Here is a 230,686-nt window from a genome sequence, read left to right on the forward strand (position 1 = left end):
GCAGAGAAAGCGAACACTATCGTTTTCAAAGTAGCAAAAGATGCAACTAAAAAAGAGATCAAAGCAGCTGTAGAAAAGCTATTTGAAGTTGAAGTTAAGTCTGTAAATACTCTTGTTCTTAAGGGTAAGACCAAACGTCAAGGTATGCGTGAAGGCCGTCGTTCAGACGTGAAAAAAGCTTACGTTACCTTGAAAGAAGGTCAAGATCTTGACTTCGTTGGCGGTGCGGAATAACAGGAGTAGTTAAGAATGGCTATTGTTAAATGTAAGCCGACTTCCCCTGGTCGTCGTCACGTAGTTAAAGTTGTTAACGCTGACCTGCACAAGGGTAAGCCATACGCTCCACTTCTAGAGAAAAACTCTAAGAATGGTGGTCGTAACAACAACGGTCGTATCACAGTACGTCACATCGGTGGTGGTCACAAACATCACTACCGTCTAGTTGACTTTAAACGTACTAAAGATGGCATCCCAGCGAAAGTTGAGCGTCTAGAATACGATCCAAACCGTAGCGCAAACATTGCTCTAGTTCTGTACGCAGACGGTGAGCGTCGCTACATTATTGCACCAAAAGGCATTTCAGCTGGAGATTCAATCCAGTCTGGTGTTGATGCGCCAATCAAAGCAGGTAACACTCTGCCGATGCGCAACATCCCAGTAGGTTCAACTGTACACTGTGTTGAACTTAAGCCTGGTAAAGGTGCACAAATTGCTCGTTCTGCAGGTGCATACGCACAAATCATCGCTCGCGATGGTGCATATGTAACTCTACGCCTACGTTCAGGTGAAATGCGCAAAGTTCTTTCTGAAGGTCGTGCTACGATCGGTGAAGTTGGTAACTCTGAGCACATGCTACGTGAACTAGGTAAAGCTGGTGCTTCACGCTGGCGCGGCGTACGTCCAACCGTACGTGGTGTTGTAATGAACCCGGTAGATCACCCACACGGTGGTGGTGAAGGTCGTACTTCTGGTGGTCGTCACCCAGTATCACCTTGGGGTCAGCCTACTAAAGGCTTTAAGACTCGTAAGAACAAGCGCACTGACAAGTACATCGTACGTCGTCGTAACAAGTAATCTATAAAGAGGAATCGCCATGCCACGTTCTCTCAAGAAAGGTCCTTTTATTGACCTGCACTTGCTGAAGAAGGTAGAGAAAGCGGTGGAAAGCGGAGACAAAAAGCCTATTAAGACTTGGTCCCGTCGTTCAATGATCATCCCAACAATGATTGGTTTGACCATCGCTGTCCATAATGGTCGTCAGCACGTACCAGTATTCGTAACCGAAGAAATGATCGGTCACAAACTGGGCGAATTTGCGCCAACTCGTACTTATCGCGGCCATGCTGCAGATAAGAAAGCCAAGAAGAAATAAGGAGTAGATAATGGAAGCTTTAGCTAAACATAACTTTGCTCGTATTTCTCCACAGAAAGCTCGCCTTGTTGCGGACCAAATCCGTGGCAAGAATGTTGATCAAGCACTAGAAATCCTAACTTTCAGCAACAAAAAAGCTGCTGTACTAGTTAAGAAAGTTCTTGAATCAGCAATCGCGAACGCTGAGCATAACGAAGGTGCAGATATCGACGATCTAAATGTCGCTAAAATCTTCGTAGATGAAGGTCCTATCATGAAGCGTATTATGCCTCGTGCTAAAGGCCGTGCCGACCGTATCTTGAAGCGTTCTTGCCACATCACAATTGTTGTTGCAGACGCTTAAGACTAGGAGATAAGCAATGGGTCAGAAAGTACATCCTAATGGTATTCGTCTTGGCATCGTCAAGCCTTGGAATGCTACATGGTTTGCTAATACCAAAGATTTCGCTGACAACCTAGACGGCGACTTCAAGGTACGTCAGTTCCTTACTAAGGAACTTTCAAAAGCGTCTCTTTCACGTATCGTTATCGAACGTCCAGCTAAGAGCATTCGTGTGACTATTCACACTGCTCGCCCTGGCGTTGTTATCGGTAAGAAAGGTGAAGACGTTGAGAAGCTACGCACAGCTGTAGCTAAAATCGCAGGTGTACCAGCGCAAATTAACATCGCTGAAGTACGTAAGCCTGAGCTAGATGGTCAATTAGTGGCTGATAGCATCGCGTCTCAGCTAGAGCGTCGTGTTATGTTCCGTCGTGCTATGAAGCGCGCGGTACAAAACGCAATGCGTCTTGGCGCTAAAGGTATCAAAGTAGAAGTAAGCGGCCGTCTTGGCGGTGCTGAAATCGCGCGTACTGAATGGTACCGTGAAGGCCGTGTGCCACTACATACCCTTCGTGCTGACATCGATTACGCAACTTCTTCGGCTCACACCCAATACGGTGTGATCGGCATTAAAGTCTGGATCTTCAAAGGTGAAATCCTAGGCGGTATGCCAGCTGCTAATGCAGTAGAGCCAAAGGCTGACAAGCCTAAGAAGCAGCGTAAAGGCCGTAAGTAAGGAGTCGACAGATGCTACAACCTAAACGTACTAAGTTCCGTAAGGTTCAGACTGGTCGTAACCGTGGCCTAGCTAAAGGTACTGAAGTAAGCTTCGGCGAATTCGGTCTTAAAGCTGTTGGTCGTGGACGTATTACTGCTCGTCAAATCGAAGCGGCACGTCGTGCTATGACACGTCATGTTAAACGTCAAGGTCAAATTTGGATTCGTATCTTCCCAGACAAACCGATTACTGAAAAACCTCTTGAAGTTCGTCAAGGTAAAGGTAAAGGTAACGTTGAGTACTGGGTTGCTCAAATCCAACCTGGCAAGGTTATGTACGAAATGAATGGCGTACCTGAAGAGTTGGCACGTGAAGCGTTCCGCCTAGCGGCACGTAAACTGCCTATCAAAACAACATTTGTAACTAAGCAGGTGATGTAATGAAAGCACAAGAGCTACGTGAAAAGAGCGTTGAAGAACTTAACGCTGAGCTATTGAATTTGCTACGTGAACAGTTCAACTTGCGCATGCAAGCTGCGACTGGTCAACTACAGCAAACACATACTCTTAAAGCTGTACGTCGTGATATCGCACGTGTTAAAACCATATTGACTGAGAAGGCAGGCGCATAATGAGCGACAAAATCCGTACTTCACTTGGTCGTATCGTAAGTGACAAAGGCGATAAGTCTATTGTTGTTGCTATCGAGCGCATGGTTAAACACCCTATTTACGGCAAGTTCGTAAAGCGCACGACTAAGATCCACGCACATGATGAAAACAACGAGTGTAGCCTAGGCGATACCGTTGAAATTCAAGAGTGTCGTCCACTGTCTAAGACTAAATCTTGGACTTTGGTAAAAGTTGTAAAAAAAGCGAAAGTTTAATTTTCGTTAGTTTTTAACAACTTAAAGCGGCTTCCAGGATTTTTTGGGAGCCGCTTATTTTTTGCCTACCCAATTGGGTAAAAGGGTGTTACAATTCGCATCCCTTTAAAGAGGCAGCCCGACCCGAGAGGGTCTAGTTTTTAATATTTAGCGGAGCACTAACAATGATCCAAATGCAAAGTACACTTGACGCTGCAGATAACTCTGGCGCGCGCAAGGTAATGTGTATTAAGGTTCTGGGTGGCTCACACCGTCGTTATGCACATATCGGTGATATCATCAAAGTTACTGTTAAGGAAGCAATTCCTCGCGGTAAAGTAAAAAAAGGTGATGTACTGAAGGCGGTTGTTGTGCGCACTCGTAAAGGCGTACGTCGTCCAGACGGTTCTGTCATTCGCTTCGACCGTAATGCTTGTGTATTGTTGAACGACACTACTGAGCAACCAGTCGGCACTCGTATCTTTGGCCCAGTGACTCGTGAACTTCGTAATGCGAAATTCATGAAGATTGTTTCACTGGCTCCAGAAGTACTATAAGGAGCAGTAAAATGGCAGCTAAAATCCGTCGTGATGACGAAGTAATCGTTCTTGCTGGTAAAGATAAAGGCAAGAAAGGTAAAGTAACTAAGGTTCTGACAACTGGTAAAGTTATCGTTGAAGGTATCAACCTTGTTAAGAAACATCAGAAGCCTGTACCGGCTATGAATGTTCAAGGTGGTATCGTAGAGCAAGAAGCAGCAATTGATGCTTCAAACATTGCAGTCTACAACGCAGCTACAGGTAAAGCAGACCGTATCGGTTTCCGTTTCGAAGATGGCAAGAAGGTTCGCTTCTTCAAGTCTAACGGCGAAACCGTTTCTAACTAAGAATAGAGTAATTTGGAGTGAACTATGGCGAAACTGCATGATTACTACAAGTCGTCTGTAGTCGCTGAACTTACCAAAGAGTTCAGCTACACAAGCGTCATGCAAGTCCCTAGAATCGATAAGATCACCCTTAATATGGGTGTGGGTGAAGCAATCAACGATAAAAAGCTTCTAGAAAACGCAGCTTCTGATATGGCAACGATCTCTGGTCAAAAGCCACTAATCACTAAAGCGCGTAAATCTGTTGCTGGTTTTAAAATCCGCGAAGGCTACCCAATCGGTTGTAAAGTAACCTTGCGTGGCGAACGTATGTGGGATTTCTTGGAGCGTTTGATTAACATCGCTCTACCACGTGTACGTGACTTCCGTGGTGTTAGCGCTAAGTCTTTTGACGGACGCGGTAACTACAGCATGGGCGTTCGCGAGCAAATCATCTTCCCGGAAATCGACTTTGATAAAGTTGATCGCGTTCGTGGTCTTGATATTACTATCACGACTTCTGCGAGCACCGATGAGGAAGGCCGAGCTCTGCTGGCTGCCTTTAACTTCCCATTCCGTAAGTAAGGTGAAGGGTTACTGTTATGGCTAAACAATCTATGAAAGCACGCGAAACTAAACGTGCTAAGCTAGTAGCAAAATTCGCTGAAAAGCGTCGTGCGCTTAAAATCACTATTAGTGATGTTAACGCATCTGAAGAAGAGCGTTGGGATGCAGTTCTAAAACTACAATCTCTACCACGTGATTCAAGTGCATCTCGTCAGCGTAACCGTTGCAACCAAACTGGTCGTCCACACGGTTACCTACGTAAGTTCGGTCTAAGCCGTATTAAGGTTCGTGAAGCTTGCATGAAAGGCGAGATTCCGGGTCTTCGTAAGGCTAGCTGGTAATTGCCACTTAATCATTTGGAGTAAATCGTATGAGCATGCAAGATCCGATTTCGGATATGCTGACCCGCATTCGTAACGGTCAGTCAGCAAATAAAGTTGCTGTAAAAATGCCTTCTTCAAAGCTTAAAGTTGCAATCGCTACTTTGCTAAAAAACGAAGGTTACATCACAGACTTCGCTGTTGAAAGCGGAGCAAAACCAGAGCTAGAAGTTACTCTTAAGTACTTCCAAGCAAAACCAGTAATCGAGCAAATCCAACGTGTTTCTCGTCCAGGTCTGCGTGTCTATAAAAATAAAGACAGCCTTCCTTCAGTGATGGGTGGTTTGGGTATTGCTGTAGTGTCCACTTCCAAAGGTCTTATGTCTGACCGCGCCGCTCGCAAAGCGGGTCTTGGTGGTGAGATCATCTGCTACGTAGCTTAAGGAGTAGAATATGTCTCGTGTTGCTAAAGCACCTGTCGCTATTCCAGCTGGAGTAGAGGTGAAGATTAATGGTCAAGAAGTTACTGTGAAAGGCCCTAAGGGTGAACTTTCTCGCGTTTTCAACAACGCAGTAGTAATTTCTCAGGAAGAGAACAACCTAACTTTCGGTCCACGTGAAGGTGTAGCTGGTGCTTGGGCACAAGCTGGTACTGCGCGTGCACTTGTAAACAACATGGTTGTTGGTGTTACTGAAGGCTTTACTAAGAAACTAGTTCTTAAGGGTGTTGGTTACCGTGCTGCTATCAAAGGCAACGCTGTAAACTTGACTCTAGGTTTCTCTCACCCAGTTGAGCACGAAGTGCCAGCGGGTATTAAAGCCGAATGTCCTAGCCAAACTGAAATTGTTCTAACTGGTGCTGATAAGCAACTAGTTGGTCAAACAGCGGCTAACATTCGTTCTTACCGTGAGCCTGAACCTTATAAAGGTAAAGGTGTTCGTTACGCAGATGAATATGTGCGTACCAAAGAAGCTAAGAAGAAGTAAGGTAACACTATGGATAAGAAAGCATCTCGCATCCGTCGTGCTACACGTGCACGTCGTAAGATTGCTGAACTTCGTGTGAACCGTCTAGTAGTACACCGTACTCCTCGTCATGTGTATGCACAGGTTATTGCACCAAACGGCTCTGAGGTTATCGCAGCTGCTTCTACTGTAGAAAAAGCGATCCGTGAGCAAGTTAAGAACACTGGTAACGTTGACGCTGCTAAAGCTGTAGGTAAAGCTATTGCTGAGCGCGCTATCGAAAAAGGCATTTCAAATGTTGCTTTCGATCGTTCTGGTTTCCAATACCACGGTCGAGTAGCGGCGCTAGCAGATTCTGCTCGCGAAGCTGGTCTGAAATTCTAAGGTAGGGTTGATCGATGGCTAAAGAACAACAACAAGCTTCAGATTTGGCGGAAAAATTAATCGCCGTTAACCGTGTTGCTAAAACGGTTAAAGGTGGTCGAATCTTTAGTTTTACTGCACTAACAGTAGTTGGTGACGGTAACGGTCGCATAGGTTTCGGTTACGGCAAAGCTCGTGAAGTACCTGCAGCGATTCAAAAAGCAATGGAAAAAGCTCGTCGTAACATGGTTACGATCGCGCTTAATGAAGGTACTCTTCACCACGCGGTGAAAGGTCGTCACACTGGCTCTAAAGTATACATGCAGCCAGCTGCGGAAGGTACTGGTATCATCGCCGGCGGTGCGATGCGTGCAGTACTAGAAGTTGTAGGTGTTCGAAACGTACTTGCGAAAGCATACGGTTCAACAAACCCTATCAACGTAGTTCGCGCGACTATTGATGGTTTAAGCGGCATGAAATCTCCAGAGATGATTGCAGCTAAACGTGGTCTAACTGTTGAAAATATTTCGGAGTAAGCACCATGGCAACTATCAAAGTAACTCAAACTAAAAGCTCAATCGGTCGTCTACCTAAGCACAAATTGTGCTTACGTGGTCTAGGCCTTCGTCGCATCAACCATACGGTAGAACTTGAAGACACGCCTGCAATTCGCGGCATGATCAACAAGGTTTACTACATGGTTAAAGTTGAGGAGTAATCAGAATGCGTTTGAATACTCTATCACCGGCTGCTGGTTCTAAGCCTTCTAAGAAGCGCGTAGGCCGTGGTATCGGTTCTGGCCTTGGTAAAACAGGTGGCCGTGGCCACAAAGGTCAAAAGTCACGCTCTGGCGGCAGTGTTCGTCCAGGTTTTGAAGGCGGTCAAATGCCTTTGAAACAGCGTCTACCTAAGTTCGGCTTCACTTCTCGTAAGAGCCTAGTGTCTGCTGAAGTTCGTCTAGCTGAGCTAGCGAAAGTAACTGGTGACGTTGTAGATCTAAACAGCCTTAAAGCTGCTAACGTAATCACTAAGAACATCGAATTTGTAAAAGTTGTTCTTTCTGGTGAAATTAACAAAGCTGTGACTGTTAAAGGTCTTCGCGTAACTAAAGGCGCTAAAGCTGCTATTGAAGCTGCCGGCGGTAAAATCGAAGAATAATCTTCGAGGGAAAGGTACAGATGGCTAAAAAACCAGGACAAGATTTTAGTAGTGCAAAAAGTGGCGTATCGGAATTGAAAACACGCCTGTTATTCGTAATAGGTGCCTTGTTGGTGTTTCGTGCGGGTTCTTTTGTGCCGATCCCTGGTATTGACGCGGCTGTACTTGCCCAACTGTTAGACCAGCAACAAGGTACCATCGTTGAAATGTTCAACATGTTCTCCGGTGGTGCACTTTCGCGTGCATCTATCTTGGCCCTTGGTATCATGCCGTATATTTCGGCATCGATTGTGGTCCAATTGCTAACTGTTGTTCACCCTGCTTTAGCTGAGCTAAAGAAAGAGGGTGAGGCTGGCCGTCGTAAGATAAGTCAGTACACACGTTACGGCACGCTCGTACTTGCAACATTCCAAGCTATAGGTATAGCAACAGGCTTACCGAATATGGTCGACAATCTGGTTGTTATCAACCAAACCATGTTCACCCTGATTGCAACCGTAAGTTTAGTAACCGGCACCATGTTCTTAATGTGGTTAGGTGAACAAATTACAGAGCGCGGAATTGGTAACGGTATATCGTTAATCATCTTTGCAGGTATTGTTGCAGGATTGCCTAAAGCAATCGGGTCTACAATTGAGCAGGCGCGTCAAGGTGAATTGCACGTGCTTCTTCTACTGTTAATCGCAGTAATTGCATTTGCTGTTATCTACTTTGTTGTATTCATGGAACGTGGTCAGCGTCGTATCGTCGTTAACTACGCCAAGCGTCAACAAGGTCGTAAGGTATATGCAGCGCAGAGTTCACACCTACCATTGAAAATAAACATGGCTGGTGTAATCCCTGCAATTTTCGCATCAAGTATTATTTTGTTCCCAGGAACATTAGCACAGTGGTTCGGTCAGAACGGCGAAAGTGCGACATTCGGTTGGTTAACTGATGTGTCACTAGCATTAAGCCCAGGTCAGCCGCTATATGTTATGCTTTATGCGTCAGCGATTATCTTTTTCTGTTTCTTCTACACGGCGTTGGTATTCAACCCGCGTGAGACAGCAGATAACTTGAAGAAGTCTGGTGCTTTCGTACCCGGCATCCGCCCAGGAGAGCAGACAGCTAGATACATTGATAAAGTAATGACTAGACTAACCCTTGCAGGTGCTCTATATATTACCTTTATCTGTCTGATTCCCGAGTTCATGATGGTCATGTGGAACGTACGTTTCTACTTTGGCGGTACATCACTACTAATCGTAGTTGTTGTAATCATGGATTTCATGGCACAGGTACAGACTCATCTGATGTCACAACAGTATGATTCTGTGTTGAAGAAAGCAAATCTGAAGGGTTATGGCCGTTAATTCGGTTGTAGTTCCAGATTTCATTTACGGAGTTTAGCAATGAAAGTTCGTGCTTCCGTTAAAAAAATCTGCCGTAACTGTAAGATCATCAAGCGCAACGGTGTTGTGCGTGTGATCTGCAGTGAGCCAAAGCATAAACAACGCCAAGGCTAATTAGCAGAAGTTTTTACTTGAAAAATTGGGTAGGTTCGAGTATATTCCTCGGCCTACCTTTTGCGTGCAAAAGAAGTAGTATGCCGCAGCGTATCCTAGACGGGCTCTGCTGCGGATAATTCTTTACATAAGTACTAGGAGTGAATAGTGGCCCGTATAGCAGGCATTAACATTCCTGATCATAAGCATGCTGTGATTGCATTAACTGCAATCTTCGGCATCGGTAAGACTCGTTCTCAAGCTATTTTAGCTGAAGTGGGTATTGCTGAAAATGTTAAGATCAGTGAACTAACTGAAGATCAGATCAATCAACTGCGTGATGGTGTAGCTAAATACACTGTAGAAGGTGATCTACGCCGTGAAGTATCAATGAACATCAAGCGTCTTATGGACCTTGGCTGTTACCGTGGTCTTCGTCATCGTCGCAGTCTACCACTACGTGGACAGCGTACTAAAACCAACGCTCGCACCCGTAAGGGTCCGCGTAAGCCGATCAAGAAATAGTCGGAAGGGTAGAGTACAATGGCAAAACAACCAACTCGCGCACGTAAACGCGTTCGCAAGCAAGTAGCTGATGGCGTAGCGCACATTCATGCTTCTTTCAACAACACAATCGTGACCATTACTGACCGTCAAGGTAACGCACTAGCTTGGGCTACTGCAGGTGGTTCAGGTTTCCGTGGTTCTCGTAAGTCAACTCCGTTCGCAGCTCAGGTTGCAGCAGAGCGCGCTGGCGAAATGGCTAAAGAATATGGCCTAAAGAACTTGGAAGTTATGGTTAAGGGCCCAGGTCCAGGTCGTGAGTCAACTATCCGTGCACTAAACGCTGCTGGATACCGCATCACTAACATCGTTGATGCAACTCCGATCCCTCATAACGGTTGTCGTCCACCTAAGAAACGTCGCGTTTAAGTTTCGTTTTTAGGAATATTGGAGAAAGAACATGGCTAGATATTTGGGTCCTAAGCTGAAGCTTAGCCGTCGTGAAGGTACTGACTTATTCCTTAAGTCTGGTGTCCGCGCGATCGATACCAAGTGTAAAATTGATAACGCACCAGGTGTACACGGCGCTCGTCGCGGTCGTCTATCTGAATATGGCGTTCAGCTTCGTGAGAAGCAAAAAGTTCGTCGTATCTACGGCGTTTTAGAAAAACAATTCCGTAACTACTACAAAGAAGCTGCACGCCTTAAAGGCAACACAGGTGAAAACCTGCTTCAGCTTCTAGAAGGTCGTTTAGATAACGTAGTTTACCGCATGGGCTTTGGCGCAACTCGCGCAGAAGCACGTCAACTAGTTAGCCACAAAGCTATCCTAGTTAACGGTAAAGTTGTTAACGTTCCTTCATTCAAAGTAGCGGCAAATGACGTTGTTTCAATTCGTGAGAAAGCTAAAACGCAATCTCGCATTAAGGCTGCTCTAGAAGTTGCTGAACAACGTGAAAAGTCAATTTGGATTGAAGTAGATGGCAGCAAAATGGAAGGCACATTCAAACGTTTACCAGAACGTTCTGATCTGTCTGCTGACATCAACGAACACCTGATCGTCGAACTTTACTCTAAGTAAGGTTTAAACTAAAGAGAGGACACAATGCAGGGTTCTGTAACAGAATTTCTTAAGCCACGTCTTGTTGATATCGAACAGATCAATACGACACACGCAAAAGTAACTCTTGAGCCATTAGAGCGTGGTTTTGGCCATACTCTTGGTAATGCACTTCGCCGTATTCTTTTATCTTCTATGCCGGGTTGTGCCGTAACAGAAGTTGAGATTGAAGGTGTGCTACACGAATACAGCACTAAAGAAGGCGTTCAAGAAGACATTCTTGAAATCCTACTGAACCTTAAAGGTTTGGCTGTACGCGTAGCGGAAGGCAAAGATGACGTGTTTATTACACTGAACAAATCAGGCTCAGGCCCTGTGGTTGCAGGTGACATCACCCACGATGGTGATGTAGAGATCGCTAACCCAGAGCACGTTATTTGTCATCTAACCGATGACAACGCTGATATCGCTATGCGTATCAAAGTTGAACGTGGTCGTGGTTATGTTCCAGCTTCATCTCGCATCCATACTGAAGAAGATGAGCGCCCAATCGGTCGTCTACTTGTTGACGCAACTTACAGCCCAGTAGACAAAATTGCCTACGCTGTAGAAGCGGCACGTGTAGAACAACGTACTGACTTGGATAAGCTTGTTATCGATATGGAAACGAATGGCACTCTTGAGCCAGAAGAGGCAATCCGTCGTGCAGCAACTATACTTGCTGAACAATTGGATGCTTTCGTAGATCTTCGTGATGTACGTGTTCAAGAACCAATCGAAGAGAAGCCGGAGTTCGATCCTATCCTACTTCGTCCTGTAGACGATCTTGAGCTAACAGTTCGCTCTGCAAACTGTCTAAAAGCAGAAGCGATTCACTACATCGGTGATCTTGTTCAGCGTACTGAAGTAGAGCTTCTTAAAACCCCTAACCTTGGTAAGAAATCACTTACTGAGATTAAGGACGTGCTTGCTTCTCGCGGCTTGTCTCTAGGCATGCGCCTAGAAAACTGGCCACCAGCGTCAATCGCTGAAGATTAACCGATATTAGTTAGAAGGATTAGGTCATGCGCCATCGTAAGAGTGGTCGTCAACTCAACCGCAACAGCTCACATCGCAAAGCGATGTTCAGCAATATGGCTAGCTCTCTTGTACGTCATGAAGTTATCAAGACTACATTGCCAAAAGCAAAAGAGCTACGTCGCGTAGTTGAGCCTTTGATTACATTAGCTAAGACTGACAGTGTTGCTAACCGTCGTCTTGCATTTGCTCGCACTCGTGATAACGAAGTTGTGGCAAAACTATTTAACGAACTAGGTCCACGTTTTGCTGCCCGTCAAGGCGGTTACACTCGTATCCTAAAAGCTGGTTTCCGTACTGGCGATAAAGCACCAATGGCATTCATTGAGCTTGTAGATCGTCCAGTTGCTGAAGAAGCTGCTGAGTAATAGTTCAGTTAGAACTAAAAAGCCGAGCATTTATGCTCGGCTTTTTTGTGTCTGCTATTTGGCTATTCGATAAATTTTATCTTCTGTTTTAAATTATACCAATCACACTAAGTAAGTGCTCAGAACTAGCGCAGGAAAAATGCTAGAGATGAAAAAGGCACAATTTTTCGATAAGTAGTTATTCTACAATCAAAAATTCTAACGCCGTTATCGAGCATTTTAACAAGCTAGAATGACCAGTTATTTAATACGATTGGTATTACCTTCACGCTGCTTTATCAACTATCCCCATAAACTCGACAACGAACCTAATAAGCCACTACTGGCACCTTCAGAAGTCAGGTATTGCAAAATAACCGGTGCAAACTGAGACACTAATGAAGGATCAAGCCCTAAACTTTCAAAGGTACTCTTCACCGAATCCATATTGGTGATCATTGAGGTCAATCCGGTAGATCCTGTAAAGCTACTTAGCCCCGGAATAAGGGAGCTTAACTCACTGGCATTATCATCAGATAGCTGAGTTTGAGCTAAAGATAATAGTGCGCCGGCACCACCTGCCGCTTGTGTTGGCGTGACGTCCAGTTGGCTACTCAGTAGATCGGTAAGTGGTGTGCTTTGCGCTGAGTTTAGCTGTTGCGAGATTTGTCCGGTAAGCGCAGACATGTCAGTTTTCTTATCTTCATCGTCATCTGAGCCAAAGCCAAAGAATGCATAACTTGGCGTACTTAGCACCAAAGCGCTGATTAAGGTTGATACAGCTATTCCCTTCATTTCCAATCCCTCGTAATTTAAAGTTCTTCATACTGATATGAATTGCTTTAAGTCTAGGAAAGGATTGATAGCTTTGCTCGGAACTGGCAATAAAAAACGGCGCCTAAGCGCCGTCGTATCATTAGTTGAAAACCAATTCGTGGTTATTGATTCAATGCTTGCTCAAGATCGGCAAGAATATCGTCAATGTGCTCAATGCCAACCGACAAGCGAATCATTTCAGGCGCTACGCCCGCATTCTTCTGCTCTTGCTCGGTTAATTGGCGGTGAGTGGTGGAAGCCGGATGACAGGCTAATGACTTAGCATCACCAATGTTTACTAAGCGTTTAAATATTTGTAGCGCATCATAAAACTTCACCCCAGCTTCATAGCCGTCTTTTAAGCCAAACGAAAGGATGCTAGATGGCTTACCTTGCATATATTTTTGTGCGAGTTCATAGAAAGGTGAGTCAGGTAGGCCTGCATAGCTCACCCAGCTAACTTTTGGATGGTTTTGCAAGTAGGTAGCCACCTTAATCGCATTCTCACAGTGACGCTCCATACGCAGTGATAAGGTTTCTAGACCTTGCATCAACATGAAGGCATTCATTGGTGATAATGCCGAACCGGTATTACGCAAAGGTACTGTGCGTGCACGGCCGATGAATGCAGCTTCACCAAAGGCTTCAGCATATACTACGCCATGGTAAGAAGGTTCCGGCTGATTCAATACAGCGAAACGTTCTTTGTGCTCTGCCCAAGGGAATTTACCTGAGTCGATGATCATGCCGCCTAAAGTTGTACCATGTCCGCCTACATATTTAGTCAGCGAGTGCACTACGATATCAGCGCCGTATTGGATTGGCTTACATACCGCGGGTGTGGCAACGGTATTATCCACAATGACAGGTACGCCTTTGGCGTGTGCGGCAGTGGCGATGCCTTCGATATCCACGATATTACCGGCAGGGTTACCAATAGATTCGCAATATACCGCTTTCGTTTTGTCATCAATTAACGCAGCCAGTGTCTCAGGCTTATCGTCAGCGGCAAATTTTACTTGGATACCTAAGCTTGGGAACATATGAGCAAACAGGGTGTAAGTGCCGCCGTATAGTTGAGGTGTCGAAACAATATTGTCACCCGCTTGCGCGAGGGTAAGCACCGCGTAGTGGATTGCAGAGCTGCCTGCACTTACCGCTAGACCTGCAATACCGCCTTCCAGGGCCGCCATACGCTTTTCTAATACATCATTGGTTGGGTTCATGATACGAGTGTAGATATTACCAGGAACGGCTAAATCAAATAAATCAGCGCCATGTTGAGCATCGTCAAATTCATAGGCGACAGTTTGATAGATTGGAGTGGCACATGATTTAGTGGTTGGGTCCGTTTCATAGCCATGATGTATTGCAAGAGTTTCGTCTTTCATTGGTTCTTCCTGTCCTTGTGAGCGAAATTAGAATTAAGATGCCATGTTTTACTATGGGTTCGCAAGGGCAGAGATAACAAGTTTTTGATATTAAGCAGATATAAAAAAAGGCTTTCTCCGAAGAAAAAGCCTTTATAAAACAATAGCTATGCGAGAATTACAGGATGTCCAGTAGTTCTACTTCAAATACTAGAGCTGCGAACGGAGGGATTGCAGCGCCAGCGCCACGCTCACCGTATGCAAGATCTTGTGGGATGTACAGTTTCCACTTAGAACCAACAGGCATTAGTTGCAGTGCTTCAACCCAGCCTTTGATAACGCCAGTTACAGGGAACTCAGCTGGTTGACCGCGAGATACAGAGCTGTCAAATACAGTTCCGTCAGTTAGCTCACCGTGGTAGTGAACACGTACTTGTGCTTCAGATGTTGGAACTTCACCAGTACCTTCAGTCAGTACTTCGTATTGAAGACCAGACTCAAGAACAGTCACTTCTGAACGAAGAGCGTTGTCAGCTAGGAATGCTTCGCCATCAGCAGCAGCAACTTTAGCTTGTTCAGCACGTGCAGCTTCTACGCGAGTGTGAAGTTCTTGAAGAGCGTTGTTGATTTCATCAACTTCGATTGCTGGCATGCCGCCAGTCAATGCTGTTGCGATACCTGCCGCGATTGCGTCAACGTTTAGGCCTTCAAGACCACTGCCAGCCAGTTGCTGACCCATTTGTAGACCGATACCGTAGCTAGCTTTTTGCTCTACAGTTTCTAATTGAACTTCAGACATAGTTGTCTCTCTCAGTTTTTGATATAAAGGCGCAAGCATACCAGTTCTGATTGAAGTTGAAAATTGTTGCTAAGGTCTGATATTCGATAGTGGTCAAATAATGTGGAAAAATTAAACCTAGGCCTAAATTTTGCTCTCAAATTGGTTAATTAAGCCTACTACTCGGTCAAATTAGTGCTCATTTGCAGTTAATTGTGTTTAATTATCTTTCACTGAGACCGAGGGTGTGTTCATTGCACTGTTTTTTTTATATCCTGATAGAAATGGATAAGTCGGAGTGATATAGGATGAATCGACGTACCCGCTCTAAGACACATACAGAAATGTTGACAGACAAGTGGAACCAAATAGAGTGGATGGCGCTACCTTCAAAGATAAAACAAGGGGTTACAGCTTTCCCTAAGTGGCATCGACGTGCGCTAATGATACTGGTACCTGTCACCTTAATACTCATTATTATGCCCGAACCTAAAGTCTCGGTTGATAAAGAAGTGAGCACGCCTGCCAATCAAAGGGTTTCTGTGCCTATTAATACTCGAGGTTTAAGTGAGCAAGGCACAAACACTGTGATTGCCTCTGGTTCTGAAACGAGTAGTCAAGATTCGGTGAATGGGCAGTGGATTGAGTACACAGTAAAATCCGGAGATACGTTAGCGAATGTATTTCGTAACAACGATCTATCGATGACCGATCTCAATGCCCTTGCTAAAATTGAAGGCGTAGACAAACCACTGAGCCAAATCAAGCAAGGTCAATTGGTTCGTTTTAAACGCGATGTGAACGGACGTTTAGATATTCTGCAACTAGAAAGCTCTGAAGAGTCGGTCATGTTTTTCCGCCTTTCAAATGGTGGCTTTGGTCGCAGTAAATAAACGCTATATTGCCTCTCGGCGCATGTCTATATGAGGAATCCCATCTTCCAGATAAGGTTTTGAGAATGCCTCAAAACCATGTCTTTGATAGAAAGCTTGTAAATGAGCTTGCGCACCAATCTCAATAGCTTGATTGGGCCATAGTCGCTGACATTCTGTTACCGCTTTTTCCATCAACTGGTGACCCAGATTGAGCTTTCGCGCTGTAGCGCTGACCACCACGCGCCCTATACTCACAGTAGGATATGAAATCCCCGCAGGAATTAAGCGAGCCACCGCAAGTACCTCATTATCTTGTAAAGCGATTAAATGCTTAACCCCTTGTGCATGATCTTTATTATCCAGTTCTGGATAAGCACAATCTTGTTCTACTACGAATACATCCACCCGCAGTTTAAGAATTTGATAAAGAAGGTGATTGTCGATTTCATCGAATGCGAGTAGTTGCCAATCGAGCATGAGCAGAAGTACCAGTGTCAGTAGAGATTAAGAACAATAGGTTAGCATAAGTAAATGTTGCTGTACTGAGCGGTATAGATGAGTGGTAACCAACTTAAGCTGAACAATGAGTTATCCTTAACATCCTAAGTCATTAGTTTGTTTTTAAGTCGATTAAGGAATAACAGATACAAATATAGAATTTCCAGTTATAAACTGTACACGGCATAATCATTTCACTCTTATAACAAGGATGTGATTATGCTCGACACTGTTGTTCCTATTAGCCCTCGCACTGCGATTGATTCAAAGCTGCCTTATACCGCACTACAACCAGGACAAGTGGCACTTGTTGGCGCAGGACCGGGTGATCCTGAGCTTTTGACCATCAAAGCATTGAACATGCTAAGACAAGCAGAAGTGATTCTGTATGACTACCTAGTGTCGGATGAGATCTTATCTTTGGTTTCAGCCGATGCGATTTTGGTTTGTGTGGGCAAACGAGCAGGAGCGCACAGTGTCCCTCAGCATAAAACCAATCAGTTGTTAGTGGATTTTGCTAAGCAAGGCTACCGAGTAGTGAGAATTAAAGGTGGCGATCCCTTCATATTTGGTCGTGGCGCAGAAGAGTTGGAAGTATTGGTGGATAATGGAGTTAGCTTTCAAGTTATCCCTGGCATTACTGCAGCATCTGGCGCGACAGCGTATGCTGGAATACCGCTGACACATAGAGATTATGCTCAGACGGCAATGTTTGTGACTGGGCATTTAAAAGATGAAGACTCGACAGTGGATTGGTCGACCTTAGCGCGTAAAAATCAAACTCTGGTTATTTATATGGGTTTAATGAAGTCGAGTATTATCGAGCAGCAACTCACCCAGTATGGACGCGCGGCAGACACACCGATAGCGATTATTGAGCGCGGAACTCAAGCAGCGCAAAAGGTCATTTATGGCAATCTATCGCAATTGAGCGAGCTATCTAAACACGCGGCATCTCCAGCCTTAATCGTAGTGGGAGAGGTGGTTGCTTTAGGTAAAAAATTGGCGTGGTTTGATACCGATGGCGTGCAAACAGAGCAGGCTCACGCTCAAGTAAAAGTAAAGTAAATTAAACATAAAAAGCCATACATAGACCCTCTATGTATGGCTCATCTTCCATTTTATCGCACTGTTATGTTAATCACTTAATCATCATACGGTTCCAGCGATGTCCCGTTTAGCAGGTAGCCAGTTTCGGCCAGTTCATGCTCGACGGTTTGCGCTTTTAGCTCACCGACCACATACACCACATCCCACAATTCTTGTACTGGCGCACCACTTGGGAATTTCACATAGATGATTTGGTTTGGTGGCGGTGGCGGAACGTGAATACAAGCACCAAAGTAAGGGACTAAAAGAAACTCAGTCACGTTATTCGCATCGCCTTCCAGTGGAATAACAAAGCCTGGGATTTTTACTTGGCTGCCATCAAGTTCGGTACGCACAGAACCAATTTTAGCTTGCGGTGCTGCGCCACCATCGTGTGATGAAGGCATCGGCATTTGTTGTTGATCAAATTGGGCGCGTTCACTTTCAGGAATCAGATCAATCCAATTCAGCTCTAGTGGTTCAGCGTGGGCTAACAGTGATGACAGGGTTAGTGCCAACATAAAAAAACATTGTGTGAGCTTTTTCATTGATAGTCTCTTAAATTCGAATAGTCATGCCATCAGCGAGTGACTGGCGATATGCTCTAAAGGCTGGAATGAAGCCGATGATAACACCAGCTCCAAGAACTAACCCGATTAAGGTCCATTCATGTGCGGTTAGCATACTTAATTCAATACTAATGCCATAGAGCTTTAGGATGATGGGTTTCAGGATAAATAACATAGCGTAAAGGCCCGCAACCCCCGTCACAATACCAGCCAGAGTTAGAGCGGTCGCTTCACTAATGAGTAAGGCAAAAATGTGTTTAGGGCGTGCACCCATAGCGCGTAATATGGCCATTTCTCGGCGGCGCTCTTGTAGGCTGGTAAGCAAGCTACTGAGCATACCAAGTAAACCTGAAATCACGACAAATCCTGACACAACCAGTAAAGCTTGTTCGGCAATGGACATCATTCCCCACAACTCATGCAGTGCAATACCCGGAAGAATGGCACTTAACGGCTCTTTGTTGTAGGTATTGATTTGTCGTTGCAGAGCAAAAGTCTGAATTTTTGATTTGAGCCCCAACATAAAGGCGGTGATCTGCTTAGGTTGGAAATCCATTTTTTTCAGTGCATCAGCGCCAGGGTTGCCGCCTAAATTGGCTCCAGATTCCCACCCTACGTGAATGGCTTCGATGGCTTTTAGGGAAACGTGCACCGTTTTATCTACCGGTGTGCCTGTTGGCGCTAAGATCCCCACCACTTTAAATGGAAGGTGATCGTGTCGGGCAAACCCTACGTCGGAAATGCCGTGCGCAATAATGATCTCTGTGCCAATTTTATAACCCAGAGTTTCTGCGACTTCTGAGCCAATGACAGTTTCGAATAATCCGGTAAATGGCTTACCTGCGCTCAGTTTTATGTGTTGTTTTTTGCCGTATTTAAAATGGTCAAAATAGGCTTGGGTCGTACCCATGACTCGAAAACCTTTGTGCGAGTCGCCAAGAGAAATAGGGATAGCCCAATCGACAACTGGGCTATGGCTAAACTCTTCAAAGCTTTTCCAGTCAATATTATTAGTAGCATTACCAATACGAAAAACAGAATAAAGAAGCAGGTTTACTTGGCCTGAGCGAGCACCAACAATTAAATCTGTACCAGAAATGGTGTTGGCAAAGCTGTTTTTCGCTTCGGTACGAATGCGCTCAACACCCAGTAATAAAATGACGGAAATAGCGACCGTCAAAATAGTGAGAAAAGCGGTTGTTTTTCGGTTTGAAAGGCTTTTCCAAGCTAAATGTGCAGTGGTGTTCATTTGCTTACTACCTCGGCTTTAACTTGATTGAGTTCTTGAAGGTTGAGGCGAGTATTGAACAGGCCTTCAAGGGTTGGATCATGGCTAACAAAAACCAAGGTCGATTTGGCTTGCTCTGTCTGCTCCATCAATAGCTCTAAAAATGCTGTGCGATTGGCAAAGTCTAATGAGGAAGTGGGTTCGTCAGCAATAATCAGTCGTGGTTTGCCGATTAAGGCGCGCGCTGCAGCGACGCGTTGCTGTTGACCAATACTGAGCTCGATAACGGGTTTATCTAATAACTCTTCTGCAAGGTGGAGGCGCTGTAATAGTTGGCGTGCTTGTTGTTTTAGGTCGCCATCAACTCCGTGTTTTCTTTGCTGTGAAAATTGGCAAGGAAGAATCACATTATCAATAACAGATAAATAAGGCAGTAAATTAAATTGTTGAAAAATATAGCCTATATTGTCAGCGCGAAAACGATCTCTTTGAGTTTGCGAAAGGCTAGATAATTCGGTGTCTAATACTTTAAGGAAGCCACTGTCACTGGTCGCGATACCGGTAAGTAAGCTGAGAAGTGTCGACTTGCCACAGCCACTAGGCCCTTTAATGAAGATGTGCTGACCTTGTTTAACCGTAAGTGTCGGTATATCTAAAGTAGGTTTGGAGTTACCCGGCCATGAGAAACGAACGTCTTTGAGTTCGATTACGGTATCTGTTTGAGAGTGTGTAGTCACTATGTTTCCTATTACAATCTGCCGAAAAGTGACGAGAAATGGTCACTACTTTTAGTTTAGTAGTGACCATAGAGACTAAAGCTTAATAACGCTGTTGCCTTTAGTGAGCTCTGTAGCAAGTTGAGCTGAATCTGTTAGCAAGTTTGCGTGGATAACCTTAGTACCACTAAATAGCTTGAACCAATTTGTGTCAATTTGAGTCAGTTTACTCATATCTTTACATTGATATTGGTATGCAATGTTAAATTGACCATGTCCGTCATGATGCCCGTCGTGGTCGTGGCCTTCATGTGCATGATGATCGTGTCCGTCATGGTCATGCCCGTCGTGATCATGGCCTTCATGTGCATGATGGTCGTGTCCGTCATGGTCGTGCCCATCGTGGTCATGGCCATCATGGTCATGACCGTCGTGGTCGTGACCCTCATGGTCATCATGATCACCCTCAGAAAGAGCAGGAGTCACTTCTTTAGTCGTGAGTGTACAACCTGCTTCATCACTGATTTGCAAAATAGAATCAGCAGAGTTTAAGTGCGCCATTGCTTTATCAAAAATCTTATGTTGCTCTTCCGTTTTTGGCATATGCTCAAAACCGATCACATCAGCGCCTGGAGCACGGATTTCAACTAAAAGATCTTGGCCGTCTTGAGCGATATTTAGCTCAACGCTGCCGTGTACATGAGTACCATGCTGACGGAAATGTTCTTCAGCGTGAGCTGAGATAGATGTTACCGCTAGCGTCAGAGCACTTAGGGAGAAAAGTAGTGGCTTAACAGCTTTTATCATTGTTCTAATTACCTATTGATGCAAAGTCGACGTATTGTAACGTCGGTATTTTTCATTCATATTTCTATATGGCTGTTATTTCTACTCAATTGAACCTCAAAAAGGCGTCAATATCATGACAAACAAGCCAATAGAGCTCATTTAGACAGCGAAGTTTATATGGTTGGGCTTATAGGTTACTTTTTACTAAAGAGATAACATGCTGTATTTCTTTAGGAGTTAATTCACCATCTTTAGCCCAAAGGATCTCTCCGTTTTTACCCTGAACTGCAATCATTGAGCTTTTTGCTTCAAGGTCCCATGCTTTAGCCACCGCACCATGTTCATCTAAGACAATAGAAGAGTATGGGAAATCACGTTTGCTATCTTCAGCACTGGATTTAACAAAAGAGCTGGTACCCCAGATAGCATCATCTTGATTCACAATAGTGGTCGTTTGATACTTATCTTTTGGGAAATCAGCACTAATAATCGCATCTATCATAGGCTTGTTTATTGCCTTGGCTGCAGAGCGCCCAGCTATAGCTTGGATTACGCGAGTTTTTCCTACCATGCTTGCTGAATCCCACTGATGATATGTTATATCATCCTGATTGGCTATTACTTCTCCAAAACTGGAAACATTCACCGCAGGTGCAGTTTTTCCAGTTGGCATATTCAGTGCCCATGAAGAACAAGGCACAGTGATAGCTAATACAGTGAGTAGGGTTTTTATTTGCATGTTTAAATCCATTGTTATGTGAATAGCCACTTATAAGTATGGCAACTACAAGTGATAATTTGCCTTAAGTATATGGTAAGTAGATTTATTTACACCTGTGAAGTTCCATATTAGTTCTGTGGAGGGAAGCAAATTCCTGTTCCGCCGAGGCCACAATAACCGTCTGGATTCTTGGCTAAATACTGTTGGTGGTACTCTTCGGCAAAATAATAAGGACCGGCTAAGGCGATTTCAGTGGTAATTGAAGCCTTGTCTGATTGCGTGAGCAGTTGCTGATAGGCTGTTAATGATGCTTTAGCAATACGCATTTGTTCATCGTCATAGCAATAGATAGCCGAGCGATATTGTGTGCCGGCATCATTGCCTTGACGCATCCCTTGAGTCGGGTCGTGTTTTTCCCAAAACAGTTGCAGTAAAGCGTCTAGGGAGATCTGTTGTGGGTCGAAAATAACACTCACTACTTCGGTATGTCCGGTTTGTCCGGTACAGACTTCTTCATAGCTTGGGTTTGGTGTATATCCACCGCTATAACCCACTGATGTTGAAATTACTCCTGCTGTGTTCCAGAAAAGGCGTTCGGCTCCCCAAAAACAACCCAATCCGAGTAATATGTTTTGGCAACCTTTCGCCGGTGGCGCGGTCAAATCAGTATGATTAACAAAATGATGACCCAGTTTAACGATAGGATTTGTGCGCCCAGACAACGCATCTTCCTTTGAAATCATGGTATGTTTATCAAACATGTGCTCTCCTAGCAAAAGTAAGTGTTTTTTAAATTTTTTATCACGGATCAATCCTTTATACTACTTAGTCGACCCATGGGGAAATTTTCTGCCTACACATCTGTCTCGTTACAGGAAGTACAGTAACCATTAAAAAATGAATCAACGCGTAATACGGATATTTATCGCTTTTGTCCTTTTGGTTGTAAGCCAAATGTGTCGAGCCGAGGCAACTCTCAACATCAACGGCCTTTCTAGTGAGGTCGAAGATAACGTTGAGGCGTATTTGTCTGCCATTCCAGAAGATGAATATTCCACCTCCCTTCGTTTTCAATCTCGTGTTGAAGATAGCATTGTTCAAGCCGTTAGGGCTTTGGGCTACTATCATCCAATCCTTCATTTTACTGTGAATGAGGAAGATCAAAAGCTCACGGTTGATGTCAAACTTGGCGATCCTGTAATGATTGATACTGTTGATATCAAGGTTAGCGGAGAAGCCAAAGACGATCGTGAATTTGCAGCCTTGATTAAGTCGAGTAACTTAAAAGTAGGTAAACGACTCAATCATGGTGAGTATGACGCACTTAAATCAGGCTTGCGTAATCTAGCGTTAAAACGAGGGTATTTTGAAGGCGACTTTAGCACTACTCGTTTAGAGATCTCTCCAGAGCTCAATAAAGCCTTTATTCATCTTCACTATGAAAGTGGCATTCGATATCGCTTTGGTCCAACTAAGATCTTGGGCTCTCAGATAGAAGAGCAACGAGTACAATCTTTAGTTCCATTTGAGCAGGGCGACCCTTATTTAGCCAGTAAGATAGGTTTGCTCAACCAAAACCTGTCCAGTACATCTTGGTTTTCAAGCGTATTTGTTGAGCCAGATTTGAGCCAAGTGGGTGATGGAAATAGAGAGTTGCCGATGACTATTCAGTTGTCACCACAATCACGTCACCAAGTCGAGACCGGTATCGGTTATTCGACCGATGTTGGCGTGCGAGGATCATTAAATTGGCGACGACCTTGGCTAAATCCACAAGGCCACAGTTTCGATAGTAGCTTCTCTCTTTCTAAACCAGAGCAAGAGATTGTGGTGGGTTATAAAATCCCTTTAGAAGATGTGCTGCGTGAGTACTACCGTGTTCAATATGGTATGAAGCATCTTGATAATAACGATACCACCAGTTTTGAATCCAGCTTAGGTCTAGAGCGACATTGGGCTTTGGATAGTGGTTGGCATCGAACCGTATTTATCCGCTTACTCAATGAAGATTTTACTCAGGGTTCTCAAGAAGATAACTTTACTATGCTGTTGCCTGGTGTGTCGTTTTCTAAAACACGTACCCGAGGTGGTCCTATGCCAACATGGGGTGATAAACAATCCATTACCTTTGAGTATGGTGATCCGGCGCTGTTCTCCGAAGCCCGAGTTTTAAGGGTTTTGGGACGAACCACATGGATTCGCAGTTATAAAAAGAATCATCGTGGCATATTTTATGTCGGTGGTGGCGCTAACTTTACTGAGTCGGTATTTGACCTTCCGCCATCGTTACGTTTTTTTGCTGGTGGCGATAATAATCTGCGTGGTTATGAGTATGAATCCATCTCTCCAAAAGACGACGAAGGTAAGCTCACCGGGGCTAAGTTTATGGCCACAACCAGTTTAGAGTATCAGTACCGCGTTTATGGGGATTGGTGGTTAGCGACATTTGTAGATTATGGTGATGCATGGAACGAAACCCCAGAATGGAAAACCGGCACCGGTGTTGGTATTCGCTGGGCTTCTCCAGTAGGCCCTGTAAGGCTTGATTTTGCCTTTGGTTTAGATGCTGATGAAGGAACCGATAAGTTCCAGATTCACTTTGGTTTGGGACCGGAGTTGTAACTATGACAGAGCCAAAACAAAATAACCAAGCCAACGCAGCTGCGCCAACGCCAACTAAGAAAAAACGTCCGTTATGGCGTCGCATTCTATGGACTCTTACCCATATATCGTTAGGTGTATTGGCACTTATTCTGCTTATCCTTATTTTGCTATGGGGACTGCTATTTACTAATCCCGGTTTAAACAGCATTCTTTGGGCTGCGGAAAAATTTGTCCCTGAGCTAAAGGTTGAAAGTACAGAAGGGGCGCTGCTTACTGACTTTGAGTTACACGGCATTGCCTATGATAACCCTGATTTAACCGCTGCCTTAACCGCCGACAAATTAGAGTTGGATATTCAGCTGCGCTGCCTTGCCGAAATGAAAGTGTGCATTAAAACTTTAGGGGTTGAAGGGGCCAATTTCTCATTAGCCCAACTGCCTGTGAGTGAGGATGTCGCCGAAGAACCAAGCGAGCCACTCACCAGCATTTCATTACCCTTTGGCTTAGGTATTGATATTGAGCGTTTATATTTCAACGATATCTCGCTTGACGTGTTAGGCAATAAAGCGGCATGGCGAACGTTTGAAAGTGGCGCAAAAATGCGTTTTGATAACCTTATTTTAAGCCCTACCATTTTTGATGGTGGTAGAGTCACTCTTGCTCCAAGCAAGGCAGAACCGCCCTCAAGCACGCCACCGCCTACCACCAAAGCTTCTGATGCACCGACCGATATTAATATCGTGTTGCCTGAAATATGGATACCACTGAGTGCAACGGTGCAAGACATTACGGTAACAGATTTTAAAATCACCGAACCTGCGGTTGAAATAACTCGAGCGCATCTGGTTGGTGAGGCCCACGGCAATAATGTCACGATTCAACAGTTTGAATTAGTGATGCCACAACTGGATTTAAATTTAGATGCCACCGCTGAGCTCAAGGGCGATTATCCTTTATCGCTAGATCTGGATGCAAAAATAAAACAAACCACCTTAGCAGGGCAATCTTTGTTCTTAAATGCCAAAGGCAGCGCCGCTGATCTGAGTTTAAATGCAGGGTTAAGGGATCTCGTGGTTGCGGATCTCGATGCTAATTTAGCTTTGCTTGATCCTAATATTCCGTTTGATATTGATTTGACCAAAACCAAGGTGCAGTGGCCATTGCGCGGTGAAGCCGATTACAAAGCGCAAATTGCTCGTTTACAAGCCAAAGGCTCATTAACTCAGTATGCACTGGATTTACAAGCGGCGGCTCAAGGTAAGCAGATCCCTGATGTCAATTTAGCTGTGGATGGTGAGGGGAATTTAGAGCAGATAGATCTGAAAAACATCAATGTACAAACACTTAAAGGTGTCATCAAAGGGCAGGTTTTAGCCAATTGGGCCGCTCCAATTAACTGGGATGCGAAGTTGAATTTACAGCATATTCAGCCGGGAAGTTATTGGCCGAATGCTGAGGGTGATATTAGCGGTGATATAGAAACTACCGGACGTTTGCCGACAAAAGGTGGTTGGGAAGTTGAGTTATCTCATCTGGATATTGACGGTATTTTCCGTAACTACCCGTTAAATATTAACGGTGTTTTGCAAGCGAAGGACATTTCCGGAAAAGGTGACTTTAGGGTTAATACTCCCGGTATTGTGGTGGCGCATGGTCAGAACAATATTCGAGTGTCTGGTAACTTAGACCAAAATTGGAATATTGATACTCGGTTAGATATTCCTGAAATCAAAAACACAGTGCCAGATGCCTCAGGTAAGGCGATAGGTTTAATTCAGGTTCGTGGGCCATTTGCGACCCCTGAGATCATTGCTGATGTTACCGCCACTAAAATTGCTTGGCTCGACCAACTCACTGTCGCATCTGTTTCCCTAAAAGGGGATGTCACCCCGCTACCTGCGCCGCAAGGCGATCTCGATGTCGTAGTGGCAGGGCTGCAGCATTTAGAACAAAAAGTGAAACGCAGTGAATTTAGCTTTAGCGGCTCTGAAGAAAATCATCGAGCCTCTTTTAGTATCGATTCTGATGTGTTGCAAGGGGGCTTTAGCGTTCAAGGTTCGTTAGATACTAAGCAAGGTATTCAATGGAAAGGCGAACTGCAAGATGCCAGTTTAACCACAGTGCAAGGTGAGTGGGTTGTCGACCACAGTCCCAAACTGGCCTATGACGGCAACACACAAAGTGTTTTTGTGGAAGCGCATTGCTGGTTACAAGCCGATTCTAAATTGTGCTTAGACAAAGATGTGAATGCTGGTCAGTCAGGGGAGGTTTTTGCCAGTATTCAGAGCTTTAACTTCTCACAGGTTGCCGCTTTGATGCCACAAGATATTTCGGTTGTCGGTACTGTTGATGCCACAGTGCGCACCAAATGGTCGCCAAGCGCATTACCAGAGCTAGAGATGAAAGTGGATCTTCCACAAGGTAGCGTAACCCAGCAACTTGATCGCCCCTTGGTCGTAGGTTGGAATCGCATTGATGTTACCGCTAGTTTGCTCAAAGATGACTTAAAAGCCGATTGGGATATCGACCTAACTGATAATGGTGCGGTGAAAGGGCGTGTTGAACTAGATAAAGTCTCCAAACAAGACAAACAGATTGATGCACAACTGCAATTGCAAAAAATCACTTTAGATATGCTTGCTCCAATGTTCGGTGAGTTCAGTAAGGTGGCGGCTGATATCAATTCTGATATTAAGCTCAAAGGGCCGGTAACTAAGCCTCAAGTGTTTGGTGATTTTAGAGTAGAAAACATTATAGCCACCGGTGACATTAGCCCTGTGGATATCACAGGTGGTCAGGTAGTTGCTACTTTCTCTGGCTATCAAGGCAAACTGGATTCAACCATAGTGACCCAAGACGGTGACTTATTGATGAAGGGTGATGGAGATTGGCAAAATATTGATGATTGGAGAGCTAACCTCAGTTTGTCAGCTAACCAATTATTGGTCGAAGTGCCGCCAATGGTTAAAGCTAAGGTTGAACCCGATATTGATGTTGCAATATCTCCGGGATTAATTGATGTCAAAGGTGAAGTACGTTTGCCGTGGGGACGAATTACGGTTGAAGAACTTCCGCCATCGGCAATTTCAGTCTCTTCTGATGAAGTGATTGTGAATAAAGACCTGCAACCTTTAGAAGAAAGTAGCAAGTTCCCATTTGAAATAAAAACCAATATTAAGGTGGTGATCGGGGATGACTTCTTACTGAGCGCCTTTGGTTTGAAAGGCGGTTTGGTGGGTGAAATGAACGTTTCGCAAAAGAACAATGCACCGTTTATTTTGGGTGAAGTGAATATTGTTGATGGTAAATATCGCTCATTCGGTCAAGACTTACTTATTCAAGAGGGTAAAGTTCAGTTCAATGGTCCGGCCGATTTGCCATACTTATCCATTAAAGCGATTCGTAATCCAGATAACACTGAAGATGATGTTATTGCCGGAATCAAAGTTACTGGCCCTGCTGATGAACCAAGTATTGAAGTGTTCTCAGAGCCATCCATGCCGCAAGCCAATGCCTTATCATATATTTTGCGAGGACAAGATCTGGATAGTGAGTCCGGTGGCAATGCGATGACCACTGCCTTGATTGGGCTGAGTTTAGCTCGTAGTGGACGAGTGGTTGGTGAAATCGGTGAAGCCTTTGGCGTAAGTGATCTGCAACTTGATACCGCAGGTAGCGGAGATGATTCGCAAGTGACTGTGAGTGGCTACATTCTACCGGGGTTACAGGTTAAGTATGGCGTTGGGATTTTTGAATCTATTGGTGAATTTACCTTCCGTTATCGTTTAATGAAAGATCTCTATTTAGAGTTGGTTTCAGGTACCGATAGTGCAGTAGATTTGTTGTATCAGTTTGAATTTGATTAATCATATCAATCACACTAAGTAAGTGAGTATTTTAACAAGCTAGAATGACCCGTTATTTAGTACGATTGGTATCATAGACACAGGATGAGGGTATGCAGCATTTAGTTTTTGTTTACGGAACCTTAAGGCAAGGCGAGTCTAATCATCACCTTTTGCAAGAGAGTGATTTGCTTGGCATCTATGAAACACCCGCACAATATTCTTTGTATGATTTTAGTGCTTACCCTGGCATTGTGGAAGGTCACAACAGCATCACAGGAGAAGTGTATAGAATCAGTGATGAGGTGTTGGCTAAATTAGATATTTTGGAAGATATACCCATTGAATACCGCAGAGAGACTATCGACACCACCTTTGGTGAAGCTTGGATTTATATCTATCAGGGCACTGAATCAGGTAAAGCGATAGAGTCTGGAGACTGGAATCTACGTAATTAGTCATACAAATAACCCTAAAAATTATCTTCATTAAACAAGGAAGTAAGATGAAAAAACCGTTAATAGTATTGGCATGTATCATGCTATTTGGCTGCGTGGGCAAGCCGGAAAAAGTGGCCGCAGTTAAGGATTTTCAATTAGACCGCTATCTAGGTAAGTGGTATGAAATTGCGCGTTTGGACCATTCTTTTGAACGAGGAATGAATCAGGTCACTGCAACTTATTCAATGAAGGAAGACGGCGGAGTTCAGGTATTAAATCGCGGTTATTCTACCCAAGATAAAGAGTGGAAAAGTGCTGAAGGCAAAGCCTATTTTGTCGATTCTAGCGATGAGGGCTATTTAAAAGTGTCCTTCTTTGGCCCATTTTATGGCTCTTATATCGTCTTTGAACTTGAGAAAGAAAACTACGATTACGCTTTCATCTCAGGCCCTAATCATTCCTATCTATGGTTATTGTCTCGAACTCCTGAAGTGAGCGCCGAGATACAGCAGAAATTTAAAAGCCAAGCAGAAGAGCTTGGCTTTGATATCAGTCAATTAATTTGGGTCAAACAGACCGCAGATTAATATTCGTCAGGGTTCTGTGCGATAAACTCATGCAGCGTATCGATCATTGAGTTTGAACCAGTAAAGAACGGAACACGTTGGTGTAGTTCTGTTGGTTTAAGCTCCATGATGCGCTGTGTACCGTCAGTCGCTTTACCGCCTGCTTGTTCCATCAAGAATGCAATTGGGTTGCACTCATAAAGAAGACGCAGTTTACCTTGAGGGTAAGAACGAGTGCTTGGGTACAAGAAGATGCCGCCCATTAGCAAGTTACGGTGGAAGTCTGATACTAGAGAACCGATATAACGAGAGGTATATGGACGTTTAGTTTCAGTGTCTTCTACTTGGCAATACTTGATGTATTTCTTCACACCTAGTGGGAATTTAGCGTAATTACCTTCGTTGATAGAGTAGATGAATCCATCTTGAGGAATCGTCATGTTTTCATGAGATAGGCAGAAAACACCAATTGAAGGGTCATACGTAAAGCCATGAACACCTGCACCTGTTGTGTAAACTAGCATGGTTGAAGAACCGTAGATTACATAACCAGATGCAACTTGCTCTGTACCAGGCTGAAGAAAATCTTCTTCTTGAGCTGGAGAGCCAATTGGCGAGATACGACGGTAGATCGAGAAGATAGTACCAACAGAAACATTCACATCAATGTTGCTTGAGCCATCCAGAGGATCCATCAACACAACATATTTAGCGTTTTGGTTTTGCTCTTTAGTAAAAGAAACCGCTTGGTCTTCTTCTTCACTTGCAATACCACACACTTGGTCACGAGCTTCAAGGGCAGCCTTAAAGTTATCGTTCGCAAATACGTCAAGTTTTTGCTGTGCTTCACCTTGAATATTTTCTGCGCCAGCAGCACCAGTGATATCAACAAGGCCAGCCTTATTGATCTCTCGGTTAACTAGCTTAGCAGCAAGACTGATAGAAGAGAGTAGTGACGATAATTCACCACTTGCAGCAGGAAAGTCATTCTGCTTCTCTACAATAAATTCACCTAGCGTTCTTAAATTGGACATGGGGGATTCCGTTTATTTGTATGACAAGTTCTTTTTTTAGGCAAATATACAGCACAAAACATATTAAGACACGCAAACTAACCGATCTATTTCACAATTTTCTGACTTTAATCACTTGGAATTGTATACGTTCGTGTCCAGAATCTAGTTAGAATCTCTTAATACGGCTTATTGGTGTGCTTAAAAAATAAAGCCACCGCGCAAGGATAACAGGAAAGTTATGCATATTCATATACTTGGCATTTGTGGCACCTTCATGGGAGGTGCTGCGGTATTGGCAAAACAACTGGGTCATAAAGTGACAGGCAGTGATGCCAATGTTTACCCTCCAATGAGCACTCTTTTAGAGTCAGAGGGCGTTGAAATTATTCAAGGCTATGATCCTCAGCAATTAGAACCGCGACCTGATCTTGTGGTTATTGGTAATGCAATGAGCCGTGGCAATCCATGTGTCGAGTATGTTCTAGACAATAATTTGAAATACACATCAGGCCCACAATGGCTACAAGATTTCTTACTGCAAGATCGCTGGGTGTTGGCTGTAGCAGGCACACACGGTAAAACGACCACTTCAAGTATGCTGTCGTGGATTTTAGATGACTGTGGTTACGAGCCGGGATTTTTGGTCGGTGGTGTATTAGGTAACTTTGGTCAGTCAGCGCGCTTAGGTAAGAGTATGTTCTTTGTGGTTGAAGCCGATGAATATGACAGTGCCTTTTTTGATAAGCGCTCTAAATTTGTCCATTACCATCCACGCACTTTGGTGATGAATAACCTTGAGTTTGACCATGCGGATATTTTTGACGATCTGGAAGCGATCAAACGTCAGTTTCATCATCTGGTGAGAACCGTTCCGAGCAATGGGCGTATTTTGGCACCTGCCGATGACTCTGCTCTGAATGATGTGCTCTCTCGCGGCTGTTGGAGTGAGACTGAGTTTACTCATAAAGATTGGCAAGCGAAAAAATTGCATGCTGATGGCAGTCATTTTGAAGTTTACTTTGAACAGAAAAAAGTTGGCGAGGTGCAGTGGGATCTGGTGGGCGACCATAATGTGAATAATGCACTAATGGCTATCGCGGCGGCGCGTCATGTGGGTGTAGTACCTGACTTAGCTTGTGAAGCATTGGCTCGCTTTATTAATACCAAACGTCGCTTAGAGCTGAAAGGCGAAGTGCATGGGATTACGGTTTATGATGATTTTGCTCATCATCCAACCGCCGTTGAACTGACTCTCGATGGTTTACGTAACAAAGTGGGTGAGCAAAGAATCTTAGCGGTATTAGAGCCGAGATCCAGCACCATGAAAATGGGGGTGCACAAAGACACATTAGCCGCTTCATTAGGTTTGGCCGATAAAGTGTACCTCTATCAGCCTGACACCATTCAATGGTCAGTCAAGGATGTGGCGAAGCAGTGTTCACAACCGACTTATACCTCGGACTCTGTCGATGACATTGTTAAAGAGTTAGTGGCTGAGGCTCGCAGTGGCGATCATATTCTGATCATGAGTAATGGTGGCTTTGAAGGCATACACGGCAAACTGCTGGATGCCCTACAAACAGCAGGTCATTCATGCCAATAACACAACCAATAGACGCACAGCAAAAAAGCATCACTTTGGCAATGACCGGAGCATCGGGCGCTCCGTATGGTTTAGCCTTGCTGAAAAAACTATTGGCTGCGGATTATCGAGTTTATTTCTTGATTTCATCAGCGGCGCGGGTGGTATTAGCCACAGAGCACAACCTAAAGCTTCCAAGTGGTCCAGATGCCATTAAATCTGCGCTTGTAAAGCACCTAGAGTGCGATGAAACTCAGCTGGTGGTGTGTGGCAAGGAAGATTGGTTTTCTCCTGTAGCGTCGGGCTCAGCCGCGCCTAAACAAATGATTGTTTGTCCTTGTTCGGCGGGCAGTCTTGCCTCTATCGCGCATGGTATGTCGGATAATCTTATTGAACGCGCTGCGGATGTGGTGCTTAAAGAGCGCGGACAATTGATCTTAGTGGTGCGAGAAACGCCATTTTCGACCTTACATTTAGAGAATATGCTTAAGCTGTCCAAGATGGGGGCCACCATTATGCCGGCCGCGCCTGGTTTTTATCATCAGCCACAAACCATAGAAGACTTAGTGAACTTTATGGTGGCACGGGTGCTCGACCATGTTGGGGTTGCGCAAGATTTAGTGCAGCCTTGGGGTTATGATAGACGTCAGTAATATTATTTATCTAGGACTCAGAGCTTGCTCTGAGTCCTAGTTTCTTATGCCTTGCTAAAATTAATAAAAGCGAATGCCTACAAATTTTCTTCTGCAAACTCTGCCAAGCGACTGCGCACTACACCGTTTAAGTGCACATTGGCCGAACCTTCAAAGTTTTTAAAGCGCTCAACCATATAAGTCAGCCCTGATGTCACAGGGGTTAAGTAGGGTGAATCTATTTGCGCTAAGTTTCCTGAGCAGACAATTTTCGTCCCTTCACCACAGCGAGTGATGATGGTTTTGATCTGCGAAGCGGTCAGGTTTTGACACTCATCGAGTAATACAAAGGCGTTTTGAATGGAGCGTCCACGCATAAAGTTGATGGATTTAAACTGAATATTGGCTTTCTCACAAATGTACCTGAGTGAGCCTTCAGTGCAATGATCGTTTTTATGCAGTGCTTCCAAGGTATCGGTGACAGCCGCCAGCCATGGCAACATTTTCTCTTCTTCATTGCCGGGTAAGAAGCCAATCGATTCGCCAATTTCTGGGGTGTTGCGAGTGACGATGATTTTATCAAACATCTTTTGTTCAACGGACTGCTCCAATGCCGCCGCCATCGCCAGTAGAGTTTTACCGCTACCTGCCGCGCCCGTTAGAATAACTAAGTCGATATCTGGGTCGAGTAGCGCATTCAGCGCCATGCCTTGATAGATATTTTTCGGTTTAATGTCCCAAGCGCGACGACTCATTAATTTGTCTCGTCCGAGATCTTTTAAGGTGATGGATTCTTCTTCAATGCGAGTGACGCGAGTGGCAAAGTCACTATCGGTATCCAGCACATACTGATTGATATAAGGCTGTTCTATGGTCGATTGATGCACTAGATGATGGGTTTTTCCGGCTAATGCAATGGAGTTAACCTCATCGACTTTGTCCCAAAAATTGCCCTCGCATTGGACGAAGCCTTTAGTTAAATACTGCACGTCATCAATTAATTGGTCGGTGCGATAATCTTCAACGTAGCGAACTCCTGCTCCCTTGGCTCGCAACCGCATATTGATGTCTTTAGTGACTAGAACCACATCTCGCGAAGCGCTCTTTTTTTGCAGATGGATAACCGCATTTAAAATTCGATTATCACCGGCTTTATCGGCAAATGCTTTGACGGTTTCGTGCAGTTCAAAGTCGGCCAATATGGATAAGGTGCCAGTTGATTTGGCTTCTGTGTTAAAGCAAATACCTTCTGATATTTGTTCAGGAGTGGCTTCTCGGAAAATATCTTCCAATGTGCGAATGGCAATGCGCGCATCACGAGCAACATCTCGTTTACTGTCTTTGATGCGGTCGAGTTCTTCGAGTACCGTCATTGGGATGACGACGTCGTGTTCTTGAAAGGAAAAAATAGCGTGCGGTTCGTGAAGTAGGATGTTGGTGTCGAGTACAAAAATCTTACGTTTTCTATCACCCATAAGCGGCTCCTGTGCTTATTTGATGTTGTGAAACCTAAGTGTTCTCAATATTCAGTTTGATAGACCGATGAAGAGAGCACAACTAGATATCGTTAACCCCTTCTATTTTTAGTCTAGTTTAGTTTCATTTAGTTGACAGTTTGATTGCATGATTTATGCCCAGTATGTGTAAGGTTTTTCGTGCTCCTAATGCCGCAATGTACTATGATTACGCCCTTTTTCTGGCAGGAAACTTAGGTAAATTTGCTTAAATTTCTTCTACTATTGTTAGAGTTAAATTGATAAAGGGTTTTAGCTGAATGGCATTTGCGATTGGTCAACGTTGGATTAGTGATACAGAAAGTGATTTAGGGCTAGGAACGATAGTGGCAATAGATGCCCGAACGGTTACCTTAATGTTTGCCGCCTCGGAAGAAGAGCGACTGTATGCCATCAGCGATGCTCCAATCACGCGCGTTACGTTTGCCGTTGGTGATACCATTGAAGCGCATGAAGGTTGGTCACTGGTGGTGACTGACGTAACCGAAGACAAAGGCGTGCTTTGCTATACAGGTACAAGAGAAGATACCGGTGAGCAAGGCGTTGAGCTTAGAGAAATATTTTTAAGCCACCAAATTCGATTCAATAAACCGCAAGATAAATTGTTCACCGGACAAATTGACCGCATGGACAACTTTGTACTGCGTTATCACGCATTGAACAATCAATATAAGCAGCATAAAAGCCCTCTACGCGGCCTCACAGGTATGCGTGCTGGCTTGATTCCTCATCAGCTATTCATTGCCCAAGAAGTCGGTCGTCGTTACGCTCCGCGTGTATTATTGGCCGATGAAGTTGGTTTAGGTAAAACCATTGAAGCGGGCATGATCATCCATCAGCAAGTGTTGGCCGGTCGCGCTGAGCGAATTTTAATTGTTGTGCCAGAAACCCTGACTCACCAATGGTTGGTTGAGATGATGCGTCGTTTCAACCTGCATTTCTCGGTGTTTGATGAAGAGCGCTGCATTGAAGCTTATGCAGATGCGGCCAATCCTTTTGATACTCAGCAATTAGTCTTATGTTCATTAGACTTCTTAAAAAACAGCGCTAAACGTCATCAACAAGCGCTAGAAGCTGACTGGGATTTGCTGGTGGTTGATGAAGCTCACCACTTAGAGTGGAGTGTCGATGCGCCGAGTGCAGGCTATCTAGCGGTTGAATCTTTGGCTTCAAAAATACCAGCGGTATTACTGCTAACGGCTACCCCTGAGCAATTAGGTCGCGAGAGTCACTTTGCTCGTCTGCGTCTATTAGATTCTGACCGTTTTTATGATTATCAAAGCTTTGTCGATGAAGAAGACAACTATGCCCCCGTTGCAGAGGCTGTGAGCCAACTTCTTTCTGGGCAAGCATTGCCTAACGAGGCTAAAAATCAAATAACCGAATTGCTATCAGAGCAAGATGTTGAGCCAATTTTTAAAGCAATTTCTGATGATCAGCATCCAGAGCAACAAGCATTAGCCAGACAAGAGTTAGTCGATAACTTGATGGATCGTCACGGTACGGGTCGCGTATTGTTCCGCAATACTCGCGCCGCAATTAAAGGTTTTCCTGAGCGCCGCGTACACTTATTGCCAATGACAATGCCTGAGCAATACCTGCGTGCAATTAAGGTATCTAAGATCTTCAACGTCGATTTATCTCTAGAAAAACAAGCGGGCATCATGCTTTACCCAGAAGAGGTATTCCAAGAGCTGGGAGACTCTGGTTCTTGGTGGCAGTTTGATAGCCGCGTAGATTGGTTGATTGAAAAGGTAAAAGAAAAACGTTCCGATAAGATCTTAGTGATCGCATCAAGAGCTGCTACAGCATTACAGCTTGAGCAAGCACTACGTGAGCGAGAAGGTATCCGCGCCACGGTATTCCATGAGGGAATGTCGATCATTGAACGCGATAAAGCAGCAGCCTATTTTGCCCAAGAAGATGGCGGCGCACAGGTGCTAATTTGTTCCGAAATTGGTTCTGAAGGTCGTAACTTCCAGTTCGCTAACCAACTGGTGATGTTTGATTTACCGTTCAACCCTGATCTTTTAGAGCAGCGTATTGGTCGCTTGGATCGCATCGGTCAGAACTCAGATATTGATGTATTTGTGCCTTATCTTGAAGGCAGCTCGCAAAGTGTATTAGCCCGTTGGTACAACGAAGGTTTAAATGCGTTTGCGGAAACTTGTCCAACTGGTCGCACGGTTTACGAGCAATTTGCGTATGAATTAACAGAAATGATTGCGACAGGTGATAGCTCAGCGCTGGATGATGTGATTGCGCAATCAGTGAAAATGAATCAGCAGTTAAAACAAGACCTTGAGCATGGTCGTGACCGTTTGTTAGAGATGCACTCTAATGGTGGTGAGCGCGCGCAAGAGTTAGTAGAAAAAATTGCCGCCAAAGATAACGACACTCAGTTTGTTAGCTTTGCGCTGAGCCTATTTGATTGCATTGGTTTAAACCAAGATGATAAAGGCGAAAATGCACTCGTGGTTACTCCATCAGAGCATATGTTAGTACCTAGTTATCCGGGGCTTCCTTATGACGGCGCGACCATCACCTTTGATCGTGATACTGCACTGTCTCGTGAAGACATGAACTTTATGTCTTGGGAACACCCAATGATCCAAGGTGGCATTGACCTATTATTAAGTGAAGGGGTCGGTGCATCAGCGGTTTCGTTGTTAAAAAACAAAGCACTGCCTGTCGGTACTATGCTGTTAGAGCTGATTTATCTGGTGGATGCCCAAGCGCCTAAACGCAGTGGAATTGCGCGCTTCTTACCGCAAACACCAATTCGATTGATGTTAGATGGCAAAGGGAATGATCTTTCGGCTCAGGTTGAGTTTGATAGCTTTAACCGTCAATTAAGCCCTATCAACCGTCATATGGCGAGTAAGCTAGTGACCTCAGTACAAGCTCAAGTACAAGCGTTAATTGCCAAAGGTGATGAAGCGATATTGCCTAAGCATGAGCAAATTAAACAGCAAGCCAACGCTGAAATGAAAGCCAGCTTAAGTGCTGAGCTTGAAAGATTGTTGGCACTAAAAGCGGTGAATCCAAATATCCGTGATGAAGAAGTTCAAGTTATTGAACAGCAAATCACTGAATTAGAAGGTTTCATCTCTCAAGCTCAAATCCAGTTGGATTCATTGCGCTTGATCGTTGTTTCTCACAATTAGAGTGAAATAGAGCATGGCCATGATTGAGTACAATCCACCCACAGACCCTTGGATTGATATTGTGTACCAAGATGACTATATCTTGGTGGCAAACAAACCGGCAGGTTTACTGTCGGTTCCTGGACGAGAAGCCAAACACTACGACAGCTTATGGAGTCGTCTAGTGGTGGATTATCCAGAAATCCAAGTAGTGCATCGCTTAGACATGGCCACCTCTGGCTTGATGCTGTTTGCTCTGACTAAAGACGCAGAGCGACACATCAAGAAGCAGTTTCAATACCGTTTGACCCATAAAATCTACTACGCTCGCGTGTGGGGTGAGCTAGAAGAAAAAGAAGGCATAGTTGATTTGCCCCTAATCTGTGATTGGCCCAATCGACCAAGACAAAAAGTGTGTACTCAAGATGGAAAACCGTCGCGCACTGACTACCAAAAAGTTCAGCAAGAAGCGCAAACCTGTATTGTACGTTTGTTGCCAATTACCGGACGCTCCCATCAGTTACGTGTGCATATGAGTGAAATGGGGCACGCTATAGTTGGCGATGAATTCTATGCAGAGGGTGAGGCAAGGGCGTTTTCCGAGCGCTTGCAATTGCACTCTACCGAACTGAGTTTTTATCATCCAAAAGACAATAAATTAGTCAGTATGTTTGTGCCATGCGACTTTTATCCTGAGGCAAAACCGTTAGTATTAGAGCTCTATTTAGCTGAACCTGAGTTACCTGATTACAAAACTTTGCCTAAGCATTAAGGATTTTGCATGTCACAGTCGTTACCTAAAGTTGTCTTTCTAGATAGGGCAACTATTCCTGCGCACGTTCCATTTCGCACACTGAATTTTCCGCATCATTGGGTAGAGTACGATTATACTTCGCCGCAGCAGGTTGAGGATCGCCTACAAGACGCTGATATTGTGATTAGTAACAAGGTTGTTTTGAGTGCAGACATTTTAGAGAAACAGCCGCAGATCAAGTTGATCGCAGTGTCAGCAACGGGCACTAATAACGTCGATCTTGATTACTGTCGCGAGCAACAAATCGCAGTGTGCAATATTCAGGGCTACGCCACTCAATCTGTGCCAGAGCATGTGATCGCCATGATCTTTGCGTTAAAGCGCAATTTATTTGCTTATCATCAAGATATTGCTAACGGTGTCTGGCAGCAGGACAAACAATTTTGTTTCTTTACTCATCCCATTTCTGATATTGCTGGCTCAACGATTGCGATTATGGGAAGCGGTAATCTAGGGCAAGGGGTTGCGACTTTAGCGCGCGCTTTAGGCATGCAAGTGATCTTTGCTGGTCGTAAAGGTGAGCAGAAAAGCAAGCAAGGCTACGTGCCTTTTACTGATGCACTACAGCAAGCGGATATCGTTTCTTTACACTGCCCATTAACTGAATCTACCACCAATCTGATTGGGCTTGATGAACTAAAATTGATGAAATCAACCGCAGTGCTGATAAATACGGGACGTGGTGGCTTAGTCAATGAATCTGACTTAGTTGCGGCTTTGAAATCCGGTGAGATTTCTGGCGCAGGGGTGGATGTGTTCACTCAAGAGCCAGCAGATAACTCGAATCCACTATTAGCGAATATCTCATTACCTAACTTGCTGTTAACCCCTCACGTGGCTTGGGGCAGTGATTCTGCTCTTAATCGCTTAGTGAGTATTCTGTTCGATAATATTGAACAATTTATGGCAGGCAAACACAGCAATCGAGTGGTTTAATCTATAGCTGCTTAAAAATACGAGCACCAATTACTGGTGCTTCGTTAATTCTTCTATCAGCCTTGTGGTTTGATCACTAACACGTTTACAGGCGAGTTATGTACGACTTTGGTTGCCACTGAACCTAGCACCACATTATCAATTCTTGAACGTTTGTGGCTTGGCATCACAATTAGGTCGGCACCGAGTTTTTCTGCGTAATCTATGATGGTGGCGTAAGGTTTACCTTCCGCAATATGCACATGATAAACCAACTCTGGGTCGATAAACTTATCTGCAAAATTGCGCAGCTGGATATCAACATCTTTCTTCATATCTTTAATCGCATCTGGTGGGAAATAAGTTGCGACCATGGACATGTGAACCCCTGGTAATACGTTTAGCAGATGCAGTTGTGCATTACTTTGTTTAGCATGCCAAATGGCTGCTTTTAGTGCTTTGTCACAGAAGCCTTTTTCATTTAAGTCAACGGGAACTAAGATCTGTTTATACATGAGAAGTGCTCTTGATATTGTGTCATACCTATTGCCCCATAGTGCAGGCTATGGGGCATTGAGCGAAATCAAATTAAGTGGTGATAGACTCTCTAGTTACGCGTCGTTTTTGATTTAAGCCCATTAATATCACCAAAATAAGCGCAGGTAAGAAAACCCACTCCTTCATCGGGCGCTCGGCTTTTTGGATGATATGTTGAATTTGCCAATCAAAATCGATTCCAGAAGCCTCGGCTGGACTGCCAAACTCCACCATATCAACGATGACATTATCGTCATTGTGAGACAGCATTAAGCCCATTGATGAGATGCGATCTTCAGCAGATACAGCGTCATCGTCAAAAGGCAGGCGCACTGTTTTAGCAATGAACTTTCCTTCAATGTTTTCACCCGCAACACGCATTTCCAGTGTTTGCCCAACAGGCATTTGCTGTACTACTTGCGAGATTTCTGAGGCAGGCACTTCTATCTTGGCTGGGTAGATTTGATCCCACCAAAAACCCGGTCGGAAGAAAGTGAAGGTCAGTAGCAATAAAGCGATGGTTTCCCACCATTTATTCTTAGTAAACCACCATCCTTGTGTGGCAGCAGAAAACAGCAACATAGCGGTGATGGCGGAAAGTACCGTAAGTAATAAGTGCCACCAACTGTCGATCCCCATCATTAATAGTTGAGTATTAAAGATAAACATAAACGGCAAAATTGCGGTACGTATATCGTAGGTAAAGCCCTGAATACCGGTGCGAATAGGATCGGATTTAGCAATCGCGGCTGCAGCAAAAGCGGCTAAACCTACTGGCGGTGTATCATCGGCAAGAATACCAAAGTAGAACACAAACAAGTGCACGGCAATAAGCGGAATGATCAGCCCGTGAGCGGCGCCTAGGGTGACGATAACAGGAGCCATTAAGGTAGAGACCACTATGTAGTTGGCGGTAGTCGGCAATCCCATTCCCAGTATCAGGCTGATAATAGCGGTAAAGAGAAGCATCATAATGATATTGCCACCAGAGATGAACTCGACAAAGTCAGTCATCACTAAGCCAATACCGGTTAGGGTCACTACGCCCACCACAATACCCGCCGCCGCCGTTGCTACGCCAATGCCTATCATATTACGCGCGCCAGATACTAAAGCTTCCAATAGATCGTGTACGCCCAGTTTGAAGGCGGCAAAGGTGTTGTTTTGCTTGTTAAACAGATCCATCAGTGGACGCTGAGTGAGCAATACAAAAATCATAAACACACTGGCCCAAAATGCTGATAAACCCGGAGAAAAGCGTTCTACGGTTAAGCACCAAACAAGCACTACGATAGGCAGTAAAAAATGCAGTCCTGATTTTACCGTAGGGCCAACATCTGGAATTTCTGTTAGCTCTGGGTCCATTTCTGCGTGTTCTTGATAGCGAGATGACACGCGAACAAGAGCAATATAGCTCAGCAATAGAGCTACGGTCACAATCGGTGTTGCAGCAGCGCCAAATACATCTTTGGTCCAGCCAATGCCGTAATAAACCGCAGCACTGATCACACATAAGCCTAAAATGGTGCCAACAAAGGAAGTCAGGCTTTGCAGTTTGGTGGGTGTGTGTCGGCGTGGCAGTCCTTGCATTCCTGCTTTGCAGGCTTCCAGATGCACAATATAGATAAGAGCAATATAAGAGATTAATGCCGGCAAGAGCGCCGCTTTAATCACTTCGACATAGGATATTCCGACGTATTCCACCATCAGAAACGCCGCCGCGCCCATAATGGGTGGCGTCAACTGGCCATTGGTTGAAGCGGCAACCTCTACCGCGCCCGCTTTGGTGCCCGGAAAGCCCACTCGCTTCATCAGTGGAATTGTGAAAGTCCCCGTAGTGACGACGTTTGCAATCGAAGAGCCAGAGACTAAACCGGAAAGCCCAGAGGCGACGACAGCCGCTTTTGCTGGGCCTCCGCGCATATGACCAAGCAATGAGAAGGCCACTTTAATGAAGTAAGCACCTGCTCCTGCGCGCTCTAGCATGGCGCCAAACAATACAAACAGGAAAACAAAGGAGGTAGAAACGCCCAGTGCAATGCCGAAAACCCCTTCGGTTGTCAGCCATAAATGCGACATCGCTTTGTTTAAGCTCGCCCCTTTATGTGCAATAACGTCAGGCATATGTGGGCCGCCAAAGGTGTACAGCAGAAATACTGCGGCAACCACCATCAGTGGTGGACCTAATGCGCGACGTGTTGCTTCAAGTAGCAATACCATTCCTGTTACTGCGGCCACAATATCAAAAGAAGTGGGTGCGCCAGAGCGTCCTGCTAGTTGGGTGTAAAACAGATAAATATAAGCGGCCGATAAACTACCGACTAACGCCAGAACCCAATCAACGACAGGAATTCTGTCACGAGGTGAGCGTTTCATTGCCGGGTAAGCGGTAAAGGCTAAGAAGATAGCGAAGGCTAAGTGAATAGAACGAGCCTCAGTATCATTTAATATGGCGAAGTTAAAAATAAACGGCAGTGGTGATGCATACCAAAGCTGGAATAGTGACCAGCATAAAGGTACAAACCAGAGAATTTTTCCAGCAATTCCGAAGGGATTACGTGCTCCCGTATCGGCTTGCGCGACGATATCTTGAGCTTCTTGGGACGGAGTCGTTGAATGTGTCATTAGTGTATCCTAATTCTGTTGACGCAGATTGGGCTAAGAACTGTGATTGGTATAACCGATACTTCTAGACCAAGCCGAAATACTAGCCAAAAAAAATTACAATATAGAAAGGTGTTGCCAAGTTGTGGCAAACAAAAAGTCCCACCTGAAAGGGGGGCATTGGCTAGTGGGGATGACTTTCCCCAACACTACAAATAGTTTGAAAAGGAGGCCGAAGCCTCCTTCATACCAATCGTAATAATTAAGTGATTGGTAGTATTGTCAGCACTTATTTAAGTAGGCCGACTTCTTTGTAGTACTTCACTGCACCTGGGTGAAGTGGAATGGATAACCCATCTTTTACCATGTTTTCTTTTTTCAAATTAGCGAAAGCAGGGTGTAGACGTTTGAAGGTATCAAAGTTTTCAAATACCGCTTTTGCCACGGTATAAGCAACTTCATCAGAAACGTCAGATGTGGTTACCATAGTTGCCGCAACACCGAAGCTTTTCACGTCGATGTCTGTACCACGATACATGCCAGCCGGAACTGTGCTAAATGCGTAGTATGGGTTGTCAGCAACGATCTTGTCGATCTGTGGGCCTGTCGCTGGAACAAGCTTTGCATTACAAGAGGTTGTTGCTTCTTTGATAGAGCCATTTGGGTGACCTACCATGTAGATGAATGCATCAATCTTGTTATCACAAAGTGCTTGTGAACGCTCAGAACCTTTTAGCTCAGAAGCCAGTTTAAAGCTGTCGTTAGTCCAGCCCATTGCGTCCATTACAACGCTCATCGTTGCACGGTCACCAGAGCCTGGATTACCAATGTTGACACGCTTGCCAGCTAGGTCGGAAACGTTGTTAATACCAGAATCTTCGCGTGCGATAATATTAAAAGGTTCGGTGTGAAGAGAGAACATCGCGCGTAGTTTCTTGTATGGGCCTTGCTCAGAAAACTTGCTAGTACCGTTGTAGCCGTGGAATTGCCAATCAGACTGCACGATACCAAAATCAAGCTCGCCAGAGCGAAGGGTGTTGACGTTGTAAATAGAACCGCCAGTGGATTCAACTGAACAACGAATGCTGTGATCGTTACGATCTTTGTTAACTAATTTACAGATAGCACCGCCAGTTGGGTAATAGACACCCGTTACTGAGCCAGTACCGATAGTGATGAACTCTTGAGCAGAAACAACGCTTGCACCCATAACTGCAGCTGCAATCGCGCCGAACTTAATTGCTTTCTTAAATGCCATGATGTTTTCTTCCTTATGTCCATGATCATACCAACAGCCTTCTATGTGCTGTTGAGGTTTCCTGTATGGAAACGGCACCTTTTTCAACTCCTACAATGCCCATAGCACTTAAAATGACGTTATTTTTATCGATATTGATCGAGTCTTTTAAGCGTAGTTCGCTTTACAGAAACGCTCAACATAACATCAATTGTGGTAAGGGATTTGTTGAAAAAGTGTCTGCATCATATCAAAAAACAACCAGAAATAGGGTGCATAGAGAGATTGACAGTACAAAATCAGTTGCTTATGCGATTAATTTTACGGAGTATTTTAAATAAAAGTCTTTATAAACAATTACTTATGGTTTTTGTGCTCAAGAGGGAGTATTTTATTAGGATGTGATCGTTCTCACAGCCTGAAAATCAGGCTGTGTTAGTAGGACAAATTATATTTTATCCAACATATTCAAAGAGTTCGCAAACAGAATCGAAGAGTTGTTTGGTGTCTATTTCTAGGGTTGGAGTGATGAAGATGGTGTCATCGCCAGCGACTACACCAAGAATGCCTTCCGACTTACCTAGAGAGTCAAGCAGTCGAGCAATCAGTTGCGCACCGGCAGGGCCGGTATGAATAACAACAAGCGCATTGTTGTAGTCGATGCTTAAGACTAATTCACGCAACGAGCTTGATACTGTTGGTACTCCAAGCTCTGCTGGCAAGCAATAAACCATTTCCATTTTGGCATTGCGAGTTCGAACAGCACCAAACTTGGTGAGCATGCGCGAGACTTTAGATTGATTGATATTGTCAAACCCTTCGAGCTTTAGTGCTTCAACAATCTCACTTTGTGAGCCGAAACGTTCTTGTTTCAAAAGGGATTTGAACTCGCGGACTAAATGGTCCTGTTTTTCGCTGTTTCGCATTACTTGTTCCACATATTATTGATTTTATGTTCACTGGAGAGCTTTACCTCAGTTGGTACAGTGTCTCATAGAACGAGATCATTCCCAAGTAATGGGATTGTTACTCGATAAAAACCTCTTATCTTGTGTGTCAATTCGTGATGAAGGACAGGCATTAGCAGGAATAGATGTGCGATGAGTGAGTAAGGTCGCAAAGGTGTAGTTACGTAATTGTAAATGCAAAGTAAATATTATAATTTCAGGCTTAATATATCAGGGAACAAAACGACCTCTAAATTATCCAAGGAGAACACAATGAAAGTCGCTGTTATCGGAGCTGCTGGTGGAATTGGACAAGCACTAGCCTTACTATTGAAAAACAACCTTCCTGCTGGTTCAGATCTAGCTCTTTATGACATTGCACCTGTAACTCCTGGCGTTGCTGCTGATCTTGGTCACATACCAACTCCAGTAACTGTTTCTGGTTTCTCAGGAGAAGATCCAACACCAGCATTAGTTGATGCAGATGTTGTATTAATCTCGGCAGGTGTAGCTCGTAAACCGGGCATGGATCGTGAAGATCTATTCAACGTGAATGCTGGCATTGTTAAATCATTAGCAGAAAAGATCGCAGTGGTTTGCCCAACAGCATGCATTGGTATTATCACCAACCCAGTCAACACCACCGTAGCAATTGCGGCTGACGTACTGAAAAAAGCCGGTGTATACGATAAGCGTCGCTTATTTGGTGTAACGACTTTGGATGTGATTCGCTCTGAAACGTTTGTCGGTCAATTAAAAGGGCTTGATCCAACCAAAATCAATGTACCTGTGATTGGAGGCCACTCTGGGGTGACGATTCTTCCTCTTCTTTCTCAAATCGAAGGCGTGGAATTTACTAGTGAAGAAGTTTCTTGGTTAACTATTCGTATCCAAGATGCGGGCACTGAAGTTGTTGAAGCAAAAGCGGGCGGTGGTAGTGCAACCTTGTCGATGGGACAAGCGGCTTGTCGTTTCGGTCTGTCGCTGGTACGCGCACTGCAAGGTGAAGCCAATATCGTTGAATGTGCTTATGTTGAAGGCAGAGGCGAACATACGCGATTCTTTGCACAGCCTGTTAAATTAGGCAAAGAAGGCGTTGAAGAGATTTTAGGTTACGGTGAGTTGAGTAATTTTGAAAGATCGTCTTTGGACGGCATGTTAGAAACACTGTCTAACGATATCAGCAAAGGTGAAGCATTCGCTAAATAGTGGGTGGCTGACCTGTTTTAGGACAGGACAATTAGATACGAGAAGCGGATCATGATGATCCGCTTTTTATTTGTTAGATATCGTGCTTGCGATCGACGCCAAGCGCAATTAATGCTGAGCGCGATTACTTGCTGCGTTTCACTGCAAGGTGCGCCAGTGCTTCAAGCGCTTGTTTCTCAGGGGAGTCAGCCAGTTTAGCTAACGCGGCAATCGCTTTATCTGCTTCCTGATTTGCGACTTTAGTGGTGTATTCTAGAGCGCCAGTTTGATGCATAGCGGCTAAAATTTCTTCTAGTCGATCCATTCCGTTGGCTTTCTCGATGGCTTCAACAATCATCTCTTTTTGTTCCTGTGAGCCATTTTGCATAGCGTACAGCAACGGAAGGGTAGGTTTACCCTCTGCTAGGTCATCACCCACGTTCTTGCCCATCTCTTTGCCGTCAGCGGTGTAATCTAATACATCATCAATGAGCTGGAATGCGGTGCCAAGGTGGCGACCGTAGGTTTGCATGGCCGTTTCCATCTCAGGGCTCGCTTCTGCCAAAATAGCGGATAACTGAGAGGCTGACTCAAACAGACGAGCCGTTTTAGAGTAAATCACCTGCATGTAGCTTTCTTCTGTTGTAGAAGCATCATTGCAATTCATTAATTGCTGAACTTCCCCTTCGGCGATGACGTTTACCGCTTCACTCATTAGCTCAAGGATCCTTAATGATCCTAAGCTGGTCATCATTTGGAAAGAGCGAGTGTAAATATAATCACCCACCAGTACGCTAGGTGCGTTGCCAAAGGCTGCATTCGCGGTTTCTTTGCCGCGTCGCATGTCTGATTCGTCTACTACATCATCATGTAACAAGGTCGCCGTATGGATAAATTCAATGAACGCAGCTGCCGTAATATGACCTTCACCTTGGTAACCTAACGCACGGGCTGCTAGGAGTGTGATGAGAGGGCGCAGACGCTTTCCACCGCCACTGACAATGTAGTAACCCAGTTGATTAATCAGAGTGACCTCTGAGTTTAATTGAGCTTGGATTGTTTGATCTACTTTTGCCATGTCGTCGGCAGTGAGGTCCTGGATAGCACTAAAGTCCATGATACTTCCGGTTTTGAGTTGCTACAAAGGGGTAGCTAAGATGATAATTAATGTCGAATTTTACACTAAAAAACGTTGCTAAATACAGCTGTAAAAGGCATCATTCTCACACTTTTATGTGGCGATTATCTTTTCGCCGATTTTTTTAAAATATGGCTTGTTTTATGTGATGCGTTCACGTAGAATCTGCGCCCTATTGATAAATTAGTTAGCGCACACCCAAACTGCCCAAAACAGGCAAAGGCTGTGCGGAAAAAGCGGAGTAAAATATGTACGCTGTTTTCCAATCTGGTGGTAAACAACACCGTGTAAGCGAAGGCCAAACTCTTCGTTTAGAGAAATTGGACGTTGAAACTGGTGCAACTGTTGAGTTTGACTCAGTTCTTATGATCGCAAACGGTGAAGAAATCACTGTTGGTGCTCCTCTTGTAGAGGGCGGTAAAGTTGTAGCTGAAGTGGTTAAGCACGGTCGTGGCGATAAAGTAAAAATCGTTAAGTTCCGTCGTCGTAAGCACTCTCGTAAGCAACAAGGTCATCGTCAGTGGTTCACTGAAGTGAAGATCACTGGCATTAACGCTTAAGTTTTAGGAGAGTTAAACAATGGCACACAAAAAAGCTGGCGGTTCTACTCGTAACGGTCGCGATTCAGAAAGCAAACGCCTAGGTGTTAAGCGTTTTGGTGGCGAATCAGTTCTAGCGGGTAACATCATCGTTCGTCAACGTGGTACTAAATTCCACGCTGGTAACAACGTTGGTATCGGTAAAGACCACACTCTTTTCGCTCTTACTGAAGGTAAAGTGAAATTTGAAGTTAAAGGTCCTAAGAACCGTAAATTTGTAAGCATCGATTCTGAGTAATTATTACTTAGAACAAGCTGAATTCAAAAGCCCTGCCAATTAGGCGGGGTTTTTTATTTTATAGGTACTCGGTTTCTTGGTCCTGGGTCCTAGAGATGATATCGGTCTCTTATGATGATTGATAACCCCTAGGGTCTAGCACCCAGATACCTAGAACCAAACACAATTGGATCTGCTACATTTGATCCAGTCGGGTATTCACACCAATACGGAGTGAGAAATGAAATTCGTAGATGAAGCAACAGTAAAGGTAGAAGCGGGTGATGGCGGTAACGGCATCGTAAGTTTCTGGCGTGAAAAGTTTATTACAAAAGGTGGTCCTGATGGGGGCGATGGCGGCGACGGTGGTGATATCTACCTTGAAGCTGACGAAAACCTTAACACACTGATTGATTACCGTTTCCAGCGCTTCTACGCCGCTGATCGTGGTGAGAATGGTCGTGGCGGTAACTGTACCGGTAAACGTGGTAAAGATCTGACTCTTAAAGTGCCTGTGGGTACTCGCGCCGTTGATATTCATACCAATGAAACTGTCGGCGAAGTGGCTGAGCACGGCAAAAAAGTTATGATCGCTAAAGGTGGTTGGCATGGCTTAGGTAACACACGCTTTAAGTCTTCAGTGAACCGCGCACCTCGTCAAAAAACAATGGGTACTAAAGGCGAGGTTCGTGAACTTCGTTTAGAGCTATTGCTGTTGGCTGACGTAGGTATGCTTGGCTTACCAAACGCAGGTAAATCTACTTTTATTCGCTCAGTTTCTGCGGCTAAACCAAAGGTAGCGGATTATCCGTTTACCACTCTTATTCCTAGCTTAGGCGTAGTCAGTGTAGTTCCGGAGAAGAGCTTCGTAGTGGCTGATATTCCTGGACTTATCGAAGGCGCAGCAGATGGTGCGGGCCTTGGTATTCGCTTCTTGAAGCACTTGGAACGTTGTCGCGTGCTGCTGCATATGATCGACATCATGCCGATCGATGAAAGTGATCCAGTACAAAATGCATTGACCATTATTGATGAACTAGAGCAGTACAGTGAGAAGTTGCTGAACAAACCGCGCTGGCTAGTCTTCAATAAAGTGGATCTTATGCCAGAAGATGAAGCGAACGAAAAGATCCAACAGATCTTGGATGCGCTAGGCTGGGAAGATCAATACTTCAAAGTATCTGCGATCAACAAGCAGGGTACTAAAGAGTTGTGTTACAAACTGGCTGACTTCATGGACAATCTACCTCGCGAAGCGGAAGAGATTGAAGAAGAAGACAAAGTTGACTTCATGTGGGATGACTACCACAAAGATGCAATGTCAGGCAGCAATGTCGTGACTGAAGACGACGATGATTGGGATGACGATGAAGAAGATGATGGCCACGTAATCTACGTGCGTGATTAGTATCTTCTGTAGACAATCATTTGATTTATAAACATAATAAAAAGAGCCTTGAATCCTTATTCAGGCTCTTTTTTTATTTGGCTGTACAGTTTCATCTCAAGGATATGAGAGTATGTATCTGAACAAGAAGATTTCTGATCTTGACGCGTTTATTTTCGCTAATTATCGCATTGTGCACGGTATTCGAATTGCGGTAGCCTTTGTTTTTACCCTGTTTGTTACCTCCTACTTTGCGCTACCTGAGCGTTCTTGGATCTTGATTACCTTATTTGTGGTTATTGGTCCTATGTCTTATCTAGGCAACGTATTACCACGAGCATGGCACCGAGTATTAGGTACAACTATCGGTGCGGTTTCAGGGATCTTAGGTCTGGCGATGAGTCAGCACTCTATGTTGTTGATGTACCTGTGGTGCTCGATTGTTATCTTTCTTAGTGGTTACTTTGCGTTAGGAAAGAGACCCTATGTTGGGATCTTAATTGGGATCACCTTAGGGGTGACAGTCGGCTCGTCGAATACCCATATTGATGTGGCGGTTTGGCGCGGCTTAGATGTGACTCTTGGCTGTATTATTGCAGTACTGTTTTGCCTTATTCATCCGCAACGCGCCTTTATACATTGGCGTTTACGTACCGCCAACACACTGACCAATTTCTCTAAGGTTTACCATCTTTCATACTCGCCAAATGTATTAGAAAAACCTAGCCTAGAGCCTTATCAAAGCATCATCATGAAACAAATGACGGTGATTAATACCCTTATTTCCCCCTCGGTAAAAGAAACCAAACTGAAGCGTCAGTTGCTAGATGCCATTAACAACCAAATGCGAAACCTATTGAACACCATAGGGTTACTTAATCACTCGTATTGGAGCGATAGGGAAAGTCATCTGAATATGTTGTGGTCTAAGTCTTTGAATAGTTGCCAGAAGCAGATAGAGCAGGAGTTGCAAGACCTTGCCTATTTAGTAGAAAAGGGTGAAATTCGAGGTGGTTTGAATGTGCAAGATATCGATGAGATCACCCGAGAATTAAAAAGCAATATTGCGGAGCTAGGCGGTGAAGAGTCGAATATCTACGGTTATGTATGGCTTAACTTGAAGTTGATTGAAGATTTAGGGGATTTAAAAAAGCTGCTTGTTTTAGCTTTGAATCTCTCACATGAGCATTAACGGTATCTTTATATGCAATATTGGTTGTTTTCAATCAATTAAAATTCAATTACGGGTATAGTTTTTTAGGCAAACCCAATAGAATATCGGCTTTATTTTAAACGATTTGTAAAGCAAGAATGGAATCAGAACAACGCTCTATCTCCCGCCTCATTGCTCAAGCTGGTCAAATGTTACATGCCCATGGTGCAGAAAGCGCCTTAATTGCTGGCATCATGGAACGTATTGGCCTAGCGTGTGGCATGGACGAGGTTGAAGTCTCTTTGTGTGCCAACTCTTTTGTCGTGACGACTGTGACCAGTGAACACTGTATGACAACAGCTCGTCGTTGTGCCGATAGAGGCATAAATATGCGTGTGGTAACAGAAGTTCAGCGTGTTTGCATCATGCTAGAAAAAGGCATACTCGATCATCATTTGGCGCAGCAGAAGTTAGATAAGATCACCCCTGAGCGTTACAATCGTTGGTTCGTTGTATTCATGATTGGCTTATCGTGTGCCTCCTTTAGCCACCTTGCTGGGGGGGATAAAGCGGTGTTTTGCATGACCTTTATTGCCTCAGCCATCGGTATGGTTGTGCGACAAGAGATTGGTCATCGCCATTTCAACCCTATGCTCAACTTCGCCGTCACCGCCTTTGTGACTACCTTTGTATCCGCGCAAGCGGTTGTATTTGAAATCGGCAACAGCCCAAATGTTGTTATGGCATCGTCGGTGTTGATGCTAGTCCCCGGATTCCCCTTAATAAATGCTGTGGCTGATGTGCTAAAAGGCTATATCAATATGGGTATTGCCCGCTTTGTGATGGGCAGTTTACTGACACTTGCTACTTGCTTAGGAATTGTGGCAGTGAGTGGCGTGCTGGGTATGTTTGGGGTGATGCTATGAATGAGTTCTTTTCATTGTTACTCGCACTAATCGATGACATGTTTTTTGCCGCTATTCCTGCGGTCGGCTTTGCGTTGGTATTCAATGTCCCTAAGAATGCGCTTTTTTATTGTGCCTTAGGTGGCGCTGTTGGGCATGGTTCGCGTTTCTTTATGATGCACTTTGGCATGCCTATAGAATGGGCGACTTTGTTTGCCGCTACCTTAGTAGGTTTTATTGGTGTGATTTGGTCACGTCGTTTTTTGGCGCATCCAAAAGTGTTCACCGTGGCGGCTATGATCCCTATGGTTCCGGGGGTGTATGCCTTTAATGCCATGATAGCGATGGTAGAAATTAACCAAACAGGCTATACCCCAGTATTATTTGCCAGTTTGATAGAGAATTTCCTGACCGCAATGTTTATCATTGCAGGACTTGCAGTTGGGCTCGCTATGCCTGGATTGTTTATTTATCGTCGTCGTCCTATCGTTTAAAGGAACATCAATGATCATTAGTATGATTGCCGCTATGGCTCACAACCGTGTTATCGGTAAAGACAATCAAATGCCGTGGCATTTACCAGCAGATTTTGCTTGGTTTAAAAAGTGCACTATGGGTAAGCCTGTGATTATGGGTCGTAAAACCTATGAGTCTATTGGTCGTCCTTTACCGGGGCGTCATAACTTGGTGATTAGCCGTGATTCGCAGTTACAAATTGACGGTGTCACTACGGTCACTTCGATTGAGCAAGCGTTACAGTTAGTTGCAGACGAAGCCGAGGTGATGATTATTGGCGGCGGCTCTATCTATCAGCACTGCTTACCTTTAGCCAACAAGCTGTATTTAACTCATATCGATTTAGAAGTGGCAGGAGATACGCAATTTCCTGATTGGGGTGAGCATTGGACGCAAAGCTACAGTGAAACCTTCGCCGCTGATGAGAAAAATGCGCATGCTATGGAGTTTGTTGTTTTAGATAAAGTAGAAAAGTAGATAAGCTGAACTTAATCAGCCTATCGATATAAATCTAGATATAAATTCTCAGTTTTAAAGCGCTGCTTGAGTAAAGTAGCGCTTATCTTCCCATCTGAGTAACGTCATATAATTCCCCCACACACAGCCTGTATCCAATCCGATAACTTGTGGCGCGTCGATACCCATCAATGCCGCCCAATGCCCAAAAATGGTTTTTTTCGATAGAGGTTTGCGCTGAGTAAGTTCAAACCAAGGCAGTAACTTGCTCTTATCTTCTTGATCCGGTGGCAACTTACTGGCCATGTCTAAGCGACCATCGTGGTAGCAATAACGCATGCGGGTGAAGGCATTGATGATAAAGCGCAGACGTTCCATTCCTTGCAGGGAAGGGTGCCAAATATCGGGTGAGTTACCGTACATTTGTTGTATTAGTGACTGCCAATTCTCCCCACGCAATTCCGATTCTACTTCGGCGGCGGCGGCTTTGGTTTGCGATAAGTCCCATAGAGGGTATATCCCAGCGTGGCTCATTACAAATTCAGGATGCTCGGCAAGCAAAGGTTGTTGGCGAAGCCACTCGATCAGTTGCTCGCAATCTTCAGCGTCTAAAATAGGTTGGGTTTTGTCTCTTGGCTTCGCGCTATGAATACCGAGTGAAACGGCAATAAGATGTAAGTCATGATTACCCAAAACGACTTTGGCAGCATCGCCTAAATCTCGAATAAAGCGTAATGTTTCTAGTGATTTTGGCCCGCGCGCGACCAGATCACCGGCGACCCACAGTGTGTCTTTCTCTGGGTTAAAGTGAACTTGTTCAAGTAATAAAAGGAGTTCATCCAAGCAGCCTTGGATATCGCCAACGAGATAGTTAGACAAGTTGTGGCCTCAAATTAGTTAATGATATTAGGTACAGAAAGGCTAAATGGGGATATTTGAGCTCGAAAGCGCTTACCCTCTGCGGTTTGCATGACATAGTGGCCTTGCATCACGCCGACAGGGGTTTTTAACGCAGTACTGCTGGTGTAGGAGTAATCGTCATTAGAATCGATGACAGGTTGCTCTCCGACCACGCCATCACCTTCAACCGTTATTTCTTTGCCGTCACCATCGGTGATTAGCCAGTATCGGGAAAGCAGTTGTACAGGGGTGGGGCTGAGGTTTTTTATGGTGATCATGTAAATAAATACATAGTGGCCGCTCTCTGCTTCAGATTGCGCCTCTATGTATTTAGTTTGCACATGACATTTTATACAAGGTTGACTAACGTCCATATTCGGTCTCCTTGCTAAGGTGGTTAAACCTTAGTGATTGTCTGCAAGCCAGTTGGCCATATCGACAAATTGTTTCAGAGTGAGGTTCTCTGGGCGCATGCTTGGGTTGATATCTAACTGCTCCATAACTTCTGCACTAATCAGTGAGCGGTAGCAGTTACGAATGGTTTTGCGACGCTGGTTAAAGCCATCACGACACACTCTATCAAGCCATTTTAGATCTTTTGCTGGGTACGGTAATACTTCGTATGGCATTAGGCGCACGACAGCTGAATCTACTTTCGGTGGTGGTATAAATGCTGTTGGTGGCACTTCCAGTACTGGCATTACTTTACAGTAGTACTGCGCCATAACCGTTAGGCGACCATAGGCTTTAGTGCCTGGGCCTGCTGCTAAGCGATTCACCACTTCTTTTTGCAGCATAAAGTGCATGTCTTGGATGTCTTTGTGAAATTCAAACAAATGGAACATCAAAGGGGTCGAAATGTTGTATGGCAAGTTACCAAAAATACGTAACTTATTGTTTGGCTTTACCAATTGGGTAAAGTCAAAACGCATAGCATCACCTTCATGGATAGTCAGCTTAGAGCTTAAATCCGGGTGATTGCGTAAGCGTTCAGCCAGATCTCTATCTAGCTCAATTACGGTTAACTTATCAACTAATTTACCCACAGGCTCAGTAATTGCGCCTAGGCCTGGACCAATCTCAACCAAGTTTTGGCCTGGTAGTGGGTTAATAGATGAAACGATTCCGTCGATAATGTACGGGTCGTTTAGAAAGTTTTGACCAAAACGTTTACGCGCTTTGTGTCCTAAGTGGACATCATTTCTCATTGTTTTTTCTCAACTAATTCAATCGCGTGGGACAGTGCCGTTTGGAAGCTGCCTGTATCCGCGTTACCTGTGCCGGCCAAATCTAAGGCTGTACCATGATCGACAGAGGTTCTTATAAAGGGTAGACCCAGAGTAATATTAACGGAACTTCCAAAGCCTTTGTATTTTAGCACTGGAAGTACTTGGTCGTGGTACATACCCAAAATCACATCAGCATCTTCTAGATACTTGTGATTAAAAATGGTGTCTGCAGGTAGTGGACCAACAATGTCCATACCTTGTTCTCTTAGCTTATCTAAAGTGGGAGAAATCGTTTCGATTTCTTCTTGCCCTAAACAGCCGTCTTCTCCCGCATGAGGGTTTAATCCACACACATAAATGCGAGGGTTTGGCAGAGCAAACTTAGTGACCATATCCTTATGTAGAATCTGCATAATTTGCTCGATTCTTTCTTCGGTTACTGCTTTTGACACATAAGCCAATGGAATGTGTGTCGTCACCAACGCAACTTTGAGTCCTTCTGTTGCTAGCATCATCACCACCATAGGGGTATCAGATTGCTCAGCGAAAAACTCGGTATGCCCACTAAAGGCAACACCAGCTCGGTTAATGACCCCCTTGTGCACGGGGCCGGTAACTATAGCGGCAAACTCATCATTCATACAGCCTTGTGCGGCTCTTTCTAAGGTTTTTAGAACATAATGGCCGTTAGCTTCGTTGAGTTGACCGATTACGGTCTGTTGCGCCAATGGAATGTGTTCTACCACCAATTGGCCTTTTTGCTGCGGTGTTGGCTTGCTATTGGCATCATAATCAACAATGTCGACCTCAATACCAAGATGCTGTGCGCGCTGTTGTAGCATCTCTTTATCGGCGCACACCACTAATTGGTGCGGATAAGGATTATCGGCTAACGATAAAACAAGATCTGGGCCAATACCGGCAGGTTCACCGGCTGTAATTATGATTCGATTACAATGCATCGTCAGCCTCTTCAGAATCTTGTTTGTCGAGTCTTTCAATGAAAGCACTGGCTCTTAATTCTTGCATCCACGCTGAGGCTTCTTCGTTAAACTTACGATTAAACAGAATGCGATAAGCCTTATTAGTCATAGCGCTGTCGGTGCGATCTTCTTGACGACGATCTAGCACTTCAACAATATGCCAGCCATGCACGGTTTCAAATGGTTCACTGATTTGACCAACAGGCAGTGTTTCTACTTGGTGTTTAAATTCAGGTACATATAGATCCGGTGTTTGGTAGCCAAGTTCACCGTCATTTGCTGCAGAACCTGTATCGGCACTGTATTGTCGTGCTAGCTCACCAAAGGTAGCTTCACCAGATTTGATTTTACGAATGAAATCATACAGCTCACGTTTAGCGCCTTCATCACTCAAAATAACGGAGGTTTTAATCAAGATATGACGTGCATTAACTTCGGTTACGGCAACGGTTTTTAGCCCTCGAACATCATTCACTTTTAAGATGTGAAAACCAATACCGCTACGGAAAGGACCAATAATGGCGTCTTTACCTTGCGAGGTGATTTGGTCTGCAAAGATGGTAGGCATTTCTTCTTTATGCATCCAGCCCCACTCACCGCCTTCTAAGGCTTTTGGGCCTTTTGAATATGCGATAGCGAGATCGGCAAATTTCTCACCATTTTTCAGTCTTTCGACTAGCTTATTGGCTTCTTCTTCCACTTCGGCTTTAGATTGATCATCATTGAAACGCAGTTGGATATGACTGATGTCGTAGTTCACATCTTTATTGGTTTCTTTGGCTAGCATGCCAGCCAATGTTTCGACTTCTGCCGGTAGGATATTGATGCGACGACGCACCAACGCATTACGCGCTTCTGAGATAGCCACTTCGGTGCGAATTTGCTCACGGAACTCAGTGTAGCTAAGACCTTTTGCTTTCACGCTCGCCAACAGTTGAGCTTGGCTTTGATTATTTTTATCCGCAATGCTTTGGATGGCTTGATCAAGGCGATTGTCGTCAATGCGCACGCCAATACGCTTGGCTTCTTGTGATTGCAGTTCATCCATAATCAACTTATCGATGACTTGCTCTTTAAGTACGTCGCCTTCAGGAAGTGCCTGTTTATTTTCTTGGACGTTGAGCTTAAGTGTTTTCATCGCACTATCGATATCGCTTTGTAAAATCACGCCATCGTTAACGATTACTACTACTCGGTCTAATTCAACTGGCGCCGCTACAGTCATAGCAGGTATCAGTATTAGGATCATCGAAGCAATGAGTCGTTTAAACATATTCATTTGTTTTCCAATACATCTTAATGATCACCGGTGTATTCCAGTGAAATTTTAGTTATTCAAATAGAAAGGACGACCGTAACCTAGAGCGTTACCTCCGTCACCATAATCTGTTCCAAAATTAGTGCCAAATCCAATAATGCCGATATTGAAGCTAATATTCTCTTCATATTCAGGCCCTGGAGTATGAATCCCGACATTATCCCATGAGCGCAATTGGTCTGTGTAGGTGATACCCACATACCAACAATCAGAGGTATAAGTGACGCGAGCCAATGCTTCTAGCATGATGTTTTCAGTCGTATCGTAGAAGTACTGACCGTTAACATTCCAGTTTTTATTGATCTTATATCCGCCTAATAAACCCACTTGCGAGATACCATCAGTGGTGATGTTATCTAGGTTGATAGAGCTACCTACGGTCTTATCAAGATAACTTCTGGTGACATAGCGATAGTTTGTTTGTATGTATCCAGCACCTTGACGGTATTCAATGGTGCTATCGGCTAACTGTATTTCTTCTGCGCTAATATCATATTGCAACCCGCCATGATAGAAGAGGTAGTCATTGAAGTTAAAGTCACTTTCAATCGCCCAAGCAGAGTAGTTAGAATCAGCGGTATCTGTATCGCTAGAATCTGTGTTTAAGTAGTAGATCTGGCCAAAGGAGAGGTTCATTCTCTCTTTGTAGCTAGAGTCATAAAAACGAGTCGTGGCACCATAACTAATTTGGTTAGCGGCCGCTATTTTATCTACGCCACTGTATTTACGAGTTCTGAACAAGCCATAGTAGTCCGTTTGCAGCAGGGTAGTATCGTAGTCGTAAATATTGCTTTGGTCTTCATACGGTACATACAAATACTGCACTTTAGGTTCTAGAGTTTGGGTGTAACCATCTATGAAAGTGGTATCTCGCTCAAGAAACAATGTACCGGTACTACGAAACTCTGGGATTGAGCGGAACACTTCCGAGTCGAGGTTTTTAGGATCGGTAATATCATCTAGGTCTTGATGGTAATAAGTGCCTAATAAACGCCCTTCGCTTTCCCAACTGCCCCAAGTGGTGTTCAGTGGCACGGTCAAACCGGGTTCAATATGAACACGGGTAGCATCTTTTGGTTTTACTTTACGCGCATCATCGGTAGAAAACTGTGTGATGTGACTGATCACGTCAAAATCGAGGTTCGGCATCAGCTGAGGATAAAAATAGTGCGCACTCAACTGCGGCAACATCCGATAAGGGAGGTTGGTCGTAGTGGATAACAGCTGAAAATCACGCACTAATAAACTGGTGTCCCAGTGCTCATTACGATAAGAGACTTTACCTTGTTGCAGTAATTGTCCGTCTTCTCGCTCACCTATGTTCGATGAGATGTCTCTAAAGTAATAAATGTCACTGACTTTTGCATAGTCAACTTCCAGTTTCCAGTTGCGATCAAATACACCATAGTGGCTGTAGCCAAAGCCCCAACGATCGCCGAGCTCTGGGTATTTTTGGTCGTCAGCTAGGTATTGAGCGTCAATCTGACCGCGACCCCAGTCACTCAGGTATCTAAACTTAGCGTCAGTTTGTAATCCACGTTCAGACATATATTTGAACGTAGTTTCTAAATCATAATTGGGCGCAAGGTTCCAATAAATCGGGACTTCTAACTCAAAGCCGTCACTGGTGCCATAAGCAACCGTTGGATATAAAAAGCCGGTTTTACGATTATCACCAATAGGCACGGTTAGCCATGGTAGATAAAAAACAGGAACTTTCTGGATTTCAAAGCGCGGGTTATACAGCGTCGCTTCTTCGGCTTCTTGGTCTATTTCAATTGAGGATGAAACCAAGCGCCATGAGTCATCATCTTCTGGACAAGAAGTGATTGAGCCATCTTTCAACTCATAATACAGCTTACCTTCGGCACGAATCACCTTGGCATCACCACGTCCGTTTTGACATAGCAACTGATAGTTGGCCATTTCTAGCGTAGTAACATCGGTATCAAGGTTGGTGGTAGCTGTATCAGAAACCGTTTTGATTTGACCGTTGGCCATTTTTACGTTGCCTTTGGCAACTATGGTGTTTTGCTCTTGATAGAGAGTAACGCTATCGGCATCAAGGCGTTTGTTGCCTTGTGTCACTTCTACATTGCCGCTGTAAGTGGCTTCTTTGCCATTGATTCCATCAAGAGAATCAGCTTCAACATTGGTCGGTAGCGAGTTTGCTTGGTCGGCATCATCAGGAGGTAGGCACTGTGACGTCAGATCAAAGGTTTGGTCTTTGGCTGCAGAAAGCAGTGCGGTCAACTCAGCAGCAGGAGCTGAATCTTGCTCTGGTGTTGAATTGTCTGTGGAGTCATTCTGAGAGTCATTAAGATCAACATTTGCAACCGATCCTTGATCTTCAGGGGAGTTCTCCTGCACACTAGTTTCCGCCTGCGCATTTGTAACCAACAACGCAGTGGTTATAGAAAGAGCTAGCCAGGTGCGGGGAAATTTTGACATCGAATAGAAACTTCCTTGATGATGAATAAGTCCGTAGACTGTAGTTGACCGTTTACTCGGCAGAATGTTCCTTATGATAATAGAATTTGGAGCATCAGGCACTAAAAGAGCACATTACTCTATAAAAATTAGTAGATTGAGAAAAAGCATGCATTTTTTTGGCAAAATATTAGGCGCATTTTTTGGTTTTTTGTTCGGTGGAGCGTTTGGCGCGCTACTCGGGCTGTACATTGGACATAGATTTGATCGAGCAAAAACATTAAGTCGAGCTCGTCAAAGTGGCTTTGGTGGATTCCAAAGAGGCGCAAATCCAGCGCAACAAGCGGAGTTCTTCCAAGCGGCGTTTTCGGTGATGGGGCATGTTGCTAAGGCAAAAGGTCAAGTTACCGAGCAAGAAATTCAACTTGCAAGCATCATGATGCAACGTATGAACTTGGATGAAAACCAAAGACGAACCGCTCAAGAGGCATTTCGTCAAGGTAAGTCGGCCTCGTTCCCGCTGCGTGATGTGCTAAATCGAGTACGCGAAATTAGCCGTGGCAGACATGATTTAACGCAGTTCTTCCTTGAGCTACAAATTTCAGCGGCTTTCGCCGATGGTAGTTTGCATCCTAAAGAGCGCGATGTGTTACACATTGTTGCTGAGGTGCTTGGCTTTAGCGCGGCTCAATTGGAGCGCCGTCTAAAAATGCAAGAAGCGGCGTATCGTTTCCAGCAAAGCGGTGGCTTTGGTGGTCAGCATTCTGGTGGTGGTTATCAGCAGCAAGCGACCACTCAAGACCAATTGGCCGCGGCTTATGAGATCCTTGGTGTCGAAGCCTCGGCGGAACCAAAAGAGATTAAACGAGCTTATCGCAAGCTGATGAATGAACATCACCCAGACAAACTTTCAGCGAAAGGCTTGCCGCCTGAGATGCTGGAAGTGGCAAAAGAAAAAGCACAAGAGATTCAACACGCCTATGATGTAGTTAAGAAAGAGAGAAACTTTAAATAGGTAAATTGATGACATTGAGTCATAGCGACGTCTTACACTATTGGTTTACAGAGTTGGAACCACAAGATTGGTTCCGCTCCAATCCAGATGTTGATCTGCAGATCAAACAGCGTTTTATGTCGCTACATCAGCAAGCTGTGCAATGTGAGCTTGCTGATTGGCGCGCCTCCGCTAGTGGGCGTTTAGCGGAGATTATCGTACTCGATCAATTTTCACGCAATTTATACCGGCAATCAGCGCTCGCTTTTGCTAATGATTCGTTGGCGTTAGCCTTGGCGCAAGAAGCGGTTTCTCTTGGCGTTGATAAAACACTACCTTTGTCACAAAGAAGCTTTCTGTATATGCCTTACATGCATAGTGAGTCTTTACTTATTCATCAGCATGGCTTGCAGTTATTTACCCAAAGTGATCTTAAAAATAACCGAGAATTTCACCTGCAACATACGGCTATTTTACAGCGCTTTGGCCGATATCCTCATCGTAACCAAACCTTAGGCCGAGTCAGTACCCCTGAAGAGCTGACTTTCCTTTCTCAGCCCGGCTCTAGCTTCTAATTTCTATTTAGCTGTCTCATTTAACTGCCAGTCGTAGTCGTAAGTGATTTTGCCATTAAAAGTGGCAAGATTATCTGCGGTGGCTAAGTCATCGTGGTATTGCGCGATGTGCTGCAAAACGCCATCTTTACCGCCAAAGTCCACAGCAAACCAATCGTAAATCGATGAGAGTTGTAGCGCACCGTTACTGACTTTTACCCCTTTATCGCTATTAATAAACACTTTGGCGCTTTGTGTAAGTAGTTGCTCAGTATTTTGCGCTGTAAAGGCTTGAGGTTGCAGGTTCGGACAACCTAAACTGGCACAGTTGACGGCGTAGTGAGTGCGAGGGTCGTTCCAGATAGGGCGTAAAATTCGATGTTCGATATCGTTTAACGTTAAAGATTTTCCTGTCACGCTGATCAGTTTGTCATCCCATGGACCAAAGCTAAATAAACCGCCTAATTTGGTGATGGATTTGACGGGGTAATTATCCAGAATGAGCTGTATGGTTAAGCTATTGTACAAATTAACCCAGTACGCATATTGCTCAGCTTTGGAGTATTGTCGGGGGTCAATACTCGCCAGTGATGAGAGATAGTTTTTTAGGCGCTGTTTGTCAGCCGTGGTAATAGATGCGTAGCGAAATAGCGTCAAGTCCCCTTGGATAACAAGATAAGTATCTAGAATAGACTGCCACTGGCTATGATCAATGCTTTGCTGGCTTTGGCTATGCACATCCCAATATGACCAAAGCTCAGATTTGGGCGCGGCGAAACTGTTGTAGGAAAACAGTGCAAGAATCAGAATCCATACCTTTGACATATCTCTCTCCATCTCGATTGCAAAGAAAAACCCAATAAAAAAGGCCTTGTATCAACAAGACCTTTTAAGCATAGGTTCTATTTCAGCGAATAATGATTAACGCATAAATGCAGGGATATTCTGCTCATATTCTGTGATTTTGTCTGCATGTTGCAGAGTTAGGCCAATGTTATCTAAACCATTTAGTAGGCAGTGACGACGAAACTCATCAATTTCGAAACTGTATTGTTTGCCATTTGCTGTCACTAACATAGCTTCTAAATCAACCGTGACTTCGGCCCCTTCATTGGCTTCTACAAAAGTGAAAATCTCATCCACTTCCGCTTCGGTCAAGCGCACAGGTACCATTTGGTTGTTGATAGAGTTGCCGTAGAAAATATCCGCAAAGCTTGGCGCAATCATGACTTGAATGCCGTAATCCGCCAGTGCCCATGGGGCGTGCTCACGAGAAGAACCACAACCGAAGTTTTCACGTGCAAGCAAGATGCTCGCACCCTGATAGCGTGCTTCGTTCATGACAAACTCAGGGTTAGCTTGCTGACCTGCATCATCAAGAAAACGCCAGTCATGGAACAAGTGCTGACCAAATCCAGTGCGAGTTACTTTTTGTAGAAACTGTTTTGGAATGATGGCATCGGTATCGACGTTGGCAGCGTCAAGAGGGACAACTAAGCCCGTATGTTGTTTAAAACCTGACATGTTATTTCCCCTTACTGCTGCTCAAAAGTGCGGATATCAACAAAATGACCAGCGATAGCTGCCGCTGCCGCCATTGCTGGACTAACTAAGTGTGTACGGCCTTCACGACCCTGACGACCTTCAAAGTTACGGTTACTGGTAGAAGCGCATCGCTCTTGTGGACCAAGGCGGTCATTGTTCATTGCCAAACACATAGAACAGCCCGGTAAGCGCCATTCAAAGCCTGCGGCAATAAAGATCTTATCTAGCCCTTCCGCTTCTGCTTGCGCTTTTACTTGCTCAGAACCAGGAACGATAAGTGCTTGTACGTGCTCAGCGACTTTACGACCTTCGGCAACTTTCGCCGCCGCGCGCATATCTTCGATACGAGAGTTAGTACAAGAGCCAACAAACACTTTATCGACAGGGTATTCAGAAAGAGATTTACCGGCTTCTAGTCCCATGTAAGCCAAGGCTTTTTCCGCAGATGCTTTTTCTACTGGGTCAGTAAAGCTAGTTGGGTTAGGAATTGGCGTATCCACTGAAATTACCTGACCTGGGTTAGTTCCCCAAGTGACTTGAGGTTTGATATCAGCAGCTTCTAGGGTAACGATAGCGTCAAACTCAGCGTCAGCATCCGATTTCAAGCTTGACCAGTATTCAACCGCGTCATCCCAATCTTTACCTGTTGGGGCAAATTTACGACCTTTGATGTAATCAAAGGTGGTTTGGTCTGGAGCAACCAATCCCGCTTTTGCGCCAAGCTCGATAGCCATGTTACATACGGTCATACGGCCTTCCATAGAAAGGTCGGTAATCGCTTCGCCACAGAACTCAACCACGTAGCCCGTACCGCCAGCAGCGGTCGTTTTACCGATGATCGCCAATACGATATCTTTTGCGGTAATGCCGTGTGCAACCTTGCCCTTTACTTCAATCTTCATGGTTTTTGCACGAGATTGTTTTAGGGTTTGAGTAGCCAACACATGCTCAACTTCAGAGGTACCAATACCAAAGGCAATAGAACCAAATGCGCCGTGAGTGGCGGTATGTGAGTCACCACACACAATGGTCATGCCCGGTAGAGTAATACCAAGCTCTGGGCCCATAACATGTACAATGCCTTGATATTTATGGTTTAAGTCATAAAGACGAACCCCAAATTCACCACAGTTTTTCGACAAGGTTTCCATTTGGATGCGCGCCATTTCACCAGAGGCATTGATGTCTTTGGTGGTTGTAGAGACGTTATGATCCATGGTGGCGAAGGTTTTGCTGGTTTGACGTACACGACGACCTTTTTCACGCAGACCATCAAACGCTTGTGGTGAGGTCACTTCGTGCACTAAGTGTCTGTCGATGTACAAGATAGGGTTTTCGCCTTCAGCTTCTACCGCAATATGTGCATCATAGATTTTTTGATATAGAGTTTTAGCCATTGTTACTTCCTTTTTCCTTGGCAATTTACTTGCCAAGGAAACTCATCTATTGGTTAAGAGTTCAAAACATACTCAGCAATTTTATCGCCCATCTCAGAGGTGCTTAGAGCGGGTTTGTCACCGGCAAGGTCGGCAGTAAGTTCGCCTGCGGCTAATGCTTTCGAGACAGCATTTTCAATATCTTTAGCCGCATCTTCTTCGCCTAGGCTGTAACGCAACATCAGTGCCGCAGATAGAATTTGCGCGACTGGGTTAGCGATGTTTTTGCCAGCAATATCAGGTGCACTGCCGCCAGCAGGTTCGTATAAACCAAAGTTGCTCGCGTTTAAGCTTGCAGAAGGAAGCATGCCCATAGAGCCTGTGATCATGGCACATTCATCAGAGATGATATCGCCAAAGATGTTTGAACATAGCATGATGTCAAATTGCGACGGGTCTTTGATAAGCTGCATAGTGGCGTTATCGATGTACATATGCTTAAGCTCAACATCAGGGTATTCCTGAGCCACTTCTTCTACCACTTCACGCCAAAGAATAGAGCTTTGTAGAACGTTAGCTTTATCGATGGAGTAGACATTCTTGTCACGTAGACGAGCCGATTCAAAGGCGATACGCGCAATACGCTCAATCTCGTAGCGGTGGTAAACTTCGGTATCAAACGCTTTTTCATTTGCGCCTTCACCTTCACGACCCTTTGGTTGACCAAAGTAGATGCCACCAGTAAGTTCACGTACCACCACAATATCAAAACCACGATCTGAGATATCAGCACGCAATGGAGAGAAGCTTTCTAAGCCCTTATGAATTTGTGCAGGACGAAGGTTACAGAACAGTTGGAAATGCTTACGCAAAGGAAGTAGAGCACCACGTTCAGGCTGATCGTTTGGGGGTAGGTTTTCCCATTTAGGGCCACCCACAGAGCCAAATAAGATCGCATCAGCGGCTTCACAACCATTTAGTGTTGATTGTGGTAGTGGTGAACCGTGGTTATCGATAGCAATGCCACCCACGTCAAATTCGTCACGCTCAAACTTAAGTGAATGCTTACTTTCAATTGCATTCAATACTTTATGAGCTTGTTGCATTACTTCTGGGCCAATACCGTCACCTGGTAGTACGGCAATCTTGTAAGATTTATCTGCCATGAAATGGTCTTCCTTAAATTTATATGTTGGTTTCCTCCTCTTAGATGCTGCGTAAGAGGAGGTGATAGTGTTTAAACTGTTGCTGTGTGTTTCTTCTGCTTTATTTCTTCAATTTGGTCTGCGCGATGGATGCTGTTAATCACGTGTAGTAATGCTTGTCCTGAGGCTTCAACAATATCCGTTGCCAAACCTGTACCGTGATATTTACGACCTTTGTAGTTAGCGATGATATCGGCTTGACCTAGACCATCTTCACCTTCGCCTTTAGCGGTTAGGTGGAATTTATCTAATACAATATCGTAACCCGTTAGGCGATAAATACACTGATACAAGGCATCAACTGGACCATTACCTACTGCGGCTTCGCATTTTTCTTCATCACCACATAGCAATTTGATACTGGTGGTTGCCATGATGCTGCCGGATTGAACGCTCAAGTAGTTCAACTTGAAGTAGTCATCTTCATCTCGCAAATTAGCGAAGTGCATCAATGCTTCTAGGTCGTAATCAAATACTTGCCCCTTGCTATCAGCCAACTTCAAGAAGTCTGCATATAGGGTATCAAGGTTATATTCTTCTTCCTTGTAACCCATGCTGTCCATATGGCTTTTCACCGCAGCGCGACCAGAGCGACTGGTTAAGTTAAGCGCTTGGTTTTTAAGACCTATGGATTCAGGAGTCATGATTTCATAGGTGTTTTTGTTCTTTAACATGCCGTCTTGGTGAATGCCTGACGAGTGGCTAAAGGCATTCTCGCCGACAATAGCTTTATTGGCTTGTACTGGCATATTACAAAGCTGTGAGACCAGTTTGCTGGTGCGATGAATTTCATCGTGTTTGAAATTAGTTTGTACGCCCAAGAAGGATTCGCGCGTTTTGATGATCATCGCCACTTCTTCTAGTGAACAGTTGCCCGCACGCTCACCAATGCCGTTGATCGTGCCTTCCACCTGACGAGCACCAGCCTGTACAGCGGCAATTGAGTTGGCAACGGACATGCCCAAGTCGTCATGACAATGAACAGAGATAATGGCTTTATCTATGTTAGGTACGCGGTTAAATAGGGTTTCGATAATACCGCCAAATTCGTTTGGCACTGTGTAGCCGACGGTATCGGGAATGTTGATGGTATTCGCGCCAGCATTAATTGCCGCTTCTACCATGCGACATAGATTATCGATTGGCGTACGACCGGCATCTTCACAAGAAAACTCAACATCATCTGTATATTTTCTGGCGTGTTTAACGGCATTGACACCCATCTCAATCACATCGTCGTAGCTACGGCGAAGTTTGTCTTGTACGTGCACAGTCGATGTTGAGATAAAAGTATGAATTCGGAACTGGTCAGCGACTTTCAACGCTTCTGCCGCAGCATCGATATCTTTGGCCATTGCGCGAGATAGGGCACAAATGCGGCTGTTCTTGATGTGTTTGGCAATGGTTTGTACCGATTCAAAATCACCTGGCGAAGAAATAGGAAAGCCAGCTTCAATAACGTCTACGCCCAATCGCTCCAGAGCATAGGCAATTTGCAATTTTTCCTTAACTGTTAGGCTTGCAGAAAGTGCCTGTTCACCATCTCGTAGTGTGGTGTCAAAGATAATGACTTGATCGCTCATATTGGCTTCCTTTTCCAGCGTTATCGTTAAATTTATATACAAAAAAACCCGCATCTAAGTTGCGGGTTTCTGTTCATCTTGGTGGTGTTTTTCGCCCACTAGCAACCCGCGTGTTTATGTCACGATCAGGAGGAGCAGTAGTGAAGTTGAAACAACGAATTTCATTTTAAAAAACAATCCATCAATGAAGTTAACAAATTAATACCGCGATTTGACTACAATCGTCAAGAGGAAAGTTGAAAAAACATTCAATATAGATTGTGAAATTGCAGAAGTATTGCTGGTTATCTTGTTGCAAGTGATTGAATAGCTTGAGCTTATGGGTTTGATGGCTTTGTATTTCTTTTATCTATGTTTCATTGGTCGGCTTACTCTTTTTATATATGCGTACGTATGACTAGCGTGTATAAAAATAGGTTTTTTTGCTGGTTGCGGTACTTTTTCATGCTTTGTTATGCAGTGAAAATTAAGGGCTAGGGCTTGAGTGAGTACACTCCTGTTAGTGAGTTAGATGATGAAATATAACGACTTTTCTCAGTGAACTAAAAAGCATGAGTAAACTCACTAATGTTTCGATATTATTACACTCGTGTCGACCTCAATTAGTAAGCAACATTCGTATTTAAAGAGTGTTGCTTCAGCATACTTTCAGTGTTCTCTCATTTTGGATGATGAAGCAAACTGGCTAGAAACTAGGATTCTAATTCATGAAATTTAATCGCAAGCTACTGTTCTTTCCCGCTGTTATCGTTGGAATTATTATTTTAATCGTGGCCATAGAAACCCGCCCACAAGTTCCAACTAAGCCTGCTGGAGATAGGGCAAAGCCGGTGAAAGTAATGGCGATGAAATTGACGCCAATAGCACCAGAAGCGATTGGTTTTGGGCAAGCGTCTGCCAAATTTGAATGGACTGCCATTGCTGAAGTATCAGGTAAAGTGGTTTATCGAAATCCTAACCTTGAGCGTGGTCGAGTGCTTAAGGCGGGGACTGAAGTGTTGCGAATCGATCCGCTTGATTATGAGTTGAAGCTAGTGCAGGCAAAAGCCGATTTGAGCTCTAGTGAAACCCAGCTTAAAAAATTAGCCATAGAGTTTAGCAACAATAAAAGCAGTTTAGCGATAGAGAAAAATCGTCTTACGTTATCGGAAACCGAATTAAAACGTCTGCAAGATTTGAGAAACAAAAAAGTAGCCTCGCAATCTGATGTGGATACTCAGCAACAAGCGTATCTTGCGCAGCGCAAACTGGTGCAAGACAGTGAAAACAAAGTCACGCTTTATCCAGATGAAAGAAAAGTCGCGCAAGCCTTGGTTGAGGTCAATAAAGCCAAAGTTAAAGAAGCTGAACGCGCTCTGGCAAAAACCAGTATTGTTCTGCCTCGCGATTTACGTATCTCCTCGGTTGATATTGAGCTCAACCAAGTGGTCAACCTGCAACAAAATATGCTGACCGCTCAAGGGTTAGATGTGATGGAAGTCGAAGCGCAAGTGTCGATTCATGATATGCAGTTATTGACGCAGAGCTTAGCGGATAAGCAAGGTGCCGATGCTCGTTTTCCTGACTTGTCTCGCTTACAAGCCTCAGTGAGTGTTTCTAGTGGAAGTTATACTGCGATTTGGCCTGCAAAAGTGACTAGAGTTAGCGACTCCGTTGATCCTACTCACGCCACCATTGGTGTGATCTTGGAGATCCAACAAGGTGCGAAAGGTATGCCAACGCCAACAGCGTCCATGATCAGTGGCATGTTGTTACGCGCTAAAATAGAAGGTGTGCAATCACCACAATGGGTTATCCCGGAAATGGCGTTGCATGGCAATAAAGTGTATCTGTTTGAAGATGGCAAATTGAAGATCTTGCCAGTTTCGGTGCAATATCGCCGCGATCAGAAAGTGATCGTTAGCGGTGATTTTAAAGCAGAAGATCGCTTAATTTTAAATGATCTATTACCGGCGCTCTCTGGAATGCAGCTGAAGCTGGAAAAAGTGGCTGATGAGGCTAAGTCTGCGGAGGATGCGGCGTGATCCGATTTTTTGCAAGGCATCCAACGGCTGCCAATTTATTGATGCTACTGATTTTTTTAGTGGGTGTGCTATCGCTACCTACTATTAAGCGTGAAACGTTTCCTGAATTTTCGCCGCCGTACATCATTGCTTCAATTGCCTATCCGGGCGCTTCGCCTTTAGAGGTTGAAGAGAGCTTGTGTGTGCGTATGGAAGATGCCGTCGATGGTCTATCCAATATTGAAGAAAGTACCTGTGATGCTTTAGAAGGCAGTGCCAGCTTAGTATTAAAGCTTAATGGCTCTGCTGATATCGGACGCATGCTGGTGGATGTACAGACGCAGATCAATGCCATCAATGACTTCCCCGATGAAATTGAATCTCCGGTTGTGCGTGAGCTTGACTGGAATGAACCTGTGGTTGATGTCGCTATCACAGCCGATATGAATTGGCCTGATCTTAAAGCGTATGCTGAGAAGCTAAAGCGGATCATGAAGCTTGATTATGGCGTTTCATTGGTTGATGTATCGGGTTTTTCTGATCATGAATATCGGGTCGAGCTCAATACTTATGCGATGCGTCAGCTGGGTTTAAATGTCAGTGATATCGCTTCTCAAATTGGTAAGCAAAACGTCAAATTGCCGAGCGGTAACATTGAAACGCCGCAGAAGAATTTTTTGATTCGTTTTGATGAAAGACAAGTGACGCCAGAACAGCTGCAAAATATTGTGGTGGGTTCTGGTCCAAATGGCGCGGCGGTACGACTGCGCGATATCGCTAAAATTACCGATCGTTTTGAGTTAGACGAGCAAAAAGTGCTGTTTGATGGCAAACCATCAGCCATTTTAAAAGTCAGTAAGAACAAAGAAGATGATGCGTTAAGAATCAAAGACGATGTCGTGCGTTTTGTTGAGGCGCAAAGGGCTGTTGCACCGCAAGGTGTGACGATTAGCATGACTAATGATCTGTCATCGGTATTGTGGGACAGATTAACCATGATGGTGCGTAATGGCTGGCAAGGTATTGCGCTGGTCTTTGTTACCATGTGGCTGTTTTTTAGTTTACGTTACTCTTTCTGGGTTGCGGCAGGCTTACCCGTTGCCTTCTTAGGTGGGCTGTTCATGATGGCTAACCTAGGCATTTCAATTAACATTATGTCTTTGGTGGGGCTATTAATGGCTATCGGTATCATGATGGATGATGCGATAGTGATTGCCGAGTCGATTGCCGCCCATTTAGACCGGGGGGAGAGTATCGATGATGCGGTGCACTTAGGGGTTAAAAAAGTGCTTCCGGGGGTGGTTTCTTCATTCCTTACCACAGTGTGTATTTTTGGTAGCTTGCTCTTTTTGGACGGAGAGATGGGGGCAGTATTAAAAGCTGTGCCACAAGTCTTAATCTTAGTACTGAGTTTGAGCCTAATCGAAGCCTTCTTGATTTTACCTCATCACTTAGCTCATTCACTGCACAGAGCGAAAAAAGAGCGCCCTGATCTGCGTTTTAAAACCGCTTTTTTAAGAAAGTTTGATGAGTTCCGCAATGGCACCTTGGTGCGCGCAGTGGACAAAGTGGTGGAATATCGCTACCTATTTATGGGCTCAGTTGTGGCAGCGTTACTTATTTCGGTTTCTTTGCTCGCAGGCGGCTTTTTGAAATTTGTACCTTTCCCCGATTTAGATGGGGATATCGCCGAAGCACGTATTATTTTGCCGCCGGGTTCGACATTAAGTCAGACCGAAATCGTCGTCGACCGTTTGGTTAACTCAGCGCAAAAACTGGATAAAGAGTGGACTGAAAAAGTAGAAAATGGCGTGCCACTCATTCAGCATATCACCACTAGTTACAACACCAATGCTGATGCGGATGAATCAGGGCCGCATATTGCGACCGTACGTTTAGACTTGTTAGGCGCAGAAGAGCGAAACACGGTATTAGATGAGTTTATTGATGCGTGGCGCAGTGATGTGGGGGAATTAGCTACACCGATATCCCTAGTCTACAAACAGCCTACTATGGGGCCGGGTGGACGTGCTATCGAGATTCGTTTGCAGCACGACAACTTAGAGTCATTGAAAGCGGCCTCTAACGAAGTACAGTCATACTTGAATGAGTTTGATGGCGTGCACGGCGTGCTTGATGATATGCGTATGGGTAAAGAAGAGGTGCTGGTTAAACTGCGTCCCGGCGCTGAAAGCTACGGCGTTAATGGGCAAATGATTGCCAGCCAATTGCGCGGCGCTTTTTATGGTCAAACTGCTGATGAGATCCAAGTTGGCGTAGAAAATATCAAGATTGAAGTGCGCTTAGATAAAGATGAAGCGGGTAATCTAGAGCATCTAGAAAACTTCCCAATCATTATGCCAAGTGGCGCGCAAATCCCGCTGGGGACTATTGCAAGTTTTGATTTTCAGCGCAGTTACGTGCGTATTCAACGTATTAACGGCATGAGAACGGTGGCGGTATTTAGTGATTTAGATACCTCAAAAGCCAGTTCTGGGGAGATCATCAGCACTTTCAAAACTCAAGAACTGCCTAAACTGCAAAAAGAATACCCCGGTATTCGAGTGGACTTTGACGGTGAATCGAAAGATACCGACAAGACCAGTTCTTCTATGGGTAAAGGATTCTTAGTTGGTTTATTTGGCGTGTTTGCCATCCTCAGTTACCAGTTCCGTAGCTATCTAGAGCCTTTCGTGGTGATGCTAGCAATACCATTGGCATTGATTGGCGTTATCTGGGGCCACTTCTTACTTGGGCATAATATGAGTATGCCAAGCATTATGGGCTTTGTTTCCTTAGCTGGTATCGTGGTCAATGACTCAATCTTGTTAGTGCAATATATACGCTTCCATATTGATGAAGGTGATGAGGTTCGAGATGCGGTAGTAAAAGCGAGTCGTGAGCGTTTTCGCGCCGTGTTTATTACTTCGATGACCACTGCAGCGGGTTTGCTACCTCTATTATTGGAAACTAGCCTACAAGCTCAGGTAATTCAGCCATTAGTTATTTCAATTGTATTTGGTATTTTCACTTCCACGATATTGGTGCTGTTTATGGTTCCTTGTGCTTACACAATTTTGGCTGATTTTGGCAAAATTAAAAAGCATGAAGCAATTGATATTTGACTATAAATCAGTGGCTTACATCGGGTAAGAAAAAACCACTGAAAATGTAATTTCAAAGCAAACAAAACGTCACTTTTCTGTCATTTAACTTCCTTAGTTTAGGTGTTAACTAAATTAAGGGAGTAAGGCAGGGATATGAGTATCTTTGATTTTAACCGTCAAGATGTACAGCACATTAACCCTATTGTTCGTTTCGACCTGACGTTTTCGCTACTTTGTATGGAACACAAATATGCGGATCGAGTTAGCCAAATTAGTAGAGCTGTATCTCACTCTGGTGATGGTCATCTTTATGTATTATTGGCTTTAATTGCTTACGTTGTCGATTCAGCGACGGGAAGTCTATTTTTAGCCTGCGGGCTATTAGCATTTGCCATTGAATTACCGATTTACTGGCTAGTGAAAAATGGCTTTCGTCGTCGTCGTCCTCATGAATTATCACCACGATTCATTAACTATATAGAACCTTCAGATAAGTACAGTTTGCCGTCTGGGCATACTGCTGCTGCCACTATCATGGCAATTAATATTTCTATATTTTTCCCGACTTTAGCGATTATCGCCGTAGTTTGGGCAAGCCTTATTGCGCTATCTAGAATTCTTCTCGGTGTGCACTTCTTTAGCGACATTGTTGCGGGAGTGGCGCTTGGAGCGGCTAGTGCCTTTACTGCTATGGCGATCATAGGTGTGTAACATGAAAATATTATACGGTGTGCAAGGTACAGGAAATGGTCATATTGCACGTGCGCGTGCGATGGCTGAAGCATTCAAAAACCGTGATGGTATCCAAGTCGATTTCGTCTTTTCTGGAAGAGAAAAAGAGAAATACTTCTCGATGGAAGCATTTAATGGTTATCGCGCCTTTTCTGGACTGACCTTTAATTCAAACAGTGGCAAGGTGGATTACCTAAAAACTGCTACCAACAATAACTTGGTTGAGCTGCTGCAAGACATTAATACATTAGACGTAAAGAGCTACGATTTAGTTTTAAATGATTTTGAGCCAATTAGTGCATGGGCGGCCAAACGACATAAAGTGCCGTGTATTGGCATTAGCCACCAAAATGCGTTCCGCTATCAAGTGCCTAAAAAAGGCTATGGTTTGATGGATAAAACCATTATCCATCACTTTGCACCTTCGGATTTTCAACTGGGATTGCACTGGTATCATTTCGACCAACCTATTTTACCGCCTATCGTACACAGTGGCGGAGCTCATAATGGTGTTGAATCTAGAAGTGCAGGAGAGGACTTCATCTTAGTCTATCTTCCTTTTGAAGATTTAAAGCAAGTGGCTGAGTTGCTACAGCGCTTATCTGATTACACATTCTGTTGCTATCACCCTGATATTAAAGAAGTGTATGACTTGGATAACGTGCAATTTCGTCCTTTGTCCTTCACCAATTTCCAACAAGATCTGGTGCGTTGTCAGGGCGTCATTGCTAACGGTGGGTTTGAACTGCCATCTGAAGCGCTTTCTTTGGGGAAAAAACTGCTACTCAAACCATTGAGTGGGCAGTTTGAACAGCAAAGTAACGTAGCGACTCTAGAGTATTTGGGTCTAGGAAGCGCTATGTTTGTGCTAGAGCCTAGTATTATCCGTAAGTGGTTAGAGGAAGAAAAACCAGACCCTATACATTACCCTGATGTGGCGGGTGCTATCTCGGATTGGGTACTGGAAGGTCACTGGGATCAACAAGCTCAGTTGAGTGAACACCTCTGGAAACAAGTGAGTTTTCCAAGCCATATTACACACCTGTTAGATTAAAAATCAGACAAAGTAGTGATGTATGATTAGCTAGGTCAATGATTCAGCCTTGCGTCACTGCTTTGTTTTATATGCTCAACTTATGTATTTGTCATACAAGTTATATGTTTTTTTTATCAAAAATAGTGTTTTTTATTTTTTTATATAGCTCGTAAGTTGCTGTTTTATAGTGGCAATATCTCTGTATAGCTAAAATCTACTCATTCTTTATCAATTTGCTTGTTCTATAGTGATGATATGAAACATATTAGTTTCAATGAATATTCATCCTATTAATGATTTGCTGATTTAACAGTTTATCCATTACAACAATAGATAGAGAGAAGAACGGATGTTGGCGAGTAGCAGTGCACATGATTGGCAACAAGCAGTAGACCAAAAAAGCACCACTTTACGTGGTGTTGATCTTAATTTACTCATCGTATTTGATGCTGTTATGCAAGAGCAGAATATTACTCGTGCAGCGAAAAACTTAAACATGTCTCAACCTGCCGTGAGTAATGCTGTTGCTCGTTTAAAGGTGATGTTTAAAGATGACCTCTTTATGCGTAAAGGACGAGGCATTTCTCCTACATTACGTGCTCGTCAATTATCAACTCCAGTACGTCAAGCTTTGCAATTGGTGAGAAATGAACTGCCGGGAACATCGTTTGATCCGGCGACTTCTAGCCGCATATTCTCTATTGCTATCGGTACGCCAAATGATGTTCGTTTTGCTCCTGAGTTAATTAAAAATACCGCCAAGAAAGCACCGAGCGTGAAATTGAACCTAGATTCTTTGGGTGGCACGTCGCTACAAGAGCGGCTCATTCAGCAAGAGATCGACTACATCATCGGCTACACCTATTTTGATAATGCTGACTTTGTAAGCACAGAGATCTTTAGTGATGAGCTAGTAGTAATTTGTGCCAAAGACCATCCTCGTCTTGGTCAATCGGCCAAAATATCAATGGAACAACTGCTGCACGAACAACATGCCAGTTTATCGCCAACCAGTGATGTGATGGATTTAAACCATATCGTGTATAAAGATTTACAAGTTCAATCTTCATACCGTGGCGCAACGCTTGGTAACTTAATTGCGGTAGCCGCACAGTCTGAATTATTGTGTGTTGTTCCTCGTTGGGTTAAAGAGTTTTTCCCAACCAGTTTAGAGCTGCACTCTATGCCGTTTCCGGGTGAGCAAACTCAGATTAGAGCCTACCTAACTTGGCACGAATCTAGACAAAATGATGCTGCTCATATCTGGATGAGAGACCAGTTAATGGCCGTGTGTGGTGAAGTGGTTGCTAAAGGATAATTAGAATTATTCTGCAAAAATTTATGAAGCATCGATAGCGAACGTTATCGGTGCTTTTTTTATGTGCAATATTGCACTGATACTGCTCTTACCAGTACCCAAAAACAAGATTCATGTCCAATTTTGAAGCAAGAAAACGCGAGTGTAATTGCCTTTTTATTACTCGACTGTAAACTATCTGGCTAACTCAGCTTACAGGTGTAAGCCAAAAGGTAGAGGTGTATGGCCAGTTCAGAGTTTCACATTGTTAAAAAAGTTCGTCAGCAAGTTGTAGACGGAGGAAGCCGCATTGCACTTAAGCACAAAATTAAAGGTGCTTGGCAGGGGATTTCTTGGTCTCAGTTTGGGCAGCAGATGGATGCTGTTTCGATGGCGCTTTTGACTCAAGGATTGAGTGTTCAGGATAAAGTGGGTATTTATTCGAATAATATGCCGAAATGGACAATGGCAGATATTGGTGCGCTACAAGCACGTATCGTTACCGTTCCTATCTATCCAACTAATACTGCAGAACAGTCAGCTTATGTTCTGCAAAATGCAGACGTAAAGGTTTTATTCGTTGGTGAACAAGAGCAATACGATATTGCCGTTTCAATCTTCGATCAGTGTGAGCAGCTAGAATTGATCGTTGCGATGTGTGACAGTATTTCATTGGCGGAAAATAACTTCAGCCAGTCTTGGGATGATTTTGTTAAAACACAAGATCACACAGTAGAAGTAAAAGAAGAGTTTGAGAAGCGCATACAAGATGCCAACTTAGACGATCTAGTGACACTTATTTATACCTCTGGCACCACAGGTCAGCCAAAAGGGGTAATGTTAGATTACGCCAACTTTGCATCACAGTTAGAAGGGCACGTGGCTCGTCTAAATCTAAGTAAAGATGATGTGTCTTTGTGTTTCTTACCGCTATCTCATGTATTTGAACGTGCATGGACTATGTTTGTGCTGTTTACAGGGGCAACGAATGCCTACCTTGTGGATACGATGCAAGTGCGTGATGCGTTAGGTGAAGTGAAGCCAACCGTTATGTGTGCGGTGCCGCGCTTTTATGAGAAGATTTTCTCGGCGATTCATGAAAAAGTATCGCACTCTTCTATAGCCAAAAAAGCCATGTTCACTTGGGCGGTTAATACGGGAGCAAGAATTGCTCTTTGTAAGCAAGAGCAGCGTAAACCATCCTACTTATTAAAGCGTAGCCATGCTTTGGCCGATAAGCTTGTGCTAAGCAAGTTACGCGCTTTATTGGGTGGCAATATCACTATGATGCCATGCGGTGGTGCTAAGCTTGATGAGACAATAGGTCGCTTTTTCCATGCTCTAGGTCTTAACGTTAAGCTTGGCTACGGCATGACTGAAACAACAGCTACAGTATCGTGCTGGGATGAGCCAAAATTTGATCCTGATTCAATTGGTACTTCGATGCCCGGTGCTCAGGTTAAGATTGGCGAAAACAACGAAATTTTAGTTCGCGGGCCTATGGTGATGCGTGGCTATTACAAGTTGCCAGAAGAAACAGCTAACACATTTGATGAAAATGGCTTCTTGAAGACCGGTGATGCAGGGCATTTTGATGAGAATGGTAATTTGTTTATCACTGATCGCATCAAAGAGTTGATGAAAACCTCTGGTGGTAAATACATTGCGCCGCAAGTAGTTGAAGGCACTATAGGTAAAGATCACTTTATCGAGCAAATTGCCGTTATCGCAGATACTCGTAAATTTGTTTCGGCGTTAATCGTACCTAGCTATGAAGCCCTAGAAGTGTATGCCAAAGAGCTGAACATCAAGTATCACGACAAAGTGGAATTATTAAAACACAGCCAAGTTGTTGAAATGCTTGAAGAACGAGTCACTGAGTTACAAAAGAACTTAGCGAAGTTTGAACAGGTTAAGAAGTTTAAATTACTGCCTAAAGCCTTCTCTATGGAAAAAGGCGAACTAACGCCAACTCAAAAGCTACGTCGTAAAGTCATCAATGATCGTTATCAAGACGAAATTGAAGAAATGTACCATGAAAAAGGCAAAGCTAAGGCAAAGCCGAAAAAGTAGTGAGTTAACTTAAATAAAAATGATCCCCGCAGCTTTGATAAGCTCGCGGGGATTTTTATTTGGGTCTATGAAAAACAATGAGTTAGAAGCGGTTAATCATGGGTGATGAGTCTTTAAATATTTCTGTTAATGAAATGTGTTTTTTAGCGTAGACAGAGGCGGGATAAAAACTGTATGGTGGAACGGTAACCCTACATTTGCTATGGCGGAGGTAGGAACATAGTCAGTTATTGTTGAGGCGAAAAACAAGCCGTTTTGACAAGGAATAATAGACTTTAGGCTACGAATAAGCCCTAACTATGTAAACCCAACGAATAGATAACCCAAGTTTATTCGTCAACGGTAAGGAGAGAGTTAATGGAAATGTTATCTGGCGCAGAAATCATCGTCCAGTCATTGATTGAAGAAGAAGTTGAGCAGATTTTTGGTTACCCAGGAGGCTCAGTTCTCGATATTTATGATGCCCTGCATGCAAAAACCGACCAAATTAAGCACGTTTTAGTTCGTCATGAGCAAGCCGCAACCCATATGGCTGATGGCTATGCCAGATCTACGGGTAAACCCGGCGTAGTGCTGGTCTGTTCAGGCCCTGGCGCAACCAATACCGTCACCGGCATCGCAACCGCCTACATGGATTCCATTCCAATGATTGTTATCTCTGGCAACGTGCCAAATAACTTAATTGGTAATGATGCCTTTCAGGAGTGCGATATCGTCGGTGTTTCAAGACCAATAGTGAAGCATAGCTTTTTAGTTAAACGTGCTGAAGATATCGCAGAGACCGTCAAAAAAGCCTTTTTTATCGCCTCAACAGGTCGACCTGGTCCGGTAGTGATTGATGTCCCTAAAGACATCATGAACCCGCAAATTAAGCTCCCTTTCCAATATCCAGACAGCATTAAAATGCGCTCTTACAACCCAACAACAGCTGGGCATAAAGGGCAAATTAAAAAGGCGCTAAAAGCCCTTCTCGAAGCGAAAAAACCCGTATTGTACGTTGGTGGTGGCGCGGTAATTTCTGAATCAGATCAATATCTGCTTAGCCTCGCTGAGAAGCTACGACTGCCAGTAGTCAGCACATTGATGGGCTTAGGCGCTTTTCCTGGAATGCATGCTAACTCGCTAGGCATGCTGGGCATGCATGGCACTTATGAAGCCAATATGGCGATGCATAATGCCGACCTTATTTTTGGTGTTGGGGTTCGATTCGACGACCGCACCACCAACAATTTAGAAAAATACTGTCCAGATGCAAAAGTTATTCATATTGATATCGACCCATCCTCGGTATCGAAAAATGTGCGCGCGGATCTGCCGATTGTCGGTTCTGCCGATAAAGTGCTGGAATGCATGGTGTCATTGTTAGAAAACCAAGATACAAGTAACGATCAACAAGCACTGCAGCTTTGGTGGAATGAGATTCAAACGTGGCGTGAGCGCGATTGTCTAGCCTATGAAAAGTCCGCCGATAAAATCAAGCCTCAGCAGGTGATAGAGACCTTACACAAGCTGACCAATGGCGATGCCTATGTGGCTTCCGATGTGGGTCAACATCAGATGTTTGCGGCCTTATACTACCCATTTAAGCAGTCTCGTCGTTGGATTAACTCCGGTGGTCTTGGCACTATGGGCTTTGGTTTGCCAGCTGGTATGGGCGTGAAGTTTGCTCATCCAGAAGAAGAGGTGGTAGTGGTAACCGGTGACGGCAGTATTCAAATGAATATTCAAGAGCTGTCGACGGCGTTGCAATACGGCATTCCAGTGAAAATCATCAACCTAAATAATCGCTTCTTAGGCATGGTTAAGCAGTGGCAAGATATTATCTATGAAGGACGCCACTCCAACTCATACATGTCATCGGTGCCTGATTTCGCCGCCATTGCAGAAGCTTACGGGCATGTTGGTATGCGCATTTCCTCTCCTGATGAGTTGGAATCAGGGCTGCAAAAAGCGTTAGATATGAAAGATCGTTTGGTATTTGTAGATATTAGTGTTGATGAAACAGAGCATGTTTATCCAATGCAAGTGAAAGGTGAAGGCATGGATAGTATGTGGCTAAGCAAGACGGAGAGAACATAATATGAGACACATTATTTCCCTATTAATGGAAAACCAACCGGGCTCATTATCGCGAGTGGTTGGGTTATTTTCTCAACGTGGTTACAACATTGAATCGCTAACCGTTTCACCGACAGATGATGAAACCTTATCTCGCTTGAACATCACCACTGAAACCGATGAACTGCAACTGGAGCAAATTCAGAAGCAGCTGCACAAACTGATCGATGTACTTAAAGTTCAGGAAGTGACAGAGTCGGACTATATCGAGCGTGAATTGATGATGGTGAAACTTAAAGCTTCTGGTTTTGCTCGCGCTGAAGTAAAACGTACCGCCGATATTTTCCGCGGTCAGATTGTGGATGTCACGGCCTCTCAATATACGGTGCAACTGGCAGGCACAAGCGAAAAACTGGACGCTTTTATTAAAGCTATTTCTGAAATCACCGATGTGATTGAAGTGGCAAGAAGTGGTGTGGTTGGATTAGCTCGTGGTGAACGAGCGTTGAAAGCTTAGTTACCAATACTGCGTCGACTCAAAAGAATAAGTGAACAAACAGCACATACTCTTTTGAAAGTTAACTATTTTTTATTGAGCCATCTCTATTATTGAGGTGGCTTTTTTATGTTGGAATGTTTAGCAAACGTAAATGTGGATCGCAATATGATTGCGTGGTGCTTTTTTGAACGATACACTGGTTACAGTGAGTTTTTAGACACGTTATCGCTGAGTCAGATAGGGATTGCCTAACTTTGTGATCATATAGAGGCACAGTATGTTACGAACTGCATTTGTAAGATTGGTTGTAGGTGGATTATTGGGAATGGCAATGGTATTTAATGCCGTTTATTTCCTTCCGTTAGTTCTGTTAATGAACACTCATCGTCGTGAGCTATTTTCTTTCTAGCAAAATTTATCTTTTAAAAAAGACATAAAAAAAGAGAGCCAAAAGGCTCTCTTTTTTGTATCTGTTAGGTTGCTGTAAATTACAGTACGTGTACAGATGCAGTGTTAGTAGTACCTGAAGCAACTAGAGCGCCAGAAACCATAACTACGATGTCGCCTTTCTTACCAAAACCAGCTTCAAGAACGTATTCTTTACCGTTTTTGTAGAACTCATCAGTGCTGTTGATTGAATCAACAAGAACTGGACGAACACCCTTAGTAAGAACTAGCTGTGCAGCAGTCTTAGAGTTAGTAGTTAGAGCAACGATGCTTGCAGTTGGGAAGTATTTACGTACAGAACGTGCAGACTTGCCGCCTTCAGTAGCAACGATGATTAGAGGGGCTGCTAGTTTCTCAGCTGTGTCTACTGCGCCTTTACATACTGCTTCAGTGATGCGTAGACGAGGGCTGTCTAGACGAGAACCTAGTTCAGCTTTAAGTGCGCCGTCAGTACGGTTAGCGATTTGAGCCATGATAGTAACAGCTTCAACTGGGTACTTACCTTTAGCAGTTTCACCAGAAAGCATTACAGCATCAGTACCATCCATGATTGCGTTTGCAACGTCACCCGCTTCTGCGCGAGTTGGACGTGGGTTTTGAATCATAGAATCAAGCATTTGAGTTGCAGTGATAACCATCTTACGAGCACGGTTACATTTCTCAATCATCATTTTCTGAGCGAAGATTACTTCTTCAGCTGGGATTTCAACACCTAGATCGCCACGAGCAACCATGATGCCGTCAGAAGCTTCAAGAATTGCGTCGAAGTTATCAACACCTTCTTGGTTTTCGATTTTAGAGATGATGTGGATGTTTTCGCCACCGTTAGCATTTAGAAGCTCACGGATTTCTTTAACGTCTTCTTCTTTACGGATGAAAGAAGCAGCAACGAAATCAACGCCTTGCTCACAACCAAATTTAAGGTCAGCTTTATCTTTCTCAGAAAGAGCAGGAAGTTGAACAGAAACGCCAGGAAGGTTAACACCTTTGTTTTCGCCTAGTGCACCGTTGTTAAGAACTTTACACTTAACTTCAGTTTCAGTAGTAGCAAGAACTTCCATTTCGATTAGACCGTCGTCTACTAGGATAGTGTTACCAGCAGTTAGGTCGTTTGCGAAACCAAGGTAAGTTACAGCAACGATGTCTTTGTTACCCACTACAGATGCGTCTGTAGTGAAAGTGAATTCTTGACCAGCTACTAGATCAACGTCATTGCCGTCTTCTAGTTTGATTGTACGGATTTCTGGACCTTTAGTGTCTAGAAGGATAGCCAGTTGCTTACCTACGTTAGACATAACTTCACGGAAGTTTGTGATACGGCCAGCGTGCTCTTCAAAGTTACCGTGAGAGAAGTTCAGGCGCATTACGTTCATGCCTGCATTTACTAGTTCAGTCAGCTTCTCTACAGATTCAGTTTTAGGGCCAATCGTACATACGATTTTGGTCTTTTTCATGGAAAATACTCTCCGGTAAGTATTACATAAGTTTAAATAGGGTACTGGCGGCTATATTACTTCATTTGTAATTAAATTACAAAATTCTACGGAGTCCTTCTATTAGATGACTCGGAAGTTATTATAGGCAACCTTGGCGACTTATCACACAAAATCAATCATTTTTAGCACAGTTTTTGCGTGATTTTTCACCAAATTCATCGCTAGATCACGAATACAGCAACATTAGCTCTGTGACTAACGATATCAATTTTGTAATAAAGTTTCTTTCTGGCGTCGGATTCTAACACCGAAATAGTTCAAATTCACGGTTTAGAATTGTCTTAGAACAAGGTTTTAGCGCAAAAGAATTATTTTTAACAATAAAATAATTCTTTTGCTCAAAAATGGCTTCGATTCAGGGTGTTACCACCCACAGAACTCTGTAAAACATCGACTGAGTTTGCGATATTTTCAGCAGTAATGGATTAAGAAATAGCCTGATCAGTCAAAAATAAGCTGAATATGCAAAGATTGAGTGTGATTGATTACTGCGCAGTAATGATGGTGTTTTTGAGCTTATCTTGGGATACCTCGGTATTTTGTTACATTTTGTATCGGTGCGATAAATTGGCATCGCCTTGCCTGCATTGAAAGGTTGCAAGCTATTGCTGCGTGTTAATTATCTGTTTGCGAGTGTGGTAGTCTAAGACGCATGTTCACTTATTATGGAATGCGCACATGCAGCAAGCACAGTTTTATCCAATTGGTACCCCAGGAATAAAATGGACCTCAAAAGAGGTGCAACAATGGCGTGAAAGTCGCCACATACAACGCTCTTATCAGCAAGAAGTCGTGTTGAAAATGGAGCAAATTGGTGATGACTTTGAGCGCATTCAATATGGTGAACTTGAGTACAAGTCTGGCTCTTATCCATTGTTTGGTTTTAAGTCTAAAGCATGGGATGAACACAAGCCTTGCGTGCTAATTACCGGTGGGGTGCATGGCTACGAAACCAGTGGCGTGCAAGGTGCACTGTTATTTTTAAAAGAAACGGCTTCTGCATATTTAGCGCACTTTAATTTACTGGTTGCGCCATGTGTCTCTCCATGGGGTTATGAGATCATTAACCGCTGGAACCCCGATGCCATCGACCCGAACCGTTCGTTTGTCAAAAATAGCCCTGCACCTGAGTCAGCATTAGTGATGAAGTTTGTGCAAGATTTAGCCGTGGATATTTTCGCGCATATCGATCTGCACGAGACGACCGATAGCGACGAACAAGAGTTTCGTCCTGCCTTGGCGGCTCGTGATGGGAAAGAATATGTCGCAGGTACTATCCCAGATGGGTTTTATACGGTAGGGGATACTGAAAACCCATGTGCGCATATGCAAACGGCTATTATTGAATCAGTACAAAAGGTTACTCACATTGCGCCAGCCGATCCTGATGGCACTATTATTGGCTCGCCAGTGGTGCAACATGGTGTTATTAACTATCCATTACAGGCACTTGGTTTATGTGCTGGCTTTAGCAAGGCTAAATATACCACAACGACAGAAGTGTATCCCGATAGCGCTAAAGCAACACCACAGCAATGTAACCGTGCGCAAGTAGCCGCAATTACGGGTATGCTTGATTACCTTAAAGCTTTATAAGTCTGATGTAATGGTTAAGAGGTGATGATTAAGAGCTAGCGATAACAGGCTCATTAATCACCACCTTTTTATTCATGAGTATTGCTATGTCCTTCCACATCATAGGAACGACAATTAGCGTTAGCACGACATTCGACATAGGCACGGCCAGCCAAACCCCATCAACTCCTAGCCATTGCGGCACCAAGAACAGAAAAGGCAGTTGGACAATCATATTGCCGATAGAAACAAACATGGCCTTAGCCGCTTTTCCTACCGCCATAAAATAGACGGACGCTAAAAATAACACGCCATCGAGAAAGAGTGCGCATAGATGTAATCGCATACCAGAGACTGCGGTAGTAATAAGATCGGGTGAATCAGAAAACCAGCCGATAAAAAATTCAGGAAATAGCGCGAGCAAAACAACGGTGACTACCCCAGAAATTAACACCACTTTCAGCGCCAAGATTAATGTGCCTTTGATGCGATGATAGCGCTGTTCCCCAAAGTCATAACTTATTGGCGGTTGCATACCCGACGCAATCCCTTCCGCAAACAGATAATACATAGTGGCGATATAGCCAATGATAGCGAACGCACCAACGTGCAGCTCACTGCCATATTCCATGAGTAATCGATTATGTAACGCCACCACAAAAGAAAAGTAGGCGAACATCAGCATACTGGATGCCCCTAAGTGACAAATGCGGATTGCCTTTTTGATATCGAATGCAAGGCGAGTCAGGCGAATTTCGGCGTGCTGGGAAAGAAAGTAAATCAGTCCCAATAAGATAACCACTGACTGCGATAGAGCGGTTGCAATGGCAGCACCTTGCAAGCCTTGCTCTAGTACACCGATATAAAGGTAATCCAATACAATATTGAGCAGCGCACCTATGATAGTTAAAGCCGTGGCTATTTTAGGACTGTTGTCATTGCGCACTAGCATTGGTGTGACAGCAGAAGCAATGGCCGCGGGAGCACTAAATATGAAGACCTTTAGGTAGTCATTGCCATGCATGAGCGAATCACCTACTGCTCCTTGCAATATCAACAGGTCTTTGCCCCATATTGCCACTATAGGCATAGAGATCAGTGAGAACACAATCGTTAGGCTGATGGCTGTTTGTAATACCAAGGCTGCTTTTTGGTATTGCTTCTCTCCACGGAACATAGAGATCAGGCTACCTGCCCCCATACCAATTAAAATGCCGAGCCCCATAATAGTGGCAATGATCGGCCACGCCATATTGATCCCAGCAAGACCGGAATAACCAACATAGTGACCGACAAAGATCCCATCAATTATTTGGTATAAGCCTGTGATCAGCATGGCAGTGACAGATGGAATAGCAAATCGCCAAAAAACTCGGCTTACAGACTCATTATTGTTAATTGCTTCGGCGGTCATTCTAGTTATAGAGGTGAGGTAAGTTGGCTCTATTATCTAGCAAAACAGCAGATATGAAAGGGGTTTCCCTATTATAGAGAGGTACAGATTTCCGAGGATTAATATAGCTCCTTCTATTTGTATGATTATTGTAACCACATAGAAAATAAACACTTCATGAAAGTTATTGATTAACTACGGGTTATTTATTGTATCTATATTGGCAATGAATTGAGTATTTATGGTTAACAAGAAGCAAATTAAGGTTGCGAAATTAGCTCTATGAAACATTTTTGATACGGCGTAAATTCTGCGTTCACTTTAATTCAATCAACAATAAGTACAAAAAATGGCTGATCAAAACCCTATACCGTTTGAATCTCTTTTACCTCCACAGATGGCAGAGCGCGCCGCAGAGGTGGGGGAAAGCAAAGTAAATAAAAACCAATTAAAATCTTTTCTACTCGCAGTTGCTGCAGGTATGCACATCGGTATTGCATTCGTCTTTTATACAGTTGTCACTACGGGCGCTGCAGAAATGCCTTATGGCATGGCTAAACTTATGGGGGGATTGGCGTTTAGCTTAGGTCTTATTCTTGTGGTCATTACCGGTGGTGAATTGTTCACCAGTAGCGTATTAACTTTGGTTGCGAAAGCCAGTGGTCGAGTGACATGGCGCGCCCTTTTTAAAAACTGGGCGGTTGTGTATGTGGGCAACTTTGTGGGCGCATCTTTGCTTATCATCATTATGATGATTACTAAAGAGTATATGAGTGACGGTGGGCTGATGGGGTTGAATGCCATGGCTATCTCACAACACAAATTGCATCATACATTTTGGCAAGCTGTAGCTCTTGGGCTTATGTGTAACCTATTAGTATGTCTTGCTATTTGGATGACATTTAGTGCTCGTTCACTAACAGATAAAGTGGTTATTTTGATTCTTCCTGTAGCGATGTTTGTGGCATCCGGTTTTGAGCATAGTATTGCGAATATGTTCCAAGTTCCTATGGCGATTGCGATTAAAACTTTTGCTCCGGCTGAGTTCTGGCAAATGACCGGCGCTAACATTGCGAACTACGCTGACCTTAATGTGGCCGACTTTGTTGTTAATAACCTGATTCCAGTCACCATAGGCAATATCATTGGTGGTGGCCTGTTTGTCGGTATCTACTTCTGGATGATTTATCTTAAAGAATAATCCGTCTGTGGCGAATAAATAGAAAGCCCCTTAATAACTTGTTATTAAGGGGCTTTTGCTTATATTTTGCTTATGGGAAGTTTAGCTAGCGGTTACTGCCGCCGCATCTTCAACATTTGATGAAATTTTTGCTTCCGCTTTATTGGCTTTGGCAATCAAGAATAATCCAATAAGAGGTACAACGATAGCGGTGTACGGAATCATGCTAGCACCAAGGTGTCCATCCAATACCATTCCACCAAGGAAGCCACCAAATGCGTTTGCCAAGTTAAAAGCAGAGATGTTGGCGGTCGCTGCTAGCTCTTGACCTTCACCACCATGGTTCATAACTCGTAATTGCATTGCAGGTACATTGGCAAATGAAGCAATACCAAAGATAAACAATGAGATAACAAACAGCACTTTATTGTCGGTAAATACGCCAACCAGTAGCAGTGAAGCAATTAATGCAACAGCCCAAAACATCGATGCTTTAGCGAGACTTTTATCTGAAGAGCGTCCGCCTAAGGTGTTACCAATAATTAAACCAACACCAACTAAGACTAATATCCAAGTAACAGAGTCTTGCCCAAAACCAGTCACGTGCATTGCGATAGGAGCAATGTAGCCATACAGAGTCATAAATCCTGACCATGCAAAAGCGGTAATGGCCAAACTGATCAGTAGCATAGGGTTTCTAAAGGCAAGTAGCTGAGTTTTGATGCTTTTGGCTTCACTATGACCTGATGAGTGAATAGCAAGCATGATAAACACAAGTGCTACAGCGCCAAATGCGGCTACGGTGAAGAAGGTGTTGCTCCAGCCGAATGTTAAGCTGATCCAAGTACCAGCAGGTACGCCTAATACGTTAGCCAAGGTGAGGCCAGCAAACATTTGTCCTACCGCTCGACCTGCCATTTTTTCTGACACTAGATTAGTGGCAACAACAGCGCCAATACCATAGAAAGGACCTTGAACTAGGCCTGCAATAACGCGGCTAACCAATAGTAAAGTGTAATTAGGTGCAAGGGCTGAAAGAATATTGCCTAAGATAAACAGTCCCATTAATCCAATGAGAACGTTCTTTTTATTGAACTTAGCAAGGTAGATGGTCAATATTGGACCACCAATGACAATGGCTAATGCGTAAGCACTGATTAGGTAGCCGGCTTGCCCTTCTGTAATGGATAGCGAGGTGGCTATTTGCGGCAATATGCCTGCAATGACAAATTCGGCGGTGCCTATGGCAAAAGCTGCCAGTGTTAATATCCATACCTGCATTGGCATTTTTTGTTGGTTCATTTTCAGCTCCGATAGTTATGCTGACGGGATTATCTGTGGATATTATGGATTGTTATGCATAATTTGATAATTGGGTTAAAAATGAATACATTATTTAGAATGGTTAAATAGTAAAGGGCGGTTATGGGTAAATTCTCGGATATGCAGATGTTCGCTGTCATTGTTAAATTGCAAAGTATGGCAGGGGCTGCGCGTGAGTTAGGAGTATCGCCGGCTTCTATTACTACCCGCTTGAAGACGTTAGAAGATCGCTACGGAGTTAAATTATTAAACCGTACCACTCGACATATTTCATTGACTGATTCTGGTGAGATTTACTATCGCTCGTGTTTGGATATTTTAGACAGTGTCTATGAAGTAGAAAACCTCATTACCAAAGGGGTTCGCTCTTCGCAGGGCCCCATAAAAATCATCGCCCCAAAAGATATAGGTAAACGACTCATTTTACCTATAATCACCAATTTTACAGCCAAGTACCCTAAAGTGACGCCACACCTTTATCTTAATGATCATGTCCACAACGTGACCGAAAGTGGTGTTGATATTGTGATTCGCTATGGGGAGTTGGATGATGTCAACATCATTGGACGACGATTAGGCGAAAGTGAAAGAGTATTGTGCGCCTCACCGCAATACTTAAAACAACAGGGTGTGCCAAATACGCCAAACGATTTAAAAGATCATGCCGCTTTGGTGATGTTGAGCTCTCAACAGGAGCTAAAAACTTGGTATTTTCGAAAGGGTGCCAAATTACAATCTGTGGTCGTCAATCCTAAGTACTTGTCTGATGATGGAGAGATCATTAAGCAACTGGCCTTAAGTGGGCATGGGATTGCGATGAAGTCACGCTTAGATATTCAATCCGATGTTGAGCAAGGTCGCTTGTGTACAGTTCTTGATGACTATGTAAAAAATTTCAGCTCTGCAACCACAGAAAGCAGCACTGATCTTAAAGTGTATTATCTGGATAAAAGGCATCAGCCAAAACGAATTCGTTTGTTCTTAGATTTCCTGTACGAGGCGTTTGCTGAGCACGAAAAAGAAAAGGTCTGATAGTTAACAAATAATAAGTGTTAGCTATCAGACCTTTATTCGAGCTAATAAAAGGTAGCGTTTTTCCTAGAGTTAGGCGTTTGCTTCTTTAGTTTGCTCTTGTTCATCTTTACTACTGTCTTTCGTTTCTTTATCTGAGAATATATCCGCTACTTTCTCTCTTTCTAAAGTGCCTTCTAGCTCACCTTCATCATTAATCACAGGTAATGAGTAATCCGATGAAATCGCTTCAGTCAGAACCTCCTCAATGGCAGATTCACAAGAGATAGTCGGTACATCTTCATACAAGCTAGGTTCGATATTATCGATAGCATCGTCATCGGCCGCTTCTTGCAGCGCTTCTTCGGTAATTAAACCTTGATAACCCTCATCGGTAACATGGTAGCCATAGTCATGGACAGAGTTTCTCATCTGTTTTAGCGCACCTTCTATGGTGCTGTGAGTAATGCGTAACGATGGTTTTTGCATTACCGTTTCCACTGTCAGTGCTCGAGCTCTGTTGACGTCTTTTACAAATGCTTCCACATAAGCGGTAGCAGGGTTAAGTAGAATTTCATCAGGAGTCCCTTGCTGGACCAATTCACCGTCTTTCAAAATGGCAATTTTGTCACCGATGCGCAGTGCTTCATCAAGATCATGAGTGATGAATATAATGGTCTTATGTAGCTTCTCTTGTAGCTCAATCAACTGATCTTGCATTTCACTTCTAATGAGAGGATCAAGTGCAGAAAAAGCCTCATCCATCAATAGAATTTCAGCATCAGTAGATAAGGCTCGCGCTAAACCCACTCGCTGCTGCTGTCCGCCAGAGAGTTGAGAAGGGTATTGATCATCGTAGCCCTTAAGCCCAACAGTCTCTATCCATTGCGACGCTTTATCCAAACGTTGAGCTTTATCCACCCCTTGGATTTCTAAGCCATACGCCACATTGTCGATGACTTTGCGGTGCGGCAATAAAGCAAAACGTTGGAATACCATCGACATTTTATGACGACGAAATGCTTCTAGCTCTTTAGGTCCATATTGCATAACATCTGTCCCTTCCACGTCAATTTGCCCCTCTGTTGGGTCAATTAAACGATTGAAGTGACGAATCAACGTGGATTTCCCTGAACCCGACAAGCCCATGATGACAAAGATTTCACCATTGTTAATTTCAAGGTTGATGTCTTTTAGCCCAACAGTGTGACCGGTTTTAGCTAGCACATCGTCTTTACTCAAGCCTTGTTTGACTAAAGGCAAAACAGACTCAGGTTTAGGACCAAAAATCTTATACAGGCCGGAGATCTTAATTAGAGGTTTAGTCATGTCTTAGATCTCCTAAATGAGCTTGGGTGCGTTTGGCATAAGCCTGGGTTGAGCGGTCAATAAGAATGGCTAACACCACAATGGCCAAGCCATTGAGTAGGCCTAAAGTGAAGTATTGGTTAGTAATGGATCTCAATACCGGCTGGCCTAAGCCTTTCACGCCAATCATAGAAGCAATCACCACCATAGATAGCGCCATCATTACTGTTTGGTTGATACCTGCCATGATAGTGGGCATTGCTAAAGGCAACTGCACCCCAAATAGGCGCTGACTGCGGCTTGCGCCAAAGGCGGTGGCCGCTTCCATTACTTCCTTATCAACCAAGCGGATACCGAGGTTGGTTAGGCGAATTACCGGCGGAATCGCATAGATGACAACGGCAATAAGCCCAGGAATTTTGCCAATACCTAATAGCATGACCACAGGAATCAAATACACAAAAGCGGGCATAGTTTGCATGATGTCGAGAATGGGAGTAACAACACTTTGCACTCGATTAGAGCGTGCCATTGCTATGCCTATCGGGATACCGACAATAATGGCGAGCGCTGTACAAACCGTAATAATACTTAGGGTGCGCATAGTGTCGTCCCACATCCCTAAATAGCCAATAAAGAGCAGTGCGATGACACCACCAATGGTGAGTTTTAATGAGCGACTGGCAAGATAGATAAGGGCGGTGATGACTGCCAGTACGATGAACCAAGGCGTGGCAAGCAATAGCTTTTCAAACCACACCAAAAATGAAAGAAGGGGATCAAATAAGGATTCGATGAAGTCGCCATATTCTCTCGAAAAATCTTTATACGCACCGTCTAATGTTTTACGGATGGTGCGCATGGTTGAGCGATCGATTTCGGGAAAACTGGACAACCAACTGCTATCGAACATATACATTCCTTTATATAGTCGAAAGGGTAACTGATTGAGTTACCCTTTATTTTATGGCTTATGAAGAGATTAGAGGTTGCTAGTGATTTTCTTAGCAATTTCTGGAGAAACCCACTGTTTCCAGATTTCAGGTGAAGTCTCAAAGAAGTGATACATGGTGTCTTCTGAACTGGCTTGTTCGTCTTCCATCCATGCTAACAGCTTGTTCATATCGCTGTTTTTAAAGCCACGTTTCGCTAGGTATTCCATTGCTGCCGGGTTTTTGCTGGCAAAGCTAGAGACGACCACCGTGTTGACAGGAGAGGGTGGATACATAGAAACTGTTTTGGTTTCACAGCCTTCAACCGCAATACAGTTCACAAACTCTTGTTCGTTGACACCGCTACCAAAATCAACTTTCACCATGTCGTACTTACCCAGTACTGCGGTGGGCGCCCAATAGTAACCAAACCAACCTTCTTTACGTTCGTAAGCTTTCGCGATAGAACCTGAAAGACCAGCACTTGATCCAGAATCAATGAGTTCAAAGCCGGCTTTGTCGAGTTCTAAAGCTTTAAATAGATTGCCACCCGAAATCTGACACCCCCAACCTGCAGGGCAACCGTAGAAACCCGCTACATCAGGATCTTCAGGGTGAGTAAATAGTTTCGCGTGCTTTTTGACCCCTTCGATAGTCGCAAGCTCTGGGTACTGTTTAACGAGATAAGATGGCACCCAAAAACCTTCTTCACCACCGTCAATTAGTGCTTTACCTGCATAAGCAAGTCGACCTTCTTCGACGCCTTTTTCAATCGCGTCTTTAACTGAGTTAGTCCAAAGTTCCGGTGCTATATCGGGTTGGCCTTTTTCAATCATGGAAGTGGCGGTAGGCATGGTGTCGCCAGGAGTCAGTTCAGCGTCACAGTCGTAACCGTGTTCAAGGATAAATCGGTCGATATTGGCAATAACACTCGCTGAATTCCAGTTCATGTCAGCGATAGTCACTGTGCCACATTCTGCTGCTTGAGTTTGGCTTGAAACACTAGCAATTATTGCTAGTGAGGCTAGTTTCCATTTCATCATAAGTCCTTTTGTATGATTTGGTCTCTTTTAAAGAGTACATTATATCCGTTGGCTATTACACCCCTAACTCTTTAGAACTAAAATGATGGAAGCACAGTTAATGACACTGGAATTTGCTGTAAATCTATACAAATCAAGGCTTGTAGGACGAAAACTATCCATTTTTAATGAGTGTATATATGCATATTTGAACGTGTGAAATTTTGTTGCTGAGGCAAAGAAAGCACCAATAACCGTGTTTTTGGTGGGAAAAGTAACGGTATATCAATCCTATGTAAGCTGTAATTGTACGTATCGGCTAGTGCATGGAGTTGGTGGTGGCGTATTCACATAGCCATGCAGACATTAAGGTTGATTATTGATGAACAAAAAGGCAAAGTGCACCTGTTTATTGAGGCGCTACTGATTTCCAGTATAACTTTAAGTAATATTACCTATGGGGTTTGTGTATTTTTATGCAAATTAAATTAATAGGTAATGAGTCATTAAATAACAAAATAGCCTTTTAATAGATCATTTTTGGTAACTGAGCCTTATTTTTTTCGTAAAATGGTTTCATTCGGTTCGGACCTGTATATCCTTAAGATTACCAATGAAATTCAAGGATTGAATCTTCATGAGAGCAACCCCTTCACTCAAGCTTAGCACCCGTTTGGTTGCATTTGTGACCATGATAGTTATTGGCGCAGTGTTTATCCTCTTTGTGGGAGGCGCATTATCGCTTAAACAACTTGGCGAAGAGTACACCAAGCATTCAGTGCAAAGCGTGACTAAAGTTATCGATCAGCAACTCCTCGAACACGTCAATACCAGTGAGTTGCGCCGTTGGATACCTAAACTGATTAAAGCCAGTAATATTATTGAGCTCGAAGTCACTACGCCTCATGCGGTTGTTTTCCAGTATAACGACACTGAAACTCGATACGATAAAACGCGATTAATCTCTATTTCGACGCCACTTACGCTCAACCCATCGCACACCGTTAATATTAAATTGTTGCCTCCTTATATTGGTTATCATTACTCCGTTGGGGCACTGTCATCAATTACTCTAGCGTTTGGTTTAATCGTTATTTGTTTAATACAAGGGGTTCGCTGGTTAAAGGTTCAGTTGCATGGTTCTGAATTATTAGAAGAAAGAGCCAGGATGATATTGGCAGGTCGCGTTGAACAATACGCGGTGGGGGATCATCTCGAATGGCCGTATACCGCCAGTGAGGCTCTGGATAAGTTAATTGCAGAGTTACAAGATGCACGACAAGAAAGAAGCCGATTTGATACATTTATTCGCTCTCAAACCTTCCTTGATCAATTAACAGGCGCGGCTAACCGTTTGTCTTTTGATAATAAATTAGAGTCAACCCTCACAGAAAGTAATGCTGCGGGTGGTATTATTATCATTCAGGTTAATGATTGGGCTGAGATTCGAGGTCCAGAAAGTAAGCAGCAGAAAGATCGCTTAATCATTGCTTTAGGCGATGCTCTAACCAATTGTATTAATCGTTTTCCTGATGTGGTTTTTGCGCGTTATTTTGACTCTACGTTTGCGGTACTTATTCCAAACCAGTCGCAAGTTGAAGTGTCTAGCTTAGCCTCTCAAATATTAAAGCAAGCCAGTAAGTTAGCGCCTTTGCCCGAGCATGATCCTGATAATTGGATTCATGCAGGTATGACAGTGTATAAACAAGGTGAGCGTAAGAGCGATATTTTAAATGAAGTTGAAACCGCACTAAAAAGTGCACAATTGGAAGGTTCTAACAATTGGAGTCGCTTTAAAAAACGCAGTATGCCGTCATCAGAAAGAGGCAGTGTGCGTTGGAGAACTCTTTTTGACCAACAATTGGATGCAACGAAATTAACCCTAATAAAACAGCCGTGTTATTTATTGGATGACACAGGGGAAGTTGAGTTAATTCATCATGAACTGTTTAGCAGAATACGTGATGAAAAAGGTGAAATATTAAAAGCATCTAAGTTTAGCCCAGCAATACGACAAGTAGGATATGAGCGACAACTTGATCGGAACGTGTTGATAAATGTAGTTAAATTTTTGAAGCAAGACAGTCTAGATTCATGTTACTCTATCAATCTCTATGCACAACCGTTTAGGTATCGTTCTCATTTTGATTGGTTTAGAAATGAGTTACTGCAATTAACACCTAAACAAAGACAAAGATTAGCATTTGAGTTTATGGAAGGGCCGATGGTGACTTACTTAGACTCTATTCGTCGAGTGTTAAAAATGCTATCTGCTTTAGGTTGTCAGGTCATTGTTAATCAAGCTGGACGCACCATAATTAGTTCGCACTATATTAAGGATTCGACCATTGATTATCTCAAATTGCATAGAAGCCTAGTACGCAATATAGAAAGACGCTCAGAAAACCAATTGTACATTCGTAGCCTTATAGGGGCATGTGCAAATACAGAGACCAAAGTAATAGCGGTTGGTGTAGAGACAAAGCGTGAATGGCAACAATTAGTTGAGCTGGGAATAGACGGTGGTCAAGGCCGTTTCTTTGCAGAAGAAAGTGATTTTATTGCCCCAGTTATATCTCAACCATTGACGGTTAAATCGACTATTCCAGGAAGACGGAATAGGTGGAAAAATAAAGTAACCAATAACTAATCAGTGTTTTTTATTGGCTCTAAAAATACTAAGTGGTAATACAAAATGACATGGTTGTCGAAATTGAAGAACTTAAAATCATCAAAGGATGATGATTTTCAATTAGTCATTGTTATTCAGGCAGATGGAGTTTATCTGTCGGATTTATCCCATCCGCAAAAAACACCAGAACTTTACTCAATAGCACATGGTAATTGGGAGAATGCGCTTAAAGAGGCCCTTTCGAACAAGTCTACTAAAGGTAAGGCTTGTATTGTTCTTGGCACTCAGCATTACCAAAGTTATCAGATAGACAAGCCTCAAATACCAAAAGAAGAGTGGCCGGTTGCGCTGCCTTTCTTACTCAAAGATCTCATCTCCGAAAAATTCTCTGATATTGTGGCCGATGCCAGTTTGATGCCTGATGGACAAAAGGTACAAGCTTACATTATTAGCAAACACACTCTGCAAACCCTACTAGATGTGTGTAATGCGCAACATGTGACTGTCACCAGAGTCATCACTGAAGATGAAGTTTGGGGGCATTCCACTGAAGCACAACAGAGTTTTCTGCTACTAAGACGCAGTGTGAATGACGGCTATAAATTAGCTGCCTATGTGGATGGCACACCTGTTTTTCATCGTAGCTTACGGGGTATTGCTGCTCCCATTACTGGAGAGCATGGCACTCCATCTATGTACGACTCCCTTGCTCTGGATATTCAGCGAAGCGCAGATTACTTAACGGCTTCTTTACCACAAGCATCATTTCGCCATTTATTCGTTTGTTGTGATGAAGACAATGTTGAAGAGTTAGTGGCTAAACTGCAAGATACGGTCAACCCTAAAATTGATGCTTTGTCACAACTACATTTACCTTGTGGAATAGAGTTGTGTAACACTGTCGCGCAATTATCCTCGTATAGCATCAACTTGTATCCTAAGCATCTGCGACCAACGCAAGAGTTACTTACTCTGAATAAAGTGGTGGCATTGTGGGTGGTTACTTTTGTGGTTATTGCAGGCTTGGCTTATTTAGAAAAACAACAAGCACAAAGTATTCAGCAACAATTAACCAGTATTCAAACTCAATCTGAGTTGTTAAATAAAGAAAAATCTAGCCTGCAACAGCAACTTGCAAGTCATACGCCCACTCAAGCAAAATTAAATGCAGCCAAGAGAATTGAGCAAGATATTGATGCGAAGAAGAGCTCACTACAAGCGGTTGGTAAATTTGATGAGTCACAAAAAGTCGGCTATTCAGGAATTATGGATGCTTTAGCTTCGCAAGCAAGAAACGATATTTCACTACAACACATTCTTATTACCAGCACTCGTTTAGACCTTAATGGCGTAGCAAGTAATCCGAAAGCGGTGCCGAGTTGGGTCAATCAGTTTAAAAAAGAGCTCGCATTAGTGGGAAGAACCTTTGAGTCATTACACATTGCTAGAGACAAAGAAAATGTAGTGACATTTGAGCTTAAATCTAAGGCTGGGGTGAAATAATGAAAGAGCAATGGCTATTATTTTGCGAACGATTCTCTAATTTAAGTGAGAGAGAGAAGTGGCTAGTCTCAGCGGGTGGTTGGGTCAGTATTCTTTTAATTTCATTAACCTTCTTATTAGACCCTGCTACTGAGACAAGACAGAGCACGCAAAGAAACTTAGAAAGAGAGCGCAGCGCGGTTCAGTTAACTCAAGCCGATATTAATGTGCTGGTGGCTAAGTTAAAACGAGACCCAGACGCTGAGATTAATAAAAAGCTAAAAAGCCTAACCCTGTCAAACCAGCAGCTTTCTGAAGAGCTTTCTAATGTGGTGGATAGTTTAATCGCTCCTAGCCAGATGGCTGAGTTGTTAGAAACGGTCTTAGGCAGTAGCAACAACCTCAAGTTAGAGTCTTTGCAGTCTCTACCCGCAGAATCGATTACCAAAACCAGCGATAGTGCCGGTTACTTTTTGCATCCAGTCAAAATCACTATCTCCGGTCGATATTTCGATATTAAGGATTTTTTGGCGAAGCTTGAAGGCATGCCTGTGAAATACTTTTGGCGAAGCTTTGATTATAAGGTGCAAAAATATCCTAGAGCGGAGTTAGTTTTAGTGGTTTACACCCTAGGCACGAGACAGGAGTTTATCAGTGGTTAGAGTGATAGCGATTACCCTTTTATTTCTTTTAAGTTCAGTGGCGCATGCGGCTCAAGACCCAACGGCACCACTAGGATGGTATGGCAAGAAATCAAGAAATGTGGTTAAGCGAAAAACAGCGCCTTTGCCAACTTTGCAAAGTATCGTTTGTGATGATGGATCTCAGTGCTTTGCGATGCTCAATGATAAGATTTTATCCAATGGGCAGTTTGTAGCCGGTTATCAGATTAAAGCGATAACTTTTGAACGAGTTACCTTGGTTCGTGCCGGAAAAACTTGGAACTTAGAAATTTTCAACTCAGATATCAGACAATAAGGCTTTATTAAATTTATGCGTATTATTTTCCTAGGGATGGTTATCGCTATTTTATCTGGATGTTCAATGGGCCATAGAGACCCTGTTGAGGTCAAGAAAGCTTTGAATGAAGCAGCGAATCAAGCAAATAGCAAAAGTTTGGACGAACTGCCTGACTCAGTGCAAGCTGATCTGATGCCTGAATTAGAAGGCTTATCCTCTTCTGAACAACCGACGATAAAGCGCTTTAGAGTGCAGGCAAATGGCGTTCCGGCTAAAGCCTTCTTCGCCAACTTAGTCAAAGGTACTGAGTTTAGTGTTGCTATTCATCCTGATGTTACGGGCCGAGTGACAGTAAACTTAACTGACGTCACTATGGATGAAGTGCTCAATGTCGTGCGTGATATCTACGGATACGACGTCGTTAAAAGTGGCAAAGTCATCCAAGTTTACCCTGCAGGACTGCGTACTGAGACTATTCCTGTTGATTACTTACAGCTGAAACGAATTGGACGTTCTTTAACGTCGATTACCAATGGCTCAGTATCATCTAAAGATGATGGTTCTAGTAGCAGTAGTAGTGACTCAAGCTCATCGAGTTCTTCTTCAAGCACATCCACCGAGAAAACCGGTGGTACTGATATTGAAACCTTGAGTGAAAGTGACTTCTGGACTCAATTAGAAAAATCAGTGTCAACTTTAATTGGTGCCAATGGTGGACGCAGTGTTGTGGTGTCGCCACAAGCAAGTGTGATTACTATTCGCGCTATGCCAAATGAAATTCGTGAAGTTCGCCAATTCCTTAACGTGTCTCAAAAACGCTTACAGCGTCAGGTTATTTTAGAAACGAAAATTTTGGAAGTCACTCTAAATGATGGCTACCAACAAGGCATTGAGTGGAGCAACATGAGTGCTTCTCTTGGCGGTGCTGATGTTGTGGTAAACCGCGCGGCTTCTACGCTAGCAGGTTTAGATCCTATCGCCGATCTATTAGGCGGCTCTACCAGTGTTACGGTTTCAGATGGCAATTTCCAAGCGGTACTGAACTTTATGGCAACTCAGGGGGACTTAAACGTTCTTTCTAGCCCAAGAGTGACCGCCGCCAACAACCAAAAAGCGCTGATCAAAGTCGGTGAAGATGAATACTTTGTGACTGACGTCAGCAGTGTAGTGGGCAGTGGTGATAACGCGAATGTTGCACCAGATGTTGAACTAACGCCATTTTTCTCGGGTATTTCTTTGGATGTGACACCGCAAATTGATGACAAAGGCAATGTATTGCTGCATGTGCACCCAGCGGTTATTGATGTGTCGACAGAAGTAAAATCTATCGATCTTGGTGATACCGCAGGCGTGATTCAATTGCCACTGGCTAAAAGCTCTATTCGTGAGTCAGACACGATTATTCGAGCGTCGGATGGCGATGTTGTCGTTATCGGTGGTTTGATGAAGTCATCAAATAAAGATGTCGTTTCAAAAGTTCCTTTCTTAGGTGATATCCCAGGTATTGGACACTTATTCCGTAACACTGTGAATTTAAGTGAAAAAACCGAACTGGTTATCTTACTTAAACCAACGGTTGTTGGCGTGAATACTTGGCCACATGAGATTGAGCGCTCACGAGATTTATTGAACGAATGGTTCCCTGAAGGGCAATAATGTATTTTTCTCGATTTGGTTTTAATCAACCGCCGTTTGGCCTAACGCCAAATACTGAGTTGTTTCACGGATTAGCCCCACATTATGAGGCGATCAATACCGTGATGTCTGCAATCAGTATGGGGGAAGGTGTCATTAAGTTAACTGGAGAAGTGGGCACTGGAAAAACCATGGTGTGTCGCATGCTGATAGAGCAACTAGAGCATGACTACTCATTGGTTTATCTACCCAATCCGGTACTTGATGGCGATGGCATTCGCTTTGCGATAGCGAAAGAGCTGCAAGTTGATACGACAGATCAAAGAGCGATTGTAGACAATATTCAACAAAAATTATTGCTACTTAGAGAAGCTGGAAAACCTGTAGTGGCTTTAATTGACGAGGCGCAAGCATTAAGTGATGAAGCACTGGAAACCATACGTTTGTTTGGCAACCTTGAAACCATCAATAGTAAGCTACTGCAAATTGTGTTGATTGGACAACCAGAGCTTGAAGAAAGGCTCTCTTTGCATCATTTAAGACAATTTCGACAACGCATCACCTTTAGTGCCGAGCTAAGACCGTTAACCTTAGAAGAAACCGCGGCATATATCGATCATAGGATCACCTCTTGCGGTGGCAGTAAAAACTTGTTTAATTTGCGTCAAAAGAAAGCCATTTGGCGGTCGGCGTCAGGGATTCCAAGAATCATTAATCAGCTGTGCCATAAGGCATTGTTATTGGCTTTTACTTGCGACAAACAAACCGTCGCCAATCGACATTTGTTCGATGCAATGAAAGATACCTATGTAATGCAAAAGCCAAAATATAAAACACCATGTTTATGGGGATGGCAACAAGTATGAGTGTAGTGAATAGCGCCCTATCTAAATTAGCGGATAACGATAAACCGCAAGGGCAAACCATAACCAAGGCTGAAGTGCCTAAAATCAAACGCTCAAAACCTTTGGTCTGGTTGATTGCTGGATTTACCATTAGCATGGCTATTGGTGGCTGGGCTGTATCGCAACAAGAAAAAGATCTTGGATACAGCACATCATCAGATGCCATTACCACTAAGCAAGAATCTGCGCCGGAAGCGACGGTGTCTGAAACAGCATCACAGCAAACAAGCCAACCGTCCGCCGAACAAGCTCAGCCAATGAGGCTTTCCCCGACGCACAGTAAAGTGCAACAATCGGTGAAAATTCACAGTGCGCAACCTATCGTGCCCGTCGCTGATCCTGTCAAAAAAGAGGCAACGAAACAAACTGTTGCTAAGGTGAGTGCTAATGAGCCAAAAGCTCAGCCTGTTGTCGCTAAAGCGAAAACTGTACCAGTTAAAGTAAAACCCGCTCCGGCTAAAACAACGACTGCTGCGGCTCAGCCTAAACCTGTGGCTAAAACAGCAAGAGTTAAAGCTGCGCCAATAAAAGCAACGCCAATAAAAGCTCAAGCTAAAGTCGAAGAGCCGATTTTACTGGCAAAAGTGAACACGCCAACGAATCAAGAAAGTATGACGGTTGAACATGTTGAGTTAACCCATAGAGAGCTGGCGGATAAGTCAGTTGCGATAGCCGAGAAGGCAATTGACTCCAATGATGTAAATACAGCGTTTACTGAATACAACAAAGCTTTGCGCTTAGTACCGGGTGATGAAAATATCCGCCAAAAATTAGCGGCACTTTACTACGGAAGAAAAGACCTGAGAAAAGCGGCCACAACGTTGCAAGACGGCATTCGTCTTAATGACCAGAGTGAAGCGCTTCGCTATTCATTGGCTAAATTGTTGATTAAAGAACAGCAACCAGAGGCTGCGCTCAGTGTATTAATTACGGTGCCAAAAACAGCCAGTAATGATTATCTGGCGTTGCGTGCAGGCCTAGCTCAAGAAGTAAAAAATACTGATGTTGCGCTAGAGAGCTATCAAATACTGTCAGAAAAAGATCCTAACAATGCCCGCTGGTGGTTAGGGTTGGGCATTTCCCAAGAGCGCAGTTTAGATTATAAAAATGCGCAGGTTTCTTACACTAAAGCGATAGGCTTAGTCGGTGTTTCTACCAAAACACAGTCCTTTATTCGAGACCGTTTAAAGCTTCTTAAATCATTAGAAGGGGACGATAGTGGCAATTAAACTTGTAAAACGCTTAGGTGATTTGTTAGTTGAAAGCAACATTGTTTCCGAAGAACAAGTACAGCAAGCTCTTGATGCACAAAGACAAACGGGGCGAAAGCTCGGTGATACGCTTATTCAGTTAGGCTTTATTTCCGAAAAGCAGTTACTTGAGTTTTTGTCTCAGCAATTAAACTTGCCACTGATCGATCTTAACCTAGCGCAGGTAGATGTGGATGCCGTGCAGTTGCTTCCCGAAGTGCATGCACGCCGCCTAAGAGCCTTAGTTATCGATTGTCGCGAGCATGTTGTGCGCGTGGCAATGAGTGACCCTGCCGATCTGTTTGCTCAAGAATCGGTACTGCGTCTGCTATCAAATTACGACATTGAATTTGTTATCGCCGCCGAGCATCAATTAGTGTCTGGTTTTGATCGTTATTATCGTCGCACTAAAGATATCGCTTCATTTGCCGAACAGCTGCACGCAGAGCACCAGCCTACCGACAGTTTTAACATTTCGGCAGGCGATGATTCAGACAGCGATGAAGTGACCGTTGTTAAGCTGATTAATTCCTTGTTTGAAGATGCAGTACAAGTTGGCGCATCCGATATTCATATTGAACCAGATGAAAACGTGCTTCGTTTAAGGCAACGTGTCGATGGCGTTTTGCATGAAACCATTTTAAATGAAGTGAATATAGCCTCGGCATTAGTGCTTCGTTTAAAACTGATGGCCGATCTGGATATCTCAGAGAAACGTCTACCACAAGACGGTCGTTTTCATATTAATGCCAAAGGGCAATCCATTGATATTCGTATGTCGACTATGCCAGTAGAGTTTGGCGAGTCGGTGGTAATGCGTTTGCTCAATCAAACCGCAGGTGTGCGTCAGTTGGACGAAACAGGCTTACCTGAACACCTATTACAGCGCATTCGTTATCAATTGAAGCGTCCCCATGGAATGATTTTAGTTACCGGACCGACAGGTTCAGGTAAAACCACCACCTTGTATGGCGCACTGACAGAACTTAACTCTCCGGGTAAGAAAATCATCACAGTGGAAGACCCTGTTGAGTATCGATTACCACGAGTGAATCAGGTGCAGGTTAATAGTAAAATTAACTTGGATTTCTCCACCATATTGCGAACTTTCCTACGTCAAGATCCCGACATTATTCTAGTGGGTGAGATGCGTGATAGAGAAACGGTCGAAATAGGCCTGCGTGCGGCTTTAACCGGTCACTTAGTATTAAGTACTTTGCACACCAACGATGCTGTTGACAGTGCATTGCGTATGATGGATATGGGCGCACCGGGTTATCTCGTTGCAAGTTCGGTTCGCGCTGTATTAGCGCAGCGTCTTATTCGTCGTGTCTGTACCGATTGCGGTGAAACTCACAGTGTTAGTGAGCACCAACAAACTTGGCTGCAAGCGCGCTTCCCAAATCAATCTCATGCGACCTTTAGTAAAGGTCGAGGTTGTCAAAGCTGTAACTTAACAGGCTATAAAGGCCGTGTTGGTGTGTTTGAATTGCTGGAATTTGATCAAGCGCTAATGGATCTGTTGCGAGCCAATGACGCCGTTGGTTTTACCCAGCAAGCCAGACATACCCAAGGGTATAAGCCTTTATTGGTATCCGCAATGGAGTTGGCGCTGCAAGGGGTTGTAAGTTTAGAAGAAGTGATGACTTTAGGTGAGGGTGACAGCTCTGGCCTTATTGAACCGTATATTTTGTAGGGGTTTATGGCTACTTTTAAATATCAAGGACGAAACCTCGAAGGGCAAAAAGTCAATGGCCTCGTCGATGCAGCTACCCAAGAATTAGCGGTAGAAGCATTGATTAGCAAAGGGATCATACCGACTTCACTGCGTTCAGGTAAAGCGAAGGGAACAAGCAACTTCGACTGGAAGGCAATGTTTGTTCCTGCGGTGCCACTTGAAGTGTATGTGATATTTTGCCGCCAAATGTACAGCTTAACCAAAGCGGGTATTCCGCTATTACGCGCCATTCGAGGCTTAACCTCAGATGCGAGTAACAAGCAACTTAAACAAGCATTAGAAGAAGTGGGTAATGAACTGACCAATGGTCGCAGTTTGTCGGCATCCATGCAGCTTCATTCGCATGTGTTTAGCCCTTTATTTGTGTCTATGATTTCCGTCGGTGAAAGTACCGGACGTCTTGACCAAGCGCTATTGCAGTTGAGCCACTATTACGAGCAAGAGTTAGAAACCCGTAAACGAATAAAAACGGCAATGCGTTATCCGATATTTGTGTTGTCCTTCATTGGCATTGCGATGTTTGTGCTTAACGTTAAGGTTATTCCGCAATTTGCCAGTATGTTTGCTCGTTTTGGGGTCGATCTGCCATTGCCGACGCGCATCTTGATTGGTACGTCGAACTTTTTCGTAGAGTATTGGACCTTAATTATCGCAGTCATTGTCGGTTTACTGTTTGCTTTTCAGGCTTGGATCAGTCGCGCCGAAGGGCGGGAAACTTGGGATAAAATTCGACTGCGCTTCCCTGTTGTGGGCGATATTGTCAATCGTGCTCAACTGGCGCGTTTTTCTAGAACATTTTCCTTGATGTTGCAATCGGGCGTTCCGTTAAATAACGCATTGGCATTATCAGCCGAATCCATGGACAACAAATATTTAGAAGCACGCTTATTAGAAATGAAAGCGGCGATTGAGGCGGGCTCTGCAATCTCCAGTGCGGCAAAGAATACTGGAATATTTACCCCATTAGTTCAGCAGATGATTTCGGTCGGGGAAGAAACTGGCCGTATTGATGAGTTGCTGATAGAAGTGGCTGACTTTTATGATCGTGAAGTGGATTACGATCTTAAAACACTGACTGCTCGCATAGAGCCAATCTTATTGGTGATCGTTGCCGGAATGGTATTGATCTTAGCATTGGGTATTTTCCTTCCAATGTGGGGAATGCTGGATGCGATACAAGGATAATTGTGGAAACAAGTTATCGAAATTCTAACTTAGTGCAACTGGCTGCTTGGGGCAGTGTTGTACTGATTTTAATCGCAGTATTGTTGACTGCGATGCATCGAATAAGGACGGAAGCCGAAAGCACATTAGTATCGTTAATCGCCAGCAAAGCACTGTTTAGGGCTAACCATTTGCGTCAGCATTGGGAGATGCATGGCAAGCCTATGCAGGCCAAGATTAACGATAAAACGGTGTCGTTTAATGATAAAGGCTGGGTAAAACCGATATTGGATGAAACACAAAGTTGCGAAGCATGGCAGACATTCATATTGCCAAAATCTAAGCAAGAGTATTCACCTATATCGGTCGAATTGTTTCAGGAGGGTAACGTGTATTCATGTGCCTATACTTTTAGTAACCAAGAGGTGTTAGTGATAAAAATGGTTGGAGGAAGTCTATCTATTCAAAAGGAAAGTTGAAGATATTTCGTACATCTATGTCTATTTATAAGTAGATTATTTAAACAATAAGTATATAATCTGCCGTCCAAATTTATACCCAAGAGGGATTTTTATGAAACGTAACTCCGGTTTTTCTTTGGTTGAACTTGTTATCGTTATCGTGGTGCTTGGTCTGTTAGCTGTTGCTGCATTACCTAGATTCTTAAACGTGACTGACAAAGCAAAAGAAGCAAGTGTAGAAGGTGTGGCTGGCGGATTCGCTACCGCTGTATTATCGGCTCGCGCGCAGTGGGAAGCAGAGCAACGTCCTCGTGCACTACCGAATGACAAAAATAGTAATTTTGTTGATTATGATGGTAGTTATTTTCAATTAACCTCATCAGAAAATGGAACTACTACCGTTCTTCGCGATGGCTACCCTATTGCATTTGCTGGTGACACTGAACCAAAAACTGCATCACCAACGGCTTTGACCGAAGATGCGTGTGTTGATCTGTTTGAAAACCTACTACAAAACCCACCAAAAGTGGGCACAACAGCTGATGTAGCTACTGACAGTACTATCAAATATTCAGCAGAATTAAGTGGCACTAACTGTCGTTATACTCAGTTAGGTGGTAACCAAGCAGCTTCAGCACATTACTTTGATTATGATGTGTCTAAAGGCGCAGTTAACGTAGTCTTAAATTAATGAAAGTGGCATGAACGCTTTGTAAGGTTAACCAGTCAGTAGCAATGATCTTTTGGGTATTGTCTTGCTACTACTGGTGTTTAACGTGGTTTTAGAGCGTTTTTGTCGTGCTTTCATGTAGTAACTGAAAAAGAGCAACACACTCTGATATAATCCTTATCAAAACAAGGGATTATAAAAATAAAAAATGAGTCGATATGTTATAAAAAAGCATGCATATCACTTGTTTATATTATTTTACGAGTTAATATATTTAGTAACAGTTCAAGTATGTTAAATACATAAAAGGTAAAAAATATGAAGAAGCAAGGCGGTTTTACACTTATTGAGCTTGTAGTAGTTATCGTTATTCTAGGTATCCTAGCCGTAACAGCTGCTCCTCGCTTTTTGAATCTACAATCTGATGCACGTGAGTCTTCTCTACAAGGCTTGAAAGGTGCAATGGCGGGTGCAGGCTCTATCGTTTATGGTAAGGCTGCGATTGAAGGTATTGAGACAAAAGCTTCTGGTGCTATTGATACTGGTATTACTGTTGTATACGGTTATCCAGATGCAACTTCAAGTGGTATTGTTAGCGCAGTTCAGGGGCTTGACGATGATTGGACTTATGAGGTCAGTAATAATCAATTATTTGCAACTTTTGCTGGGACCGCGTCAAGTGCAATTCAATCATCAAACTGCTTTGTTACTTACACTGATGCAGCAAGTTCTGTAGCTACTCCATCTATTGTGGTAACTAATAGCGGTTGTTAATTAACTGCGTTAGAGAAAAAGGTCAGCTTTGCTGACCTTTTTTATTTTAATCTCACTAAAATTAGTTTGATATGCACGCACTATTTTCGAATCTGATGCTGAATTAGTTACTAAATTCTATTTAGAACTATTTGATAAAAATAACTTCTAATTTTAATAAATTCAAATAGAGAAAAAGTCGAAACAGGCAACAAGTTAGACAACCCATTTTATAAGTTAATATGCAGTAAAAAAGGTTTTCATATCTTGTTTATCTCCATTCACAAGCTAATATAGTTAGTAACGGTTATCGTGGTACATAAAGGTAAAACATGAAAAAACAAGTTGGCTTTACGCTTATTGAACTTGTCGTAGTTATTGTCATTCTAGGTATCTTAGCCGTAGTAGCAGCTCCTCGCTTTTTGAATCTACAATCTGACGCACGTAAGTCTTCTTTACAAGGCTTAAAAGGTGCAATGACTAGTGCTGCATCTATTGTCTATGGTAAGGCTGTGATAGAAGGTAAAGAGACTTTTGACATGAATGATGTAGAGGTTGAGGGTATCAATATTAAATACGGTTATCCCACAAATAGTGATGTAGGAATAATGAAAGCCGTAGACGGCTTAGATACAGATTGGACTCCTAGATTTTTAAATAACGGTAAAGATATGGTCTTTACATTTAAAGGACAAGACTCGAGTCAGTTTACTGATACCAATGGCTGTTACGTTAGATATGATCAAGCGACAAGTACCGCAGCTAATTTGTCAGCTAAAGCAACCGTTGTTGATAATGATTGCTAACTTAGAATATTAGATTCCAGAAGGCCGACTCTGTCGGTCTTTTTTATGCATCTTATCAAATAACATATTTTATAATGAAATTAATTTCAATTATATATAAGGCATATCATTTCATTGCATATTATGTGCATTATAAACAAAGAATTATATATCCAAATATAACCTTCCATAACGCCATATATTATAAAAAAGAATATCGCTATCTACCGTAAATTTGACCTATAACGCCTATTTATATTTACTTACAAGTTAACATACTTAGCAATAGGTATATTGGGTTATATAAAAGGCGACAAAATGAAAAGGCAAGGTGGTTTTACACTTATTGAGCTTGTAGTGGTAATAGTTATTCTAGGTGTTCTAGCTGTAACAGCGGCTCCTCGCTTTTTGAACTTGCAATCTGATGCACGTAAATCTTCTTTACAAGGCTTGAAAGGCGCAATGACTAGTGCTGCATCTATTGTTTATAGTAAATCAGTTATCGAAGGGAAAGAAACTCGAGTATCAAGTGCTCTAGCAAGTAATATAGAGATTGCTTATGGCTATCCTGTGGCATATCCGACGGGGATTGTGCGTGCTGTTCAAGGCCTAGATGATAAAGGTGATTGGGCTTATGGAACCCATGACTCTTCGCTCTTTGCTACTTTCTCTGGCTCTGTATCGGGAGCTTTAGATATCAGGAATACAAACTGTTATGTGGATTATAAAGGAGCAACGTCAGTTGCTGTTCCATCGATAACCGTTATTGATTCAGGCTGTTAATTATTAACATCAAACTAAGGTCAGCAATCGCTGACCTTTTTTATTCCCAACAATCATGCTATTTCTTAGCGAGATTGCATTCAATTCTATATAATCTAATTACTTACGTTTTCATTGGTTAGGGACAAGCAATGGATCACCAGCCTATTGCAAAGAATATAAAAGGTTTTACCTTGGTCGAGCTGATTATTGTCATAATCGTGGCTGCGATTTTGTCTTTGTATGCCTCAAGTAAATATATTGGTGTATCACAGTTTTCCGCTCAGGCCGCACAGCAGCAAGGCATTGCTGTTATTAGGCAAATTCAGCTAGGCAGAATGCAGTCTAATATTGAAGATAGTAGCTTACTTCATCAACGATTTCGCTTAGTGGTGACGGGGCAATGCTTAGGTTCGCAACAAGCCTGCACCACCAATACCCAACCTCTGAGCAACGTAGTGGTTCTAGAAAATCAAGATATGAGCTTTTCTCCTTCAATGACCATTGATTTTGATTTACTGGGTAACCCCACCTGCAGTTCAGGTTGTACTACACCAGTAGCAGGTCAGTCTATCCATATTTTTGTTGCTAGCACTCAAGATCAGCAAGAGATCTGCATCAATAGTCAGGGGTATGTACATGGCTGTTAAAAAGCAGACAGGCTTTACACTTATTGAAAGCATCATCGCTATTGTTATCTTGGGGATTGCTCTAATCACCTTGACCAGTTTCCTGTTTCCTCAAATCAGCCAATCAGCCAAACCTTTTTACGAAGTACGAGCATCGGCGTTAGGCTCAAGCTTGATGACTGAAATCTTGGCCAGAAACTTTGATGAGCACAGTGATCATGATGGTGGAAGATATCGTTGTGGTGAAAGTGACTATATTGATAGTTCCGCTCAACCTATCCTATGTACCGCAAGTGCCGATTTTGGTCCTGACAACAATGAGCCGCCCGCGTTATTTAATGACGTGGATGATTATATAGGTTGTTGGTACACCACTACTGATTCGCAAAATAGCTGTATTGATAAAACTCATGGCGGGAAATTAACCGATATTTTTGGTAGTGATATCAGTGGTGATTATTTAGGTTTTAGAGCGGAAGTGAGGGTTGAATATGACCATGACACTCGCTTAGGAGATGCCAGTCAGGATTTATTTAAAAAAATCACAGTCACGATTACCGCTAGCCAATATGGGGACTTCAAATTTATCTCATATAGAGGGAACTACTAATGAAACAACGTGGTTTTACTCTTATTGAAATGATCATAACGATCATTATTCTCGCGATTATATTTTTAGGCATTGCAGGTTTTGTGGAGTTTGGTACTAAAGGATATGTACAGTCTGTTGATAGACAGCGATTACAAAACCAAGCTCGTTTTGCTATCGAAAAAATGAGCCGAGAGATACGTTATGCTGTGCCTAATAGCTTTAAAACAGTCAGCGATGACTTAAATAAATGCTTAATTTTTTACCCAATCCAATATTCTGGTTTTTATAAATTTGTAGAGTCCACAAAACATGTAGAGTTCGTGGTTAGCAATGAAGACTATTCACATCCACATACCTTTTCAACAGACACTCGATTAGTCATAAACCCCAGTCGAATAGAAGATTTAGATGAGTCCGGTCCTCAAGCTGTTGGTTTAGGAAGTACCACTACATCAACCTTGGGACACTACTTCTCGGTAGCAATGAATTTAACCAGTCAATCGAGTGCCAAGCGACATTTTATCTATCAAGATAAAACGGTGACTTACTGCGTAGAACGTACCAGTACTAGTGACGAAATAGGAAGAGTAGTGCGTTATTATGGCGATATTGAGCCCAATACCGCCATTACTGATATTAATCATAATATCGGTGTGATAGTGGCAACGGGTCTTGCTTTTAGTGACAGTGATTTCATTTACCAACAAACAGCTCTTCAGCGTGGCGGGTTAGTTCACCTTGATTTATTGTTCAAAAACGGTGACGAGCAGAGTCAATATAAACATGATGTGCAGGTGAGCAATGTACCGTAATAATCAAGCATCAATGAACTCCCAAAAAGGTAATGTGTACATCATTGCGGTTTTTATTATCGTAGTTTTAGGTATGTTGACCTTAAATCTCACCAGAATATCCTGGTCAAACCAAGATACATTAACTCGTGAAGTATTGGGTAAGCAAGCTTCAATGTTAGCCCAATCAGCCAATGAGTGGGCTTTGACTTATTTGTTTCCGTTAGATGGAGACGATGACTATACAACCTTATCCACTCGCTGCGGCACGCTGGAAACTGACGCAGTCAATGCCGCCACTGCTCTGGTTGAAAATAGCGGCGTTTCTTGCAGTGCTCCAACCATTTCTTGTGAAACATCACCATCAAATATACCTGCAGATATGGACAATATCCCCGAAGAATTAAAACACCTCTCTATATCATCCAGAGCTATCTGTAATGATGGCAATACCTTTGAAGTAGAGCGTCAGCAAACGGTTTGGGTTCGAGGAGTTAAAGATGAATAGGTTATATTCTTTTGCTGTCTTTATTTTCTTATTCTTGTTTTCTCATTCTGTTTTTGCAGAAACTTGTTCGGTGGCGGGGAACAAAGATTACGTGGTTCAGTTTCAGGTAGTTGGTTCAAATGATTATCAAGATGTAGCGTTTTCACATGGCAATGGCAATAATCAGAAGAAATTTGTTTTGTGGTATACGCAACAAGAGCGTTCAGGAGATTACTCTTTTAACGAACAAGGTTTAATTCTTGGTCATACATATACTGTTCGAATTGAAGTTGAGCATACGACTGGAAATAGTAACATTGCAAATTATTATTGGGTTGAGAATGGCGTTAAGGTATTCAAAGAGACTCAAAATGATGTTGCTGCGAATGGTGCTCTTGAAGGAACAGGTACTAACATAAGCAATCTTGAGTGTGGGGAGTCAGTTGATCTTCCTGAGCCAGAAGAGCCTGAATTACCAGAGCAGTGTGCTGTATTCCCACATGTTGTGCAATCTTGGGATAGTGCATCTACTTTAGATATTAGTCAGGGTGATCCTTCAATTTTTGGTACTGCTAACGCTGCTGGTTCTGTTGGTTTTGGTTCTATAAATCAACATACCCATTGGCAATTAGCATGTGATTCACTACTTTGTAGTACTGACCCAGCATTACTAATTTCTGAACCTGCCCCAATCCCCTTTTCAAGTGGTGCCTCATTACCTTTTGATCCAAGTCAGTTAGAAATACCTGAAGGTAAATATGACGATATTAGTGATACTTGGAGAACTTATACATTAACGGGGACTTATTATGAAATTTCAAATTTATCTCTTCTTGGATCTGCGACACTTAAAGTCAAGCCAAATACTTTTATAAAAGTAAATAAATTTATCTTAGATGGTAGTGCATCTATTGAGTCAGATACTGGAGGTGATCCCGTAGGATTGGTTATTTGGGCAGAAACTGAATCTAATCAAGCTCCTAAAATAACATTTTCTAGTAGTACTAATTTATATGCTGATTTATTTAGCCGAGATAATGTAACTATCTCCGGAGGAGCAATACTGAAAGGGTCAGTGACTGCTAAGAATATAAATATGGCAGGTAGAAGAATAGAAAGAGTAGCAGACAGTGATGTATGTGACCCAACGACACCACCCACAACAGACTACTCACTATCACTCACCCCAGCCCAAGGCATCCAATTAACTTGCACTGCTCAACAACTTGATTTCCAAGTAAAAGACTCCTCTGGGAATAACACTGGTGCTTACACTGGAGATATCGAAGTTACTGCAACTGGCGGCACCAATACTAGTTTTAATGTACTGCAAGGCTCTCCACAAGGGGGCAATCTCTACAAGGCAAATAGCAATGGATTATTAAGCCTTAGCATGGATGAGAATACCGTTAGTGATGTGGTAGTGACGGGCAGTTTACAAGATGACCCTAGTGCCACATCAGTGACTGGAAACTATAAATTTGTCGCCTATAAGCTAGGTTTTTCGCCTAATCCAACCAACATTGTTGCAGGTAAGCCGTCAGAAAATGTATCGGTGCAACCATTGGAATGTTTGAACGATGCTCCTGTGGTTTCAGCAGATTATAATGGCGCAAAGCAAGTTGAATTATCCGCTACCAATTACATCGCTCCATCATCAACGGTTCGTCCTAGTGAGGTGATTAAAGTAAATGGTTCGACTACGCCTCAAGGTAGTATGAATCTTGATTTTGGAAGCAATAGTACCGCTAATATTCAGGTTGAATATGCTGAGGCAGGTAGTGTCTCTTATACAATGACAGATGAAATCTGTATTGATGATGGGCAAGGCTCGCAAGAGTGTAGAGAGTATTCTGGAGAGCATCAAATCCAGTCTCGTCCATGGACATTTGCTCTTTGTGAACCTAGTGGTGCTGATATTTCAGGTACATCTAACTCTGGTAGTGTCTTTAAACGTTCAGGAGAGCTTTTTGCTTTAAATGTGACCCCAATTCACTGGGTGAGTAACGAAAGTACAGCTCCAAATGTTGCTATTGATGTTAGTAATTATTGTAATCAGCTAGATACATTAGAAACTAAAAACTTCTATGCAGACTCAGCGCCAGCGGTGAGTGTCAATTTATCAGCGGTACTTGATTCACCAAGCGCAGGCGAACTTGGCAGTGGTTTAGAGGGAATCCCACCGAATGGTTTAGCTCACAATACAAACCCTATAGCTTTCTCTTCATTATTCTGGAAAGAGGCGGGGAGTTTGAAAGTGACTGCAGATTTGACCAATCAGGCTGATTATCTGTTTGAGCCTATAAACCCGGGTTATCGCACTGTAGGGCGATTCTCCCCATCGCAGTTGGTCATGCTAGATGAAATTAGTGATCCTAGTAATGTTTGGACGCAGTGGCAGTATGCATCAAACCATGATGGCTTTGCCTATATGAGTCAGCAATTCCCGCATTCGTTTAAAGTTCAAGCACAAGCGAACGATGGTACGCCGACGTTAAATTATGGTTTATTTGGTAATGATTACATCTCAACACTCGATTACATGGCGAATACGACAGGTTTAGCGACTGATGTTAGCTTGTTGAATCGAGTGGCTAATACGCAGACTTGGACAGGAGCGGATTGGCCGAAAACCTTGGCTGAAAATCCATCAATACTTTCAGTGCAAATGGATGATTTTGCATTTATGAAAAAGGTGGATTCAACGGTTGGCAGTTTTATTGCTACAGAGCCAGATGGACCATTTAACAGTAGTAATTCTATTTTTGGCCTTGAAGTCACCACAATTATCGATGATGTAAATTTTTCTGTTCTGGATATGCCAGATGTCAACACTGGAACGAATGTCGGTAGTGCTTTCCCTGAGCAACCAGAGTTTCGTTATGGTCGTATGCACCTAGAAGATGTAGGAGGCAATACAGGCCAAACAATACGAGTGCCGTTACGTGTGGAATACTGGGATGATGGCGAGTTTAAGACTAACGATAAAGATAGTGGCAGTGAGTATGACGCGACTAATCATTATTGTGTGCAGACGATTTGGAATAATCAATCTGCAACCACAAACGCAGCGCTAGTCAGTGGTGGAAATCATAGCGTAGCGCAAGGTTTGTCGGATGAACTGCATGCTGAGCATGTTCCAACGAATACAGCAAATACTGAAAGAGCTCAAGTAAGGCTCTGGTTACGTCAAGCCGATGACTCTCCGCAACGCAGCGAAACCAATATTGACTGCTCAAAAGCTACGTCATTCACCAACCAACCTTGGCTTCAATACAATTGGAGAGACAAAGGTGATGAAGACCCTTCCGCTGTCGTTACTTTTGGTGTCTTTAGAGGCAACGATCGGATCATATTTAAAGGTGAGCGAGCATTAATTGGTAACGAAAACTGACTTTTTTAGTGCCTAAGTCAGGACAGCGTCAGAAAAAGGCACTTTATATCAATCTTTGTTGTCCAATGCCTTGCCCAATAAGTGTGGCATTGGTACATTTAATACAATTTTATCTTCCAAAGATTGTGAGAAGAGCGCTTAGTTATGTTTAAAAAAATTCGCGGAATGTTCTCAAACGACCTGTCTATTGATTTGGGTACAGCGAACACACTCATTTATGTTAAAGGACAAGGCATTGTTCTTGATGAACCGTCGGTAGTGGCTATCCGCCAAGATCGCGCAGGTTCAACTAAAAGCGTTGCGGCCGTTGGCCATGACGCAAAGCAAATGCTAGGACGTACTCCTGGTAATATTTCAGCGATTCGTCCGATGAAAGATGGCGTAATTGCAGACTTCTTTGTTACTGAAAAAATGCTTCAGCATTTTATCAAACAAGTTCATGACAACAGTTTCTTAAAACCAAGCCCACGAGTTTTGGTTTGTGTTCCTTGTGGTTCAACACAAGTAGAGCGCCGTGCGATTCGTGAATCAGCACTAGGTGCAGGTGCTCGTGAAGTGTACTTGATTGATGAGCCAATGGCGGCGGCAATCGGTGCGGGTCTACGCGTATCAGAACCAACCGGTTCTATGGTTGTTGATATCGGTGGTGGTACGACTGAAGTTGCGGTTATCTCACTAAACGGTGTGGTGTACTCTTCTTCTGTGCGCATCGGTGGTGACCGTTTTGATGAAGCTATTATCAACTATGTGCGTCGTAACTACGGCAGCTTGATTGGTGAAGCAACAGCAGAAAAAATCAAACATGTGATCGGTTCAGCTTACCCTGGCGATGAAGTAGAAGAGCTAGAAGTTCGTGGTCGTAACCTTGCAGAAGGCGTGCCGCGCAGCTTTAGCCTAAACTCAAACGAAATCCTTGAAGCACTGCAAGAGCCTCTATCTGGCATCGTTTCTGCAGTTATGGTTGCACTAGAGCAGTGTCCACCTGAACTGGCTTCGGATATTTCTGAAAATGGTATGGTTCTCACCGGTGGCGGCGCGCTACTGAAAGATCTAGATCGTTTGCTAACAGAAGAAACTGGCATCCCTGTTGTTGTGGCAGAAGAGCCGCTAACTTGTGTGGCTCGTGGGGGCGGTAAAGCTCTTGAAATGATTGATATGCACGGCGGTGACTTATTTAGTGAAGAATAAGTCTTCCACTGAATCACACCCACTAGTAACAAAAACGGGTAATGAAGAATGAATCCAATCTTTGGCAGAGGTCCTTCTCTGCAATTGAGACTCTTTTTTGCCGTATTACTATCAGCCAGCTTAATGTTGGCTGATAGTCGTTTAGATACCTTCTCAAATGTACGATACGTGTTAAACAGTTCTGTCGCTCCAATCCAGTACCTTGCTGATCTACCTAGAAGCATGTTTGGCAAGCTTTATGAACAGGTAAGCAGCAAACAACAACTGTTGTCGACCAATAAAGCGCTCCGTGAACAACTACTGAAAATGAACAGCGAACTGTCGCTGCTCTCTCAATATAAAGAAGAAAACCAACGCTTTAGAAAGCTGTTGGGTTCTAGCTTTGTGCGAGATGAAAAAAAGGTAGTGACGGAAGTGATGGCAGTTGATGCCTCTTCATATCACCAACAGATCATGATTGATAAAGGCCGTGTTGATGGTGTTTATCAAGGGCAACCTGTGATTAATGAAAACGGTATTGTTGGGCAGGTCACTGAAGTAGGCGCTCACAATAGCCGAGTGCTACTGCTGACCGATGCTAACGCCGCAATTCCAGTGCAAGTCATTCGTAATGACATTCGAGTGATTGCCGCAGGCAGTGGTGATTTGACGCAAATGCACTTGCAACACATCCCAAGTAATTTTGATATTCAAGAAGGTGATGTACTGGTCTCATCTGGTTTGGGTGGTGTGTATCCTGAAGGGTATCCAGTGGCGACTGTAAATAAAGTTCAAATAGATAACCACCAACCGTTTTCAACCATTACCGCCATACCAGCGGTAGACTTTGGGCGTTTGCGTTATCTGCTGTTGGTTTGGCCTCAGCAAACGTCGGCCAATGAGCAACCAACGCTGATTGAATCCGCACCAGCCACAGCAACCGAACAGAATCCAACAACAGCGCAAGCCGGAGAAAAAGATGGCGAATAGTATCTTTGGTGGCAAGCTTGTTATCTGGACGACTTTTTTAGCCGCTCTGATTCTACAAACTATTCCTTGGCCAGGCACAATGGATATGTTGCGTCCGTCATGGTTGGTATTGGTCACCTGTTATTGGGTGATGGCCGCCCCGCATAGAGTGAATGTGGGAACAGGATTATTTTTAGGTTTATTGTGGGATCTTTTATTGGGTTCCACGCTAGGTATTCACGGCTTGATGATGGCAATAGTGACTTACTTAGTGGCGATTAACTTTCTAGTTATTCGCAACATGGCATTGTGGCAACAAGCGTTGGTGATGGCGCTTTTGAGCATGTTAAGCATTACCATAGAGTTCTTTGGCGAATTTGTTATTCAAGATGTGGTCTTTAACCCTGCATCACTGTGGGTAGCCCTTATTAACGCTATCCTTTGGCCATGGCTATTTTTATTATTACGTCGTGTTCGCCGTATTTGGAGAGTAAGATAAGTGATGCAGAAATCTCTTATTTTAGCGTCAGCGTCGCCAAGAAGACGTGAACTTTTATCTCAACTAGGCTACGAATTTACTATACTTATCAGCAATATAGATGAAGTTCGTAATGCAGGGGAATCCCCTAGCCAATATGTACAGCGATTAGCTGAGAATAAAGCGCAAGCTGTCCTTGAGCAAGCTCGCTCTGAAGGCATAGTTGAACCTATCGTTATTGGCTCAGATACCATTGTAACTCAGGGTGAGTGTGTATTTGAAAAGCCAGGTTCTGTGCAAGAAAGCTTAGAAATGCTCGGTCAACTGTCGAACGCAAAACATCAAGTGATGACGGCAGTCTGCGTTTCTGATCTTCATAAAACAGAGACCATTATTTGTATTACAGACGTATGGTTTAAACCTCTCAGCCGCCAAGAAATAAAAGATTATTGGTTGACTGGTGAACCATGCGATAAAGCAGGAAGCTACGGAATTCAGGGTATAGGCGGAAAGTTTGTTACGCGCATTGAGGGCAGTTATCACTCAGTCGTAGGGCTACCTTTATTTGAAACCGAACAGCTCTTGCACCAATTTTTATAAGTTTTAGAGGTGCGCCATGAGTGCAGAGTTATTGATCAACTCAACACCGAGTGAAACTCGGGTTGCTATGATTGAAGGCGGTGTCCTTCAAGAAGTTCATATAGAAAGGGAAGCGAGACGAGGCATTGTAGGCAATATTTACAAAGGTCGAGTCAGCCGTGTATTACCAGGGATGCAAGCTGCGTTTGTTGATATTGGTTTGGATAAAGCGGCCTTTCTACATGCTTCAGATATTGTGCCTCATACTGAGTGCGTTGCCGAAAACGAAAAACAGCAATTTAAAGTGCGTGATATTTCTGAACTGGTTCGCCAAGGTCAAGATATCGTGGTGCAAGTGGTTAAAGATCCCCTTGGCACGAAAGGCGCCCGTTTAACCACCGATATTACTCTTCCTTCTCGTTATTTAGTCTTCATGCCTGGTGCAAGCCACGTTGGCGTATCACAACGTATCGAATCAGAAAAAGAGCGCAATCGTCTTAAAAAAATCGTCGCCCCTTATTGCAGTGAATCCGGCGGATTTATTATTCGAACGGCTGCTGAAGGCGCGGATGAAAAAGAGCTGGCTCAAGATGCGGCTTTTTTAGAGCGCTTGTGGGAGAAGGTGATGGTTCGCCGCTCCAAATACATTACCCGTTCAACACTATACGGAGAGCTAGGGCTTGCTCCGCGAATTTTACGTGACTTTGTCGGTACTGAATTGTCTTTAATTCAGGTCGATTCACGTATGGTGTTTGAATCATTGCTTGAGTTTACCGAAGAGTTTGTCCCTGAATTAATGGACAAACTGGTGTTGTATGATGGTGATAAACCTATTTTTGATTTATACGATGCCGAGAGCGAAATTCAACGCTCACTTGATCGTCGAGTCAATTTAAAATCAGGTGGCTCGCTGATCATAGATCAGACAGAAGCAATGACGACGGTAGATATTAATACCGGAGCCTTTGTCGGTCGTCGTAATTTAGAAGAAACCATTTTTAATACTAACCTCGAAGCAACCGAAGCTATTGCTCGTCAACTTAGGTTACGTAACTTGGGTGGCATCATCATTATAGATTTCATCGATATGATCAGTGATGAGCACCGCAAGCGTGTGCTTGCTTCACTTGAAGCGGCTTTAAACAATGACCGCGTTAAAACTAATATCAATGGTTTTACTCAATTAGGATTAGTTGAGATGACACGTAAGCGCACTCGAGAAAGTATTGAGCACGTATTGTGTTCAGATTGCCCTAGCTGTGAAGGCCGAGGCGCAGTAAAAACCGTTGAAACTGTATGTTATGAAGTGCTTCGTGAAATCACACGAGTTAATCGTGCTTACGATGCGGACCGATTCTTAGTTTATGCTTCATTGGCGGTTGCGGATGCATTGCAAGGTGAAGAATCTCACGCATTAGCCGAGTTAGAACTGTTTATAGGTAAAGAAGTTAAAATCACAGCCGAACCGCTTTATGTTCAAGAGCAGTTCGATGTTGTAATGATGTAGGGTAGTGATTCATTGGCGTCATTCTCAGTTCGACTAGAGCGACTTTTTCTCTCGCTATTAGTGTTTATATTTGTATCTTTAGCGGTGCTTGTCACCGCTTTACGCATTGCTTTGCCTCGGTTAGATAACTATCAACAAGAAATCGAAACTTGGGTAAACAAAGCGTCTGGCCTTAACTTCACCATTGGTGAGGTACATGGGTATTGGAAAAATACTCATCCTTCTCTTTCTCTATCAGGCTTACAAGCAGACATTCCTAAAGGCGTAAAAGCTTTTTCTGTTGGCGAAGTTACCGCTGAATTTGATCTGGTTGATTCTCTATTAAGCTTGCAACCTAAGATCAGCGAATTAACTGTGAATGGATTGCATATTGATATCAGTGATATCGATCTATTCCACCGCAGTAATACAAATAGTGAGCCGCCAAAAGAGGGTGAGCAACAACTTCTAAAAAATCTAGAAAAGCTAATTCTGCGTCAGTTAAGTGAATTTTCACTCAAAGATTCGACCTTAGTGTTTAAAGATGCTGCGGGAGATGTGCGTGAAGTTGAAATCGAAAACCTTAACTGGCACAACAAAGCCAATCGTCACCGTGCTGACGGGGTGATTAGTGTTAAAGACGTTCAACTGAACAGCGTCAGCGTTATTGCTGATTTTACGGATAACGATGGTATTGCTGACATCAGTGGTGACTTTTATCTGCAAGGAAATAACTTCAATATTACCCCCTGGGTTTCCCCTTATTTAGCCGATGGTATCGTGGTAGAGAAGGGAAGAGTGAGCCTAAACACTTGGGTTTCTCTTAAAAATAACCAACCTATTGATGCTTATCTGGAAATCTCTCCATCGCGTTTAGAGTGGAAAGACAAACATAACAAAAAGAACTCCATTTCCATCCAAGGTGGAGTGATGAAGCTAGATCCCACTGACGATGGCTGGCAAGTGAATGGTCAAGATCTTGCGTTTCGCTCGAATGGCTCGCAGTGGCCAGAGCTTAACTTTGCTTTGCAATGGGCTCCAGAGCAGTGGAAGTTAAATGTTAATCAGATAAAAATCGGTAGCTTAACACCGATATTAGATTTACTGCCGGATATGGAAAAAACACAAGACTGGATCAATACCGTTCAACTTGGCGGTGAAGTGACGGATATGCGTGTTTCCATGGGCAAAGGCATAGAGACACTTCGTTATTCAGCCAAACTTAAAGATGGACGCATGAAGCAATGGGAATTACTTCCGGGTTTCCATACTTTAGAAGCGCAAGTCTTTGGTCGCTCCGATCTGGCGAAAGCCAAAGTCACCATGATTGATGATGTATTGCCTTACGGCGATGTATTTCAAGCACCACTACGCATTCGTCAAGCTGAGCTTGATTTAGTTTGGCAATCCGATGATGACGGCTGGCGACTGTGGTCAGACAAAGTCACCGCTGCGACACCGGATCTACAAGTGCTCGGTGCTTTTAAGCTCGACTTCCCGAAAGATGCACCCACGTTTTTGTCTTTCTACGCAGAAGCCGATTTACTTAACGCTGGTGAAACGTGGCGTTATTTGCCTACCTTAGCCTTAGGCCGTAGCTTGACCGATTACCTTTCTGCAGGCATTCAAGGTGGTACGGTAAAAACCGCTAAATTGCTTTGGTATGGTGAACTGTCCAAGTTCCCATATCGTAAAAATGACGGTGTGTTTCAGGCTTGGGTTCCATTGCGAAAAACCAAATTTAGCTTTAGCACAGCATGGCCAGCATTAACCGATATGCAACTTGATTTGCTGTTTGAAAACGAGACGATGTTCTTAGATTCTAGAGACGCAAAACTGCTGAATATCCATGCCGATCGCATCTCAGGTCAAATTCCTCAAATGCATGGCGATGGGCATATTGAGCTGTTTGCCGCAGCCAAAGCGGAAGGCTCTGATGTGCGAGACTACATGAGTGCTACGCCGTTAGTTGGTTCGGTGGGAGCAGCATTAACTACCATAGATATCAAAGGACAAGTTGACTCACAGTTCCAGCTTTACATTCCATTTAGCGAGGGTGAAGACGCGAGAGCGTGGGGCTATGCTGACTTGAAAAATAACAATATCAATATTACTGCGCCGCCAATGATGCTAGAAAAAGCCACCGGTCGTATAGAGTTTGATAATGATGTGGTTAGCACTTCTGGTTTAAAAGCAAGGGTATTGGATCAACCTATTTCGCTCGACTTTACCGGGCAAAATGCCGAAGCGAGCTACGATACTCGTATTGATCTTATTGGTGACTGGCAAGTTGATCCCTTAGTGCCATACCTTGGTAAAACTTGGCTAGAGCCTATTTCAGGTAGAGCGCCGTGGAATATGGGAATTGATCTACAGATCAATGATGTAGGCTTTACCTATCAGTTGGATGCTAAAGCAAACTTAACGTCAGTGGCGAGTACTTATCCAGCGCCAATGCGGAAAAAGAAAGGCGAAGTGTGGCAAGCTCGCATGCAGGCATCAGGCAACCAAGAGTCAATCTCTGCCAGACTGCAATTGCCAAAAGCGAAGTTCCAAACTGAAATTGATATTACTCAGGGAAGACCGGTACTTAAAGCGACCAATACCATTATTGGTTCGGGCAGTTTTCGAGTTAGCCCGATTGTTGGTCATCACGCCTCTTTGCGTTTACCAGAGTTTGATTTAGACCAATGGATGCAAGCATTAGACCGTTCCACTGTGGGACCTAAGCCGATTGTTAGTGAACTGAATGCCCCAGAGTTTCCAATTCCGCAACGTATACAGGTACAAACTACTAACCTTAAAGCGGGCGGTTTAGATTGGAATGATGTGGATTTGTTGGCTCGTAATCGCGGTAATAAGTGGGATTTCAACGTAGATAGCTCGCAGTTAAAAGGTAAAGCCGATTACGATGGGAAGCACCTAGGTGTACATTTATCTAAACTACAACTGTACTTAGCCGATCCTGAAAACCTTGTTGATGAGTCAATTGTCGATCGAGGCGATCGTAAAGAAACTAAGGCGGGCAAGCCGTTAATTTCAGACTTTGATAAAACCTTCTTTGCCAAAATGCCGAGCTTTGATTTACAAATCGATGATTTTTGGATGCAAGGTTATAAAGTGGGTCAGGTTGATGTGGTGATGAAACACGATGGTGACCGCATTGTGTGGGACAAAGCCAATTTAACCAGTGGTCAATCGAGCTTATTAGCCAGCGGCTGGTGGAAGTTAACCGATAAAGACAGTACTACTCATTTAGACTTTAATGCTAAAGGCGAAGATAACTCGGAAATCATGGCAAGGTTTGGGGTGAACTCAGGCATTCAAAAAGCGCCATTTGAGTTTAACTCCTCTTTAGATTGGAAAGGTTCGCCATGGAATATTCAGATGGATACCCTCAATGGCACGCTAGATGCAGAATTTGGCCGTGGGGTGATTTCTGATGTTGGTGGTGCGGCTAAATTGCTGGGTATGTTTAGCTTAGATTCCTTGATTCGCCGTATGCAGTTAGACTTTAGTGATGTGTTTGATGATGGTTTAGCTTTTGATTCTATCGAAGGTAAAGGCAAAGTCGAAAATGGTATATTTGTCACTAACGATCTACAAATGGATTCGATATCCGGCGATATGACCATTCGTGGTCTAGCAAATTTGAATACTCAAATGGTGGATGCGGAAGTGACCTTTAAACCTGACGTAACGTCAGGTATTCCAATGCTGACCGCTTTTGCCGTAGCGCCACAAACCGCTTTATACGTATTGGCTATCAGCACTGTTGTGGCTCCGGTAATTGAAGTTATTACTCAGGTCACCTATGAAATCAAAGGGCCAATGAACGCTCCGAAAGTGCGAGAGAAATCGCGCCGTAAGGGAGACTACGAAGTACCTAAAAAACTTCGCTCTGAGTCATAGGGAAGCCATATATGCAGCAACAAGTAACCGTCGGTTTAGTGCAGATGACATCAAGTAGTGATGTCATGCAAAACTACCAATACATTGAACGGCAGGTGAGAGAATTAGCCGCGCAGCAGTGTCAGTTAGTTATTACTCCAGAAAATTGCTTGCTGTTCGATAATGCTGAAGGTTATCAAAAACTTGCAGAGGAGTTGGGTGCGGGGCCAATTCAGAGTCAAATAGCTAAACTGGCAAAAGAGTTGGCGGTTTGGATTGTCATCGGCTCTTTTCCTATTCGAGCGCCAAAAGGTAAACTCTACTCCACAAGTTTAGTGTTTAGCGATCAAGGAGAGTTAGTTGCCGACTACGCCAAAATTCATCTATTTGATGTGGAAGTGGCTGATGGACATGGTAGCTATCGCGAATCGGATTGCTTTGCGCACGGCACTGCGCCAAAGATAGTTGAGACGCCTTTCGCGAAACTCGGCTTATCGATTTGTTATGACTTACGATTCGCCAATCTGTATAACGTCTTGCGTGACGGTGGTGCGAACATATTACTAGTACCTGCCGCTTTTACTGCGGTGACGGGAGAGGCACACTGGGAAGCTCTGCTTCGTGCGAGAGCTATCGAAAACCAAGCTTGGGTGATTGGCGTAGGCCAATGTGGGCAACATTCTGCCAGCAGACAAACTTGGGGCCATTCTATGGTGATTGATCCTTGGGGTAAGGTCATTACTACAGCGCAAACCACCCCCTGCAATTTAATTGCTGATATTGAATTACATCAAGTGGAGCAAGTTCGTAAGGCAATGCCTGTTGCTGCACATCAAAAATTTTTTAGCCTCATTATCGATGAGGAAAATGAGTAAATTATGACAATTGAAACAGTAGAACAAGAGCTGTTGGCTTCAAGTGGCCTAACAGACCAAGATGTGGAGCGTACTCTTTCTTTGATTGCCGCTCGTGATATCGATTATGCGGATGTTTACTTTCAAGCGAGCTGGCATGAGACCTTAATTTTAGAAGACAGCATCATCAAGGATGGGTCATTTAATATCGACCGTGGCGTGGGTGTTAGGGCTATCAGTGGTGAGAAAACAGGGTTTGCCTATTCAGACCAGATTCAAGCTGACAGCTTAAAACAATCGGCAATTGCCGCTCGAGGCATTGCAAAGCAAGGGCAAACCGCGCAAGTTCAAACTTTCTCTCGTCACAACTCAAACAAGGTTTATTCAAGTGTTAACCCGCTGCAGAGCCTTGAAAAGCAACAGAAAATTGACCTACTGAAAGAGCTTGATATGTACATTCGTACTAAAGAGCCTTTAGTGAGCGAGGTGAACATCAGTTTAAGTGGTGTGTATGAGCAAGTGCTTGTTGCCGCTACAGACGGTACATATGCTACTGATATTCGTCCATTGGTGCGTTTATCTATTAGTGTACTCGTGCAACGTGGTGATCGCCGTGAGCGCAGTTCTTCAGGCGGTGGTGGTCGTTACGATTACCAACGATTCTTAGCGATGGATGGTAACAAAACAGTGGCTATGCACTTTGCTGATGAAGCGATTCGCCTGGCTTTAGTTAACCTTGAGTCTGATGCAGCTCCTGCCGGTGCTATGCCTGTCGTGCTAGGTGCAGGTTGGCCGGGTGTATTGCTACATGAAGCAGTGGGTCATGGCTTAGAAGGCGATTTTAACCGTAAGCAGTCATCAGTCTTTTCTGGGAAAGTGGGTGACAAAGTTACTTCCGATCTTTGTACTATTGTGGATGACGGCACTATGGTGGATCGCCGTGGTTCGTTAAACATTGACGATGAAGGGGTTGAAGGTCAATACAACACCTTAATTGAGAACGGCGTTCTTAAAGGCTACATGCAAGATAAAATGAATGCGCGTCTTATGGGTGTCGCACCTACAGGTAATGGCCGTCGTGAATCATTTGCGCACTTACCTATGCCTCGTATGACCAATACTTACATGTTGCCGGGTCAACATACACCTGAAGAGATCATTTCAACCGTCAAAAAAGGCATCTATGCGCCAAGTTTTGCCGGCGGTCAGGTTGATATTACTTCGGGTAAGTTTGTATTCTCAACCTCAGAAGCATACCTGATTGAAAACGGCAAAATCACTCGTCCAGTGAAAGATGCAACCTTAATTGGCTCTGGTATTGAAGCGATGCAGCAGGTGTCGATGATAGGTAATGATTTACAAATTGATCAGGGTGTTGGCGTGTGTGGTAAAGCGGGACAAAGCGTTCCTGTCGGCGTAGGTCAACCAACGGTTAAACTTGAAACCATCACAGTTGGTGGCACAGAGTAAGGGACACATACACACTGTAATGATAGGAAAGCCCATCATTATAGTGTGTACAATAAAGCGATTTAAGCTTCGCTGTTCAGATCTTTTAAGATCTGGAAAATCTCACGATATGCTTTAGGCGGCTTACTGGCTGCCTTTTCTTTATTTGCTTGGCGAGCTAATTGGCGTAGACGTTGTCTATCAGCTTCAGGGTACAAGCTAAGCACTTCTTCAATTGCAGAGTCACCTTCAGCAACAACGCGATCACGCAATTCTTCCAGTTTATGCAATTCAGCCGAAGCTTGAGAGTGCTTATTGTGATGTTTATCGAGCGCTGCTTGGATTGGCTCAATCTCAATTTGACGCATCACTTTGCCAATGTATTGTAGTTGACGGCGTTTGGCTTCGTTTTTAAAGCGTTGTGCATCTTTAATGGCATCAGCAAGATCTTCTGGTAACGGGAATTTATCCAGTACACCCGGTTTTAGCGCCACAAGCTCTTCGCCAAGTTTTTGCAAGGCTTCCATGTCTTGCTTCATTTCGGTTTTACTTACCCAAATGATTTCTTCTTCTTCTTCCCAAGGGGCTTTCTGGTTTTTTCTGGCCATAATTTGCTCTTAGTTACTCAATTTTGAATGCGTATTGCGCATAATTTCCGTTATTTTAACAAACAAATTGGGGAGAATGGGAAAAGCTTGGTATTCTAAACACAATTGCCTGCAAATAATTGATTTAACTATGGACGCTAGACAACAAATTGCCCAACAAAAAGTAGAATTAGAAGAAGCGGTTGCCAAAGCCCTAGCATTGGCGTCTGCCAAAGCCGATGGCGCTGAGGTAGCGATCAATAAATCTACTGGTCTGAGTGTATCCACTCGCATGTGTGAAGTAGAGAATGTCGAGTTTAATAGCGACGGCGCTCTAGGCATCACAGTTTACCGTGGCCAAAGAAAGGGAAGTGCATCCACTTCCGATCTCAGTGAAAAAGCAATCGCACAAACGGTTGCGGCTGCCTTAGATATCGCCAAGTACACATCTGAAGATCCTTGCGCAGGCCCTGCACCTGCTGAGTTGATGGTTAAAGAAGTGAAAGATCTGGACCTTTTCCATCCTGATGAGCCAAACCCTGATCATGTTGCGAAAATTGCTATTGAAGCTGAACAAGCGGCTTTGGCGTACAGCGACAAGATCAAACAAAGTGATGGCGCAAGTTATGATTCTCACTATGGCATTCGTGTTTACGGTAACTCACATGGTGTGCTAGCCAGTTATCCGTCAAGCCGTCATAGCGTTAGCTGTAGCGTCATTGGCTCGGGTGCCAATGGTGATATGGAGCGCAACTATAGTTATAGCGTTGCCCGCAGAGCAGAAGATCTTTGGTCTGCTAAAGAAGTCGGTTTAAAAGCGGCACAAAGAACCATACAGAGCTTAGATGCTCGACGTATTGCTACTGGCGAGTATCCCGTGATGTTTGCCGCTGAAGTGGCTACAGGGCTAATGGGACACTTAATTGGTGCTATTAGCGGTGGCAGTCTTTACCGTAAATCCTCTTTCTTACTTGATCATCTTGGAAAACAAATCCTGCCAGATTGGTTCAACGTAAATGAAAAGCCGCATATTCTGCGAGGTTTAGCTTCTACGCCATTTGATAGCGAAGGTGTAGCGACTAAAGATTACGACATCATCACCGATGGCAAGTTGGCAACTTACTTGCTGACCAGTTATGCCGCTCGCAAGTTGGGTATGACGGCCACAGGACACGCTGGTGGTATTCACAACTGGTTTGTTCAATCTACCGGACAAGATTACCAAGCCATGCTTAAAGAGCTGGGTACTGGCTTTTTAGTGACAGAATTAATGGGTCAGGGCGTGAATGGCGTTACCGGTGATTATTCACGTGGCGCAGCTGGGTTTTGGGTGGAAAACGGGGTGATTCAATACCCAGTTTCAGAAGTGACCGTTGCGGGCAATCTCAAAGAGATGTTCCAACGAATTGTGGCGGTAGGCAATGATGTTGAAACTCGCTCACAAATTCAAACCGGTTCTATGCTGATTGAATCGATGAAAGTTGCGGGTGTTTAACCTCTATCCACCTTTGTAGTTATTAAAAAAAACGAGCTGAAAAGCTCGTTTTTTTTATGTTGGTTAGTTCGAATACTTAGCTAGCGAAAAGCACCTAGAGTAAGAAAATCGTCGCCAGCCCCAAAAAGACCGATAAACCAATTACATCTGTAATAGTGGTCAACGCCATACCGCCTGCTAACGCGGGATCTATGTTCATTTTCTTCAATATTATCGGAATGGTAACGCCGGCGACCCCTGCCACAAATAAGTTGGTGAGCATTGCGGCGGAGATAATAAAGCCGAGCATCCAATCGTGTTTCCAGAACACAACAATTGCGCCAATAATTAATGCCCAAAGTACGCCATTTAAGAAGCCGATAGCTGCTTCTTTCATTAGCAGTTCTTTGCGGTTACTGTCACCGATATAGCCAAGTGCTAAGCCACGAATCACCAAGGCAACGGTCTGGTTACCGGCTACGCCGCCCATAGAAGGGACTATGGTCATCAATACAGCGATAGCGGCCATTTGTTCTAAGGTGGCTTCAAACATGTTGGAAACAGAAGCGGCTGCTAGGGCGGCCAGTACATTGACGCCTAACCAGACACTACGGCGACGCGCTGATTTGACTACGGGTGCAAAGGTATCTTCGTCATCATCAAGACCGGCTAAGCTCATCATGGAGTGCTCAGCATCTTCCCTAATGATATCAACCACATCATCAATGGTAATGCGCCCCACCAAATGTTGGTTTTGGTCAACAACCGGCGCGGATACCCAGTTTCTACGTTCAAACAAGCTCGCCACATCCGTATCGCTAAGATCCACCGCAATGGCTTCATCGGCGTGGGTCATGACTTCGACGACGGGGACATCAGGTTGTGTAGTTAGCAGGGTGGTGAGTGACAGGTTACCAATTAAACGGTCATCGTCGTCAATCACATACAGGGTATCAGTGGCTTCAGGCAGTTCGCCTTTCATTCGCATATAACGAAGCACAACATCAATATCAACATCGCCACGTATGGTGGTAACGTCGGTATTCATTATTCCGCCAGCGGTGTCTTCTGGATAGGAAAGGGCGGTTTCGACACGCAATCGATCCGCAGAATCCATTTGGCTTAGGACTTGTTGTGATACGTTATTAGGTAAGCTTCGAAGAACGTAGGCTACGTCATCGGTATCCATGCCTTCGGTTGCTTCTGCCAGCTTACCGGGAGCCATTTTGGATACGAGGTTATCTTTGATGTCTTCACTTAGCTCATCAAGAATTTCACCGTAATCTTCAGGGTCGGTGAGTTGCCATAGTACTTCACGGCTTTTTCTTGGCGACGCTTCAAGAAGGTGGGCAATGTCCTCTGGCTCCATAGATTGGAGCTGGCGCCTAACGAAGACAAAGCGGCCATTATCCAGCGCATCACTCACTTCTTGAAGCGTTTGGTGGGCTTGATCAAACTCGATCTGTTCCGCCATTATTTGCCTCCATTAGGTGTGTACACTAAATAAATTAATAGAAGGATATTAGCCTATTTTATTCAAGGGGTTAATAAGTTCTTAAATCTAAAACGAATATTTTAATAGACTGAGTGAAAATTATACCAATCACACTAAACAAGCTAGAGTGAGCAGTTATTTAGTACGAGCGGTATTATTCATCTTCTTCGAATTTTTCTTCGATGAGGGCGCACACCGCTTGTAGAGCCTGCGGTGCTTGGGTGCCGTTGGCGGTCACTGTGACGTATTCTCCCTGCGCAGATTCGAGCATCAGTAGTGCCATTACGCTATCAGCGTCGGCACTATTGCCGTCATTACTGACGGTAACTTTAGCATCAAAGCTTTGGGCTAATTCGACAAGTTTTACCGCAGCGCGAGCATGCAATCCCAGTTTATTAATGATGAGTAAGCGACGAGATTGGATCACTTTTGTTGCTCTAATTGATTGTGACGAATAAGCACTTGTTGCCCTTGTGCAAGAAAGTATTCACCGATTTGCTGAGTAAGGAATACCGAGCGGTGCTTACCGCCAGTACAGCCAATCGCAACCGTAAGGTAGCTACGATTGTTTTTTTCTAGAGCCGGAAGCCAGCGTTCAATAAAAGCTTGGATTTGCTCTTTTAGCTCAACCACATCGTCAAAGCCGTAAAGGTAATCACAAATGGGTTTATCTAAACCGGTTAAAGGTCTTAGCGTGGGTTCCCAGTGTGGGTTCGGCAGGAAGCGAACATCAAAAACATAGTCAACATCAGAGGGTAGTCCATGTTTGAAGCCAAAGGATTGAAAGACCATGACCAACTCTTGGCCATCACGGCCTAGGATACGCTTTCTCACCATTTCGCTGAGTTCGTGAATAGACAGTTTACTGCTATCTATGACCAGATCGGCTCGTTCTTTTAATGCAGACAGTAAGATCTTTTCTTCTACAATGGCTTGCTGAAGGGATCGTGAATCTTTGATTAATGAGAGAGGGTGAATGCGTCGGGTTTCGCTATAGCGCTTAACTAGGGTTTCTTCGTTTGCTTCAAGATAAAGAACCGTCACTTGAACGGAATCATCTAGCGTCGTGAGTACCGCTGTGACTTGCTTTGGGTTACTCGGTAAGTTACGAATATCAATACTCACCGCAACTTTGGTTTGTTTTGGGCTTAGACCGTCGACAAAAGAGCTAAGCAGGGCTACTGGGAGGTTATCGACACAATAGTAGCCTATATCTTCTAAGGCACGTAGAGCGACGCTTTTTCCGCCACCGGAATTACCACTAACAACAACAAGTTGGCGAGATTCAGGCATTCTTTTATCCCTTTGGACACTCAATCGATTCTGCAACCATTATTTCAAACAGCTCTTCATCGGATTTTGCATGACGAAGCTGTTTAAGAATTTTTTTGTCATTCAGGCGTTCCGCCATACAAGACAGTGTTTTTAAATGTTCTTTGCATTGATTTTCTGGAACCAACAGCGCAAATAACAAATCAACCGGACGATTGTCGATAGCATCAAATTCAATGGCTTCATCACATTGTAATAGGACGGCAATCGCCTGGTCTGAATTACTCATTCGTGCATGTGGAATGGCAATACCGTTGCCAATCCCTGTGCTGCCTAGTTTTTCTCTGCCGAGCATACATTCAAATAGATCCGTGGAATCTTGGCCTGAATGGGTTGCTGCAATTTGGCTAATAAGCTCTAGAGCGCGCTTCTTACTAGTACAATGGACTGCACTTTTGGTGCAGTCCAAAGACAATACTTGATTAATTTGCATGGTTAATGGCTACTTAACTTCTCTTTATGCTTGGTCAGCTGGCGAACCAGCTTATCGACTAATGCGTCGATGGCTGCATACATATTTTCTTCTTCAGCGGTGGCGTGAATGTCGCCTTGGCTTACATGGAGCGTAGCTTCCGCAATATGGTTAACTTTTTCAAGTTTTAAAATAACTTGAACGTTATTAATGTGTTCAAAGAAACGCTCGAGTTTCTGAAACTTAGTATCAACGTACTCTTGAAGTGACTCTGTAAGTTCTACATGGTGACCAGTGATATTAATTTGCATAAGCGTTCCTTCTGTTAAGGCCTAAACTAGGCGTTTTCGTTGACTAGAGGGGGCGATACCTAATGATTCGCGGTATTTTGCCACTGTGCGTCTTGCAACTTTTACCTCTTGTTCAGCGAGTAGAGCGGTAATTTTATTATCGCTCAATGGTTTAGCTGTGTTCTCTTCTGCGACCAATTTTTTGATCAGTGCACGAATCGCAGTCGAGGACTTATCTTCTCCATCATTATTACTAACATGACTGGAGAAAAAATATTTTAGTTCAAAAATACCGCGTGGTGTGTGCATATATTTCTGAGTTGTGACGCGTGATATAGTCGATTCATGCATATCAATCGCCTCGGCTACATCATTTAAAATCATTGGTTGCATTGCTTCAGCGCCTTTTTCGAAGAACTCCTGCTGAGTTTCAACAATGCATCTGGCGACTTTAAGCAGGGTATCACTGCGACTTTCAAGGCTTTTGATTAACCATTTTGCTTCTTGCAGTTGGTCTTTAATGTATTGGCTGTCACTGCTGTTTGCCCCTGTAATAGTGGCATACTGCTGGTTGACCTCAAGTTTGGGCATATCGGTATTATTGAGAAAGACCGTCCACTTGCCGTTCACCTTGATCACATTAATATCGGGTACAACGTATTCAATATCACTGTTGCCAATTTGACTACCCGGTCGCGGGTCTAACTGTTGGATAAGCTGCAATATAGCGATTAAATCGCTTTCTTTGAGCTTAGTTTCTTTAATGATTAATTTGTAGTCGCGATTAGCTAAATGTTCGATATGATTTTTTAAAATCTCACAAGCTTGCTGTTTACGTGGCGTGTCATCAGGAAGGGCATACAATTGCAACAATAGACATTCTTGTAAATTGCGAGAGCCAACACCAAGGGGTTCAAATTGCTGAATACGTTTGAGAACCGCAACGGTTTCATCTTCTTCAACATCGGGAAGGGATAAACTGGCGGTAATTTCAGCGGTGGAAAGCGTTAAGAAACCTTGATCGTCAATAGCATCAATGATGGCAATCGCAATCGCATGATCGGTCTCAGAAAACGGAGTGAGTTCTAACTGCCACAGTAAGTGATCAAAGAGACTGGTTTGAGTTTCGCCTTGGTAGATAGGCAATTCATCATCAAGAGCTACACCAGTATTGCCTGAATTGGAGCTGTACACGTCCTCCCAAGAGGTGTCGACAGCAAGTTCGTCACCAATGGAGTTAGAGGCCATTAATTCAGAACTGTCTTGTGCGCTCGGTTCTGTGCTTTCTTGCTGGTTGTTTTCTTTTGGAGATTCGGTTTTTTCTTCCGATTGAGTGCTCTCTTCGGAAACTTGCAACAAGGGATTAGAGTCTAATGCTTGCTGAATCTCTTGTTGAAGCTCAAAACTAGACAACTGCAATAAGCGTATGGCTTGTTGCAGTTGTGGGGTCATGGCAAGGTGTTGACCAAACTTAAGTTGTAATGCTGCTTTCATAATTATGAGTCGCCTGCAGTGGGCCGTCTAGAGACGGAACTGTTCACCGAGGTAAACTTTCTTAACCTGTTCGTTGCTAAGCACTTGCTCGGGCGTACCTTCGGCAATTAAGTGTCCTTGGCTTACGATGTATGCTCGCTCACATACGTCCAGGGTTTCGCGCACATTGTGGTCAGTGATAAGTACCCCTAAACCACGATCTCTTAAATGTTCAATAATCTTTTTGATGTCGATAACGGATATTGGGTCGACGCCCGCAAAAGGTTCATCCAGCAGAATAAACTGCGGATTGGCGGCCAATGCACGTGCGATTTCCACACGGCGACGTTCACCACCGGAGAGAGCCATACCGTTACTTTTACGAATGTGTTGAATGTTGAATTCGTCTAATAGCTCTTCAAGCTTTTCATCACGCTCTTGCTTAGAGATTTCATTGCGAGTTTGCAATACGGCGTAAATGTTATCTTCAACAGAGAGCTTTCTAAATATAGACGCTTCTTGTGGAAGATAGCCAATGCCCATTCGAGAACGACTGTGCATCGGTAGAATACTGATATCCTGATCATCAATCAGAATTCGTCCTTCGTCACGAGCAACTAATCCCACAATCATGTAAAAAGAGGTGGTTTTGCCTGCGCCATTTGGCCCTAGTAGACCTACGATCTGCCCCGATTCTACTTGCAGGCTTACGTCTGCAACCACTTTGCGGTTTTTATAGCTTTTCGCTAGGTGTTCAGCTTTCAATACTGCCATAGGTCGACTATTTATTCTCTTTTGGTTGAGGTTGTAGCACGGTTGATACTCGAGAGCCTTTACCACCCTCAGCGATCATTTTCTCGGTGGTGATATGGTAGATAATTCGTTGGCCGTTGATCGTGCTGTCATCTTGAGCCAGCATTGCCTGTTTGATCATAATTAATTGATCTTGAGACATATCGTAATACAGCTCTTCTGCATGACCGTGAATAGTTTTGCCATCATCGGTTTTTTGAGAGAACTTAGCGAGCTTTCCATAAGCTTCAATTTTTTTTATGGCGCCGTCACTAGGGTTACGATAGACAATGACCTTGTCCCCTTTCACATTGATACTGCCTTGGCGCATTTTTACGTCACCAATAAAAGTAACCTTGTTACTCTTCATATCAAGTTGTTGACTGTCAGAGTCGATGTACACCGGTTGCTCTGAATCGGTAGAGAGCGCATAAACTGAAGGAGACAGTAATATTCCCAGTAAAAGACTAAGGCTTAGCTTTTTCATAGATCCCTTTTACATGATTGAACAAGACGGCTTCATTTTTATCCAAATTTCCCTGCATGGCTTGGCCAATATTGAGAAACTGAGGTCCTTTTAGAGTCACTTGGACGTCGGAACTAAAGTCTTTGCTGTCGAGCTCAATTGTCATTTTATCTGTAGTTAATGTTTCAAAACTGGCGTCAGGAAGTAAATTTGTCGCAATGACATTTCCGGCTAACGTCAGTTGATGATTCTTATCTAAAACGGCGGTATCTGAAACCACTTGCCACTCTTCGACTGTCCCATCACGATACACATACATTATGAGGTTATCAAATAGGGTGTCGCCACTGGTTGCGTAGTGATCCAGTTTTTCGGAACTGATTTTGTAGCTACGAATACCGTCAAGATCGTAAGTGGTGTTGGTCACTTGGCGTCCGGTAAACATAGGTAATTCAGTGCTAGGTTCAACCTGAATAACCTCTTGTTCTTGATTTATCAGTAGATAATAACCGGATACACAGATAATACCGATTAACACTATCTGAAAAATGCGAGAACCCGTCATATACTCAGACCTTTATGTTGCTCTAATTCTCCACGAGCTTGCAAAATAAGGTCGCACACCTCGCGTACTGCGCCATGGCCGCCCTTTATTTTAGTGACATAGTTAGCTCGTTGTACTAGCAATGGGTGCCCATCGTTGACGCACACTTTTAATGCGACTTTTTCCATCACGGGCCAATCGATCAGATCATCACCGATATAACCGGTATGTTCAGGGAAAATATTGAGCTTATCGATAATGTCATTGTAGGCTTTAATTTTGTCGTCTTGCCCTTGATAGATGAGCGTTATGCCCAAACCGCGCATACGATTTTCGACGATTTGTGAGCGACGTCCAGTTACGATAGCGATTTCGATGCCGGCGTTCATCAGTGATTTTATGCCGTAGCCATCACGTGTATGAAAAGTTTTGAGTTCTTCGCCAGCATTGCCCATGTAGACGAGACCGTCAGAGAATACGCCGTCTACATCACAAATAAGCAGCTTAATTTGTTTTGCTATAGCAAAAACAGGCTTTGAAACTGGACCGTATAGAGAATCGACCATTTCATTCATGAATTACATTACTCCAGCTTTTAAAAGGTCGTGCATGTTGAGCGCGCCAACCAGTTTATCATTTTCACATAGCAATAGGGCAGTGATACTGCGCTCTTGCATCATATTCAATCCTTCTACAGCCAACAGAGATGGCGATGCGTAGCTTGGATTTTTTGACATTACATCACCAATAACGGTGCAGTGGATGTCGATTCTTTTATCGAGAAGGCGTCGCAAGTCGCCATCGGTAAATATGCCTAAGATTTTGTCTGCATCATCGACAATAGCGGTCATTCCTAAACCTTTTTCGCTTATCTCAATTAAAGCATCTTTGATTAAAGCATCTGCTTTAACTTTAGGAACATCTGTACCAGTATGCATAATGTTTTCTAGTTTTAGTAGTAACTTGCGCCCCAAGGCGCCGCCAGGGTGAGACAGCGCAAAGTCTTCGGCGGTAAAGCCGCGTGCTTGCATCAAAGCCATTGCTAGCGCATCACCCATCACTAAGGTGGCCGTGGTGCTGCTTGTTGGGGCTAACTCAATTGGGCATGCCTCATGAGGTACAGCGATACATAGGTGGATATCCGCCAGTTTTGCCATGTTTGAATTTGGCTTGCCAGTCATGCTGATGATTTGAATATTAAGGCGCTTTAACACAGGGAAAAGAGAAAGGATCTCTTGTGATTCACCTGAATTAGAGATGGCCAGAACAATATCGCCGGGCGCAATCATACCTAAATCACCGTGAGCGGCTTCACCGGGGTGGACAAAAAAAGCTGACGTACCTGTGCTGGCTAAGGTCGCAGCAATCTTGTTGCCAATATGGCCAGATTTACCCATTCCCATTACCACAACTTTGCCGTGTTTATTGGCAAGGATAGTGTCGCAAGCTTGGTCAAAATCACGATTAAAATATTGAGACAGTTGGGTGAGTCCTGCTATCTCAGTATTGAGTACATTTTGCGCTGCTTTTTGGTAGTCAAATTTTACTGTCATGTGAATCTCCTTATGCACCTACATTGAAAAAGAGATAGCTTTGGTAGGCAACAAATATGGCAAAGAGTATCCCACCTTCTATTCGAGTGATCTTTTTCGATTTACCTAGCGCCATAATGACCAATAAAACGGAAACGCCGAGCATGACCCAAAAGTCACGATTCATGGCATTCTCGTTAAGAAAAGAAGGGTGCAATAAGCCCGGAATGCCCATAACTGCCAGTATATTGAAGACGTTGGAGCCAATAATATTACCCACCGCCATATCATCTTCGCCTTTCATGACCCCAGCTAATGAGGCCGCTAATTCTGGCAAGCTAGTACCGATGGCAATGATGGTCAGTCCAATCACAAGATCGCTCATGCCAAAATACTTGGCAATATAAACGGCATTATTGACTAATAGATTTGCCGCCAGTGGCAGTAAAATAAGGCCTACAACGATCCAGAAAATGGCTTTTTTGTTCTCCACGCCGTCAGGGACTTCAGACTCTTGCTCACTGAGCATGTTATCGCCAACGTGTTTCTCTGTTCGAGAAATGTGTAGCATCGCCAGAATGAACGCAACAAACAGCACAACAAGTAATACACCTTCGGTAAAACCAAGGTAGTGATCCCACATGATGCCACCGGCAATCAAGGTGACACCTATCATCAGTGGCAACTCGCGTCGTAATATACCTGAGCTAACGATTAAAGGCTTAACCAGTGCGGTGATACCTAAAATAAGCGCTATGTTGGCAATGTTTGAACCAAGTACATTACCGACAGCAGTATCCGTTCGACCGTCTAAAGCTGCGGTGGCAGAAACCATCATTTCTGGAGCAGAAGAGCCCATGGCAAGAATGGTCATACCGATGACCAAGGGAGATATTCCAAAATTTCTAGCTAATGCAGCTGAACCGAATACCAGTTTATCGGCACTCCAAACCAGCATGATTAAACCAACGACAAGTAGACAAATCGCTACGATCATTTGTGTGCTCTTTATTAATTGGTACGAGTTAAACAGTGATTTTGACGTTAAGCTGTCAAAAAGGGAAGATTTTAGACGAATTATTTACACACAAGTCTGATAAAATTCCTATGATTAAGTCGACCAACTGTCTGATATATTCAACTTTTTTGATATTGGATGGTTTTCAGGTCACAACAAGGAGTGTTGATGCTCGAAGCTAAAAACAAAATTACATTAGATAAGGTGACATTTTCTCGGGGTTCCAGAGTGGTTTTTGACAACATCAGTTTGTCGATTCCACAAGGTAAAATCACCGCGATAATGGGACCTTCGGGTATAGGTAAAACCACCTTGCTCAAACTTATCGCAGGGCAAATTCCGCCAGATAGCGGTGATATATGGTTTGAGCAACAAAACATTCCCAAGCTTAGCCGTGGTGAGCTTTATCAAGTTCGTAAGAAAATGAGCATGCTATTTCAATCTGGGGCACTGTTTACTGACTTGAATGTTTTCGACAATGTCGCGTTCCCGATTCGTGAGCACACTCAGTTATCGGAATCTTTCATTCGTACTATTGTGCTCCTTAAATTAGAAGCGGTCGGATTGCGAGGCGCTGCCCAGTTAATGCCTAGTGAACTATCCGGAGGCATGACCCGAAGAGTCGCTCTGGCACGCGCCATTGCATTAGACCCTGACGTTGTAATGTATGATGAGCCTTTTGTGGGGCAAGATCCGATCACTATGGGAGTGTTGGTTGAACTGATTAAAAAGTTAAACCAAGCATTAGGCGTAACTTCAATTGTGGTGTCGCATGATGTGCCTGAGTTAATGAGCATTGCAGATTACGTGTATTTGATCGCAGATAAAAAGGTGATTGCAAGCGGTGAGCCAGTTGATATTGAACAAAGCCAAGATCCGCGCGTACAACAGTTTTTACATGGCAGCGCTGATGGCGCTGTGCCGTTTGCATTTCCGTCAGCACCATTAGAAAGGGATTTATTTCAACGATGATATCTTGGGCTATCAATAAAGTTGCCGACATAGGCGCATCAGGGATCAGAGTTACCCGCTCTTTTGGGCGAGCAACCTTGATGCTGTTTGGTGCTCTGGTGGCTAAACCGCAGCCAATGAAAAATATACCGCTATTGTTTAAGCAACTCTATTCTGTAGGCGCTCAATCACTGGTGATTACTTTGGTTTCAGGTTTATTCATCGGTATGGTGCTGAGTTTACAGGGCTATGTTGTGCTGGTGGATTACGGCGCTGAAGGAAGCTTAGGGCAAATGGTCGCGCTTTCCTTATTACGAGAGCTTGGTCCGGTGGTTACCGCATTATTGTTTGCAGGCCGAGCAGGCTCTGCATTGACCGCCGAAATAGGATTGATGAAAGCAACGGAACAACTTTCAAGTCTGGAAATGATGGCGGTCGATCCATTAAAACGCATTATCAGCCCTCGATTTTGGGCCGGCGTTATTTCAATGCCATTGTTGACGATGATTTTTATCGCGGTGGGTATTTTAGGCGGACACATTGTTGGCGTGGATTGGAAAGGAATCGATCACGGCAGTTTTTGGTCTGCAATGCAGTCATCAGTAGAGCTGGGACGAGATATAGGTAATAGCGTAATTAAATCATTGGTGTTTGCTGTAACTATAGTTTGGATAGCGCTGTTTAATGGTTATGATGCTGTCCCTACCTCAGAAGGTATCAGTCAAGCAACGACTCGCACTGTAGTGCATTCTTCTCTAGCTGTATTGGGGCTAGATTTTGTTTTAACCGCATTAATGTTTGGAAGTTAAGTATGAATCAATCAAGGAAGTTAGAATTGTGGGTTGGTAGTTTTATCATCTTAGGCATTGTGGCGGTGATGTTTATGATATTTAAGGTTGCTGATGTAAAGTCGCTGGGAAGCCAAGATAGTTATAAACTTAAAGCATCTTTCGATAATATAGGCAGCCTAAAAGTACGTTCCCCGGTAAAAGTGGGTGGAGTAGTGGTAGGTAGAGTATCGGACATTACACTCGATACTGAATACTTTACGCCAGTGGTCACTTTGACTATTGAAGAGCGTTTTGGTCACTTTCCAGATACTTCAAGTGCCCATATCTTAACGTCAGGTTTAATTGGTGAGCAATATATTAGCTTAATACCGGGCTTTATGGATGATGACGCCGAGATACTCAAGGATGGTGATTTGATCGAAGATACCAAGTCAGCCTTGGTTCTGGAAGATTTGATCGGGCAGTTTATGTACAGCGTAGGCGATAATTCAGGGAAATAATCATGAAAATTATGACAAGACTTATCTTATTGATGGCGATGTTGTCTTCCTCTATTGCATGGGGTGACACAGTGGATAAAACCCAGCCTTATCAGATGATGGAAATAGTGGGCAGTCGTACTTTTGATAGACTTAAAAATGAACAAGCCCAACTTAGAGAGTCTCCAGAGCAATTAAAAGTGGTGGTTGAAGAAGAGCTAATGCCTTACGTCAACGACCGTTATGCTGGACTTAAAGTATTAGGTAATTACTTAAGAAAAGCTGACAAGGGTGAAGTGGCTGACTTTTTGGTCGCATTTAGAGCGTACTTAGTAACGGCTTATGCGCAGGTGTTAACTCAGTATAAAGATCAAGAGATCAAATACACACCGCCTCGCAATCTTCGCGATGATCAACGCATTGTGTCTATCCCTGTTGAAATTATGCAGGCTAATCGACCTGCGATAAAATTAGAGTTTAAGTGGCGTAAAAACAAAAAAACCAATGAGTGGCAAGCGTTTGATATGGTGGCAGAAGGCGTCAGTCTGTTATCAAGTAAGCAATCGGAGTGGGGCGGCAAAATACGTAAAGATGGTCTGCCAGCCGTCACTCATGAGTTAGCCACTTTAGCGAAAACACCAATCCATTATGACTCTGCTAAATGATGAGTGATAAAGCGGTTTGGACCATGATTGATGATCAGCATGCCATGCTAAGTGGTGTGCTCAATCGAAACTATATTCCGCAGCTATGGCAGCAAATAGCACAGTGGCAGCCAAAGGTTGAACGACTAGATCTCGACCTAAGTGCCGTATTAAGTACAGATTCTGCGGCAATGGCGCTGATTCTGCACATAATTGACCATGCAAAAAATTGTGACTGCCATATAATGTTGCGATCTGTACCTAATAAACTGCTTACTTTATTTGAAGTGAGCAATGCAATGCCATTATTGGTAGAGCACATAGAAATCGAAATTGAGGGTGAAAGTGGATAGTACACAAGTTAAAGAACTGCTCGACGAAGCGTTGCAGCTAGCAGAGATTCATGTAAAAGGAGAGGGTAGCCACTTTGAAGTGATTGCTGTTGATGCTTCTTTTGAAGGAATGAGCCGTGTTAAGAAGCAGCAGTTTATTTATGCGCCGCTAACGGATTACATTCAACGCAACGAAATTCACGCACTATCAATAAAAGCTTTTACTCCCGAGGAGTGGCAGCGTGATAAAAAACTAATGTCGCTTTAAGGACTAATAATGGAAAAATTTCGAGTAACTGGCTCTTCAGCGCCTTTAAGCGGTGAAGTGTCAATTTCTGGCGCAAAAAATGCGGCGTTACCTATTTTGTTCTCGGCTATTTTGGCTGAAGAACCTGTTGTTTTACACAACGTACCAAAACTACGTGACATTAATACTAGCCTAGCTTTGTTACAACAATTAGGTGTTAAAGCATCTCGTGATGGAGATACGACCACTTTATTTGTTGATGCTTCAGGTATTAATGAATACTGTGCGCCCTATGAGTTAGTAAAAACCATGCGTGCTTCTATTTGGGCTTTAGGTCCTTTGGTAGCAAGGTTTGGTGAAGGTCAAGTCAGTCTACCTGGCGGCTGTGCTATCGGTGCTCGCCCTGTTGATTTGCACATTCAAGGCCTAGAAAGCCTGGGTGCAAACATCACTATTGAAGATGGCTACGTAAAAGCAAAAGTGGATGGCCGCTTACAAGGCGCTCATATCATCATGGATAAAGTGAGCGTTGGCGCAACGATCACTATCATGAGTGCGGCGGCGTTAGCTGAAGGTACTACGGTTCTTGATAATGCTGCACGTGAACCTGAAATTGTCGATACGGCTGATTTCTTGATTGCGCTTGGTGCGAAAATTACCGGTGCAGGTACTGATACCATCACGATTGAAGGTGTTGAACGTCTTGCCGGTGGTGAGCATACTGTTGTTCCCGATCGCATCGAAACCGGTACTTTCTTAGTCGCAGCTGCTGTGTCTGGTGGTAAAGTGGTATGTCATAACACTCGTGCTAACTTACTGGAAGCGGTATTAGCTAAGCTAGAAGAAGCTGGCGCTAAGATTGAAACGGGCGAAGATTGGATTTCTGCGGATATGACGGGCGACAGAGAGCTAAAAGCGATCACTGTTCGCACGGCGCCATACCCAGGTTTCCCAACGGATATGCAAGCGCAATTTACCCTGCTGAATATGATGGCCAAAGGCGGCGGCGTAATCACAGAAACTATCTTTGAAAACCGCTTCATGCACGTTCCTGAATTGCAACGCATGGGCGCGAAAGCGGAGATTGAAGGTCACACGGTTATCTGTGGTGATAGCGAAGGTTTAAGTGGCACACAAGTTATGGCGACTGACCTACGCGCTTCGGCAAGCCTAGTTATTGCTGGTTGCATTGCTAGCGGTGAGACGATTGTTGATCGCATTTACCATATCGATAGAGGTTATGATCGAATTGAACATAAATTGAGTCTGCTTGGCGCCAATATTGAAAGGTTTAGCGACTAATCACATTTAGATTCTATTTAAGACCGAAACCTTGTGGTTTCGGTTTTTTTATTTGATAGACTGTTAACTTCTCACTTTCTTTGTCCAGCAAGCCTGAGCTATGAAAGAGAAAATAAGAGACTTAGTGAAAAACTAGGCTTTATACAATGATACTCTCGATGTGCATTATACCCATCACTTAATTTTGGCGATGGGAATTACTATTGAGAATAACAATTAAACAGCGAAGGTTATCGCTAGGAATTACATAATGATTGCTTTACTGCGCATGTTTTTGGTCTTGATTTTTGCCATATTGATGTTTGTGTTTGGCTGTGGCTATTGCCTATTTAGCCCAAGAAATCCAAAGCACGTATTTACCTTTGGTCGTTACTTTGGTGCAATGCACCGCGTATTTGGTATCAAGCTAGAGCTTAGACTCCCAGAAGATGCTTATAAGCGAGACCAAGCAACTTATATTGCTAACCATCAAAACTCTTGGGATTTATTTACCGTATCTTCTGCCGTTACGCCAAATGTTGTGACTGTAGGTAAGAAGAGCTTATTGTGGTTGCCTTTATTTGGTCAATTGTACTGGTTAACAGGGAATATCCTGATTGATCGTGCCAACCGTTCTAAAGCTAAAGGCACTATCGATCAAGTGGTCGATAAAATGAAGCAAACGCGTTTATCCGTGTGGATGTTCCCTGAAGGTACTCGTTCTCGTGGTCGAGGCTTATTACCCTTCAAAACGGGTGCTTTTCATACTGCAATTGGTGCTGAAACACCGATTATTCCGATTGTTTGTAGCACCACGCAAGACAAGATAAAACTGAATCGTTGGAATAACGGACATGTAATTATCGAAATGCTACCTGCTGTAGATACTTCTGAATACAGCAAATCAAATGTCCGTAAATTGGCTGAAGTTTGCCGTAACCAAATGGAAGAGAAGCTTAGAAGCTTGGATGAAGAAGTTGATGCAAGAAACGCCGCTGACGGTGTGAAAAACTAAGATTAAGTAACCGCCCAACAGTCGAGCATATAAAACAGCGGACTTGATAGGTTATCTGCTACAGGTTATTGACTATAGGTTATTGATTAAGCTTGGTATCTCGTTCGGAAAATGTGTTACGAAGATAAAATTTAGACATTAAAAAGGCTAGTCAGTGACTAGCCTTTTTACTTACTATTCTAAAACTGATTAAGAGTTTTTAGATTCTACTGGTGCAGGTTTTAAGCCATCGTTGATATCTAAGATATCTTGTTCGCTTAATGTACCCACCGCTTCTTTTAATTGCAGTACGCTGATGATGTAGTTGTAACGAGCATCAGATAGGTTACGTTTTGCTTCAAACACTCGACGAGTGAAATCTAAAACGTCAACCACTGTACGTGAACCAACTTCATAGCCTGTTTCAACAGCAGATAGTGCAGACTCTGCAGAAACTAGAGATTGCTCAAATGCGCGGATAGAACCTATGGTTGCATCAATGTTGTTGTTAGATGCACGTACCGTTTTAACTACTGAACGGTAAGACGCTTCTAAGTCTTCACTCACTGCAACATAGTCATATTCAGCTTGTTTTACCTGAGAGCTAACATTGCCACCCGTATACAATGGTACAGAAAGGTTAATGCCTAGGTTGTATTTAGTGTCATCAACATCAGTACCGCTGATTTCACCATTACCGTAGCCAGCATCAGCATTGAAAGTCAGCGATGGTAGGTGACCAGAGCTTGCTAAACGGATGTTGTCTCTTGCGATATCTTGGTTGATACGAGCTGCCAGTAAGCTAAGGTTTTCTTCCTGAGCTTGTTCAACAAGTGCATCGTTCGTTTTATCTGATTTAGAAGCAGAGAAACGTTTGATATCTAGGATATCTAGATTCTGGTGGCCAGTACCTGTGATTTCACGTAGTGATTCGTAGCTGTTTACTAAAGCGTTTTTTGCGCTTACTTCTTCTGCGAGTACGCTATCGTATTCAGCTTGAGCTTCATGTACGTTAGTGATTGCAGATAGACCAACATCAAAACGTTGTTTTTCTTGATCGAGTTGACGTTCAACTGCGCTTTTCTCGGCTTGAACGAACTCTAAACTGTCTTTTGCTCGTAACACTTCAAAGTAGGCTGTAGCGGTACGCAGAATAAGATCTTGTTGCTTAGCCGCATAAGCAGAGTCTGCTTGGCGTGCTTTCTTCTCTGTAGTTTCAAGAGTAACCCAGCTTGAACGTTGATAAAGCTCTTGGCTTAAGCCAATGCCAGCTTGAACAGCGTTAGTCTTAGTCTTAGTCTTAGTCTTAGTCTTTGCCCCTTTGTAGCCTTCACCATAGTTATAAGAAGCGGTTAGGTTAATTTGAGGAAGCAAGGAACTGCGTGATGAAGTAATCGATTCAAAAGCTGCGTCACGTTGGGCCGCTGAACGTAACAGTTGAGGATCACTCTTTTTCGCTTGATTATAAACATCAGCTAGATTTTCTGCACTGGCTGATACAGACAGACCACACAGAGAAGCTGAGATAAAGATGGACAGCGCTTTCTTCATTGTCGTAACTCTTCCTGCTACTTAAATTTATATTTAATTGATTAGAATATAGGTATTGGTTTGAATTTGAACTGTTTTTACACAATTTTACACAGCATCCTATACAGTATCGTACAGGGTACTACAAAAACCAATAATATGGCTATTGTTACATGTTTTTGTTAAAAAAACACAGTTCATTATCTATTCAGGTAGTATTAATCTTATACATGATAATAGCTAAATATCTTAAAATAGCTTGTCATTCACCCCGTAAAGAGAATGCTTATGTCTAACCCTAGCTCTTACCCGACATTCCACAATAAAGATGTTGAAATTATTGAAAAAAAGACCTTATTTAAGGGTTTTTTCAGCCTGACTCAAGTGACATTTCGTCATCGACTATTTGCCGGGGGGTGGAGTGAAGAGATAGAGCGAGAGCTATTTGAACGCGGACACGCTGTGGCAATGCTGCCTTACGATCCAGTGACAGACCAATTGGTGATGGTGGAACAGATTCGTGTTGGTGCACTTGGTGATGCAAGGCCATGGCAGTTAGAAATTGTGGCAGGAATGTTGGATAAAGAAGGTGAAGACCCAATTGATGTGGCTAAGCGTGAGTCCGTTGAAGAGGCTGGCTTGGCCGTGAAAGCCATTCAACACATCAGCGGTTATTATCCTTCGGCAGGGGGTTGCTCTGAACGTCTAGAATTATATGTTGGGCAGATAGAAGCACCGCTATCCGGTGGTGTTTTTGGTTTAGAGTCGGAAGGTGAAGATATCCGCGTACATGTTCTAAGTAGAGAAGAGGCTTACGAACGAGTGAAAAATGGTACAATTGAGAACGCAGCATCTATCATAACGATTCAGTGGTTGATGTTGAATCATCAACAACTGAGAAAACAATGGTTAATCCAAGAAAAGTAAATTCTGAATATCATGTTGATTTTGCAGGTCTTATGCGTTTGTATGAGACCAATTATGCTAAATTAAATGCCTTGCTTCCTCGCCCTGCAGTGGTGGGAGATAAGCGAACGTATCAAGTGCAAGATCAAGTTTATCAGATTAATATTTTGGAAATTACACGCTATACCACCTTGGTGAACGTTTATCAGTGTGATATACATCCCATTTTTCCACTTCCAAGCATGACGGTACGTCTATATCACGATGCAAGGGTTGCAGAAGTATGTGCAAGTGAAAAAATGAGAATAGTAAATGCACGCCATGATTATCCAAATAAGAAAATGGTGCAAAAAGACGAAAAGCACCAGCTGAATAAATTTCTTGGAGATTGGCTGACATTTTGCTTAAAAATGGGAATTAGTAGAGAGCCCCTGTTATGAGCTCAGCGTATAAATAATATTGGAAAGACTGATTGTGGAACCGCATATAGTTGTGACGGAAGAAACCGTCCAATTACTACAAATTACAGACACACACTTATTCGCTGATGACGAAGGGTGTTTGCTAAGTGTGAATACTGGCTTGAGTTTTCAAGCCGTAGTGGATGATATTGCCGCGCACAACCTACCTTTTGATGCCATTATCGCTACCGGTGACATATCTCAAGATCATTCAGTCGCCTCTTATAAGCGCTTTGCAAACGGCATCAAAAAATTGCTGAAACCTTGTTATTGGTTACCGGGTAATCACGATCTGCAGGCGAATATGGGCAAAGTCTTGCCTTCTGAGCAAATCAATGAAGTCTCGCATGTATTTGCTGGAGACTATTGGCAGTTGATTATGCTCAACAGCCAAGTTGAAGGTTTACCCCATGGCTACCTTGAGCAGCATGAGCTTGATCTGCTTGATGAGAAATTGAGCCAACATCCAGAACGACATACCTTAGTATTGCTACACCATAATTCACTGCCTATTGGTAGTACTTGGCTTGATCAGCATAAACTACAAAAAGCCGACCAATTCTGGAATGTTATAGAAAAACACAGCAATGTACGCGCGGTATTGGGCGGACATGTGCATCAAGATTTTGAACAAGATTGCAATGGCGTCAAAGTCATCGCAACCCCTTCAACTTGTATCCAGTTTAAGGCCAATACCCATGAGTTTGCTTTAGATTCGCTACCTCCGGGTTGGCGTCATCTACAGCTACATAAAGATGGGCGTTTAGAGTCTCAGTTGCATCGTCTTGATGAGGGCTGTTTTGTCCCTGATTTTGATGCGCAAGGCTATTAAATGACAGCGCACAATAAACCCTCTTTATTGCTTTATTTGCACGGCTTTAATAGTTCTCCTCAGTCGCATAAAGCGCAACTAATGAGAGAGTTTTGCCAAAATCACAGACCGGACATTCGCTTTGTAGCTCCGCAGCTGCCTGTGTATCCAGAGCCATGTATTCAAAGCCTGCGCACTTTATGTGATGAACTCAGTGCAGAATATCAAGTGGGCTTAGTCGGAAGCTCGATGGGGGGCTATCTATCCACTTGGCTCAATAAAGAATACGGCTTTAAAGCCGCGTTGATTAATCCTGCGGCAAGACCTTTTGAGTTACTACAAGATTATTTAGGCCCACAGCTAAACCCTTATACCGAAGAAGAGTACATTCTAAAGCAGGAACATGTTGAGCAACTAAGAGCCATTGATGTTCCAGTCATTAGCCAAACTGCAGATTTTTGGCTGTTGCAACAAAAAGGGGATGAAGTCCTCGATTATCGACAAGCTGTAGATAAATTTATAGGGTGCAAACAGACCGTAGAAGAAGACGGCGATCATAGTTTTATAGGGTTTGAGCGCTACCCAAGCGCGATAGTGGAGTTTCTTCAACTCTAATGTAAACCTTACGCTACAATTCATGATGTTTGCTTGATAACTGCACAATTGTCATGCTTTTTTATCTGGAAATCAGTGCAAACTTGACATAACCGCCACTGCGCCAGACTATGTAAAGCATTCAAGTTGTATCACGGTTAATTAACGACCAGAATCAATTCATCTGCCATTGCCGTTTTAACAATTTTAAGCATCTATAAGATTGCCAATTTCTCAATGATGAGAAGCGATGTTTAACAACGCCAAGAGTAAATTTTCAAATTATGACTGAACAATATAACGCTGGGGCGATAGAAGTCTTAAATGGCTTGGAGCCAGTCCGCCGTCGCCCTGGAATGTATACCGATACTGTACGTCCCAACCACCTTGGGCAAGAAGTTATTGATAACAGTGTCGATGAAGCGTTAGCTGGACATGCTTCCAAAATACAGGTCATCTTACATGCCGATCAGTCACTCGAAGTGATTGATGACGGGCGTGGTATGCCTGTGGATATTCACCCTGAAGAGGGGATTTCTGGTGTGGAACTTATTTTATGTAAGCTGCATGCCGGTGGTAAATTCTCCAATAAGAATTACCAATTTTCTGGCGGTTTGCACGGGGTGGGTATTTCGGTTGTAAACGCACTATCGCAACGAGTTGAAGTCAACGTTCGCCGTGATGGACAAGTTTATCAAATCGCTTTTGAAAATGGCGATAAGGTCGAAGAACTCTCCGTTGTTGGTACCTGTGGTAAACGCAACAGCGGTACTAGTGTGCACTTTTGGCCAAACACTAAATATTTTGATTCAGGGAATTTCTCTGTATCAAGGCTGATCAATAACCTGCGTGCCAAAGCCGTACTGTGTCCTGGGCTCGAAATTACCTTGCAAGATAAAGTCAATGGTAAAGAGCACAAGTGGTACTACGAAAGTGGTCTCAAAGACTATCTTGCTGAAGGCGTTAAAGGTTACACAGTTTTACCGGAAACGCCGTTTACCGGTCAGTTTTCTAGTGAGATTGAAGGTGCTGATTGGGCCATTATTTGGCAACCAGAAGGTGGCGAATTAATTACCGAAAGTTACGTGAACTTAATCCCGACCTCACAAGGCGGTACGCACGTAAACGGTTTGCGCCAAGGTTTGCTAGATGCGATGCGTGAGTTTTGTGAATTCCGCAACTTATTACCGCGTGGCGTGAAGCTGACCGGTGATGATATTTTTGATCGCTGCTCTTATGTATTGTCGATCAAAATGCAAGATCCTCAATTTGCCGGACAAACCAAAGAGCGACTCTCTTCTCGTCAATGTGCTTCTTTTGTTTCTGGTGTCATCAAAGATGCCTTTAGCCTGTGGCTGAATGAAACCCCACATATTGCCGAGCAACTGGCAGAGGCGTGTATTGCAAACGCTCATCGCCGTATGCGCGCCAGCAAAAAAGTGGTACGTAAAAAAGTAGCTTCAGGGCCTGCATTGCCAGGTAAATTAACCGATTGTACCGTGCAAGATTTAGCTCGCACCGAACTATTCTTGGTGGAAGGTGACTCGGCGGGAGGCTCAGCTAAACAAGCGAGAGACCGTGAGTTTCAGGCCATCATGCCACTGCGTGGTAAGATTTTGAACACTTGGGAAGTTAGCGCCGATCAAGTGTTAGCTTCACAAGAGGTACATGATATCTCTGTCGCTCTGGGGATAGACCCAGACACTGAAAGCCTAGAAGGCTTACGTTACGGTAAGATCTGTATCCTAGCGGATGCGGACTCGGATGGACTGCATATCGCAACCTTACTTTGTGCTTTGTTTACGCGTCACTTCCGCTCATTGGTAGGGGCAGGTCATGTGTACGTTGCTATGCCGCCACTGTTTAGAATTGATTGCGGTAAAGAGGTTTTTTACGCTCTTGACGAAGAAGAAAAAGATGGTGTTATCGAACGTTTAAGCAGTAAGCGCGCCAAAATCAATGTACAACGATTCAAAGGTCTGGGTGAAATGAACCCATTACAGCTTCGTGAAACCACCATGGATCCCAATACTCGCCGTCTAGTACAGCTCACCATAGATGATGATGAACAGACAATGGAAATGATGGACATGCTATTAGGTAAAAAGCGTGCAGATGATCGCCGTCATTGGTTACAAGACAAAGGCGATATGGCTGAGGTATAAGAATGTCGAACGAGATTACATACGATGGCGTTGAGCAGTTACCGCTGCGCAAATTTACCGAAGACGCCTATTTAAACTATTCAATGTACGTGATCATGGATCGTGCATTGCCTTACATTGGTGATGGTCTAAAGCCGGTACAGCGCCGCATTATTTATGCGATGTCAGAGCTGGGTTTATCCGCTTCATCTAAATATAAAAAATCAGCTCGTACCGTTGGTGACGTACTTGGTAAGTATCACCCACACGGTGATTCAGCGTGTTATGAAGCTATGGTGCTGATGGCGCAACCATTTACCTACCGTTACCCATTGGTAGACGGTCAAGGTAACTGGGGTGCTCCTGATGATCCTAAGTCTTTTGCTGCAATGCGTTATACCGAATCTAAACTGTCTAAGTTTGCTGAGGTATTGCTGGGCGAATTAGGTCAAGGCACAGTGGAATGGCAACCTAACTTTGATGGTTCGATGAAAGAGCCTCAAATGTTACCGGCGCGTCTGCCTCATATCTTACTAAACGGTATTACTGGTATCGCAGTGGGTATGGCAACGGATATTCCGCCACACAACGTCCGTGAAGTAACCAACGCCACTATTGAGTTAATCGAAAATCCGAAAGCTGAGCTAGCGGATGTGATGCAATATGTGCAAGGCCCAGATTACCCGACCGAAGCGGAAATTATTTCCCCAAAAACGGATATCGAGAAAATTTATCGCACTGGCCGTGGCAGTATTAAACTGCGCGCGGTTTGGCATAAAGAAGGCAGTGATGTGGTCATTACTGCATTACCGCACCAAGTATCAGGTTCTAAGTTATTAGAGCAGATCGCCAACCAAATGCGCGCTAAAAAGTTGCCTATGGTTGATGATTTGCGTGATGAATCCGATCACGAGAACCCAACGCGTATTGTTATCGTACCTCGCTCAAATCGAGTGGATTGCGATCAGTTAATGAACCACCTATTTGCCTCAACCGATCTTGAGAAAAACTATCGTGTGAACTTAAACATGATTGGTTTGGACAAGCGTCCGCAGGTAAAAGGTCTTGTTCAAATACTAAAAGAGTGGATTGAGTTCCGCCGTTCAACGGTTCGCCGTCGCTTGCAGTTCCGCTTAGATAAAATCTTAGCTCGTCTACATATCCTTGAAGGTTTGTTAGCAGCGTATCTCAACATTGATGAAGTGATTGAGATTATTCGTACTGAAGACGACCCGAAAGCGGTGTTAATGTCTCGCTTTGAGCTTTCTGCGATTCAAGCGGATGCCATCTTAGATACCAAATTGCGTCAATTGGCGAAGTTGGAAGAATTTAAGATCCGTGGTGAGCAAGAAGAGCTAGAAAAAGAGCGTAAACAACTTGAGTTGCTACTAGGTTCTGAGCGTCGTTTAAACACCTTGCTGAAGAAAGAACTCAAAGCCGATGCTGAGAAATACGGCGATGATCGTCGCTCACCATTAGTGGAACGTGCTGAAGCGCGAGCGCTAACGGAAAAAGACTTACTACCAAACGAGCCAATTACGGTGGTCTTGTCTGAGAAAGGTTGGATTCGTCATGCTAAAGGGCATGAAGTAGACGCATCAACCCTCAATTATAAGTCCGGTGATAAATACTTAACCTCGGCCAAAGGTAAGAGTAATCAACAAGCAATATTCTTAGGTTCTGATGGACGAAGTTACTCATTAGAGTCGCATTCTCTGCCATCGGCGAGAAGCCAAGGTGAACCGATTACCGGCCGTTTAAACCTATCGACTGGTACCAGTATTCGTCAGGTATTAATGGGTGATGATGAACAACTATGGTTAGTTGGTTCTGATGCAGGTTACGGATTTGTGTGTCGTGGTAGCGATTTACTCTCCAAAAACCGCAATGGTAAAGCGTTAGTGAACTTACCGCAAAGTGCTGAAGTCTTAACGCCAAGCCCTATATCAGAGTTAGACCAAGATGAGATCCTTGCGATCACAAACTTAGGTCGTATGCTGATGTTTGCCATTAAAGACTTACCACAACTGAGCAAAGGTAAAGGGAATAAGATCATCAATATTCCTTCAGCGAAAGCTAAGAGTCGTGAAGAGTTTGTCACGCAATTGCTAGCGGTGCCTGCCAATGCCACAGTGACCTTGTACGCAGGCAAACGTAAGTTAGGCTTGAAACCAAGTGATTTGGATAACTTTAGAGGTGAGCGAGGACGTCGCGGCGCTATGTTGCCACGTGGTCTACAGCGCGTCACTGCTATTGAAGTGCAAAGCAACGAGTAAGTTCAGCTTTGATAAGTTATAAAAACGGCCTGCAAATCATTTGCAGGCCGTTTTATTATATATGAATCATTGTGTTGGGGATATTCTTGTGGCGATTATCGAGCACCCTGATTGTGGGTTAAGTGTCGATTATCTTCTCCGATCTTAATCGTCAGTTGTTTTTGTTTGCCGTCTCTTACGATCATGATATTCACTTTAGAACCAGGGCGAGCATCGGTGATGGCATCCATGACGTTTTGACGGTTATCAGCCACCATATCGCCAATTTTAACTATGATGTCTTGTGGCTTTATTCCGCCAACATCTGCCGGGCCTCCAGGCTCAACGCCTAGCACAATAATGCCACCATTAAAGTTGCCAGCTAAAAGGCGATTGGTCATCGAACTAATATCTTGCCCATCGACCCCGATATAGCCACGAATGACTCGCCCATCAGCAATAATTTTGTTCATGATTTTCCACACCAGTTTTTGTGGAATGGCAAACGAAATGCCGTAGGTTTCTAAATCCGTTGCTTGCTGAAAAGAGGCGGTATTAATACCAACAAGCTCTCCTTTAGAGTTAACTAAAGCTCCCCCAGAGTTCCCTTCATTGATTGCTGCGTCAGTTTGAATGAAGGCCTGACGTCCATCATTACTGATGGAAGAACGTCCCGTTGCCGAGATAATGCCAAAAGTGGTGGTTTGCCCTAGGTTATATGGGTTGCCAATGGCTAATACGACATCACCGACTTTTGCTGAATAGTTAGGGTTGAGTGGAATAACCGGAAGATCCGACATCGATATTTGCAGTACCGCAATATCGGTGCGGCGATCTTGCCCTATCAATTGAGCACTGGCGACGCGACCGTCTTGTAGCGCTACAATAACTTGATCGGCACTTGCCACCACATGGTAATTGGTAATGATGTAGCCTTTATCGCTTACGATCACTCCAGAACCTAAACCTTGTGTTTTTAGCTTGCTGCGATCTTCTTCTGAGTATTGGCGACTGTAGATATTGACCACTGCAGGCGCAGCTCGCCTTACCGCCTTATTGAAAGACATAGGGCTAGGGGAGTTTTCGCTTTGACTTTGCTGAGTTGAAGTCGGAATTACTTTACTACGCAGACTAGGAACCACAACAATAACTAAAGCCGCAGCGAGCAATCCAAGTAGAACAGATCGTAATAAGAATCTCAGCATGATGGTCTCAATAAATGATGTGTTAGCGCAAAGCATAACACTCAATTTTAGTGAAGGAAAAGGGAAGCCCGCTAAGCTTCCCTTAAGGTATTAATGGTTTGCTCTAGCGAACAACCACTACCACTTTTCTATTGCCGCGCTGAATGTGTAGCGCAAGGATACCGTCCTGTTTTTCAGCAATTGCTCGGAACTCTCCAAGGTTCGCTACAGGCTGGCGGTTGACCCCAATAATGATATCGCCTTGCTCTATTTGATAAGAGGCTGCTGGCGAGTTTTCGGCAACCGAAGTGACTTTAACGCCTTGGTAGGCATCCGCTTTAGTGGTATTGGTTAAAGCCGCGCCTTTTAGTCCAGCATGAAGCTGTTCAGCTTTAGTCTGCTGCGTCGGAGACTCACCTAAAGTAACATCAAATTTCTTGGTATCGCCATCGCGAATAACCCCAAGAGTCACTTTTTTGCCTGCGCCTAACGTGGCCACTTTAGCGCGAAGTTCACTAAAGGTATCTATGCGTTTGCCGTTGACACTAACGATAACATCGCCTGCTTGTAGGCCAGCTTTATCCGCTGCGCTATCCGGCATCACTTGATTGACGAATGCACCGTGATTTGACTCGTAACCAAGAGCTTCAGCAAGCTCTGTGGTGATTTCTCCACCTTGTACGCCAAGCATGCCTCGTTTCACCTCACCAAATTCAATGATTTGATCGGTAAGGTTGCGAATCATATTGGATGGAATGGCAAAACCAATACCGATATTGCCCCCATTTGGACCTAAAATGGCAGTGTTGATACCAATGAGCTCACCGTTTAGGTTCACTAAAGCGCCACCAGAGTTACCACTGTTAATAGCGGCATCAGTTTGGATGAAGTTTTCAAGGTTATCTAGGTTTAGTCCACTGCGTCCTAGAGCGGATACAATGCCCGATGTGACGGTTTGACCTAGACCAAATGGATTACCTATGGCAACGGTAAAGTCGCCAACTCGCAGGGTGTCAGAGTCCGCAAAGGTGACTTGTGACAAGCCTTTCACTTTTTTGGTGAGTTTTAACAGCGCAATGTCTGACATTTTGTCGCCGCCGATAAGCTCAGCGTCATATTCACGGCCATCGGTAAGCTGCACTTTAATGGTGTCGGCACCATTGATGACGTGATAGTTAGTGACAATACGTCCTTTATCAGCGTCGATGATTACCCCTGAGCCAAGCCCTCTAAATGGGCGCTCTTGAGCTTGTTCGGCTGGAAGTTGGTCGCCAAAAAAGAAGCGAAAACTATCAGGGATCTGCTGTGTAGAGACTTGAGTACCTTCTACTGCAATGCTCACAACAGCAGGAGACACCTGTTCAAGCATAGGTGCAAGACTAGGCAATTCATGATTATCTACCTTTAAAGGTAGAGCTGCACTGGCGTGCAGCGGTGTGATGATTGAGCTTAAGCTTAAGGCTACAACAGATAAAGCAAGCAAAGGTCTTTTCATCATTAACTCCGTTTAGTTGATACTGAAGTTTGAGACATAAAAAAAACGAGCAAGTTCCATATCTAGAGTGATATCTAGAAATTCGATATAGACTTAAGCTTTTGAAAAGGCTTAATTAAGACGCTCTAATTGCTTCAGGGGCATCTAGAATTTCTTTCTTCTCGTCTTTTAACATCCCAGTAGCTCCGTTAGCGTAGTCTTTCGGTGGTACATTGGTTGATGTGCTGTCATCTTCTTTTTTATCTTTTGCTTCAATGTGTTTTGCAAACGGGTTGTCTTGAGTGGGTAGGTTAGGCAGCAAATCATTTGATGTATTTGCCATGTGTTCATACAACTTACGATACTCTTTCCCCATATTTTCCAGTAGCTGAGCTGACTCTGAAAAGTGGTCATTGATGTCTTGTCGTTGTTGCTCTAATGCAAACTTTGAAGTCTCAAGTGCTTTTTGTAGTTCTTTTTGTTTTTTGTATTGAGGCGTAGTGATACGAGAAATAATCACTCCAATGATGATCCCAACGAATAGACTGATGATCGCATAAATCCAAGGCATAGTATTTCCTTTTGTTAATCTGTTAACAATCTAGTTACTGTGTTCTTACACCGAAACATACCTCATGTTACTATGAGAACCTTATCCAATAAAGAATCTAATTGAGTTCATCACCCAAAATGACGCCTTTAGAAAAATATCAGCACGATATCAAGCACCACGGATTTCAGTTTGACCCTAAACAGCATAGGGCAGTTCAAGAATTTAATGACTTGTACGTACGACTGACAGAATTTACTCAAACTTCAAAGACAGCTCCTATAAAAGGTTGGCGCAGTTGGTTTAATAAAGCCGAGCCGGTGACTTCACCTAAAGGGCTGTATATATGGGGCGGGGTGGGGCGAGGCAAAACTTACCTCATGGACAGCTTTTATGACTTATATCCAAATCAACGCAAGATGCGAATGCACTTTCATCGATTTATGCATCGGGTGCACGATGAGCTTAAACAGTTAGAGCAACAAGCGGACCCATTGCAGTTAGTGGCCGATAAATTTAAGAGCGAAGCGGATGTCATTTGTTTTGATGAGTTTTTTGTGTCGGACATTACCGATGCCATGCTGCTTGGCACCTTGTTTCAGGCGCTGTTTGCTCGCAATATCATTTTAGTGGCCACCTCGAATATTCCGCCGCATCTGTTGTATCGCAATGGCTTGCAACGAGCTCGTTTTTTACCCGCCATTGAGTTGATAGAAACGCACTGCCAAGTGTTTGAGCTCGATAGCGACAATGACTTTAGAATGCGAACGCTGCAACAAGCGGAGCTGTATCATTATCCTTGTGATGCTAAGGCTAAGCAAAATCTAAACCGTTACTTTGAGTCATTAAGTACGGCCACAGCCGAAGGCGCGGAAACGGTGCGATGCATCGAAGTGAATCATAGACAGCTAGATGTGATTAATGCGCACAATGGCGTATTGATGGCCAGCTTTACTCAGTTGTGCCAAACCGCGCGAAGCCAAAATGATTATATTGAGCTATCCCATGAATACCACACCGTCCTATTATCGGATGTGCCACAGATGAATGGTGCTAATGATGATGCTGCCAGACGATTTATTGCATTGGTGGATGAATTTTACGAGAGAAAAGTCTGTCTTATTATTACCGCCGCGGTGGCGTTGACTGAGCTGTATGCGGGAGGACGATTAGAATTTGAGTTCCAGCGTTGTGAATCTCGCCTAACAGAAATGCAAAGCAGTGATTATCTATCACAAGAGCATTTAGCTTAAGTGCCATTGCCTATAACTTGAATGCCCGTAGTAGGCTTATATTAGAGTATCGCCGGTGAAAAAACGCTCAAAAACCTGTCGAATAGGATTGCGTTTTTGCTCCGCTTCGGTATAATCCTGCGACCCACCGTTACTGCTGGTGATTTTTATTATTAAAAATTTGCCAAAGAGTGCCACCACTCGAAGGGGTGATGACTGGGCTCTTAGACAGTGGGAGCAACCGCTCCTTATTAGTTTAATTTCAAATTAACGGGTTATTATTAGCATGAAAACATTCGTTGCTAAACCAGAAACTGTAAAACGTGACTGGTATGTTGTAGACGCTGAAGGTAAAACTCTAGGTCGTCTTGCAAGTGAAATCGCTTCTCGCCTACGCGGTAAGCATAAAGCTGAATACACTCCTCATTGTGACACTGGTGATTACATCATCGTTGTTAACGCTGAGAAAGTTGCTGTAACTGGTAACAAGGCTAAAGGTAAAGTGTATTACCGTCACTCTGAATTCCCAGGTGGTCTTAAATCTATCACTTTTGAAAAGTTGATCGATAAGAAACCAGAAATGGTTATCGAACTAGCTGTTAAAGGTATGTTACCACGTGGTCCTCTAGGCCGCGCAATGTACCGTAAGCTAAAAGTATACGCTGGCGCTGAGCACAACCATGCTGCTCAACAACCACAAGTACTAGACATCTAATCGGGGAATATGGAAATGGCAGAGAATCAATACTACGGCACTGGTCGCCGCAAAAGCTCAGCTGCTCGTGTTTTCATCAAACCGGGTGCTGGTAACATCGTAATCAACAAGCGTAGCCTTGATGTTTACTTTGGTCGTGAAACTTCTCGTATGGTTGTTCGTCAACCACTTGAGCTAGTTGAAATGTTAGACAAGCTAGACCTTTACATCACTGTTTCTGGTGGTGGTATTTCTGGTCAAGCTGGCGCTATCCGTCACGGCATTACTCGTGCTCTTATGGAATACGATGAAACTCTACGTCCTGCTCTACGAGCTGCTGGATACGTTACACGTGACGCACGTCAAGTTGAACGTAAGAAAGTTGGTCTACGTAAAGCACGTCGTAAACCACAGTTCTCGAAGCGTTAATCTTTCTTTTACAGAAAGGGCAATGCTCCAACTTTCGAGTTGGAATTGTGTCAAAAAAGCTCGGTATTATACCGGGCTTTTTGTTTTTCTAGCCCCGCAAAAATTTCATTCCGTTTAGTATCACCTTCGTATCCCGCTAACAAGATGTTTCAACTTTACCTCTTTTGTGACCTATGCTCTGATTTGCTTCAGAGATGTTGTAAAAAGGTAGCTTTATCTTGTCTTAAAGTGGTGTTTTCTTTATCATTTCCCCCACAAAAATAGAATCAAAGTTTTACTTTTTAAAGCCGTGCTCTGTTGCAGGGGTAATTCTATCCAAAGGAGCAAATGGGAGAATGTTGGATGAGCAATGCGCCACTAAATAATGGACGTCGCAAGTTTCTAACCGCCACCACGGCCGTGGTAGGTGGATTAGGAGCCGCAGCTGTCGCTGTACCCTTTATCAAATCCTGGAATCCAAGTGCTAGAGCTAAATCAGCTGGCGCTCCGGTTGAATTCGATATCAGTAAATTAGAAGAAGGGCAAATGGCCCGAGTCATCTGGCGTGGACAACCGGTTTGGGTTGTTAAGCGTGGACAGGCTACATTAGACGAACTTGATCAACTCACCGAACAACTGCGTGATCCTGATTCAGTAGAGGAACAACAACCTTCTTACGCACAAAATATTTATCGTTCCTTGAAGCCTGAAATCTTTATCGCTGTAGGTTTGTGTACGCACTTAGGGTGCTCACCAACTTATCTTCCAAATACGTTTAGCGAGCAAGTTAGTGGTGTTAAATCAGGTTTCTTCTGCCCATGTCACGGTTCAAAATTTGATATGGCAGGACGTGTTTTCCAAGGTGTACCTGCGCCTTATAACCTAGCAGTGCCGCCACATATGTATATGGATGACAATCTAATTATAATCGGCGAAGACGAAGGAGAGGCATAATGGAGGCTTTATTAGGCTGGGTTGAAAAACGCATTCCAGCTATGAATACCTATCGTAAACACATGTCAGAGTACCCTCAACCAAAGAACTCAAACTTTTGGTATATCTTCGGTGCTTTGGCGATGTTGGTGTTGGTTAACCAGATTGTGACTGGCATTTGGCTTACCATGAACTATGTGCCATCAGCAGAAGGCGCGTTTGCTTCTGTTGAATACATCATGCGTGATGTGGAGTATGGTTGGTTGCTTCGCTACATGCACTCAACTGGCGCATCTTTCTTCTTCATTGTCGTTTATCTGCATATGTACCGTGGCCTTATTTATGGGTCTTACCAGAAGCCGCGTGAGCTAGTTTGGCTATTTGGCATGTTGTTGTTTGTGGTGCTGATGGCTGAAGCCTTCATGGGTTACATGCTTCCTTGGGGACAAATGTCATACTGGGGTGCTCAGGTAATCATTGGCTTATTTGGCGCAATTCCAGTGATTGGTGATGATCTAACGCTGTGGATTCGTGGTGACTATGTTATCTCTGGCGCAACCCTAAACCGCTTCTTTGCTCTGCACGTTATTGCGTTGCCTATCGTATTGCTACTGCTAGTAGCACTGCATATTTTGGCGTTGCACGAAGTGGGCTCAAACAACCCAGATGGTATTGATACTAAGTTGCCAAAAGGCACTATGGGTGATGATTACGAGTCGGAATTTAAATTCCACGAAGACTACACCAAGAAATACGACATTATAGATTCAATGCCATTCCACCCTTACGGAACGGTGAAAGATCTATTCTATGTGGGTGTGTTCTTGCTGTTCTTTAGCTATGTCTTGTTCTACGCACCTGCCATGGGAGGTTTCTTCCTTGAGCCGCCTAACTTTGAAGTTGCGAACCCACTTAAAACGCCGGAACATATTGCTCCAGTTTGGTATTTCTCTCCAAACTACGCCATTTTACGTGCAATTCCTGACAAGTTGATCGGTTTTGTCTTCTTTGGTGGTTCGATTGTGGTGCTGTTCTTGTTGCCTTGGATTGACCGTTGTAATGTGCGTTCATTCCGCTATAGAAGCCGTGTGCATTTGATCAACTTGATCCAATTTACGATCTCATTTATCGGTCTTGGTGTGCTAGGTACGCTGCCAGCGACAGAGTTGTATACGAATCTATCTCGTTTGTTCAGTCTGGGTTACTTCATGTTCTTCGTAGTGTTGTTTATCTACAGCAAGAATGAAAAGACTAAGACGCTACCGACAAGGATCACCAAATAATGAAAAAGTTATTCATATTATTATTTGCGCTAGTGCCGGCTCTTGGATTCGCAGCAGGCGGAAACTTTGCTCTCGATAAAGCAAACAATGATATTCGAGACAAAGAGTCTTTGCAGCGCGGTGCTCAGACGTATATGAACTACTGTTTTGCCTGTCATTCAACGCAGTATCAACGTTATGAGCGTGTCGCCACTGATCTGGATATTCCAATTGATCTGATGCGTGAAAACCTGATGTTCGATTCTGAAGCGGTCGTTGGGGACTTAATGGTCAACAACATGCCCGCTGAAGATGCCGCAAAATGGTTTGGCGTAGCACCACCAGATTTGACGCTAACGGCGCGCGTACGCGGTGTGGATTGGTTGTACACTTACTTACGTTCATTCTATGAAGATCCAAGTCGTCCATTTGGCGTAAACAATGTGATCTTCCCGAGCGTGGGTATGCCTCATGTTCTGCAAGAGTTGCAAGGCGTGCCACAACCTGTTTTTGAAACTCATATGATTGATGGTCAAGAGCAGCAAGTAGTTGTGGGTGTGAAAGCGGATGCGACGGGAGAGTTAAGTCAAAGCGAATACGATGATACAGTTCGTGACTTAGTGAACTTCCTTGAGTATGCGGGCGACCCTGTGCAAGTTGAACGTGAAAACTTAGGTATCTGGGTATTACTGTTCTTAACAATTTTCACCGCAGTTGGCTACCTACTATATAAAGAATATTGGCGTGATATTCACTAATTGTGATACGATGTAACGCTGATTTCTGAAATGGAGGCATGTCGCCTCCATTCTTATATTTAAATTTACAATACCGGAGGGCTCATGGCTGTAGCTGCCAATAAACGTTCTGTGATGACTCTATTCTCAAGTGCTACTGATATGGCTAGCCATCAGGTACGTATCGTTTTGGCTGAGAAAGGCGTAGCTGTTGAAGTTGAGCTAGTCGACGAAGCGAATTTACCTGCTGAACTTGTAGAATTGAACCCATACAAATCTGTTCCGACCTTAGTGGATCGTGAACTGACTCTTTATGATTCAAAGATTATTATGGAATATCTAGATGAGCGTTTTCCTCATCCACCTTTGATGCCAGTTTACCCAGTTGATCGTGGTAAAAATCGTCTGATGATGTACCGTATTCAACGTAACTGGTACAGCGTAGCAGAGAAAATTATCTCTACTACAGGTGAAGAACAAGAAAAAGCTCGTCAAAAACTGCGCAACGATCTTCTAATGTTGGGTCCTCTATTTGCTGAAAGCGAGTACTTCATGAGTGAAGACTTTAGCTTGATCGATTGTTACCTTGCTCCACTATTGTGGCGTCTACCGACATTTGGTATCGAGCTAACAGGTCCTGGTTCAAAAGAGCTTAAGATCTACATGAACCGCGTATTTGAACGTGATTCATTCCTAGCTTCTCTTACTGAAGCTGAGCGTGAGATGCGTCTAGTTCGTTAATGGATATTTCAACAATGACTCCACGCCGACCTTATTTGCTTCGTGCATTTTATGATTGGTTGGCAGAAAACGATCTCACTCCTCATTTGGTGGTTGACGCCAATATGCCGGGTGTTCGTGTTCCTGAAGAGTACATTCAAGATGGTCAAATCATCTTAAATGTCGCTCCTCGTGCGGTAGGTAACTTAGAAATTGGTAATGAAGCATTAACGTTTCATGCTCGTTTCGGTGGCCGTCCGCATTCAGTTATCGTTCCGATTTATGCAGTACAAGCTATTTATGCTCGTGAGAATGGCGCAGGGACGATGTTTGAACCTGAAGAAGCTTACGAAAATAGCAATATTGAGGCTGAAGAGACACATCTAGCACCTGCTGATTCGTTTTCTGTAGTAGAAGATACAGAAGAAGTTGTGGTTGATGATGAAACATCACCTGAACCTGATGACGAACCGCCTAGACCGAAAGGGCGTCCAAGCTTACGTGTGGTGAAATAGACCTATCGTTAGCTGTTGATGATTGACTCATCTTCAAGAATAATAAAAAGGAGCCGTTTGGCTCCTTTTGTTTTTTATCCGTCCAGCTTTATTCTGCGACGGGTTCTTCAACGATATCATCAGTCCGATCAATGATCACATCACCGCCCATTACCGCATCATCTTCTGCGATGGTGCCATCTTGAGTTGAACTGTCATCTTGAGCCTTATTCCCTTGAACCTCGTTCTCTTGAGAGCTAGCTTCCGTCGTAGGCGCAGCTATGCTTGAAGTCGGTGCATTTTTCACATCATTAGTCGTGGTTGCCACATCGGCGATTTCAAAGCCGCGAATAACCAATTTTACACCGCTTACATTGCGCGCTGTTTCGGTAGCGATATCAGCACTTTTAGGGTCAACATAGCCAAATAAAAACACTTCGCGATTTTCTGTCACAACCTTAATCGAGATGCCTCTCAGCTTACTTTCACTGAGTAGTGCCGATTTTACCTTGGTCGTGATCCAACTATCTTGGCTCATTTGCGATAAATTAATGGTCGGTTGAATGCGCAGTTGGTTATACACCTTTTTGACACCTGGTATATCAGCAACACGCTTGCCGATCTGTTGTTGCAGTTCTTCGGTAGGGGCTTGTCCTATCAAAACGACTTTGCCTCTAAATGAATTTGCGGCTACGCGAACTTTACCTGCAAAAGGGGCTTTATTGCCTAGGGCGGCTGCTTCAAATTCAATATTGTTATCATCCCACACTTCACGAGCAGAACGATTGTCAGTGACGACTGAGGCATCGCTGACCAACATATTTGAGCAGCCAGCGGTCATCAAACATGCCATCAAAGTGATGGTGTATAAAAAGGGTTTCCGAGTGTACAACATGGATGGAGATCCTCACTGGTATAAAATATTACTCAACGTGTTCGGGGAATAATACTTGATCGATAAGGTCACATAGACAGTGCAATGTCAGCATATGCATTTCATGAATGCGTGCCGTTCTATTGGAAGGGATACGAATTTCTACGTCATGTTCACCAAGTAGGCCTGCCATTTCGCCGCCATCTTTACCGGTAAGGGCAATGATAGTCATGTCTCTTGTTACCGCCGCTTCCATGGCTTTAATGATGTTTTTGCTGTTACCACTGGTGGATAGAGCAAGCAAAATATCGCCTTGTTGACCGATAGCTCGAACTTGCTTTGAAAACACTTCTTGGTAGTGATAGTCGTTGGCAATCGCGGTTAAGGTAGTCATGTCTGCCCCTAATGTCATTGCTGGCAGGCTCGGTCGTTCCGTTTCAAATCGATTTAATAGGCTAGCGGCAAACTGTTGTGAGTTGGCGCTTGAGCCTCCGTTACCACAACAAAGAATTTTCTTACCGTTCAGTAGAGTGCTAACCATAGCTTGCGCAGCATGAGTAATAGCATCAGGCAATTCTTCTGCGGCTGCGATTTGAATTTGTATGCTTTCAGTAAAGCTCGCTTTTATGCTCTCGTGCATATTTATCCTTCAACAATTGCGTTTTGTATCCATTCAACTTTCTCACGGTCGCTACTTAAAGAGATGACATCAAATCGAAAGTAAGTATCACTAGGAGACAAGTTATTTTTTATCAGCCACAACATAGCAGTTTTCTTTAGTTTTGACTGCTTTGAATGAGAAACCGCATCAACGCCGCTTCCATAATATTGTTGCTTTCGGTATTTGACCTCAACAAAGACAAATTCTCGTTTGTCTTGCATGATGAGGTCTATTTCACCACATTTGGCGTGGAAATTTTTCTCAATAAAAGTGAGGCCTTGCTTCGCGAGGTATCGCTGCGCCTTGGCCTCATATTGATGTCCTATTGCCAGCTTATTGAGCAGACTCATATTCAGCCCAGCTTAACTGGCGTTGTACAACACAACGATCATCAATGCTAAGGACACCGGTTTGCCCTTTAATTGAATGACTTGGACTTACCTTCATATTTGGCAGAGCATTGATCAGACTATAAGCGTCCATACCCAGTGCGTGTAGCCTTTTTTGTTGGTTGTTTGATTTGCTCCAAATGCTTTGCATTTGTGCATTCAATTCTGCATTTGGCTCCGTTAGCATCGGAATATCGCTGTAAATAACGCCAGATAAGTTCTGCGAAGCACGCTTCACGCCAGTATTGCTGAGTGAGTTCGCATACAGTTTTGGCGGCGTTGCTTCTGGGTTAATGGCGACATTGATAAATGGTTTAATCAAGTTCAGCTCAGAATCCCCTGCTACGATATACACAGCGTCGATATCTCGGCGAGAACGTTCTTCTGATTCCATTTCTGTGTGCATAAGATTGTTCATTTGTGCAATACGTCGTTGGCTTGCTTGTAGGCCAAACACACTGTTTACAGCACGCTGTAGCTGATTTTTAGAGCTGAAGTAAGAGACGGCACTTTTAGTGTCGTTATTTTTGCTCCACTCGGCTTTAAATGCATCTGCCATGCGTCGACCATAGCTACCGCTTGGTGCGATCAAAAGTGGGTATTTAGCGCCTGTCTCTGCTAAGTGTCTGGCTGCTTCTTCTGCTTCTTGCTCTGGTGATAGAGTGATGTAACAGAAATCGGTACCGTCTAGAATATCTTTAGGGAAATTCAATGCCAGCATAGGGATAGGGCTAGAGCTATTTTGTTGCGCTTCTTGCAACTCTTCAATGGTATTACGCATTAGCGGTCCAACAATGAAATCGACATCTTGCGCTTCGAGTTGTTGCTGGATTTGCGAGGTGTTGTTTTTGTTGCTGTCGATAACCACATATTCGGTCTCAGGAAGACGTGCTTCATCGTGCATCATTGCAAACACAAAGCCATCTCTGATCACGCTTGCTTGCTTAGCAAATTTACCGCTAAGAGGAAGAATTAACGCCGTTTTGTTTGGCTGGACAATTTCTAGAGCCAGAATGTCTTTAATTTCTTGTGGGGTGTATAAAGCCGCTGGGTGGTGAACATTGTTATCAATCCAATCTTGGAATGACTTTTGTAGTTTTGGCAAATTATGATTATACGTTTGGTTAAACATGGCCAGTTCACGCCAACCTAGCAGTTCAGGCTCAGTTTCAGCGATCGGCATTGCTTTAAGCTCATCGGCACTGACGCTGTTCATTAAGGCCCAAATTTGGTCTACGTTTTGTTGCTGTTGATCTTCTGTTAGAAAATCAGCAAGCATCACTTGCTCTCGCGCTGCATTTAAAGGTTGATATAAAGCTTGGTAGATATCAGAACGAAGTTTGTAGTAGTGTTGCCACTGAGATTTATCTAGGCGCCACTCATTACGGAAGTTCAATTGTTTGATAGCATCCGTTGGTTGATTATTATTTAGCAGTAATTGAGCTCGCGCTAATTGCCATTCAGCTTGTTGGGTCTCACTCATGTTTTGTTGAGCCAAACGCTGAATGATTCGGTTTGCTAAGCCGGTATTATTTTCAGATACCGAAGCTTTTAGGGACAGGATAAGCCAATCTATTTGTTCTGAACCATCAGAGCTATCCGCTTTGATCAGGTAGTACTCAGAGGTTTGAGTCGGTTGATTAAGAATATTGGATTGTTGCGCAACTTCTGGATCAGAGGGTGGGCTCGAACAAGCTGCAAGAAGCACAGACAATGCAATGGGAGTAAGAATGCGTGATACACTGTATCCAGATCGATTTTTTTGCGCCATGAGTTCTTTAAATTATTGTGGATTAATTACTTCTATATTAATCCCTCAAGTGACGGTAAACAAATGACAGATAACAATTCTTTTAATTCTTCGCCTGCAATTCTCTATATCGTCCCTACTCCAATAGGAAATTTGGCTGATATTACTCAACGCGCCGTCGAAGTTTTAAGCAGTGTAGACCTTATTGCAGCTGAGGATACACGTCATACGGGGCGATTGCTTTCTCATCTAAATATCGGCACACGTACTTTTGCCTTGCATGATCATAATGAACAACAAAAAGCGCAAGTATTAGTCGAAAAACTATTAGAAGGGCAGTCCATAGCCTTAGTTTCGGATGCTGGAACCCCATTAATTAGCGATCCTGGTTATCATTTGGTCAATCAATGCCGTAAAGCGGGTGTACAGGTTGTGCCTCTGCCGGGTGCTTGTGCGGTAATCACGGCTTTGAGTGCATCTGGCTTGCCGTCTGATCGTTTTAGCTTTGAAGGGTTTTTGCCACCGAAGAGCAAAGGGCGTAAAGATCGCTTTTTAGAGCTAGCGAAAGTAGAACGTACTTGTATTTTTTATGAGTCGCCGCATCGCATCATGGATTCACTAGCAGATATGCTAGATGTACTTGGCGCAGAGCGTCAGGTGGTATTGGCAAGAGAGCTGACGAAAACCTTTGAAACCATTCAAGGCTTGCCGTTAGGTGAACTTATCCCATGGCTTGAAGAAGACGCGAATCGCATTCGTGGTGAAATGGTGATCTTAGTTCACGGTCATCGCGAAGATAGCAATGATGAGTTGCCAGATGAAGCGCGTCGTACTTTGGCTATTTTGACCAAAGAGCTGCCGCTTAAAAAAGCCGCCGCATTAACAGCTGAAATCTACAACCTGAAAAAGAACGCTTTATACAAGTGGGGCTTGGAGCATTTAGACTAAGCGTTATCCCTTAACGACTTTGTTTACGCCGCGTTTTTATTTGAATAGACATCTGTGATCTTTGTCAGTACAATCCGCTCCGGAGCTAACCAGATAGTCGCTGCTTCGTTGATGTCCTTAGGGAGACTGACGGAGGGGAGGAAAGTCCGGGCTTCATAGAGCAGGGTGCCAGGTAACGCCTGGGGGGCGCAAGCCCACGACAAGTGCAGCAGAGAGAAAACCGCCGATGGCCTTCGGGCACAGGTAAGGGTGAAAGGGTGCGGTAAGAGCGCACCGTGCGGTTGGTAACAGTCCGTAGCAAGGTAAACTCCACCCGAAGCAAGACCAAATAGGCTCCCACGCTGCGTTGCTCGCGTAAGGGAGCGGGTAGGTTGCTTGAGCCAGTGAGCGATTGCTGGCCTAGACGAATGGCTATCACCGCGCAAGCGGATACAGAACCCGGCTTATAGGTATGCTCCACCTTTAAAAAGAAGCCCCGCCATTATGGCGGGGCTTTTTGCTTATTTGTACGAGAGATAAATGCTCGAAGTTGCATGTGCTAGAAGATGCGCTCACCTCTTATTCAATAAATTTGTGCAAGTCATTGCACGATTTGTTTAATAATTTGGTGAATTTGTTGACTAACGCTGACTAAACCGGACTATTTCAGTACACTAATTCATAGTTATTTAATTAAATCGAGCCTTTGTAATGAGCGAAGCTTTTAAACACGTCTCCGTCTTGCTAGAAGAATCCATTGATGGTTTAAACATTAAACCGGATGGCACCTATATAGATGGTACTTTTGGTCGCGGTGGTCACAGTCGCACCATACTCTCTCGACTGGGTGAAAATGGTCGCTTGTTTAGCATCGATAGAGATCCGCAAGCCATTGCTGAAGCCGCAAAAATTGATGATCCTCGATTTACTATTATCCATGGTCCATTTTCTGGCATGGAAGAGTACGCCAAACAAAGAGACCTAGTGGGTCAAGTCGATGGTGTTCTGTTAGACCTAGGTGTTTCGTCACCGCAACTTGATGATGCTGAACGTGGTTTTAGCTTCATGAAAGATGGCCCGCTGGATATGCGTATGGACCCAACTTCGGGGATTCCTGTTTCAAAATGGTTGATGGAAGCGGATATCGAAGATATTACTTGGGTTATTCGTGAGTTTGGCGAAGACAAGCACGCTTGGCGCATTGCTAAAGCGATAGTTGCGTATCGTGACAACGAAGAAAACGAACCTTTACTACGTACCGGTCAATTGGCGAAACTTATCTCCGATGCTGCGCCAAAGAGTTTTAAAGAGAAAAAACACCCTGCTACTCGTTCTTTCCAAGCATTTCGTATTTATATTAATAGTGAACTTGATGAAATTGCCACAGCATTAAATGGGGCAAAAAACATCTTAGCGCCTGAAGGCCGCTTGTCAGTTATTAGCTTCCACTCTTTAGAAGATAGAATGGTAAAACAGTTTATCCGCAAAGAGAGTCGTGGACCGCAAGTTCCGCATGGTATTCCGATGACCGAGGAGCAGATCCGCGCACTGGGTAGTGCGGATATGAAGCCTGTCGGTAAAGCGATTAAACCGTCAGTTTCAGAGCTAGATATTAATATTAGAGCCAGAAGCTCAGTGCTAAGGATTGCTGAAAAACTATGAACGAATTAGAGACATCGATTCAGCCTAGCGTACCGCCACTAGGTAAGATCATTGTGCGCGACCTATTTACCGCAGGTCGTGTGCCTTTGCTGTTATTGATTACTCTCTTTTTTAGTGCAATAGCAGTGGTCATGACCACACAGATGACGCGTGATGTTATCTCGCAAAAAGATCAGGCGCTTGAACAGCGAGAAACACTTGATGAAGAGTGGCGCAACCTTATTCTTGAAGAAAATGCGCTTTCTGAACATAGCCGAGTTCAAAAAATTGCCACCTCTGAGCTTGATATGACACGCCCAGACTCCGACAAGGAAGTTATAGTTAAACTGTAATGAAATCGATCAAGAAAAAAACAACCCAAGCCATCAAAAAGCGTATTCCTAAAATTGAACCTGATAAGTTAGCCCCTGCTGATACTCGTATTATCAAGTGGCGTTATCAGGTGGTTCTAGGGTTTATTTTGGCATTGCTGGGTGCACTGCTACTGCGTGTTGCCTACATTCAAGTCATAGAACCGGATTCACTCATCAAACAAGGTGACATGCGTTCGGTTAGGGTGAAAGCCCTCCCTTCTGCTCGTGGTATTATTTCCGATCGCAATGGCGAACAGATTGCAGTCAGTGTGCCAGTGGAAGCTGTGTATGCCGATCCTCGTACCATCTTTGATAAAGGTGACGCACTACAAGATGTACAACGTTGGCATGCACTTGCCGATGTATTGCATCTTGATCGTGAAGCCTTAATTCACCAGATAGATAAAAACAAAAAACGTCGATTTATCTACTTGCAGCGCCAAGTTAGCCCGGCAATGGCTAAATACATTAAAGAGCTAAAGCTAAAAGGTGTTGGCTTACGTGATGAGTCTCGTCGTTATTATCCTACCGGTGAAGTTAGTGCTCATGTGGTGGGTGTGACCGGTATTGATAGCCACGGTTTGGAAGGCGTTGAGAAAAGCTACGACAAATGGCTTTCTGGGCACGATGGTTCACGTAAGGTACGTAAAGATAGAGACGGTCGAGTTGTTGAAAATATTTCAATGACCAAAAGTGAGCAAGGTAGTCCGTTGCAGCTCACTATAGATCAACGTTTACAAGCGATCTCTTACCGCGCGATCAAACAAGCGGTTGCCGATCATAGAGCAACATCGGGCAGTGTCGTGCTGATTGATGTTAAAACGGGTGGCATTTTAGCCATGGTGAACTCGCCGTCCTATAACCCGAATACTCGTGACCAATTGCAGTCCTTTAGAATGCGAAATCGCGCGATTACTGATGCCTTAGAGCCGGGTTCATCGGTGAAACCTTTTGTTGTTTTGGCGGCCCTGGATACTCATACCGCAGATCTGAATACCGTGATTGATACGGGTAATGGCATTATGCGTGTTGGTGGTAGTCGGGTACGCGATAGTGTTCGAGTAGGTAAAGCCAATCTTGCCACCATTTTGAAAAAATCCAGTAACATTGGTGTGACTCATTTGGCATTGAATATGCCGTTAGAATCTTTGTTAGGAATGTACCAATCTGTTGGTTTTGGTTCAGTTTCTGGGATCAATCTCGTGGGTGAAACTCCTGGGTTATTCCCGAGTCGTCGTCGCTGGTCTAAGTTTGAAATCGCTACATTAGCGTTTGGCTATGGCTTATCTATCACACCTGTACAGTTAGCACATGCTTACGCAACTTTGGGAAGTTACGGCAGTTTCAAACCGTTACATATAGTGAAAAATGCCAAAGACCTTCCATCAGCGAAGCAAGTCGCAGATCCGCAGAACGCTCGTGAAGTGTTAAAAATGCTGGAAGGGGTGACTCATAAAGGTGGTACAGCGACCCGAGCTGCAGTTCCTGGTTATCGTGTTGGCGCCAAAACGGGTACTTCGCGTAAAGCGAATGCGGGTGGTTACAGTGATGAATATGTAACAATTACCGCAGGTGTTGCCCCAATTAGTAACCCAAGAGTGGCGTTAGTGGTCGTCGTCAATGAGCCACAAGGTGATGACTACTACGGCGGCTCTGTTGCGGCTCCGGTTTTTTCTGAAGTATTAAAAGGTGCGTTACAGATTTTGAATGTACCGCCTGATGCGAACACGGATTAAGGATTGGTATGAAGGTTCAATGTACTTTACAGCATTTAGTTCAGCCTTGGCTGAGTGAGTTAAGTGATGAGTTGGCGCAAATAACCGTTGCTAACTTAGAGCTGGATAGCCGAAAAATAGAGGCCGGTTCTACCTTTATTGCTATCAAAGGTCATACGGTTGATGGTCGACGTTTTATCGATAATGCGATTGCCTCTGGAGCAAGTTTGGTGATTGCGGAAAGTGACGCCGATACCGCGCACGGCAGTGTGCAGTGGCGAGCGCAAACTCCCGTGTTATGCCTTGATGATTTAGGTGTGAATTTATCCGCATTGGCACATCGTTTGTATCATTTTTCAGGCATGGATTTAATTGCCGTTACGGGTACTAATGGTAAAACCACTATCACGCAAATTATTGCGCAGTGGTTGGGCTGCATTGGTCAGCAAGCAGCGGTGATGGGCACCACAGGTAATGGTTTTCTTGCGAATTTAAAAGAGGCCAAAAACACCACAGGCAGCGCAATTGAAGTGTGCAAAACGCTGGCGCAATTGAAGCAATCTGGTGCACAAGTAACGGCTTTAGAAATCTCATCTCATGGCCTCGTTCAGCATCGTATTAAAGCACTGGCATTTGCAGTAGGGATATTTACTAATCTTAGCCGAGACCACCTTGATTATCACGGCAGTATGGCTGAATACGCTAAGGCTAAATTGAGCTTGTTTACCGAGCATGACTGCAAATATAAAGTCATTAATGTCGACGATGAAGTGGGCAAGCAGTGGTTAACTCAGGTGCCAGATGCGATTGCAGTTTCATTACTAGAAAAGCCAACCACAGAACGTTTTATGTATGCCACTCACATTGCTTATTCAGAGCAGGGTATTGATATTACTTTTGAGAGTTCTTGGGGCGCAGGCGTATTGCGCGCTCCTTTAATTGGCGAGTTTAATGCTTGCAATGTCTTACTGGCTTTTACCGCTTTGCTAAGTCTTGGCATTGACATCAAAGACTTGCAACAAACCTCTACTCAGTTACAACCTGTAATTGGGCGTATGGAACTCTTTCAAACCGCTGACAAAGCTAAAGTTGTAGTCGATTATGCTCATACTCCAGATGCATTAGAAAAAGCATTGTGTGCACTTAAGGTTCACTGCCAAGGGCAGCTGTGGGCTATTTTAGGTTGCGGTGGTGATAGAGACACAGGTAAGAGACCTATGATGGCGAAAGTGGCTGAAGATTTTGCTGATCGAATGATCCTTACTGATGATAACCCTCGCAGTGAAAGCCCGGCGCAGATCATTGCTGACATGCAAAAAGGCGTTTTAAATCAAAAGTCTGTCGTTATTGAGCATGATAGATTTAAGGCTTTGTCCTATGCTATTGAGAACGCGGCAGCCAATGACATTATCTTACTTGCAGGTAAGGGACACGAGGACTATCAAATCTTAGGAGATAAGACTATTCATTATTCTGATCGTGAATCGGCGATGACCTTGTTGGAGTTAGTCAAATGATAGCAACTCAACTATCGGATATCGCGCAGGCTGTTAATGGCCGTGTTATTGGCGATGATCTCACTATAGCGTCCGTTTCTACCGATAGTCGCAATATCCCTGCACAAGGTTTATTTGTGGCTTTAGTGGGGGAGCGTTTTGATGCCCATGACTTTTGTGAACAAGCGGTAGCACAAGGCGCTGTGGCATTGCTGGTGGACAGAGAACTGCCACTATCTATTCCTCAACTGCTTGTGGAAGATACCAAGATTGCTTTAGGGCAATTAGGTGCTTGGAACTTAGCGAAGTTAACTATACCTAAAGTGGCTATTACTGGCAGTTGTGGTAAGACGACCGTTAAAGAAATGCTGACCTCTATTTTATCACTAAGAGGTGAGACGTTAGCTACTGCAGGAAACTTTAACAATGATATCGGTGCTCCTCTCACCTTGTTACGTGCTAATTCAGAACATGAATTTGCGGTGATTGAACTCGGTGCAAACCACGAGCATGAAATCGAATATACCGTCAATTTGGTTCAGCCTGATATTGCTTTAGTCAATAATGTTGCCGCTGCACACCTTGAAGGTTTCGGCTCTATTGAAGGAGTAATGAAAGCCAAAGGCGAGATTTTTTCTACCTTAGATGAAAAAGGGTTAGCTCTGTATAACCTAGACAGTCAAGGTGGCGAGTTATGGCAATCTCTATTACAAAACCGACGTGTTCAAACCTTTTCTTTAGATAATTCGCTAGCGGAATACTATGCCACTGGCATTGTTATTGATGACAACGGCTTAGCGAGCTTCCATTTGCATACGCCTTTTGGCATGGCTAAAGTCAATCTTAGTGTGGTCGGTAAGCACAATGTCGCCAATGCAGTCGCCGCCTCAGCAGTTGCGCTTAATATGGGGACGCCTTTAGCGACTGTTGTTGCAGGTCTAGAAGCGGTAGCGCAAATGAAAGGACGGGTAGCGGTTGAGCAACTCACCGATAACATACGTTTAATTGACGATAGCTATAACGCTAGCGTTCCCGCAATGAAGGCCGCCGCTGATCTCCTTAGCACTTTTAAAGGCAATCGCTGGCTGATTCTGGGCTTTATGGCGGAATTGGGTAAAGAAAGCCTTGAACTTCACCGACAAGTCGGTGAACATGCCGCAACATTTGGATTTGAGTATGTACTTACTTACGGCGATGACACTAAGGTAATTAGTGACGTTACCCATGGACACCATTTTGCGACTCACCAAAGTCTTTTGGATTTTGTCGAGCAACAAATCTCAAATCAACCACACATTCAACACACTTTGCTGGTTAAGGGCGCCAATAGCGCACAAATGAGCAAAGTGGCCGCTGCACTGAAGGAGAAACTTAAATGATTATCTGGCTAGCGGATCTATTACAGCCTTATTTTTCGTTCTTTCGTCTTTTTGATTATCTCTCTTTTCGTTCGATCCTCAGTGTTATTACAGCATTAGGGTTATCGCTATGGATGGGACCTAAATTAATTCGACACCTACAACTACTGCAAATTGGTCAAGTTGTACGTCACGATGGCCCAGAATCTCACCTGAGTAAACACGGTACGCCAACTATGGGCGGGGTCATGATTTTGGCCGCCATTAGTATCACCGTATTGCTATGGTCAGATTTAACTAACCCGTATATTTGGGCTGTACTAACGGTATTGCTTGGCTATGGTGCGGTTGGTTTTGTAGATGATTACCGCAAAGTAGTACGCAAAAATACCGATGGTTTGATTGCTCGTTGGAAATATTTTTGGCAGTCAGCCATTGCTATCGTGGTGGCCTTTGCTTTGTACGCGCACGGTAAAGACACCGCCGCCACTCAGCTTGTAGTGCCTTTTTTCAAAGACATCATGCCGCAACTTGGCCTGTTTTATATTGTACTGACTTACTTTGTGATTGTGGGTACCAGTAATGCGGTTAACTTAACCGATGGCTTGGACGGCTTGGCTATTATGCCGACTATCTTAGTGTCAGCCGGTTTTGCCATTATTGCTTATGCCACAGGTAACGTGAATTTCGCGCAATACTTACACATTCCTTATATCCCAGACAGCAGTGAACTTGTGATCTTCTGTGCGGCGATTGTGGGTGCTGGTTTAGGCTTCTTATGGTTTAACACTTACCCTGCACAAGTCTTTATGGGCGATGTAGGCTCGCTTGCCCTTGGCGGAGCACTTGGCACCATTGCGGTGTTAGTGCGTCAAGAGTTTGTGTTGGTGATTATGGGCGGCGTTTTCGTTATGGAAACTCTTTCGGTCATTCTACAGGTAGGCTCTTATAAGCTACGTGGTCAACGCGTTTTCCGTATGGCACCTATTCACCATCACTACGAACTAAAAGGCTGGCCAGAGCCTCGTGTTATTGTACGTTTTTGGATTATTTCTATCGTACTTGTGCTGATTGGTCTTGCAACATTGAAGGTACGTTAATCCATGCAACAGTGGCAAAAGATACAAAATGTCGTCGTTATCGGGCTTGGTATTACTGGGCTGTCTGTAGTTAATCACTTAAAAAGAGTTTCGTCACAATTGGGGCGCAACCTGAGCATTAAAGTGATAGATACCCGAGAAAACCCCGCCGGGCGAGATAAACTTAGCGATGACGTGCCACTGTTTTGCGGGAGTTTAAATCAGCAATGGCTAGATAACGCCGACCTGATTGTGGCTAGCCCGGGAATTGCTTTAGCAACTGCTGAACTGCAACAAGCAGCTAAACTGGGCGTGCCCATTGTCGGTGATATTGAGCTGTTTGCTTGGGCGACCAACAAACCCGTGTTAGCGATTACCGGCTCTAACGGTAAAAGCACAGTGACGGATTTAACGGGCGTGATGGCGAATGCCGCTGGGGTTAAAACTGCGATCGGCGGCAATATTGGCGTTCCTGCGTTAGATTTGCTCGAATCTGATGCGGATTTGTATGTACTGGAACTGTCCAGCTTTCAACTTGAGACGACGTCTAGTTTAGCGTTGCAAGCGGCGGCTTTTCTCAATCTATCTGAAGACCATATGGATAGATATGAAGGCATGCACGATTATCGAGATGCTAAATTACGAATCTTTGATAACGCTAAAATTAAAATTGTGAATGCAGATGATAACGCCACTTACCCAGACAAGCGCCAAGGCTTGCTAGCGTTTGGTATTGCGCAAGGTGAATATTATCTGTCAGATCATGCTAATCAAACGTGGCTCACCAGTCATGGACAACGCCTGCTAGCGACGGATGAACTGTCTATTGTGGGTCAACACAATATGCTTAACGCCTTAGTGTCAATTGCATTACTTGAAGCGGCTGATATTGATGTTAAGCCTGCTTTAGATGCATTGAAATCTTATGTCGGACTGGCGCATCGTTGTCAGGTAGTCAGTCGTAATGATGGCATTACTTGGGTGAATGACTCAAAAGCCACCAATGTTGCCAGCACCTTAGCCGCACTAAATGGTTTACGTATTACAGGTTGTTTGTACCTATTGCTAGGTGGTGACGGAAAAGGTGCCGATTTTAGCGAATTAAAACCTGCGCTATCTGCACTGCACGCTGAGCTGTATTGCTTTGGCGCAGATGGCAAACAGCTGGCTTTGCTCTCTGAAAACAGTGTTTACTTTGAAAGTATGCAAGAAGCAGTGCAGGCCATTCGACAGAAAGCTAAAGTCGGTGATATGGTGATGCTTTCTCCGGCCTGTGCTAGCTTAGATCAGTTTGCAAACTTTATGCAGCGCGGAGATATCTTTACTCAGCTCGCTCAACACAGTGATGAGCAGCAGGATGCAATTTAAAAATAGAGATCAGGAAAAAGTGAAAAAATTACGTTGGCTGTCTCGATTTCACGGAAAGGAATCGACTCCTACTTTAAGTGATGAAGCGATAGCGCCTTCTGATGAATTGGAAAATGTTCAACAGCCTTCAGCTTTACCTGTTCTTTACGACCGACAGTTAGTATGGCTGACCTTTATACTCATGCTTATCGGCTTAGTGATGGTGACATCAGCGTCATTACCTCTGAGTTATACCCACTTTGGTACTCCCTTCCATTTTGCAATACGCCATGCGTTTTATCTTGTTTTAGCATTGGGCGTTATGGCTGTTGTGGTGCACATTCCAACCAAGCTTTGGTTGAAATACAGTATGGCACTGTTGATATTAAGTCTGTTTTTGCTACTCGTGGTGTTGGTCGGCGGTAAATCGGTGAACGGGGCATCGCGTTGGATTCCTTTAGGACCGATAAACTTCCAGCCAGCAGAGTTGGCAAAACTGTCATTGTTTATTTTTATGTCCAGCTACTTATTCCGTAAGCAGCAAGAAGTAAGAGCCAGCTTTTTTGGTGGCTTCTTAAAACCTTTCCTTGTATTTGGTGCGCTTGCACTCCTTTTATTAGGACAGCCGGACTTAGGTACTGTGGTAGTAATGCTAGTGACTATTTTTGGCATGCTCTTCATTGCGGGCGCTAAACTATGGCAATTCTTGGCGATAGCCTTTGCTGGGGTGCTAGCAGTATGTGGTTTGATCTTGGCTGAGCCGTACCGTATGAAGCGTGTTACGTCATTTCTAGACCCTTGGGAAGACCCATTTGGTAGTGGCTATCAGCTTACTCAATCCTTGATGGCATTTGGTCGTGGCGAATGGTTTGGTCAAGGCTTAGGTAATTCAATTCAAAAACTGGCTTACTTACCTGAGGCGCATACCGACTTTGTATTTGCGGTGATGGGTGAAGAACTTGGCTTCATTGGTGTCACTTGCATCTTGTTCCTCATTTTTGCCTTGGTATTCAAAGCGGTATTCATTGGTAAACGCGCTATTGAATCGGGCGATGTATTTAGTGGCTACCTGTCTATGGGCTTTGGTATTTGGTTTGCCTTCCAAAGTGTGGTCAATGTGGGTGCGGCAGCCGGTATGGTTCCAACCAAAGGTTTGACGTTGCCACTGATCAGTTACGGTGGCTCTAGTTTGATCATCATGTCTATCGCGGTAGGCATAGTGATCAGAATTGATCATGAGTATCGACTGCAGGATTACCAGCAGTCATTAACACAAGATGATGACCTACAAGGTAAAGCGCAAAAATGACCACTGAAAAGAAACGACTTTTAGTCATGGCTGGCGGTACTGGCGGACATGTTTTTCCAGGCCTTGCTGTCGCTAAATATCTACAACAACAAGGTTGGGAGATCCGCTGGCTGGGGACAGAAGATCGTATGGAAGCCGAGCTTGTGCCTAAGCATGGTATCGAGATTGATTTTATTAAGGTCAAAGGACTTCGTGGTCAAGGTTTAGCTAAACTGATTAAAGCGCCATTTCAGATCATTAACGCCATTGCTCAAGCAAAAGCACACATAAAACGTTACCAACCGGATGTGGTATTGGGTATGGGAGGCTATGTTAGCGGCCCAGGTGGTATTGCCGCTCGTCAATGTGGTATTCCATTGGTTTTACATGAACAAAATGCCGTAGCAGGTTTAACGAATAGTTGGCTAGCTAAAGTTGCCAGTAAGGTATTCCAAGCTTTCCCTGGTGCATTTCCAACGGCTGAAGTAGTGGGTAACCCGGTACGTACCGATGTGGTTGCGCTGGAAGATCCTGCGACACGATTGGCTTCTCGCACCGATGATATTCGTATTTTGGTGATGGGTGGCAGTCAAGGTGCTCGAATTTTAAACCATACCCTTCCAGAGACTGTAGCAGAGCTTGGTCAGGGATACAGTGTATGGCATCAGGTGGGTAAAGATAACCAAGCTGATGTAGAAACTCGTTATCAAAATGCGGGTGTCACACAAGTTAAAGTGACTGAATTTATTGATGATGTAGCGGCGGCTTATGCATGGGCAGACGTCATTGTGTGTCGCTCTGGCGCGCTAACGGTATCTGAAATATCAGCGGCAGGTTTAGCGGCTATCTTTGTCCCTTATCCGCACAAAGATAGACAACAAGCACTCAACGGAGACTATTTAGTTGATGTTGGGGCAGCTAAGATGATTGAACAACAAAATTTGTCAGCGATTAAGCTAAAAGACACTATCCAAGAATTAGATAGAACCTCGCTACTAGAGATGGCAATTAATGCACGTCAGGCGGCTAAGCTTGATGCAGATAAAGTAGTGGCTGAAGCCATTATTGCTTTAACTAAATAGCTTTAATTGACGAGCTTTAATTAACTAGATTTGAGCGAGCAGCGTTAAGTGAGCGAGACTAATCTCGAAGAATACTGAGCAAGAGAATATTATGGTAATTGAACACAAACAAGATTTAGCCCACATCCGAGCTATGATTCCAGAAATGCGCCGCGTGCAAAGCATCCACTTTGTCGGTATCGGCGGTGCTGGTATGAGTGGTATTGCTGAGGTATTGCTAAATGAAGGCTATGCTATCTCTGGCTCAGATATTAATCAAAATCTCGTCACTGAACGCTTACAAAGCAAAGGGGCCACAATTTTTATTGGTCACGCTCAAAGCAACATTGAAAATGCCAGTGTAGTGGTAGTCTCTACGGCAATAGACCAAAGAAACCCTGAAATAGTCGCCGCTCAAGCGCTGCGTATTCCTATTGTACGCCGCGCTGAAATGTTGGCAGAAATTATGCGTTATCGCCACGGCATTGCGGTTGCAGGCACCCACGGTAAAACCACGACCACAGCATTAGTGACGCAAATTTATTCAGAAGCTGGTCTTGATCCAACGTTTGTCAATGGTGGCTTAGTAAAAAGCGCAGGCACCAATGCACGTTTAGGTTCAAGTCGTATTTTGATTGCTGAAGCCGATGAAAGCGATGCGTCATTTTTGCATCTGCAACCTATGGTCGCCATTGTTACTAACATCGAAGCTGATCATATGGATACTTATGGCGGCGACTTTGAAGTACTCAAACAAACATTCCGTGATTTCTTACATAAACTGCCTTTCTATGGTCAGGCCATTATGTGTATTGACGATCCTGTGATTCGTGAAATGCTGCCTACCATCAGTCGTCAGGTGATCACCTATGGTTTTGCCGATGATGCTGACGTTAAAATCGTCAACTACCGCCAGCAAGGGCAACAAAGTTACTTTACGGTGAAACGTGAAGGTAAGAGCGATCTTAATATTACGTTGAATATGCCAGGTAAACACAATGCGCTGAATGCATCAGCAGCCATTGCAGTTGCAACAGAAGATAGCATTTCTGATGAAGCTATTTTATCTGCATTACTTGCCACGCAAGGCACAGGTCGTCGATTTGAACACCTTGGCGAATACGAAACAGGTAACGGCACTGCCATGCTGGTGGATGATTACGGTCATCACCCAAGTGAAGTCGATGTTACCATAGATGCGGCTCGCGCTGGATGGCCTGATAAGCGCTTGGTGATGATATTCCAACCTCATCGCTATAGCCGAACTCGCGATCTTTTTGATGACTTTGCTAACGTACTCGACAAAGTCGATGTGCTGTTAATGCTAGATGTTTATTCAGCAGGCGAAGAACCGATTGCAGGGGCTGATAGTCGCTCATTGTGTCGAGCTATTCGTGGTCGCGGACGCATCGATCCTATCTTTGTTAAAAAACAAGATGATTTGCCAAATGTGCTTAGCAACTTGTTGCAAGAAGGGGACCTTGTCCTTACTCAAGGTGCAGGTGATGTTGGAAAGGTTGCCAAAAAACTGGAAAAATTTGCCCTCAATATCAGAGCAATGCAAAAATGTTAGTTTCCTGACCGAAATATCTCTTATTGTTATGGAAAGATCATGTCGGGTAAGTATAATCTAAAAGTAGATATACTTGCCCGTGTAGGCATATGCGCAGTTAATTAGGAAGTCGACGACATTATTAAAATGGAAGCTACATTAGACGTCGAAACCGAATTCAAACAAAAACCGAAGTTTAAATTTTCTTTGGTAGATGCGAGTTTTTTACTATTCGTTGTTATTTTGATTGTTTTTGGTATTTATTCCACCGTTGCATGGATGCGAGATAGTGGACGCTTACCCCTTTCTCAATTTGTCCTTGAAGGTAATTTAGAATACGTTCACAACTCTGACGTACAGAGTGCTTTGTCACGTATTCAGCCATTTGGCACCTTTATGACTCAAGATGTCAATCAACTGCAACACGCGGTTGAAGATCTGCCTTGGGTTGCCAGTGCTGCTATTCGTAAGCAATGGCCAAATACCATCAAGGTTTTTGTAATGGAGCATCAACCTGCTGCTATCTGGAATGGTACTGCACTACTAAACGATAGTGGGCAGATCTTTGATGCAGACCCGGGTACTTTGCACGAAAAAGACCAAGATATTGTTAAGCTTTATGGCCCAGCAGCCAAAAGTGAAGAAGTGCTAAATACTTGGCGTGATTTAAAGCCTAAATTCGAAGATCTCGGATTAGAAATCACTTCTGTTGTTCTCAATGACAGACTGGCTTGGCAGATTATATTAGATAATGGTATTCGCCTTGAATTAGGCAAAGATGCATTAAATGAAAGAATAAAACGCTTTGTTGACCTTTATCATCATATGAACGAGAAGGTTCAGCAAATCAGTTATATAGACTTGAGATACGATACTGGAGCCGCCATTGGCTGGCTTTCCGACGAGCAAAGGCATAGAGAGTAGTAATGACCAAGGGTATGGATGATAATCTGATTGTTGGTCTGGACATCGGTACAGCGACTGTTTCAGCGTTAGTAGGCGAAATTCTTCCAGACGGCCAGATCAATATAATTGGATCTGGCAGTAGCCCATCCCGCGGAATGGACAAAGGTGGGGTTAATGACCTCGAATCTGTAATCAAGTCCGTTGAACGAGCAGTGAATCAAGCTGAGCTAATGGCTGAGCACAAGATTAGCAGCGTATATCTTTCTATCTCTGGTCAGCATATAACCAGCCGTATCGAAAAAGGTATGGGGGCGATTTCTGATGAAGAAGTGTCTCAAGAAGATATGGACCGAGCTATTCATACAGCTCGTTCAATCAAAATTGGTGAAGAAGAGCGTATTTTACACGTAATTCCACAAGAATTTAAAATAGATCATCTTGGCGGAATTAAAAATCCGTTAGGCTTATCTGGTGTGCGTATGGAAGTGAGCGTACACATGATTTCTTGTCACAATGATATGGCAAGAAACGTAATTAAAGCCGTGGAACGTTGTGGCTTAACAGTTGAACAATTAGTCTTCTCTGGTCTTGCAGCAAGTGATGCAGTGATTACCGAAGATGAAAAAGAATTAGGCGTGTGTGTTGTTGATATCGGCGCTGGCACTATGGATGTTGCACTTTGGACCGGTGGCGCACTGCGTCATACAGAAGTGTTCTCCTATGCAGGTAACTCTGTAACCAGTGATATCGCGTTTGCCTTTGGTACGCCAATTAACGACGCAGAAGAAATCAAAGTGAAGTATGGCTGCGCCATGAGCGAGTTGGTCAGCAAAGATGATACCGTGAATGTTCCTAGTGTAGGTGGTCGTCCATCTCGTAGCTTGCAAAGACAAACGTTATCTGAAGTGATAGAACCACGTTATACTGAACTTATGGGTTTAATCAATCGAGCGATTGAAAACGCACAAAATAAAATGCGAGAAAGTGGTGTTAAGCATCACCACATTGCGGCCGGTATTGTATTAACTGGCGGCGCTTCCCAGATAGAAGGTTTAGCTGAATGTGCCGAGCGTGTATTTGGTAACCAAGTTCGAATCGGGAAGCCAACAGAAGTAAAAGGCTTAACAGAATATGTGAAGGAGCCGTACCATTCTACGGCAGTTGGTTTATTGCATTATGGCAAAGACAGCAGTTTTAATGATGATGGTGAGTATTCAGAACCGAAACAAGCCTCATCTATTGCTGGATTTTTTACCAAAATGCGTAATTGGATACAAAAAGAATTTTAACCTGGCTAGACAGGAAACGGAGAAAGCAGATGTTTGAACCGATGACGGAAATGAATGATGAAGCCGTAATTAAGGTCGTTGGTGTTGGCGGTGGCGGTGGTAATGCCGTTGAACATATGGTTCGTGAGTCCATCGAAGGCGTGGAATTCATCAGTGTTAATACCGATGCACAGGCACTTCGCAAGGCAAGCGTAAGTTCCGTAATTCAAATTGGTACTGATATTACTAAAGGCCTAGGTGCTGGCGCTAACCCTCAAGTTGGCCGTGATTCAGCTCTTGAAGATCGCGAAGCGATCAAAGGGGTGCTGGAAGGTGCTGATATGGTATTTATCGCTGCTGGTATGGGCGGTGGTACAGGTACTGGTGCAGCTCCAGTGATTGCAGAAATTGCAAAAGAACTGGGTGTATTAACGGTTGCAGTAGTAACAAAACCATTTGGTTTTGAGGGTAAGAAACGTCTAGCATTTGCTGAGCAAGGCATTGAAGAGCTTTCTAAGCATGTTGATTCCCTAATTACAATTCCTAACGAAAAACTGCTTAAAGTATACGGTCGCAATGTGACACTACTTGAAGCATTCGGCTATGCTAATGATGTATTGAAAGATGCAGTGCAAGGTATCGCAGAATTGATTACTCGTCCTGGCATGATCAACGTCGACTTTGCGGATGTTCGCACCGTAATGTCTGAAATGGGTCAAGCAATGATGGGTAGTGGCGTATCTACTGGTGAAGATCGTGCAGAAGAAGCAGCAGAAGCGGCAATTTCTCACTCTCTACTAGAAGATATCGATTTAGCGGGTGCGCGTGGCGTGCTGGTTAACATCACTGCTGGTATGGACATGCGTCTTGACGAATTTGAAATTGTTGGTAACACAGTTAAAGCATTTGCATCTGACAATGCAACTGTTGTTATTGGTACATCTCTAGACCCGGATATGTCTGATGAGTTCCGTGTAACTGTTGTTGCAACAGGCATTGGTAATGAGAAGAAACCTGAAATCACATTAGTGACAGGTTCAACTTCTAAGCCAAAAGCTACGGTAACTCCTGAGCCTCGCGTTGTTGCGAAAGCGGAATCAGAGTTGAAGGTTCAGACTACGGTTAAACCAAAACCAGAGACTGTGACTTCTCGTCCTGCGACAGGAAGCCAACAGCACGCAACTAAAGCTGGTCAAACAGAAAGCGCATTGCTAGACATTCCAGCTTTCTTACGCAACCAAGCCGACTAATTGCTCATTTTTTGACAATTGGGAAAAAACTGGTAGGATGTGCGACCAAGCTGGAAACAGCGACAGAATTTGCTTTAAATGAGAGGTATTGCATGATTAGGCAGCGTACTTTAAAAGAGATCGTTAAAACAACCGGAGTGGGTTTGCACTCTGGGCGAAAGGTCACACTAACGCTTCGCCCTGCAGCAACAAACACTGGTGTTATATACCGTAGAACGGATTTAGAACCTGCAGTGGATTTCCCTGCGGATGCTAACTCTGTGCGCGACACCATGCTTTGTACCGCTCTTGTAAATGATGACGGTGTGCGCATCTCTACTGTTGAGCACCTTAATGCGGCTCTTTCAGGCATGGGCATTGATAATATTATTATCGAAGTTGATGCACCTGAAATTCCAATTATGGATGGCAGCGCGAGCCCATTTGTATACTTGCTTCAATCAGCAGGTATCGAGGTTCAAAACGCAGCTAAGCGCTTTATTCGCATTAAGAAGCCAGTTCGCGTAGAAGATGGCGACAAATGGGCAGAACTTGTTCCTTATAATGGTTTCCGTCTAGATTTTGAAATTGAATTTGAGCACCCTGCGATTGATTCAGATGAGCAACACATGCTCTTTGATTTCTCGTCTAAATCTTTTGTAAAAGAGATTTCTCGCGCTCGTACTTTTGGTTTCATGCGTGATATCGAATATCTTCAATCACAAAACTTATGCTTGGGTGGCAGTTTTGATTGTGCCATCGTTCTTGATGAATACCGTATTCTTAATGAAGACGGCCTGCGTTTCTCAAACGAGTTTGTTACGCACAAAGTATTGGATGCTATCGGTGATATGTACATGTGTGGTTCACCCATCGTTGGTGAGTTACGTGCATTCAAATCAGGTCACGGTCTAAATAACCAACTTCTTCGCGCAGTACTTGCTGATCAAGAAGCTTGGGAATGGGCAACCTTTGAAGAAGAAGCAGGATCACCTGTTGCTTTTGCTGAACCAAACATGGTGTTGGCATAAGCGTTTAGCAAGCTAAACCAAATACAATTAAAAAAGCAGCCTAGGCTGCTTTTTTTGATCTTGGTGTATCGCTTTATTGTTCTATCTCTTTATTCTTATACCAATCGTACTAAATAACTGGTCATTCTAGCTTGTTAAAATGCTCGATAACGGCGTTAGAATTTTTGATTGTAGAATAACTACTTATCGAAAAATTCTGCCTTGTTCTCGAGCATTTTTCCTGCGCTAGTTCTGATCACTTACTTAGTGTGATTGGTATTACTTATTGGCCAGTTTGGCGATATTACGCAATCTCTGTTTTATGTTGTCCGGTGCTATTTCTGCCAGCATAGTTAAATTGTCGGCCGTGGCTTGCGAAAGCGGTGGACGAGAAGGGACGTCTTTTTCTGCGACAAACAGTTGCTCACTTTTATAAAGCTCAGGGCTTACTTTTATTTCAATATTCACTAGGCGAGCAAATCCATGCTGGCGTAGTTGAGATAAAAGATAGAGGCGATCATAGTTGAGCTTCATCATAATAGAGGCATTCGCCACCTCTAACACCAGTTGGCTATCTCGGCAATTGGCAACGCGGCAATAGCGTCTAATTTCCTTTGGTAGCAACTCTAAGACAGTATTATTGAGTTTATTGATGGTGGCCGCGTGCTCTTGGATAGCGCCTAGCTTGGTATTTTTAATAACCTCTTCGGTTAATGTAGGTCTATGGTCTCGCACAACTCAGCCCCAGAGAAGAATTTCTATGCAATTTTATCATGTTTGAACCCTTGATTCGCTTTATCTTTACCCAGTTAACTAAAAAAAATAGAGGCTTGTTCAAACAAATTTAGTTTCTAATGGTCGGCAAGTTTAAAATTTCATACACTATAGCCCATTAAATCTAATTGAAAGCTTGAAATTGCTTGCTTTGAACTCAATATCACTGAGTACTCGCTGAATAGATATATAGCCGAATAAGTATTTTGGGTCATAACGATCCACAACAAGAGAAACAATAACAATGATAACTAAGCTACTGACAAAGGTAATTGGCAGTCGAAACGAGCGTACTCTTCGCCGTCTTCGTAAGATCGTTAAAGAGATCAATAGTTACGAGCCTGATTATGACAAATTAAGTGACGAAGAACTAAAAGCTAAAACAGTTGAGTTTCGTCAGCGTTTAGAAAAAGGTGAAACACTAGAGCAACTATTGCCTCATGCTTTTGCTACGGTACGTGAAGCCTCAAAACGTGTATATGGCATGCGTCACTTTGACGTGCAGTTAATCGGTGGCATGGTACTGAATGACAGCGAAATTGCAGAGATGCGCACGGGTGAAGGTAAAACTTTAACTGCAACCCTTCCTGTTTACTTGAATGCTTTGACGGGTAAAGGCGTGCACGTCGTAACAGTGAACGACTATCTAGCGAGTCGTGATGCTGAAACTAACCGTCCATTATTTGAATTCTTAGGAATGACAGTGGGCGTGAACATTCCGAACATGGCGCCGCCAGCGAAGAAAGAAGCCTACAAAGCTGACGTTCTTTACGGAACCAACAACGAATTTGGTTTTGACTACCTACGTGACAACATGGCGTTCCGTGCAGAAGACCGCGTGCAACGTGAACGTTTCTTCGCAGTAGTGGATGAGGTGGATTCCATCTTAATCGATGAGGCGCGTACACCGCTTATCATCTCAGGCCCTGCAGAAGACAGCTCAGATCTTTATACCCGCATCAATGTGTTGATCCCTAATCTACAAAAGCAAGATAAAGAAGATAGCGAAGATTACCGTGGTGATGGTCACTACACTTTGGATGAGAAATCTAAACAAGTGTACTTGACTGAAACCGGTCAAGAGTACGTTGAAGAATTGATGATTAAAAATGGCTTGATGGAAGAGGGTGATACTCTTTACTCACCAGCCAATATCAGCCTATTGCATCACGTCAATGCTGCACTACGTGCTCATGTACTGTTTGAACGTAACGTTGACTATATCGTTAATGAAGAAGGCGAAGTGGTTATCGTTGATGAGCACACTGGCCGTACAATGCCAGGTCGTCGTTGGTCTGAAGGTCTTCACCAAGCGGTAGAAGCAAAAGAAGGCGTTAAGATTCAAAACGAAAACCAAACGCTGGCATCAATTACCTTCCAGAACTATTTCCGTCTGTACGACAAACTGTCGGGCATGACAGGTACTGCTGATACTGAAGCGTTTGAGTTTCAGTCTATCTATGGCCTAGAAACTGTGGTTATCCCAACCAACAAACCTATGATTCGTAACGATATGCCAGATGTGGTTTACCGTACTGAAGAAGATAAGTTTGCGGCAATTATCGAAGATATTAAAGATCGCGTAAATGCAGGTCAGCCATCTTTGGTGGGTACAATCTCTATCGAAAAATCAGAGCTGTTATCTAACGCGCTGAAAGAAGCCAAGATCAAGCACAACGTTCTAAACGCAAAATTCCACGAACATGAAGCTGAAATTGTAGCGGGCGCTGGTATGCCAGGTGCGGTAACAATCGCAACCAACATGGCCGGTCGTGGTACCGATATCGTGTTAGGTGGTAACTGGAAAGCGGAAGTTGAAGCATTAGAAAACCCAACAGATGAGCAAGTAGCAGAGATCAAACAAGAATGGCGCAAAGTCCATGATCAAGTTCTAGCATCGGGTGGTCTACACATTATTGGTACTGAACGTCATGAATCTCGCCGTATCGATAACCAGTTACGTGGTCGTTCTGGTCGTCAGGGTGATGCAGGTTCTTCTCGATTCTATCTTTCAATGGAAGATTCTCTACTGCGCATTTTCACTTCAGATCGTATGGCTGGCCTAATTCAGTCTGGTATGGATGAAGGTGAAGCGATTGAAAGTAAGATGCTTTCTCGCTCAATTGAAAAAGCACAGCGTAAAGTGGAAGGTCGTAACTTCGATATTCGTAAACAGCTACTTGAATACGATGATGTTGCCAATGACCAACGTAAAGTTGTTTACGAGTTGCGTGATGAGTTGATGGAAGCTGATGACATCAGTGCAATGATCGAACATAACCGCGCTGACGTTGTTGAAAGCATCATTGACGAATACATTCCGCCACAATCTATTGAAGAAATGTGGGATGTTTCTGGTCTTGAGAAACGTCTAAAAACTGAGTTTGAATTAGAATTGCCTCTGCAAACTTGGTTAGATGAAGACGACAAACTTTATGAAGAAGCATTGCGTGAGAAGATCTTAGCGGCAACAGTTGCTGTATACCAAGAGAAAGAAGAAGCGGTAGGTGCATCTGTACTACGTAACTTCGAAAAATCAGTAATGTTGCAATCTCTTGACGGACTTTGGAAAGAGCACTTGGCGGCAATGGATCATTTGCGTCAAGGTATCCATTTACGTGGTTACGCTCAGAAGAACCCGAAACAGGAATATAAGCGTGAGTCATTTGAATTGTTTGAAGGCCTACTTAATACTCTAAAATCTGACGTAGTGTCTATTTTGAGTAAAGTACGTGTTCAACAGCAAGAAGAAGTTGAGCGTATGGAGCAACAGCGTCAAGCTCAAGCTGAAGCGGCGGCTCGCTTAGCAAAAGCTCAGCACCAAACCGCTGAAAACCAACTTGCTGGTGATGAACAACCGGCTGCGGCAGCGCAAACTCCGGTACGTAACGAGCAAAAAGTGGGTCGTAATGAACCGTGTCCTTGTGGCTCAGGTAAAAAATACAAGCAGTGTCATGGTAAAATTGCTTAGTTATTCACTTTGTGAGTGATGGAATAAAATAAAAAGAGTCGCTGATGCGGCTCTTTTTTTACGTGTAGAGAGGAATGAATGAAAAGAGTTCATATTGTTGCTGGCATCATCTTCAACCCTGAAAAAAAACAAATCTATATAACAAAGCGTCCAGATCATGCACATAAAGGTGGTTTTTGGGAGTTTCCCGGTGGCAAGGTCGAACAGAATGAATCGGCCGCTGATGCTATCGAAAGGGAGTTGTTTGAAGAGATAGGAATTTGTCAGTTAGAGAGTGAAGTATTTCAACATTTTGACTTTGATTACAGTGATAAAGCCCTGAGCTTTGATTTTTTTGTTGTACATAGTTTTCAGGGCACGCCTTTTGGCAAAGAAGGGCAACAAGGACAGTGGGTTAACCTTGCCGATTTAGCGAATTACGCTTTTCCTGAAGCGAATATTCCGGTGGTAAAATCAGTGATGCAGCACTTTTAAAGCTATCTGTGAATTGGCTGGATTCTAAACTGTGATTCAGATACATTAAGTCATCCCAATTTTTATAATGGAGACTAACGTAGTGGTGCGAATAGCAGTTGCCGGAGCGGCAGGCCGTATGGGCCGTAATTTGGTTAAAGCAACAAACGTCATTGAACAAGCAACTCTTGGCGCAGCCAATGAACGTCCTCAAACCTCTTTAATTGGGGTAGATGTGGGTGAGTTGAGTGGCGAAGGTAAGCTTGATGTCGCACTTGTTGATGACTTTAATAAAGTGATTGATGATTTTGATGTAATTGTGGACTTTACTGCACCAGCAAATACGTTAGCAAACCTAGAGTTATGTAAACAACACGGTAAAGCTATCGTGATTGGTACAACAGGCTTTAGCGAACAACAAAAGCAGCAAATTAGTGAATACGCTAAGTCTGTTTCTATTGTGATGGCGCCTAACTTTAGCGTCGGTGTTAACCTAGTGTTTAAGCTGCTTGAGAAAGCGGCCAAAGTAATGGGTGATTACACGGATATTGAAATTGTCGAAGCGCATCACCGCCATAAGGTCGATGCTCCATCGGGTACTGCCATCGGTATGGGCGAAGCCATTGCCGGCGCAATGGGTAACAACCTAGCCGATGTTGCAGTGTATGCTCGTGAAGGTATTACTGGTGAGCGAACTCGCGATGAGATTGGTTTTGCAACCATCCGAGCTGGCGATATCGTCGGTGAGCATACCGCTATGTTTGCTGATATCGGTGAGCGTGTAGAGATCACTCATAAAGCGACGGATAGAATGACATTTGCCAATGGGGCAGTGCGTGCAGCACAGTGGTTGGGTGATAAACCGGCGGGTTTATACAGCATGACCGATGTTCTCGATCTGAATAACATTTAATAAAACGCCAGCAGATGCTGGCGTTTTTTTTGCATAAAATTATCTAGCAACATTTGTTTGTAAATGAATGACTTTATATGATCTTTTATAGTGTTTGGTGTGATATTTAACTGAAGTTACTTATTTGATCGGTTAAATCTTGAGGGTAACGTTTTCTATTTCTCGAAAACGTATTTTCACTGATGACTGGTGCGCTTTTCCTATCTGTAGTTGAGAATGACTGTTAATTATCATTTTATATACAGGTTAAGTTTTGTTTTTAGGGGTTTCATATTCCAAACAAGCACTGATAGTAAAAAAAACACTTTTTATTGGTCGTTTAATTGACAATATTACACTGCATCATTAGAATGCCGTCAATTTGTCTGAGTTCAGCAAATGTGACCTATCTCTACAATAGAGAAGGCGCTTGAAATTTAATTTATTAATTTCACATATTTATTTGTTTGGAGGTTGTCTTGAATAAGCCAGCAATATTGGTCCTAGAAGATGGGACTGTGTTCCGTGGTATCGCGATTGGAGCTGAAGGCTCTGCAATTGGAGAAGTTGTTTTTAATACCTCGATGACGGGGTATCAAGAAATTCTTACTGATCCATCCTATTCTCAACAAATCGTTACTCTTACTTACCCTCACATTGGCAATACCGGAACTAACTCCGAAGATGAAGAATCTACTTCTATTCATGCTCAAGGCCTTGTGATTCGCGACCTTCCTATCATCGCTTCTAATTTCCGCAGTGAACAAACACTTTCTGAATACCTTAAATCTCAAAACATTGTAGGTATAGCGGATATCGATACACGTAAACTGACTCGTATTTTACGCGAGAAGGGTGCGCAAAACGGTTGTGTTGTTGCGGGTAATAACCTTGACGAAGCTTTGGCACTGGCAAAAGCGAAAGATTTCCCTGGCCTAAAAGGCATGGATCTTGCGAAAGAAGTGACAACCAAAGAAACCTACCAATGGAAACAAGGTTCTTGGACGCTTACAGGTGGTCTTCCTGAAGCGAAAGATGACTCTGAACTGCCATACCATGTTGTCGCTTATGATTTCGGTGCTAAACGTAACATCTTACGTATGCTTGTTGATCGTGGCTGTCGCCTAACTGTTGTTCCTGCTGAAACTTCAGCGGAAGACGTATTAGCGCTGAACCCAGATGGTGTATTCCTATCAAACGGTCCTGGTGACCCTGCTCCTTGTACTTATGCAATTGAAGCAACTAAAACTTTCCTAGATAAAGGCCTACCTATCTTTGGTATTTGTCTTGGTCACCAAATTCTAGCTTTGGCTTCTGGTGCGACAACAGTGAAGATGAAGTTTGGTCATCACGGTGCTAACCACCCGGTTAAAGACATTGATCGCAACGTAGTAATGATTACTTCTCAGAACCACGGTTTTGCGGCTGACGAAGAGACGCTACCTGCTAACTTACGTGCAACGCATAAATCTCTATTTGATGGTTCATTGCAAGGTATTCACCGTACAGATAAGCCAGCGTTTAGCTTCCAGGGTCACCCTGAAGCAAGTCCTGGTCCACATGATGCGGCACCACTATTTGACCATTTCATTGACCTGATTAAAGAACATAAAGCGTAAGTTGGAGTAGAGAGAAAATGCCAAAACGTAATGACATAAAAAGCATTCTAATTTTAGGTGCTGGCCCGATCGTTATCGGTCAGGCGTGTGAGTTTGACTACTCTGGCGCACAAGCGTGTAAAGCTCTTCGTGAAGAAGGCTACCGAGTAATTCTAGTTAACTCAAACCCTGCAACAATCATGACTGACCCAGAGATGGCCGATGCAACTTACATCGAACCAATCCAATGGGAAGTTGTACGCAACATCATTGCTAAAGAACGCCCTGATGCAGTATTGCCTACTATGGGTGGTCAAACAGCACTTAACTGTGCCCTAGACCTAGAAAAGTACGGTGTTCTATCTGAGTTTAATGTTGAGATGATTGGCGCAACTGCTGATGCTATCGACAAAGCCGAAGACCGTTCTCGCTTTGATAAAGCGATGAAATCCATTGGCCTAGAGTGTCCTAATGCGGATACTGCTAAGAGCATGGAAGAAGCGTACAAAGTTCTAGAAATGGTTGGCTTCCCTTGTATCATCCGTCCATCATTCACTATGGGTGGTACTGGTGGCGGTATCGCGTACAACAAAGAAGAATTTGAAGAAATTTGTCGTCGCGGTCTAGATCTTTCACCAACCAATGAGCTTCTAATCGATGAATCTCTAATTGGTTGGAAAGAGTACGAGATGGAAGTGGTTCGTGATAAAGCGGACAACTGCATCATCGTTTGTGCGATTGAAAACTTTGACCCTATGGGTATTCACACTGGTGACTCAATCACAGTGGCTCCAGCACAAACGCTAACTGACAAAGAATACCAATTGATGCGTAACGCATCTCTTGCGGTACTGCGTGAAATCGGCGTAGAAACAGGTGGTTCAAACGTACAGTTTGGTATCAACCCGAAAGATGGCCGTATGGTTATCATCGAGATGAACCCACGTGTATCTCGTTCTTCTGCTCTAGCTTCTAAAGCAACAGGCTTCCCAATCGCTAAGATTGCGGCGAAACTGGCAGTAGGCTTTACCCTAGACGAATTGATGAATGACATCACTGGCGGCGCAACACCAGCCTCATTCGAACCAACTATCGATTACGTAGTTACTAAGATCCCTCGTTTTAACTTCGAGAAATTTGCCGGTGCTAATGACCGTCTAACTACACAGATGAAATCTGTGGGTGAAGTTATGGCGATTGGTCGTAACCAACAAGAGTCTCTACAAAAAGCATTGCGTGGCCTAGAAGTTGGCGCAACAGGTTTTGACGAAATGGTTGACCTCGATGCTCCTGACGCACTGACTAAGATTCGTTACGAGCTTAAAGAAGCAGGCGCAGAGCGTATCTGGTACATCGCTGACGCATTCCGTGCCGGCATGTCAGTTGACGGCGTATTCAACCTAACGGCAATTGACCGTTGGTACCTAGTTCAAATCGAAGAAATCGTTAAGCTTGAACAACAAGTTAAAGCGAACGGTTTTGCGGGTCTAAACAAAGACGCACTAAACCAACTGAAACGTAAAGGCTTCGCAGATGCTCGTCTGTCTAAGATCCTTGGCGTTGCAGAAAGCGAAATTCGTCGTCTACGTGACCAATACGAAATTCACCCTGTTTACAAACGCGTAGATACTTGTGCGGCTGAATTCTCTTCAGATACGGCTTACATGTACTCATCTTACGATGACGAGTGTGAAGCAAACCCAACCGATAAAGACAAGATCATGATCTTAGGTGGCGGTCCAAACCGTATCGGCCAAGGCATCGAATTTGACTACTGTTGTGTACATGCATCACTAGCACTACGTGAAGATGGCTTTGAGACTATCATGGTTAACTGTAACCCTGAGACAGTGTCTACAGACTACGACACATCTGACCGTTTGTACTTCGAACCAGTAACTCTGGAAGATGTACTTGCTATCGCTCGTGTAGAGAAGCCTAAAGGCGTTATCGTACAATACGGTGGTCAAACTCCACTGAAATTGGCTCGTGCTCTAGAAGCCGCTGGCGTACCTATCATTGGTACTAGCCCTGACGCTATCGACCGCGCCGAAGACCGTGAGCGTTTCCAAGTTGCTGTTGACCGTTTAGGTCTTCTACAACCACAAAATGCGACAGTAACCACAATGGAACAAGCGATTGAGAAGTCGCGTGAAATTGGTTACCCGCTAGTTGTACGTCCTTCTTACGTACTTGGTGGTCGTGCGATGGAAATCGTATACGATGAGCAAGACTTACGTCGTTACTTTAACGAAGCAGTTAGCGTTTCAAACGAATCTCCTGTACTACTTGATAGCTTCCTTGATGATGCCGTTGAAGTAGACGTTGATGCCATTTGTGACGGTGAGCGCGTAGTGATTGGCGGTATCATGGAACATATCGAACAAGCGGGCGTTCACTCTGGTGACTCTGCATGTTCACTTCCTGCTTACACGTTAAGCCAAGAAATCCAAGATGTGATGCGTGAGCAAGTTGAGAAACTGGCGTTTGAGCTAGGTGTTCGTGGTCTAATGAACACACAGTTTGCGGTTAAGAACAATGAAGTATACCTAATCGAAGTTAACCCTCGTGCAGCGCGTACTATCCCATTTGTTTCTAAAGCAACTGGCGCTCCAATTGCTAAGATTGCCGCTCGCGTAATGGCAGGTCAATCTCTAGAAGCTCAAGGCTTCACTAAAGAAGTGATTCCACCATACTACTCTGTTAAAGAAGTAGTTCTACCGTTCAACAAATTCCCAGGCGTTGACCCACTATTGGGCCCTGAGATGCGTTCAACTGGTGAAGTTATGGGTGTTGGCGCAACATTTGCTGAAGCGTACGCTAAAGCAGAACTGGGTTGTGGTCATGTATACCCTGAAGGTGGTCGTGCACTGCTTTCTGTTCGTGAAGGTGACAAAGAGCGTGTTGTTGACTTAGCATCGAAGCTAACCAAATTAGGTTACCATTTAGATGCGACTCACGGTACAGCGGTTATCCTTGGTGAAGCAGGTATCAACCCTCGTCTAGTGAACAAAGTACATGAAGGCCGCCCTCATATTCTTGACCGTATCAAGAACAATGAATACACCTACATTGTAAACACTGCTGCAGGTCGTCAAGCGATTGAAGACTCAAAAGTACTACGCCGTGGTGCTCTTGCTGAGAAAGTAAACTACACCACAACGCTAAACGCTGCATTTGCAACCTGTATGGCTCATACTGCGGACGCTAAAACTAGCGTGACTTCAGTACAAGAACTGCACGCAAAAGTGAAAGCAAGCTTAGCGTAACAACAAACTTTAAAAATAATAATCAGGCGGGAGTATTGCTCCCGTCATGACAACCTCATTTGCCCGCTTCTATAGCGGGCTTTTTTGTGTTTATAGTTATTCGATATAGCCACTTGATATAGCTACATCAATTGATGAAAATTAGGAATGAGTTGCTTTCTATTGTTTCGCTATTGTGATTTATCTCTCAGTGCTATCGTAGCGTTTCGATTTTTAGCGGATGGATGATGACCGATGGATGTAAGCATTGAGATACTTACGTTTTTATTTTTTGTAGCGGGCTTAGCCGGTTTTATTGATGCCATGGCAGGTGGCGGTGGGTTATTAACCTTACCGGCATTATTAGCCGCTGGCGTACCTCCTACGCATGCATTGGCCACCAATAAACTGCAAAGTTCGTTTGGTAGTTTCTCAGCCAGCTTTTATTTTGTGCGCAGTGGCTTAGTGAGCCTTAAAGAAATGCGCCTTGCTATTTTGTGTACTTTTATCGGTTCGGCGACTGGCGCAGAAGCGGTGCAGTATATTGATGCCAGTATTTTAACCAGTCTTATTCCCGCATTATTGATACTGATTTCTTTGTACTTTTTATTGTCACCACAAAATCGTGAAGCATCCGGTGAGCGAAAAATATCTGAAGCTATGTTCGCGTTTTTCATCGGTGGCGGTATTGGTTTTTATGATGGCTTCTTTGGGCCGGGAACAGGCTCTATTTTTGCGGTTTGTTTTGTGGTGCTGGCTAATTGTTCTTTGGTGGAAGCAACAGCGCGCACTAAAGTATTGAACTTTACTTCTAATATTGCTGCATTAACCTTCTTTATTATTGCGGGTTTGCCAATTTGGAAAATTGGTTTAGTGATGGCGGTTGGCGGGTTTATTGGTGCTCGTTGCGGCGCAAAAATTGTGGTGACCAAAGGGCAACGTTGGATCCGTCCGTTAGTGATCATTATGTCAATGACTATGGCAATGAAGCTGCTTTGGGAACAACATCAGCAATGGTTTGTATCATTGATTTCACTCTTTCATTCTTAAGCGATTTGGCTCTTACGCAGACATTTATCGGGCGGTTCAGCGGTTTTAGTTGTTCAAAGTGAAATAGATTTTTCGTCGCAATATTAAGTGTCTTAATTGTTGATAGCGGGATAAGTGCTGGGGCTAATCCACCCAGAGCAAGGTTAGCCGCCGCAGTATAGGAGTCCATTTCCATTAGTGGGCTCACGCCAAGCTTTGCTAGCAATTGCAGCTGATAAGTGTTGGCTGGGTTGGCTAAGTCATTACAGATGAGTTTGCTAGGAAGCTGTGACAGGGGCTGCTTGCTGACAATATAAAAAGGCTCATCAAACAAGTGAAATACTTCCAACCCGTGACTTTTTGGTAAGTGACCAGCACAAAAGCCAATGGTCACTCTGCCTGATTGCACGTTTTCAACAATTCTCGGGGTATGGTTGGTAGTGATAGTGAACGCGTTTTCTACCGCATTTATCTTATCTATTTGCGATGAAAGATAGCCTGCAATCAAGGTTTCTGAACAGTCCATTTTAATGACTGCATCTGAAGATAAGCTTTGCTCATCGCTGATCAGGCCTTGTAGTTCAATAAAGGTTGCTGCGACATTTTGGATAAGAGTTTGCGCAGCTGGGGTGAGTCTAATCAAGCGCCCATCGGGCTCAACTAATTTTTTATCGAGCTTTTTTTCTAAGTTTGAAATGCGTTTGCTGACTGCTGACTGGCTAATATAAAGCTGAGAGCCTGTGCGACTCATGGTTTTTTCTTTGTTTAACACTAGCAGTGTTTCGATACCTTCTAAAAGCATACGGCACTCATGAATATATGGAATTGATATTGAGTTAAGCTAGATGATTATAGGCAAAGTTGCTAGAGAAAAGTCATAAACTTAGCAGGAAAATAAAGCAATTATTTGACCTACTAAAGTTGATGACTTTTTCAAACTTGGGTATGGAGTGTTTTTGCCGTGAATATACGGCGTTAAACCTGTGACTACTGTTTGTTTAAGGCAAATGTAGGTAACGACAAATGCCAGCGAATGGCGGCTAAGCGTATGAGCAAGGTAACGGTAATACCTCCTAACATAGCTTGTGTGCTATTTACGCCTAATTCCATGAGCCCTGTATGTGTGCAGCCTCCGGCAATACATGCGGTTGCGTACACTTCACTGCGCAAGATCATCGGGATTTCTCGCGCTAAAATATCGCGTAAGATCCCACCGCCACAGCCTGTGAGTACCCCCATCATGACTGCAATCATGTAAGAGTCTTGATAGCTCAATGCCTTTTCAACACCAATGCCGACAAAAGCCGCTAATCCAATCGCATCACAAACAGGCAGCAAGTACCAAGCAATGCGTTTTGGCCTTCTGACGATCAGCATGGTGATCAAACTGGTTATGATGATCACCCAAACATAGGTGGTATTGCCAATCCAAAATACAGGAGTGGCACCTAGCATCATATCTCGAATAGTTCCCCCACCAATGGCAGTGACTGCAGCCAGTACAATCACGCCAAACGGATCCATTCTTAATCGACCGGCCAGCAATACTCCAGAAATAGCAAAGATGGCGGTACCAAAGAGGTCGATAAAGTACAGCAGGCTCATTACGCAGTTTTCACCAACGCTAGCATGTTCAGCACCATCTCAGATGAGCTCTTCGCTGCAAGAGGCAAGAACTCTTCAAAGCTCATTGGTGATTCTTTATCGGCCACATCAGAGATAGCACGTACGACCACAAAAGGAACCGCAAATTGATGACAAGTTTGAGCGATAGCCGAGGCTTCCATTTCTACTGCGATAACAGAAGGGAAGTCTGTGCGAATGCGTTGTTGCGCTTGTGCGGTGCAAACAAAGGTGTCACCTGTACAAATAAGACCGTGTACTGCGTGTGTATCAGCCATTTTGTCTAGTGCAGATTGCGCAAGATTAATCAGCTTTTCATCAGCTTTAAAAGCTGCTGGCTGACCAGCCATTTGCCCAATTTCATAACCAAAAGCAGTTACATCAGCATCATGGTGACGAACTTCAGTCGACACGATAACATCACCAAGGTTAAGGCTGGAGTCAAAACCGCCTGCAGAGCCAGTGTTGATAATCACGTCAGGTTGGTAATCACTGATCAGTAATGTCGTACCAATAGAAGCGGCAACTTTACCAATGCCAGATTGAAGTAGAACCACTTCAACACCATCAATGTCACCTGCGAAGAAGGTACAACCGCCTTTCTTCTGTTCGGTTAATCCCTTGATAGATTGTTTTAGGATGGCAACTTCTTGTTCCATCGCACCGATAATGCCGACTTTCATAAAAATCTCGCTCTGATCAATGTAGCTATATTAGATAGGGCGAGATTGTAGCATAGGAGTTTTATAGAAGTGAAAGCTAGATTAGACCAGCTTCTAATAACGCCGCACGTAGCGCATCAGCACGTTTACGGTTCACCCCAAAGTCTGAGTGACCTGTACGTGATTCTGAGCGCACGATGAGCTTGTCATCAATGATACGAAGCTCTAGATCGTCGACAAAACGAAATACCTTACTGGTGTATTCAATGCGTAGGTAATTTTCTTGTCTATCTGCGGTTTTTGCTCGGCCTAAGCCAAGTGCCACGCTTTCTATGGCCTCTAAAGTGGTATCAGGTTTTAGGACAAATGGAGCTAAAGCGTATTTCTCTCTGCCGTCTTGAGTTGAGACACAGTTGGGCTTGTCAGCGCAGGGCTGAATACTTCTATCTGACATTGTGCTCTCTCCGTTGCTACATCCTACGGCAAGGGTTGTTGCCATGAGTAATGCGAGTGGTTTAAACATGAGTCTATCAATCCGTTGTTAGTGTGGAATTGCTCAGCACTGTGTCCTTAGTGCATGAAGTTTATATGTTGTGTTTAAATACAATAACTTAACGTTATTTTTACAAGTTAAGTTTAAAACAGACAAAGGTCAAGAGGCTTATGCAAACTCTTTATTAAAAAGAAGACAGGAAGAGGATTTAGGTGGTGGCCTAAAAAAGGCCAGCGGTGTTAAGGCTGGCCAAAGATTGGAATCTTAAGATTTAATTATTCTGAAAGCATTAGCGAGTTAGCTTTTGCTTCTAAGTTAGAGCTTTGCATTAGGTATTTGTCGATAGCGATTGCACACTCACGACCTTCATTGATACAACGAACCACCAAAGATTGGCCAGTACGCATATCACCTGCTGCAAATATACCTTTTTGGTTAGTCGCAAAGCCTTCGGCTGCCACATTACCACGTTCATCAAGTTTGATGTCCAGTTGAGCTAGCACGCCAGTAGGTTCTGGGTGTAAAAAGCCCATAGCCAAGAAAGCAAGATCACAAGGGATCACACGTTCACTGCCGGCAACTTCTTCAAAACTAGGACGTTCGCCAGGCGCAGCATCTTGCCAAACGATGTCAGCAATGCGCAGACCTGTTACTTCACCTTTATCATTCGCGATAAACTCTTTGGTCAGAATGTTCCAGTGACGCTCACAACCTTCTTCGTGAGAAGTGGTTGTTTTCATGATCATTGGATACTGAGGCCAAGGCATATTCGCTGGGCGTTTCTCTGGTGGGATCGGCATGATCTCTACCTGAGTAATGCTAGCGGCTTTATGACGGTTAGAAGTACCCACACAGTCAGAACCTGTATCACCACCACCGATAACCACAACATGTTTACCCGCCGCGTGAATTTCTTCACCCTTAAGATCCATCTCATTAGCACGGCGGTTGTTTTGACCTAGGAATTCCATGGCGAAGTGCACGCCTTTTAATTCACGACCAGGAATTGGCAGATCGCGTGGAACCGTAGAACCACCGGTTAGCAAGACAACATCGAAGTCTTGACGCAGTTGTTGTGCGTTAATGTCGACACCAATGTGCGCATTCACTTCAAACTTAACGCCCGCTTCAGCCATTAGGTTGATCTTACGATCAATGATGTCCATGCCTAGCTTAAAGTCCGGGATACCAAAGCGCAGTAGACCACCCACTTTCTCGTCACGTTCAAATACTGTTACGCAGTGACCAGCACTGTTTAACTGTTCTGCTGCTGATAAACCGGCAGGGCCACTACCGATAATGGCAACACTTTTACCTGAACGAGAACGTGGTTTCTTAGGTTTGGCATAACCTTCTTTGTAGGCACGCTCAACAATAGTCTTCTCAATGTTACAGATGGTAATAGGGTCTTGGTTAATACCTAGTACACAGGCTGTCTCACAAGGAGAAGGGCACACACGACCTGTAAATTCAGGGAAGTTGTTCGTAGAACTTAGGATGTTCCACGCTTCTTCCCAGCTGTCGCGATATACCGCGTCATTGAATTCAGGAATGATGTTACCGATAGGGCAACCGCTGTGGCAGAAAGGTACGCCACAGTCCATACAACGTGATGCCTGAGTATTGATTTTGTCACCAAACTCTTCGTTTAGCACAAATTCTTTGTTGTCTTCGATACGAACAGACGGGTCGCGTTTTTGTGGAAGCTCACGACCGTGCTCCAAAAATCCAGTAGGCTTACCCATGATTAAACTGCCTCCGCTTCGGTTTGTTGCTGCGCTGCTTTGTTCTTTTGCAGAACTGCTTTGTAGTCACGAGGCATTACTTTCGCCAATGACTGCAAGTTCACTTCAAAGTTGTCTAAGAAAGACTGAGCGACTTCACTTCCTGTGAATTGTACGTGTTTAGTTAGCATGTCTTGCAGTAGTGCTTTGTCTTCTGCGTCGATAGGGTCGATATCAACCAACTCGCTATTGAGCTTAGTTTCAAAGTTGCCGTCTTTATCCCAAACATAAGCGATACCGCCACTCATGCCTGCGGCAAAGTTACGACCGGTAGAGCCAAGGATAATCGCGATACCGCCAGTCATGTATTCACAACCGTGATCACCGACACCTTCCACTACAACTTTCGCGCCAGAGTTACGTACACAGAAACGCTCGCCCGCTAGACCGCGGATGAATGACTCACCCGAAGTTGCGCCGTAGAAACATACGTTACCTACAACGATATTGTCTTCAGGAACGATATTCGACTTCGCATCCGGATAAAGCACTAGCGTACCGCCAGATAAACCTTTACCCCAGTAATCGTTCGCGTCGCCCTCAACCTCAAACTTAACGCCCTTGGCAAGGAAAGCACCAAATGATTGGCCTGCGCTACCATTGAACTTAACGTTCATTGGTTGTGGCAATCCTTGGTCTTTGTACACTTTCGAAATTTCGTTAGACAACATTGTGCCCACGCTTCGGTCGGTGTTGATGATTGGGAATTCAGCGCTTACTGCCGTACCTTTTTCTAGTGCTGGAATCGCAGTTTGAATCAGTTTGCGGTCCAAGACATCTTCAAGATTGTGGTTTTGTTCAGTCTGGTTGTATACGCCATCTTCAGCACGCGCAGGTTCAATGTGTAGAACTGGCGATAGGTCGAGGTTTTGGTATTTCCAGTGGCCGATACCGTCACGAACTTTCAGTTTCTGTGATTGACCTACCATCTCTTGAATTGTACGGAAACCTAGCTCAGCCATGATTTCACGTAGACCTTCAGCCATGTATTGGAAGAAAGTCACCACATCATCTACGCGACCATCAAAGCGCTCACGTAGCGTTTTGTTTTGCGTAGCGATACCAACAGGACAGGTGTTCTTATGACACTTACGCATCATGATACAACCTTCAACAACCAGTGCAGCCGTTGCCACGCCCCATTCTTCTGCGCCTAATAGAGTCGCAACAGCAAGGTCACGAGGTGTTTTCATCTGACCATCAGACTGAACAACGATACGGTTACGTAGGCCGTTTTTCAGTAGTGTTTGGTGTGTTTCAGCTAGACCCAATTCCCACGGTAAACCTGTGTGACGAATTGAAGACATAGGTGAAGCACCTGTACCACCATCAAAACCTGCAATCAGAACCACATCGGCTTTAGCTTTTGCAACACCCGAAGCGATAGTACCAACGCCTGCTTCCGATACCAGTTTCACGTTTACGCGACCGTTACGGTTAGCATTTTTCAAGTCGTAGATAAGCTGGGCTAAATCTTCGATTGAGTAAATATCGTGGTGTGGTGGTGGTGAAATTAGACCAACTCCTGGAGTGGAGTGACGAGTTGCACCGATCCAGTCATCAACTTTATCGCCCGGTAGCTGACCGCCTTCACCTGGTTTCGCACCTTGCGCCATCTTGATCTGAATTTCTTCAGAGTTGGTTAGGTAGTATGAGGTTACACCGAAGCGTCCAGAAGCCACCTGTTTGATTGCTGAACGTTCCCAATCACCGTTTTCTTTACGTTCGAAACGAGATGGGTCTTCGCCGCCTTCACCAGAGTTTGATTTAGCGCCAATACGGTTCATCGCAACAGCAAGGGTTGAGTGAGCTTCGTAAGAGATAGAACCAAACGACATTGCACCTGTAGCAAAGCGTTTAAGGATAGCTTCAATTGGCTCAACTTCTTCTAGCGGAATAGAACCGGCTGGGTTCTTAACAAAGTCCAATTGGCTACGCAGTGTGGCTGCATTATCACCTTGGCTATCAACTGCTTGGGTGTATTGCTTAAACTGGTCAAAGTCTTTGTTACGAGTTGATTGCTGTAGCAATGAAATAGTTTCAGGGTTAAACAAGTGTTTTTCACCACGTTGTTTCCACTGATAAACACCGCCAACATCAAGCAATTGCACTGGGATTTCACGGGTTGGGTAACCAATGCGGTGACGCACGATCACTTCTTTAGCGATGTCATCGATAGTCAAACCTTGAATACGAGACACAGTACCAGTGAAGTATTTGTCGACTACCGATTTGCTCACACCAAGTGCTTCAAAGATTTGCGCACCGTGGTAAGACTGCAAGGTAGAGATACCCATCTTAGAGAAGATCTTCAATAAGCCGCCGTTAACGCCTTTACGGTAGTTCTCGAACAAGTCTTTAATGTGCGCTTCAGGGTCTAGTTTCTTAGTACGCTGCAGATCAGCAAGTGTTTCGATGACTAGGTATGGGTTAACTGCGTTCGCACCGTAACCAATTAGCGTTGCAAAGTGGTGTGTTTCGCGAGCATCGCCGGTTTCTACCACGATGTCACATTTAGCACGTAGGCCTTTGCGAATTAGGTGATGGTGAACTGCGCCTACCGCCAGCATAGCTGGAATAGCGGCATGGTTTGAGTTAACCGCACGGTCAGTCAGCAAGATAATAGAGTACCCGTCGATGACAGCATCTTCTGCGTACTGGCAAATACGTTTTAGGGCGCGTTCTAGCTTGCCTTTATCTTCACTGGCTTGGAATACGATATCTAGCGTTTTTGACTGTAAGTGCTCATTATCAATAGCACGTAGCTTCTCAAGTTCAGAGTTAGACAGAACCGGAGACTCTAGTTCTACTTTTTGACAGTGTTCAGGGGTCTCAGTCAGTAAGTTCTGATCTTTACCTAGGTAAGTGTTCAGAGACATAACCATACGTTCACGAATCGGATCGATTGGTGGGTTAGTTACCTGAGCAAACAACTGCTTAAAGTAGTTAGAAAGGTGTTGCGACTGGTGCGACAAAATCGCTAGTGGCCAGTCAGCGCCCATAGCAGAAAGTGGCTCTTTGCCGTCTTTTGACATTGGCACAATAATTTCGTTTACTTCTTCCGAGCTCACGCCAAACGATTGTTGTTTGTGTAGCAAACGCTCTGGAGAAGGTTGGTTGAATTCGTTTTCTGCGTCAGGCAGTTTTTTCAGGCTCAGTAGATTCTCTTCAACCCATGTTTCATATGGCTGAGCATTGGCAATTGAATCTTTTACTTCTTCATCTGAAATGATGCGACCTTGTTCTAGATCGGCAACAAAGATACGACCCGGTTGCAGACGACCACGGAACTCAACGTTTTCTGGTTCAATTTCAACTACGCCAGACTCAGATGCCATCACTAGGAAGTTATCTTTGGTTACTGTGTAGCGAGAAGGACGCAGGCCGTTACGGTCTAGCGTTGCACCTACTTGTACACCATCAGTAAAACATACTGATGCAGGGCCATCCCATGGTTCCATAATATTGGCGTGGTACTGGTAGAAAGCACGACGCTTAGGATCCATGTTTTTGTTCTCTTGCCATGCTTCAGGAATCAGCATCATAAGAGCATGTGGCAGAGTACGGCCAGATAGAACAAGAAGCTCTAGTGCCATATCGAAGTTAGATGAATCTGAGCTGCCTTCTTGACAGATAGGCAGTAGCATATCAATTTCAGCTTGGCTGAAAAGGTCAGACTCAAGGATAGCTTCACGTGCTTTCATCCAGTTCAAGTTACCGCGAACAGTGTTAATTTCACCATTGTGCGCAATGTAACGGAAAGGCTGAGCCAAACGCCATCTTGGGAAGGTGTTGGTTGAGAAACGTGAGTGAACCAAGGCAAGCGCTGTTACCATGGTTGGATTTTGTAGATCAAGGAAGTACTGAGGTACTTGCTCTGTGGTTAGCTGACCTTTATATACCAGTGTCTTATAAGACAAAGAGTTAATGTAGAAGTCATCACCAATGTTAGACACGCTTTCTAGGCATACGCGAACGGTGTAGTTACGTAGAACATACAGCTTTCTTTCTAGCTCTTCAGGCGTTGTGCTTGGGCCACCAGTAATGAATACATGTTCAAACTGTGGTTCAGTACTTAGTGGGTCGGCACCCAGCATAGAGTTATCCGTAGGTAAAACACGGTAACCCAGTACTTCCAAATCAAGACGTTGTGCGTTGCGTTCTAAAATGTCACGACATTGTGCGCGTTTATGCTCATCACGAGGGAAAAGCACCACGCCCACGCCGTACTGTTCAAAGGACGGTAGGCGAACGCCTAACTTAACGGTTTCTTCTAATAGAAACTCATGCGGTTTTTGCAGCAGTATACCTGCGCCATCACCTGAACATGGATCACAGCCTTGACCACCACGGTGTTCCATTCTGGCTAGCATATCTAATGCTTGTGTGACAACTCGATGTGACTTGCGGTTTTTGAGGTGTGCTACAAAACCGATACCACAAGCGTCATGCTCCAGTTCGGGAGTATATAAACCCTGAGCTGATTGCTCTTTATCCAACATAGGTAAATCCTTCCAATCTAATGTGACAAGGGGGAGTGATCCCGCGTCATTGTTCCTTATAATTGTCTCTAAAAGGGCTAATGGGTGTGAAATTAGCCTGCTTCCATTCCGTCTCTCGCTGAAAAGTTCGCGAAAAAAACATTCCTTGGTCATTTCCAGTAGTTAGCTTCTGATTAATAGAATCTTATAAAGGCAGGAGCGGAATATGACCGACTATTCATCTAAAAACGGCATCTTAAATGAGGCGATATTAGGCAATAGTTGTAACTATCCTACAATTTTGTCTAGCTGAATTCCAACGAAAGTTTCATCAAAAGTGGATTTTTTATGAACAAGTGTCTATAGCATCCAGTTAACATTTGTGCATTTATATTTACACGCAAACCTTTGCGTGACCATATTGCCTCAAATACCTCGTTCGATAAAAACTTGCGGAGATGTTAGAATACGCGGCTTATTAATGAAGGGATGTAATTTAGTTTCATGACAGGGTGTCAGGGTACAAAGTCATCATAGGTGAAATTTCATGCAGTTACACGAACTCGTCAATACTCTCGGACAAGATTTACAGCGTCGTTATGGCGAAAAAGTTCATAAACTGACTCTGCATGGTGGATTTAGTTGCCCTAACCGTGATGGAACAATAGGGCGCGGTGGTTGTACTTTCTGTAACGTCTCTTCATTTGTTGACGAAACCACTCAAACTCAGGCAATAGAAGTTCAATTAAGCGACCGATCTAAAGAGATAGCTCGAGCAAAAAAATATTTTGCTTATTTTCAGGCCTACACCAACACCTTCGCTGAAGTGCAAACACTAAGAAAAATGTATGAAGAAGCACTAGAGTCGGCTGATATAGTGGGGCTGTGTGTGGGCACTCGTCCAGACTGCGTTCCTGATGCGGTGATGGACTTGCTGGTGGAGTATAAAGAGAAAGGTTATGAAATCTGGTTAGAGCTAGGTTTACAGACAGCCAACAATGACACCTTAAAGCGTATTAACCGTGGACATGATTTTGAATGTTATGCCGAAATCACAAAAAAGGCGCGCGCCAACGGTATTAAAGTGTGCACGCACTTAATTGTGGGCCTACCAAAAGAAACCAAGCAAGATAATATCGAAACATTACATAAAGTATTAGATGTGGGTACCGACGGCATCAAATTACACAGCTTACATATTGTCGAAGGCAGTACTATGGCTAAAGCATGGAAAGCCGGCAAATTGGAATCTCTAGAACTGGAAGAGTATGTCAGCATTGCTTCTGAGCTAATTAGAATGACCCCTCCAGAGGTGGTGTATCACCGAGTTTCTTCTGCGGCGCGCAGACCAACATTACTTTCCCCGCTATGGTGTGAAAACCGTTGGTTGGCGATGACCGAGATCGGCCGCGCATTAGATAGAGAAGGGGCGCAAGGCTCTCTTTTAAATAATCCGTTTGTATTTACTCAACCAGTGTTAAAGCTAACCTCAGTGAATAACTGAAGATCCCCCTATTAAATAGTTGATGTCTCGACTTTACTTCTAAAATACCTTCTTGCCTTACTTACTTTTACAGTCAGGCAAGATAAACTAATGGCAGTTACAGCAAATGGACTGCTTGATGAAACCATTGAAAACTTACTCTCGATATTATGTCGATCTTCTCGTTCGATTAGGGATCTTCCGATTCTCTTTCCTGCTTGCTCTTGGCCTGATTACTTTAGCTATTTTAGTTCAAGTGGGTATCAGTTGGATTTTAGGAGAAACTTTCGAATATAAACATGCGCTGCGTTCGCTCGCCTTTGGCCTGATTATGACCCCCTGTGCGGTCTATTTTATCTCTATAGTGGTCGATCAATTAGAGGAATCTCGTCGTAAACTCTCTAAGTTGGTCTCTGAGCTCAGTGATATGCGAGAACGCGACCTCGATCTCAATGAAAAGCTCACCCATAACTTAAAACAATTAAACCTTGAGATGAAAGAGCGCCTGTCTGCGGAAGAGTCCCGTGAACAGGCTATGCTCGATCTTGAGCATGAAGTGTTTCAAAGAGAGGCGACTCAGATAGCGCTTGCTGAGAGAACCGCTTTATTACGCTCATTTATCGATGCTTGTCCTGATTTATTTTATTACCGCACCGCCGATGGTGTTTTTTCTGGTTGTAACCATGCGGTTGAGAAACTCACCGGTAAAACGGAAAAAGAGCTGGTTGGATTAACCCCATGGCAGGTTTATAAGAAAGAAATCGCGCAACAGATCGTCGAAACAGATCAAATCGTATTTGAAAACCTCGAAGAGCTTATCTACGAACAGTGGCTTGAGTACCCTGGCGGTCGTAAAGCGTATTATGAATTGCGAAAAGTCCCTTTCTTTAATAAAGAAGGGCGTCATTTAGGTTTAGTTGGGTTTGGGCGTGATATTACCGAGCGCAAATTGAACGAAAAATCCCTAGAAAAAGCCAGTCGCGATAAAACCACCTTTATCTCGACCATTAGTCATGAGTTGCGAACGCCATTAAATGGCATAGTAGGTTTAAGCCGAATGCTGCTAGGTACTAGCTTAGATAAAGAGCAGCGTCAGTATATGCAAACCATCAACATTAGCGCAATTACGCTAGGGCATATCTTTAACGATATTATTGATATAGATAAGTTTGATCGCAATAAGTTAGAGTTAGTTCCTTCTGAACTCAGTTTTAATAGCTTCATTACTGAATTGGACAGTCTGTCTCGCTTAATGGCAGAGCAAAAGAACCTACGTTTTGAACTCGAACGTCTTACCGACATGCCTGACAACATCATTGTGGATGCGACTCGTCTACGACAAGTGTTATGGAACTTAATCAGCAACGCAATCAAGTTCACCTCAGAGGGTGGGGTATTTGTTAATGTAAGTGCAGAACCTTTGCAAAATAACGAAGTTGCCATTCGCTTTGAGATTGAAGACAGCGGTATTGGTATTCCTGAGTCAGAACTTGAGAAAATATTTGCCATGTATTATCAGGTGAAATCTGAAGGGGGCAATCTGCACGCTGTAGGCTCAGGGATTGGCTTAGCGGTATCTCAATCACTTATGAGAAAGATGGGCGGCGATATCTACGCCACCAGTGAAGTGGGGCATGGCAGTACCTTCTATGTTGAATTTACCGCACCTTCTGGCGCACCTATTATAGATAAATTAGAAGAAACGACAGAACCTGTGCAACGTCCACTTTCTATTTTCATGGTTGAAGATATTGAACTCAACGTTACAGTAGCACGCTCTTTATTGACCAGTTTTGGCCACAAAGTCGATGTGGCAATGACAGGTACAGAAGCATTGAGTAAGTTTGAGCCTACCGACTACGACTTGGTGTTATTAGATATACAATTGCCCGATATGACAGGCTTTGAGATCGCTACAGAACTGCAAAGTCGCTATACCAACTTACCGCCAATAGTGGCGCTGACGGCTAACTTAGTAAAAGACAAAACCGCCTATAGAGAAGCGGGTATGCAAGACGCAATAAGCAAACCGTTGTCGGCTAAAGCATTGCGCAAGATTTTAAATAAACTGTGTTATCTCGATGAGCAAATTATCGAAGAGAAAACCCATGCTACTAAAGCGGTACTAGAAGAGCCTACAATCGAAAAAACACCGTTGGATGTGCTAATCGATAAAGAAATGCTACGTTCATATATCGAAATCGTAGGGAAAAAACCGGTACTGGAGAGTGTGCAATTATTTGAAGATATGATGCCAGATTATGTGGCTATTTTAGATTCTAATTTAGCGGCTAAAGACAAAGATGCCATTGTGTCTGAGGCGCATAAAATTAAAGGTGCTGCAGGCTCTGTGGGCCTAAAGCGTATTCAAATGGTCGCTCAGCAAGCTCAATCTCCAGAGCTACCTGCATGGTGGGAAAATATTAATGACTGGATCGACGAGATAAAAGAGAGTTACCTTGGTGATATTGAGGTTGTGAAAGATTGGATTGAGCAAGAGTTTGATAAATAATAAGATCAGCAATGATTACATTCATAGTAATTTGCGAATAGGAATTAGCGATGAAAGTTAAAGTTTTAAGTGCACTATTATTGAGCTCTACGCTCTTATTTGGTTGCGCTTCAATATGTCATGCTCCGTGGGATACCGCGTCAGCAACATCAACAGTCGAGCAGACAAAAGTGACACTGGAAGCGAATATGTGGGGCAATAAAATGCCCACTATTGGCGAGACGGCTTCATCGGCTCCGTTGCATGGTAATTTAGTCTTAACCTCAGATAAAACTATCCCAGCAGATCTGGCGGTAACGGCTATCTGGGTTCGCTATGCAGGTGAAACATTCCTTATTGATGAAGATGCATTTGATGTTGAAGCTATCAACGAGAAACAGTGGAAGATTTCTTTCAAACAAGATGAAGGTTATAACGATAGCGCTACTGCCGCTGATGTTGCGGTTGAGCTAAAAGGTGAAACGCAAAAAGTATGGTTAATTGATCAAGCTGTAGACGTGGATGCAGTTTATTAGTTCGCTTAGCCTAAGCAACAGACCTAAAAAAACCCAGTTTAAAAACTGGGTTTTTTATAATCAATTCAGGATTGATTATGCGTCTAAATCACCACAAAAACGGTAGCCTTCACCGTGAATAGTAGCGATGATTTCAGGAGTGCCCGCAACTGATTCAAAGTGCTTACGAATGCGACGAATCGTAACATCTACAGTACGGTCATGAGGTTTAAGCTCACGTCCTGTCATTTTTTTCAATAATTCTGCGCGAGTTTGGATTTTTCCTGGGTGCTCACAGAAGTGCAGTAATGCACGGAATTCTGAGCGAGGAAGTTTGTAACTTTCGTTATTTGGGTTAACCAAAGAACGGCTGTTAATATCTAGAACCCAACCGTTGAATGTGTATTTCTCAACGTTTTTGCTCTCTTCGCCTTCTTTACTAACGCTCATTGAACGAGATAGAAGGTTACGAGCACGAATAGTCAGTTCACGAGGATTGAAAGGTTTAGTGATGTAATCATCAGCACCGATCTCAAGTCCTAAAATTTTATCGACTTCATTGTCACGGCCAGTTAGGAACATAAGAGCGACATTGGCTTGCTCTCTCAATTCACGAGCTAAAAGTAAACCGTTTTTGCCTGGTAAATTGATGTCCATGATCACTAGGTTTACTGAATTTTCAGAAATCACTTGATGCATAGAATCGCCATCTGTTGCTTCGAATACGCTGTATCCTTCTGCTTCAAATATGCTTTTTAGTGTACTGCGAGTTACTTGTTCGTCTTCAACGATAAGAATGTTAGGGGTTTGCATTGGCTCTACCTAAACTATGTGTAATTGATTTTTATTAATAAATTCTAGGCAAAAAATAACATCAAGGTAATCATTTGTGTGCGTATGTAATGCACTCGATGATTTCATTGCACCTTAACATCCCCCTCCTTGGAAATTTCACAAGGTACTTAAAATCCGATAGTACCTTTCATTCTTGGCCAAATTAATTGCGCATCATACCGACTTAACAGCTTTCTAACAATCAAATGTTGTTCATTTATTTTACTTTATTGATTTAAATCAATCGTTAATTTTAACAAATAAGTGAAAACGACTCTCGATTCTGTGATCAATATCGATATTTTGTGCTAGGCGCTAGTATTCATTAAATAAGAACAAGGTGCAATAGTTGCATTAGTGTGAAATTTGTACATAAATCCCGTTTAAAAGCTAAAACCAAGTCTTACTTCTATTGCACTTTGCCACTCTTCATAGTCTAAAGTTGCCTTCAAATTTAAGCTTTCAGTTAACATATATTTGCCAGACAGTTCTGCCCCCATATAGTCGCTAATGCTTACTGCTTCTACGTCTGGCGAGGCATAGATAGCACTATTCAAAGAGAGTTTGTTACTAAAATGGTAGTTCACACCACTTAAAAAATCGCGACTTGATTGACGATCGACTGAGCCAGAAATTCGTGTTGCAACATAAAGATCGATATTTTCGAAAACTGAGTATGCATAGCCGGTATCGACACGCCACTCATCAAATTGCTCACCCGAGCCAGGAATAGCAGACATAAATAAGCGATGTGGGGATTGGTTATTCAATGCGTGGATGTTTGAGTCCTGCGGGACGGCGTTGTCAAAGTCTGTAGCACTATAGGCGGTGGTAGTGAAAAGAGTAAATAGAATGGGCACGAGCAAAAGCAGTTGATAACGAAAAAATAATCGCATTTTGTCCCCTTATTCATCCTTGAAGAATATCAATTATGGGTGTGGATAAGAGGAATTTCCATGCTAACGCTTATAAATAATTTGTTTACCTTATGTTATTGTGATGAAGACAGTTCCTATTTCAAATTTTTAGCTTTGATGTCTATACTTTCCTCCCATTTTTGTTGATGAAAATGGGAATTTGTCCATTTTTGTTAATTTATCATTGACGGATTAAAGCAAAATAGGTAATTCTAGAGTTAGACATATTTAGAAAACAGATAGAACAGTAATGCAAAACACACGTAGCCTGATTACCCGAATCATTATTACCGACACCACCAGTGTTGGGGCAGGCTGCTGAAAGAAAACTTTTACAAAAAAGGCCTGTATCCCACCAGATACAGGCCTTTTTTATTGCAATTTTTAGCTCAGGGAGAATGGAATGCGAGTATTAAAGTTTGGAGGATCGTCGTTATCGGATGCAAGTAGGTTTTTGCGTGCGGCGAATATTATTGCAAGTAATGCGGATCAAGAGGAGTTGGCGGTTGTCTTATCTGCTCCAGGAAAAACCACCAATAAACTAGTCGCAATTATCAACTCTGCGCTAGAGAAGCAAGATGTAGAACCTCTGATCAATGACTTACGAAGCTCTTTTATAGAATTATCGAACAACATCAAACAAGAGCTGCCTCATATTCAGTTAGACGCTTTCTCGGCTCAAGTTGAAGAATCACTAGGCAACTTAGTTGAGTTTGTGCAAGGTATTAAGCTATTGGGCATGTGCCCAAACAACGTTAATGCGCGCATCATTAGTAAAGGTGAAAAAGTTTCTATTCGCTTAATGAAAGCGGTATTAGAAGCCAAAGGACAAGCCGCGGGTCTGATTGATCCTGTGCAATACCTTTATGCGAAAGGTGATTACCTAGAAGCTATGGTAGACGTTGAAGTCTCGACGCAGAACTTCGTGCAATCACCATTACCAAAAGATGAAGTGCATCTAATGCCGGGCTTTACCGCAGGTAACGCTAAGGGCGAACTGGTTACTCTTGGGCGTAATGGCTCAGATTATTCTGCGGCGGTATTGGCAGCTTGTTTACGTGCCGATTGCTGTGAAATTTGGACTGATGTAGACGGCGTGTATAACTGTGATCCGCGCTTAGTTGAAGACGCACGCCTCCTTAAATCGTTAAGTTACCAAGAAGCGATGGAGCTTTCTTATTTTGGCGCTTCAGTGCTGCATCCAAAAACCATCGCCCCGATTGCACAGTTTAATATTCCTTGTCTGATCAAAAACAGCTTCAACCCACAAGGGCCGGGCACTTTAATCGGCCTAGATACCGGTGAAGATAATTTAGATATCAAAGGCATCACGACCTTAAACGACCTGACTATGGTTAATGTGTCAGGCCCTGGCATGAAAGGTATGGTGGGTATGGCAAGTCGCGTATTTGGCGCGATGTCTTCTGCGGGTATCTCGATTGTACTGATTACTCAATCTTCTTCTGAATACAGCATTAGCTTCTGTATTGAAGCGGTCGATCGCCTGCGTGCTCAAGCGGTATTGGAAGAAGCGTTTGAACTTGAACTAAAAGATAACTTGTTGGAGCAAATCGAGTTCATCAATGATGTGGCGATTTTGACTCTGGTTGGCGACGGTATGCGCACTTCTCGCGGTGTGGCTTCTAAGTTCTTTACCTCGTTAACTCAAGTAAATGTCAACATTGTGGCTATTGCTCAAGGCTCTTCTGAGCGCGCTATTTCAGCGGTAATCCCTGAAAACAAAATTGCTAAAGCGATTAAAGCGTGTCACGAAAACCTATTTAATTCTAAACACTTCATCGACTTATTTGTGGTTGGTATTGGTGGTGTTGGTGGTGAGTTTGTCGATCAGGTCGCTCGTCAGCAGCAAAAACTTGCTAGCAAAGGCATTGTGATGCGCGTGTGTGCCTTAGCCAATAGCCAAGGCATGTTACTTGATGGCGAAGGCTTAGACCTAGATCAATGGCGTGATCGTATGGGAGATGCTAGTGAGAGATTCTGCATTTCATCATTGAGCGCTATGGTGCAGCGCAATCACATCATTAACCCAGTATTAGTTGATTGTACCTCTAGTGAAAACGTAGCCGGTCAGTACGCTGACTTCCTACAAGCTGGCTTCCATGTGGTGACGCCAAACAAGAAAGCAAACACAGCGAGCATGTCGTACTACCATCAATTGCGTCAAGTTGCGCGTGCTTCAAGACGTAAACTTATGTATGAAACTACGGTAGGCGCAGGCTTACCTGTTATCGAGAACCTGCAAAACCTAATTAACGCGGGTGATGAACTGGTTAAGTTTAACGGCATTTTGTCGGGTTCAATGTCCTTTATCTTTGGCAAATTAGATGAAGGTATGACGTTGAGTGAAGCGACAAAAGTAGCCATGGATAACGGCTTTACAGAACCTGATCCTCGCGACGATTTATCGGGCATGGACGTGGCACGTAAGCTGCTGATTTTGGCTCGTGAAACTGGCATGTCGATTGAACTTGAAGATGTCGTGGTTGATCAAGCATTGCCACCGGGTTTTGATGATTCTGGTTCTATTGCTGAGTTTGTAGCGCGTTTGCCTGAGGCGGATGCTTACTTTACGAATTTGTCCCAAGAAGCGGCTAAAGAAGGCAAAGTGCTTCGTTATGTGGGTGAGATTGCCGACGGTAAATGTCGAGTGGCTATCGCGGCGGTAGATGAGAACGATCCTCTATTTAAAGTAAAAGATGGTGAGAATGCTCTGGCATTTTACAGTCGTTACTATCAGCCAATTCCACTGGTTATGCGTGGTTACGGTGCTGGGACAGAGGTAACGGCGGCAGGTGTATTCTCTGATGTAATGCGTACATTGGGTTGGAAGTTAGGAATCTAAACATGAAAGAGAGTGTTTGCGTTTATGCTCCAGCATCAATCGGCAATGTCAGTGTCGGTTTTGATGTACTGGGCGCAGCAGTCTCTCCAATAGATGGCACATTACTTGGAGATCGAGTAATGGTTGCCACTGGAGAGTCAGAGTTTTCATTAAAAACAGCAGGGCGTTTTGTCAGTAAGTTACCTGCTGATGCGAAACAAAATATTGTGTATCGCTGCTGGCAAGTGTTTGCCACAGAAGTGGCGCGTAAAGGTATCGCACTGCGCCACTTAGAGATGACTCTAGAGAAAAACATGCCTATTGGTTCAGGGCTTGGTTCTAGCGCTTGCTCTATTGTGGCGGCATTAGATGCGTTAAACCAATTTCATAATAACCCGCTTAATGAAACCGAGTTGCTGGCCTTGATGGGCAAGATGGAAGGTGAAATTTCTGGTGGTATCCATTATGACAATGTCGCCCCTTGCTATCTTGGCGGCGTACAACTGATGGTAGAAGAACTGGGTATTATTAGCCAAGAAGTGCCTAGCTTTGATGATTGGTATTGGGTGATGGCGTATCCGGGAATCAATGTTTCAACGGCAGCTGCTCGTGAAATATTACCTGCTCAATATCGTAGACAAGACATTATTGCGCACGGTCGTCATTTAGCGGGCTTTATTCATGCCAGTTATTCAGGTCAATCAAAGCTAGCCGCTAAAATGATTAAAGACGTGATTGCTGAACCTTATCGACAGCGTCTGCTTCCTGGCTTCCCTGAAGCGAGAGAATACGCTGAAACAGTGGGCGCACTCACTTCTGGAATTTCTGGAAGTGGCCCCACAATGTTTACTATCTGTGATAGTTTAGAGGTTGCCGAAAGAGTGAAAGCTTGGCTTGAAACCAACTACGTACAAAATGATGAAGGATTCGTGCACATCTGCAAAATAGATCAGCAGGGCTCGAAGGGAACAGGAAGTAAATTATGAAGTTGTATAACATCAAAGAAAACGACGAACAGGTCTCATTTGGACAGGCTGTTCGACAAGGTTTAGGTCGTAACCAAGGACTATTCTTCCCAACGGATATTCCGAAGTTGGATAACATTGACGCTTTACTTGCTGAGGATTTTATCACTCGCAGTAGTAAAATATTGTCAGCATTGATTGGTGATGAACTCTCACAAGCGCAAGTTTCTGAGATGGTGAACTCTGCGTTTGAATTCCCTGCACCTATTAAGCAAGTAAAAGATGGCACTTACGCTTTGGAATTGTTCCACGGTCCAACACTAGCATTTAAAGATTTTGGTGGCCGCTTTATGGCGCAGTCACTGGCAACCGTTTCTGAAGGCGGCCAAATCACGATATTGACCGCGACTTCAGGTGATACTGGCGCGGCGGTAGCGCATGCTTTTTATGGTATGCCGAATATCAACGTTGTTATCTTGTATCCAAAAGGCAAAATCAGCCCACTACAAGAAAAACTCTTTTGTACTTTGGGCAAAAACATTCATACCGTGGCCATTGCTGGTGACTTTGATGATTGCCAATCTTTAGTTAAGAAAGCCTTTGATGACGAAGCACTTCGTCAAGAAATTGGTTTGAATTCAGCAAACTCAATCAATATCAGCCGTTTAATGGCGCAGATTTGTTATTACTTTGAAGCCGCTGCTCAACTGAGCAAAGAACAGCGTGAGAATCTAGTGATCTCTGTTCCAAGTGGTAACTTTGGTAACTTAACCGCAGGTCTGCTAGCCAAGGCTCTAGGCTTACCTATTAAGCGCTTCATTGCTGCCACTAATGCCAACGATACTGTTCCTCGTTACCTAAAAACGGGCAAGTGGGATCCAAAACCTACCGTTGCAACAACTTCAAACGCAATGGACGTTAGTCAACCCAATAACTGGCCGCGTATCGAAGAGCTTTGCCAACGTCAAGGTTGGGGCTTAGATACATTGGGCAGTGCTACTGTGACGGATGAGCAAAGTGCTGCAAGTGTTCGTGAACTCAATGACTTAGGTTACCTATGTGAGCCACATGGCGCGATAGCGTACCGTTCTTTACAAGAGCAACTTAATGATGGCGAAACAGGGCTATTCTTGTGTACAGCTCACCCTGCTAAGTTTAAAGAAGTAGTTGATGACATTTTAGGTAGTGATATTGAATTGCCGGGACCACTGGCGAAGCATGCGGTAATGGATCTATTGTCAGAAGATTTAGACAATGATTTTGAACTACTAAAAGCGGTACTAAGAAAAGTGCAGTAGCACATTTACCGTTATCAGCATAAAAACGACGCTTCGGTGTCGTTTTTTTATATTTTGCTTAGAGCAAAAAAAAGCTTGGCTAGTGCCAAGCTTTTTTCGCAATTTACTTAAAAACTAGTAATTACATAGTCTCAGTAAAAGTACGAGCGATAACGTCACGTTGTTGCTCTGGAGTTAGAGAGTTGAAACGTACAGCGTAGCCAGAAACACGGATAGTTAGCTGTGGGTATTTCTCTGGGTGAGCAACTGCATCTTGAAGAGTTTCACGCTTAAGAACGTTCACGTTTAGGTGCTGACCGCCTTCTACTTTAGGTGCTTTTTCGATAGCTACTTCACGGCTTTCGAAGTCACCTAGATCTGAAGCTGCGATTAGTTGATCTGCTTCATAACCAGACGTTGCAACAACACAACGTGCTTCGTTCTTTTCAGAATCTAGTAGCCAGATAGAGTTTAAAAGCTCATCGTTTGCTGCTTTTGTAATTTGAATACCTTTGATCATGATTTCTCCTCAGCCACATATGTGGGTTAGATTTACGGATAAACTTGGAGCGTTTTTAGTTCGCTCACTGCATGTTTGCCATTTTAATATTGATTTAAGTCAAAAAACAACTAAAAACCGCATTTTTTTTAAGGTATTTTCCATGATTAGGATCAACTTTTAATTAATTCATAGGCTTACGCCATTTAAATTAACAAGCTGTATGGATTTGAAAGCTAATGTGTGGTTTTTTAACAACATTTGTATCAAAATCATTGCTATTCAGATTGAGCATAACAGTTTGAGAGTGATCATTTTTTGAAGTCAGTGAGAGTTTTTATGTCAAATAAAAAATTTATAGGTGCCCATGTTTCTGCTGCTGGTGGTGTGGAGAACGCGCCCATTAGAGCCAAAGAAATTGGTGCCAACGCATTCGCTTTATTCACCAAAAATCAGCGTCAGTGGGTGGCAAAGCCATTAACGCAAAAAAGCATAGATTCATTTAAGAAAAACTGCACGGCTTTAGGCTATTCATCACAGCAAATTTTGCCCCACGATTCTTATCTGATTAACTTAGGTGCGCCAGAAGAAGAGAAGCTAGAAAAATCCCGCGCGGCGTTTATTGATGAAATGGAGCGTTGCGAACAGCTTGGTCTTACTTTGCTAAATTTTCACCCTGGCAGTCATTTGAAAAAAATCTCCGAGAGTGAATGTTTAGCGCGTATTGCTGAGTCCATTAATCTAGCGCATCAAGCCGTGCCAAATGTGATTGCCGTGATAGAAAATACAGCAGGACAAGGCACTAACCTTGGTTGGCGCTTTGAGCATATTGCTGAAATCATCGAGCAAGTTGCAGACAAAAGTCGTGTTGGGGTTTGCCTTGATACTTGCCACACTTTTGTGGCGGGATACGATCTCAGAACTGCTGAAGCTTGTGAGCATACTTTTGCCGAGTTTGATCGCATTGTCGGTATGCACTATTTACGTGCAATGCACATTAATGACTCAAAAATAGCATTGGGTGGAAAGGTCGACAGACACCATTCTTTGGGGGAAGGAGAGATAGGTTGGGAGTGTTTTAAGTATATTTCTCAAGACTCTCGCTTTGATGGAATCCCGCTGATCTTAGAAACGATTGAGCCAGAAAGATGGCAGGATGAAATTCAAGCAATACGGTCATTTTCTGTGTAACTTATTTTGCAAATAAGCGGATTGTTGGCACACTTCTTTCATCTCATAATGCAACGGACGAAGTCACTACGCATTATGGAGTGTGTCATGTTTAACGTAAATTTTGTACTACCTCAAGCCCGGCCAACACAGCGTGGGCAAGGACATCACCGTACTCCTCAGCGAACACCTAAGAAGAAGTGATATCTAATTTGCCAACAATATGCCAATATTTTCTCCAATACCAAACGTAACGGAGTAGATAAGGTTGAGTTGGCAAGATTTCATAAATACAGAGCGTTCAAAAGAGTACTTTTCTTCTTTACAGGCATTTATTGATGCTGAGCGCTCATGTGGCAAAGTCATATACCCAGCACCTGAAGATGTATTTTCTGCATTTGAACAAACGCCTCTAGAAACGGTTAAAGTCGTTATTCTCGGTCAAGACCCATATCATGGGCCAAACCAAGCTCATGGTCTTAGCTTCTCTGTGTTACCCGGTAATAAAATCCCACCTTCATTACGCAATATCTATAAAGAACTGGCTCAAGATATTCCAGAATTTGTCACGCCCGATCACGGCTACCTGCAATCGTGGGCTGAGCAAGGGGTATTACTGCTTAATACTGTACTGACGGTTGAACAAGGTCAGGCTCATTCGCACGCTAAAAGTGGTTGGGAAATCTTTACTCAACACGCTATTGAATACCTTGTTAGCCAGCAGCAACATATCGTGTTTATGTTATGGGGCGCACATGCACAAAAGAAAGGTGCTTGTATTGATCATGCTAAACATTGTGTACTGACTTCAAGCCATCCTTCGCCACTCTCGGCTAGGCGTGGTTTTTTGGGTTGTCAGCATTTTTCATTAGCCAATCAATATCTAGAGCAACAAGGAAAAACAGAGATCAATTGGCAAATACCGAGCTCTCATCCTTCACTCTTTTAAAAAATACTTAAAACACAATCCCGTATAATCGCGTAAACTTTAAACAGTTGTAGGTATGGAGGAATAGATCATGATGATTGAAAGAATCCAGCGTGAACACGATTATATGATTCGTTTGCTGGCGATATTGAAAAGAAAGCTCAAACAAGTGAAAAGGGAGGAGCCCATCAATTATTCTCTACTAAAAGAGATAGTTGATTACCTTTGTGAGCATTCTGAGAGGACGCACCATCCCAAAGAAGATCTTATTTATCATTACTTTAATGAGAACTACGGTAAGGATGAGACAATCAGTAATTTGGAAGCTGAGCACATTGCACTCTCTAAGACCACTCATGAGTTTTTAGATATGGTCGACATGATCTTGCAAGATGCTGTCGTGCCATTAGATATTTTCGCTGAGCAACTAAATACCTTCATTCGCAGTCAAAAGCAGCACCTTGATCTAGAAGAACATGAAATTTTGCCTTTGCTTAATAAAACTCTGACTACCGCAGATTGGCAATATTTGGAAACTAAATGGGGGGATCAGGAAGATGATCCTGTGTTTGGTGAAACCATTGCCGACAAGTACAAGCAGTTGGCCGATCGAGTGAAGCAGGTAGACAAAGAACTCTGTTAAATTTCGCTAGAATATTAAAAAAGGATGGGGGAAGCCCCATCCTTTGCTGTATAGAGAGTATTGAATAGACTTAGCGCATAGGGTTAACTGGCTAGGGCTAAGAGCCTGTTCGTTTATAACTGAATGTCTTCTAATCGATAACTGCTACACACATCCAAATCCATCAATTCCTTTTGAAGTCTTTGACGATCTTTTATCGCTTCAATTTCACGCCATTTACGTTTTACGGGTTTTGAGCGGGTTCTGCGAGGAGTCCGCGCTTCTGATTCATCAAAGATACTATCAAGTTGCAAGCCATCCATAAGCTATCCCTTTTAGTTGTAATTAAGTACTTTCAGTTTGTATTGATGATGGACAATCAGATACTTTGACCATCTAGCAAACTTAACGACATTATTATCATAAACAGCATGATGGTATCTTTGATGTGTTTAGCAAATATGTACAAAAAGTAAAAATAATGTGTCAATGGTGATGATAATTACACTATGAGATAGCGTAATTGTATAAAAAACAAGCATAAAAGGGTGTGATTTGATTTATCAGATTTATATCGGCATGATGCACACGCAAAATTAAATTCCAAGAATGGTATGAAGTGGACGGTTTGCCTTCTACACTACTCAGGTCTGATACCCATCAAAGCAATTAAATGCTCAGAAATAGCCAAGGGAAAATGCTCGGAACAAAGCATTTCAATAAGCTAGGCTGATAAGTTAATGACTGCGATTGGTATAAATATAAAAAACCAAGTAGCAACCATTCATTTGCTCTCATAGAGTCCCTTTGCATACGAGGTTTATGTGGCTGATATAATTTATCTAATGAACGATCTTCTGTGGGGATCGATTCTCGTTTATCTACTTGTTGGTGGTGGTATCTACTTCACCATACGTCTTGGCTTTATCCAATTTAGACATTTTGGGCACATGTTCAGTGTTTTAAAAAATAGTCGTAAAGCAGACAGTGCGGGCATTTCATCTTTCCAAGCACTTTGTACCAGTCTGGCTGCTCGCGTGGGTACCGGCAATATGGCGGGGGTTGCGGTAGCACTGACCGTGGGTGGTCCTGGCGCCATTTTTTGGATGTGGCTTATCGCTATGCTCGGTATGGCAACCTCATTTGCCGAAAGCTCTTTAGCGCAGTTATACAAAACCAAAGATAGCGACGGTAACTACCGTGGCGGCCCTGCATACTATATGGAAAAAGGCCTAGGTATGCGTTGGATGGGGGTACTGTTCTCAGTATTTCTAATCATTGCCTTTGGTTTAGTCTTTAATGCGGTGCAAGCAAACTCGATTGTTGGCGCTGTTATTAATGCTTTTGAAATTCAAGCGCACCCAATGTCGGTTGGTGAATTTTCCTTTGACAGAAATGCATTGATTGGCGGTGTGATCATTGTTGCGATCTCTTCGTTTGTTATTTTTGGTGGTATTCGCAAAATTGCTCGTACCGCTGAACTTGTTGTACCTGTTATGGCGTTGGCCTATTTAGGTTTAGCGCTATTTGTGATGTTCAGTAACTTAGATAAAGTGCCTGATGTTATCTCGCTTATCTTCAAGAGTGCCTTTGGTCTGCAAGAAGCTGCCGCTGGTGGTGTTGGCTATGCAATCGCGCAAGCGATGATCAACGGCATTAAACGTGGTTTGTTTTCTAACGAAGCCGGTATGGGTTCCGCGCCAAATGCGGCAGCGTCAGCAACGCCTTATCCGCCACACCCTGCCTCGCAAGGTTATGTACAAATGCTTGGCGTATTTACCGATACCATTGTGATTTGTTCGGCAACGGTCGCCATTATCTTAGTCTCTGGTGAATATGTACCACATGGTGAGTTTACGGGGATCGAATTGACTCAGCGAGCATTGAGCGCTGAAGTCGGTCAGTGGGGCAGTATCTTTATTGCGGTAGCGATTTTCTTCTTCGCCTTTACCTCTATCATTGCCAACTACTCTTACGCTGAAACTAACCTTATTTTCTTACGACACAGCCATAAAGCGGGTTTGAATATCTTCCGCGTTATTGTATTGGGTATGGTTTTATTTGGCGCAGTGGCAACCCTACCGGTTGTTTGGGCTATGGCCGATGTTTCTATGGGCTTAATGGCGATAGTGAACATGGTCGCGATTTTGTTACTGTCAGGTATAGTGGTGAAATTGGCTAAAGACTATAACCAGCAATTAAAAGCCGGTGTTGTGCCAACCTTTGATGCGAGAAACTACCCTGAGCTTCATTCTCAGCTTGAAGAAGGGATCTGGGATGATTACGAAGAGCTAAAAGCGCAAGTGGAACGCAACAAGTAATCGAATTCTCCGATTAAAACAATAGTGAAAGCCGTGCTGACTTAGCGCGGCTTTTTTTATACTCTAGTGCAATAGGGTAAGCATTTTTAAGTAAAGGATATCGATATGCTGATTTTAGTCTCACCTGCAAAAACGTTAGATTATGAGTCGCCATTGGCAACTGAACGTTATACACAGCCTGAATTCATCTCTGAGTCAGCAAAATTAATTAATATCTGTAAAAAGCTGACACCGACTGATATTTCAAAATTAATGAAAGTCAGCGATAAAATCGCTGGATTGAATGTGGCTCGCTTTCAAGAGTGGAGCACCACTTTTACCCCCGACAACGCTCGCCCTGCCATTTTGGCATTTAAAGGGGATGTGTATACAGGGCTTGAAGCTGAGAGCTTTAGCGAGCAAGACTTTGATTATGCTCAGCAGCATTTTCGCATGTTGTCAGGTTTATATGGCTTATTGAGACCACTAGACTTGATGCAGCCCTACCGCTTAGAAATGGGCACAAGATTAGAAAACGCTAGAGGCAGCAACTTATACCATTTCTGGGGTGACCAAATCACGGATAAGGTGAATGAGACCTTAGCGGCGCAAGGGGATGACCTATTAATTAACCTGGCCTCTAACGAATACTTCAAATCAGTAAAACCGAAAAATGTACAAGGGCGAGTGATTACGCCAGTGTTTAAAGATTTAAAAAATGGTCAGTACAAAGTGATTAGCTTCTTCGCTAAAAAAGCTCGCGGCATGATGGCGAAATACATCATTCAAAATCAGGTAGACAGCCTCGAAGCATTAAAGCTATTTGATAGTGCGGGTTACTATTTTAGTGATACAGACTCAACCGCCAGAGAGTTAGTCTTTAAAAGAGATCAGCAATAAGATAATCTTTTTCGTCTGAGTACGCATTGATATCAATCCCGTACTCAGACAATACCCAATACCTACCTCACTTTCCTTATCTTTAAAATCACTAAGGGGCGCATCTATGATCCTGCAAACAAATAGATTGCGATTAAGACCTTGGAAGCCCAGCGACTTCGATGCATTTGTACAAATGAATGCGAGCCCAAATGTGATGCGATTTTTCCCCAGCACCTTAACTCCACTGCAAAGTATTGAGTCAGCAAGACGTTTATCCGAAGAGTTGCAACAGCAGCAATGGGGTATGTGGGTAGTCGAAGAAAAGTCGACGGAGCAGTTTGTGGGTATATTGGGTTTGCAGCAAAGAACCATTGATGATGGGATTTTAACTAAACCGTTTAAAGAAATCGCATGGCGTCTAAATGAGCGTCATTGGGGCAAAGGCTTTGCCACTGAAGCCGCTACAGCGGTATTGTATTATGCCTTTGAGCGTATGCATGTCGATGTCATTTATAGCCTCACCGCTTTGGTGAATTTGCCTTCTCAAAGGGTAATGCAAAAAGTGGGGATGCAAGATACCCATGCTAATTTTCAGCACCCACGGCTTGATGTGAATTCTAATCTGAGTTGGCACTGTCTGTATAAAATCAGCAAGCAGCGATGGAAGGCACAACTTTAGTCGCTATCCTTACAACACCATTCTTAAATTTAAAAAACCGAGGTAGCTATGGAACCGCGAGTCAGCATTATTACGTTAGGTGTCGCCGATCTGAAGCGTTCTTATGATTTTTATTCTGCGCTTGGTTTTCCTTCGTCTTATACCGAAGATCAAGATATTGTCTTTTTTCAAACCTCTGGTGTTTGTGTAGCACTCTATCCATTAACAAAACTGGCCGAAGAGGTAGGTATCGAGTTAGCGGAAGGTGCAACAATGGCTTCGCCAGTCATGACCTTAGCGCACAATACTAAGCAGCAGCATCAAGTCGATGAGATATTAGAGCAGGCGGTAGCAGCAGGGGGCAGTTTGGTTAAACCTGCTCAGAGAGTGTTTTGGGGCGGTTATAGTGGTTATTTCAAAGACCCTGATGGTCATTATTGGGAAGTGGCGCACGCCGATTCTTGGCAATTTAATGCAGACGGCAGCTTAGTGATTGAGTAGCTCTGTCGTATTGCCATTAGCATTGGTATTGGAGCAAATAGCCAGATAAAAAATCCCCGACGCTAAGGTCGGGGGGTGGGTATTATTTTTTCTTCTTCTTAGCTTTAGTCGCTGCTTTAGCGGCGGGCTTCTTTTTCTTCTTGAACACAGGTTTCTTGTGTTTTGGACGAAGATCTTTAACGAAACGCTCTTTAATGGCTTCTTTTGTGTATCGTTCTACACGTTCAATCATAGGTTGATCGTGCGCTTCAACAAGAGAAACCGCATTTCCTTTTTTACCAGCACGTGCTGTACGACCAATACGGTGTAAGTAGACATCGGCAGTACGAGGTAGATCGTAGTTGATTACATGGCTTACGTCTGGCAGGTCAATACCACGTGCGGCAACATCGGTTGCGAGCAGTACATTCACTTGTCCATCACGGAAACGGGCAATGGCGTTGTTACGGCGATCTTGCGGCATTTCACCCTGAATCCAGCTACATGGAATTTGAGCGCTATCCAGTTGTTGGCGTAACTCAGCAAGACGTTCACGGGTTTTTAAGAAGATGATACTTCTTTCCGCTTGCTCAGTAATAATGTGTTTTAGCAGGGCAAGTTTATGCTCTGCGTTATCAGCGCGGTGATACCACTGCTGAATTTTTTTACGCTCTTTTAGTGATGACTGCGCATCGATTTCTGCAGGATCTTTTAATAGATCTTCTGTGAAACCTGCTACACCTTTACCTTCAAGCGTGGCAGAGAATAATAAGGTTTGTTTACGCCAGCGACATTCGTTAGATAAGCGATCCACAACAGGGCCAAAGCCCATATCTAACATGCGGTCAGCTTCATCCAAAATTAACCATTCGATAGCGCGACAATCAAATCGTTCCGCATTGATGTATTCCATCAAGCGTCCTGGTGTCGCCACTACGATATCTTGAGTAGTGGACAGAATATCAGCGTGATCTTGATACATAACACCACCAGTAATGGTGAAAATGTTCAAGTTGGTATATTTAGCCAGCTGTTTAGCTTGCTCGGTGATTTGCATCGCTAATTCACGGGTTGGCGTTAGAATTAATACGCGAGCTGGGCCGCCACGACGACGTGGGAAATCCAAGAGATATTGTAACGCTGGAAGTACAAAAGCGGCGGTTTTACCTGTTCCTGTTGGTGCAGATGCAAGGATGTCCTTTCCGTCCAATGCTTGAGGAATGGCTTCACTTTGTACTTTTGTTGGTCTCTCAAAGCCTATTTCTTCTATGGCTTTAATAAGGGATTGGTCTAAATCTAACTCAGCAAAAGTTCTTAACACTGCAGTGCTCCGCAAACGGGTGGATGATAAAAGAAAGTATTATAGTTTAATGGTGATGCTGGTCACACTCTTATTTACATCTTTAGGTAAAAACTCTGTGTTAAAGCAACAAATTGAGCGCTGTAGTGCTCGTTTTGATGAATGATCAGCTCACTTTGGTCGGTTTTTGTGTGCTCGCTCCCTTTTAGTTGTAGCTCAAATAAGTAGCGCGAGTGATTTTTTCTGGCAGTAGTTTTTACTTTGCACAGCCGAGTTAATTGCCATTGTTGCGCGACAGCGTGCTCGATAAATTGCTCAGCTTCTAGGCTAGGCAAGATAAAACTGGCCCTTCCTTGGTCTTGCAGAAGCTCCCCACAACAGCGTAATAATTCAGGGTGAGGCAGGGTGGCTGTGTGTCTGGCGGTGGCTCTGCTGGCTAAGGCTGACTGTTCGCCCGAGTTAAAATAAGGGGGATTGCATATGATGCCATCAAACTTAGCTAAGTTATTGCGGCTAAAAGCAATCACATCATGGTGTTGTAAAGTGATGCGATCTGCCCAGGGGCTGGCAGAAAAATTAGTCTGCGCTGCCTCAATGGCATGCGGGTCGATATCAATGCTAGTTAACGTTAGCTTGGGCTGCCTTTGCGCGCACATCAGCGTCAATAACCCTGTACCTGTGCCAATATCTAAAAGATGATGACAGCCAGAGAGTGTGGCCCAAGCGCCTAATAGAACACCATCGGTACTCACGGGCATGCCGCTGTGACCACCCCAAATAGTAAATTGTTTAAACTGAAAATCTTTAGTGCTGGCTTTCATCGATTAAAGGCTTTTGGTTTTGCGAAGGTTAAGGGTATTGGTGATAAAAAGTTATGTGAGCAGAAGTGGCAGTGGCGCGTGGCAAGGAGGCGATTACGGCACCTCCTTACTTATCAATGAGTCTATTGCTTACAAGGTGTCGGCATATTCGGTAAGAATTTGCTCACACCAAGCGGCAATCCGCTCATCGGTTAATTCATATTGCGCTGCATCATCAAGAGCAAGGCCGACAAATTGAGTGCCGTCGGCGGTTAATGCCTTTGATGCTGCAAATTCGTACCCATCGGTAGGCCAGTAGCCGATAAAGTTAGGATTGCTTGGCTGAAGCTGCTGATGAAGTAGTCCCATCGCATCCTGAAACCATTCGCCATATCCTTCTTGATCCCCTAAGCCGAACAATGCGACGTGCTTGTCGGTTAGCGGTATGCCATCGATGTCTTGCCATAATGCGCCCCAGTCCTCTTGAAGTTCACCGAAATCCCATGTGGAAATGCCGAGAATCAAAAAATCATAATCGTTCATTTTGGCAAGTGGCGTATCTTTTACGTTGTGTAGATTTACAATCTCACTTCCAATAATGTCTTGAATTTTTTCCGCAGCCATTTCGGTATAGCAGGTAGTAGAGCCGAAAAATAGTCCTATTTTCATTATTTTTATTACAGCTAATTGTCATACTTTTGATTCTACCCTTATTTTTAATAAGTTTCAGTGTTCCGCTCTAGCAATCACAGTTATGCTTGTATACTTTAGGCTATTATTTTGAGAACCATAGGTCTTTTAGCTTGTTAAATCAGAATCTTATAGAACAATTTTTAGACGCTATATGGATGGAAAAAGGTTTATCAGAAAATACCTTAGCTTCCTATCGTTTAGATTTGAGCAAGCTTTCTCAATGGTTAGATCATAATGATTCAGATCTCACCTCTGTAAACCCTGAAAAGTTATTGGAATATCAGGTGTGGTTGGCTGAGCAGAAGTTTGCTCAATCAAGTCGTGCGCGCATGCTGTCGGCAATGCGTCGTTTATTTCAATATCTGTATCGTGAAAAAGTACGCGCGGATGACCCTAGTGTGTTATTGGTTCGCCCTAAATTACCAAAACGTTTACCGAAAGATATTAGCGAACAACAAGTTGAGAGTTTACTCAGTGCGCCTAATGTCGATGATCCTATCGAGCTTCGTGACAAAGCGATGTTAGAGCTGTTATACGCCACTGGATTGCGCGTCTCTGAGTTGGTGGGTTTGACGATGGAAAACATGAGTTTACGTCAAGGTGTGGTGCGCGTTGTGGGTAAGGGCGGAAAAGAGCGTCTAGTACCTATGGGCGAAAATGCCATTGATTGGATTGAACGTTTTTTGACCCAAGGACGACCTGCGTTAATGGGAGAGCACTCTTCGGATGTGGTTTTTCCCAGTAAACGTGCTCGACAAATGACCCGTCAAACGTTTTGGCACCGCATAAAGTACTATGCTTTGATAGCAGGCATAGATACCGAGACTTTGTCACCACACGTTATGAGGCATGCTTTTGCGACCCATTTATTGAACTATGGGGCTGATTTACGTGTCGTACAGATGTTATTAGGGCATAGTGATCTATCTACTACCCAAATTTATACTCATGTTGCTACCGAACGACTAAAACAGATCCATCAGCAACACCATCCAAGAGCGTGATATTAACAACAACTAATCGCACTCAATATTTTTTATTTAGTAGGAAATTGTATGAAGAGTTTATGTCGAGTTTTTAGCTTACTTATCTGCTCGTTAATTGCATTTAGTGTTAGTGCAGCAAAGTTTGATGAAGCCCAAATTAAAGAGCGATTTGCTAAAATTGGCGTCTCTGTCACCGAAGTGGAATCTCTGGGTATTGATGGTTTAGTGGAAGTGACCACCAATCAAGGTACTTTCTATGCCACGCCAAAAGGCGATTACTTTATTCCGGGCAAGCTGTATTCACTGGATGATGATGGCAATTTTAAAGATGTGACTGCGGCGCGTCTTGGTCCTAAAATTGCAGCTCAATTAGAAAGTCTTAGCGATGAAATGATTGTCTATAAAGCTAAAGATGAGAAGTACGTAGTGACTGTCTTTACTGACACGTCATGCGGCTACTGTTTAAAACTGCATCGCCAAATGGATGAATACAATAAACTAGGTATTACAGTACGTTACCTTGCGTTCCCTCGTTCAGGCCCACAAAGTCAAGTGGCGCAACAAATGGCGAACATTTGGTGTCATGACGACCCTGCTCAAGCCATGAGTGATATGAAGCTACGTGGCAAAAATGCCGAAGTCTCAACGGACAATATCAAGCAGTGCCAATCGATCATTACCAAACATTACCAAGTCGGTAAATCTGTTGGGGTGTCAGGTACTCCTGCGGTGTATACCTCGAAAGGCATTAATGTAGGCGGTTACTTATCGCCAAAAGATTTACTAGCCAGACTGCAATCTCAAAACTAATATGATGTATCGAAGCGCTGTTATTACAGCGCTTTTTTATTACTCCAGAACAATATTGATAGCACATGATCGAAATTAAACGCCGTCCTCTTGCGGATATCTCAAGCCTGCCAACTTCTTTATCTGCATTGATGAGACGCATTTATGCGGCTCGCGGAATTGAATCCATCTCGCAACTAGAGCGAGGCGCAAAGGGTTTGCTAGCCCCACAAAAACTATTTGGTATCGAGTCCGCCGCAGAGCTGTTGTTTACTGCCATTCAAAACAATAAGCGTATTATTGTGGTGGGGGACTTTGATGCCGATGGCGCAACATCTTCGGCGTTATCGGTTATGGCACTGCGCATGCTAGGCTCGAATAACGTTGATTATTTGGTGCCAAACCGTTTTGAAGATGGCTATGGTCTTAGCCCTGAAGTGGTGGAACAAGCGATTGAGATGGGCGTTGATGTGATCATGACGGTCGATAACGGTGTTTCCTCCATTGAAGGGGTACGGTTTGCCAAAGAAAATGGTCTTCAGGTACTGGTGACCGATCACCACTTACCGGGACATGTCTTGCCCAATGCCGACGCTATGGTAAACCCAAATTTAAACGAATGTGGTTTCCCGTCTAAATCATTAGCCGGTGTCGGGGTGGCGTTTTATTTGATGATTGCGCTACGAGCACTGATGCGTAAAAAAGGCTGGTTTGCACAAATGGGCATTGCCGAGCCCAATCTTACCGAATTTCTGGATTTGGTGGCGCTAGGTACGGTGGCTGACGTAGTGGCATTAGATGAGAACAATCGCATATTAGTGCATCAAGGTCTGCAGCGCATTCGCGCCGGACATGGTCGCCCGGGTATACAAGCTTTGATTGAAGTGTCGAAACGAACCCCAGGCCGTTTGGTTGCCTCTGATTTTGGTTTTGCTTTAGGCCCTAGAATCAATGCCGCAGGGCGATTGGATGACATGTCATTTGGGGTTGAGTTGTTAATGAGTAACAACATTCATGCCGCAAGACGCATGGCTACCGAATTAGATGCTCTCAATATTACTCGCCGTGAAATAGAAGATGGCATGAAGCAAGAAGCAATGGCTTTTTGCGAGCGAATTCAGTTTAGTAAAGACCAAGAGATGCCTTATGGCATCACCTTGTTCCAACATGATTGGCACCAAGGGGTGATTGGTATTTTAGCCTCCCGCATTAAAGATCAATTCCATCGTCCTGTGATTGCTTTTGCCGATGGCGGAGATGGCTTAATTAAAGGCTCATGTCGCTCTATTAAAGGGCTGCATATGCGTGATGCACTCGATAAAATCGACGTGCAAAATCCCGGACTTATTTTAAAATTCGGTGGGCACGCCATGGCGGCAGGCTTAACCATTAAAGAGCAAGACTTTAAGCAGTTTAGTGAATTGTTTGATAAAGCCGTACGCGATGAAGTGGGAGAAGATGCCTTAAAAGGTATCGTACTTTCGGATGGTGAATTGACACCAGAAGAGTTTTCTATGCACACCGCAATGGAAATCCGTAATGGTGGTCCATGGGGACAAGCATTTCCTGAGCCTATTTTTGATGGTGAATTTAAAGTTTTACACCAGAAATTGGTCGGTGAAAAACACCTTAAGTTGATGCTTGAGCCACTGCATAAATCGCACGGCACCAACATTATGCTGGATGCGATTGCTTTTAATGTTGACTTGCGCCGCTGGCCGGATCCGGCAACAACCAAAGTACGCATGGCTTATCGCCTTGATATCAATGAGTTTAGAGGCAACCAATCGCTGCAGTTGATGGTGGAGCATATTGATGTTGCTTAATCTAGTGGCTTAAAACTATCCATAATATAATTCACTATCTTTAAAATATTTCTGTATCTTGCTCACATTTTTGAGTAAAATTCCGCGGTTATTTTCTATTCAAAGTATTGGCCAATAATGTTTGAAATCAATCCGATCAAAAACCGCCTACAGGATGTGTCTGAACGCACTAATGTCCTGAGGGGGTACCTTTGACTATGACGCTAAGAAAGAGCGTCTAGAAGAGGTAAATGCAGAACTTGAACAACCGGATGTATGGAACGAACCTGAACGTGCTCAAGCGTTAGGTAAAGAACGTGCATCACTAGAAGCTGTCGTTGAAACCATTGATTTACTAGATCAAGGTGTCGAAGATGTGGATGGCTTGCTAGAGTTAGCGGTTGAAGAAGAAGACCAAGAAACTTTTGATGAAATCGAGCCTGAACTGGCTGAGCTGGAAACTAAACTGAACAAGTTAGAATTCCGCCGCATGTTCTCTGGCGACCACGATGCTTCTGATTGCTACATCGATTTGCAATCAGGCTCTGGTGGTACAGAAGCGCAAGATTGGACTTCAATGATGCTGCGTATGTACTTACGTTGGGCTGAAGCGAAAGGCTTTAAAGTTGAAGTTATCGAAGTGTCTGACGGTGATGTTGCTGGCCTTAAAGGCGCAACAGTGCGCGTTGCGGGCGAATACGCTTATGGTTGGCTGCGTACTGAAACCGGTGTACACCGTTTAGTGCGTAAATCACCATTTGATTCCAGTGGTCGTCGCCATACCTCATTTGCTTCTGCATTTATTTATCCTGAGATTGATGACAACATTAAGATCGATATTAACCCATCTGATCTTCGCATTGACGTATACCGCGCCTCTGGTGCTGGTGGTCAGCACGTTAACACCACTGAGTCTGCGGTACGTATTACGCACGTACCAACCAATATCGTGGTTCAATGTCAGAATGACCGTTCTCAGCATAAAAACAAAGACCAAGCAATGAAGCAGCTACGCGCAAAATTGTTTGAGTTTGAATTGCAAAAACAAAATGCTGAGAAACAAGCAAACGAAGATGCCAAATCCGACATCGGATGGGGCAGCCAAATTCGCTCATACGTACTGGATGATTCTCGTATCAAGGATCTTCGTACTGGTGTAGAAAACAGAAATACGCAAGCCGTTTTAGACGGCGACCTAGACAAATTTATCGAAGCCAGCCTTAAGTCTGGACTGTAATAAGGGTTAAATATGACTGAGCAAGTTCAAATTGATGAAAACAAACTGATTGCAGAGCGCCGCGCGAAACTAGATTCAATCCGCAAGGAGTGCAAGGCAAACGGTCACCCTAACGACTTTCGTCGTGACAGCCTAGCCGGTGACCTTCAAGCACAGTTTGGTGAGAAAACCAAAGAAGAGTTAGAAGAACTGAACCATGTAGTGGCTGTTGCAGGTCGCATCATGGCAAAACGTGGTCCTTTCTTAGTGATCCAAGAAACTTCTGGCCGTATCCAAGGTTACGCAGCTAAAGACGTACAAAAAGCGCTTAAAGCACAGTACCAAGGTCTTGATATCGGCGACATTATCGGTATTAAAGGTGCGTTACATAAATCAGGTAAAGGCGATCTTTACGTGAACATGGAAGAGTACGAATTGCTGACTAAAGCGCTTCGTCCACTACCAGAAAAATTCCACGGCCTAACTGACCAAGAGATGCGTTACCGTCAACGTTACGTTGATTTGATCGTAAACGAAGATTCTCGCCATGCGTTTATTATTCGCTCTAAGCTAGTGTCTGCTATTCGTAACTTTATGAGTGGTAAAGGCTACCTAGAAGTCGAAACGCCAATGATGCACGTGATTCCTGGCGGCGCAACCGCACGTCCATTTATCACTCACCACAACGCACTTGATATCGACATGTACCTACGTGTTGCACCAGAGCTTTACTTGAAGCGTTTGGTTGTGGGTGGCTTTGACCGTGTATTTGAGATCAACCGTAACTTCCGTAACGAAGGTCTTTCTCCACGTCACAACCCTGAATTCACTATGATGGAATTCTACCAAGCTTACTCTGACTACAAAGATCTAATGGATCTGACTGAAGAGATGCTAAGCACAGTAGCGGTTGAAGTTCTTGGTTCAACAGCAATGCCTTACGGCGATGAAACGGTTGAGTTTGGTGGCAAATACGCGCGTATGAGCATGTTTGAAGCGATTAAACAATACAACCCAGATCATGCTGAAATTCAAGCAATGACCGAAGAAGACATTCAAGACCGTGACAAGATGGTGGCGATTGCTAAATCGGTTCACGTTCAAGTAGAAACGTTCTGGACTTGTGGTCAACTTCTTGAAGAGATCTTTGGTGAAACGGCTGAGCCTCAACTGATTCAACCTACCTTCATCACAGGTTACCCAGCGGATATTTCTCCACTGGCACGCCGTAGTGACAGCAACCCATTCTTCACTGACCGTTTTGAGTTCTTTATCGGTGGTCGTGAAGTGGCAAATGGTTTCTCTGAGCTTAATGATGCAGAAGACCAAGATGCGCGCTTTAAAGCGCAAGTTGATGCAAAAGATGCGGGTGATGATGAAGCAATGTACTACGATGCAGACTACATTACTGCACTAGAGCATGGTCTACCACCAACAGCAGGCCAAGGTATTGGTATCGATCGTCTAGCGATGCTATTTACTAACACGCACACTATTCGTGACGTGATTCTATTCCCTGCAATGCGCCCACAACAATAACCGCTGTTGCAGTAGCGCGTTAACATAACAACGATGAAGCCACATCATTACTGATGTGGCTTTTTTTATGTGCCTACTTCAACCGGTTCCACTTCTTCTTGCAGTTCTAATAAGTTAATGGCAATCGTCACAAAGTCACTGTCAGTGATAATGCCTACCAGTTTTCCATTTTCCACTACTGGCAAACAGCCTACTTTGCGTTTTTGGATCATTAAGGCGCTTTCTTTTAGACCCGCATAAGGGCTGACCGTAATGACGTTTTTCGACATTGCTTGGTTAAGGGGCGTATGCAGAGTGTAGTTATTGCTTTCTGCGCCAGCTTGCAAGTTTGAGTCTTGAGCGGCGAGTATGTCTCTGTGTGTGACAAGGCCGAGTAACTTGTCATCCACATCAACCACAGGTACGTGTCTAACTTCGTGTTCGGTCATGAGCTTTTGTGCATCGGCAAGGGTGTTGGAACGCAACAGTGTATAGGGGTTGCGAGTCATAAGATCGACAATTTTTATCATAATGATCTCCTAGCAAGTTCCGAAGTAATACATCTGATTTAACTATAGTAATCAGGGCGTATTTTTACTTTGATTTACTCCTAACATTTGAGCAAATTCGTTGCTTTTCTTTACCGAGCTTAATTAATTCTCTTGTTACACAGCCTTGAATTACGGGTGTTTTTTGTGATCTTGATCGCAACTAACAATTGTTTGCTGAGGATAACTACTTTTTTGTAACAGCCTATTCCATTTTTAAACGGGGTAGTGACGATTTTGTCAGCTAGTTGCAGATGTTTAAAAATGGAATTAATGATGAATAAATGGATTTTATCGACCATAGGCTTATCAATGGTCACCGGAGCCCAAGCGGTTACATTGGGTGATGATGTGTTCGATGCTGAGTATCGAGTCACCATTCGCTCCAGTCATATGGCGGAATTTCCGTTATGTAGCGGTACTTTGATTCGTGATCAATGGATTTTAACCGCAGCGCACTGTGTGGTATTTCCCGGTGAAGATGGTACAAATGCGGGTGATTACTATGTCGCTCGACCCGGAGAGCTCACCATTACGCATAGCGCGGCTAATTTAGAGTCTGATATTAGTGATGACATCACCAACTTTGTGGATGTATCGCATGTGGTGGTGCACAGTGATTATCAAAGGCTAAGTAGTGTCGAAGTAACCAATGGTGATGTTGAACAAATCAATACTGAGCTCTCTAACGATATTGCTTTGTTGAGGATCAAATATCCGTTACCCGATATTACCCCTGCAACCTTAGCCAGTCCTGACGTGATGGCTGCACTTGAACTTGAGTTAATTTCTCAGTGGCCAACAGAAAGTAATGTGGCGAAGCCAGAAAATGTGCAAGTGCACGGCTGGGGCAGTACCGATGTGTATGACCCTTGGGGAGATACCGTAGAGCTGCAACTGCAAACCACATCCCAAGCGTTTTATCCCATTGATGAGTGTTTTACTCGTCTTGAAGAGGGCAAAGATGCCCCTGATTTTATTTCTTCAGCGATAGACCCAACTAAAATCTGTACCAATCCAACTAAGCTTGAAAAATATGATGAGAACGGCAGTGTATATGGCAACTCAGCCTGTATCGGTGACTCCGGCGGTGCGTTACTGTCTAGTTTAGATGGCACTGAGTATCAGATTGGTATTGTCAGTGGCACGCCGTTAATTTTGCCAGTTTGTGGCTCGGTGACTATCCCAAGTTTCCATACCAAAGTGTCTTACTTTTATGATTGGATTAATCAAGTAGTGGACAGTGAAGAGCTGCCATCAGATACAGTGACTCCGCCTAATTTCATTCAAAACGCTCAATCTTCTGAGGATGACGAAGCCTTACCTGAAGAGGGAGGCTGTGATGAAAGCGAAACGGTATTTGTAGATTGTGGTGGTTCGGATTCCGATTCAGGCAGTGTGCACTATATCTGGTTATTGTTGCTATCAGCGGTCGCCTTTAGAAGACATTTCCAACGACGTTAGATTTACCATTTTGCCCTCTATTACTCGCAAATGGCGTGCAATAGAGGGCTTTAATCAACGACTTCTTTATCTTTCCTTGATCTTGTCTGGTGGCAATCTATACTAGCGCCCTGCAAAATATTTAGCCTAGGATCGTTATTCGCCATGCAAGTTTCTGATTTTCATTTTGACCTACCCGATGAATTGATCGCACGTTATCCGACGCCGGATCGTACTTCGAGCCGTTTACTGCAACTGACGGGTAATAGCGGTGAGGTTCAGGATAAACACTTCACTGATATTTTAGATCTTGTTAACGAAGGAGACTTGTTGGTATTCAATAATACCCGAGTGATTCCTGCTCGTGTCTTTGGTCGTAAAGCCAGTGGCGGCAAGATTGAAGTGTTGGTTGAGCGAATGGTCGATGAACACACTGTTTTAGCGCATGTGCGTGCCTCTAAGTCTCCTAAGCCGGGGACTGAGTTGTTGCTTGGCGACAAAGATCAATACTCAGCAGTGATGGTGGCAAGACACGATGCGCTGTTTGAGATTCGTTTTACTTCAGACAAAGCCGTATTGCAGATCCTAGAAGAAGTCGGCCACATGCCACTGCCTCCTTACATTGATCGCCCTGATGAAGATTCCGATCAAGAGCGTTATCAAACTGTGTATAACGCTAAGCCAGGCGCAGTAGCCGCCCCTACGGCTGGGCTGCATTTTGATGATGAAATCTTAGCTAAAATTAAAGCTAAAGGCGCAAAACTTGCATTCGTTACTTTGCATGTTGGCGCAGGCACATTCCAACCCGTCCGCGTTGACAACATTCTTGAACATCACATGCATGCCGAATATGTTGAAGTGACTCAAGAGGTGGTAGATGCCATCAACGAAACTAAAGCGCAAGGTGGTCGAGTCATTGCTGTGGGCACAACTTCTGTTCGCTCACTAGAAAGTGCGGCGCAAGACGCTGTGAAAAAGGGCACAGAACTTAAGCCTTTCTTTGGCGATACCGATATCTTTATCTATCCGGGTTATCAATTTCAGTTAATCGATTGCCTGCTAACTAATTTCCACTTACCTGAATCAACTTTGATCATGTTGGTCAGTGCGTTCGCTGGATATGATAATGTTATGCAAGCCTACCAACATGCGGTTGAGCACAACTATCGTTTCTTTAGTTATGGTGATGCGATGTTTGTGACTCGTTTAGGATTATAAACGAAGATTTGTCGGTAAAGTCCGGCAAGTAAAAAAGCAAAGTTAGATACCGTTCTCGTTTGCTGTGAACGGTTCGATACAA

Annotated in this window: 220 protein-coding genes, 1 other RNA gene and 1 other annotated feature (1 of these 222 cut by a window edge); of the genes, 151 read left to right on the forward strand and 70 right to left on the reverse strand. The window is 43.7% G+C overall.

Annotated features, from left to right (window positions below):
- The 25 genes from rplW to rplQ form a co-directional block, all read left to right on the forward strand.
- Positions 1 to 234, forward strand: partial view of a 50S ribosomal protein L23 gene (gene rplW, locus QV280_RS01095; protein ID WP_017029101.1) — the 3' portion only. Its footprint begins 69 nt before the window's first position; only the last 234 of its 303 coding nucleotides appear in the window; the start codon falls outside the window, past its left edge; it ends in the stop codon at positions 232 to 234.
- 15 nt (positions 235 to 249) lie between these two features.
- Complete coding sequence (gene rplB, locus QV280_RS01100; protein WP_023402468.1) at positions 250 to 1,074, forward strand: 50S ribosomal protein L2; 825 nt, start codon at positions 250 to 252, stop codon at positions 1,072 to 1,074.
- Between the two features lie 19 nt (positions 1,075 to 1,093).
- The gene (gene rpsS / locus QV280_RS01105) at positions 1,094 to 1,372 is read left to right on the forward strand and encodes a 30S ribosomal protein S19 (RefSeq protein WP_004736729.1); all 279 of its coding nucleotides are present in this window, start codon (positions 1,094 to 1,096) and stop codon (positions 1,370 to 1,372) included.
- A gap of 10 nt (positions 1,373 to 1,382) precedes the next feature.
- Positions 1,383 to 1,715, forward strand: a complete 333-nt coding sequence (rplV, locus tag QV280_RS01110; protein ID WP_021712519.1) for a 50S ribosomal protein L22 — start codon at positions 1,383 to 1,385, stop codon at positions 1,713 to 1,715.
- A gap of 16 nt (positions 1,716 to 1,731) precedes the next feature.
- Positions 1,732 to 2,430, forward strand: a complete 699-nt coding sequence (gene rpsC, locus QV280_RS01115) for a 30S ribosomal protein S3 (protein WP_023402469.1) — start codon at positions 1,732 to 1,734, stop codon at positions 2,428 to 2,430.
- An 11-nt stretch (positions 2,431 to 2,441) separates the two neighbouring features.
- Positions 2,442 to 2,852: a 50S ribosomal protein L16 gene (gene rplP, locus QV280_RS01120; RefSeq protein WP_017029096.1), complete on the forward strand. Its 411-nt coding sequence runs from the start codon at positions 2,442 to 2,444 to the stop codon at positions 2,850 to 2,852.
- Entirely contained in the window at positions 2,852 to 3,043 is a 192-nt protein-coding gene (gene rpmC / locus QV280_RS01125; protein ID WP_021712518.1) for a 50S ribosomal protein L29, read from the forward strand. The genes rplP and rpmC overlap by 1 nt, the downstream gene beginning before the upstream one ends.
- Positions 3,043 to 3,297, forward strand: a complete 255-nt coding sequence (rpsQ, locus tag QV280_RS01130) for a 30S ribosomal protein S17 (protein WP_023402470.1) — start codon at positions 3,043 to 3,045, stop codon at positions 3,295 to 3,297. The genes rpmC and rpsQ overlap by 1 nt, the downstream gene beginning before the upstream one ends.
- A 164-nt stretch (positions 3,298 to 3,461) precedes the next feature.
- Positions 3,462 to 3,833: a 50S ribosomal protein L14 gene (gene rplN, locus QV280_RS01135; RefSeq protein ID WP_006075569.1), complete on the forward strand. Its 372-nt coding sequence runs from the start codon at positions 3,462 to 3,464 to the stop codon at positions 3,831 to 3,833.
- Between the two features lie 11 nt (positions 3,834 to 3,844).
- Entirely contained in the window at positions 3,845 to 4,162 is a 318-nt protein-coding gene (gene rplX, locus QV280_RS01140; protein ID WP_023402471.1) for a 50S ribosomal protein L24, read from the forward strand.
- Positions 4,163 to 4,186: 24 nt separating this feature from the next.
- Positions 4,187 to 4,726: a 50S ribosomal protein L5 gene (rplE, locus tag QV280_RS01145; RefSeq protein ID WP_023402472.1), complete on the forward strand. Its 540-nt coding sequence runs from the start codon at positions 4,187 to 4,189 to the stop codon at positions 4,724 to 4,726.
- A gap of 17 nt (positions 4,727 to 4,743) precedes the next feature.
- Positions 4,744 to 5,049: a 30S ribosomal protein S14 gene (rpsN, locus tag QV280_RS01150; protein ID WP_017029090.1), complete on the forward strand. Its 306-nt coding sequence runs from the start codon at positions 4,744 to 4,746 to the stop codon at positions 5,047 to 5,049.
- Positions 5,050 to 5,078: 29 nt separating this feature from the next.
- Positions 5,079 to 5,471 carry a 30S ribosomal protein S8 gene (rpsH, locus tag QV280_RS01155; protein WP_021712514.1) on the forward strand — a complete coding sequence of 131 codons (393 nt, stop codon included), beginning with the start codon at positions 5,079 to 5,081 and terminating at the stop codon, positions 5,469 to 5,471.
- 10 nt (positions 5,472 to 5,481) lie between these two features.
- The gene (rplF, locus tag QV280_RS01160; RefSeq protein ID WP_023402473.1) at positions 5,482 to 6,015 is read left to right on the forward strand and encodes a 50S ribosomal protein L6; all 534 of its coding nucleotides are present in this window, start codon (positions 5,482 to 5,484) and stop codon (positions 6,013 to 6,015) included.
- A 9-nt stretch (positions 6,016 to 6,024) separates the two neighbouring features.
- Positions 6,025 to 6,378 (forward strand): 50S ribosomal protein L18, encoded by a 354-nt coding sequence (gene rplR / locus QV280_RS01165; protein ID WP_021712512.1) that lies wholly within the window; start codon positions 6,025 to 6,027, stop codon positions 6,376 to 6,378.
- Positions 6,379 to 6,392: 14 nt separating this feature from the next.
- On the forward strand, positions 6,393 to 6,893 hold the full coding sequence (rpsE, locus tag QV280_RS01170) for a 30S ribosomal protein S5 (protein ID WP_021712511.1): 501 nt from the start codon (positions 6,393 to 6,395) through the stop codon (positions 6,891 to 6,893).
- Positions 6,894 to 6,898: 5 nt separating this feature from the next.
- Positions 6,899 to 7,075 (forward strand): 50S ribosomal protein L30, encoded by a 177-nt coding sequence (rpmD, locus tag QV280_RS01175; protein WP_021712510.1) that lies wholly within the window; start codon positions 6,899 to 6,901, stop codon positions 7,073 to 7,075.
- A 5-nt stretch (positions 7,076 to 7,080) separates the two neighbouring features.
- A complete protein-coding gene (gene rplO / locus QV280_RS01180) occupies positions 7,081 to 7,515 on the forward strand; it encodes a 50S ribosomal protein L15 (protein WP_021712509.1) in 435 nt (144 codons plus the stop codon).
- Positions 7,516 to 7,535: 20 nt separating this feature from the next.
- The gene (secY, locus tag QV280_RS01185; RefSeq protein ID WP_023402474.1) at positions 7,536 to 8,870 is read left to right on the forward strand and encodes a preprotein translocase subunit SecY; all 1,335 of its coding nucleotides are present in this window, start codon (positions 7,536 to 7,538) and stop codon (positions 8,868 to 8,870) included.
- A gap of 39 nt (positions 8,871 to 8,909) precedes the next feature.
- Entirely contained in the window at positions 8,910 to 9,023 is a 114-nt protein-coding gene (gene rpmJ / locus QV280_RS01190; RefSeq protein WP_039969906.1) for a 50S ribosomal protein L36, read from the forward strand.
- 147 nt (positions 9,024 to 9,170) lie between these two features.
- Positions 9,171 to 9,527: a 30S ribosomal protein S13 gene (gene rpsM, locus QV280_RS01195; RefSeq protein ID WP_021712507.1), complete on the forward strand. Its 357-nt coding sequence runs from the start codon at positions 9,171 to 9,173 to the stop codon at positions 9,525 to 9,527.
- A gap of 18 nt (positions 9,528 to 9,545) precedes the next feature.
- Positions 9,546 to 9,935, forward strand: coding sequence for a 30S ribosomal protein S11 (gene rpsK / locus QV280_RS01200; RefSeq protein ID WP_004398450.1), 390 nt, complete (start codon positions 9,546 to 9,548; stop codon positions 9,933 to 9,935).
- A gap of 31 nt (positions 9,936 to 9,966) precedes the next feature.
- Entirely contained in the window at positions 9,967 to 10,587 is a 621-nt protein-coding gene (rpsD, locus tag QV280_RS01205; protein ID WP_021712506.1) for a 30S ribosomal protein S4, read from the forward strand.
- 24 nt (positions 10,588 to 10,611) lie between these two features.
- Positions 10,612 to 11,604 carry a DNA-directed RNA polymerase subunit alpha gene (locus QV280_RS01210; RefSeq protein ID WP_152821487.1) on the forward strand — a complete coding sequence of 331 codons (993 nt, stop codon included), beginning with the start codon at positions 10,612 to 10,614 and terminating at the stop codon, positions 11,602 to 11,604.
- Positions 11,605 to 11,630: 26 nt separating this feature from the next.
- Positions 11,631 to 12,011: a 50S ribosomal protein L17 gene (gene rplQ / locus QV280_RS01215; RefSeq protein WP_021712504.1), complete on the forward strand. Its 381-nt coding sequence runs from the start codon at positions 11,631 to 11,633 to the stop codon at positions 12,009 to 12,011.
- Between the two features lie 282 nt (positions 12,012 to 12,293).
- Here rplQ and QV280_RS01220 read toward each other — a convergent pair whose 3' ends face one another.
- The 3 genes from QV280_RS01220 to QV280_RS01230 all read right to left on the reverse strand — a co-directional run bounded on the left by QV280_RS01220 (position 12,294) and on the right by QV280_RS01230 (position 14,975).
- Entirely contained in the window at positions 12,294 to 12,785 is a 492-nt protein-coding gene (locus QV280_RS01220; RefSeq protein WP_023402476.1) for a DUF2780 domain-containing protein, read from the reverse strand.
- A gap of 143 nt (positions 12,786 to 12,928) precedes the next feature.
- Positions 12,929 to 14,197, reverse strand: a complete 1,269-nt coding sequence (locus QV280_RS01225) for an O-acetylhomoserine aminocarboxypropyltransferase/cysteine synthase family protein (RefSeq protein WP_023402477.1) — start codon at positions 14,195 to 14,197, stop codon at positions 12,929 to 12,931.
- Positions 14,198 to 14,354: 157 nt separating this feature from the next.
- Positions 14,355 to 14,975 carry an FKBP-type peptidyl-prolyl cis-trans isomerase gene (locus QV280_RS01230; protein WP_039969907.1) on the reverse strand — a complete coding sequence of 207 codons (621 nt, stop codon included), beginning with the start codon at positions 14,973 to 14,975 and terminating at the stop codon, positions 14,355 to 14,357.
- Positions 14,976 to 15,262: 287 nt separating this feature from the next.
- Between QV280_RS01230 and QV280_RS01235 the strand changes: the two genes are divergently transcribed.
- Positions 15,263 to 15,847, forward strand: coding sequence for a LysM-like peptidoglycan-binding domain-containing protein (locus tag QV280_RS01235; RefSeq protein ID WP_023402479.1), 585 nt, complete (start codon positions 15,263 to 15,265; stop codon positions 15,845 to 15,847).
- A 3-nt stretch (positions 15,848 to 15,850) separates the two neighbouring features.
- On the opposite strand, the gene QV280_RS01240 is transcribed toward QV280_RS01235, so the two are convergent.
- Positions 15,851 to 16,306: a GNAT family N-acetyltransferase gene (locus QV280_RS01240; RefSeq protein ID WP_023402480.1), complete on the reverse strand. Its 456-nt coding sequence runs from the start codon at positions 16,304 to 16,306 to the stop codon at positions 15,851 to 15,853.
- 240 nt (positions 16,307 to 16,546) lie between these two features.
- On the opposite strand from QV280_RS01240, the gene cobA reads away from it, so the two are divergent.
- A complete protein-coding gene (gene cobA / locus QV280_RS01245; protein ID WP_152821484.1) occupies positions 16,547 to 17,395 on the forward strand; it encodes a uroporphyrinogen-III C-methyltransferase in 849 nt (282 codons plus the stop codon).
- 77 nt (positions 17,396 to 17,472) lie between these two features.
- Here cobA and QV280_RS01250 read toward each other — a convergent pair whose 3' ends face one another.
- The 6 genes from QV280_RS01250 to msrA form a co-directional block, all read right to left on the reverse strand.
- Complete coding sequence (locus tag QV280_RS01250; RefSeq protein ID WP_023402482.1) at positions 17,473 to 17,964, reverse strand: DUF3299 domain-containing protein; 492 nt, start codon at positions 17,962 to 17,964, stop codon at positions 17,473 to 17,475.
- Between the two features lie 10 nt (positions 17,965 to 17,974).
- Positions 17,975 to 19,234 carry an ABC transporter permease gene (locus QV280_RS01255; protein WP_152821482.1) on the reverse strand — a complete coding sequence of 420 codons (1,260 nt, stop codon included), beginning with the start codon at positions 19,232 to 19,234 and terminating at the stop codon, positions 17,975 to 17,977.
- Complete coding sequence (locus QV280_RS01260; protein WP_023402484.1) at positions 19,231 to 19,950, reverse strand: ABC transporter ATP-binding protein; 720 nt, start codon at positions 19,948 to 19,950, stop codon at positions 19,231 to 19,233. The genes QV280_RS01255 and QV280_RS01260 overlap by 4 nt, the downstream gene beginning before the upstream one ends.
- A gap of 75 nt (positions 19,951 to 20,025) precedes the next feature.
- Positions 20,026 to 20,736, reverse strand: a complete 711-nt coding sequence (gene zrgA / locus QV280_RS01265) for a zinc uptake protein ZrgA (RefSeq protein ID WP_152821480.1) — start codon at positions 20,734 to 20,736, stop codon at positions 20,026 to 20,028.
- A gap of 169 nt (positions 20,737 to 20,905) precedes the next feature.
- The gene (locus tag QV280_RS01270) at positions 20,906 to 21,457 is read right to left on the reverse strand and encodes a YtfJ family protein (protein ID WP_039969909.1); all 552 of its coding nucleotides are present in this window, start codon (positions 21,455 to 21,457) and stop codon (positions 20,906 to 20,908) included.
- Between the two features lie 110 nt (positions 21,458 to 21,567).
- Complete coding sequence (gene msrA, locus QV280_RS01275; RefSeq protein WP_023402487.1) at positions 21,568 to 22,200, reverse strand: peptide-methionine (S)-S-oxide reductase MsrA; 633 nt, start codon at positions 22,198 to 22,200, stop codon at positions 21,568 to 21,570.
- A gap of 136 nt (positions 22,201 to 22,336) precedes the next feature.
- Between msrA and tamA the strand changes: the two genes are divergently transcribed.
- From tamA to QV280_RS01295, 4 genes are all read left to right on the forward strand, one after another.
- Positions 22,337 to 24,061 carry an autotransporter assembly complex protein TamA gene (gene tamA / locus QV280_RS01280; protein ID WP_039969911.1) on the forward strand — a complete coding sequence of 575 codons (1,725 nt, stop codon included), beginning with the start codon at positions 22,337 to 22,339 and terminating at the stop codon, positions 24,059 to 24,061.
- 2 nt (positions 24,062 to 24,063) lie between these two features.
- Entirely contained in the window at positions 24,064 to 27,909 is a 3,846-nt protein-coding gene (tamB, locus tag QV280_RS01285; RefSeq protein WP_152821478.1) for an autotransporter assembly complex protein TamB, read from the forward strand.
- 92 nt (positions 27,910 to 28,001) lie between these two features.
- Positions 28,002 to 28,346, forward strand: a complete 345-nt coding sequence (locus QV280_RS01290) for a gamma-glutamylcyclotransferase family protein (RefSeq protein ID WP_023402490.1) — start codon at positions 28,002 to 28,004, stop codon at positions 28,344 to 28,346.
- Positions 28,347 to 28,393: 47 nt separating this feature from the next.
- Positions 28,394 to 28,915, forward strand: a complete 522-nt coding sequence (locus QV280_RS01295; RefSeq protein WP_023402491.1) for a lipocalin family protein — start codon at positions 28,394 to 28,396, stop codon at positions 28,913 to 28,915.
- On the opposite strand, the gene fbp is transcribed toward QV280_RS01295, so the two are convergent.
- Positions 28,912 to 29,928: a class 1 fructose-bisphosphatase gene (gene fbp / locus QV280_RS01300; RefSeq protein ID WP_023402492.1), complete on the reverse strand. Its 1,017-nt coding sequence runs from the start codon at positions 29,926 to 29,928 to the stop codon at positions 28,912 to 28,914. The genes QV280_RS01295 and fbp overlap by 4 nt on opposite strands.
- Before the next feature lie 220 nt (positions 29,929 to 30,148).
- Between fbp and mpl the strand changes: the two genes are divergently transcribed.
- Together mpl and QV280_RS01310 are read left to right on the forward strand one after the other, a co-directional pair.
- Positions 30,149 to 31,513, forward strand: a complete 1,365-nt coding sequence (gene mpl, locus QV280_RS01305) for a UDP-N-acetylmuramate:L-alanyl-gamma-D-glutamyl-meso-diaminopimelate ligase (RefSeq protein ID WP_152821476.1) — start codon at positions 30,149 to 30,151, stop codon at positions 31,511 to 31,513.
- The gene (locus QV280_RS01310; RefSeq protein ID WP_152821474.1) at positions 31,504 to 32,145 is read left to right on the forward strand and encodes a flavin prenyltransferase UbiX; all 642 of its coding nucleotides are present in this window, start codon (positions 31,504 to 31,506) and stop codon (positions 32,143 to 32,145) included. Before mpl ends, QV280_RS01310 begins: the two co-directional genes overlap by 10 nt.
- A gap of 77 nt (positions 32,146 to 32,222) precedes the next feature.
- Here QV280_RS01310 and QV280_RS01315 read toward each other — a convergent pair whose 3' ends face one another.
- Positions 32,223 to 33,599 carry a PhoH family protein gene (locus tag QV280_RS01315; RefSeq protein ID WP_023402495.1) on the reverse strand — a complete coding sequence of 459 codons (1,377 nt, stop codon included), beginning with the start codon at positions 33,597 to 33,599 and terminating at the stop codon, positions 32,223 to 32,225.
- 299 nt (positions 33,600 to 33,898) lie between these two features.
- Between QV280_RS01315 and rapA the strand changes: the two genes are divergently transcribed.
- The 3 genes from rapA to QV280_RS01330 are packed head-to-tail and all read left to right on the forward strand — an operon-like array spanning position 33,899 to position 38,534.
- Entirely contained in the window at positions 33,899 to 36,805 is a 2,907-nt protein-coding gene (gene rapA, locus QV280_RS01320) for an RNA polymerase-associated protein RapA (RefSeq protein WP_152821472.1), read from the forward strand.
- Positions 36,806 to 36,818: 13 nt separating this feature from the next.
- Positions 36,819 to 37,556: a bifunctional tRNA pseudouridine(32) synthase/23S rRNA pseudouridine(746) synthase RluA gene (gene rluA, locus QV280_RS01325; RefSeq protein ID WP_152821469.1), complete on the forward strand. Its 738-nt coding sequence runs from the start codon at positions 36,819 to 36,821 to the stop codon at positions 37,554 to 37,556.
- 9 nt (positions 37,557 to 37,565) lie between these two features.
- On the forward strand, positions 37,566 to 38,534 hold the full coding sequence (locus QV280_RS01330) for a D-2-hydroxyacid dehydrogenase (RefSeq protein WP_152821466.1): 969 nt from the start codon (positions 37,566 to 37,568) through the stop codon (positions 38,532 to 38,534).
- 56 nt (positions 38,535 to 38,590) lie between these two features.
- Here QV280_RS01330 and QV280_RS01335 read toward each other — a convergent pair whose 3' ends face one another.
- The 3 genes from QV280_RS01335 to QV280_RS01345 all read right to left on the reverse strand — a co-directional run bounded on the left by QV280_RS01335 (position 38,591) and on the right by QV280_RS01345 (position 42,912).
- A complete protein-coding gene (locus QV280_RS01335) occupies positions 38,591 to 39,028 on the reverse strand; it encodes a universal stress protein (RefSeq protein WP_152821464.1) in 438 nt (145 codons plus the stop codon).
- A gap of 73 nt (positions 39,029 to 39,101) precedes the next feature.
- Positions 39,102 to 41,675, reverse strand: coding sequence for a TRAP transporter permease (locus QV280_RS01340; RefSeq protein ID WP_152821461.1), 2,574 nt, complete (start codon positions 41,673 to 41,675; stop codon positions 39,102 to 39,104).
- Positions 41,676 to 41,943: 268 nt separating this feature from the next.
- Positions 41,944 to 42,912 (reverse strand): TAXI family TRAP transporter solute-binding subunit, encoded by a 969-nt coding sequence (locus QV280_RS01345; protein ID WP_152821459.1) that lies wholly within the window; start codon positions 42,910 to 42,912, stop codon positions 41,944 to 41,946.
- A gap of 65 nt (positions 42,913 to 42,977) precedes the next feature.
- Here QV280_RS01345 and QV280_RS01350 point away from each other — a divergent pair, with 65 nt between their 5' ends.
- The gene (locus QV280_RS01350) at positions 42,978 to 43,232 is read left to right on the forward strand and encodes a hypothetical protein (protein ID WP_152821457.1); all 255 of its coding nucleotides are present in this window, start codon (positions 42,978 to 42,980) and stop codon (positions 43,230 to 43,232) included.
- A 114-nt stretch (positions 43,233 to 43,346) separates the two neighbouring features.
- On the opposite strand, the gene argR is transcribed toward QV280_RS01350, so the two are convergent.
- Positions 43,347 to 43,817: a transcriptional regulator ArgR gene (argR, locus tag QV280_RS01355; RefSeq protein WP_023402502.1), complete on the reverse strand. Its 471-nt coding sequence runs from the start codon at positions 43,815 to 43,817 to the stop codon at positions 43,347 to 43,349.
- 294 nt (positions 43,818 to 44,111) lie between these two features.
- Here argR and mdh point away from each other — a divergent pair, with 294 nt between their 5' ends.
- Complete coding sequence (mdh, locus tag QV280_RS01360) at positions 44,112 to 45,047, forward strand: malate dehydrogenase (protein ID WP_152821455.1); 936 nt, start codon at positions 44,112 to 44,114, stop codon at positions 45,045 to 45,047.
- A 124-nt stretch (positions 45,048 to 45,171) separates the two neighbouring features.
- Here the strand turns inward: mdh and ispB are convergent, their stop codons facing one another.
- Positions 45,172 to 46,143: an octaprenyl diphosphate synthase gene (gene ispB, locus QV280_RS01365; protein ID WP_152821453.1), complete on the reverse strand. Its 972-nt coding sequence runs from the start codon at positions 46,141 to 46,143 to the stop codon at positions 45,172 to 45,174.
- A 269-nt stretch (positions 46,144 to 46,412) separates the two neighbouring features.
- Between ispB and rplU the strand changes: the two genes are divergently transcribed.
- The 7 genes from rplU (at position 46,413) to folA (ending at position 51,418) form a co-directional block, all read left to right on the forward strand.
- Complete coding sequence (gene rplU / locus QV280_RS01370; protein ID WP_017029047.1) at positions 46,413 to 46,724, forward strand: 50S ribosomal protein L21; 312 nt, start codon at positions 46,413 to 46,415, stop codon at positions 46,722 to 46,724.
- A gap of 19 nt (positions 46,725 to 46,743) precedes the next feature.
- Positions 46,744 to 47,001: a 50S ribosomal protein L27 gene (gene rpmA, locus QV280_RS01375; RefSeq protein WP_017029046.1), complete on the forward strand. Its 258-nt coding sequence runs from the start codon at positions 46,744 to 46,746 to the stop codon at positions 46,999 to 47,001.
- A 220-nt stretch (positions 47,002 to 47,221) separates the two neighbouring features.
- Positions 47,222 to 48,388: an Obg family GTPase CgtA gene (gene cgtA / locus QV280_RS01380; protein WP_152821451.1), complete on the forward strand. Its 1,167-nt coding sequence runs from the start codon at positions 47,222 to 47,224 to the stop codon at positions 48,386 to 48,388.
- A 112-nt stretch (positions 48,389 to 48,500) separates the two neighbouring features.
- Complete coding sequence (locus QV280_RS01385) at positions 48,501 to 49,559, forward strand: FUSC family protein (RefSeq protein ID WP_152821449.1); 1,059 nt, start codon at positions 48,501 to 48,503, stop codon at positions 49,557 to 49,559.
- A 119-nt stretch (positions 49,560 to 49,678) separates the two neighbouring features.
- Positions 49,679 to 50,446, forward strand: coding sequence for a threonine/serine exporter family protein (locus QV280_RS01390; protein WP_152821447.1), 768 nt, complete (start codon positions 49,679 to 49,681; stop codon positions 50,444 to 50,446).
- Positions 50,443 to 50,919 carry a threonine/serine exporter family protein gene (locus tag QV280_RS01395; protein ID WP_023402508.1) on the forward strand — a complete coding sequence of 159 codons (477 nt, stop codon included), beginning with the start codon at positions 50,443 to 50,445 and terminating at the stop codon, positions 50,917 to 50,919. Before QV280_RS01390 ends, QV280_RS01395 begins: the two co-directional genes overlap by 4 nt.
- Before the next feature lie 10 nt (positions 50,920 to 50,929).
- Positions 50,930 to 51,418 (forward strand): type 3 dihydrofolate reductase, encoded by a 489-nt coding sequence (gene folA / locus QV280_RS01400; protein WP_152821445.1) that lies wholly within the window; start codon positions 50,930 to 50,932, stop codon positions 51,416 to 51,418.
- Positions 51,419 to 51,472: 54 nt separating this feature from the next.
- Here the strand turns inward: folA and QV280_RS01405 are convergent, their stop codons facing one another.
- From QV280_RS01405 to lptD, 6 genes are read right to left on the reverse strand one after another with little or no spacing between them, the layout of a single operon-like run.
- Positions 51,473 to 52,276 (reverse strand): symmetrical bis(5'-nucleosyl)-tetraphosphatase, encoded by an 804-nt coding sequence (locus QV280_RS01405; RefSeq protein ID WP_152821443.1) that lies wholly within the window; start codon positions 52,274 to 52,276, stop codon positions 51,473 to 51,475.
- A gap of 14 nt (positions 52,277 to 52,290) precedes the next feature.
- Positions 52,291 to 52,671: a Co2+/Mg2+ efflux protein ApaG gene (apaG, locus tag QV280_RS01410; protein ID WP_152821441.1), complete on the reverse strand. Its 381-nt coding sequence runs from the start codon at positions 52,669 to 52,671 to the stop codon at positions 52,291 to 52,293.
- Positions 52,672 to 52,701: 30 nt separating this feature from the next.
- Entirely contained in the window at positions 52,702 to 53,505 is an 804-nt protein-coding gene (rsmA, locus tag QV280_RS01415; protein ID WP_152821439.1) for a 16S rRNA (adenine(1518)-N(6)/adenine(1519)-N(6))-dimethyltransferase RsmA, read from the reverse strand.
- Positions 53,502 to 54,488 carry a 4-hydroxythreonine-4-phosphate dehydrogenase PdxA gene (gene pdxA, locus QV280_RS01420; RefSeq protein ID WP_023402512.1) on the reverse strand — a complete coding sequence of 329 codons (987 nt, stop codon included), beginning with the start codon at positions 54,486 to 54,488 and terminating at the stop codon, positions 53,502 to 53,504. The genes rsmA and pdxA overlap by 4 nt, the downstream gene beginning before the upstream one ends.
- A complete protein-coding gene (gene surA, locus QV280_RS01425; protein WP_152821436.1) occupies positions 54,478 to 55,788 on the reverse strand; it encodes a peptidylprolyl isomerase SurA in 1,311 nt (436 codons plus the stop codon). The genes pdxA and surA overlap by 11 nt, the downstream gene beginning before the upstream one ends.
- A gap of 48 nt (positions 55,789 to 55,836) precedes the next feature.
- Positions 55,837 to 58,278: an LPS assembly protein LptD gene (gene lptD, locus QV280_RS01430; protein WP_152821434.1), complete on the reverse strand. Its 2,442-nt coding sequence runs from the start codon at positions 58,276 to 58,278 to the stop codon at positions 55,837 to 55,839.
- Between the two features lie 148 nt (positions 58,279 to 58,426).
- On the opposite strand from lptD, the gene djlA reads away from it, so the two are divergent.
- Positions 58,427 to 59,272 carry a co-chaperone DjlA gene (gene djlA / locus QV280_RS01435; protein ID WP_152821432.1) on the forward strand — a complete coding sequence of 282 codons (846 nt, stop codon included), beginning with the start codon at positions 58,427 to 58,429 and terminating at the stop codon, positions 59,270 to 59,272.
- Positions 59,273 to 59,280: 8 nt separating this feature from the next.
- Entirely contained in the window at positions 59,281 to 59,826 is a 546-nt protein-coding gene (locus QV280_RS01440; RefSeq protein ID WP_152821430.1) for a DUF924 family protein, read from the forward strand.
- A gap of 3 nt (positions 59,827 to 59,829) precedes the next feature.
- Here the strand turns inward: QV280_RS01440 and QV280_RS01445 are convergent, their stop codons facing one another.
- From QV280_RS01445 to leuA, 5 genes are all read right to left on the reverse strand, one after another.
- On the reverse strand, positions 59,830 to 60,630 hold the full coding sequence (locus tag QV280_RS01445; protein ID WP_152821428.1) for a DUF547 domain-containing protein: 801 nt from the start codon (positions 60,628 to 60,630) through the stop codon (positions 59,830 to 59,832).
- 96 nt (positions 60,631 to 60,726) lie between these two features.
- Positions 60,727 to 61,329, reverse strand: coding sequence for a 3-isopropylmalate dehydratase small subunit (leuD, locus tag QV280_RS01450; RefSeq protein ID WP_152821426.1), 603 nt, complete (start codon positions 61,327 to 61,329; stop codon positions 60,727 to 60,729).
- A gap of 11 nt (positions 61,330 to 61,340) precedes the next feature.
- Positions 61,341 to 62,747 (reverse strand): 3-isopropylmalate dehydratase large subunit, encoded by a 1,407-nt coding sequence (gene leuC, locus QV280_RS01455; protein ID WP_152821424.1) that lies wholly within the window; start codon positions 62,745 to 62,747, stop codon positions 61,341 to 61,343.
- Between the two features lie 53 nt (positions 62,748 to 62,800).
- The gene (leuB, locus tag QV280_RS01460; RefSeq protein ID WP_152821422.1) at positions 62,801 to 63,892 is read right to left on the reverse strand and encodes a 3-isopropylmalate dehydrogenase; all 1,092 of its coding nucleotides are present in this window, start codon (positions 63,890 to 63,892) and stop codon (positions 62,801 to 62,803) included.
- 71 nt (positions 63,893 to 63,963) lie between these two features.
- Positions 63,964 to 65,514: a 2-isopropylmalate synthase gene (leuA, locus tag QV280_RS01465; RefSeq protein WP_152821420.1), complete on the reverse strand. Its 1,551-nt coding sequence runs from the start codon at positions 65,512 to 65,514 to the stop codon at positions 63,964 to 63,966.
- A gap of 707 nt (positions 65,515 to 66,221) precedes the next feature.
- On the opposite strand from leuA, the gene QV280_RS01470 reads away from it, so the two are divergent.
- The 8 genes from QV280_RS01470 (at position 66,222) to ilvN (ending at position 78,337) form a co-directional block, all read left to right on the forward strand.
- On the forward strand, positions 66,222 to 67,538 hold the full coding sequence (locus tag QV280_RS01470; protein ID WP_152821418.1) for an efflux RND transporter periplasmic adaptor subunit: 1,317 nt from the start codon (positions 66,222 to 66,224) through the stop codon (positions 67,536 to 67,538).
- Entirely contained in the window at positions 67,535 to 70,642 is a 3,108-nt protein-coding gene (locus QV280_RS01475) for an efflux RND transporter permease subunit (RefSeq protein ID WP_367869601.1), read from the forward strand. The genes QV280_RS01470 and QV280_RS01475 overlap by 4 nt, the downstream gene beginning before the upstream one ends.
- A gap of 135 nt (positions 70,643 to 70,777) precedes the next feature.
- Positions 70,778 to 71,335 (forward strand): phosphatase PAP2 family protein, encoded by a 558-nt coding sequence (locus QV280_RS01480; RefSeq protein WP_152821416.1) that lies wholly within the window; start codon positions 70,778 to 70,780, stop codon positions 71,333 to 71,335.
- 1 nt (position 71,336) lies between these two features.
- A complete protein-coding gene (locus tag QV280_RS01485) occupies positions 71,337 to 72,410 on the forward strand; it encodes an MJ1255/VC2487 family glycosyltransferase (protein ID WP_152821414.1) in 1,074 nt (357 codons plus the stop codon).
- Positions 72,411 to 72,741: 331 nt separating this feature from the next.
- Positions 72,742 to 73,710 (forward strand): transcriptional regulator LeuO, encoded by a 969-nt coding sequence (leuO, locus tag QV280_RS01490; protein WP_172972825.1) that lies wholly within the window; start codon positions 72,742 to 72,744, stop codon positions 73,708 to 73,710.
- 222 nt (positions 73,711 to 73,932) lie between these two features.
- Entirely contained in the window at positions 73,933 to 75,762 is a 1,830-nt protein-coding gene (locus QV280_RS01495; RefSeq protein WP_152821412.1) for an AMP-dependent synthetase/ligase, read from the forward strand.
- Between the two features lie 357 nt (positions 75,763 to 76,119).
- A complete protein-coding gene (locus tag QV280_RS01500; protein ID WP_152821410.1) occupies positions 76,120 to 77,841 on the forward strand; it encodes an acetolactate synthase 3 large subunit in 1,722 nt (573 codons plus the stop codon).
- A gap of 1 nt (position 77,842) precedes the next feature.
- Positions 77,843 to 78,337 (forward strand): acetolactate synthase small subunit, encoded by a 495-nt coding sequence (gene ilvN / locus QV280_RS01505; RefSeq protein WP_021712448.1) that lies wholly within the window; start codon positions 77,843 to 77,845, stop codon positions 78,335 to 78,337.
- 470 nt (positions 78,338 to 78,807) lie between these two features.
- Here the strand turns inward: ilvN and pykF are convergent, their stop codons facing one another.
- Positions 78,808 to 80,220: a pyruvate kinase PykF gene (pykF, locus tag QV280_RS01510; RefSeq protein WP_152821408.1), complete on the reverse strand. Its 1,413-nt coding sequence runs from the start codon at positions 80,218 to 80,220 to the stop codon at positions 78,808 to 78,810.
- Positions 80,221 to 80,940: 720 nt separating this feature from the next.
- On the opposite strand from pykF, the gene QV280_RS01515 reads away from it, so the two are divergent.
- Positions 80,941 to 81,858: a M14 family metallopeptidase gene (locus QV280_RS01515; protein ID WP_152821406.1), complete on the forward strand. Its 918-nt coding sequence runs from the start codon at positions 80,941 to 80,943 to the stop codon at positions 81,856 to 81,858.
- A gap of 28 nt (positions 81,859 to 81,886) precedes the next feature.
- Here the strand turns inward: QV280_RS01515 and QV280_RS01520 are convergent, their stop codons facing one another.
- On the reverse strand, positions 81,887 to 83,251 hold the full coding sequence (locus QV280_RS01520) for an MATE family efflux transporter (RefSeq protein ID WP_152821404.1): 1,365 nt from the start codon (positions 83,249 to 83,251) through the stop codon (positions 81,887 to 81,889).
- A 328-nt stretch (positions 83,252 to 83,579) separates the two neighbouring features.
- On the opposite strand from QV280_RS01520, the gene focA reads away from it, so the two are divergent.
- Positions 83,580 to 84,431, forward strand: a complete 852-nt coding sequence (gene focA, locus QV280_RS01525; RefSeq protein ID WP_152821401.1) for a formate transporter FocA — start codon at positions 83,580 to 83,582, stop codon at positions 84,429 to 84,431.
- Between the two features lie 81 nt (positions 84,432 to 84,512).
- Here the strand turns inward: focA and QV280_RS01530 are convergent, their stop codons facing one another.
- Positions 84,513 to 85,712 carry an MFS transporter gene (locus QV280_RS01530; RefSeq protein ID WP_152821399.1) on the reverse strand — a complete coding sequence of 400 codons (1,200 nt, stop codon included), beginning with the start codon at positions 85,710 to 85,712 and terminating at the stop codon, positions 84,513 to 84,515.
- A 123-nt stretch (positions 85,713 to 85,835) separates the two neighbouring features.
- Between QV280_RS01530 and QV280_RS01535 the strand changes: the two genes are divergently transcribed.
- Positions 85,836 to 86,765 carry a LysR family transcriptional regulator gene (locus tag QV280_RS01535; RefSeq protein WP_152821397.1) on the forward strand — a complete coding sequence of 310 codons (930 nt, stop codon included), beginning with the start codon at positions 85,836 to 85,838 and terminating at the stop codon, positions 86,763 to 86,765.
- Between the two features lie 72 nt (positions 86,766 to 86,837).
- Here the strand turns inward: QV280_RS01535 and QV280_RS01540 are convergent, their stop codons facing one another.
- From QV280_RS01540 to QV280_RS01550, 3 genes are all read right to left on the reverse strand, one after another.
- Positions 86,838 to 88,073, reverse strand: a complete 1,236-nt coding sequence (locus QV280_RS01540) for a quaternary amine ABC transporter ATP-binding protein (protein ID WP_152821395.1) — start codon at positions 88,071 to 88,073, stop codon at positions 86,838 to 86,840.
- Positions 88,066 to 88,965, reverse strand: coding sequence for an ABC transporter permease (locus tag QV280_RS01545; RefSeq protein WP_021712440.1), 900 nt, complete (start codon positions 88,963 to 88,965; stop codon positions 88,066 to 88,068). The genes QV280_RS01540 and QV280_RS01545 overlap by 8 nt, the downstream gene beginning before the upstream one ends.
- 69 nt (positions 88,966 to 89,034) lie before the next feature.
- A complete protein-coding gene (locus tag QV280_RS01550) occupies positions 89,035 to 90,024 on the reverse strand; it encodes an ABC transporter substrate-binding protein (RefSeq protein ID WP_023402538.1) in 990 nt (329 codons plus the stop codon).
- 619 nt (positions 90,025 to 90,643) lie between these two features.
- Between QV280_RS01550 and csrD the strand changes: the two genes are divergently transcribed.
- From csrD to tldD, 27 genes are all read left to right on the forward strand, one after another.
- The gene (gene csrD, locus QV280_RS01555) at positions 90,644 to 92,656 is read left to right on the forward strand and encodes an RNase E specificity factor CsrD (RefSeq protein WP_152821393.1); all 2,013 of its coding nucleotides are present in this window, start codon (positions 90,644 to 90,646) and stop codon (positions 92,654 to 92,656) included.
- 63 nt (positions 92,657 to 92,719) lie between these two features.
- Positions 92,720 to 94,141 carry a hypothetical protein gene (locus QV280_RS01560; protein WP_253912585.1) on the forward strand — a complete coding sequence of 474 codons (1,422 nt, stop codon included), beginning with the start codon at positions 92,720 to 92,722 and terminating at the stop codon, positions 94,139 to 94,141.
- Positions 94,141 to 94,782, forward strand: coding sequence for a type II secretion system protein GspM (gspM, locus tag QV280_RS01565; protein WP_023402541.1), 642 nt, complete (start codon positions 94,141 to 94,143; stop codon positions 94,780 to 94,782). Before QV280_RS01560 ends, gspM begins: the two co-directional genes overlap by 1 nt.
- A 1-nt stretch (position 94,783) precedes the next feature.
- Positions 94,784 to 95,098, forward strand: a complete 315-nt coding sequence (locus QV280_RS01570) for an MSHA biogenesis protein MshK (RefSeq protein WP_253912584.1) — start codon at positions 94,784 to 94,786, stop codon at positions 95,096 to 95,098.
- A 15-nt stretch (positions 95,099 to 95,113) separates the two neighbouring features.
- Positions 95,114 to 96,736 (forward strand): pilus (MSHA type) biogenesis protein MshL, encoded by a 1,623-nt coding sequence (gene mshL / locus QV280_RS01575; protein WP_172972824.1) that lies wholly within the window; start codon positions 95,114 to 95,116, stop codon positions 96,734 to 96,736.
- A complete protein-coding gene (locus QV280_RS01580; RefSeq protein ID WP_023402544.1) occupies positions 96,736 to 97,581 on the forward strand; it encodes an ExeA family protein in 846 nt (281 codons plus the stop codon). The genes mshL and QV280_RS01580 overlap by 1 nt, the downstream gene beginning before the upstream one ends.
- A complete protein-coding gene (locus tag QV280_RS01585; protein WP_152821389.1) occupies positions 97,578 to 98,849 on the forward strand; it encodes a tetratricopeptide repeat protein in 1,272 nt (423 codons plus the stop codon). The genes QV280_RS01580 and QV280_RS01585 overlap by 4 nt, the downstream gene beginning before the upstream one ends.
- Positions 98,839 to 100,566, forward strand: a complete 1,728-nt coding sequence (locus QV280_RS01590) for a GspE/PulE family protein (RefSeq protein ID WP_367869600.1) — start codon at positions 98,839 to 98,841, stop codon at positions 100,564 to 100,566. The genes QV280_RS01585 and QV280_RS01590 overlap by 11 nt, the downstream gene beginning before the upstream one ends.
- 6 nt (positions 100,567 to 100,572) lie before the next feature.
- Positions 100,573 to 101,793 (forward strand): type II secretion system F family protein, encoded by a 1,221-nt coding sequence (locus QV280_RS01595; protein ID WP_152821387.1) that lies wholly within the window; start codon positions 100,573 to 100,575, stop codon positions 101,791 to 101,793.
- A 2-nt stretch (positions 101,794 to 101,795) separates the two neighbouring features.
- Positions 101,796 to 102,251: a hypothetical protein gene (locus QV280_RS01600; RefSeq protein ID WP_367869599.1), complete on the forward strand. Its 456-nt coding sequence runs from the start codon at positions 101,796 to 101,798 to the stop codon at positions 102,249 to 102,251.
- A 94-nt stretch (positions 102,252 to 102,345) separates the two neighbouring features.
- Complete coding sequence (locus QV280_RS01605) at positions 102,346 to 102,924, forward strand: prepilin-type N-terminal cleavage/methylation domain-containing protein (RefSeq protein WP_152821385.1); 579 nt, start codon at positions 102,346 to 102,348, stop codon at positions 102,922 to 102,924.
- 297 nt (positions 102,925 to 103,221) lie between these two features.
- A complete protein-coding gene (locus tag QV280_RS01610; RefSeq protein WP_152821382.1) occupies positions 103,222 to 103,677 on the forward strand; it encodes a type II secretion system protein in 456 nt (151 codons plus the stop codon).
- 311 nt (positions 103,678 to 103,988) lie between these two features.
- Entirely contained in the window at positions 103,989 to 104,462 is a 474-nt protein-coding gene (locus tag QV280_RS01615; protein ID WP_152821380.1) for a type II secretion system protein, read from the forward strand.
- A 297-nt stretch (positions 104,463 to 104,759) separates the two neighbouring features.
- The gene (locus tag QV280_RS01620) at positions 104,760 to 105,224 is read left to right on the forward strand and encodes a prepilin-type N-terminal cleavage/methylation domain-containing protein (RefSeq protein ID WP_021712425.1); all 465 of its coding nucleotides are present in this window, start codon (positions 104,760 to 104,762) and stop codon (positions 105,222 to 105,224) included.
- Positions 105,225 to 105,355: 131 nt separating this feature from the next.
- The gene (locus QV280_RS01625) at positions 105,356 to 105,853 is read left to right on the forward strand and encodes a prepilin-type N-terminal cleavage/methylation domain-containing protein (protein ID WP_152821378.1); all 498 of its coding nucleotides are present in this window, start codon (positions 105,356 to 105,358) and stop codon (positions 105,851 to 105,853) included.
- Entirely contained in the window at positions 105,843 to 106,442 is a 600-nt protein-coding gene (locus QV280_RS01630) for a type IV pilus modification PilV family protein (RefSeq protein ID WP_152821377.1), read from the forward strand. Before QV280_RS01625 ends, QV280_RS01630 begins: the two co-directional genes overlap by 11 nt.
- Complete coding sequence (locus QV280_RS01635) at positions 106,442 to 107,236, forward strand: prepilin-type N-terminal cleavage/methylation domain-containing protein (protein ID WP_152821375.1); 795 nt, start codon at positions 106,442 to 106,444, stop codon at positions 107,234 to 107,236. The genes QV280_RS01630 and QV280_RS01635 overlap by 1 nt, the downstream gene beginning before the upstream one ends.
- On the forward strand, positions 107,226 to 107,723 hold the full coding sequence (locus tag QV280_RS01640; protein WP_152821373.1) for a hypothetical protein: 498 nt from the start codon (positions 107,226 to 107,228) through the stop codon (positions 107,721 to 107,723). Before QV280_RS01635 ends, QV280_RS01640 begins: the two co-directional genes overlap by 11 nt.
- Positions 107,716 to 111,096, forward strand: a complete 3,381-nt coding sequence (locus tag QV280_RS01645; protein WP_152821371.1) for a DUF6701 domain-containing protein — start codon at positions 107,716 to 107,718, stop codon at positions 111,094 to 111,096. Before QV280_RS01640 ends, QV280_RS01645 begins: the two co-directional genes overlap by 8 nt.
- A 144-nt stretch (positions 111,097 to 111,240) precedes the next feature.
- On the forward strand, positions 111,241 to 112,284 hold the full coding sequence (locus tag QV280_RS01650; protein WP_021712419.1) for a rod shape-determining protein: 1,044 nt from the start codon (positions 111,241 to 111,243) through the stop codon (positions 112,282 to 112,284).
- 48 nt (positions 112,285 to 112,332) lie between these two features.
- On the forward strand, positions 112,333 to 113,253 hold the full coding sequence (gene mreC, locus QV280_RS01655) for a rod shape-determining protein MreC (protein ID WP_152821369.1): 921 nt from the start codon (positions 112,333 to 112,335) through the stop codon (positions 113,251 to 113,253).
- Positions 113,243 to 113,731 (forward strand): rod shape-determining protein MreD, encoded by a 489-nt coding sequence (mreD, locus tag QV280_RS01660; RefSeq protein ID WP_023402559.1) that lies wholly within the window; start codon positions 113,243 to 113,245, stop codon positions 113,729 to 113,731. Before mreC ends, mreD begins: the two co-directional genes overlap by 11 nt.
- A gap of 3 nt (positions 113,732 to 113,734) precedes the next feature.
- On the forward strand, positions 113,735 to 114,310 hold the full coding sequence (locus QV280_RS01665; RefSeq protein ID WP_023402560.1) for a Maf family protein: 576 nt from the start codon (positions 113,735 to 113,737) through the stop codon (positions 114,308 to 114,310).
- A 16-nt stretch (positions 114,311 to 114,326) separates the two neighbouring features.
- Entirely contained in the window at positions 114,327 to 115,796 is a 1,470-nt protein-coding gene (gene rng / locus QV280_RS01670) for a ribonuclease G (RefSeq protein ID WP_023402561.1), read from the forward strand.
- 12 nt (positions 115,797 to 115,808) lie between these two features.
- Positions 115,809 to 119,687, forward strand: coding sequence for a YhdP family protein (locus tag QV280_RS01675; protein ID WP_152821367.1), 3,879 nt, complete (start codon positions 115,809 to 115,811; stop codon positions 119,685 to 119,687).
- Positions 119,688 to 119,698: 11 nt separating this feature from the next.
- Positions 119,699 to 120,541 (forward strand): carbon-nitrogen hydrolase family protein, encoded by an 843-nt coding sequence (locus QV280_RS01680; protein WP_152821364.1) that lies wholly within the window; start codon positions 119,699 to 119,701, stop codon positions 120,539 to 120,541.
- A gap of 3 nt (positions 120,542 to 120,544) precedes the next feature.
- Positions 120,545 to 121,990, forward strand: coding sequence for a metalloprotease TldD (gene tldD / locus QV280_RS01685; protein WP_023402564.1), 1,446 nt, complete (start codon positions 120,545 to 120,547; stop codon positions 121,988 to 121,990).
- Positions 121,991 to 122,052: 62 nt separating this feature from the next.
- Here tldD and yjgA read toward each other — a convergent pair whose 3' ends face one another.
- Positions 122,053 to 122,577: a ribosome biogenesis factor YjgA gene (yjgA, locus tag QV280_RS01690; protein WP_023402565.1), complete on the reverse strand. Its 525-nt coding sequence runs from the start codon at positions 122,575 to 122,577 to the stop codon at positions 122,053 to 122,055.
- A 130-nt stretch (positions 122,578 to 122,707) separates the two neighbouring features.
- Here yjgA and pmbA point away from each other — a divergent pair, with 130 nt between their 5' ends.
- Positions 122,708 to 124,051, forward strand: a complete 1,344-nt coding sequence (gene pmbA, locus QV280_RS01695) for a metalloprotease PmbA (RefSeq protein ID WP_039969941.1) — start codon at positions 122,708 to 122,710, stop codon at positions 124,049 to 124,051.
- 94 nt (positions 124,052 to 124,145) lie between these two features.
- On the opposite strand, the gene mgtE is transcribed toward pmbA, so the two are convergent.
- The 12 genes from mgtE to QV280_RS01755 form a co-directional block, all read right to left on the reverse strand.
- Entirely contained in the window at positions 124,146 to 125,504 is a 1,359-nt protein-coding gene (gene mgtE / locus QV280_RS01700; protein WP_152821362.1) for a magnesium transporter, read from the reverse strand.
- Between the two features lie 175 nt (positions 125,505 to 125,679).
- Positions 125,680 to 125,952 carry an HPr family phosphocarrier protein gene (locus QV280_RS01705; protein ID WP_023402568.1) on the reverse strand — a complete coding sequence of 91 codons (273 nt, stop codon included), beginning with the start codon at positions 125,950 to 125,952 and terminating at the stop codon, positions 125,680 to 125,682.
- The gene (rapZ, locus tag QV280_RS01710; RefSeq protein ID WP_152821360.1) at positions 125,949 to 126,818 is read right to left on the reverse strand and encodes an RNase adapter RapZ; all 870 of its coding nucleotides are present in this window, start codon (positions 126,816 to 126,818) and stop codon (positions 125,949 to 125,951) included. Before rapZ ends, QV280_RS01705 begins: the two co-directional genes overlap by 4 nt.
- Before the next feature lie 4 nt (positions 126,819 to 126,822).
- Complete coding sequence (gene ptsN, locus QV280_RS01715) at positions 126,823 to 127,290, reverse strand: PTS IIA-like nitrogen regulatory protein PtsN (RefSeq protein WP_023402570.1); 468 nt, start codon at positions 127,288 to 127,290, stop codon at positions 126,823 to 126,825.
- 2 nt (positions 127,291 to 127,292) lie between these two features.
- Complete coding sequence (gene hpf, locus QV280_RS01720) at positions 127,293 to 127,580, reverse strand: ribosome hibernation promoting factor (RefSeq protein WP_023402571.1); 288 nt, start codon at positions 127,578 to 127,580, stop codon at positions 127,293 to 127,295.
- A 21-nt stretch (positions 127,581 to 127,601) separates the two neighbouring features.
- Positions 127,602 to 129,053 (reverse strand): RNA polymerase factor sigma-54, encoded by a 1,452-nt coding sequence (locus QV280_RS01725; protein WP_152821357.1) that lies wholly within the window; start codon positions 129,051 to 129,053, stop codon positions 127,602 to 127,604.
- Between the two features lie 27 nt (positions 129,054 to 129,080).
- A complete protein-coding gene (lptB, locus tag QV280_RS01730; RefSeq protein WP_021712403.1) occupies positions 129,081 to 129,806 on the reverse strand; it encodes an LPS export ABC transporter ATP-binding protein in 726 nt (241 codons plus the stop codon).
- 7 nt (positions 129,807 to 129,813) lie between these two features.
- A complete protein-coding gene (gene lptA / locus QV280_RS01735; RefSeq protein ID WP_023402573.1) occupies positions 129,814 to 130,311 on the reverse strand; it encodes a lipopolysaccharide transport periplasmic protein LptA in 498 nt (165 codons plus the stop codon).
- Positions 130,292 to 130,855, reverse strand: a complete 564-nt coding sequence (lptC, locus tag QV280_RS01740) for an LPS export ABC transporter periplasmic protein LptC (protein ID WP_023402574.1) — start codon at positions 130,853 to 130,855, stop codon at positions 130,292 to 130,294. The genes lptA and lptC overlap by 20 nt, the downstream gene beginning before the upstream one ends.
- On the reverse strand, positions 130,852 to 131,409 hold the full coding sequence (gene kdsC / locus QV280_RS01745) for a 3-deoxy-manno-octulosonate-8-phosphatase KdsC (RefSeq protein ID WP_152821355.1): 558 nt from the start codon (positions 131,407 to 131,409) through the stop codon (positions 130,852 to 130,854). The genes lptC and kdsC overlap by 4 nt, the downstream gene beginning before the upstream one ends.
- Positions 131,410 to 131,412: 3 nt before the next feature.
- Positions 131,413 to 132,387 carry an arabinose-5-phosphate isomerase KdsD gene (gene kdsD / locus QV280_RS01750; protein WP_152821353.1) on the reverse strand — a complete coding sequence of 325 codons (975 nt, stop codon included), beginning with the start codon at positions 132,385 to 132,387 and terminating at the stop codon, positions 131,413 to 131,415.
- A 10-nt stretch (positions 132,388 to 132,397) separates the two neighbouring features.
- Positions 132,398 to 133,363, reverse strand: a complete 966-nt coding sequence (locus QV280_RS01755) for a calcium/sodium antiporter (protein WP_023402577.1) — start codon at positions 133,361 to 133,363, stop codon at positions 132,398 to 132,400.
- Positions 133,364 to 133,552: 189 nt separating this feature from the next.
- On the opposite strand from QV280_RS01755, the gene mlaF reads away from it, so the two are divergent.
- The 8 genes from mlaF (at position 133,553) to QV280_RS01795 (ending at position 139,124) form a co-directional block, all read left to right on the forward strand.
- Positions 133,553 to 134,356: a phospholipid ABC transporter ATP-binding protein MlaF gene (mlaF, locus tag QV280_RS01760; RefSeq protein ID WP_023402578.1), complete on the forward strand. Its 804-nt coding sequence runs from the start codon at positions 133,553 to 133,555 to the stop codon at positions 134,354 to 134,356.
- Positions 134,353 to 135,144 (forward strand): lipid asymmetry maintenance ABC transporter permease subunit MlaE, encoded by a 792-nt coding sequence (mlaE, locus tag QV280_RS01765; protein WP_023402579.1) that lies wholly within the window; start codon positions 134,353 to 134,355, stop codon positions 135,142 to 135,144. Before mlaF ends, mlaE begins: the two co-directional genes overlap by 4 nt.
- Positions 135,145 to 135,146: 2 nt before the next feature.
- Entirely contained in the window at positions 135,147 to 135,626 is a 480-nt protein-coding gene (gene mlaD / locus QV280_RS01770) for an outer membrane lipid asymmetry maintenance protein MlaD (RefSeq protein WP_023402580.1), read from the forward strand.
- 2 nt (positions 135,627 to 135,628) lie between these two features.
- A complete protein-coding gene (gene mlaC, locus QV280_RS01775; protein ID WP_023402581.1) occupies positions 135,629 to 136,270 on the forward strand; it encodes a phospholipid-binding protein MlaC in 642 nt (213 codons plus the stop codon).
- Complete coding sequence (locus QV280_RS01780) at positions 136,267 to 136,602, forward strand: STAS domain-containing protein (protein ID WP_023402582.1); 336 nt, start codon at positions 136,267 to 136,269, stop codon at positions 136,600 to 136,602. The genes mlaC and QV280_RS01780 overlap by 4 nt, the downstream gene beginning before the upstream one ends.
- Entirely contained in the window at positions 136,595 to 136,849 is a 255-nt protein-coding gene (gene ibaG, locus QV280_RS01785; RefSeq protein ID WP_023402583.1) for a BolA family iron metabolism protein IbaG, read from the forward strand. The genes QV280_RS01780 and ibaG overlap by 8 nt, the downstream gene beginning before the upstream one ends.
- 9 nt (positions 136,850 to 136,858) lie before the next feature.
- Entirely contained in the window at positions 136,859 to 138,130 is a 1,272-nt protein-coding gene (gene murA, locus QV280_RS01790; protein WP_023402584.1) for a UDP-N-acetylglucosamine 1-carboxyvinyltransferase, read from the forward strand.
- A 250-nt stretch (positions 138,131 to 138,380) separates the two neighbouring features.
- Positions 138,381 to 139,124, forward strand: coding sequence for a 1-acylglycerol-3-phosphate O-acyltransferase (locus QV280_RS01795; RefSeq protein WP_152821349.1), 744 nt, complete (start codon positions 138,381 to 138,383; stop codon positions 139,122 to 139,124).
- A 189-nt stretch (positions 139,125 to 139,313) separates the two neighbouring features.
- On the opposite strand, the gene tolC is transcribed toward QV280_RS01795, so the two are convergent.
- On the reverse strand, positions 139,314 to 140,654 hold the full coding sequence (gene tolC / locus QV280_RS01800) for an outer membrane channel protein TolC (RefSeq protein ID WP_152821347.1): 1,341 nt from the start codon (positions 140,652 to 140,654) through the stop codon (positions 139,314 to 139,316).
- 267 nt (positions 140,655 to 140,921) lie between these two features.
- Between tolC and nudF the strand changes: the two genes are divergently transcribed.
- From nudF to parC, 6 genes are all read left to right on the forward strand, one after another.
- Positions 140,922 to 141,560: an ADP-ribose diphosphatase gene (gene nudF / locus QV280_RS01805; RefSeq protein ID WP_023402587.1), complete on the forward strand. Its 639-nt coding sequence runs from the start codon at positions 140,922 to 140,924 to the stop codon at positions 141,558 to 141,560.
- Positions 141,539 to 141,979 carry a DUF1249 family protein gene (locus QV280_RS01810; protein WP_152821345.1) on the forward strand — a complete coding sequence of 147 codons (441 nt, stop codon included), beginning with the start codon at positions 141,539 to 141,541 and terminating at the stop codon, positions 141,977 to 141,979. The genes nudF and QV280_RS01810 overlap by 22 nt, the downstream gene beginning before the upstream one ends.
- 34 nt (positions 141,980 to 142,013) lie before the next feature.
- Positions 142,014 to 142,832, forward strand: coding sequence for a 3',5'-cyclic-AMP phosphodiesterase (cpdA, locus tag QV280_RS01815; RefSeq protein WP_367869598.1), 819 nt, complete (start codon positions 142,014 to 142,016; stop codon positions 142,830 to 142,832).
- Complete coding sequence (gene yqiA, locus QV280_RS01820) at positions 142,833 to 143,426, forward strand: esterase YqiA (protein WP_152821343.1); 594 nt, start codon at positions 142,833 to 142,835, stop codon at positions 143,424 to 143,426.
- Between the two features lie 263 nt (positions 143,427 to 143,689).
- A complete protein-coding gene (gene parE / locus QV280_RS01825; protein WP_152821341.1) occupies positions 143,690 to 145,570 on the forward strand; it encodes a DNA topoisomerase IV subunit B in 1,881 nt (626 codons plus the stop codon).
- Positions 145,571 to 145,572: 2 nt separating this feature from the next.
- Entirely contained in the window at positions 145,573 to 147,825 is a 2,253-nt protein-coding gene (gene parC / locus QV280_RS01830; protein WP_152821339.1) for a DNA topoisomerase IV subunit A, read from the forward strand.
- 95 nt (positions 147,826 to 147,920) lie between these two features.
- Here the strand turns inward: parC and degS are convergent, their stop codons facing one another.
- The 3 genes from degS to zapG form a co-directional block, all read right to left on the reverse strand.
- On the reverse strand, positions 147,921 to 149,009 hold the full coding sequence (degS, locus tag QV280_RS01835; RefSeq protein ID WP_023402593.1) for an outer membrane-stress sensor serine endopeptidase DegS: 1,089 nt from the start codon (positions 149,007 to 149,009) through the stop codon (positions 147,921 to 147,923).
- Positions 149,010 to 149,112: 103 nt separating this feature from the next.
- Positions 149,113 to 150,483 carry a DegQ family serine endoprotease gene (locus QV280_RS01840; protein WP_152821497.1) on the reverse strand — a complete coding sequence of 457 codons (1,371 nt, stop codon included), beginning with the start codon at positions 150,481 to 150,483 and terminating at the stop codon, positions 149,113 to 149,115.
- A 115-nt stretch (positions 150,484 to 150,598) separates the two neighbouring features.
- Entirely contained in the window at positions 150,599 to 151,033 is a 435-nt protein-coding gene (gene zapG, locus QV280_RS01845; protein ID WP_023402595.1) for a Z-ring associated protein ZapG, read from the reverse strand.
- A 119-nt stretch (positions 151,034 to 151,152) separates the two neighbouring features.
- Here zapG and zapE point away from each other — a divergent pair, with 119 nt between their 5' ends.
- The 8 genes from zapE to sspB all read left to right on the forward strand — a co-directional run bounded on the left by zapE (position 151,153) and on the right by sspB (position 157,513).
- Positions 151,153 to 152,265, forward strand: a complete 1,113-nt coding sequence (zapE, locus tag QV280_RS01850; RefSeq protein WP_023402596.1) for a cell division protein ZapE — start codon at positions 151,153 to 151,155, stop codon at positions 152,263 to 152,265.
- Between the two features lie 265 nt (positions 152,266 to 152,530).
- Positions 152,531 to 152,959, forward strand: coding sequence for a 50S ribosomal protein L13 (gene rplM, locus QV280_RS01855; RefSeq protein ID WP_021714364.1), 429 nt, complete (start codon positions 152,531 to 152,533; stop codon positions 152,957 to 152,959).
- 15 nt (positions 152,960 to 152,974) lie between these two features.
- The gene (rpsI, locus tag QV280_RS01860) at positions 152,975 to 153,367 is read left to right on the forward strand and encodes a 30S ribosomal protein S9 (RefSeq protein WP_017026825.1); all 393 of its coding nucleotides are present in this window, start codon (positions 152,975 to 152,977) and stop codon (positions 153,365 to 153,367) included.
- A gap of 342 nt (positions 153,368 to 153,709) precedes the next feature.
- Positions 153,710 to 154,300, forward strand: coding sequence for a ubiquinol-cytochrome c reductase iron-sulfur subunit (gene petA, locus QV280_RS01865; protein WP_039969944.1), 591 nt, complete (start codon positions 153,710 to 153,712; stop codon positions 154,298 to 154,300).
- Entirely contained in the window at positions 154,300 to 155,562 is a 1,263-nt protein-coding gene (locus QV280_RS01870) for a cytochrome b (RefSeq protein ID WP_023402598.1), read from the forward strand. The genes petA and QV280_RS01870 overlap by 1 nt, the downstream gene beginning before the upstream one ends.
- Positions 155,562 to 156,299: a cytochrome c1 gene (locus QV280_RS01875; RefSeq protein ID WP_023402599.1), complete on the forward strand. Its 738-nt coding sequence runs from the start codon at positions 155,562 to 155,564 to the stop codon at positions 156,297 to 156,299. The genes QV280_RS01870 and QV280_RS01875 overlap by 1 nt, the downstream gene beginning before the upstream one ends.
- 84 nt (positions 156,300 to 156,383) lie before the next feature.
- On the forward strand, positions 156,384 to 157,019 hold the full coding sequence (gene sspA, locus QV280_RS01880; protein WP_021714369.1) for a stringent starvation protein SspA: 636 nt from the start codon (positions 156,384 to 156,386) through the stop codon (positions 157,017 to 157,019).
- Complete coding sequence (gene sspB, locus QV280_RS01885; protein WP_023402600.1) at positions 157,019 to 157,513, forward strand: ClpXP protease specificity-enhancing factor; 495 nt, start codon at positions 157,019 to 157,021, stop codon at positions 157,511 to 157,513. The genes sspA and sspB overlap by 1 nt, the downstream gene beginning before the upstream one ends.
- 88 nt (positions 157,514 to 157,601) lie before the next feature.
- Here sspB and QV280_RS01890 read toward each other — a convergent pair whose 3' ends face one another.
- Genes QV280_RS01890 through QV280_RS01905 form a run of 4 tightly spaced genes read right to left on the reverse strand, consistent with a single transcriptional unit; the run spans position 157,602 to position 161,187 of the window.
- Complete coding sequence (locus QV280_RS01890; RefSeq protein ID WP_152821336.1) at positions 157,602 to 158,387, reverse strand: BON domain-containing protein; 786 nt, start codon at positions 158,385 to 158,387, stop codon at positions 157,602 to 157,604.
- Between the two features lie 28 nt (positions 158,388 to 158,415).
- Positions 158,416 to 159,006, reverse strand: a complete 591-nt coding sequence (locus QV280_RS01895; RefSeq protein ID WP_023402602.1) for a phosphoheptose isomerase — start codon at positions 159,004 to 159,006, stop codon at positions 158,416 to 158,418.
- A 2-nt stretch (positions 159,007 to 159,008) separates the two neighbouring features.
- Complete coding sequence (locus QV280_RS01900; protein WP_152821333.1) at positions 159,009 to 159,377, reverse strand: YraN family protein; 369 nt, start codon at positions 159,375 to 159,377, stop codon at positions 159,009 to 159,011.
- Positions 159,361 to 161,187: a penicillin-binding protein activator gene (locus QV280_RS01905; protein WP_152821331.1), complete on the reverse strand. Its 1,827-nt coding sequence runs from the start codon at positions 161,185 to 161,187 to the stop codon at positions 159,361 to 159,363. The genes QV280_RS01900 and QV280_RS01905 overlap by 17 nt, the downstream gene beginning before the upstream one ends.
- Positions 161,188 to 161,250: 63 nt before the next feature.
- Here QV280_RS01905 and rsmI point away from each other — a divergent pair, with 63 nt between their 5' ends.
- The 16 genes from rsmI to lpxC all read left to right on the forward strand — a co-directional run bounded on the left by rsmI (position 161,251) and on the right by lpxC (position 179,438).
- Entirely contained in the window at positions 161,251 to 162,114 is an 864-nt protein-coding gene (gene rsmI, locus QV280_RS01910; protein WP_152821329.1) for a 16S rRNA (cytidine(1402)-2'-O)-methyltransferase, read from the forward strand.
- Between the two features lie 81 nt (positions 162,115 to 162,195).
- Positions 162,196 to 162,576, forward strand: an RNA gene (rnpB, locus tag QV280_RS01915) — RNase P RNA component class A.
- Between the two features lie 228 nt (positions 162,577 to 162,804).
- The gene (gene rsmH, locus QV280_RS01920; protein ID WP_023402606.1) at positions 162,805 to 163,755 is read left to right on the forward strand and encodes a 16S rRNA (cytosine(1402)-N(4))-methyltransferase RsmH; all 951 of its coding nucleotides are present in this window, start codon (positions 162,805 to 162,807) and stop codon (positions 163,753 to 163,755) included.
- 17 nt (positions 163,756 to 163,772) lie between these two features.
- The gene (gene ftsL, locus QV280_RS01925; protein ID WP_039969945.1) at positions 163,773 to 164,087 is read left to right on the forward strand and encodes a cell division protein FtsL; all 315 of its coding nucleotides are present in this window, start codon (positions 163,773 to 163,775) and stop codon (positions 164,085 to 164,087) included.
- Complete coding sequence (locus QV280_RS01930; RefSeq protein WP_023402608.1) at positions 164,087 to 165,844, forward strand: penicillin-binding transpeptidase domain-containing protein; 1,758 nt, start codon at positions 164,087 to 164,089, stop codon at positions 165,842 to 165,844. Before ftsL ends, QV280_RS01930 begins: the two co-directional genes overlap by 1 nt.
- A gap of 8 nt (positions 165,845 to 165,852) precedes the next feature.
- Complete coding sequence (gene murE, locus QV280_RS01935; protein ID WP_152821327.1) at positions 165,853 to 167,340, forward strand: UDP-N-acetylmuramoyl-L-alanyl-D-glutamate--2,6-diaminopimelate ligase; 1,488 nt, start codon at positions 165,853 to 165,855, stop codon at positions 167,338 to 167,340.
- Positions 167,337 to 168,698 (forward strand): UDP-N-acetylmuramoyl-tripeptide--D-alanyl-D-alanine ligase, encoded by a 1,362-nt coding sequence (locus tag QV280_RS01940; protein ID WP_023402610.1) that lies wholly within the window; start codon positions 167,337 to 167,339, stop codon positions 168,696 to 168,698. Before murE ends, QV280_RS01940 begins: the two co-directional genes overlap by 4 nt.
- Positions 168,695 to 169,777 carry a phospho-N-acetylmuramoyl-pentapeptide-transferase gene (gene mraY / locus QV280_RS01945; protein WP_023402611.1) on the forward strand — a complete coding sequence of 361 codons (1,083 nt, stop codon included), beginning with the start codon at positions 168,695 to 168,697 and terminating at the stop codon, positions 169,775 to 169,777. Before QV280_RS01940 ends, mraY begins: the two co-directional genes overlap by 4 nt.
- Before the next feature lie 3 nt (positions 169,778 to 169,780).
- Complete coding sequence (gene murD / locus QV280_RS01950; RefSeq protein WP_152821325.1) at positions 169,781 to 171,124, forward strand: UDP-N-acetylmuramoyl-L-alanine--D-glutamate ligase; 1,344 nt, start codon at positions 169,781 to 169,783, stop codon at positions 171,122 to 171,124.
- A gap of 181 nt (positions 171,125 to 171,305) precedes the next feature.
- Complete coding sequence (gene ftsW, locus QV280_RS01955; RefSeq protein WP_240432761.1) at positions 171,306 to 172,412, forward strand: cell division protein FtsW; 1,107 nt, start codon at positions 171,306 to 171,308, stop codon at positions 172,410 to 172,412.
- A complete protein-coding gene (murG, locus tag QV280_RS01960; protein WP_152821321.1) occupies positions 172,409 to 173,473 on the forward strand; it encodes an undecaprenyldiphospho-muramoylpentapeptide beta-N-acetylglucosaminyltransferase in 1,065 nt (354 codons plus the stop codon). The genes ftsW and murG overlap by 4 nt, the downstream gene beginning before the upstream one ends.
- A gap of 91 nt (positions 173,474 to 173,564) precedes the next feature.
- Positions 173,565 to 175,025, forward strand: coding sequence for a UDP-N-acetylmuramate--L-alanine ligase (gene murC / locus QV280_RS01965; protein WP_023402615.1), 1,461 nt, complete (start codon positions 173,565 to 173,567; stop codon positions 175,023 to 175,025).
- 126 nt (positions 175,026 to 175,151) lie between these two features.
- Positions 175,152 to 175,928, forward strand: coding sequence for a cell division protein FtsQ/DivIB (locus QV280_RS01970; protein WP_023402616.1), 777 nt, complete (start codon positions 175,152 to 175,154; stop codon positions 175,926 to 175,928).
- Between the two features lie 2 nt (positions 175,929 to 175,930).
- The gene (ftsA, locus tag QV280_RS01975; RefSeq protein ID WP_023402617.1) at positions 175,931 to 177,199 is read left to right on the forward strand and encodes a cell division protein FtsA; all 1,269 of its coding nucleotides are present in this window, start codon (positions 175,931 to 175,933) and stop codon (positions 177,197 to 177,199) included.
- Positions 177,200 to 177,228: 29 nt separating this feature from the next.
- The gene (gene ftsZ / locus QV280_RS01980; RefSeq protein ID WP_023402618.1) at positions 177,229 to 178,428 is read left to right on the forward strand and encodes a cell division protein FtsZ; all 1,200 of its coding nucleotides are present in this window, start codon (positions 177,229 to 177,231) and stop codon (positions 178,426 to 178,428) included.
- 92 nt (positions 178,429 to 178,520) lie between these two features.
- Entirely contained in the window at positions 178,521 to 179,438 is a 918-nt protein-coding gene (lpxC, locus tag QV280_RS01985) for a UDP-3-O-acyl-N-acetylglucosamine deacetylase (protein ID WP_021714389.1), read from the forward strand.
- 258 nt (positions 179,439 to 179,696) lie between these two features.
- On the opposite strand, the gene QV280_RS01990 is transcribed toward lpxC, so the two are convergent.
- Positions 179,697 to 180,152 (reverse strand): DUF721 domain-containing protein, encoded by a 456-nt coding sequence (locus QV280_RS01990; protein ID WP_023405214.1) that lies wholly within the window; start codon positions 180,150 to 180,152, stop codon positions 179,697 to 179,699.
- A gap of 283 nt (positions 180,153 to 180,435) precedes the next feature.
- Between QV280_RS01990 and secA the strand changes: the two genes are divergently transcribed.
- The 6 genes from secA (at position 180,436) to QV280_RS02020 (ending at position 190,403) form a co-directional block, all read left to right on the forward strand.
- Entirely contained in the window at positions 180,436 to 183,162 is a 2,727-nt protein-coding gene (gene secA, locus QV280_RS01995) for a preprotein translocase subunit SecA (protein ID WP_023405215.1), read from the forward strand.
- Between the two features lie 78 nt (positions 183,163 to 183,240).
- Positions 183,241 to 183,636 (forward strand): 8-oxo-dGTP diphosphatase MutT, encoded by a 396-nt coding sequence (mutT, locus tag QV280_RS02000; RefSeq protein ID WP_152821319.1) that lies wholly within the window; start codon positions 183,241 to 183,243, stop codon positions 183,634 to 183,636.
- Between the two features lie 67 nt (positions 183,637 to 183,703).
- Positions 183,704 to 184,528, forward strand: coding sequence for a 4-hydroxy-tetrahydrodipicolinate reductase (gene dapB, locus QV280_RS02005; protein ID WP_152821317.1), 825 nt, complete (start codon positions 183,704 to 183,706; stop codon positions 184,526 to 184,528).
- Between the two features lie 458 nt (positions 184,529 to 184,986).
- Positions 184,987 to 186,126 (forward strand): glutamine-hydrolyzing carbamoyl-phosphate synthase small subunit, encoded by a 1,140-nt coding sequence (gene carA / locus QV280_RS02010; protein ID WP_152821315.1) that lies wholly within the window; start codon positions 184,987 to 184,989, stop codon positions 186,124 to 186,126.
- A gap of 17 nt (positions 186,127 to 186,143) precedes the next feature.
- Positions 186,144 to 189,374, forward strand: a complete 3,231-nt coding sequence (carB, locus tag QV280_RS02015) for a carbamoyl-phosphate synthase large subunit (RefSeq protein WP_023405219.1) — start codon at positions 186,144 to 186,146, stop codon at positions 189,372 to 189,374.
- 234 nt (positions 189,375 to 189,608) lie between these two features.
- The gene (locus QV280_RS02020; protein WP_152821313.1) at positions 189,609 to 190,403 is read left to right on the forward strand and encodes a TSUP family transporter; all 795 of its coding nucleotides are present in this window, start codon (positions 189,609 to 189,611) and stop codon (positions 190,401 to 190,403) included.
- On the opposite strand, the gene QV280_RS02025 is transcribed toward QV280_RS02020, so the two are convergent.
- The 4 genes from QV280_RS02025 to QV280_RS02040 all read right to left on the reverse strand — a co-directional run bounded on the left by QV280_RS02025 (position 190,330) and on the right by QV280_RS02040 (position 193,190).
- Positions 190,330 to 191,184 (reverse strand): LysR family transcriptional regulator, encoded by an 855-nt coding sequence (locus QV280_RS02025; protein ID WP_152821311.1) that lies wholly within the window; start codon positions 191,182 to 191,184, stop codon positions 190,330 to 190,332. The two genes, QV280_RS02020 and QV280_RS02025, sit on opposite strands and share 74 nt — an antisense overlap.
- Positions 191,185 to 191,369: 185 nt before the next feature.
- On the reverse strand, positions 191,370 to 191,987 hold the full coding sequence (locus tag QV280_RS02030; protein WP_023405224.1) for a trimeric intracellular cation channel family protein: 618 nt from the start codon (positions 191,985 to 191,987) through the stop codon (positions 191,370 to 191,372).
- Positions 191,987 to 192,688 carry a 5'-methylthioadenosine/S-adenosylhomocysteine nucleosidase gene (gene mtnN, locus QV280_RS02035; protein ID WP_023405225.1) on the reverse strand — a complete coding sequence of 234 codons (702 nt, stop codon included), beginning with the start codon at positions 192,686 to 192,688 and terminating at the stop codon, positions 191,987 to 191,989. Before mtnN ends, QV280_RS02030 begins: the two co-directional genes overlap by 1 nt.
- Positions 192,689 to 192,764: 76 nt before the next feature.
- Entirely contained in the window at positions 192,765 to 193,190 is a 426-nt protein-coding gene (locus tag QV280_RS02040; RefSeq protein WP_039971124.1) for a DUF1499 domain-containing protein, read from the reverse strand.
- A 70-nt stretch (positions 193,191 to 193,260) separates the two neighbouring features.
- Between QV280_RS02040 and QV280_RS02045 the strand changes: the two genes are divergently transcribed.
- Entirely contained in the window at positions 193,261 to 193,428 is a 168-nt protein-coding gene (locus QV280_RS02045; protein WP_172972823.1) for a hypothetical protein, read from the forward strand.
- A gap of 7 nt (positions 193,429 to 193,435) precedes the next feature.
- On the opposite strand, the gene QV280_RS02050 is transcribed toward QV280_RS02045, so the two are convergent.
- Positions 193,436 to 194,905 (reverse strand): glutamate synthase subunit beta, encoded by a 1,470-nt coding sequence (locus QV280_RS02050; RefSeq protein WP_023405228.1) that lies wholly within the window; start codon positions 194,903 to 194,905, stop codon positions 193,436 to 193,438.
- Between the two features lie 2 nt (positions 194,906 to 194,907).
- A complete protein-coding gene (gene gltB / locus QV280_RS02055) occupies positions 194,908 to 199,446 on the reverse strand; it encodes a glutamate synthase large subunit (protein WP_152821309.1) in 4,539 nt (1,512 codons plus the stop codon).
- A 526-nt stretch (positions 199,447 to 199,972) separates the two neighbouring features.
- On the opposite strand from gltB, the gene QV280_RS02060 reads away from it, so the two are divergent.
- The 3 genes from QV280_RS02060 (at position 199,973) to QV280_RS02070 (ending at position 203,935) form a co-directional block, all read left to right on the forward strand.
- On the forward strand, positions 199,973 to 200,929 hold the full coding sequence (locus QV280_RS02060) for a TIGR01212 family radical SAM protein (RefSeq protein ID WP_152821307.1): 957 nt from the start codon (positions 199,973 to 199,975) through the stop codon (positions 200,927 to 200,929).
- Positions 200,930 to 201,047: 118 nt separating this feature from the next.
- Positions 201,048 to 203,420, forward strand: coding sequence for an aerobic respiration two-component sensor histidine kinase ArcB (gene arcB / locus QV280_RS02065; RefSeq protein WP_023405231.1), 2,373 nt, complete (start codon positions 201,048 to 201,050; stop codon positions 203,418 to 203,420).
- Positions 203,421 to 203,470: 50 nt separating this feature from the next.
- Positions 203,471 to 203,935, forward strand: coding sequence for a hypothetical protein (locus QV280_RS02070; protein ID WP_152821304.1), 465 nt, complete (start codon positions 203,471 to 203,473; stop codon positions 203,933 to 203,935).
- Between the two features lie 75 nt (positions 203,936 to 204,010).
- On the opposite strand, the gene arcA is transcribed toward QV280_RS02070, so the two are convergent.
- Positions 204,011 to 204,727, reverse strand: a complete 717-nt coding sequence (gene arcA, locus QV280_RS02075; protein WP_023405233.1) for a two-component system response regulator ArcA — start codon at positions 204,725 to 204,727, stop codon at positions 204,011 to 204,013.
- 404 nt (positions 204,728 to 205,131) lie between these two features.
- Positions 205,132 to 205,644, reverse strand: a complete 513-nt coding sequence (locus QV280_RS02080; RefSeq protein WP_152821301.1) for a hypothetical protein — start codon at positions 205,642 to 205,644, stop codon at positions 205,132 to 205,134.
- Positions 205,645 to 205,925: 281 nt separating this feature from the next.
- Positions 205,926 to 206,041, forward strand: a sequence feature (Thr leader region).
- A gap of 27 nt (positions 206,042 to 206,068) precedes the next feature.
- On the opposite strand from QV280_RS02080, the gene thrA reads away from it, so the two are divergent.
- Genes thrA through thrC form a run of 3 tightly spaced genes read left to right on the forward strand, consistent with a single transcriptional unit; the run spans position 206,069 to position 210,770 of the window.
- Complete coding sequence (gene thrA / locus QV280_RS02085) at positions 206,069 to 208,528, forward strand: bifunctional aspartate kinase/homoserine dehydrogenase I (protein WP_152821299.1); 2,460 nt, start codon at positions 206,069 to 206,071, stop codon at positions 208,526 to 208,528.
- 2 nt (positions 208,529 to 208,530) lie between these two features.
- Positions 208,531 to 209,493 carry a homoserine kinase gene (gene thrB / locus QV280_RS02090; protein WP_152821297.1) on the forward strand — a complete coding sequence of 321 codons (963 nt, stop codon included), beginning with the start codon at positions 208,531 to 208,533 and terminating at the stop codon, positions 209,491 to 209,493.
- The gene (gene thrC, locus QV280_RS02095; protein WP_152821295.1) at positions 209,490 to 210,770 is read left to right on the forward strand and encodes a threonine synthase; all 1,281 of its coding nucleotides are present in this window, start codon (positions 209,490 to 209,492) and stop codon (positions 210,768 to 210,770) included. Before thrB ends, thrC begins: the two co-directional genes overlap by 4 nt.
- A 121-nt stretch (positions 210,771 to 210,891) precedes the next feature.
- Here thrC and grcA read toward each other — a convergent pair whose 3' ends face one another.
- The gene (gene grcA, locus QV280_RS02100; RefSeq protein ID WP_023404500.1) at positions 210,892 to 211,269 is read right to left on the reverse strand and encodes an autonomous glycyl radical cofactor GrcA; all 378 of its coding nucleotides are present in this window, start codon (positions 211,267 to 211,269) and stop codon (positions 210,892 to 210,894) included.
- 318 nt (positions 211,270 to 211,587) lie between these two features.
- Between grcA and nfo the strand changes: the two genes are divergently transcribed.
- The 3 genes from nfo (at position 211,588) to QV280_RS02115 (ending at position 213,989) form a co-directional block, all read left to right on the forward strand.
- The gene (nfo, locus tag QV280_RS02105) at positions 211,588 to 212,439 is read left to right on the forward strand and encodes a deoxyribonuclease IV (RefSeq protein WP_152821293.1); all 852 of its coding nucleotides are present in this window, start codon (positions 211,588 to 211,590) and stop codon (positions 212,437 to 212,439) included.
- A gap of 247 nt (positions 212,440 to 212,686) precedes the next feature.
- Complete coding sequence (gene ung / locus QV280_RS02110; RefSeq protein WP_152821291.1) at positions 212,687 to 213,367, forward strand: uracil-DNA glycosylase; 681 nt, start codon at positions 212,687 to 212,689, stop codon at positions 213,365 to 213,367.
- Between the two features lie 70 nt (positions 213,368 to 213,437).
- Positions 213,438 to 213,989 (forward strand): hemerythrin domain-containing protein, encoded by a 552-nt coding sequence (locus QV280_RS02115; protein WP_152821289.1) that lies wholly within the window; start codon positions 213,438 to 213,440, stop codon positions 213,987 to 213,989.
- A gap of 113 nt (positions 213,990 to 214,102) precedes the next feature.
- Here QV280_RS02115 and QV280_RS02120 read toward each other — a convergent pair whose 3' ends face one another.
- Positions 214,103 to 214,291: a DUF3545 family protein gene (locus QV280_RS02120; RefSeq protein WP_152821287.1), complete on the reverse strand. Its 189-nt coding sequence runs from the start codon at positions 214,289 to 214,291 to the stop codon at positions 214,103 to 214,105.
- A 501-nt stretch (positions 214,292 to 214,792) separates the two neighbouring features.
- On the opposite strand from QV280_RS02120, the gene QV280_RS02125 reads away from it, so the two are divergent.
- The 4 genes from QV280_RS02125 (at position 214,793) to QV280_RS02140 (ending at position 218,309) form a co-directional block, all read left to right on the forward strand.
- Complete coding sequence (locus tag QV280_RS02125; protein ID WP_023404505.1) at positions 214,793 to 216,289, forward strand: alanine/glycine:cation symporter family protein; 1,497 nt, start codon at positions 214,793 to 214,795, stop codon at positions 216,287 to 216,289.
- 105 nt (positions 216,290 to 216,394) lie between these two features.
- Positions 216,395 to 217,168: a peroxide stress protein YaaA gene (gene yaaA / locus QV280_RS02130; protein WP_152821285.1), complete on the forward strand. Its 774-nt coding sequence runs from the start codon at positions 216,395 to 216,397 to the stop codon at positions 217,166 to 217,168.
- Positions 217,169 to 217,274: 106 nt separating this feature from the next.
- Complete coding sequence (locus tag QV280_RS02135) at positions 217,275 to 217,829, forward strand: GNAT family N-acetyltransferase (RefSeq protein WP_152821283.1); 555 nt, start codon at positions 217,275 to 217,277, stop codon at positions 217,827 to 217,829.
- 48 nt (positions 217,830 to 217,877) lie between these two features.
- Positions 217,878 to 218,309 carry a VOC family protein gene (locus QV280_RS02140; RefSeq protein ID WP_023404508.1) on the forward strand — a complete coding sequence of 144 codons (432 nt, stop codon included), beginning with the start codon at positions 217,878 to 217,880 and terminating at the stop codon, positions 218,307 to 218,309.
- Between the two features lie 82 nt (positions 218,310 to 218,391).
- On the opposite strand, the gene srmB is transcribed toward QV280_RS02140, so the two are convergent.
- The 3 genes from srmB to fldB form a co-directional block, all read right to left on the reverse strand.
- Positions 218,392 to 219,609, reverse strand: a complete 1,218-nt coding sequence (gene srmB / locus QV280_RS02145; protein WP_367869597.1) for an ATP-dependent RNA helicase SrmB — start codon at positions 219,607 to 219,609, stop codon at positions 218,392 to 218,394.
- A 74-nt stretch (positions 219,610 to 219,683) separates the two neighbouring features.
- Positions 219,684 to 220,409 (reverse strand): tRNA1(Val) (adenine(37)-N6)-methyltransferase, encoded by a 726-nt coding sequence (locus QV280_RS02150; protein WP_152821279.1) that lies wholly within the window; start codon positions 220,407 to 220,409, stop codon positions 219,684 to 219,686.
- Positions 220,410 to 220,538: 129 nt separating this feature from the next.
- The gene (gene fldB, locus QV280_RS02155; protein WP_023404511.1) at positions 220,539 to 221,057 is read right to left on the reverse strand and encodes a flavodoxin FldB; all 519 of its coding nucleotides are present in this window, start codon (positions 221,055 to 221,057) and stop codon (positions 220,539 to 220,541) included.
- A gap of 179 nt (positions 221,058 to 221,236) precedes the next feature.
- On the opposite strand from fldB, the gene xerD reads away from it, so the two are divergent.
- The 5 genes from xerD to lysS all read left to right on the forward strand — a co-directional run bounded on the left by xerD (position 221,237) and on the right by lysS (position 227,416).
- Positions 221,237 to 222,085, forward strand: a complete 849-nt coding sequence (xerD, locus tag QV280_RS02160; protein WP_253912583.1) for a site-specific tyrosine recombinase XerD — start codon at positions 221,237 to 221,239, stop codon at positions 222,083 to 222,085.
- A gap of 51 nt (positions 222,086 to 222,136) precedes the next feature.
- The gene (gene dsbC, locus QV280_RS02165; RefSeq protein WP_023404513.1) at positions 222,137 to 222,877 is read left to right on the forward strand and encodes a bifunctional protein-disulfide isomerase/oxidoreductase DsbC; all 741 of its coding nucleotides are present in this window, start codon (positions 222,137 to 222,139) and stop codon (positions 222,875 to 222,877) included.
- 65 nt (positions 222,878 to 222,942) lie between these two features.
- Positions 222,943 to 224,682 carry a single-stranded-DNA-specific exonuclease RecJ gene (gene recJ, locus QV280_RS02170; RefSeq protein ID WP_152821275.1) on the forward strand — a complete coding sequence of 580 codons (1,740 nt, stop codon included), beginning with the start codon at positions 222,943 to 222,945 and terminating at the stop codon, positions 224,680 to 224,682.
- 117 nt (positions 224,683 to 224,799) lie between these two features.
- Positions 224,800 to 225,898, forward strand: a protein-coding gene (gene prfB, locus QV280_RS02175) for a peptide chain release factor 2 (RefSeq protein WP_119006043.1) whose coding sequence is annotated in 2 segments (ribosomal slippage) — positions 224,800 to 224,874 and positions 224,876 to 225,898 — 1,098 coding nt in all. Because the reading frame shifts where the segments join, the coding sequence is not laid out codon by codon here.
- 12 nt (positions 225,899 to 225,910) lie between these two features.
- Positions 225,911 to 227,416 (forward strand): lysine--tRNA ligase, encoded by a 1,506-nt coding sequence (gene lysS / locus QV280_RS02180; protein WP_021714426.1) that lies wholly within the window; start codon positions 225,911 to 225,913, stop codon positions 227,414 to 227,416.
- Between the two features lie 65 nt (positions 227,417 to 227,481).
- Here the strand turns inward: lysS and QV280_RS02185 are convergent, their stop codons facing one another.
- The gene (locus QV280_RS02185) at positions 227,482 to 227,925 is read right to left on the reverse strand and encodes a CBS domain-containing protein (protein WP_152821273.1); all 444 of its coding nucleotides are present in this window, start codon (positions 227,923 to 227,925) and stop codon (positions 227,482 to 227,484) included.
- A gap of 291 nt (positions 227,926 to 228,216) precedes the next feature.
- On the opposite strand from QV280_RS02185, the gene QV280_RS02190 reads away from it, so the two are divergent.
- Complete coding sequence (locus tag QV280_RS02190; RefSeq protein WP_447026258.1) at positions 228,217 to 229,407, forward strand: S1 family peptidase; 1,191 nt, start codon at positions 228,217 to 228,219, stop codon at positions 229,405 to 229,407.
- 144 nt (positions 229,408 to 229,551) lie between these two features.
- Positions 229,552 to 230,604 (forward strand): tRNA preQ1(34) S-adenosylmethionine ribosyltransferase-isomerase QueA, encoded by a 1,053-nt coding sequence (queA, locus tag QV280_RS02195; RefSeq protein WP_152821269.1) that lies wholly within the window; start codon positions 229,552 to 229,554, stop codon positions 230,602 to 230,604.
- Positions 230,605 to 230,686: the final 82 nt, after the last annotated feature.

It is taken from the genome of Vibrio sp. B1Z05 (assembly GCF_052955985.1).

Bases quoted from the DNA above. Each gene is read 5' to 3' on its own strand.
- rplB (WP_023402468.1), top strand. From the start codon at position 250: ATGGCTATTGTTAAATGTAAGCCGACTTCCCCTGGTCGTCGTCACGTA.
- rpsS (WP_004736729.1), top strand. From the start codon at position 1,094: ATGCCACGTTCTCTCAAGAAAGGTCCTTTTATTGACCTGCACTTGCTG.
- rplV (WP_021712519.1), top strand. From the start codon at position 1,383: ATGGAAGCTTTAGCTAAACATAACTTTGCTCGTATTTCTCCACAGAAA.
- rpsC (WP_023402469.1), top strand. From the start codon at position 1,732: ATGGGTCAGAAAGTACATCCTAATGGTATTCGTCTTGGCATCGTCAAG.
- rplP (WP_017029096.1), top strand. From the start codon at position 2,442: ATGCTACAACCTAAACGTACTAAGTTCCGTAAGGTTCAGACTGGTCGT.
- rpmC (WP_021712518.1), top strand. From the start codon at position 2,852: ATGAAAGCACAAGAGCTACGTGAAAAGAGCGTTGAAGAACTTAACGCT.
- rpsQ (WP_023402470.1), top strand. From the start codon at position 3,043: ATGAGCGACAAAATCCGTACTTCACTTGGTCGTATCGTAAGTGACAAA.
- rplN (WP_006075569.1), top strand. From the start codon at position 3,462: ATGATCCAAATGCAAAGTACACTTGACGCTGCAGATAACTCTGGCGCG.
- rplX (WP_023402471.1), top strand. From the start codon at position 3,845: ATGGCAGCTAAAATCCGTCGTGATGACGAAGTAATCGTTCTTGCTGGT.
- rplE (WP_023402472.1), top strand. From the start codon at position 4,187: ATGGCGAAACTGCATGATTACTACAAGTCGTCTGTAGTCGCTGAACTT.
- rpsN (WP_017029090.1), top strand. From the start codon at position 4,744: ATGGCTAAACAATCTATGAAAGCACGCGAAACTAAACGTGCTAAGCTA.
- rpsH (WP_021712514.1), top strand. From the start codon at position 5,079: ATGAGCATGCAAGATCCGATTTCGGATATGCTGACCCGCATTCGTAAC.
- rplF (WP_023402473.1), top strand. From the start codon at position 5,482: ATGTCTCGTGTTGCTAAAGCACCTGTCGCTATTCCAGCTGGAGTAGAG.
- rplR (WP_021712512.1), top strand. From the start codon at position 6,025: ATGGATAAGAAAGCATCTCGCATCCGTCGTGCTACACGTGCACGTCGT.
- rpsE (WP_021712511.1), top strand. From the start codon at position 6,393: ATGGCTAAAGAACAACAACAAGCTTCAGATTTGGCGGAAAAATTAATC.
- rpmD (WP_021712510.1), top strand. From the start codon at position 6,899: ATGGCAACTATCAAAGTAACTCAAACTAAAAGCTCAATCGGTCGTCTA.
- rplO (WP_021712509.1), top strand. From the start codon at position 7,081: ATGCGTTTGAATACTCTATCACCGGCTGCTGGTTCTAAGCCTTCTAAG.
- secY (WP_023402474.1), top strand. From the start codon at position 7,536: ATGGCTAAAAAACCAGGACAAGATTTTAGTAGTGCAAAAAGTGGCGTA.
- rpmJ (WP_039969906.1), top strand. From the start codon at position 8,910: ATGAAAGTTCGTGCTTCCGTTAAAAAAATCTGCCGTAACTGTAAGATC.
- rpsK (WP_004398450.1), top strand. From the start codon at position 9,546: ATGGCAAAACAACCAACTCGCGCACGTAAACGCGTTCGCAAGCAAGTA.
- rpsD (WP_021712506.1), top strand. From the start codon at position 9,967: ATGGCTAGATATTTGGGTCCTAAGCTGAAGCTTAGCCGTCGTGAAGGT.
- QV280_RS01210 (WP_152821487.1), top strand. From the start codon at position 10,612: ATGCAGGGTTCTGTAACAGAATTTCTTAAGCCACGTCTTGTTGATATC.
- rplQ (WP_021712504.1), top strand. From the start codon at position 11,631: ATGCGCCATCGTAAGAGTGGTCGTCAACTCAACCGCAACAGCTCACAT.
- QV280_RS01220 (WP_023402476.1), bottom strand. From the start codon at position 12,785: ATGAAGGGAATAGCTGTATCAACCTTAATCAGCGCTTTGGTGCTAAGT.
- QV280_RS01225 (WP_023402477.1), bottom strand. From the start codon at position 14,197: ATGAAAGACGAAACTCTTGCAATACATCATGGCTATGAAACGGACCCA.
- QV280_RS01230 (WP_039969907.1), bottom strand. From the start codon at position 14,975: ATGTCTGAAGTTCAATTAGAAACTGTAGAGCAAAAAGCTAGCTACGGT.
- QV280_RS01235 (WP_023402479.1), top strand. From the start codon at position 15,263: ATGAATCGACGTACCCGCTCTAAGACACATACAGAAATGTTGACAGAC.
- QV280_RS01240 (WP_023402480.1), bottom strand. From the start codon at position 16,306: ATGCTCGATTGGCAACTACTCGCATTCGATGAAATCGACAATCACCTT.
- cobA (WP_152821484.1), top strand. From the start codon at position 16,547: ATGCTCGACACTGTTGTTCCTATTAGCCCTCGCACTGCGATTGATTCA.
- QV280_RS01250 (WP_023402482.1), bottom strand. From the start codon at position 17,964: ATGAAAAAGCTCACACAATGTTTTTTTATGTTGGCACTAACCCTGTCA.
- QV280_RS01255 (WP_152821482.1), bottom strand. From the start codon at position 19,234: ATGAACACCACTGCACATTTAGCTTGGAAAAGCCTTTCAAACCGAAAA.
- zrgA (WP_152821480.1), bottom strand. From the start codon at position 20,736: ATGATAAAAGCTGTTAAGCCACTACTTTTCTCCCTAAGTGCTCTGACG.
- QV280_RS01270 (WP_039969909.1), bottom strand. From the start codon at position 21,457: ATGCAAATAAAAACCCTACTCACTGTATTAGCTATCACTGTGCCTTGT.
- msrA (WP_023402487.1), bottom strand. From the start codon at position 22,200: ATGTTTGATAAACATACCATGATTTCAAAGGAAGATGCGTTGTCTGGG.
- tamA (WP_039969911.1), top strand. From the start codon at position 22,337: ATGAATCAACGCGTAATACGGATATTTATCGCTTTTGTCCTTTTGGTT.
- tamB (WP_152821478.1), top strand. From the start codon at position 24,064: ATGACAGAGCCAAAACAAAATAACCAAGCCAACGCAGCTGCGCCAACG.
- QV280_RS01290 (WP_023402490.1), top strand. From the start codon at position 28,002: ATGCAGCATTTAGTTTTTGTTTACGGAACCTTAAGGCAAGGCGAGTCT.
- QV280_RS01295 (WP_023402491.1), top strand. From the start codon at position 28,394: ATGAAAAAACCGTTAATAGTATTGGCATGTATCATGCTATTTGGCTGC.
- fbp (WP_023402492.1), bottom strand. From the start codon at position 29,928: ATGTCCAATTTAAGAACGCTAGGTGAATTTATTGTAGAGAAGCAGAAT.
- mpl (WP_152821476.1), top strand. From the start codon at position 30,149: ATGCATATTCATATACTTGGCATTTGTGGCACCTTCATGGGAGGTGCT.
- QV280_RS01310 (WP_152821474.1), top strand. From the start codon at position 31,504: ATGCCAATAACACAACCAATAGACGCACAGCAAAAAAGCATCACTTTG.
- QV280_RS01315 (WP_023402495.1), bottom strand. From the start codon at position 33,599: ATGGGTGATAGAAAACGTAAGATTTTTGTACTCGACACCAACATCCTA.
- rapA (WP_152821472.1), top strand. From the start codon at position 33,899: ATGGCATTTGCGATTGGTCAACGTTGGATTAGTGATACAGAAAGTGAT.
- rluA (WP_152821469.1), top strand. From the start codon at position 36,819: ATGGCCATGATTGAGTACAATCCACCCACAGACCCTTGGATTGATATT.
- QV280_RS01330 (WP_152821466.1), top strand. From the start codon at position 37,566: ATGTCACAGTCGTTACCTAAAGTTGTCTTTCTAGATAGGGCAACTATT.
- QV280_RS01335 (WP_152821464.1), bottom strand. From the start codon at position 39,028: ATGTATAAACAGATCTTAGTTCCCGTTGACTTAAATGAAAAAGGCTTC.
- QV280_RS01340 (WP_152821461.1), bottom strand. From the start codon at position 41,675: ATGACACATTCAACGACTCCGTCCCAAGAAGCTCAAGATATCGTCGCG.
- QV280_RS01345 (WP_152821459.1), bottom strand. From the start codon at position 42,912: ATGGCATTTAAGAAAGCAATTAAGTTCGGCGCGATTGCAGCTGCAGTT.
- QV280_RS01350 (WP_152821457.1), top strand. From the start codon at position 42,978: ATGGAAACGGCACCTTTTTCAACTCCTACAATGCCCATAGCACTTAAA.
- argR (WP_023402502.1), bottom strand. From the start codon at position 43,817: ATGCGAAACAGCGAAAAACAGGACCATTTAGTCCGCGAGTTCAAATCC.
- mdh (WP_152821455.1), top strand. From the start codon at position 44,112: ATGAAAGTCGCTGTTATCGGAGCTGCTGGTGGAATTGGACAAGCACTA.
- ispB (WP_152821453.1), bottom strand. From the start codon at position 46,143: ATGGACTTTAGTGCTATCCAGGACCTCACTGCCGACGACATGGCAAAA.
- rplU (WP_017029047.1), top strand. From the start codon at position 46,413: ATGTACGCTGTTTTCCAATCTGGTGGTAAACAACACCGTGTAAGCGAA.
- rpmA (WP_017029046.1), top strand. From the start codon at position 46,744: ATGGCACACAAAAAAGCTGGCGGTTCTACTCGTAACGGTCGCGATTCA.
- cgtA (WP_152821451.1), top strand. From the start codon at position 47,222: ATGAAATTCGTAGATGAAGCAACAGTAAAGGTAGAAGCGGGTGATGGC.
- QV280_RS01385 (WP_152821449.1), top strand. From the start codon at position 48,501: ATGTATCTGAACAAGAAGATTTCTGATCTTGACGCGTTTATTTTCGCT.
- QV280_RS01390 (WP_152821447.1), top strand. From the start codon at position 49,679: ATGGAATCAGAACAACGCTCTATCTCCCGCCTCATTGCTCAAGCTGGT.
- QV280_RS01395 (WP_023402508.1), top strand. From the start codon at position 50,443: ATGAATGAGTTCTTTTCATTGTTACTCGCACTAATCGATGACATGTTT.
- folA (WP_152821445.1), top strand. From the start codon at position 50,930: ATGATCATTAGTATGATTGCCGCTATGGCTCACAACCGTGTTATCGGT.
- apaG (WP_152821441.1), bottom strand. From the start codon at position 52,671: ATGGACGTTAGTCAACCTTGTATAAAATGTCATGTGCAAACTAAATAC.
- rsmA (WP_152821439.1), bottom strand. From the start codon at position 53,505: ATGAGAAATGATGTCCACTTAGGACACAAAGCGCGTAAACGTTTTGGT.
- pdxA (WP_023402512.1), bottom strand. From the start codon at position 54,488: ATGCATTGTAATCGAATCATAATTACAGCCGGTGAACCTGCCGGTATT.
- surA (WP_152821436.1), bottom strand. From the start codon at position 55,788: ATGAATATGTTTAAACGACTCATTGCTTCGATGATCCTAATACTGATA.
- lptD (WP_152821434.1), bottom strand. From the start codon at position 58,278: ATGTCAAAATTTCCCCGCACCTGGCTAGCTCTTTCTATAACCACTGCG.
- djlA (WP_152821432.1), top strand. From the start codon at position 58,427: ATGCATTTTTTTGGCAAAATATTAGGCGCATTTTTTGGTTTTTTGTTC.
- QV280_RS01440 (WP_152821430.1), top strand. From the start codon at position 59,281: ATGACATTGAGTCATAGCGACGTCTTACACTATTGGTTTACAGAGTTG.
- QV280_RS01445 (WP_152821428.1), bottom strand. From the start codon at position 60,630: ATGTCAAAGGTATGGATTCTGATTCTTGCACTGTTTTCCTACAACAGT.
- leuD (WP_152821426.1), bottom strand. From the start codon at position 61,329: ATGTCAGGTTTTAAACAACATACGGGCTTAGTTGTCCCTCTTGACGCT.
- leuC (WP_152821424.1), bottom strand. From the start codon at position 62,747: ATGGCTAAAACTCTATATCAAAAAATCTATGATGCACATATTGCGGTA.
- leuB (WP_152821422.1), bottom strand. From the start codon at position 63,892: ATGGCAGATAAATCTTACAAGATTGCCGTACTACCAGGTGACGGTATT.
- leuA (WP_152821420.1), bottom strand. From the start codon at position 65,514: ATGAGCGATCAAGTCATTATCTTTGACACCACACTACGAGATGGTGAA.
- QV280_RS01470 (WP_152821418.1), top strand. From the start codon at position 66,222: ATGAAATTTAATCGCAAGCTACTGTTCTTTCCCGCTGTTATCGTTGGA.
- QV280_RS01480 (WP_152821416.1), top strand. From the start codon at position 70,778: ATGAGTATCTTTGATTTTAACCGTCAAGATGTACAGCACATTAACCCT.
- QV280_RS01485 (WP_152821414.1), top strand. From the start codon at position 71,337: ATGAAAATATTATACGGTGTGCAAGGTACAGGAAATGGTCATATTGCA.
- leuO (WP_172972825.1), top strand. From the start codon at position 72,742: ATGTTGGCGAGTAGCAGTGCACATGATTGGCAACAAGCAGTAGACCAA.
- QV280_RS01495 (WP_152821412.1), top strand. From the start codon at position 73,933: ATGGCCAGTTCAGAGTTTCACATTGTTAAAAAAGTTCGTCAGCAAGTT.
- QV280_RS01500 (WP_152821410.1), top strand. From the start codon at position 76,120: ATGGAAATGTTATCTGGCGCAGAAATCATCGTCCAGTCATTGATTGAA.
- ilvN (WP_021712448.1), top strand. From the start codon at position 77,843: ATGAGACACATTATTTCCCTATTAATGGAAAACCAACCGGGCTCATTA.
- pykF (WP_152821408.1), bottom strand. From the start codon at position 80,220: ATGAAAAAGACCAAAATCGTATGTACGATTGGCCCTAAAACTGAATCT.
- QV280_RS01515 (WP_152821406.1), top strand. From the start codon at position 80,941: ATGCAGCAAGCACAGTTTTATCCAATTGGTACCCCAGGAATAAAATGG.
- QV280_RS01520 (WP_152821404.1), bottom strand. From the start codon at position 83,251: ATGACCGCCGAAGCAATTAACAATAATGAGTCTGTAAGCCGAGTTTTT.
- focA (WP_152821401.1), top strand. From the start codon at position 83,580: ATGGCTGATCAAAACCCTATACCGTTTGAATCTCTTTTACCTCCACAG.
- QV280_RS01530 (WP_152821399.1), bottom strand. From the start codon at position 85,712: ATGAACCAACAAAAAATGCCAATGCAGGTATGGATATTAACACTGGCA.
- QV280_RS01535 (WP_152821397.1), top strand. From the start codon at position 85,836: ATGGGTAAATTCTCGGATATGCAGATGTTCGCTGTCATTGTTAAATTG.
- QV280_RS01540 (WP_152821395.1), bottom strand. From the start codon at position 88,073: ATGACTAAACCTCTAATTAAGATCTCCGGCCTGTATAAGATTTTTGGT.
- QV280_RS01545 (WP_021712440.1), bottom strand. From the start codon at position 88,965: ATGTTCGATAGCAGTTGGTTGTCCAGTTTTCCCGAAATCGATCGCTCA.
- QV280_RS01550 (WP_023402538.1), bottom strand. From the start codon at position 90,024: ATGAAATGGAAACTAGCCTCACTAGCAATAATTGCTAGTGTTTCAAGC.
- csrD (WP_152821393.1), top strand. From the start codon at position 90,644: ATGAGAGCAACCCCTTCACTCAAGCTTAGCACCCGTTTGGTTGCATTT.
- gspM (WP_023402541.1), top strand. From the start codon at position 94,141: ATGAAAGAGCAATGGCTATTATTTTGCGAACGATTCTCTAATTTAAGT.
- mshL (WP_172972824.1), top strand. From the start codon at position 95,114: ATGCGTATTATTTTCCTAGGGATGGTTATCGCTATTTTATCTGGATGT.
- QV280_RS01580 (WP_023402544.1), top strand. From the start codon at position 96,736: ATGTATTTTTCTCGATTTGGTTTTAATCAACCGCCGTTTGGCCTAACG.
- QV280_RS01585 (WP_152821389.1), top strand. From the start codon at position 97,578: ATGAGTGTAGTGAATAGCGCCCTATCTAAATTAGCGGATAACGATAAA.
- QV280_RS01595 (WP_152821387.1), top strand. From the start codon at position 100,573: ATGGCTACTTTTAAATATCAAGGACGAAACCTCGAAGGGCAAAAAGTC.
- QV280_RS01605 (WP_152821385.1), top strand. From the start codon at position 102,346: ATGAAACGTAACTCCGGTTTTTCTTTGGTTGAACTTGTTATCGTTATC.
- QV280_RS01610 (WP_152821382.1), top strand. From the start codon at position 103,222: ATGAAGAAGCAAGGCGGTTTTACACTTATTGAGCTTGTAGTAGTTATC.
- QV280_RS01615 (WP_152821380.1), top strand. From the start codon at position 103,989: ATGAAAAAACAAGTTGGCTTTACGCTTATTGAACTTGTCGTAGTTATT.
- QV280_RS01620 (WP_021712425.1), top strand. From the start codon at position 104,760: ATGAAAAGGCAAGGTGGTTTTACACTTATTGAGCTTGTAGTGGTAATA.
- QV280_RS01625 (WP_152821378.1), top strand. From the start codon at position 105,356: ATGGATCACCAGCCTATTGCAAAGAATATAAAAGGTTTTACCTTGGTC.
- QV280_RS01630 (WP_152821377.1), top strand. From the start codon at position 105,843: ATGGCTGTTAAAAAGCAGACAGGCTTTACACTTATTGAAAGCATCATC.
- QV280_RS01635 (WP_152821375.1), top strand. From the start codon at position 106,442: ATGAAACAACGTGGTTTTACTCTTATTGAAATGATCATAACGATCATT.
- QV280_RS01640 (WP_152821373.1), top strand. From the start codon at position 107,226: ATGTACCGTAATAATCAAGCATCAATGAACTCCCAAAAAGGTAATGTG.
- QV280_RS01645 (WP_152821371.1), top strand. From the start codon at position 107,716: ATGAATAGGTTATATTCTTTTGCTGTCTTTATTTTCTTATTCTTGTTT.
- QV280_RS01650 (WP_021712419.1), top strand. From the start codon at position 111,241: ATGTTTAAAAAAATTCGCGGAATGTTCTCAAACGACCTGTCTATTGAT.
- mreC (WP_152821369.1), top strand. From the start codon at position 112,333: ATGAATCCAATCTTTGGCAGAGGTCCTTCTCTGCAATTGAGACTCTTT.
- mreD (WP_023402559.1), top strand. From the start codon at position 113,243: ATGGCGAATAGTATCTTTGGTGGCAAGCTTGTTATCTGGACGACTTTT.
- QV280_RS01665 (WP_023402560.1), top strand. From the start codon at position 113,735: ATGCAGAAATCTCTTATTTTAGCGTCAGCGTCGCCAAGAAGACGTGAA.
- rng (WP_023402561.1), top strand. From the start codon at position 114,327: ATGAGTGCAGAGTTATTGATCAACTCAACACCGAGTGAAACTCGGGTT.
- QV280_RS01680 (WP_152821364.1), top strand. From the start codon at position 119,699: ATGCAGCAACAAGTAACCGTCGGTTTAGTGCAGATGACATCAAGTAGT.
- tldD (WP_023402564.1), top strand. From the start codon at position 120,545: ATGACAATTGAAACAGTAGAACAAGAGCTGTTGGCTTCAAGTGGCCTA.
- yjgA (WP_023402565.1), bottom strand. From the start codon at position 122,577: ATGGCCAGAAAAAACCAGAAAGCCCCTTGGGAAGAAGAAGAAGAAATC.
- pmbA (WP_039969941.1), top strand. From the start codon at position 122,708: ATGGACGCTAGACAACAAATTGCCCAACAAAAAGTAGAATTAGAAGAA.
- mgtE (WP_152821362.1), bottom strand. From the start codon at position 125,504: ATGGCGGAACAGATCGAGTTTGATCAAGCCCACCAAACGCTTCAAGAA.
- rapZ (WP_152821360.1), bottom strand. From the start codon at position 126,818: ATGCCTGAATCTCGCCAACTTGTTGTTGTTAGTGGTAATTCCGGTGGC.
- ptsN (WP_023402570.1), bottom strand. From the start codon at position 127,290: ATGCAAATTAATCAAGTATTGTCTTTGGACTGCACCAAAAGTGCAGTC.
- hpf (WP_023402571.1), bottom strand. From the start codon at position 127,580: ATGCAAATTAATATCACTGGTCACCATGTAGAACTTACAGAGTCACTT.
- QV280_RS01725 (WP_152821357.1), bottom strand. From the start codon at position 129,053: ATGAAAGCAGCATTACAACTTAAGTTTGGTCAACACCTTGCCATGACC.
- lptB (WP_021712403.1), bottom strand. From the start codon at position 129,806: ATGGCAGTATTGAAAGCTGAACACCTAGCGAAAAGCTATAAAAACCGC.
- lptA (WP_023402573.1), bottom strand. From the start codon at position 130,311: ATGAAAAAGCTAAGCCTTAGTCTTTTACTGGGAATATTACTGTCTCCT.
- lptC (WP_023402574.1), bottom strand. From the start codon at position 130,855: ATGACGGGTTCTCGCATTTTTCAGATAGTGTTAATCGGTATTATCTGT.
- kdsC (WP_152821355.1), bottom strand. From the start codon at position 131,409: ATGAATGAAATGGTCGATTCTCTATACGGTCCAGTTTCAAAGCCTGTT.
- kdsD (WP_152821353.1), bottom strand. From the start codon at position 132,387: ATGACAGTAAAATTTGACTACCAAAAAGCAGCGCAAAATGTACTCAAT.
- QV280_RS01755 (WP_023402577.1), bottom strand. From the start codon at position 133,363: ATGATCGTAGCGATTTGTCTACTTGTCGTTGGTTTAATCATGCTGGTT.
- mlaF (WP_023402578.1), top strand. From the start codon at position 133,553: ATGCTCGAAGCTAAAAACAAAATTACATTAGATAAGGTGACATTTTCT.
- mlaE (WP_023402579.1), top strand. From the start codon at position 134,353: ATGATATCTTGGGCTATCAATAAAGTTGCCGACATAGGCGCATCAGGG.
- mlaD (WP_023402580.1), top strand. From the start codon at position 135,147: ATGAATCAATCAAGGAAGTTAGAATTGTGGGTTGGTAGTTTTATCATC.
- mlaC (WP_023402581.1), top strand. From the start codon at position 135,629: ATGAAAATTATGACAAGACTTATCTTATTGATGGCGATGTTGTCTTCC.
- QV280_RS01780 (WP_023402582.1), top strand. From the start codon at position 136,267: ATGATGAGTGATAAAGCGGTTTGGACCATGATTGATGATCAGCATGCC.
- murA (WP_023402584.1), top strand. From the start codon at position 136,859: ATGGAAAAATTTCGAGTAACTGGCTCTTCAGCGCCTTTAAGCGGTGAA.
- QV280_RS01795 (WP_152821349.1), top strand. From the start codon at position 138,381: ATGATTGCTTTACTGCGCATGTTTTTGGTCTTGATTTTTGCCATATTG.
- tolC (WP_152821347.1), bottom strand. From the start codon at position 140,654: ATGAAGAAAGCGCTGTCCATCTTTATCTCAGCTTCTCTGTGTGGTCTG.
- nudF (WP_023402587.1), top strand. From the start codon at position 140,922: ATGTCTAACCCTAGCTCTTACCCGACATTCCACAATAAAGATGTTGAA.
- QV280_RS01810 (WP_152821345.1), top strand. From the start codon at position 141,539: ATGGTTAATCCAAGAAAAGTAAATTCTGAATATCATGTTGATTTTGCA.
- yqiA (WP_152821343.1), top strand. From the start codon at position 142,833: ATGACAGCGCACAATAAACCCTCTTTATTGCTTTATTTGCACGGCTTT.
- parE (WP_152821341.1), top strand. From the start codon at position 143,690: ATGACTGAACAATATAACGCTGGGGCGATAGAAGTCTTAAATGGCTTG.
- parC (WP_152821339.1), top strand. From the start codon at position 145,573: ATGTCGAACGAGATTACATACGATGGCGTTGAGCAGTTACCGCTGCGC.
- degS (WP_023402593.1), bottom strand. From the start codon at position 149,009: ATGCTGAGATTCTTATTACGATCTGTTCTACTTGGATTGCTCGCTGCG.
- QV280_RS01840 (WP_152821497.1), bottom strand. From the start codon at position 150,483: ATGAAAAGACCTTTGCTTGCTTTATCTGTTGTAGCCTTAAGCTTAAGC.
- zapG (WP_023402595.1), bottom strand. From the start codon at position 151,033: ATGCCTTGGATTTATGCGATCATCAGTCTATTCGTTGGGATCATCATT.
- zapE (WP_023402596.1), top strand. From the start codon at position 151,153: ATGACGCCTTTAGAAAAATATCAGCACGATATCAAGCACCACGGATTT.
- rplM (WP_021714364.1), top strand. From the start codon at position 152,531: ATGAAAACATTCGTTGCTAAACCAGAAACTGTAAAACGTGACTGGTAT.
- rpsI (WP_017026825.1), top strand. From the start codon at position 152,975: ATGGCAGAGAATCAATACTACGGCACTGGTCGCCGCAAAAGCTCAGCT.
- petA (WP_039969944.1), top strand. From the start codon at position 153,710: ATGAGCAATGCGCCACTAAATAATGGACGTCGCAAGTTTCTAACCGCC.
- QV280_RS01870 (WP_023402598.1), top strand. From the start codon at position 154,300: ATGGAGGCTTTATTAGGCTGGGTTGAAAAACGCATTCCAGCTATGAAT.
- QV280_RS01875 (WP_023402599.1), top strand. From the start codon at position 155,562: ATGAAAAAGTTATTCATATTATTATTTGCGCTAGTGCCGGCTCTTGGA.
- sspA (WP_021714369.1), top strand. From the start codon at position 156,384: ATGGCTGTAGCTGCCAATAAACGTTCTGTGATGACTCTATTCTCAAGT.
- sspB (WP_023402600.1), top strand. From the start codon at position 157,019: ATGGATATTTCAACAATGACTCCACGCCGACCTTATTTGCTTCGTGCA.
- QV280_RS01890 (WP_152821336.1), bottom strand. From the start codon at position 158,387: ATGTTGTACACTCGGAAACCCTTTTTATACACCATCACTTTGATGGCA.
- QV280_RS01895 (WP_023402602.1), bottom strand. From the start codon at position 159,006: ATGCACGAGAGCATAAAAGCGAGCTTTACTGAAAGCATACAAATTCAA.
- QV280_RS01900 (WP_152821333.1), bottom strand. From the start codon at position 159,377: ATGAGTCTGCTCAATAAGCTGGCAATAGGACATCAATATGAGGCCAAG.
- QV280_RS01905 (WP_152821331.1), bottom strand. From the start codon at position 161,187: ATGGCGCAAAAAAATCGATCTGGATACAGTGTATCACGCATTCTTACT.
- rsmI (WP_152821329.1), top strand. From the start codon at position 161,251: ATGACAGATAACAATTCTTTTAATTCTTCGCCTGCAATTCTCTATATC.
- rsmH (WP_023402606.1), top strand. From the start codon at position 162,805: ATGAGCGAAGCTTTTAAACACGTCTCCGTCTTGCTAGAAGAATCCATT.
- QV280_RS01930 (WP_023402608.1), top strand. From the start codon at position 164,087: ATGAAATCGATCAAGAAAAAAACAACCCAAGCCATCAAAAAGCGTATT.
- murE (WP_152821327.1), top strand. From the start codon at position 165,853: ATGAAGGTTCAATGTACTTTACAGCATTTAGTTCAGCCTTGGCTGAGT.
- QV280_RS01940 (WP_023402610.1), top strand. From the start codon at position 167,337: ATGATAGCAACTCAACTATCGGATATCGCGCAGGCTGTTAATGGCCGT.
- mraY (WP_023402611.1), top strand. From the start codon at position 168,695: ATGATTATCTGGCTAGCGGATCTATTACAGCCTTATTTTTCGTTCTTT.
- murD (WP_152821325.1), top strand. From the start codon at position 169,781: ATGCAACAGTGGCAAAAGATACAAAATGTCGTCGTTATCGGGCTTGGT.
- ftsW (WP_240432761.1), top strand. From the start codon at position 171,306: ATGCTTATCGGCTTAGTGATGGTGACATCAGCGTCATTACCTCTGAGT.
- murG (WP_152821321.1), top strand. From the start codon at position 172,409: ATGACCACTGAAAAGAAACGACTTTTAGTCATGGCTGGCGGTACTGGC.
- murC (WP_023402615.1), top strand. From the start codon at position 173,565: ATGGTAATTGAACACAAACAAGATTTAGCCCACATCCGAGCTATGATT.
- QV280_RS01970 (WP_023402616.1), top strand. From the start codon at position 175,152: ATGGAAGCTACATTAGACGTCGAAACCGAATTCAAACAAAAACCGAAG.
- ftsA (WP_023402617.1), top strand. From the start codon at position 175,931: ATGACCAAGGGTATGGATGATAATCTGATTGTTGGTCTGGACATCGGT.
- ftsZ (WP_023402618.1), top strand. From the start codon at position 177,229: ATGTTTGAACCGATGACGGAAATGAATGATGAAGCCGTAATTAAGGTC.
- lpxC (WP_021714389.1), top strand. From the start codon at position 178,521: ATGATTAGGCAGCGTACTTTAAAAGAGATCGTTAAAACAACCGGAGTG.
- secA (WP_023405215.1), top strand. From the start codon at position 180,436: ATGATAACTAAGCTACTGACAAAGGTAATTGGCAGTCGAAACGAGCGT.
- mutT (WP_152821319.1), top strand. From the start codon at position 183,241: ATGAAAAGAGTTCATATTGTTGCTGGCATCATCTTCAACCCTGAAAAA.
- dapB (WP_152821317.1), top strand. From the start codon at position 183,704: ATGGAGACTAACGTAGTGGTGCGAATAGCAGTTGCCGGAGCGGCAGGC.
- carB (WP_023405219.1), top strand. From the start codon at position 186,144: ATGCCAAAACGTAATGACATAAAAAGCATTCTAATTTTAGGTGCTGGC.
- QV280_RS02020 (WP_152821313.1), top strand. From the start codon at position 189,609: ATGGATGTAAGCATTGAGATACTTACGTTTTTATTTTTTGTAGCGGGC.
- QV280_RS02025 (WP_152821311.1), bottom strand. From the start codon at position 191,184: ATGCTTTTAGAAGGTATCGAAACACTGCTAGTGTTAAACAAAGAAAAA.
- QV280_RS02030 (WP_023405224.1), bottom strand. From the start codon at position 191,987: ATGAGCCTGCTGTACTTTATCGACCTCTTTGGTACCGCCATCTTTGCT.
- mtnN (WP_023405225.1), bottom strand. From the start codon at position 192,688: ATGAAAGTCGGCATTATCGGTGCGATGGAACAAGAAGTTGCCATCCTA.
- QV280_RS02040 (WP_039971124.1), bottom strand. From the start codon at position 193,190: ATGTTTAAACCACTCGCATTACTCATGGCAACAACCCTTGCCGTAGGA.
- QV280_RS02050 (WP_023405228.1), bottom strand. From the start codon at position 194,905: ATGGGTAAGCCTACTGGATTTTTGGAGCACGGTCGTGAGCTTCCACAA.
- gltB (WP_152821309.1), bottom strand. From the start codon at position 199,446: ATGTTGGATAAAGAGCAATCAGCTCAGGGTTTATATACTCCCGAACTG.
- QV280_RS02060 (WP_152821307.1), top strand. From the start codon at position 199,973: ATGCAGTTACACGAACTCGTCAATACTCTCGGACAAGATTTACAGCGT.
- arcB (WP_023405231.1), top strand. From the start codon at position 201,048: ATGAAACCATTGAAAACTTACTCTCGATATTATGTCGATCTTCTCGTT.
- QV280_RS02070 (WP_152821304.1), top strand. From the start codon at position 203,471: ATGAAAGTTAAAGTTTTAAGTGCACTATTATTGAGCTCTACGCTCTTA.
- arcA (WP_023405233.1), bottom strand. From the start codon at position 204,727: ATGCAAACCCCTAACATTCTTATCGTTGAAGACGAACAAGTAACTCGC.
- QV280_RS02080 (WP_152821301.1), bottom strand. From the start codon at position 205,644: ATGCGATTATTTTTTCGTTATCAACTGCTTTTGCTCGTGCCCATTCTA.
- thrA (WP_152821299.1), top strand. From the start codon at position 206,069: ATGCGAGTATTAAAGTTTGGAGGATCGTCGTTATCGGATGCAAGTAGG.
- thrB (WP_152821297.1), top strand. From the start codon at position 208,531: ATGAAAGAGAGTGTTTGCGTTTATGCTCCAGCATCAATCGGCAATGTC.
- thrC (WP_152821295.1), top strand. From the start codon at position 209,490: ATGAAGTTGTATAACATCAAAGAAAACGACGAACAGGTCTCATTTGGA.
- grcA (WP_023404500.1), bottom strand. From the start codon at position 211,269: ATGATCAAAGGTATTCAAATTACAAAAGCAGCAAACGATGAGCTTTTA.
- nfo (WP_152821293.1), top strand. From the start codon at position 211,588: ATGTCAAATAAAAAATTTATAGGTGCCCATGTTTCTGCTGCTGGTGGT.
- QV280_RS02115 (WP_152821289.1), top strand. From the start codon at position 213,438: ATGATGATTGAAAGAATCCAGCGTGAACACGATTATATGATTCGTTTG.
- QV280_RS02120 (WP_152821287.1), bottom strand. From the start codon at position 214,291: ATGGATGGCTTGCAACTTGATAGTATCTTTGATGAATCAGAAGCGCGG.
- yaaA (WP_152821285.1), top strand. From the start codon at position 216,395: ATGCTGATTTTAGTCTCACCTGCAAAAACGTTAGATTATGAGTCGCCA.
- QV280_RS02135 (WP_152821283.1), top strand. From the start codon at position 217,275: ATGATCCTGCAAACAAATAGATTGCGATTAAGACCTTGGAAGCCCAGC.
- QV280_RS02140 (WP_023404508.1), top strand. From the start codon at position 217,878: ATGGAACCGCGAGTCAGCATTATTACGTTAGGTGTCGCCGATCTGAAG.
- QV280_RS02150 (WP_152821279.1), bottom strand. From the start codon at position 220,409: ATGAAAGCCAGCACTAAAGATTTTCAGTTTAAACAATTTACTATTTGG.
- fldB (WP_023404511.1), bottom strand. From the start codon at position 221,057: ATGAAAATAGGACTATTTTTCGGCTCTACTACCTGCTATACCGAAATG.
- xerD (WP_253912583.1), top strand. From the start codon at position 221,237: ATGGAAAAAGGTTTATCAGAAAATACCTTAGCTTCCTATCGTTTAGAT.
- dsbC (WP_023404513.1), top strand. From the start codon at position 222,137: ATGAAGAGTTTATGTCGAGTTTTTAGCTTACTTATCTGCTCGTTAATT.
- recJ (WP_152821275.1), top strand. From the start codon at position 222,943: ATGATCGAAATTAAACGCCGTCCTCTTGCGGATATCTCAAGCCTGCCA.
- lysS (WP_021714426.1), top strand. From the start codon at position 225,911: ATGACTGAGCAAGTTCAAATTGATGAAAACAAACTGATTGCAGAGCGC.
- QV280_RS02185 (WP_152821273.1), bottom strand. From the start codon at position 227,925: ATGATAAAAATTGTCGATCTTATGACTCGCAACCCCTATACACTGTTG.
- QV280_RS02190 (WP_447026258.1), top strand. From the start codon at position 228,217: ATGATGAATAAATGGATTTTATCGACCATAGGCTTATCAATGGTCACC.
- queA (WP_152821269.1), top strand. From the start codon at position 229,552: ATGCAAGTTTCTGATTTTCATTTTGACCTACCCGATGAATTGATCGCA.